Below are 226,280 nucleotides of genomic sequence, written 5' to 3'. Positions count from 1 at the left end.
AGGGTCCGCTGCCCGCCACCCTCGACAAGGAGCCCGACCTCCTCGCCGACCTCGCCGCCGCCCACCAGGCCGACACCATCGTGATCGACAGCCTCAAGGACGCGGTCAGCACCATGGTCGACGACAGCCTCGCCGTTGCCTTCCACAACGCCCGCATGCGCGCCCTGCGAGGCGGCGTCGAGATCCTGGAACTGCACCACCAGCGCAAGGCCACCGCCGACGCCCCACGCGGACAACGCCCCAGCCTCGATCAGGTCTACGGCTCCACGTGGCTGACAGCCGGAGCGGGCAGCGTCCTGTTCGTCACCGGCCGGGCCGGCGATCCCGCCGTCACCCTGCACCACTTGAAGACCCCCACCGGTGAGGTCGGCCCGCTGGACGTCACCCACGACCACAAGCGCGGCACCACCACCGTCGACCCCGGCCGCGACCCCGCCGTCCTCCTGCGCAACGCCGTGAACGGAATGACCGTCCGCGAGCTTGCCGCCATCCTCACCGGCGGCGCCGAGCCCGAGCGCGCCGACGTGGAGAAGGCACGCCGCCACCTGACCCGCCTCGTCGACACCGGCCTGGCCACCCGCGCCGACGGCATCGCCGGAGGATCCGGAGGCGGCCAACAGGCCCGCTACTACGCCTCCGCACGCCACCTCACCGCCGTCGGCTGAACCACCCACAGCCCCTGCAAAGCGTTCACGCGACCGTACACGCGCCCCTCACGCGAAACCGGCGCCGTGAACCGCTCGCGGCGTACACGGACACGGCAAAACCGCAGGTCAAACGATCACGGGACCGTACACGGCGTACACGCACCCGAGCGTTCACGCGCGGGCCCCCCTTTAGAAGGGGGGCCCGCGTGTACGCCCCCTCGCGTGACCCCGCGTGAACGCTCCCCTCACAGTCCCGCAAAGCATCTTTCTGGAGTTCGAACCTTGCCCTCCCGCACCACCCCGACCGCAGGCACCGCAGCGATCCGCGCCGGCATCGCCCTGCTCGCCGCGTTCGCCTTCGCCCTCTCCTACGACGCCCTGCGACAGATGGCCGTCGCCATCCACATCCGCGGACTCCTCACCTACGCCTTCCCCCTCGTCATCGACGGGTTCATCGCCATCGGCGTCGGCGCCCTCCTCATGCTCCGCACCGCCCCCACCCCCTCACGCGCCTACGTATGGGCCCTCGTCGGCGCCGCCACCGTCACCAGCATCTGGGCCAACGCCCTGCACGCCGTACGCCTCAACGAACTCGACCGGCACAGCGACAGCCTCCAGCTCGACGACCTCACCGTCGGAGCCCTCTCAGCCATCGCCCCACTCGCCCTCGCCGGCGCCGTCCACCTCTACCTCGTCGTCCGCCGCCACCCCACGCCCTCCCGGCGCGACTCGGCAGACCAGCCCTCCGTCGACGTGGCGGCCGCGACCGCTGACGTGGCATCCGGCGCCATCAGCGCCGCGTCGAGTAACGCCAAGATGGCTGAGGCCTCCAAAGTGCGCACTCCGGCCAACGAGTTGGCGCTCGACTCCGCCTCGGCAGACCGGTTCGGCATCGCCCGCGCCGCTCCCCTGGGCCGCAACGAACGCGCCTCCCGCCGCCACATCGAGGCCACCTTCCGCGACAGGGGCCTCACCATCGGGCGACAGGAGGCGGACCGGCTCAAGGACTTCGTCCAGGCCGAACTCGACACCGCCGCCCCCGAAACCGAGCAGAACGCGATCACCGTCGACGCTGTCTGACGCTCTCGACCGAGCCAAGCCTTCCCCGATCGCGTGTCCCCGTGCCCACCTGCGCGGGGACACCGAGCCTTCCGCCGGGCACTGCCCCGCCTCACGGAGAACCAGCCCATGCACAACGCCCCGTACCACGAACCGCACACCGCTCAGCAGGAGATGAGCACCAGCCTCAACGGCGGAGCAAGGTATCCCGTTGGACCGTCCAAGGGCCGGTCCAACGGGGGAGCCTCCGCCCCAGGGGTGGCGGAGGCACGCGGGCGCCAGGGGGCGCCCACTTCGGAGAAGCCTCTCGTCGACGCCGAACTGCCGCTGCCGCGTGCCGCCGACGAAGCCGCCGTGCACCGCGTCGCCCGCCGTCGCAGCCGCATGCCCGTGCAGCGCACAGACCGCGTCGACGTGCGCTACAGCGCCGACGAGAAGGCCGTCATCCTGGCCAAGGCCCGGTCCCTGAACATCGCGGCCGCCCACTACGTCGGCGCCCTCGTCATGGCCCACATCAACGGTGACCTCGGCTTCACTCTCCCCGGCCAGCGCACCCAGCTCGACGACTACATCGACGAGCTCAACGCCCTGCGCGAGCAGGTCACCAAGATCGGCCGCAACGTCAACCAGATCGCCTGGAGGCTCAACTCCGGCGGCAATCCACACCCTGGGGACAGTGCCCTGCTGGCCCAGACCGATCGCACCCTGGACGCCGTCGGCACGGCGGTCCGCCACATCGCGAACGCCGCGAACCAGGCCGCCACCAACGAGGCGGCCGAATGATCGCGAAGATCACGGGCGGCAAGAGCACCGCCGGCCTCATTCGCTACCTGTACGACACCAAGAAGGCCACCGACCACCACGACCCCCACCTGGTCGCCTCCTGGGACGGCTTCGCCCCCGACCCCGGCCGCACCACCGACGACCCCGACACCACCCGCAAGCAACTCGTCGCGGACCTCGACCTGCACGTCAAACAGGCCGAACGCCTCGGCCGCGCGCCCGAACGCCACATGTGGCACTGCTCGATCCGCGCCGCCACAACCGACCGCCACCTCACCGACGACGACTGGGCCGACATCGCCCGCCGCGTCGTCGCCACCACCGGCATCGCTCCCGCAGGTGATCCGGACGGCTGCCGCTGGGTCGCCGTGCGCCACGCCGACGACCACATCCACATCGCCGCCACCACGATCCGCGCCGACCTGCGCCCGGCCCGTCACTGGAACGACTACCTCACCGCCGACCGCGAACTCGCCAAGATCGAGAAGGAGTACGGCCTGTTCCAGGTGGTGCGCGGTGACCGCACGGCCGCCAAGCGACCCACCCGCGCCGAACAGGAGAAGGCCAAGCGCGCAGGACAGCCCAGTACCACTCGCGAGCGCCTGCGCACCACGGTCCGTACCGCAGTGGCCGCCGCCCGCGGAACCGAGGAATTTCTCGACCTGCTCGCTCACACCGACGGCGTCCAGGTCGACGTGAAGCACTTCCCCTCCGGCGACATCCGCGGTTTCACGGTCGCTCTCACCGGCGACACCAACCAGGCCGGCGAGCCGATCCGGTTCTCCGGCTCCGAACTCGCACCGGACCTGTCCTTCCCGAAGATCAAGAAGCGACTCGACGACCTCGCCTCGCGCGCCGACGGTCAGACGGCCGCGTGCCGCACGGGCCCCTGGCACCAGGCAACTGCCGCCACCGAACGCATCCCCCACCACCTCGACGGCAACGCCGATGACGAGGCCGCCCAAGCCCACATCAACGCCCTCGGCGAAGCCCTCGACACCCTTCCCCTCATCGCGCCCGCACCACTGCGGACCCAACTCCATGGAGCATCAAGGGAGTTTGAGCGAGCGACTCGCTCCCGCATCCGGGCCGATCACCAGCATGCTCGCGCCCTGCGCAGTGCGGTCCGCGCGATTCTGCGCGAGCCCACGTCGAAGGACGGCGCCGTCCTGGCAATGTTCCTCGACGCCGCACTCCTGGCCGTGATCGCCGCCGCCCGCTGGCACCAGCTCCGCCACCACGACCAGCAGGCCGCCGCCGCTCAGCGCACCCAGCTTGAGCTCCAGGCCGCCTACGACGAAGCGGCTACTGCACCCCTGGCCGCTCTCGCTCAGCAACGGCCGCCCCGCCCCACCGTCGAACGGCACATCCGCCTGGTCCACGATGTCGTACCCGAGTACGCCGAGAAGATCGTGGGGGACGCGGCCTTCGACGCGCTCACCGCGACCTTCACCCAAGCCGAGAAGGCCGGGCACAACCCCGAGGAGGTCTTGCGCAGCGCCGTCGGCCGACGCCCGCTTGCCGACGCCGACCGACCGGCCCGGGTCCTCACCTGGCGCATCCAACGCCTCGCCGCACGACAAGCACCCAGCGCACGCGCCCTTGCGGCACAGGCCCGCAGCGATCACCGGGCCCACGTGGCACCCAGCCCGCAGGTACAGCCCGCGTCCGTCTCGCCCCTACCCCGACCAAGCCGTGCCCGTTGAGCACCCTGACGGCACGGACAGCCACTGGCAGGTGCCTGGATGACTGTGAACCCAAGGCTCGTAGCTGTAGGCCGCGGGCGAATTGGCATGGACCGGGGAACAGACCGTCATCCCGCTGGGCTGTAATGGAGTCATGGGCGATCAGACTGAGTTGATAGGCGGCCAGGAAAAGCGCGAGATCCGGGTTGTCGCCTACGACCCGGCATGGCCGGTCGCGTTCGAGCGGGAACGGCGACGCATCGTCGACGCGGTGGGCCCGGTGGTCCGGCGGGTCGACCACGTCGGTTCGACGGCCGTGCCCGGGCTGGTCGCCAAGCCCATCATCGACATCGACCTGAGTGTGCCGGACGTCGATGACGAGGCTGCCTATCTCCTGGCCTTGGAGAGGGCCGGATACGGCCTGCGCGTGCGCCAGCCCGGCCACCGCATGGTGCGCACCCCCGACCTGGGCGTCCAAGTGCACATCTGCACGGCCGGAAGCGAGTGGGAGCGCCGTCACCTGCTGTTCCGCGACTGGCTGCGCAGGGATGCCGCCGACCGTGCGGCCTACGCCCGGCACAAGCAGCACCTGGCCGAGCAGGACTGGCCCGACATGAACGCCTACGCGGCGGCCAAGGGCCCGCTGATCGCCGAGATCAGCGAGCGGGCCGAAGCCTGGGCGGGAGCCTCAGGCTGGACGCCCGGCATCTGAGCCCGGGAACCGAACCTGCCTCGCTGAGGATCCCTCGCTGGTGTCGCATGCCGCTGCCACCGCCCGCCCAGCACATGCAAGACGTTCCCGCTTCATCTTGGACGTCAGCGGGGAGCACGCGACGCATGCTTCCGCAGCACCCGGGACTGGGAGGGGTCTGGGCAGATCAGCTTTTCGGGAGGCGGTCCTGTTCGCGTTGCAGGGCGGCGAAGTCGTCGGAGACGGCGTAGGTGCGCGGCAGTGGGGCGCCTCGTTCGTGGCGGACTGTGCGGGGGACGTAGAGGCTGTTGAGCATCCAGGGTTTTGTCTTCTCGTCGATGTCCCGCACGGATGCCTTGCCCTGCACCATGCCGTAGGTGGCGGCGGCCAGGCGTCCCGTCTCCCGGTAGGCGGTCACCTGGTCCCGCATGAAGTGCTTGTGGTCCTCGAACCACGGGCTCATCCGCAGGAAGTCCCGTCATTGCTCCTCGGTGATCGGGCGTTCGGCGGCGGCCTTGAGGAACTGCCATACCCGGGTGTCACGGCCGAGGCCGAGTTCCTTGCCGTGGGCGGTGACGAATGGGGCGGACAGGGGCTTCGGCATCTGTTGCTGGTAGTGGTTGACCAGGGAGAACTACCGGCTGTACTCGAAGTGGGACGCCACGGCGGACGGCCAGTACAAGAACAACCGCAACACCACGGCCCGTGAATGCAAGAAGCTGCCACCGCCCAACGCGGACGAACAGTGCGACGAATTCCCCTTCGCCGCAACCTGGGAAGGAAGCGGTGCGGGAAACGGCAACTACTCCTTGAAGTACGTGCCGGGTACTGACAACTCCAAGGCCGGAGCAGCCCTGGCAGCGTTCTACAAGGCGCAGAGAGTCCTGCACACCGACGCGTTCCAGGTTCGCATCACCTGAGAGCGCACGGTGGGTGGCGCGATCGCAGATCGCGCCACCCACCCGCCGGCTCACCACAGTTGGATGAGGAATGCGTCGTTCTGCTCTTCCATCTGGACTTGGCGCCGCAACAGCCGAACCGAGTACGTGCGCTCCTGGAGCTCGAGTCCGGTCGACTCGAAGCCCTGTGTGAGAGAACAGACAGCCAGATCAGTACCGGTGCTGTGGTAGACGGCCCTACCGGCCGTCGCCCACCCTGCCTGCTCACGAGCGTCGGGCGCGCCGCTCAGTACCTGAACCGTGACGTCAGCGTCGTGATCGATCGAGGGGCTGACGATGAGCAAAGCGCCGCGACCGGCAACCAGAGGGCCTGAGTCCAGGTCAAGTTCCGTCCAGGGCTCCTCGCCGACGGTGGCGTCCTCCTGCGCCCCGAACAGAGAATTCTCTACGCACACGGTGCCCGACCACGTCCCCACGATTTCCATCCCGTCAGTCTGCCTGCTCAAGGCCACGGATGGCTCTCTCCCTGCGCTGCTCCCGCCGACAGCTGCGGCAGCAGGTCCGTCACATTGACATCACACGTCACCAGCGTGCCGTGCCGATCCAGCCGGCCGAGCGGAAACCGGGCAGTCGATCAACGCCTACGAAAATCTTGGAAGAGCCGAGAGCCACACCCAACTCAGATGGTGGGCGGAGCGTCGCTCCACGCCGTGACTGACAGATCGCCGTTGTCCACGTCTTGCTTGAAGGCCACGGTGCTGTGCGAATTGCCGCCCGTAGGCGATATCTGCAGGTAGCGGGCGGCTGCAGTATCAGCTCCGGTATGCGTCCACACGAGGTCGGCGTAGGCCGAGTCGCCGGCCTGCAGGGTGACATCGTGCCGCCCGGGGTCCGCGGCGAAATAGGTGTCGCTGTGTTCGGTCTGCGTCGTCAGCGCGGTGTGGCCGCTGCCTTCCAGGGCGAGGCCCGCGTAGCCGGAAATCACGCAAGTGACGTTTCCGGTGTTGGTGAGCTTCAGGAACGTCCCGGCATGGTTCATGCCCGCCTGTTCGGTCCCGAGCTGCGTCGTGGTCGCCTTCAGAGTGCCCGGCTGGCATTCCTGCGTGGCTCGCGTCGCGGACGATGTGGCGTCAGATGCGAGAGCCGTCCCCGTTCCCGCGGCAGCGAAAGCGACCGCGGCGGTGACGGCGATGGTGGCGCGCGAGATGACCATGTTCGTTCCTCCTTGCAGTTCGTGCTCACGTACGGAGGCAGTCGCAACTTCCTCTGCACTGGCGTCTTGCCACGAGGCTCACCACCAATGTCACCAAACGGTCACAAGAGGACAGGGTGGGTAAATACTCGGACTGAGATGGTCGGTTATCGACCACCGCGTCTGGCCGAATGGGTGCGGGGCAATCGCGGCCCGCGCCTACGACCTGGCATCGATCTCCGCGGTCAGCGACTCGATACTCTGCCGGCCGAGACTGGGCGTGACGACTCCGCACGAAGTCTCAGCTCGGTCGCTGTAGCGGGGGTTGCAGCGCAAGTACTACGTCACCCGGCAGGCGTCGGGTGGGCACGATCTGGGCCAGCAGCACATCGTCGACCAGGTGGTCGACGAGCACGCCGCCCTCGACATCTCCTATGCGATGAGCCGTGGGCTCCTGGAACCGACCGGCCTCGCGGGCGGCATGCCCGCAACGCTCTTCCGATCACCCTGGGACCGTCCTACGCTCGCACCTAGAAGGGGAATTGGGCTCACACCCATGCCCCGGGCTCCCTGCCCCCGAGCCATGACGACCGAGGCCGGCTGGAGCCGCATCACCGACAACGCGGCTCCAGCCTCCGCCCTCCGCACGTGACCGAGCGGCGAGGCAACTCCCGCAGCCTCGCCCCCACGCCAGGAGGGCACCCCGCGCGAGGACCGAGAAAAGGGGAGCCACGGTCCCGCGCGTCCCCTGTTGCCGCCGCATCTGCGGCGGCAACAGGGGAGCTTCGCAAGCCTCCGACCATCGCGCTGCGCATCTGAGGCATTACGGCGTTCCGGTTGGGCCGCCGAGGGAAGGAATCGTCGGACCAGTCCCCGTGGCTCCGACGCATTCCCGCGACATCGGCGCCACGGCCGGGGCGGCACCAGCCGTGGAGGGGAGCCCGTCACTGCCGGTACCACCCACTTCCAGGTTCCTCTGGAAAGCCCGCCCAATCAGTTACGGCCCCGCGCATTTCCTCTACGCCATGAGGCCGCACGACAACCGGATCCCAGACCAAGTGCGCGGTGTCCGCCGCCGGACGGCCGACCGCGGACACCAGGCGTCCCAGGCTGACTGCCTAACCACGGAACACGGCAGTCCGAGTTCCCGGCGCCAAGCACGCCACACACTCCCTGGCGAACCGGAAGTGACACAGCAAGCAACTGGAGGGTACGCAGGCCCACCAGAACTCCACAGACGTTCTGCGCACCTGAAGCTCACGGCCTGCAACGGCTTCAGCCAGGTCGCGAACGGTGAGACCTCTTTCCGCCGGGTGCCGGAGCGGCTGATCGGTCGAGGGTGTACTGGTTGCGCCGTCCGACCCGTCGCCGATTCAGATAGCCGGCCTGTTCGAGTTCGACGACGACCTCGACCGCCCGCTCGGTGATCGGGCGGCCCGGCCCCGTCCTCGCCTATGCAGACCCGGCGACGCCGCTGATAGAGCAGTTGCCTTCCCGCTGCTCACCGGCACGTGCGGACGCAGACAACGGGACGCCAGTGATCGGTGATCCGCCGGTGGGAAGGCAGGGCCCAGGGCGGGAGTCCACGAACCCGGGGTGTTCGACGGCGAACAGGGTTAAGTTGTGCGCCGAGCCGGGAGAAGATCCCCGGCCAAGGGGAGGGGCAGACGTGGAGCAGAGCAGGCGGGACGGTGTCTCGCGTCGTGGGCTGATCAGAGGCGGGCTGTTGACGGTGGCGGCTTCCGGTGTGGCGGTGGTCGGCTTCGCAGGACCGGCGAGCGCGGCCGTGGTCAATCTCGGCCTTGACCGCCAGGGTGCCAAACGGATCCAGCGGTGGATCCTCACCATGTACGGCTACACGGGCTCGGTCGACGGGGCGCTCGGGGCCAGCAGCTGGAAGGCGATGCAGCGATTCCTGGCCACCTGGCCCAGTCAGCCCTCTCCCTACAAGGGAGCCATCGACGGCGTCGTGGGGCCCAAGACGATCGTGTCGCTCCAGGCCAACCTGAAGAAGTTCTACGGCTACAAGGGTGCTCTCGACGGCATCGCAGGATCAGGGACCAAGGCCGCGTTCTGGCGCATGGCCTACTCCAACCCGGCGGTCTGACTGGCTGAGCATCGTGAGTGGCCCGGCCCGCCAGGGGGTCAGGCCGCTCGCCTTCTGGTAGGCGTTGTGCAGGCCCGCGTCGCGAATCCGCATCGCGCCGGACCTGGTCGGTGGGGATGCGGGCATGCCGGAGGTGCTTGTCTTGGTCAAGGTTGAGCTGAGACTCGTCGTGCGTGATCTGACGTCTGCTGATCTGGCGTCGTGCTCATGGGCAGGGTCCGACCACCATCTCCGAGGCGTCGCAAAGCAGTTGAAGCGAGCTCAGGCTGGTGACGTCGATTACTTGGCCGTCTGCACGCCCGCGAACATTCCGATCGCGAAGGGCGGCGTGGACTACCGGGCCTCAGAAGGTGCTGGAACTCTGTGGCAGCTGGCCGTCCATCCCGCACTGCAATCGTGTGGAATCGGAACCGTCCTCATTGAGGCTGCGGAACAACGCATCAAGGACCGCGGCCTGCGGCAGGCGGAGCTGGGCGTGGAAGAGGACAATCCGCGGGCTCGCGCCCTGTACGAACGGCTGGGCTACATCGCGTACGGCAGCCGGCCCGACTCGTGGGACGAGCAAGCCCCCGACGGAACACTGCGCCGATACGAGACCATGTGCACACTGATGCGGAAGTGCTTGTCGTAGGCGGCGCTCCGGTTGGTTGTCCTGGGCGCGGGAGCGGTCTCCGCGTGCGGACGTGGCGGGCGAGGAGGACTCCCTTTCGTGCCGGTGGACAGTTTGCGCACCAATCGCGCACCTTCGGTCAAATAGCTTCATGTGGAACGTAGTTGAAGGACGCGACGTACGCTGACGACTCACAGGCAGGCTCAGGGGAAGGGCAGCCAATGGGCGACGAAGCAGAGCCGACGTTCGGGGCGCTTCTTGATGCTGCGGTACTCGGGTGGCGATTGGACGAGATACGGGCGGGGCGACTGGAGGCGAACGCCGACGACCGCCTCATCCTCAGAAAACTCGGTGTATTTCAGCGAATGCGCAGTGAAAGCCGGTGCGTCGGCAAGGCGAGGCCAAGGAGTTGGGAGTCCGTTTTGGAGGCATCCGAGCGCCACTCCAGCCGTGCTGAGCCCGGAGGTTCTGTGCCGCGTGATGGTGAGGATGGACAGGCCACTTCATAGCGGCGCCTTCGTGGCGACCCGTGCTCACCCGTTTTGCCGATTGCACCGTCTGCAGGCCGAGCTGAAGTGCGTCTGCCTGGCCGTCATGAGCCTGGATCCCACGGCACCGGACGCAATCGCTGGACCATGCGCTGGAAGGCCGCGCTTCAGGCCTTCGACATCACCCTCGACGGCCGACTCGCCGCAGGCCGCAGCTAAATCAACCCGACCGCGCTCCACCGATCGCTGCACAGACCCGCACCCTCAGCTGAGCCTGCGGACTACCGTTAAGTGCCCGGACGGCAGGTCAACTTGGGGGAGTGGTGCGTGAAGACACCTGCCCGCACCGATCGCGTGAAAGGCGCGCCCAGATCCTTTGGGGCGCTGTGCCTGCTGCTCGCTGTCCTTCTGCCCGCGTGTTCGTCAGGAAAGTCCACACCGGACGCCGCCGGCACAGACCGCACACCGAAATCCCGTTCGGCGGCCACCAACGGAGGTGGGACCTGCGGCCCGGGAACCAGGTCTGGTCGCCTCCCGACGTGGGCCGCTGACAGCTTCGGACCCCGCAGCGTGCCCCACTACGCGCTCGGTGAGCACAACCGCATCCTGGCGGTCCTGTTCGGCTATCCGTACCACGCGCCGTCCGGCGGCAGCGCGAGAACGAACAAGATCCGCTGGGTGCCGCGCGACGACGCTCCCGGTGATGCGCGGTTGACCATCGAGGCCACACTCGCGAATCCGGCGCAGCGGGTTGCCCGCGTTGTGGATCTAGGTTCCTCGATCGTGGACCTGCCCCAGGCCGGATGCTGGCGGCTCTCCCTGTCATGGCCTGGTCACACGGACCGTGTATATCTCGACTACCAGCCACGGCAGGAAGAAGTGCCCGATGGCACGTGAGCGATGAGCCGGTGGGCTCACGTTGCGGAGAGCTCTTCCGGCTTGGGTGAAGCCGGCACTCAAGTCCTTCACCAGCGGTCCGTCCGGCGGAGCGAGTTTGCCGATGAGTCCACCGCCCTCGAACGGTCTGTCCAGCGATACGACCGTTCTCGACAGGGGTGCCATGTCCACCATCCAGCCAGTGATCCTGACTGCCGACCAGGACGTTCTGCTCGGCTTCTATACGGAACTGTTCGGGGCCGAGGAGATCTTCCGGGTGCCGGAGAAGGGCCCGGTTTTCTACCTCGGCTTGCGCATCGGCGACACCGACCTCGGGCTGGTGGCCAAGGATGACCCGGGAAGCAGGGCGGCGCCCCGGATCCTGCTCAGCATCGGTGTCGACGACGTCGAGGCGACGCTCGGCCGGGTGGAGGCGTTGGGTGGCTCGGTCACCGGCGGCCCCAACGACATGCCGTGGGGACAGCGCGTCGCCCACATCAAGGACCCCGACGGTAACGCGGTGAACCTCACTCAGCCGACCCCGGCCTGATGACGCTGGTTCGGGGGCTTGTGCAGGGCGTGGGCTGCCTGCGATAGAGGTCATTTGCAGGCAGTGGCTTTGATGCTCGCGACGACCTCCTCGCGGCTCGGCGCCGCGGACCCGACGGAGACTCGGGGCTACGCGCCGCCGGTCTCCAGGTAGCGCAGCACCGCCAGCACCCGCCGGTTGTCGGTGTCGGAGGGTGGTAGGTCGAGCTTGGTGAAGATATTGGCGATGTGCTTCTCGACCGCACGCTCGGAGACGACGAAGGCCTCCGCGATGGAGGAGTTCGTCCGGCCCTGGGCCATCAGGGACAGCACCTCGCGCTCGCGCGGGGTCAGGGCGTCCAATGCCGAGGCGCGGCGGGCGGCGCCGAAAAGCTGGGCGACGACCTCCGGGTCCAGGGCGGTACCACCGGCCGCGACCCGCCGCAGCGAGTCCACGAACTCGCCGATGTCCATGACGCGTTCCTTCAGGAGATAGCCGATTCCACCGCCGTCACTTCCACTGCTTGTGCTCCGACTGCCGAGCAGGCGGTCCGCGAACTTCGTCTCGACGTACTGCGAAAAGATCAACACGCCAGTGGCGGGATACTCCTGACGGATCGTCACAGCAGCGCGCAGGCCCTCGTCGGTATGGCCGGGCGGCAGCCGGATATCGATCACGGCGGCGTCCGGACGGTGCTCGGCGACGGCGGTGAGCAGGGCCTCGGCGTCCTCGACGGCGGCGGCCACCTCCACGCCGCGCAGGGCGAGGAGTTGGGCGAGTCCGTCACGCAGGATCGCGGAGTCCTCGGCGATGACGACGCGCATGGCCGGTACCTCTGCTGTCTGTGATCAGTTGTTCATCTGGCGGGCAGGAGGACGGTGACCACCGTAGGCCCTCCGGAGGGACTGTCACAGGTCAGGATGCCGTCCACGGTGCGGACCCGGGCCAACAGACCGGTCAGCCCGCTGCCCGCACCGAGGACCGCCCCGCCGCGGCCGTCGTCGCGGACGGCCAGCCGCAGCGCACCGGCCGCCGCTCCCGACCCGGCGGCGACATCGATGGACACTTCCGAGGCGCTGCTGTGCTTGACCGCGTTGGCGAGGAGCTCGGCGGCGCAGAAGTAGGCGATGGACTCGATCGCAGGGGTGGGGCGGACGGGGATGTCGGCGGTGAGGGTCACCGGCAGCGCACTGTCCGCGGCGAGAGTGGCCAGCGCGGCGTCCAACCCCTGGTCCAGGACGGGCGGGTGGATGCCGCGGACGAGGTTGCGGAGATCGACCACGGCCTGTTTCGCGTTGCCCTGGGCGGTGTGGACGACTGCGAGCAGCCGGTCGCGGTCGGCGTCGGCGGCGATCAGTTCATGAATCAGCGTCAGATGCATCCCGAGGCCGACCAGACGCGCCTGTGCGCCGTCGTGCAGATCCCGCTCGATACGGCGCAGCACGGCCGCCGCGTCGTCGACGGCCTGGGCGCGGGTCTCCTCGAGCGTGCGGATGCGCTGGTCGGCGGCGCCCGGGCCGAGGAGGGAGCTGAGTAGAGCCCGGTGCGGGGCGAGGGCGTGGCGCAACAACCACGGGGCGGCCAGCAGGAGCAGTAGCCCGGCCGCGACGGCCACCACCCAGCGCGGCCAGGAGTCGAACTCGACACCCATGACCTGCAGTGATACGTGCCGTACGGAACCGTCGGCCGCGCGGACGGTGACGTAGTTCCAGTGCTTGAGGACGGGATGCAGGGCCAGCAGCAGCCCGTACACGTAGCCGATCGTCACGGCCGCGACGGGCAGGGCCGCGGTCAGGGGCGCGGCGAGCGCGCAGCCCACCGCGCGCCAGCCGGCCCGGGCGCCGAGCGCGGCCCGCCGCCAGCCGAAGACTCCGGGCTCGCTGCGCAGCACCGGCGGCTCGATCGCCATCCCCAACAGGGCCTGAGCCAGTGCCCGTTGGAGAATTCCCAGGGAGAGCGCGCCGCGCACGGTCAGTGCGATCAGCCACGGGCCGAGCGGGGTCACCGACAGCAGGCCGCCGAGGAGCAGGCCGGTGACGACGAGCAGGGCCCCCGCCACGGCGAGGGGCAGCACGAGGAGTGTGTACAGGAGAGCGGTCAGGCTTCTGGGGGCGAAGGGGGTGGTGACGAAGGTGCGTAGGCGGCGCATGGGACTCAACTTAGATCTGATGGGCGACCGGGAGGGCCAGTGCGGCACCCACGACGACGACCAGCAGGGCCAGGAGTACGGGCGTGAGCACCCCGGTGCGGCGGCCGCCGAGGAGGCAGGCGGCCAGCCGGCCCTGGAGCGCGGTCAGGCCCCGGCCGATCCACGGCATGAGGAGGAGGAAGCCCAGCCCGCCGAGGGCGTGCAGACCCCAGACTCCCGCGAGGGTTGGGCCGCCCCAGGCGTGGGTGGGGTCGGCGTCGCCGAGGCTGATGAGGGGACGCAGCGGCCAGCCGAAGTTGAGCGGCACCGTCGACCAGCCGTAGCCGGTGAGCACGGCGGCTATGAGGTTGAGCGGCAGGCTGATCACTGCGTGTGCCAGGGCCCTGGGGCCGGTGTGCGCCGGCTCCGCAATCTGCAGGCCGAGCAGCCGCCGGGCCAGCCCGCGCTGGACGCGGCCGGCCGGACCGCCGACGAGCGCCAGCGGTACGCACAGCACGCCGACCGGCAGGGCCAGCAGCAGGTACGCCACGCGCCGCCAGGTCGCTGCCCGGCACGGCTCCCGCAGGACCGCCCGCGCTCCGCGTCGGATGGACGGAGCGGACAGGCGGGCCGGGGCCGGGGAAGCTGATGTGACCATGGGAATGCACCTCACTGTGAGCTGGACGAACGCGATGCCTCCAGCTTTCCGGGCGGGCCCACTGTGGACGATGGTGCCCGCACGTAACCCGGTGGTTCGGTTTTCCCCACCCCATGCCCCCCTCGCCCGCCCCCTCCACCTCTCGCACCATGCCCCCACCCGTGCTGAGCTCAGCGTTCCCCGGGCGAAACCGTGGGGATGCGGGTGACGCGGAGCGGCTTGAGGTCAAGGATGTGGTTGTAGAGGGCGCCGACGGAGACGCCGAGGAGCTTGGCAATCGACCCGACGCTGTTGTCGGGGTTGGGCAGCAGGTCGCGGGCCTGACGCAGCAGGTCGGCGTTGACGGCGTTGGGGCGCCCTCCGACGCGGCCGCGGGCCCGCGCGGTGGCGAGATCAACGCATGATCGTGTGACGAGTTCTTAGGCCGGATTCTTCCGGGCCGTCACCCACGCGGCGAAGTCCTCGATGCCGCCGATGAGCGCCTCGAACCGGAATGAGTGGAAGAGGTCGAAGGCATGGTGCGCGCCAGGCAGTTCGACGTACACGACTGGCGAGGCGGAGGCGGAGCGCAGAGCGGTGACAAGTGCTCTGGGATTCTCGGTGTCCACCAGCTCGTCCAGGTCCCCGTGCGCGATGAGGAATGGCGGTGCATCCGTCCGGACGAGGTTTACGGGCGAGGTCGCCGGGTCTCCGTCGAAGTACTCCGCGAGAAAACCGTTGAGCACGACGGCGGCGGTCACGGAGGTGTCCGCCTCCTCGAACCCGGGCTGGTAGGCCGGTTCATTGGGGGTGAGTGCTGCCTGCGCCGCCATGTGCCCGCCTGCGGAGCTCCCCGATACGAACACGGCCGCCGCAGGCGCCGCGCCGTATTCCGCTGCGTGTTCGCGCGCCCAGGCGATGACCTTCTTCGCGTCGATCAGATGGGCGGGATGCGGGAAGTCGGGGCGCAGCCGGTAGTTGGCGCTGATGCAGACCCAGCCCTGGCTGGCGAGCCGGTAGAGCAGGGGCAGCGACTGAGTGTTCTTCCGCCCCTGGTCGTAGTGGCCACCATGGAAGTGGATCATTACGGAGCCGCCCTCGGGGCACGAGCGGTGGTGGTAGACGTCGAGGAGGTTGCGACGGCCTGCGTCCCCGTAGCTGAGGTTGCCCACCCGCTTGACGTCACGGCGGCGGCGGAAGACGGGCCTGAACAGGATGCGTGCCAGCGGCGGCCGGCGGTGCGTCCCTGTCCCGGCGCCGAGCGCGTCGTCCAAGGCGACACGCACCACGGACGCCGCCCGCATCCCGCGCAGGGTGACCACCATGAGTCCGGCAGCCGCGGCCCCCGCCACCCCGACGTTCACCCGGTCGGAGGTCGTGGTGATGTCGCCTTCCGAGAAGGCCAGTGCCGTCGAGGCCGCCAGTGCGTAGAGAGCGACGTGCGGGATCTCGTTGAAGACCAGGCCGAGCCGGTAGCTGAAGTAGAAGAGCGGTTTCGGTCCGCGTATGCGAGCCAGGCAGAACACCACGATCAGTACGGCCAACACCACGGTCACCAGATAGCCCACAGCCACCACAGCACCCCGTTCGACACTCGACCTGACAAACCCCTCCTGTGCTATCACGGATGGAATGGTGCGGGAGGGTGAAGTGCCCGCTGCGCAGGTGCACTTGAGGTTGCTGACCGTCCAAGCAGCAGGCGAGAGAACCACGTTGGGGGGCGTCCCTATGAAGCTTCTATGTCTCGTCAACCCCCAATTTCGCTGCGGTGGCGTTGAGGTGGCGGTAGAGGCGTCGGGCGAGGTAGCGCTTGAGGCAGCGTCGGATCTCACGGTCTGTCTTGCCTTCGGCCCGTCGGCGGTCAACGTAGGCGCGGGTTTGCGGGTGGTGCACCATGCGGACCATCGCGATGACGTTCAGAGCGCGGTTGAGACGCCTGTCGCCGCCGCGATTGAGGCGGTGGCGTGTGGTGTTGCCGGAGGAGGCGGGGATGGGACTCACTCCGGCGAGGGCGGCGAACGCGGCCTCGTCGCGAACCCGTCCCGGGTGGGACCACGCCACCAGGACGGTGGCGGCGGTGACGGGGCCGATCCCTGTTTCGTCAGGGAGGCTGGCGGCCGGACTGGCGTCGACGAGCTCACCCAGCCGGCTCATGGTGTCCGCGATTTCGGCATCAAGGGCGACGATTCTCTTGGCCAGACGGACGGCCTCGGTACGGGCTGTCGTGACGGCGAGGTCCTCCTCACGCGGGCGCCAGCGGGCGATTTCGCCAATCTGCCTGGTGCTGAGGGAGCGACGGGCGTCCATGCCGAGGTCGGCAATGCGCACGAGGGCAGTCAAGGCGTTCACGGCCCTGGTCCGCTCGCTGGTGAGCTCGTCCCGGGAGGTGAGGAGGATCTGTGCTGCCGCCCGGACCCCCTCGTCCAACCGAGGGGTGCGCAGCTGGTGTTCGGGGAGCGGGAGCACGGCAGCGGCTATCCGCCGGGCGTCGATCGAGTCGGACTTGCCGATGCCGTGGCGGCTGGCGCGGCCCATTCTGGCGGCTTCGACCACCTGGTAGCCGGCCCGTGCCGTCTGGCGGGCGATCTGGGCTCCGTAGCTGCCCGCACCCTCGATGACCCACAGTGCGCCGAGGTCCCCACCGGTGCGGCGTCCGGCCCAGTTGATGGCTCGGGCCCTGCCCGCGTGGGTGTTCGGGAACGCTTCCGTGCCCAGTTGCTCACCGTTGGCGGCGAGCACGGCGTAGGTGTGTGTTCTGGCGTGGGTGTCGACGCCGATGACGAACGAATGCGTGTGGGCGACAATGGTGTTCACGCGATCACGGTTCCTCTCCGTGAGGCAGTGGTCCCGGTCGCTGCGGACCGGCGCTGTGCCCGGGAGAGGTCACTTCGAGGCAGAACTGTGACGGGCCACGGCCCTTTTGGGCCGGGCATGCTTCTTATCAGGCCACCGAGGTGGGCCGGGTCGGCGCCGGCCGCCCGCCATAGTCGGGCAGTTCATAGGCAAGGCACCCTAGAGGGGCCACTTTAGTCACGAGCCACGACCACGACGAGGCGACCGACGTCAACCCTGCCAGCCGGTCCCGGACCAGCCAGATGAAGACTCACAGACTTTGGTCAAGGGGCAATCGGGGTTGGTGGTTGGTAGAAGGTGCCGTCGCGGAGCATGGCGAAGAGGACGTCGGCTCGGCGGCGGGCGAGGCAGAGGAGGGCTTGGGTGTGGTGCTTGCCCTGGCTGATCTTCTTTTCGTAGTAGGTGCGGGATTGCGGGTCGGCCAGGGCGGCGAAAGCGGAGAGGAAGAAGGCTCGTTTGAGCTGCTTGTTTCCTCTGCGGGAGGGCTGTTCGCCGCGGATCGAGGACCCGGAGCTGCGGGTCGCGGGGGCGAGGCCGGCGTAGGCCGCGAGGTGGGCGGCACTGGGGAAGCGGGTGCCGTCGCCGACGTCGATGAGGATGCGGGCGCCGGTCCTGATGCCGATACCGGGCATCGAGATCAGGACCTGGGAAAGAGGGTGGGCCTCCAGCAGTTCCTCGATGCGGTGGGCCAGGAGTTTGCGCTGGTCGAGCACGGCCTGGAGCGAGTTGGCGAGGCTGGGGACGATGAGGCCCAGGACGAGGTCCACCGCCAGATACGACAGGAACTGGCCCTGATACGCGGCCGACAGGCTCGCACGGGCGGAGCCCGGGGGCCCACCACCACGGCGGTGGACCCGAACAGCGCTATGGACAGAGCCAGGAGAGTGCGGCGGCGCGCCTGCGCACCAGGAGGTTCTGCGTCCCCAGGCCGATCGCCAGGTATGCGTAGAGCGACGCGCTCCCCAGGAGCCCGGTCCCGGCCGCGTGGTCGATCCACAGTGCCAGCCCGATGTGCACCCCACCCGAGGCGAGCCACAGACCAGTCGTCGCTGCCGTCCCCTTGCGCAGCACCTCGCTCTGGGGTCCACGCCAGATCTCCACGGTCCGGGCCCTTGCCACGCCGAATGACGCCGCGATGGCCAGGCTTGCCACCAGGAGGGCAACGGTCAGCGTGGTCAGCGGGCGATATTTGACGACCGAGCCGATACCGAACGCGATCCCGATGGCACCAAAGGCACCGACTGCCATTGGAGTGACCAGCGATCCGGCACGCGAAACGGGACGGGTACGCAGCTGCTGCCGTATTACCAGGCCGACGACCACCACGGCTATGACGAGGCCAGCCTCTCCACTCGTGTTCTGCACTTCAACTCCCCCTAGAAGCATCGCTGTCCAACCGCAGCATCCGCACTGATCATCATGCGAGGCGCACACGGAGCCTCAGCGACCAGACGTTGGTTATCGGCACGGCCTGCCGGGTTGTTCCGCAAGGCCGTTCAGGCACTTCGTGGACTCAGCCTGTCCTTGGTGGCATACCCGCCGGCCGCGTTAGGTCTGGATCATCCATCGTCGGCCGTCGAGGAGTTTTCGCGCCGCGTCGAGGTGGCCGGCAGAGGTGTGTCCGGGGCCCGAGGCCAAGCGGCGCAGTCACTGGGCAATTTCCCAGATGTGGCCGCCGGGATCGCGGAAGCTGGCGGTCCGTATGCCCCAGGGCCGGTCCATGGGGCCGTTGAGCAGGGTGACACCGCGGGCGACCAGTTCCTTGCACATCGCGTCCACATCGTCCACCGGCAGGGTGAGTTGGAGACGGGAGCCGACGTCGGCCTGGGCGACGCGAGCGGGCGCGATGAGCTCGGGTGCTGCTGTGATCTTCAGCAGGTTGATGATGGTGTTGCCGAACTCGAAGACAGCCGAGTTGTCATTCTCGTAGGCCACCGGTAGCCCGAAGACCTCACGGTAGAACTGCTTCGTGGCGTCGAGATCCTCGACGAAGAGAGTGATCGCACTGATGCCTTTGGTCCATGAAGGAGTGTTAGCCGCTTCTGTCACAGCTCCAAAGGATCTACGAGCGGGCGAGCTATGCATAGAGGTCGGGTGGAGCGATGTTCTTATGACAGGAACGGTGAACGGATCAAGGGGCGTGTTCCCCGGCCACCGACCGCCGAGGGAACACGATCATTACTGCTGCCGGTGGCGTCCTTGAGGACGCCGGTGACGATCTGCAGTGCGATGCCGGTGGTGAAGCCGGTCATCACGGCTGTCGATACGAACGACATCACGGAGCCGAGCTTCAGCAGCCTCATCAGCAGCATGACCACGCCGACCAGGATGGTGAGGGTGGTGACCATCAGGGCGGTACGGGCGAACACCGAGCCGACGATGGTGGGGACGACGCCGGACCATAGGCCCAGGGGCGCGGCGAAGCCTCCGATACCCGCGTAGGCCATGCCTTCGGGGATGGAGAACAGGCCGGTGGCGAAGCCGGAGACGACGTCGCGTGCCGTCGGACGTCCGAGCCCGGCTGGCTTGACCGGTGGCGCCGGGTTCTCAGGCGAAGGGGTGGGGGCCGCGGGGTCCCGCTGTCGGTCATGATCGCCCTCCTGGACGGCACGTGCCGGGCGCGGGCCCGTCGAACACCTGGCAATAGGTCAGGGGGTGACGATGGGGAAGTCCGGGTCGCCGGGATCGAGTACGGCGGTGAGACGCTGGAGCGCCGACGTGTCGCCCTCGACCTGGACACCGGCCCGGTCGAGGCTCTCCGGGGTGAGCCCGGTGACAGCCAGCTCCGACAGGGCGTGGACGGTGCTGGTGAGGGTGACGTCCGCGGCGGTCTTCTGCGTCGCGGCGCTGTAGCTGAGGACGCCGTTGGACAGGGTGAGGCGGTACCGCTCGTCGGCGTCGGTGAGGCGGACGTCGACCGTGAGCTGTTCGTCCCACGCCTTGGGGCCGTCGATCTGGATGGCGATGGCGTCGAACAGCATCGTGGGGGTGAGGTGGGCGACGACGTCGGGGGACGCGGTGACGGTGGGGGTGCCGAACTGGCCTGCGCGCAGTTCGGTGGTGCCGGAGAGGTAGAAGTTGCGCCACGTGCCGTTCTCCGCGCCGTAGCCGAGCTGTTCCAAGGTGTTGGCGAGCAGTTCGCGGGCCGCGGCATGGGCGGGCTCGGCGAAGACGACGTGGCTGAGTACCTCGGCCGCCCACCGGTAGTCGCCCGCCTCGAAGGAACCGCGCGCCTTGTCCACGACGGCGTCGGCACCGCCCATGAACTCGACATAGCGTCGGCCGGCTTCAACCGGAGGGTGCTGCCACAGGTGGGCCGGGTTGCCGTCGAACCAGCCCATGTAGCGCTGGTAGATGGCCTTGAGGTTGTGACTGACCGAACCGTAGTAGCCGTGGGTGTTCCAGGCGTTCTCCAAAGCCGGGGGCAGTTCCAGGTGCTCGGCGATCTCGATGCCGGTCCAGCCCTTGTTGATCAGCCGCAGCGACTGGTCGTGCAGGTAGCCGTAGAGGTCACGCTGGACGCCCAGGAAGCCGACCACTCGTTCGCGCCCCCAGGTGGGCCAGTGGTGCGAGGCGAACGCCACGTCCGTCGTCTCGCCAAACAGGTCGATGGTCTCGGTGAGCGCGTGCGACCAGGCGTGGGGGTCACGGACCACGGCGCCGCGCAGCGTCAGCAGATTGTGCAGCGTGTGGGTGGCGTCCTCGGCCGTGCACAGGGCCCTGAAGTCGGGGAAGTGGATGAGCAGTTCGGCCGGCGCCTCGGTGTTGGGGGCCATCTGGAAAATCATCCGGATCCCGTCGACGACCTCCTCCTGCCCCGTCTCGGTGACGATCAGGGTCGGCGGGATCAGAGTGACCGTGCCGGTGGAGGTGGTCTGGCCGAGCCCGGCTCCGACCGCGCCCTGGGGGCCGCGGGCGAGTGCGGCCCCGTACATGTAGGCGGCGCGCCGGCCCATCGCGGTGCCCGCGTACACGTTCTCCGCCACGGCGTGCTCGGTGAAACCCTCCGGCGCGATGATCGTGACCCGGCCGGCGTCGACGTCCTCCTGGGTGGTGACGCCCTTGACGCCGCCGAAGTGGTCGACATGCGAGTGCGTATACAGGACACCTGTTACCGGACGTTCGCCTCGGTGCTCGCGGTACAGGGCCAGGGCCGCAGCGGCGGTCTCCGTGGAGATCAGCGGGTCGATGACGAGGACACCGGTGGCGCCTTCGACGAACGTGACGTTCGACAGGTCGAGGCCGCGCACCTGGTAGATACCCTCGACCACTTCGAACAGGCCCTGTTCGGCGACCAGTTGGGACTGACGCCACAGGCTCGGGTTCACCGTGTCGGGAGCATCGCCCTCCAGGAAGGCGTACGTGTCGTTGTCCCACACGACGGCGCCGTCGGCGTCGGTGACGGCGCTCGGCACCCTGCGGGCGATGAGCCCCCGCGAGGCGTCCTCGAAGTCCTGGGAGTCGGCGAACGGGAGGCGCTCCCGCATCTCGGCCTGCTGCTGGGCGATGGGCGGCTGCACGGCCTTCGGCGTCAGATTCATATCGTTAGATTCACACCAGAAAGCGACAAAACGCCGCCGCGACTCACCCCGCCCTCTTGAGGTAGGCCGCCTCTGGACAGTGAAGCCGAGCACAGCGAAGGACGCCCCGCGAAGCCCCGGCGATGGCCCTTGCGATCAGTCACAACATGAGCCGGTGCGGCTGCTGCGGACCATGCCCACAAACATCAGGCCCCAGCCGCGGCCTCCCACCTACGGAGCTGAAGGGCCCGTCGCCTCAAGGCGGCGCGGTTACGAGATTTCATGATCCTCGTGTGGAAACGTTCCTGCGGTGAGCAGGCTGCCGCCGCGTCCGTCGGTTCCCCTCCTGTGCGCCGGCGGCGCTTGCTTGCGCCCAATGCGGATCGAGACCCTGGACCACAACTCGTCTGCCCGGGGCTTCGGCGTTCTGCTGATCCGCCCGATTCGCAGCCACCCTGGAGAGATTTGAAGTGCCTCACTGACGGGAGGCAACGTCAACCTGCGGTGTACCTTCGCATCGGCGCTTCGCCTGCATGAACGGTGCGTGAAGGCGCTTTGGTTCCTCGGGGATTCGTCAATTCGCTGCCAGAACGCAGAACTTGGCGGTTGGTGCATCGTTACAGTGGCGGGGCTCCGCTGCGGGTACCTGACGCGGAGTGAGCGTTCTGGGGAAGTGCACACACCTCGCGGCTGGGCTCTCTCCTTGGGGGTCAGCCTCGCTTCCTCGAACCGGCGGGGCTGGCCCGCCCCCGACCCCAACGAAGCCGCCGCCGGCTTCGGTTGTTCGGCCGCTTGTAGGCGTCAGGTCGAGCTGCGGGCGAGGTCCCACACGACCCGCTTCTTGCGGGGCCCGCGCACGAGGCCCGGGGTCTGAGAGCGGATCGCCGCCAGGGCGTTGATGGTCCAGTACGCCAGCGGATAGAGCGGCAGCAGCAGCAACGCGTACGGGAGTTTCGGGTCGAGGTGCAGGTCGACCAGGGCGGCGACGCTCACCTGGATGGTAGCGATGACCGCGATGCCCAGGCCCCACGCCAGCAGTGCCTTGAAGTGGGCGTCCTGCGGGGCGATCAGGTAGTGCACGCAGCTGTAGACCGTGGTGCACAGCATCAGCACCACCCACACGTAGGAGAGCAGCGCTTCGATGGCGATCGGCCACAGGCGGGCGTTGCGTGGTCGCAGGACCGTGGTCAGGTGAGTGCGCAGCACTTCTCCCTGGCCGCGGGCCCAGCGGGTGCGCTGGGCCCAGATGCCCCGGATGTCCTGTGGCACCTGCATGCCGACGAGGGCGTTGGGTGCGAAGCCGGTCAGGTAGCCGGCTTCCATGAGCCGCCAGGTGAGTTCGATGTCCTCGGTGGCCATGCTCGGGTCGTAGCCGCCGACCTCGAGCACGGCGTCGCGCCGGAACAGGCCGAGGACCCCGGCCACGGTGCCGACGTGTCCGGCGAGGCCGTGGGTGCGACGCATCAGGCCGATCAAAGAGGCCGTCTCCAGCATCTGCATGGTCGTGATGACGCCGCGGCGGTTGGTGACGCGGGGGCTGCCGGCGAACGCGGCGTAGCGCGGCGAGCGGGCCATCCCGGCGGCGAGGTGTTTGATGGCCAGGGGGTGCAGATGGGTGTCCGCGTCGGTGACCATCACCAGGCCGTGCCGGGCCCGGCGCATTCCGTCGTTGAGCCGGTCGGCCTTGCCCAGGTTGACCCCGTCGTCCCACACGGAGATCCGTGGGTCACCGGCTGCTGCCGCCTCGGCCGTGGCGACCGTGGTGTCCTTGGAGCCGTCGTTGAGGATCAGCACTTCGAGGTTCGGGTAGTCCACCGCGCGCAGCGCCTCGACACAGCGGGCGATCACCATCTCCTCGTTGTAGGCGGGGACCAGGACGGTCACGCCGGGCCAGCCGCCCGGTGGTTCCACGATCTCGGGGTGCTCCTCGCGCAGCCGGAAGATGACGCCGCCCGCGATCCACGCGGCCCCGGTGACCACGGGGTAGAAGGCCAGAAAGATCAGAACGAGGTCAAGCAGCTTCACGGCGCTCCTCTCGGCTCCTGAGTGCCATGCCCCAGGCCAGGAGGAGCGAGAAGGCGACGCACGAGACCGCAGTGACGAGCAGCAGCCGGACCACGATGTGCGTGTGCCCCAGCAAAGCGATCGCGAGATAGCCCGCCGCGATCCACACCAGTGCCCCCAGGGCGAAGGCGACCGCGCGGCGCGACCGGGAGGCGGGCCGAATGGGCTCGAACTGGACCTTCGAGCGCTCTTCAGTCGTGTGCATGCGTCTCCCCTTCTCGTCGCATGATCGCCGGGCGTGCGCGGAACCAACCTCAGGGAACGCAAAACTCAGCAAATGGCTGTTTAAAGATGTAAGTGTACACAGCGGACAAAATGGACGGTAGGTAGGTGGTATCGACCGATGAGCGGTTCGGCATGCCGCTTCGCGGTTCGGCCCCTCGACAGGACTCGGCGGGTCGCCGGACTGCCTGGCAGTCCCGTTACTTATGTCGCCATGGATGTCGCGGGCTGGTCAGTTTGAGCGTGCCGTTGAGGCGAGCCGGGAGCAGGGTTCGCCAACTTGCCGTCAGGTCATGACGGCGACTGCGAACTGCGTGTACCTCAATTGCTGTGAGGGCAGGTGACCATGGTCAACAGCTTCACCCGCGAAGAGTTCGACGTGTGCGCCGTCGAGACGGTCGACACCCGACCGTCCTCTTGTGCGCTACTCGGAGGCGCCGGTGGCAGGTGCCTCGCCTGTCGGGGCCTTGTCGCCCGCCCATTCCGTGGAACAGATTCTGGCGAGGTCCAGTACCCACTCGATGTCCCGTTCGGGCAACTGGGCTGCGACGCTGTCCAGCCATTCCTGCTCGGTCATATTCAGACCCTCCCAGGTCAAGACGAGTTACGGGGACAACTTCCGCCGTTCTCCTGAGAGCACGAGCCCAACCGCGGCTTCCTGCGCGCGCTGCACGCCCTCGCGCGGGCCGCGGGCGAGATCGGTGAGCAGCAGGAGTACGAGCGCTGCACGCAGTTCCTGAAGGACTCCTCGGAGGCGGCGGCGCAGACGCTGACCTGAGGTTTTGTGGTGCTGTGAGGCCCGCCCGGTCCATTGTGACCAGGCGGGCCTTGCCGTTTCCGGGGACGATTGCGGAGGATGCCCGTGGGGACCGGGGCCCCGTGTCGGTAACGGCAGGGCGGACCGCTACCCGGAGTACAACAGGAGACAGCGATGTCCCACGACGCGGATCACGAGGCGGAAGTCCCCGCCACCCCGCATCTCGACTTCGCGGGCACCACGCCCTACGAGGACTACGTCCAGGCCGACGTCCTCACCCACCTCCAGCACCTGCGCTCGGACGATCCCGGCGAGATGGTCTTCCTGGTCACGACCCAGGTCATGGAGCTGTGGTTCACCGTCATCGTGCACGAGTGGGAGACCGCCTCGCGGGCCCTGTCCGCCGATGACGTGCCGACCGCCGTGGCCGCGCTGAAGCGCTCCGTACGGGAGTTGCAGGCGCTGAACGACTCCTGGCGGCCGCTGGCGCAGCTCACTCCGGCCCAGTTCAACTCGTACCGGTCCGCGCTCGGCGAGGGCTCCGGATTCCAGTCGGCGATGTACCGGCGCATGGAGTTCCTGCTCGGCGAGAAGTCGGCGTCGATGCTGGTGCCGCACCGCGGCGCGCCCCGGGTGCACGCCGAGCTGGAGAAGGCGCTGCACCAGCCGAGCCTGTACGACGAGGTGCTGCGGCTGCTCCACCGGCGCGGGCACGCCGTGCCGCGGGCCGTGCTCGACCGTGACGTGTCGAAGAAGTACGAGCCGTCGGCGGAGGTCGAGGCGGTGTGGACGCGCCTGTACGCGGGCGACGAGAACGATGAACTCGCCCGTCTGGGCGAGGCGTTGACCGATGTCGCCGAGCTGGTGTGGCGCTGGCGCAACGATCACCTGGTGGCCACGCGGCGCGCGATGGGCGCGAAGGCGGGCACGGGGGGCTCCGCCGGTGTGGCGTGGTTGGAGAAGCGGGCGCGCGGCAACGTGTTCCCCGAGCTGTGGACGGCGAGGTCTCATGTCTGATCTGTACGAGCGGGCGCGTGAGCTGGATGCGAAGGATGAACTCGCGGGTGTGCGGGGGGAGTTCGTTCTGGATGACGCGGTTGTCTATCTGGACGGGAACTCGCTCGGTGCGTTGCCTGCGAACGTTCCGGGGCGGGTCGATGACGTCGTCCGGCGGCAGTGGGGCGAGTTGCTGATCCGGTCCTGGACCGAGTCGGGGTGGTGGACCGCGCCCGAGCGGATCGGCGATCTGATCGCGCCGCTCGTGGGCGCGGGCAGCGGGCAGGTGGTGGTTGGCGACTCCACAAGTGTCAATGTTTTCAAGGCACTTGTGGGTGCGGTGCGGTTGTCGGGTGGGCCGGAGGTCGGGCGGGACGAGATTCTTGTCGACGCTGCCACGTTCCCCACGGACGGCTATATCGCGGCCTCCGCGGCGCGGATGACGGGTTGTTCGGTGCGGGCCGTGGAGCCGGGGGAGGTGCCGGGGGCGCTTTCGTCCCGTACGGCGGCGGTGCTGCTGAATCACGTCGACTACCGCAGCGGGCGGCTGCACGACCTGACGGCGCTGACGGCGGCGATCCGGGGCGCGGGGGCCATCTCGGTGTGGGACCTGTGCCACAGTGCGGGCGCGCTGCCGGTCGGGCTCGACGCGCACGGGGTCGACCTCGCCGTCGGCTGCACGTACAAGTTCCTGAACGGGGGGCCCGGTTCACCCGCGTATCTGTATGTGCGGCGCGAGCACCAGGCTGCCTTCGACTCGCCGTTGCCGGGCTGGAACTCGCACGCCGAGCCGTTCGGGATGCGTTCCGAGTACGAGGCCGCGGACGGGGTCGTACGAGGGCGGGTCGGTACGCCGGACATCCTGTCGATGCTGGCGTTGGAGGCGGCCCTTGAGGTGTGGGCGCGCCCCGATGTCTCGGTCGACGCGGTGCGGGCCAAGTCCCTTGCGTTGACGGACTTCTTCGTGGAGTGCGTCGAGGCGTACGTTCCCGGGGGCCGGGTCGAGGTGGTGACGCCGGGGGCGCACGGGGAGCGGGGGAGTCAGGTGGCGTTGCGGTGTGCGGATGCGGGGGAGGTGATGGGGCGGTTGATCGCGGCGGGGGTCGTCGGGGACTTCCGGGCGCCGGATGTTCTGCGCTTTGGCTTTACGCCGTTGTACCTGTCCTTCGTGGATGTGGAGGGGGCGGCGCGGGTGTTGGCGCGGGAGCTGTCCTAGCGTCACCCGCTTCGGTGGCCGGGTGTGGGTGGGGCCGGCCGCCGTGGGGGCGGGGTGTGGTTGGTTCCGGCCACCGTGCGGCGGGGTGCGGTTGGTCCCGGCCGTCGTGCGGGCGGGGTGGCGGCTGTCGGTGCGGTGGTGGGTGCGCGGCACCGGTGCTTTCGGTGGTGCCGGTGCTTTGCGGTGGCCCCGGCGCTTTCCGGTGACCCCGGTGCCCGCTCATCTCCCACCCGCCCGCCCCCTCCAGGGGCGTCGGCCCGTCCGGGGCCCGGGCGCTGTGCCGGGGCGGCGCCTGTTCGGATGGCTGCGCGGCGCAGGGGCTGTGCTCTGCCGGGGTCGGCGCCTGTGGTGTTGGGTGCGCGGCACCGGGGTGCCGCCTTGCCCACCCTGCCGCCCCAGGCGGCAGATTGCCCAAGGCGGGGGTGGCGTCGACCGCCAATGGCGGGGGAGCCGTGCCTGCGGCAGATTGCCCAAGGCGCGTGCGGCCGACCGCAACGGGTGGGGAGCCGCGGTTGGCGGGGTTCGCCCAAGGCGGGGGCGGGGTCGGCCGTCAGGGGTGGGGAGTCGTGGTTGGCGGGGGTGCCCGTGGCGGTAGTGGTCGTTCGCAGCGAGTGGGAGGCCGTGGTTGGCGGGGCCTGCCCGAGGCGGCGGCGGTCGACCGTGACGGGCGGGGAGCCGTGGTTGGTGGGGCTGCCCATGGCGGGGGCGGCGTCGTTCGCAAGGGGTAGGGAGCCGTGGTTCGCGGGGGCTGTCCGAGGCGGCGGGGGGTTGTTCGCAAATGGTGCGGGCCATGGTTAGCGGGGGCTGCCCGAGGTGGCGGCGGTCGTTCGCAAACCGGTGGGGAGCCGTGGTTCGCGGGGACTGTTCACGGCGGTGGCGGTCGATCGCCACGGGTGGGGAGCCGTGCGTGGCGGCAGGGATCAGCCCGGTGTGGGCCGGGACGGCCGGGCCCGGAGGCTTCGGGCCGGAGCCCCCGGAGGGGGCGGGTGGGTGGGAGATGGGCGGGCAAGCGGCCCGATGTCCGTTCGGCCCATACGGTGGCCCGGTGGCCCGGTGGCCCGGTGGCCCGGTGTGCGGCGTTCGGCCCATCGGTCACCCCGCCGACCCACCCCGCCGACCCACCCCGCCGACCCACCCCGCCGAGCCGCCCCGCCGACCCACCCCGCCGAGCCACCCCGCCCCCCTCACCCCACATAAACCCCCGCCACCGCCCCCGCGACAGCCCCCGCCACCGCGCGTTCCGCGTCCCTCTCCGTGGGGGCGGCCCCCGTCGTCAGCAGGCGGTAGTACAGCGGCGCGGACACCGCGCGGATGACCTCGGACGGGTCCGTGCCGGACGGCAGTTCGCCGCGGGACACCGCCTGTTCCACGCAGGGGGACCACTCGGCCACCCGGACCTCGTAGAAGTGGGCGAGGGACGATGCCGTGCGTTCGTCGCAGGCGGCCGCGGCGATGACCGCGCGGAACAGGGGGCCCTGCCGCGCGTCCGCCAACGTGCGTTGCACCAGGCGGGCGTTGGCGGTCAGGTCGCCGTGGAGGGTGCCCGTCTCCGTGCGGGGGAGCGACTCCTGGGCCATCTGGTCGAGGAGGTCGGCGACGAGGCCCGTGGGCGAGCCCCAACGCCGGTACACCGTCGTCTTGCCGACGTCCGCGCGCCGCGCGATGTCGCCCAGGTCGAGCCGGTCGAAGCCGTGCTCGGCGAGGACGTCGCCCGCCGCGTCGAGCACCGCCGCGCGGACACGGGCGGTGCGCCCGCCGGGACGGAGCGTGCCGGGTTCGGGCGCATCGGTGGACGCGGCGCTCTGCTCGCTGCTCATGACCGCCAGGGTAACGGAACGAAGGAACCGTTTGTGCGGTCACTGTACGTGTTGACGCACGTCACGGGCCTGGTAGCGTCCGCATACCCGTAACCACAAGTTCCGCACGACGTCGAGAGGTTGGAGCATGCCAGACCCCGACAAGTCCGGCGCCGCCCGCGAGGAGGCGGAGGAGGCGTCGGCCTTCTCGCACCCTGCCGTGCCGCCGGACGTCAGCGCCGCGTACGGCGATCACCCGGATCAGATCGTCGACTTCTACGCCCCGAGGAACGGCGCGACCGCGGCCCCGCTCGTCGTGGTCCTGCACGGCGGCGCGTGGCGGGCGCCGTACGACCGTCAGTACCTGACCCCGTTCTGCGACTTCCTCGCGAGGCGTGGGTTCGCCGTCGCCAACGTCGAGTATCGGCGGGGACCGGGCACGGCGGTGCCTCATCAGGGCGCCGAGGGGCCCGTCGCGGGGCGCTGGCCGGAGACCTTCGACGACGTGGCGACCGCGCTCGACGCGATGCCCGCGCTCGCCGCCGAGCACCTGCCGTCGGCCGACCCGCGCCGCACCGTCGTCACCGGGCACTCGGCGGGCGGCCAGCTCGCGCTGTGGGCGGGGGCCCGGCACGTGCTGCCGGAGGGCGCGCCCTGGCGCACCCCGAACTCGGCGGCGCTGCGCGGCGTCGTCGCCATCGCCCCGCTCGCGGGCTTCGTGCTCGCCGAGGAGCTGGGGGTCTGCGACGGCGCGTGCGTCCAGTTCCTGGGCGGGATGCGGGAGTTGTTCGACGAGCGCCGCCCGTACGCGGACCCCGTGGAACTGCTGCCGACCGGCGTCGCGACGACCCTGGTCCAGGGGCGTACGGACACGACCGTGCCGTTCGAACTGGCCGAGGCGTACGCGGACGCGGCGGCGAAGGCCGGCGAGGTCGTGGGCGTCACGTTCCTGGAGGAGGTCGGCCACTTCCCGGTGATCGACCCGGCGGCGGACGCCTGCGCGGTGGTCGCGGAGGAGATTGCGCAACTGGCCTGGTGACCGCGCCCCCTCGGTCGTCTAGTCCTTGCGACGGACGCCGCCGAACCCTCCTTCGTACGGACGCGGGGCGGTGCACCCGCGTCCTACCGTGAGTGTCATGACCGACACGACCATCATTCAGGGCCCACGCGAGCACAGCCCTGAGATCAATCTCGCGAAGTCGGCGCTGCGGGGGCTGCGCGAGGACCTGTTCCGGGGGGTGCTCGCGTACCGGCCGATGCCGCGGGCGGGCACGGACGGGCCGTGGGCCCGGCAGTTCCCCGACCGCTTCCGCAAGCGCCTGGGGCTGCTGCCGCACGCCGTCGTGCTCGGCCTGGCCGGGCTCACGCTGATCACGGGCATGGCGAGCTACGGCGCCCTCGACGACAGCATCTACGCCCTCGTCGCCGGGCTGATGGTGTCGGTCCCCGTGGCGCTCACCCTGCTCCGCCCGATCCTCGCCTGGTGGCTGTCGTTGGCGGTCGCCCCCGTCCTGGTCTGGGTGACGAGCGACGACCTCTACCCGTGGTCGGCCGGCAGCCTCATGGGGCACACGATCGTGATGATGGTGGTCGCGGCGCGCACCCGGCCGCGTACGGCGGCCTGGATGTGGGCCCTGTCCACGCTGTACGCGCTGCTCTCCGCGGCGGTCTTCGGTGGCCTGGACGGCGGCATCGCCGTCCCGATGGCGGTGCTCTCCGGCATCGGGATCGGGATCGTCGCGCTCGTCCACGTCAACCGCACCGCGCGGCGCCAGGTCGTCCAGGAGCGTACGGTCACGGCCGTCGAGCGGGACCGGCGCACGCTGCTTGAGGAGCGCACGAACATCGCGCGCGAACTGCACGACGTGGTGGCGCACCACATGTCGGTCGTCGCCATCCAGGCGGAGGCCGCGCCCTACCGCGTCGAGAACCCGCCGCCCGAGCTGGAGCAGGCCTTCGTCACGATCCGGGAGAACGCGGTGGCGGCCCTCACCGAGCTGCGCCGCGTCCTGGGTGTCGTACGGGCCGAGGACTACGAGGCGCCCGACGCCCCGCAGCCCACGCTCGCCGACCTCGACAGGCTTCTGGAGAACGTGCGGGAGGCGGGCCTGACCGTGACGCGGACGGTGACGGGCGCGGCCCGTGAACTCCCGCAGGGCGTCGAGCTGTCGGCGTACCGGATCGTGCAGGAGGCGCTGAGCAACGCGCTGCGGCACGCGCCGGGTTCGGGGGCCGCGGTCGAGGTGTCGTACGTCCTCGGGGGCCTCGGCCTCAGGATCGTCAACGGCCCTTCGACCGGGCTGGTCAAGCCGAGCCCCGGAGCGGGACACGGCCTCACCGGGATGCGTGAGCGTGTCTCCATGCTCGACGGCGAGATGACGGCGGAGGGGACGGCCGACGGCGGGTACGAGGTGACGGTCTTCATCCCCGTCGCCCGCGCCGTGGCCACCGGGACGGAGGACGAGGCGTGATCAGGGTGCTGGTCGCCGACGACCAGATGATGGTCCGCGAGGGCTTCTCGGTCCTGCTGAACGCCATGCCGGACTTCGAGGTCGTCGGCGAGGCGGTCAACGGAGTGGAGGCGATCGCCAAGGTCCGCGAACTCCGCCCCGACGTCGTCCTGATGGACATCCGCATGCCGGAGCTGAACGGCATCGAGGCGACCCGCGAGATCGTCGCGGCGGACGCGGGCACGAAGGTGCTCGTCCTGACCACCTTCGACCTGGACGAGTACGTGTACCAGGCGCTGCGGGCCGGGGCCTCGGGATTCCTCCTCAAGGACGCCTCCGCGCGCGAACTCGCCGACGGCGTACGGGTGGTGGCGAGCGGCGAGGCCCTCCTCGCGCCGACCGTGACCCGCCGCCTGATCACCGAGTTCGCCAAGCTGTCCGAGACGTCGAGGTTCCCTGTGGGGCGGCAGACGGGCGCGTACGGGGAGCTGACCGAGCGGGAGACGGAGGTGCTCGTCCTGATCGCGCAGGGCCTGTCGAACATCGAGATCGCCGAGCGGCTCGTGGTCGCCGAGTCGACGATCAAGACGCATGTGAGCCGGGTCCTGGTGAAGCTGGGGCTGCGCGACCGGACGCAGGCGGCGGTGTTCGCGTACGAGGCACGTCTGGTCACGCCGGGCTGAGCGGGGCTAACGTCCGCGCATGAACGCCGCTGCCTTCGACCCCTGGTCCCCGGCCTTCGTCGCCGACCCGTACCCGGCCTACGCGGCCCTGCGCGAGGCCGGCCGGGTGCACTGGTTCGAGCCCTCGAACCAGTACCTGATCCCGCACCACGCCGACGTCTCGGCGCTCCTGCGCGACCGCCGCCTGGGCCGCACCTACCAACACCGCTACGCCCACGAGGACTTCGGCCGCACGGCCCCGCCGCCCGAGCACGAGCCGTTCCACACCCTCAACGACCACGGCATGCTCGACCTGGAGCCCCCGGACCACACGCGCATCCGCCGCCTGGTGTCGAAGGCGTTCACGCCGCGTACGGTGCAGCAACTCCAGCCCTACGTAGAGAAGTTGGCGGTCGAGCTGGTCGCGGGGCTCGTCGCGGACGGCGGCGGCGATCTGCTCACGGCCGTCGCCGAACCGCTCCCGGTGGCCGTCATCGCCGAGATGCTCGGCATCCCCGAGTCGGACCGGGCGCCGCTGCGGCCGTGGTCGGCGGCGATCTGCGGGATGTACGAGCTGAGCCCCTCGCAGGAGACGGCGCGGGCGGCGGTCACCGCGTCGCTCGAATTCACCGAGTATCTACGGGAGTTGATCGCGGCCCGCCGCGCACGCCCCACCGACGATCTCATCTCGGGTCTCATCGCCGCCCACGACGACGAGGACGGCACCCGCCCGGCCCGCCTCACCGAGCAGGAGATGATCTCCACCTGCGTCCTGCTCCTCAACGCGGGACACGAGGCCACGGTCAACGCGACCGTGAACGGCTGGTGGGCCCTGTTCCGCCATCCCGAACAGCTGGCGGCCCTGCGCGCGGACCACTCCCTGATCCCCACCGCGGTCGAGGAGCTGATGCGCTACGACACCCCGCTCCAGCTCTTCGAACGCTGGGTGCTCGACGAGATCGAGGTCGCGGGCACCACGATCCCGGCAGGATCGGAGGTGGCCCTCCTCTTCGGCTCGGCCAACCACGACCCGGCGGTCTTCACCGACCCGGACCGCCTGGACCTGACCCGCCCCGACAACCCGCACATCTCCTTCTCGGCCGGCATCCACTACTGCATCGGCGCCCCGCTCGCCCGCATCGAACTTGCCGCGTCCATGCGGGCGTTGCTCACGCAGGCGCCGACGCTGCGGCTCGCGTCGGAGCCACAGCGCAAGCCGAACTTCGTCATCCGGGGTCTTGAGGGGCTTGCCGTGGAGCTGTGACGGCACCGTCAGTTGGACATGTCCCGCCGTCGCAGTCCGACCAGGCCCACGCCCACGAACACCGCCGCGAGCAGCACCTCCACGAGCACCGGGCCCCACGCCATGTCCCCACCCGGCAGCTTCGGCAAGTGGCCGAACGGGGAGATGTCCATGACCGACTGCGGCAGCTTAAGGGCCGGGCCGATCCAGCCGATGAGGAGCGCCGCCCCCGCCGCAGCCCACGCGGCGACGGCCGCCCGCGGCCACACCCCGTACAGCAGCACGGCCACCCCGCCGAGCGTCCAGATCGCGGCGAGCTGGACCAGGCAGGCGCCGATGACCGCGCCGAACTCGTGGCCGTAGCCGACCGCGAGGCCGACACCGCCGAGGAGCATGATGAGCGCGGCTCCCGCGAAGGCGATCACCAGGTGGCCGCCGGCCCAGGCGATCCGGCCCACCGCGTTCGCGAGGATCGGTTCGGCGCGCTGCGAGGTCTCCTCGCTGTTCAGCCGGAGCACCGCCTGCACGATGTAGAGCGCGGCGACCATCCCGAGCATGCCGACCATCGTGGCGAGGAAGGCGTTGGTGATGCCGGACTGGCCGCCCATCCGCTCGATGATCTCCATGGTGTTCTCGCTGTCGCCGACCAGGTCGGCCGCCCCCTCGGTCATCCCGCCGAAGACGACACCGGCCGCGAGGAACCCGATCGACCAGCCGATCACGCTGCCCCGTTGCAGCCGCCAGGCCAGCGAACCCGCCGTGCCGAGGCGTCCGTTCGCCGGTCCCGGCCGGGTCGGCAGGAAGCTCATGCCGATGTCGCGCCGCCCGGCAAGACCGTAGCCCACCGCGCCCTGGATCAGGACGGCCGCGAGGAACAGCCCGAGCACCCACCACCGTTCGTCGGCGAAGGCGCGGACGTTCTCGACCCAGCCGATCGGCGAGATCCAGGTCAGCGGGGACGAGCCGTCGTTCGTGCCGGAGTCGCCCGCCGCGCGCAGCACGAAGGCCACACCGAGCACCGCCGAGGTGGCGCCGCGCGCGAGTCGCGCGCTCTCCGTGAACTGGGCGACGATCGCCGTCATCGTCGCGAACACCATCCCGCAGCCGCCGACGGCGAGTCCGAGGGCGAGGGCCCCCGAGCCGCCCTGGGAAGCGAGCCCGCCGGCGATGAGCAGCGCGAGCACGCCGTTGGCCACGAGGGCCGTGAGCAGCGCGGCGGTCAGCGGCGCGCGCCGCCCCACCATCGCCGACGACACCAGCTCCTGCCGCCCGCTCTCCTCCTCGTCGCGGGTGTGCCGCACGACGATGAGCAGGCTCATGATCGCGGCGAAGACGGCGGCGAACGTGCCCACGCGCCACGCCGTCAGCGCGCCGAGCGAGTCGTCGAAGACCGGCCCGTACATCGCGCGCATCGAGCTGTTGGTGTTCATGGACGCCGCGATGTCGGCCCGCTCGGCGGCCGTCGGCCACACCGACTCCAGCGAGTTCGGCATCGACACGACCATCACCGCGGTGATGGCGATCCATACGGGCATCATCACGCGGTCGCGCCGCAGCGCGAGCCTGAGCAGCGTCCCGGTGCCCGCGAGGTGCCGCGCGCCGCCGGTGCGCGGCGCGTACGCGGAGGTCAGCGTGGTCATCGCGACACCGCTTCCTTCTCGTTGTCGCTCTGCACGTCCGCCACGTCGTCCTGGTAGTGCCGCATGAACAGCTCTTCCAGGGTGGGCGGCGTGCTGGTCAGCGAGCGCACACCGGACTCGGCGAGCGAGCGCAGGACGGCGTCCAGCTTGTCGGTGTCGACCTGCAACTTCACTCGCTTGCCCTGGACGTCGAGATCGTGCACACCGGGAAGGTCGCCCAACCCGCCCGGTTCGCCCGCGAGTTCGGCGGTGACGCTGGTCCGCGTCAGATGCCGCAGCTCAGCGAGCGAACCGCTTTCCACGGTCACGCCCTTGCGGATGATGCTGACCCGGTCGCACAGCTCCTCGACCTCGCTGAGGATGTGCGAGGACAGCAGCACCGTCCGCCCGTGCTCGCGCGCGGCCTCCTCGACGTAGGACTGGAAGACGTCCTCCATCAGCGGGTCGAGGCCGGAGGTGGGCTCGTCGAGGATGAGCACGTCGATGTCGACCGCGGCGAACGCGGCGACCAGGGCCACCTTCTGCCGGTTGCCCTTGGAGTACGTGCGGCCCTTCTTGGTCGGGTCGAGTTCGAAGCGCTCGATGAGCTCGGCCTTGCGCTTCTTGTCGAGCCCGCCGCGAAGCCGCCCGTAGAGGTCGATGACCTCGCCACCGCTGAGGTTGCGCCACAGCGTCACATCACCCGGTACGTACGCGACCTTGCGGTGCAGCTCCACGGCGTCGGACCAGGGGTCGCGGCCGAGCAGCTGGACGGCGCCGGAGTCGGCGCGCAGCAGGCCGAGCAGGACGCGGATGGTGGTGGACTTCCCCGCTCCGTTCGGCCCGAGGAAACCGTGCACTTCTCCGGCCTCGACATCCAGGTCGAGACCGTCGAGCGCGTGGGTCCTGCCGAACGACTTGTGCAGTCCGGAGACCGTGATTGCCTTCGTCATGCTTTTGAAGCTACGCGCACTTCACAAACTTGTGAAGTTAAGGAAGCGTATAAACTGACGTCGCAGACCGGGCAAGGGGAGAGGATCGGGACATGGGCGCGCAGGGCATGGACGAGACGCAGGCACGGGCGGCCGACGAGGCCCGCTCCCGGTTCGTCGAGCGCTTCGCCGCCGAGCTCGTCGAGGCCGGCATGACCCGGATGCCCGCCCGCGTCTTCGCGGCCCTCCTCGCCTCCGACTCCGGCGCCCTCACCTCCGCCGAACTGGGCGGACAGCTCCAGGTCAGCCCGGCCGCGGTGTCCGGGGCGGTGCGCTACCTGACCCAGCAGCACATGGTCACGCGCGAACGCGAGCCGGGAACGCGGCGCGACCTCTTCCGGGTCCACAGCAACCAGTGGTACGAGGCGCTGACCAACCGCGACAGCGTCCTGAACCGCTGGCGGGGCACGCTCAAGGAGGGCGTGGACAGCCTCGGCGAGGACACCCCCGCGGGCCGCCGCATCTACGAGACGCTGGCGTTCTTCGACTTCGTGCAGAGCGAGATGACCGAGGTGATGGCCCGCTGGCGCGAACACCGGAAGACGCTGGACCTGGACTAGGCTTTACCGGCGGCCCGGGCAGCCAATCAAGCCTCTGTGGTGACCGAGCAGCGGTGCCGGGCAAATCCAGCCCCGCCGGCGTTTGAGGCGCGGGGTCCGGGGCAGAGCCCCGAGTCCGCAACCCCGGCGCCGGTCAACGGTCACGGCAGCGCCAACCCCCACGCCCGAGCCCGCACGGACCACGTCCTCCTCCGCACCGGCCCCCCGATCGTCACCTGATCCGCCCGGTACCGGAAATCCGTCCCGGTCACCGTGACCGTACGGGCCCGCACACACACCGGCCCCGCCCCATCCCTCCGCACCTCCACCCGCGCGAGCCCGTCCCCGGCGGAGGGCGACACCGAAACTCCCCGCACCGGCTGGTCGAGGTCGACGAGCGTCGCCCCGTCCACCTCGATCCGCAACCGCGCGGCCGGCGCCTCGTCCCCCTCGGCGCCGAGCGGCGAGCGCGCCGCGAGGTTCCGGACGAGCGAGCCGCACGTCCGCCACCAGTGGCGGCCGTCCTGCGGCCCCGAGTCCGAGGGATCCGCGATCGGCGGGATGCTCAGGCCCCCGAGCACCACCCCGTCGCTGTCGTCCACCAGTAGATCGAGCCGCCGCGGCGCCCCGTCGAGCGCCGAGCGCGCCGCTTCCACTGTCCCCGCGGGCACGCCCAGGGAGTGCGCGAGCGACACCGCCGCCCCCACCGGCACCATCGAGAACACCGCCCCGGCCAGCTCCCGCTCCCGGTGCAGCAAAGACACCGCACGCAGCAGCGCCCGGTCGTCGCCGACCACGACGGGCCGTCTCACACCCCGCTTGGCCAGCACTTTCGCAAAATCAGCGGGGCCCTCCGGCAGGCACACCTTCGCCGTCGAACCCGCACACAACACGTCCTTGGCGATGCGCACGGACTCCCCGTCGGCACGCATCGCGACCGGATCGACGATCACCAGAAGCTGCCGTGACAGCCTCCCGCTCGCGTCGTCCGCACGGTCAGATGGATGATCCAAAGCCGCCACCTCGGCCTTGCCTCGCTTCCTCGGGTAGCATCTTTGTGCAAGAGCCCCTTGCGCTATTGCGCCAGGGGCTTCGTCTATTCCGGGGCACCCCAAGGCTCACAAAGGCATGCCGCACAGCCGCGGCCACAGCCCCTGACCTTGGACATGCCCCGCCCGGAAGGGGTGTACGCCTGTGCCCGCACTTGTGCTGCTCGGTGCTCAGTGGGGTGACGAAGGCAAGGGAAAGGCCACCGACCTGCTCGGTGGATCCGTGGACTATGTAGTGCGCTACCAGGGCGGCAACAACGCCGGCCACACGGTTGTCGTAGGCGACCAGAAGTACGCGCTGCATCTCCTCCCTTCCGGAATCCTCTCGCCGGAGTGCACGCCGGTCATTGGAAACGGTGTCGTCGTCGACCCGTCGGTCCTGCTCTCCGAGCTGAGCGGTCTGAACGAGCGCGGCGTCGACACGTCGAAGCTCCTGCTCAGCGGTAACGCGCACATCATCACGCCCTACAACGTGACGGTGGACAAGGTGACGGAACGCTTCCTCGGGAAGCGGAAGATCGGCACCACGGGGCGCGGTATCGGCCCGACGTACGCGGACAAGATCAACCGCGTCGGCATCCGCGTCCAGGACCTCTACGACGAGTCGATCCTCACCCAGAAGGTCGAGGCGGCCCTCGAGGTCAAGAACCAGCTCCTCACGAAGCTCTACAACCGCCGCGCCATCGAGGCGCAGCAGGTGGTGGAGGAGCTCCTCGGCTACGCGGACAAGATCAAGGGCTACGTCGCCGACACCACCCTGGTGATCAACGACGCGCTCGACGAGGACAAGGTCGTGCTCTTCGAGGGCGGCCAGGGCACGCTCCTGGACATCGACCACGGCACGTACCCCTTCGTCACCTCCTCGAACCCGACCGCGGGCGGCGCCTGCACGGGTGCGGGCGTGGGCCCGACGAAGATCAGCCGCGTCATCGGCATCCTCAAGGCCTACACGACGCGTGTCGGCGCCGGCCCGTTCCCGACCGAGCTCTTCGACCAGGACGGCGAGGACCTGCGCCGCATCGGTGGCGAGCGCGGTGTCACCACCGGCCGTGACCGTCGCTGCGGCTGGTTCGACGCGGTGATCGCCCGTTACGCGACGCGCGTCAACGGCCTCACCGACTTCTTCCTGACGAAGCTCGACGTGCTCACCGGCTGGGAGCAGATCCCGGTCTGCGTCGCGTACGAGATCGACGGCAAGCGCGTCGAGGAGCTCCCGTACTCCCAGACCGACTTCCACCACGCGAAGCCGGTCTACGAGTACCTGCCGGGCTGGTCGGAGGACATCACGAAGGCCAAGACCTTCGCCGACCTCCCCAAGAACGCGCAGGCGTACGTGAAGGCGCTGGAGGAGATGTCCGGCGCCCCGATCTCGGCGATCGGCGTCGGCCCCGGCCGCGACGAGACGATCCAGGTCAACTCGTTCCTGTAAGCCCTCACCGGCTTTCGCGCCCCGGTCCGCTTCGGCGGGCCGGGGCGTTCGCGTTCCGCCCCTGCCCTCCGTGCTCAGCCCGTCCTGTCGTACGTCAGCGGTGCCTCGCCCCCCGACATGGCGCGGCTCAGCCCACCGGTCGTGGTGAGGGTGATCGTGCTCGGTTCGCCCGGGTCGCAGGCGCCGCTCGGCTGCGCGATCGTCGGGTCGGTGGGGCCGATCCGGACCGTGGAGGACGTCGCCGACTCCAACTGGCCCTGGAACACGCAGTGGTAGGGGGAGCCGTCCTTCTGGTAGCCGTCCGCCGTGAGGGAGAAGACCGTGTCGCCGGACGCGCCCTGCTGGAGCGTGATGCTGCGCGAGTGGTGGCCGTTGGCGTTGTCGATCGTGCCCTCCCACGTGCCGAGGAACCCGGTCGGTATGTCACCCGCGGCGGACTGCGGGGACTCCTCCGGGGGCGAGGACGCCTCCTGACTCGGGGAGTCCGGGGAGTCCGGGGAGTCCGGGGCGGACGCGGCAGGGGAGACCGGGGCGGAGGTCGCCGACGTGGGGGAGACCTTGGCGTCCGCCCGGCCAGCCGGCTTGTCCTGGCCGTTCATCAAGGCGTACACCGACCCGCCCGCCCCGAGCGCCACGATCAGCGCGACCACGATGAGCGCCGGAGTGGAGCGGTTCCGGCGCGGGGGCACGGGCGGCGGCGGGCCGTAGGCCGGAGTCTGGCCCCAACCTCCGGGTGGCTGGCCGTAGGCGGGCGGCTGCGGGAGCGGCTGGGGCTGGGAGGGGTGCGGGTAGCCGTACTGCGGCGCGGGTGCGGGCGGCGCCGGGGCTTCGTGGGAGACCACGGTCGGCAGGTGGTTCAGCGAGCCCGCGCCGGGCGGGCCGGGAGTACCGGGCGGTGGCGGCGCCGGGTCGGGGCTCGTCGGAGTGTCGGGTGGCGGCGCCGGCGAGGGAGTCCGGGACGTGCGCTCCGGGTCCTCCGTGTCGAGCAACTTCACGGCGTGCCGCCCGAGTTGGGCCACTAGAGCGCCCGGCAGCCAGGGATCGCGGGTGCGACCCTCGTCGCCCAACGTGTCGTCGGCGCCGGTCAGTTCGAGTATCTCGTCGAGCGTGGGGCGGTCGCCGGGCTGCTTGTGCAGACATTCGCGTACGAGGTCCCGCAGCCCCTCCGGCAGCCCGTCCAGCTCCGGCGGCTCCTGCGCGATACGGAACATCAGGGCGTGCACCCCGCTGGTGGACGTACGGAACGGCAACTGCCCCGACGCCGCGTACGCGAGGACGGACCCCAGGCAGAACACGTCGCACGCAGGGGTGATCCGGTCGCCGCGCAGCTGCTCGGGCGCCATGAAACCGGGCGAGCCGACGAGCGCCCCGGTGCGGGTGAGCCCGCCGTCGGTCACCGACTCCAGGGCGCGCGCTATGCCGAAGTCGATGACGCGTGGACCGTCGATGGTGATCAGCACGTTCGACGGCTTGAGGTCGCGGTGGACGATGCCCGCCGCGTGGATGTCCTTGAGCGCGTGCGCGAGGCCGCCCGCGAGAATGCGCACCGAGCGCTCGGGCAGCGCGCCGTAGTCGTGCGAGACGACCTGCTGGAGGCTGGGCCCCGCCACGTACCCGGTCGCCACCCAGGGAATCTCCGCGTCCGTGTCCGCGTCGAGCACCGGAGCCGTCCACGCGCCGCCGACCCGCCGCGCGGCCGCCACTTCCTGCCGGAACCGGTTCCTGAACTCCTCCTGCTCGGCGAGCTCTTCACGTACGACCTTCACGGCGACCGTGCGACCGCGCTCCGAGCGCGCCAGATACACCTCGCCCATGCCGCCCGCGCCGAGCCGGCCGAGCAGTCGATACGCGCCGATCCTCTGCATACCCTCCATGTCGCGCCACCCTCCCCCGGTATGTGTGCAACGAACTGAGAATAATGCGGACATACGACAGAGAGGGTCCTCGCGGCTTCAACGGTTCCGTTCGTCGACGTACGTTGACGCGGGTACGTGACGCCGATGTGTGACGCGGGTACGTCCGCGCGGATCGTTAACCGTCACCAAGCGCGGCGTTAACCTGGCCGTTCGTAGCGTCTGGGGCATGGACAACATCCCACCTATGGCGGAGCTCGGCGCCCATCTCGGCCTCGACTTGTTCGCCGTGACGCTGCTGACCTTCGGCATCTTCTACCCGCGGCACCGCAGGCGCGAGCTCGTGCCCGCGTATCTCGCGCTGAACGTCGCCCTGTTCGCGGTCGTCGCCGCGCTCGGCGAGGTCGGCAAGGGTGGCGGTCTCGCCCTGGGGTTCGGCCTGTTCGGGGTGTTGTCGATCGTGCGGCTGCGCTCGGACGCGCTGCGGCACCAGGAAGTGGCGTACTACTTCGTCACGTTGGTCCTCGGGCTGCTGTGCGGACTGCGCGCACTCGGCCTCGGAGTGACCGCCGCGCTCGCCGCGCTGCTGCTCGTGGTCGTCTACATAGCCGACCATCCGCGCCTCTACGCCCGTGACCGCCGGGCCGTCGTCACCCTCGACGCCGTGTACGTCGACGAGGACGCGCTGCGGGCCGAACTGGCGAGGCGGTTGGGGCAGCCGCATGGTTGGACCGTGCGGGAGATCGACTACGTACGCGACTTGATGGTCGTGGAAGTCAGATTCCGCCAGCCGGAGGCACGGGAACGATCGGAGGAGCCCATACGTACCTCTCGTACCCCCAGGGGTGCTCATGAGCGTCATGAGCCTCGCAGTACGACGAAGACCGCAGCCGCCTATCACCAGGAGACCGTGTGATCCCCGCCGTACGCGCCATCGGGCGCGCCGCACTCGCCGCCAAGCCGCTGTCGCTGGACGAACTGAACAACAGGGCCGAGCTGTTGGCCCGCTACGACAACAGCTATCTGGTGCCGGTGGAGGTCTTCGAGGACTTCGCGGCGCTGCTGACCGACCCGCGGCGCCCCGAGGGCCCCTTCCGCTCGCTCTCCGTGAACGGCCGGCGCTGGTTCTCGTACAGATCGACCTATTACGACACCGCCGACCTGCGCACCTATCACGACCACCGGCAGGGGCGCCGGCTCCGCTACAAGATCCGGGAGCGCACCTACCAGGACACGGGGGAGCGGCAGTTCGAGATCAAGCTCAAGAACGGGCGGGGCGAGACCGTCAAGCACCGTCGCAGGCTGGAGGGCGAGGAGCGTCCGCTCGACGCCGCGCAGCAGGGCTTTCTCGCGGGTGTGCTCGGCGGGGCGTACGGGATCGAGGCGCCGGAGGGCCTGGCCCCCTCGCTGGTCACGGACTACCAGCGCGCCACGTTCGTCGCCGACGGGCAGCGGATCACGTGTGACGCCGGGCTCGTGGTCCGGGATCTCTCCGACGGGCGGACGGTCCGGGCGGACGGTGGGCTTGTCCTCGTGGAGACGAAGACGCGGGGGTCGCTGACCGAGGCGGACCGGATGCTGCACCGATTCGGCGTGCGGGCGGCCGAGTTCACGAAGTACTGCGGCGGATACGCTGCGCTGCGTCCGGAGTTGGGCGTGAACCGGTGGACGCGGGCTGTGCGGGAGGCGTTCCCGAGGCCTTCGACCGTGTGAGTCGGCACTGGCGTTGCGGTCCCGGGGCTCTGCCCCGGACCCCGCGCCTCAATCGCCGGCGGGGCTGAATTTGCCCAGCCCCGCCGGCGATTCAGCGGCACCATTCAAGCCCCTGCGGCGATTGAGCAGCGGGGTCCGGGGCAGAGCCCCGAGGCCGCAATCCCGGTACGGGTCAATGCCACCGCAACGTGACCGTCGCCCCCGGCCCCCCGTTTCCGAAGGAGACCGTTCCCCCGGTCTCCTCCGCCGTGCGCCGCACGATGGAGAGGCCGAGGCCCGTGGAGCCGCCACCGGAGGAGCCCCGCTCCTCGGACTCCGGCGGAATACCGGGCCCGTCGTCCGCGACCACCAGCTCCACGGCGGAGCCCTCCGCCCGGACGGAGACCCGGAAGCCGACCCCCTGCGGGGTGTGATCCAGCACGTTTCCGATCAACGCGTCGAGCGCCGCGACGAGTTCGTCCTCCGGCACGGGAGCCGGAACCGGCATGTCCGGCACCGAGACGCCCAACTCCCGCCCCTGGTCCGTGGCGAGCGGCTCCCAGAACGCCGCCCGGTCACGGGCGACCGCCGCGAGGTCCACCCCCGCCACCCCGCGGAGCGGCTTGCGCGCCTTGCGGATGACCTCGTCCACGCCCATTTCGAGCGACGCGACCCCCGCCGCGATCCGCTCCGCCTCCTCCGCGTCCCGCAGCCCCTCCGCGTCCAGGCGGAGCGCCGCGACGGGAGTGCGCAGCCGGTGCGCGAGGTCCGCCGCGTTCTCCCGCTCGGCGGTGAGCAGCTCGTCGATGCGGGCGGCGAGATGGTTCAGCTCGGCGGCCACGGAGCGCAGCTCCGGCGGCCCCTGAGGCTCGGCGCGGGCGGTCAGATCACCGCCGGCGAGCCGGTCCGCCGTCCCGGCCAGCGCACGCGTCGCCCCGACGAGCCGCGCCCCGAGACGGTCCGCGAGCAGCAGCCCGATGAGTACGAGCCCGAGCCCGATACCGGCCAGCGTCAGCCACGACGAGAGCACCCCGTCGTACAGCTCCCGGTTGGTCAGGCTGACCTGGACGACGGCCGTGCCGCCCTCCGCGCCCTGCACCGGCACCAGGACCTGCCGCCCGCCGCCCGGCGGCTCGTACGTGAACGCGCGCCCCGCCCTCGCGAGGCGTACGGCGTCGGTGACGGCGGTCGGGGCGCCGATCACCCTGCCGTCGGCGAAGATAAGGGAAGTGTCGGGCTGGGAGGGCGAGTTGACGCTCTCCACCGCCTGCTCCGCGCCCGCCCGCTCGTTCGCGCTGTGCAGCGTGGGGCCCATCGCGGCGGCCACCCACTGGGCGCGGGCCGTCGCCTCCGCGGTCGTCCGGTCCGCGGCGTGGCTGCGGGTGAGCAGGGTCAGCGGGACGAGCAGCGCCGTCAGGACGAGGGCGGTGGTGGCGGCGGTGAGCAGCAGCAGGGTGCGGCGCATTACGAGGCGTCCCCGGCCTCGGGGGCCATCAGCTTCACACCCACCGTGCGTACGGTGTGCAGATAGCGCGGCGACTGGGCCGACTCGCCCAACTTCCTTCGCAGCCACGACAGATGGACGTCCACCGTCTTGTCGGCGCCGCCCAGCGGCTGCTGCCACACCTCGGCGAGCAGTTCACGGCGCGAGACGACCTGGCCGGGGCGGTGGGCGAGATAAGCGAGGAGGTCGAACTCGCGGGGGGTCAGGTCGAGCGGCTGCCCGTCGAGCGTGATCTCTCGGGAGGCGGGAGTGATCACCAGTCCGCCGACCGTGAGCGGCTCGTCGATGTCACCGGGCAGCCCGAGGCGGCGCAGCACCGCCTTGATCCGGGCGTCCAACTGGGCCGCGCCGAACGGCTTCACGATGTAGTCGTCGGCCCCGTCCCCGAGCACCGCGACCATCTCGCCCTCCTCGTCGCGGGCCGTCGCCACGATCACCGGTACGTCGCTCACCGCGCGCAGCATCCGCAGTATTTGCGCGCCGTCGACATCGGGCAGGCCCAGGTCGAGCACGACCAGATCGGGCCGGTCGGTGACGGCGGCGTCGAGGCCGGCCATGCCGGTGGCCGCGGTGGCGACGGCGTGGCCCCGGTCGCGCAGGGCGCGGACCAGGGCGTTCCGCAGGGCGGGATCATCTTCGACGACGAGGAGATGGGGCATTTGATCACCGTAAGTGGGTGCTTCGGAGGGCCCCCGACCGGGTCCTTGTGGTGTCGGTCGTCGTCCCGGTGTCGGTCGTCGTCCCGGCGTCAGTCGTCGTCATCGTCGTGGTCGGGGACCAGTACGGCCTTGGGCGTGCCGGAGCCGGCCGCGCACCGGATCTCGTAGTGCCGGTCGGGGCCGTCATCGTCGTCGGAGGGCTCCGCCTCGAGGCGGGCCACGCGGCCGGGTCCGCGTACGACGTCGTCGTCATCGATCTCGTAGCCGTCCGACGGGCTCCACGACACCAGGTAGACGCTGCCGTCCGCCCCGCACTCGACCGTCGCGGAGCCGCCCGTGAAGCGGAGTGTGCGGCGCTGGTCGGCGGGGGCCGGGGCGTCGGAGGAGGTGTCGGCGCGGGGTGTCGACGCCTGCGCCGACGCCAGGGCGCGGTGCACCGCCGCGTCGTCGAGGGGATGTCCGTGGCTGCCGGTCCCGGCGTTCGCGTCGGTGCCCGCAAGCTGCCAGGCGCCGAGGGCGCCCGCGGCCGTTCCCACGGCGACCCAGGCCGCGGTCACGGCTACGTTGCGCCAGCGGTGCGCGATCGGCTGTCTCATGCGGACCAGCCTGCCCGACGGTTTCCTAACGCCACGCTAAAACCAGCTCAGGAGGGGTCCTGAAGCGGGCGTCACAGCGGGCGTCATGGTGCGGGGCCGGGGCGGGGCGACAGGTTGTCGGGTTCGACGGCGTCCCACAGACAGGACGCCGATGGTGTGCCGGTGCATCGCGCATTTACCCTCGGCCCCATGACCCCTCAGCCGAATCCCCAGGTCGGCGCCGCCGTGAAGGCCGCGGACCGCAAGCACGTCTTCCACTCCTGGTCGGCACAGGAGCTGATCGACCCGCTGGCCGTCGCCGGCGCCGAAGGCTCCTACTTCTGGGACTACGACGGAAACCGCTACCTCGACTTCACCTCCGGCCTCGTCTACACGAACATCGGGTACCAGCACCCGAAGGTCGTCGCGGCGATCCAGGAGCAGGCCGGGAAGATGACGACCTTCGCCCCGGCCTTCGCCATCGAGTCGCGCTCCGAGGCCGCACGCCTCATCGCCGAGCGCACTCCCGGCGACCTCGACAAGATCTTCTTCACGAACGCCGGCGCCGACGCGGTCGAGCACGCCCTTCGCATGGCCCGTCTGCACACGGGCCGCCCGAAGGTCCTGTCCGCGTACCGCTCGTACCACGGCGGCACCCAGCAGGCCATCAACGCGACCGGCGACCCGCGCCGTTGGGCCAGCGACACCGGCACCGCCGGCGTCGTCCGCTTCTGGGCCCCCTTCCTCTACCGCTCGCGCTTCTACGCGGAGACGGAGGAGCAGGAGTGCGCCCGCGCCCTGGAGCACCTGGAATCCACGATCCAGTTCGAGGGCCCGGGGACCATCGCCGCGATCATCCTGGAGACGGTGCCGGGCACGGCGGGCATCATGCTCCCGCCGAAGGGCTACCTCGCCGGCGTCCGCGAAATCTGCGACCGCTACGGCATCGTCTTCATCCTCGACGAGGTCATGGCGGGCTTCGGGCGTACGGGCAAGTGGTTCGCGGCCGACCTGTACGACGTGACGCCGGACCTCCTGACCTTCGCGAAGGGCGTGAACTCGGGTTACGTCCCGCTGGGCGGCGTAGCGATCTCGGGGGCCATCGCCGAAACGTTCGCGAAGCGCCCGTACCCGGGTGGCCTGACGTACTCGGGTCACCCGCTGGCCTGCGCGGCGGCCGTCGCCACGATCAACGTGATGGAGGAGGAGGGCATCGTCGCCCACGCCGCGAAGCTCGGCTCCGAGATCATCGAGCCGGCCCTCCGCGACCTGGCCGAGCGGCACCCGTCCGTGGGCGAGGTGCGCGGCGTCGGCATGTTCTGGGCCCTGGAGCTCGTACGTGACCGCTCCACGCGCGAGCCCCTCGTCCCGTACAACGCGGCCGGTGAGGCGAACGCCCCGATGGCGGCGTTCGGCGCCGCCGCCAAGGCGAACGGCCTGTGGCCCTTCATCAACATGAACCGCACACACGTCGTCCCGGCCCTCAACATCACGGAATCGGAGGCCAAGGAGGGCCTCTCGGCGCTGGACGCGGCGCTGACGGTGGCGGACGAACACGTGGCGTAGTTCGCGGGTGGCGGGGGCGGGTGGTGGCCGAGGCACTCGGCCACCACCCGCCCCCGCCCCGGAATCCGCAGGCGTAACCTAACCAGCCACACCACACCGCACGACCACGCCAGCCGAACCGGGGGACCCGACCCGTGCCCGTATCTGACGGCCCCGCCGTCACCCGCTCCACCCTGCGCCAGCAGATCGCGGACGCGCTGCGCGACGAGATCCTGGCGGGACGCCTCAGTCCCGGCCAGGAGTTCACCGTCAAGGAGATCGCCGAGGGGTACGGGGTGTCGGCCACCCCCGTCCGCGAGGCCCTCGTCGACCTGAGCGCCCAGGGCCTCCTGGACTCCGCGCAGCACCGCGGCTTCCGCGTCCACGAGTACTCGTTCGCGGACTACCGGGCGATGATCGAGGCCCGCAGCCTCGTCGCGGACGGAATCTTCCGCGGCCTCGCCGCGGACCCGTCCCGCGCCCCGCAGACCGCCGCCGACCTCGCCGGGGTCCGCCGCCGCGGCGAGGAGGCGTCCCGTGCGGCGGGAGCGGGTGACCTGAACGTGCTCATCGGCTACGACCTGCGTTTCTGGCGCGAGCTCTCCGCCCTCTTCGGCAACCCGTACCTCTCCGACTTCTTCCACCGCCTGCGCGTCCAGTCCTGGATGTGCGCGGTCCCGCACCTGCGCGCCGCGGGCGACCTCAGGGGCCGGCTGTGGTCGGGCCACTGCGAACTGGTCGACGCGCTCGTGGACCGCGACTCCGACGCCGCGCACGCGCTCATCGCCTCGTACAACGACGACTCGCTTTCCTTGATCGAGGCTCTGACAGGCAACTGAGCGGGTAGAGCGGGGACAACGGGTAGGCGCAAGACAGGTCAACCCTGCCGCGCATCGCACTACCCTGGTTTTGACGCCGATACCGTCCATCGCGCCGGAGCGATCCGGAGCACTGAGGAGCCCCCTTGGCCTGTGACCTGTGGCTCGTCCCCCTGGTCGACGTGCTGTGCCACAGCCCCGAGAATCCGTTCGCCGACGAACTCGCGCTCTACGACAAAGCGTTGAACGAGGCAGGACTGCCGCCGGTTCCGGTCCACGCGTACATGCCGGGCCTGTCCGGGGACGTGGCCCCGATCGCGGGCTTCGACTACGACGCGCTGCACTTCCTGCGCCGGGCGTACCTCTTGCAGATCTGCGGCCTCGCCGTGACGCCGGTCGACGAACTCGGCGGTGACTACGAGCAGTTGCTGGAGATGTTCGAGTCGACGGCCCAGAGTTCCCATCTGGTCTGGCATTACGACCATGCGGGGGCGTACGTGCCCGTGGACTTTCCCGAGCCGTTGTCCAACGACGAACTCCTGGCGGGGGGCGGGCCGTTGGGGTCGTGCCATGCGCTGCTGCGGGAGTTGGAGTTCGTGGCGCCGGCGATTGGGATCGATCCGGGGAATCCGCCGCAACCGCCGGCTCCGCCGGTTGCGCCGACGTCGTTGGAGGAGCCGGCTGCGGCGGTGCCGTTGGACGACAGTCCGTTCGCCCGGGAGCGGCACGTCTGGCTGGGGCTTCACCAGGCGGCGACGCGGAGTCTGGCGCAGAGCTCCATGCTCATCTTCAGCTGACCGGAACTGTTGCGGCCGACCGCCCTTACGCCACGGGGCTCCGCGCCTCAATCGCCGGCGGGGCTGGAAAGAGCTACCGCGGCTCCGGTGGGCGCTGGCGCGGCATGTTGGGGCGGGTGCCCGGGGGCAGCGGGAAGCGGTTGGTCGGCTGGTCGGCCGGGCGGGCGGCCGGGACGGATGCCTGCATGGTCAAGGGCGCGGGGCCGGACTTGAACTCCACCATCCAGTCCGCCGTCTCGGCCCGCACCAGCTCCGTCACGTCGTCCGAGAACCGCCGCAGCACCCCGAGGCACCGCTCGGCCGCCTCGCTGGCGGTGCCCTCGGTCGGCCCGAGGACCTCTCGTACGTTCTCCGAGGCCCAGTCGAACTGAAGCACCTGCAAGCGTCGCTGCACGGCCTGCGCCGTGGCCACATCCCGTATCCAGCCGGACGTCAGACCGAAATACCGGTCGCACGCGACGCACGCCACCGCGAGCAGCAGCGACAGATACCCCCAGGGGGCCGCGCCGGTGAGCACGCCCGTCAGGTCGAGCAGCGGCAGCACCCCGCCGCAGACCGCTCCAAGGACCGTGCCGCTGCGCAGCGCACGCGCGGCCCTCCGCTTCCACACCCGGTCCGAGAGGTACCAGTCCGCCGTGCGCAGGGCGCCCTGCTCGACCCAGCGGTACAGCTCGTCGAGCCGCTCGGCGGGTTCGCTCCAGTCGCCGAGCGGGAGCGCCCGGCCGGTGAGGTCGCCCTGCCGGGGAACTCTCTTGCCGCCGCCGCCCCGGTCGCCGTCCTCGCCCGAGCCCGCCCCCTCCTGGGGCGCACCTTCGGGCTGCATCTCCGGCTGACTCACCCGGAACTCCCTCGACAGATCACGGCTGGGGCGAGGCCCCGCACTCGTCGTCAGGGCCTGATGTGCAGCATCTTCCTACCGCCCAACGGGTGGCCGAACCCCAGTTTTCACCGGATCTCCGCCCGGAAGTGGTCCCGCATCAGGTATGGAAAGCAACCCATCTCACTCGAAAGAGTGCAGAGCGGAAATGGGGTCGCGCATGCCCCGTGAGGCTTCAGGTCACCGGGGCGGGCGGCCCCCCGACCACGTAGGCTCGGATCCAGGGGCATCGGCGGACATCCGTCGCGGAAATACGCCCCGCCTCGACGACGTGGACGGACCGGAAGCGGACCGGAACAGGAGCTGATCGTGATCCCCGGTGGTGGCCAGCCCAATATGCAGCAGCTGCTCGAGCAGGCCCAGAAGATGCAGCAGGACCTCGCGAAGGCTCAGGAAGAGCTGGCGCAGACCGAGGTCGACGGCCAGGCGGGCGGCGGTCTCGTCAAGGCGACGGTGACCGGCGGCGGTGAACTGCGGGGCCTCGTGATCGACCCGAAGGCGGTCGACCCGGAGGACACCGAGACCCTCGCCGACCTGGTGGTCGCGGCGGTGGCCGCGGCCAACGAGAACGCGCAGAACCTCCAGCAGCAGAAGCTCGGCCCGCTCGCCCAGGGACTCGGCGGCGGCAGCGGCATTCCGGGTCTCCCCTTCTGACCCCGCCGCCAACTACCGTACGTACCAAGACGCAGCATCCGCAGACGACGACCTGAAGGCGAAGGCAATCCGTGTACGAAGGCGTGGTCCAGGACCTCATCGACGAGTTGGGCAGGCTGCCCGGCGTCGGTCCCAAGAGCGCGCAGCGGATCGCCTTCCACATCCTGCAGGCCGAGCCCACCGACGTACGGCGGCTCGCGCAGGCCCTGATGGAGGTCAAGGCGAAGGTCCGCTTCTGTGCGACGTGTGGCAACGTCGCGCAGGAGGAGCTGTGCAACATCTGCCGCGACCCGCGGCGGGACGGTTCCGTGATCTGTGTCGTGGAGGAGCCCAAGGACGTCGTCGCGATCGAGCGCACCCGTGAGTTCCGCGGGCGGTACCACGTGCTCGGCGGCGCGATCAGCCCGATCGAGGGCGTCGGACCCGACGATCTGCGGATAAGGGAACTTCTCGCCCGCCTCGCGGACGGCACGGTCACCGAGCTCATCCTCGCCACCGACCCGAACCTCGAGGGCGAGGCCACAGCGACGTACCTCGCCCGCATGATCAAGCCCATGGGCCTCAAGGTCACCCGCCTGGCCAGCGGCCTCCCCGTCGGGGGCGACCTGGAGTACGCGGACGAGGTGACCCTCGGCCGCGCCTTCGAGGGGAGAAGACTCCTAGATGTCTAAGACGCCAACGCCACAGAAGTCGCCGACGCCGCAGAAGTCGTCGACGGCACAGCAGCCGTCGACGCCCGACGCGGTCGCGCTGCACTCCACCACCCAGGACCCCGACGACTTCGCCGTCCAGATCTCGGACCAGGTCGAGTCGTTCATCGTGGCCGTGACCGAGATCGCGAAGGGCGACGAGCCGGACTCGGCCGTGCCCTTCCTGCTGCTCGAGGTCTCCCAACTGCTGCTCGCCGGCGGCCGGTTGGGCGCGCACGAGGACATCCTCCCGGACGAGCGCTACGAGCCGGACCTGGGCGCCGAGCCGGACATGGACGACCTGCGCGAGCGGCTCGCCTTGATGCTCGACCCGGTCGACGTGTACTCCGAGGTCTTCGACCCGTACGAGCCCCGCAAGGCGCCGGTCGCCGCGCGGATCTCGGACGATCTGGCGGACGTCGTCTCCGATCTGCGGCACGGGATGGCGCATTATCGCGCGGGCCGGATCACCGAGGCGCTGTGGTGGTGGCAGTTCTCGTACTTCTCCAACTGGGGGTCGACCGCCTCCGCGACGCTGCGCGCCCTGCAGTCCCTCGTCGCCCACGTGCGCCTGAACCAGCCACTCGACGACCTCGACGGCCTCGACACCGACGAGGAGCTCTCGTCGGCGGAGAGCACGCTGGAGGAAGAGGCGGGCCAGGTCATGGCAGAGGAGATCGCCGGCCCCCTGGGCCTCCGCCCGGTGAAGTAGCCCCGACAGGGGCGCGGGGAACTGCGCGACGTCCACCACGGCTGCCCACGTCAAGAGTGTGACCCGCCCCACTTACCCGGTTGCCCCGCCAGGGTCTGGGCATGCGATTGTCCGAGCGGCCGGATGTCGGCAAACGGAAACCTGGGTGATCAGGTCGTGGGCGGGACATCTCACGATGTGATATAGCCGGGGCGGATTTCGGCCGCTCGTTAAACTGAGCCGACCGCAGTGCGCATACGTACATGCGGTGACAGACGGACTGAGCGAGGAGCGCACGTGGGCCTTGTCGTGCAGAAGTACGGAGGCTCCTCCGTAGCAGATGCCGAGGGCATCAAGCGGGTCGCCAAGAGGATCGTCGACGCCAAGAAGAACGGCAACAAGGTTGTCGTTGTGGTGTCCGCGATGGGTGACACGACGGATGAGTTGATCGATCTCGCCGGGCAGGTATCTCCGATCCCTGCAGGGCGCGAATTCGACATGCTGCTGACCGCCGGAGAGCGGATCTCCATGGCCTTGCTGGCGATGGCGATCAAAAACCTGGGCCACGAGGCCCAGTCGTTCACGGGCAGTCAGGCCGGTGTCATCACCGACTCGGTCCACAACAAAGCACGGATCATCGACGTCACTCCGGGGCGCATCCGGACCTCGATCGACGAGGGCAACATCGCCATCGTCGCCGGGTTCCAGGGCGTCAGCCAGGAGGGCAAGAACATCACGACCCTGGGTCGTGGTGGATCCGACACCACCGCTGTCGCCCTCGCCGCCGCGCTCGACGCCGAGGTCTGCGAGATCTACACGGACGTCGACGGCGTGTTCACGGCCGACCCGCGCGTCGTGAAGAAGGCGCGGAAGATCGACTGGATCTCCTTCGAGGACATGCTGGAGCTCGCCAGCTCCGGGTCGAAGGTGCTGCTCCACCGCTGCGTGGAGTACGCCCGTCGGTACAACATCCCGATCCACGTCCGCTCCAGCTTCAGTGGGCTGAAGGGCACGTGGGTCAGCAACGAGCCGATCGAGAAGAACCAGCAAGGGGAAAAGGGCGTGGAGCAGGCCATCATCTCCGGTGTCGCGCACGACACCTCCGAGGCGAAGATCACCGTCGTCGGAGTTCCGGACAAGCCGGGCGAGGCCGCGAAGCTCTTCCGGGCCGTCGCGGACGCCCAGATCAACCTCGACATGATCGTGCAGAACGTGTCGGCCGCGTCCACGGGCCTGACCGACATCTCCTTCACGCTCCCCAAGACCGAGGGCCGCAAGGCCATCGACGCCCTGGAGAAGCAGAAGGACGCGGTCGGCTTCGACTCGCTGCGTTACGACGACCAGATCGCCAAGATCTCCCTCGTCGGCGCCGGCATGAAGACGAACCCGGGCGTCACGGCCGGCTTCTTCGAGGCGCTCACCGACGCGGGCGTGAACATCGAGCTGATCTCGACCTCCGAGATCCGCATCTCTGTCGTCACGCGTGCCGACGATGTGAACGAGGCCGTGCGCGCCGTGCACTCCGCCTTCGGACTCGACTCGGACTCCGACGAGGCCGTGGTCTACGGAGGCACCGGCCGCTGATGGCCGAGGCACCCGTGCGGCGTCCGACGCTCGCGGTCGTGGGAGCGACCGGGAGCGTCGGCGCCGTTCTGCTGCAGATCCTTTCGCAGCACGCGGACATCTGGGGCGAGATCCGACTCGTGGCCTCCGCGCGCTCGGCCGGGCGCAAGCTCACCGTGCGCGGCGAGGAGGTCGAGGTCGTCGCCCTGGAGGAGTCCGTCTTCGACGGGGTCGACGTCGCGATGTTCGACGTACCCGTCGAGGTGTCCGCGCAGTGGGCGCCCATCGCCGCCGCCAAGGGCGTTGTGGTGGTGGACAATTCGCCCGCCTTCCGGATGGACCCGGATGTGCCGCTCGTCGTGCCCGAGGTGAATCCGCACGCCGCGCGCGTGCGGCCGCGCGGCATCATCGCCAACCCCAACTGCACGACGCTGTCGATGATCGTGGCGATCGGGGCGCTGCACGCTGAGTTCGGGCTGCGCGAGCTGGTCGCGTCCAGCTATCAGGCGGTGAGCGGCGCGGGCCACGCCGGCATCGAGACGCTGCGGGCGCAGCTCTCCCTCGTGGCCGGTTCGGAGCTCGGCACCGCCCCCGGCGATCTGCGGCGGGCCGTCGGCGACCGGACGGGGCCCTTCCTCGAGCCCGTCGCGCTCAATGTCGTGCCCTGGTCGGGCACGCTGTGCGAGGACGGCTGGTCCTCGGAGGAGATGAAGGTGCGGGACGAGTCCCGCAAGATCCTCGGCCTGCCGGGCCTGAAGGTCGCCGTCACCTGCGTACAGGTGCCCGTCGTCACCACGCACTCCCTCACCGTCCACGCCCGCTTCGAGAACGAGGTCACCGTGGACCGGGCGCGCGAGATCATCGCGACCGCGCCGGGCGTCGTGCTCTTCGACAATCCGGCCGCCGGTGAATTCCCCACGCCGGCCGACGTGGTGGGCACCGATCCGACGTGGGTGGGCCGCGTGCGGCGTTCGCTCGACGATCCGGCCGGGCTCGAACTCTTCGTCTGCGGGGACAATTTGCGCAAAGGCGCAGCTTTGAACACCGCGCAGATCGCCGAGCTGGTGGCAGCAGAGCTCTCCGCCATGTGAGCTGCGGCTCTTTCGGTGCCCGCGATGCGGGAAGCCCCTTCCCAAGCGTGGATCCGCTCATAAGATTCTGTGTGAGTTTTGTGTAAGCGGGTTTTCCTCCCCGTCCTGCAACCACGCGCAGGGCGGGGAGCGTCTTTGCGGTCGCCCGGTGGGGAGCCGATCTGCATCGGATATACGGGGCATAGGGGAAGAGTGGTGCGCATGTCGGCATTCGAGGCGGCGTCATCGGTGGGGATGACGAGGCCTGTCGCAAATGGGGCGCCTGACGCGTACAACCATGACGGGGGGAAGCTTGTCCAACAGGCGTGGCAGAAGTACTGGACTTCACAGTGGTACGGGCGACGGGCGCAGCAGCCCTTCGTCCGACTCTCGCACCCCTTGGAACCCGTCGCGTGCGCGCGGCCGGTGGCATGCCGGTGATCGCGCCCATGCCAGCGGCGGGACCGGCGCGCATTCCGGCACAGGCACAGGGTGCTGACGAGTCGATGACGGAAGCCGGTACCTCCGTCGACCATCTCACCGAGACCTATCGCGCCCATTACCGCTCCCTGTTGGGGCTCGCGGCGCTGCTTCTCGACGACACCGCCTCCTGCGAGGACGTCGTGCAGGAGGCCTTCATCCGCGTGCACTCCGCGCGCAAACGCGTGCGCGATCCGCAGAAGACGCTCGCGTATCTGCGCCAGACCGTCGTGAACCTCTCGCGGTCCACGCTGCGCCGCCGCATCCTCGGTCTGAAGCTGCTCACCAAGCCGATGCCGGACATGGCGAGCGCGGAGGAGGGTGCGTACGACCTCCTGGAGCGGGACGCCCTGAAGAAGGCGCTGCGTGGGCTGCAGCGACGCCAGCGCGAGGTCCTCGTCCTGCGATACTTCGCGGACATGACGGAGGCGCAGGTGGCCGAGTCGCTCGGGATATCGCTCGGCTCGGTCAAGGCGTACGGATCGCGAGGTATCGCGGCGCTGCGCGTCGCCATGGAGGAGCCGGCATGAACCACCATCTCGACGGCGGCCCGGGCCGGGCGGCCGACGAAGTGAGTGAGCCTGTTGACGCTCCCGAACCCGGCGGCCCCGGCCTCGGTGACGACGAGCTCGCGGTGCGGCGGATGATGCGGCAGGCCGTCGCGGATCTCGAGCCCTCGGAGCAGGCGCTCGACGAGCTGCACCGTGCCGTGCCCGTCCGGCGCGCGCGCAAGCGGCAGGCCGCCGTGGGTGCGATCGCCGTGGGTGTGTTCGCGGCGATGGCGGTGCCCGCGGTGCTGCACGTGACGAACCCCGACCCCACCGGCGAGCGGCCGGCCATCGCGGGCAACAGCAGCGATGCCACGCGCGGTGGGGCGAGCTCGGGCACGGCGTCCGGTGGCACGGGGCAGGGCGAGTCGGGCAAGCCCTCGCACGCCAAGGACAAGGGCAAGGGCGCCAAGAAGGGCAAGAAGGGCGACGAGCGCAGGGCCACGGGCGGCGCCACCGCGGGGGCCGATCCCGCCTCCACGGCGGCGGCCACCTCGCCCACCTGTGAGGCGAGCGAGCTGGGCAGGCCGCAGGCCACCGTCGGCGCGCCCGACGGGGACGGCAAGGTCTACGGCTCGTTCCGCGTCTCGAACGTCTCGGGCTCCAACTGCACGGTGGACAGCGAAGGGTCCGTGGTCACCGTCGCGCAGGGCGCGGCCGATCCGGCCAAGGTGAGCGTCGTCGACCACACGTCGGGCGACGGCTCGGGGCTGCCCGACCCGTCGACCGAGCCGAGCCAGGTGATCCTCGAACCGGGCAAGGCGTACGAGGTGCGGTTCGCGTGGGTGCCGTCCGCGTCCTGCTCCGCGACGGGGGGCAGCGGCGGGAGCAGTGGTGGCGAGGATCCGACCCCCTCGCCGACGCCGACCGGTGACGGCACCGACACCGGCGACGCCACGACCGGCTCCGACCCCCAGACGACGACGCAGCTCGGCTCGGACGGCGGCGACGAAGGCAGCGTCGCGGTCTCCCACACGTCGGAACCGGGCGGCCCGGTAGCAGCGACCACCATCTCGAACGCCTGCGAGGGCACGGTCTACCGCACGGGCCTGCTCCCCGCGTCGTAAGCGGCGGCATTTCCAGCCCCGCCGGCGTTCGAGGCGCGGGGTCCGGGGCGGAGCCCCGTGACGTGGGGGCGGTCGGCCGAAACGGGACCGTGCCGCTAGACCGACGCCCCGGTCTCCGCCGATGGCACCGGCTCCGCGATCCCCAGCTCCGCATCCCGAAGGGCCTCCGCCTCGCGGCGCACGAGCCGGAACCACATGAACACCACGAACCCCGCGAACACGAACCACTCACCCGTGTACCCGAGGTTCTGGAACGCCTTGAGGTCGAGCCCGCTGCCCTCCGGCGCCGTGGCCGGAACCGCCGTCATCCCGGAGTCCGCCTTGTCGAGCGTGATCCACCCGTCGTAGACGTCGTACGGAACCAGGTTCACCAGCGACGCCGCGCTGATCACGCCGACCTGTCCGGAGGGCAGGCCACCCGAGGCCGTCACCCCGTTCGAGGTCGCGGACTCCGAGGCCTGAAGCGCCCCGACGACCGTGACCTTCCCCTTGGGCGCGGCCGGCGCCTTCGCGGCGGACGCCTTGCCGGGCACCCAGCCGCGGACCACCGGCAGCGCCTTCCCGGAGCCGGAGCCCTCGACCTTGAGGAGCGTCACGACGTAGAAGCCGCTCCGCTCGTCGAGGTCGCGGTTCGGCACCAGGAGCTGCTTGCCGTAGTGGCCGGTCGCGGTGGTCCGCTTACCGGAGGTCTTCTGGTCCACGGGCAGCACGGAGGCGAGCGGCTCGGGGGCCGCCGTCTCGTTCACCTTCGTCTGCTGGGACGCGGTCTTGTGGTCCTGCACCCGGTCCTCGAAACGACTGAGCTGCCACGAGCCCATGAAGATGCACACGGGGATCGCGAGCAGGACGAAGATGTTGATCCCCCACCAGCGCGGGGTCAGGAGGAACCGGTACACACCCCCACGGTACGGGGTCCGAAATAAGGACCCGTCCACCGGCCCCTCCCTTGCCCCGCGGCACCGGTCAGCTCGGCAAGTGGCGCTTCGCGAAGTCCAGTTCGAGCGCGACCTGCTTGATGCGCTCCTCGACGACGAGCGAACCGTGCCCCGCGTCGTACCGGTACACCTCGTGGGTCGCGCCGCGCGCCTCGAGCCGGTCGACGTAGTTGAGGATCTGCTGGAGCGGGCACCGCGGGTCGTTGACCCCCGCCGAGATGTAGACCGGCGCCTTCACCTCGTCGACGTACGTGAGCGGGGAGGACACCTCGAACCGCTCGGGCACCTCCTCCGGGGAGCCGCCGAACAGCGTGCGGTCCAGGGCCTTGAGCGCCTCCATCTCGTCCTCGTACGCCGTCACGTAGTCCGCGACCGGCACCGCGGCGAGACCCACGGCCCAGGCGTCCGGCTGCGTGCCGATGCCGAGCAGCGTCAGATAGCCGCCCCAGGAGCCGCCCGCGAGGACGAGGCGCGCGGGGTCGGCGAGCCCGGAGGAGACGGCCCACTCGCGCACCGCCGCGATGTCCTCCAGCTCGATCAGGCCGACGCGGTGCTTGAGCGCGTCCGTCCACTCGCGGCCGTAGCCGGTCGAGCCCCGGTAGTTGACCCGGACCACCGCGTACCCGTGGTCGATCCAGGCCGCCGGGCCCGCCGCGAACGCGTCGGAGTCGTGCCAGGTCGGCCCGCCGTGGATCTCGAACACGGTGGGCAGCGGCCCTGCGGGAGCATCGGCCGGCTTCTGTACGAGGGCGTGGATGCGGCCGCCGGGGCCCTCCACCCACACGTCCTCGACGGGGACGGAGGCCGGGGCCTTCATGCCGGGCGGATCGAGGACGACCTCACCCGTGGTGGAGCGGACGACCGACGGTTCGGCGGCCGACGACCACATGTACTCGACGCTGCCGTCGGGCCGCGCGGTGGCGCCGGACACCGAGCCGACCGGGGTGTCGACCTTCGTCAGCGCACCCGTCGCGAACTCGTAGCGCCACAGCTCGCCACGCGCCTCGAATTCGTGCACGACGAGCAGCGCCGAGCCGTCCGGGTACCACTCGGCGGACACGTCGCCCGGCAGGTCGAGCGCCAGGTCGGTCTCCTCGCCGGTGGCGACGTCCCACACCATCGGCTCCCAGCGGCCGCGCCGCTGATGCCCGACGAGCAGCCGGGTGTCGCCGGTCACGGGCGCGAAGCCGAGCACCTCCAGGCCGAGTTCCTCGGTGCCGCCCTTGGAGTCGTCGAGCTCGGCGACCGTCGAACCGTCGAGGCGCAGCACGCGCAGGGCTCCGTGCATCGCGTCGCCGTGCTCGGTGTGCTCGATCGCGATCAGCGTCCCGTCGTACGACAGGTCGCCGACGCCCGCCGACTCGCGGTGCCGGTAGATCTCGGCGGGGGAGTCTGAACCGGGGCGTACGACGTGGATCGTCGTGCCGTCGTCGTCGGTGGAGCAGCCGATGACGGCGGTGTGCCCGTCGCGGCCGAGGGCGAGTCCTGCCGGGTACGAGGCCGCGAGTCCGGGCACCGCCTCGACGTCCTCGCCGCCCGCGAAGGGCTGGCGCAGCCAGGTCCCGAACTCGTCGCCGTCCGTGTCGTTGAACCACCAGATCCACGCGCCGTCGGGGGTGAGCACGCCGTCCGTCGTCCCGTTCGCCCGGTCCGTCGCGCGGCGCTGCTCGCCCGTGGCGCGGTCCCACGCGTACAGCTCGTACGTCCCCGTCGCGTTCGACACGAACAGGGAGCGGTGGGGCGCGTCCTCGGCCCAGTCGGGCAGGGAGACACGCGGCGCCCGGAACCGCTTCTCCCAGTCGGGCATGGACTCGGTGGCGGGCGTGGCCCCGTTGCTGTCAGTCATGCCCCCATAGTGCCGCTACGTCGGGCCGCCCCGGCAAACGGGAAGCCGGCCCGACCGGAACGGTGTCCGAGGGGAGTGGCCGGGCCGGCCTTCGCAGGTACTCCCGCTGTGCGGCGCCTGCTCCCCGTCTCCGGCGGCGCGCGGGCGACGGATGAACAGCGCCGACGCAATTCATCCGTACGACCGTGCGTGCTGCGACGGTGAACCGAATGTACGCCCGAGTGCCCCGCCCAGGAACAGTCCTTACGCACATCCGTGGGAGCGGTTCCGACGGCCGCGTCCAGGGGGCCCGCGACCGCCGAAACCTCCGCTTCAGCCCCCGCCGCTACTTCAGCCCGTGCCTCCTGGCCACCATCCGTTCGGTCGCCGAGCGAGGCAGCGCCCGCCGCAGCGCGAACACGAGGGGCGCGTTGCTGCCCACCGCGTACAGCGGCCTCGGCCGCCCCGCCTCGATCGCCGAGACGATCTTCGCGGCGACCTTCTCGGCCGAGATCCCGTGCGCCTCATTGGAGTTGAGGGCGGCGAGCATCGTGTCGTAGGCGGCGCGGAACGGCGAGTCCTTCGCCACGTACTGCGTCCTGCGCTCGCTGATGCCCGTCGCGATGGAGCCCGGTTCGACCGTCGTGATGCCGACGCCGTACGGGGCGTACTCGCGCCGCGCCGCGTGCGCGAAGCCCTTGATCGCGGCCTTCGACGCGACGTAGGAGGACCGGTACGCGAGCGGGAAGCTGGCCAGCATCGAGCCGACCATGACCACCCGGCCGCGCCGCCGCTCCCGCATCCCCGGCAGCAGCAGCTGACTGAGCCGCACCGCCCCGAACACGTTGAGCTGGAAGAGCCGCCGCACCGCGTCCATCGGCAGCTCCTCGAGCGGGCCGCTCTGCGATTCCCCGGCGTTGTTGACGAGCACGTCGACCTCGCCGACCGACCGCGCGAGGGTCTCGATGCTCTCCTCGTCGGAGAGGTCGAGCGGCAGGTACTCCACGCCCGGCACCGGCGAGGTGACCTTCCGGGGGTCCCGGCTGGTCCCGTACACCTTGTAGCCGCGCCGCAGGAGCGCCGCCGCGACCGCCGCCCCGATGCCCGAAGAGGCCCCCGTCACCAGGGCCGTGCCCCGCGTACTCACGCGAGGCTCCGCGCGAGCGCGCGCCCGGCGGCGCGACCGGAGAAGATGCAGCCGCCGAGGAAGGTCCCTTCCAGCGCGTTGTACCCGTGCACACCGCCACCGCCGAACCCGGCGACCTCCCCGGCCGCGTAGAGACCTTCGAAGACGGACTTGTCGGGCCGCACGACCTGCGAGTCGAGGTTCGTCTCCAGACCGCCGAGCGTCTTGCGCGTCAGGACGTGCAGGCGGACGGCGATCAGCGGGCCCTGCGCCGGGTCGAGGAGGCGGTGCGGCTTGGCGACGCGGGTGAGGCGGTCGAAGAGGTACGAGCGGGCATTGCGGATCGCCATCATCTGGAGGTCCTTGGAGTACCCGTTGTCGACCTCCCGGTCGCGCGCGACGATCTCGCGCTCCACCTGCTCGTACGAGACGGGGGTCTCGGGCGTCAGCTTGTTCATCCCGGCGACGAGGTCCTTCAGGTTCCGCCGCACGACGAAATCCTCGCCACGGTCCAGGAACGCCTGGATCGGGCCCGGCGCGCCCTTCTTCACGCGCTGGAGGACCAGCTTCAGGTCCTTGCCGGTGATGTCGGGGTTCTGCTCGGATCCGGAGAGCGCGAACTCCTTCTCCACGATGGCGCGGGTCAGGATGAACCACGTGTGGTCGTGCCCGGTCCCGGTGATGTGCTTGAGCGTGGCGAGGGTGTCGTGCCCGGGGAAGAGCGGCGCGGGCAGCCGCTTGCCCTCGGCGTCCAGCCACATCGAGGACGGGCCCGGGATGATCCGGATGCCGTGGCCCGGCCAGATCGGGTCCCAGTTCTTCAGGCCCTCGGTGTAGTGCCACATGCGGTCGCGGTTCACGAGGGAGGCGCCGGCGTTCTCGGTGATCTCCAGCATGCGCCCGTCGACGTACGCGGGGACACCGGTCACCATGGACTCGGGCGGGGTCCCCATGCGCTCAACGGGCCAGTTCTTCCTGACCAGTTCGTGGTTCGCGCCGATGCCGCCCGAGGTCACGATGACGGCCTTCGCGCGCAGTTCGAAGTCGCCCGCGGTCTCGCGCGACGAGGCGACGCCGCGCGCCTCGGAGGAGGGTTCGAGCAGCGACCCGCGCACGCCGACGGCGGCGCCGTCCTCCACGATCAACTCGTCGACCTGGTGCCGGTACTTGAAGTCGACGAGCCCGCGCTCGGCGGCCGCGAGCACCGGCTCGCGGAAGACCCGCACGACCTCGGGGCCCGTCCCCCACGTGATGTGGAAGCGCGGCACGGAGTTCCCGTGCCCGGTCGCGGTCCCGGAGCCGCGCTCGGCCCACCCCACGTTCGGGGTGACCTTCAGCCCGAGCCCCTGCAGATAGTCCCGCTTCTCCCCGGCCGCGAACCGCACATACGCCTCGGCCCACTTGCGCGGCCAGTGGTCCTCGTCCTCGCGGTCGAATCCGGCGGAGCCGAGCCAGTCGGCGAGGGCCAGCTCGTAGGAGTCCTTGATCCCCATCCGCCGCTGCTCGGGGCTGTCGACGAGGAAGAGCCCACCGAGCGACCAGTACGCCTGGCCGCCGAGGTTCGCCTCGTTCTCCTGGTCGACCAGCACGACTCGCTTGCCCGCGCGAGTGAGTTCGTACGTCGCGACGAGCCCGGCGAGGCCGGCTCCCACGACGATGACATCGGCAGTGGTGTCACTCATGCGCTCTCCAACGGTGTGCTGTAGGCGTCCAGTACGTTCATGAAGAGGGCCTCGCGACGGGCCCGTACGGCCGCGTCGTCCGGCTGCAGCAGGACCTGCACGGAGGTCCCGTCGTGCACGGCCACCAGGGCGTCACCCAGGGCCCGTTCGTCCGTGACCCGCCGGCCGAGCCGGCCGAGCGCGGTCACGAACACCGGCAGGATCGCGTCGCGGATGGCCTCCTCGCGGGCGGCCATCACCCGGCGCAGGCCCGGATTGCGCAGCGCGTGCGCGGTGAACTCGGCGGTGATCCGGAACCAGGCGTCGTCGACCGGGGTGGCGTCGATCGCCGCCCGCACGGCGGCCTCGGGATCGTCCGGGTCGACACCGGCGAGGGCAGTCCGCACATCATCGAGCATCCGCGCGGACCGCTCCTCCCACAAGGCGAGAAACAGCTCGTCGAGCGAGGAAAAATTGGAGTAGAAAGCGCCACGGGTGAATCCCGCGCGCTCACAGACCTGTTCCACCGTGGAGCGACCGAAGCCCTCCTCGGCGAACACGTCGAGCGCGGCGTCGAGCAGCCGCTGTCGCGTCCGCGCACGCCGCTTGGTGACGGGCATCCTCGCCTCCCCGGTTGGATACGCGAACGTATTCGATACGTTTGTGTATCCACAAGGGGTGTGCCCGGCCGGTGCGTCAGCCGGTGAACACCTCGACGAAGGACCACACGGCCAGCGCCAGCATGCAGAAGCCGCCCACCCGCTGAACGGTCTTCAGCGGCACCCGCTTGGCGATGAAGCGCCCGGCGACCAGGGCGAGCGCGGACACGGAGATGAGCGCGGCCCAGGAGCCGATCGCGGTGGACCATGTGCCGTTCGTGGCCGCCAGGTTGGCCGTGGTGATCTGGGTGAGGTCGCCCCACTCGCCGATGAACACGGCCATGAACGCGGTGCCGAAGACCGGCCAGAAACCGGTGACGGTCTTCGCGCCGGCCGAGTCCTCGTCGTCCTCGTCGTCGCCGCCCCTGAGGAGCATGAACGCGCCGAAGAGGAACATCAGGCCGGAGACGAGCTTCACGAGCCAGCCGGGGAGGAGGCCGAGCAGTGAGCCCGCGCCGACCGCGATGGCGACGTGCACGGCGAACGCGGCCGCCGTGCCGAACCAGACGTAGAGCGGCTTCATCCGGGTGCCCATGGCCAGTGAGGCGAACATGGTCTTGTCCGGGAGTTCGGCGAGGAAGATCAGCCCGAAGGCGGTGACGATCGCCAGGGGATCGAGGTCCATGGGGGCGCTTTCTGTGCGGGCCGGGCCGTTGTGAACCCCGCCCCGCTGCGTAGGGAGGACCACTCGACCCGGCAGCGGACACACGTATGCGTGGGTGCGTACGTGTGCTGTGTTCTGCCTGGTCGAAGGTCTCGCCCACCCGTCCCGCCCGAGGCGGTCCGAGCCCGGCCACCGGGAACCCGGGGGTTCCAGTGTGTCGACGACCGGTTTGCGGGGCTACTCCCCTTCGCTTGCACGTCAAGGGTACACGGGATCGGTGCGGATGCCTGTTCGATCTTCCTTGGGCCGCCCGGGTGGAATCGGGCCGCTGGCCGCTTATGTGCCGTTCGTCACATAAGCGGCGTGTGAGCTTTCTATCATTCCTGGTTACTTTCCGTGACGGAGGTGGAGTGGTGGACGGCCCGAGGCAGTGGTTGCGACGTTGGCGGGTGCCACGGCGCGCGTCCGCGGCGGGGGTGGTGCTCGGCGCCGTGCTCGCGATGGTGGCGGCGCCGCTGCCCGCGGTGGCGGTGGGTGCCGCGCAGGGACCGGCGGCCGAGCGGGCGGCGAGAGCCGCGGCGCCGGCCGATCCGACCCTGGTCTACCAGGAGGACTTCGAGCACCTGACCGGTGATCCGACCCTCCTGGACAGCTACACCGGCGCCCCGCCGCGGAACATGACGTACGCGGCGCACCCGGGCTGGCTCAAGGGCTGCAACGGGTGGGTGCTGAACAAGGCCGACTCGGCCGGCTACGCGCCCGGTACCGCCGACTGCGGCTCGTGGTGGAACTCGACCCGCGACCTGTCCAACGCGCTGGGGCAGCTGAACGGCTCGGCGGACCCCGACGCCAACCACGCGGTCGCGGCCTTCACCGTCACCGCCCCTGCGGCGAACTCGGTGCAGTTCGAGACCGAGCGGCCCGTCCCCGTCACGCCCGGCCGCTTCTACACGTTCGCGGCCTCCTCGGCGGCCTTCAACTGCTTTGCCTCCGGGCCCCAGTTGAAGTTCTTCCTGATGGACGGGGCGAAGGCGATCCCCGCGTCGGCGAAGCCGGTCAACCCGTGCACCGACCGCGACGCGCGGACCATTACGGCCGGCGGCAAGAGCGCGAAGGCAGTGCACACGACCAGCGACGCCCCCGTGCTGTTCAACGGCGACGCGCTCGGTGTGCGCATGGTGAACGGCAACGGCAGCAACGCGGGGAACGACGCGGCGTTCGACGACATCCAGGTCATGGACGTCACCCCGCGGGTGGAGAAGGCGTTCTCACCGGTCCACGCGGCCGCGGGCGGCACGTCGACGCTGACGTTCACCGTCACGAACACCTCGGACCTGCGGACGAAGAAGGGCTGGTCCTTCAAGGACGACCTGCCCGCGGGCCTGACCGTCGCCGACCCCGGGAACACCAGGACGACCTGCACCAACGGCTCGGTCACCGCGGCCGCGGGCGGCGGCTCCGTGGGGCTGAAGGGCGACCTCAAAGAGGGGCAGGAGTCCTGCACGCTGAGCGTGGACGTGACCGCGGCGCCGGGCGAGTACAAGAACTGCCCGGAGAACGTCGGCGAGCTGTCGGGGATGCGGCCGCCCACCGAGTGCGCCACCGTGCGGTTCTCGGACCCCAGCTACAAGATCACCAAGACCTCGTCCCCGGCCTCCGGCGACGAGGCGCAGCCGGGCGACAAGGTCACGTACAAGGTGGTCGTGGAGAACACGGGGCCCTCGTCGATGGAGACGCCCGTCACCGACGACCTGACGGGCGTGCTCGATGACGCGACGTACAACGGCGACGCGAAGGGAACCGTCGGCACCCCTGCCTATACGTCCCCGCGTCTCGCCTGGTCACCGACGCTCGACGCGGGCCAGAAGGCCACACTCACGTACTCGGTGACGATGAAGGACCCCGCCACCGGGGACGGCGTCGCGAAGAACGTCGTCAAGGGATCGAGCGCGTCCAACTGTGTCACCGGCGCCGAGGACGGCTGCACGACGGAGGTCACCGTCCCCCGGCTCGACATCGCCAAGTCCTCCGACAAGGCATCCGCCAAGCCCGGCGACAAGGTCACGTACACCGTGACCGTCACCAACCAGGGCAAGAAGGCGTACAAGGACGCGACCGTCACGGACGACCTCACCGACGTCCTCGACGACGCGAAGTACAACAAGGATGCGGCCGCGACCTCCGGTTCCGTCTCCTACGAGGCGCCGAAGCTGGCGTGGAAGGGCGATGTCGCGGCCGGGGCGACGGTGAAGATCAAGTACTCCGTCACCGTCGACGCGCCGGACACCGGCGACAAGGTGCTCGGCAACGTCGTGACAGGACCGCCAGGCTCCGACTGCCCCGACGGCTGCACGACCGAGACCCCGGTCGGAACGCTGCACATCGAGAAGACCTCGGACAAGGCCGAGGCCAAGGCCGGCGACAAGGTGACCTACACCGTCACCGTCACCAACACCGGCAAGGCCGCCTACAAGGACGCGAAGATCGCGGACGACCTCACCGGGGTCCTCGACGACGCGACGTACAACGAGGACGCGGACGCCACCTCCGGCACCGTCTCCTACAAGGCGCCGAAGCTGGCCTGGAAGGGCGATGTGCCGGCCGGAGCGACGGTGAAGATCAAGTACTCCGTCACCGTCGCCACCCCGCCCGGCGGTGACAAGAAGCTGACCAACACCGTGGTCTCGCAGGATCCGGGCAGCAACTGCCGGGAAGGGTCGGACGACCCGGACTGCGGCACGGACGTCGGCCTCCGCTCCCTGAAGATCAAGAAGACGGCCGCGCCGAGGAACCCGAAGGAAGGGGACACCCTCAGCTACAAGGTCGTCGTGACGAACGACGGCCGGGCCGACTACCCCGGCGCCACGTTCACCGACGACCTCACCAAGGTCCTCGACGACGCGACGTACAACGGTGACGCGGCCGCCGACTCCGGCCGCGTCTCCTACGCCGCGCCGCAGCTGACCTGGACCGGCGACCTGGCCGAGGGCGAGACGGCGACCGTGACGTACACGTTCACCGTCACGGATGCGGGCAACGGCAGGTTCGTGAACGGCGTCGTCGGCCCGCCCGACTCCAACTGCCCGGAGGGCACCACCGATCCGGACTGCACGACGGTGCTCCCGGCGCCCGATTACGACTTCGGGGACGCCCCCGACACGTACAAGACGCGGCGTGCCAGCGGCGGCGCGTTCCACGAGATGGTGGACGGGCTGCGCATCGGCCGGACCGTCGAGCCGGAGCGGGACGGCGACCCGCACCGCACGGCCGGCGACGACCAGGACGACGACGGCATGGGGACCGTGACGCTCCATCAGCACCAGGGGAGCCACACGGCGAAGGTCCCGGTCACCAACACCACCGGCAGGGACGCCACGCTGGCGGGCTGGGTCGACGCCAACGAGGACGGCACCTTCGACCGCGACGAGATGGTCACCGCCGACGTACCGGACGGTGCCACCGAGGTCACGCTGACCTGGCACGGGCTGCAGAACATGAAGCTCGGCGAGACCTTCGCCCGGCTGCGGCTGTTCGGGGACGAGGAGGTGTCCGCGGCCAAGCGGGCGGTCGACCGCGCTGCCCGCGCCGCCCGCGCCGTCACGGCGACCGGCTTCGGCGGGCCCGGTGAGGTCGAGGACCACATGGTCCGCGTCGAGCCGGCCCACCTGGAGCTCGCCAAGTCCGCCTCGACCAGCGCGCCGAAGCCGGGGGACACCGTCACCTACACGGTGACCGTCGGCAGCAGCGGCGGCGCCGAGTACATGGGCGCCGCGTTCACCGACGACCTCACCGAGGTGCTGGACGACGCCGCGTACAACGGCGACGCCGAGGCCACTGCCGGTGACGTCTCCTACGACGAGCCGAAGCTGAGCTGGTCCGGGACCGTCCCGGCCGGGGAGAAGGTGACCGTCACGTACTCGGTCACCGTCGACGACCCGGTCAAGGGCGACCGGACGCTGACCAACGCCGTCACAGGACCGCCCGACTCCACCTGCGCGTCCGACTGCACCACGACGGCCGAGGTGCCCCCGACAGGCCCCGACCCGAGCCCGGAGCCCCCGACTCCCGGGAACCCCGACAACCCCGACACCCCGGCCGGCAACCCGGCCGGCAAGCCCGGTGAGCCCGGCGGCGGCCACCTGCCGGACACCGGCTTCGACGACGTGACCGTCTTCCTGGCCGCGGCCTCCGCGCTGGCCCTCGGGCTCGGCGCCCTGGTCCTGGTCGCAGCCCGCCGGAGCCGCAGGAGGCCCTGACGCCCGATCAGGCACCCGCACGGGAAACGGCCGTGGGCCGGTCCACCAGGACCGGCCCACGGCCGTTCCCGTGTCTCCGGGCATCTCTCTCGGTATCTCTCTCGGGGTGTCCGCGGGTAACACCGCCGCGTGTAGTGCGTCCGATGGACTCCGGACGGTCGACACGGCGACGTCCAACCGTCCGGCTTGTCTTTTTTGCGACATTCGGTCGATGCGATGTGTACGACGGAACGCAACGAGGCGTACGGGGACGGCCGCATGCGTGGCCGCGGCGATCGCCGCGCTCCTCGCCTCCGGCACCGGCCCGGCGTCCGCGGACGACGGCCCCGGCATCGGACGGCTCTCGGCCCGCGCCGACCGGCTGATGCGAGAGGCGTCGAACGCCGTCGCGGCGCACGAGAAGGCGCAGGACGCCGTGCGCAAGGGCGAGCGCCGGCTTGCCGACGTCGCCCGGCGGCAGGCCGCGGAGCAGCGCCGCCTCGACGCACTCAGGGCCACCCTGGGCCGCCAGGCGCGCAGCGAGTACCAAGGGGCCTCGGGCCTCGGCACGATGCTGCCGCTGCTCACCTCGTCCTCCCCGCAGCGGGCCCTCGACGCCGGCGTCCGCGCGAGCCGGGGCGACCGCGCCGCCCGGCAGCTCACTGACCGCGTCACGGAGTCCCGGGACCGGGTCGCCGACCGGCGGGCCGAGTCCGCGCGCCTGGTGAAGGGGCTCAAGGCGCAGGAGGAGCGCCGGTCGGCCGCCCGCGAAGACATCGAGGCGAAGCTGGCGAAGGCCGAGGCGGAGGTGCGGCGGGCCCGTGCGCGGGTCCTCGCGGCCGGACCGATGCCGACGGGTGGCGGCAACTGCGCGCGCGGCGACGTGGGCGGGCACAAGCGGGCCGGCAAGGGGCGGACCTGGGTGAAGCCGGTGAGCCCCGCGCCGTTGTCGGCGGGCTTCGGCTCGGGCGGCAGTTTCTGGTCGCACCGCCACACTGGGCAGGACTTCGCGGTGCCCACCGGGACACCGGTGCGGGCGGTCGGCGCGGGGACGGTCGAGTACGTCGGGTGCGGCGACGGCTTCGGGAACCAGGTGATCGTGCGCCACGCCGACGGCTACTTCACGCAGTACGCGCACCTGTCCCGGATCGGCGTCTCGACGGGGGACCGGCTGGACGCGGGCGAGGTCCTCGGCCTCTCCGGCGCGACCGGCAATGTCAGCGGCCCGCATCTGCACTTCGAGGTGCGGGTCACGCCGCAGTTCGGCTCGGGCATCGACCCGCTGCCGTGGCTGCGGGCGCGCGGGGTGGGGGTGTGACCAGGGCGTACACACCGTGCGCCCTGCCCTGCCCCCGGCAGGCGCGAACGGCGGGCCGGGGGCGGCAGTAATGGCGCAGTAACGGCCCCTTCCTAGCGTGCATCCTCCCCGTCATCCGTCCCGGAGGAGCGCACCCGATGCACCTGCCCCGACCGTCCCGGCGCAGACGCGCCGTGTGGGCGGCGGCGTCGCTGACCGCGACTGCCGCCCTGTTCAGCAGTCCGTTGCCCGCCGTCGCCGACACGACCGCCCCGGCGCATTCCGACAAGGTCGACTCCGCCCTTGAGAAGGCCGTGGCGAAGGGCGACGACGCCACGTTCTTCGTCGTCCTCAAGGACCAGGCCGATCTGTCCGGCGCCAAGAAGCAGCGCACGCACGCCGCCAAGGCGAAGGCCGCCTACAAGGAGCTGCGCGCGCACGCCAAGGAATCGCAGCGCTCCCTGAACTCCTTCCTCGACAAGGAGAAGGTCGGGCACACGGACTACTGGATCGCCAACGCCGTCCAGGTGACCGGCGATCAGGACCTTGTCGCGCAGCTGGCGAAGCGCGACGACGTCAAGCAGATCGTCAAGCGACACAGCTTCAAGCTGGACGACATGGAGACCTCCGACAAGAAGGTCACCAAGACGCGCACCGCCTCGGGGACCGAGGCGTCCGCCGACAGTGAAGAGACGCCCGAGTGGGGCATCTCCGACATCAAGGCCGACCAGGTCTGGGACGAGTACAAGGACCGCGGCGAGGGCATCGTCGTCGCCAGCGTCGACTCGGGCGTCCAGTACGACCACCCGGACCTGGTGAAGCAGTACCGCGGCAACAACGGCGACGGCTCCTTCACGAACGACTACAACTTCTACGACCCGTCGGGCACCTGCCCCTCCGACGGCACCCCGTGCGACAACGCGGGCCACGGCACCCACACCATGGGCACGATGGTCGGCGCGAACGGTATCGGCGCCGCCCCGAACGCGAAGTGGATCGCCGCCAAGGGCTGCGCGAGCGACACCTGCTACGACGACGACCTGCTCGCGGCGGGGCAGTGGATCCTCGCGCCGACCGACCACAACGGCCAGAACCCGCGCCCGGACCTCGCCCCGAACATCGTCAACAACTCGTGGGGCGACCCGTACGGCACCGCCCCCTTCTACCAGGACATCCTCGACGCCTGGGACTCCGCGGGCATTTTCGCGGCCTTCGCGGCCGGCAACGAGGGCAACGGCACGACCTGTTCGACGACCCACCCGCCGGGCTCGCAGGAATCGTCCTACGGTGTCGGCGCCTACGACTCGGCCGGCAAGATCGCCGACTTCTCCAGCTTCGGCCCTTCGCCGCTGGACGGCTCGGCCAAGCCGAACATCACGGCGCCGGGCGTCAATATCCGCTCCACGTGGCCGGGTTCGGCGTACAACACCATCCAGGGCACGTCGATGGCGACCCCGCACGTCGCGGGCTCCGTCGCGCTGCTGTGGGCGGCCGTCCCCTCGCTGGTCGGCAAGATCGACGAGACCCGTGCGCTCCTCAACGAGGGTGCGCGTGACGTCGACGACACCCACTGCGGCGGTACCGCCGGGATGAACAACGTGTGGGGCGAGGGCAAGCTCGACGCCCTCGCCACGATCGACAAGGCCCCGCACACCGCGGCCATCGTCACGGGCAAGGCCACCGACAAGGCCACCGGAGCCGCGCTCCAGGGCATCGTCGTCAAGGTCACCGGCACCACCGGCACCCGCACCACGACCACCGACGCCGACGGCGGTTACCGCATCACGCTGGTCCCCGGCACGTACGACTTCACGCTCAGCGGCTACGGCCACGCCGAGACCAAGGTCAGCGGCGTCGAGCTCACCACCGGCCAGGCGCTGACCCAGGACGTCGCGATGGCCCCGGTCGCCACGCACAAGGTCACCGGCACCGTCCTCGACGTCTCCGGCAAGGCCCTGCCCGGCGCGACCGTCGAGGTCATCGGCTCCCCGGTGCCGTCGGTCACCACCGACGCCAAGGGCACGTACACGCTGCCGAAGGTCGCCGAGGGCGCGTTCACGCTGACCGTGAAGCCCACGGCGCCGCTCGTGTGCAACGGCGTCTACACCGGCGCGTTCACCGTCGCCGCGGCCGACCTCACCAAGAACGTCCAGGTCCCGGCCCGCACCGACGCCACCGGCAACAGCTGCAAGCCGGTCACGTACTCCTGGATCGCCGGCTCCAAGAAGGTCGCCCTGACCGGTGACGAGGACGCGACGACGATCTCGCTGCCGTTCTCGGTCAAGCACTACGGCGTCCCGTACTCGACCACGTCGATCACCACCGACGGCATGGTCAACTTCCTGGCGCCGCGCGTCGGTGACTACGCGAACACCGCGCTGCCCACCCTGTACAACCCCAACGGGTTCATCGCGCCGCTCTGGGACGACCTCGTCCTCGACAAGAAGTCGTCCGTGCAGACGGCCACCACCGGCACCAAGGGCAGCCGCAAGTTCGCGATCGTCTGGAACAAGGCCGCCTACGGGAACGGCACTTCGGACCGCGCCACCTTCGAGGTCGTCTTCGACGAGGCCACCGGTTCCGTGACCTTGCAGTACCAGTCGGTCCCCGACAAGGGCGCGGGCGCCACCGTCGGCATCCAGAACCAGGCCGGCACCGACGCTCTTGAGTACTCCTTCAACCAGTCGGTCGTCACCGACGGTTCGGCCATCCGCTTCACCCAGGGAGCCTGATCATGAGACCCACCCACTCGCGGCGGGCCCTCCGGCTCGCCTCCGCCCTGGTCGCCGCCGGACTCTGCCTCAGCGCGGCCCCGGCGGTCATGGCCGCCGACAGCGGTGACGGCGGCGTCATGAAGCTGACCGAGGCCCAGGAGAAGAAGCTCACGGCCGACGTCCAGCTCGACCCGTACGGTGACACCGACAAGACGGCCGACCAGACGAAGAAGCCGGCCACCACGTCCGGCGACGCCTCCACCGATGCCGCCTCCGACAAGGTCACCTTCACCGGCAAGTCCACGATGGAGGGCGTCCTCGGCATGGGCGCCACCGTGCCCGCCGGCAAGAAGGGCGACTACTACACCGTCCACAGCCGCGGCAACGTCCAACTGCACTCCGCCGACGGCGAGTCCAAGTGGGAGCGCACCAACGCCTCGTACTACGAGGACTGGCAGGTCAAGCCGCAGCGCGTGTACCAGCCCGAGCCGTTCCCGGTCCGGGTCATGATGGGCTACAACGCGGTGACGCCGTTCACGCCCTCCTCCGACTCCGGCTACTCGACGGGCGACCTGACCGGCGACGGCGTCGACGACATCGTCTTCTCGGCGAGCGTCGGCATCTCGTCCTACCGCCCGTTCACCTCGCCCGGCTCGTCGCTGCCCAACGGCACGTTCGTGACGGTCCTCGACGGCAGGACCGGCAAGACGGCCTGGTCGAAGCTGTACGACTACGCCACCATGGTCAAGGTCGTCGACGACACGCTGCTCGTCGCCGACGTGCCCAGCCTGAACATGAACTCGCCGGCCACCGACACGACGAAGCTGACCGGCATCCGCTTCTCGTCGGCGGACGGCAAGCTGACCCCGTCGTCGACGTGGACGTACGACACCGGTGAGACCGGGGACTCCGTCTGGGGCGACATCCAGGACCTCGGCAAGGGCAAGATCGTCGTCTCCTGGGACCGGGCCAAGACCGACTCCGTCGAGGGCCGGGGCCGCACCCTCGTCATGAACGTGGCGGACGGCTCGGTCGCCTGGCAGACCGACAGCATGCTCTACAGCCGCCAGATCCGCGTCGACGCCGGCCGGGGGCGCCTCGTCGTCGTCGAGCAGTCCGACGTCAACGACGCGGTGAAGTACGAGATCGCCGCGTACGACCTGAAGAACGGCCACCGTTCGACGCTGGAGACCCGGGTCAACGTGCTGCCCACCGCCCTGGCGGTCGGTGACCTCACGGCCAAGGCGGGCGACGAGTACGCGGTCGCCGAGTCCTCCCTGGACAACTACCTCCAGGTGAACGCCAACACGGTGCGCGTGCTGAATGGCGCCGACCCCGGCAAGCTGCTGTGGTCGCAGACGACCAAGCGCGACGCCGACAACGCCACGAAGGGGCCGAACACCTGGCGCCTCCAGGTCGCCGACGGCAAGCTCGTCGCCGCGGGCGACGACGACCGCATGATCAACACGTCGCAGAACGTGGCCGGCGGCCGCTACGCCGCGACGACCGTGTACTCGGGCAAGGGCGCCGTCGTCTGGCAGAACAAGGGCCTGGCCGGCGCGCCGATGTACCAGGACGTGTACAGCGACGCCGCGGGCACCCACGTCCGCGTCATCGACCAGAGTCAGAACATCCGCACGTTCAAGCTCACCAACGGCAAGCAGCAGGCCATCACCCCGCTCCAGGCCGACATCTCCATCGCGCAGAGCACCGACGTGAACAAGGACGGCAAGTCCGATGTCGTGATGGCCGGTTCGTCGAACGGCGTGTGGGCCTACTCCGGTCCCTCGCTGCTGAACGGCAAGCCGGAGAAGCTGTGGCGGGCCACGGTCCCCGGCGCGGTGCACGACATGCAGAAGGGCGACGTCAACGGCGACGGCAAGGACGAGATCGTCGTCGCCGCCGACTCCGCCGTGGTCGTCCTCAACGCCAAGAACGGCAAGACGCTCGCCACCATCGACGGCGGCGGCCAGTTCGTCCACTCGGTCAAGCTCGCCGACCTCGACGGTGACGGCACACAGGACATCGTCGTCCCGACGAACACCCTGAACGCCTACTACGGCGACGGCCACAAGATCTGGTCGTACGCGGCGCCCAAGGACCTCGGCGACGTGGTGTTCTCCGACCCGTCGGTCCAGGACGGCAAGGTCTACACCTCGTACTCCAAGGCCGGCTCGATCAACCTGGCCGACCCGGGGGCCAACGCGGTCGCGCTCAACGCCAAGAACGGCAAGGCGAAGTGGAGCGTCGCGCCGCCGGTCCCCGATGTGTCGACCGACGGGGTCATCCACGCCGCGCTCACGTACAAGGGCACCTTCGCCTCCCCGGAGATCCCGTACGCGGACGGCCACGCGGTCGTCTACACCTGGGACATCCAGTCGCAGGCGGGCGTCGGCTCCACCGACTCCAGCGCCCCGCACACGTACATGGAGATCCGCGACGGCCGCACCGGTGAAGTCGTGCACTCCACGACCATGGGCGGCCTGTGGACGCACGGCGGCTTCTTCACCGACGACGGCAAGCTGTACCAGGCGGGCACCTCGTCCTTCCGGAGGTTCTCCGGTGAGGGCACCGACGACGCCCTGGCCTCGGTGATCGGGCAGTCCTACAACGGCGCGTTCGCCACCGGTCCCGGTGGCCGCAAGCTGCTGATCGCGGGCAGCGAGGGCTCCGTCTCCGCCTACGCCGGGGACGCGGACTTCTTCGAGAACGGCAACTCCTTCCAGCAGGCCCTCGGCGACGCCGACGCCATCGGCACCCGCAACTTCCTGGCCGCCGACCTCGACGGCGACGGCACCGACGAGGTGCTCTCGCTCCAGGGCGACGACTACGGCCTGGACCGGCTGGCCGAGGACCTCGGCGGCGGCTACCAGGTGTTCGACAACGGCATCCACCAGGTCACCACGTACAAGCTCTCCTGAGCCCGCGCGCACGTGACCGACGGATGACCTGACCGATCCGGACCCCCTGGGCCTCGCCCAGGGGGTTCATGGCGTGCTCGGTTACAGTGTCGCCCTCATGAGCACACGTCAGACGAACGGGACGGAACCCGCCGCTCCACTGCTGCGTCTGCGCCTTCTCGGTGGGTTCAGCGCGACCCGTGACACCGGACCCCCGCTCGCCGAACGCTGGCCGCGCCCCGGCGCCCGCGCCCTGGTGAAGCTGCTCGCCGTCGTGCCCGGCCACCGCCTCCACCGCGAGCAGGCCATGGACAGCTGCTGGCCCGACGCCGACCCGTCCGCCGCCGCGGGCAGCCTGCGCGTCGCCCTGCACGCCGCGCGCCACGCGCTGGAACCCGAACTCGCCCCGCGCGCCGCGTCGTCGTACCTCCTGTCCGACGGCGGCATGCTCCTCCTCGACCCGGCGACCGTGTGGATCGACGCCGACGCGGCGGAGGCGGCGGCGGAGGCGGCGCTCACCGAGGCGGTGGTCGAGGAGGGGGCAGCGGTGGCCGAACTGGCCGCCGCCCTCGCCCTGTTCACCGGCGAACTGCTCCCCGAGGACCGGTACGTGGACTGGGCCGATGAGCGCCGCGGGCGGCTCGCGCTGCTGCGGGAACGGCTGCTGCTCGGCCTCGCCGAGGCACACCTCGCGGCGGGCTCGGCAACGGACGCGGCGGCCGTGGCCCAGCAGGTCCTCGCCACCAGCCCCGCCGAGGAGCTGGCCCACCGCGTCCTCATCGACGCCTCCCTGCGCCAGGGCCTGCGGCGGCGCGCGCTGCACCAGTACCACGCGTGCCGCGAGGCGCTCGACGCCGAACTGGGCGTCCGCCCCGGTCCCGAAACGGAGCAGCTGCACCGGGCGGCCCTCGCGGCGGCGCCCGCCCCGGTGCCGATCACGACAACGTTGCCGTCGCCGCTGCGAGCCGCACCCGCCACCCCGCTGCACGGCCGCGACGCGGTGCTCGACCGGCTGCTCGCCGCCGAGGGGCCGCCGGTCACGCTGCTCACCGGCGAGGCGGGCGTCGGCAAGACGCGCCTGGTGGGCGAGGTGGCGCGGCGGGCCGCGGCCTCGGGCACGGTCGTGCTGTGGGGCGGCGGCCAGGACGCGGAGGGGCACACGCCGTACGGGGCGTTCGCGGAGGCGCTCGACGGGTGGCTGGCCGAGCACGACGCGGCGGAGCGGGCCCGGGTCGGCGCGGAGTATCCCGAACTGGCGGTGTTCCTCCCGTCCTTGGGCCAGATCCGCACATCCGGCGAACGCAGCCCCGAGGAGGAGCGCGACCGGCTGTTCCGGGCGAGCGCCGCGCTCCTCGGCGACCTGGCCGCCGCCCGTCCGGTGCTCGCGGTCCTCGACGACCTGCACGCCGCCGACACCGGCTCGTACCAGCTCATGAGCCACCTCGCCCGCCGCGCCGCGGACCGCGGGATCCGGCTGCGCTTCCTGGTGACGTACCGCGAGGAGGAACTCCCCGACGACGACGCACGGCGCGCCATCCTGAGCTTCCTGGTACGCCAACGGCTCGCTGTACGCGAGGAGTTGGGGCTGCTCGACCGGGAGGCGTGCCTCGCGGTGGCGCGGGACGCGGCGCCACGTCCCGGGCAGGAACAGCGGGTGTGGGAACTCTCCCTCGGCAACCCGCTGTTCGCCCTCGAACTCGCCCGTGGCCCGGCCGAGGGACCGGCCGGCGCGGGGGCGCCCCAGGGCGTGCGGGAGCTGGTGGCGGACCGGCTCGTGCGCCTCGACCCCGACGCGCGGCGCCTGGTCGAGGCGCTGTCCGTGGCCGGGGGAGAGGCGGCCCTTTCCGAACTCCTCGACGTCGCCGAGCGCGGCCTGCGCCCGCCGGTGACCGGGGCCGCGGCCGCCGACGGGGTCGAACGGGCCATCGCGGCCTCGCTGGTGGAGGAGCGCCAGGTCGTGGTGGCCGGGCGGCCCGAACCGGGGCTCGCCTTCCGGCACCCGCTGGTCCGCCTCACCTGCTACGAGCGGCTGACCGCGGTCCGCCGCAGGCAGCTGCACGGCGCGTTCGCGCGGGCCGTCCTCGCCCGCCGCCCCGACGCCGTCGACGCGCTCGCCTCGCACTTCGCCCGCGCCGACGACCCGCGCGCCGCCGAGTATCTGCGCCGCGCCGCCGAACGCGCCGCCGCCCTCTACGCCAACGACACCGCCGACCGCTACTACCGCGACCTCGTCGCCCGCCTCGACGTCGACGCGGCCCGCGCCCGCCTGGCCCACAGTCAGGTCCTGGCCAGAATGGGCCACTTCGAAGAGGCGGCCGCGTCCCTGCGCGAGGCACTGACCGAGTTCGTCCGGCGCGGTGCACACGACGACGCGGTGCTCACGGCGGCCCGGCTCGCCGAGTCCCTCGTGCGCACCGGCGCCCTCGACGCCGCCGCCGACGCGCTCCGCGCCCACCCGGCCGCCCCGGAAGCCGCCCCCGAACCCCTCGCCGTGCACCACCTGTCCCACGCCATGCTGCACGGCGTCCGGGGCAGTTACGACGACGGTTACGCCGCCGCCCGCCGGGCCCTGGACGCCGCGCGACAGGTCCCCGGCCCGCACGGCCAGGGCCTGCTCGCCCGCTCCTACGCCCTCCAGGCCACCAACCTGGGCCTCTCGGGCCGGCTCACCGAGGCCCGCGAGGCCGGTGACCTCGCGCTCGCCCCGGCCGAGGCGTACGGCGACCCGACGCTGCTCGGCACAGTCCTCTCCACCCTGCGGGAGAACGCGCGCCGCCACGGCCGGCTGCGCGAGGCGGTGGCGAGCGGCGAACGCGCCCTCGACCTCGCCGACCGCTCGGGAAACCCGACGGCGGCCGCCTTCGAGCGCCTGAACCTCGCCGAACTCCACCTCCTGCTGGAGGAGTTCGACGAGGCCACCGCGCTCGCCGAGGCATCCGTGACGCTCGCGGAGGGCGACGGCGCCTGGTGCCTGCCGTACGCGCTCGCGACGCTGGCGCTGGTCCGGCTGCGTACCGGAGACACGTCGGCGGCCGCGGAGCTCCTGGACCGCGCCGCCCCCGCCGCCGACCACCTGGGCGACCGCCAGGCGCGCTACGAGGTCGGCACCGCCCGCGCCGAACTCGCCCTGCGCACCGGCCACCCCGAGGCCGCCCTCCGTGCCCTCGCCGACTGCCCCGACGCCGCGCCGTCCCTGACGGCCTGGGCCCAACTCCACGCGGGCCGCCCCCGGCTCGCCCTGGAACTCGCGACAGCGGAGGCCACCCGCGCCGAACGCACCGGCGAACGCCTGGCTGAGGTAGAAGCCCACCTGGCCCACGCGGCAGCCCTGTCCCACCTCTCCGCCCCCACCGAGTCCACCCAAGCCCTGACCCACGCAACCCACCTGGCCCAAGCCCTCCCCTACCCGGCGGGCCTCCGCAGAGCCCAAGAGGTCCACGCGCTACTCACCGGCAAATCAAGCCCCGCTCCGGGACGAGACTCGCGGGGTCCGGGGCAGAGCCCCGAGGCGTAGGAACCCGTCGACCGCACCGGCACGACGCCCACTCGAACGATTGGCCCTCACGGGTGGCGCTCCGCGAACCCCGTATCCGCCCCGCCGACCCCACCGTTAGCCGGACATGATCTCAACTCGTCGTGCCCTCAGCGCCGTCCTCCTCGCCGTCGGAGCCGCGGCGGCCGCCACCCCCGCGGCCCACGCCGTCGAACCCATCTCCCCCACTGGAACCGTCGACTCGCTGACCGCGATGGCGATCCCGGAGGACCAGCAGGAACAGCTCCCCAGCACCGCGGAACAGCTCTCCGGGCTCAACGGGCTCAACCACCTGAACGAACTGCACCAGGCCACCGACCTCGTGGCGCCGGTCACCGGCCTCCTCCCCGCGATCCAGTAGCCGACGCAAGAACACACGCCAAAGGCGGTGGACCGGGATCGGTCCACCGCCTTTGTCATGCCTGGCGTACGGAACACCGTACGGAGAGAGGCGGTCGCGCGTACCGGCGACCGCCCCTCAGTCCGTTCAGTGGTTCGCGGTGCCGTTCCCGGCGAGAACCGGGATGTCGCTCAGGATGTGCGAGAGCGGCTCGTCACCCTTGGCCTGGGTGGAGTTCTCGGTGCACTGCTGGTTCTGCGGGGCCGACAGGACCGGGATGTCCTGGACCGCGACCGGCACGAGGCCGACGAGCGAACCGACGTTGGCCTTGGCCGGCAGGCCGACGCAGGGCTTGTTCAGGGAGCCCTGGACGAGACCGAGCTGCGGGCTCATGTCACCGGCGGTGGCGGAGTTGCCGTACGTCTGCGACGAGCCGTTGCCGCTGGTGGACGTCGTGCCGGTGTCGTCGCCGATGGCGAGCGCCTGCGGGGCGGCCACGGCGGAGAGGCCGGCGACGGAGGCAGCGATCGTGGCGGCTGCGAAGAGCTTCTTCATGGGGTGGTTCCCTTTCGATACGCGCGCTCCGGATGCGGAGCTACGTGTGGTCAACTGGATTGCATTCCGGGCAGTTGCGGACCGAAACCCGTTCGGACCATTCCCGCGCGAGCCATTCGCAGGAAATTCGGCACTGTGCGCGACCTCCCGAACATCCGGACGCAGCGGATCAAAAGGCTCGTACAGCTACCTGAATTTCCGGCCGGCGCCGGAACAGCAGACCGGGCCGCCGGAGCGGCGGCCCGATTCATGCAACGGATCCTCAGTTGTTGCCGGTGCCGTTGCCGGACAGGACCGGGATGTCCTCCAGGATGTGCGAGAGCGGCTCGTCGCCCTTGGCCTGGGTGGAGTTCTCGGTGCACTGCTGGTTCTGCGGCGCCGACAGGACCGGGATGTCCTGGACGGAGACCGGCACGACGCCGACGAGCGAGCCGACGTTGGCCTTGGCCGGCAGGCCGATGCAGGGCTTGTTCAGGGAGCCCTGGATCAGCGCCATCTGCGGGCTCATGTTGCCGTACGTGGCGGAGTTGCCGTACGTCTGCGAGGCGTTGTTGCCGCTCTCGGACGTGGTCCCACCGTCGTTGCCGACGGCCAGGGCCTGCGGGGCGGCGGCGGCCGCGATACCGACGAGAGAAGCGGTGGCCGCCGCGGCAGCCATGGCCTTCTTCAGCATGAGGAAATTCCCCTTCTTATTTCCGTCTGGGAGCACTTGTATCAACTCCGCAGCTCGCCATCGGTTGCTCACGTTCACTCGGACGTGGCTCCGATCGATTCCGATTACGGCGCGGGGTCGATGAAATGAAAATCGCGCCAGTGCGGGCCGCTTGGCGGGGGCACGGGTGCTCGACCGGGTTTCGATGTCTGTCCGATCGGGTGGATATGCGGAACCATTTCCGCCCTCCGCAGTTGCGCTCAGTGCAGTAACCGGTGCCCGTCAGAAAAGGAATCAGAACCATGCTCAAGAAGGCCATGGCCGCCGCAGCGGTCGCCGTCTCCGTCGTCGGCGTCTCCGCCGCAGCCGCCCCGCAGGCGCTCGCCATCGGCGACGACCACGGCACGACCTCGACCAGCGGCAACGGCTCGTCGCAGACGTACGGCAACTCCACCACCGCGGGCGACCTGAGCCCGCAGCTCGGTCTCGTTCAGGGCTCCCTGAACAAGCCCTGCGTCGGCCTGCCCGTCAAGGGCAACGTCGGTTCGCTCGTCGGCGTCGTGCCGGTCTCCGTCCAGGACATCCCGGTCCTGTCGGCCCCGCAGAACCAGCAGTGCACCGAGAACTCCACCCAGGCCAAGGGTGACGAGCCGCTCTCGCACATCCTGAGCGACATCCCGGTCCTCGCCGGAAACGGTGTGCACAACGGCTGATCAGCCGAACGCACACAAGGCTCGGGCCGCCGGCTTTCCGCATTCGCCGGCGGCCCGAGCTCTGTCATGGGGCGCCAGGCCGGAGGAGTCACGGGGCGCCCGGGTCGGGGGCCGCCCTCCCAACGGCGTGGAGCCGACGGCTGACAGGAAGGCGGCGCGGCCAATCTCATGACGGCCCCCAGTGGACCACCGGCCTCCGGCCCCGCGAGAACCGGTTCACCCGTTCGCTCATGACGTCACCCCAAAGGGGCCGCCGCGACGGCCAGTCACCCGTTCGGAGCCGCAACCCCTTGTACGGCCGCCCCGTTGCACCACGTGCCAGGCACCCGCGCTGGCCGAACAGAACGACCTCCAAGGAGCATGCTTCATGTCGCGTACCGCGAAGGCAGTCGTCTTTTCCGCAATGGCCGCCGCTGCCATGGCCGGCTCGGCCGGCGTCGCCGCCGCCGACTCCGGCGCGCAGGGCGCTGCCACCAACTCCCCCGGCGTGATCTCGGGCAACACCGTGCAGGTTCCCGTGCACGTGCCGGTCAACGCCTGCGGCAACACCGTTGACGTCATCGGTCTGCTGAACCCGGCGTTCGGCAACACCTGCGCCAACGACTGACGGGCCCAGCCCGACTCTTCCGCAGCCGCCCCTCCCCGAGGGGCGGCTGCTCCGTTGTGCGGCCGTTTCGGGTGTGCGGATCCTTCGGGTTTTGGCGCGATGACGCACACCCCGAGGTCGGGACGCTCGTTGAGCAAGCAGAAGCGTATTTTCCAAACCGACGACGCGAGTTGTCGAGGGAAGGCATAAACAATGAAGGTTCTGAAGACCGCTGCCGTTGTCGCCGGATCGATGGCGATTGTCGGTGCCGCCGCTCCGGCATTTGCCTCGGACCTCACTCCGATGAGCCTGAACGGCGCGGTGAACACGATCACCAGCCAGCCGACGCTGGACGTCTCGCCGGTGGACAGCAACCTGCTCGACCCGAAGAACGACGGGGGCGCCGTCAGCACCGTCAAGGGCGCCGTCGACGGGCTGAACGAGAGCGGCTCCGGCTCCGGCGCCGGCAGCATGCTCGGCGGTCTCCCCGTCGGTCAGTAGGTTCGTACGTCAGGTTCGTACGTCGAGCCATTCGTCGAAGGCTGGTTCGGGACCCAGGGTTCCCGGGTCAGCCTTCGGTATTTCGTCCGCGGAATGCGTTCCGCCAAACGTGTGAACCGTGGCCGGTGCGCCGACCGGGTCTGGCTAGGCTTCTTCGATGACTTCAACTGTGAGCAGTGGCCCCGCATTTCGAGCAGCCGATCTGGGAACTCTGGCGGTCATCGCCTGGAGTGGCGAACACCCCGATGGAAAGGGCGACATTCCCTTTCTCCTCGCCTACTCCATGGGTGATTCCCCGGCAGGACCCGAGGCGTCGGAGGCGGCCGTGCGCGGCCTCCTGGAGACCAACGGCCTCACGGTGGGCACCACCGTCCACGACGCGTCGGGCCGCCCCAGCTTCCCGGTGTCCCTGCTGGTCGAGGCGGGCCAGGCCGTCGTCACCATGCCGCTCCTGAACGCCCAGTGCTCCGTGCCGCCCGAGTGGCTGGCTGCGGCGGAGGCCCGCAAGAGCGCGTACTTCCTGTTCACCACGCGCGTCTGGCCCACCGCGACGCCGGGATCCCCGGTCACCGAGCAGGAGTTGGAGGAGTTCGCGGGCGACGAGGAGACCCTCATGGCCGCCGCGCACTGCCTGCTGCCCATCCGTCGCGTGCGCGCGTGACGACCGCCCCTGCCGCGCACCGACCGGTCAACCGGCACCGCGGCACCGGAAGTTCGAGAGCGGACTCCCGCGTCGGGGGCGCAACGACGCTCGCCTGGCTCCTCGTCGTCACGGGCGCCGCCGGGGTGCTCGCGTCGTGGGTCATCACCATCGACAAGTTCAAGCTCCTTGAGGACCCGAACTTCACGCCCGGGTGCAGCCTGAACCCGGTGGTGTCCTGCGGCAACATCATGAAGAGCGAGCAGGCCGCCGCGTTCGGTTTCCCGAATCCGCTGCTCGGCCTCGTCGCCTACGGGCTCGTGGCCGGCGTCGGCGTGAGTCTGCTGACCGGGGTCCGCTTTCCCCGCTGGTACTGGCTGACCTTCAACGCGGGCGCGCTGTTCGGCGTCGGGTTCGTGACCTGGCTGCAGTTCCAGTCGCTGTACCGGATCAACTCGCTGTGCCTGTGGTGCTGCCTGGCCTGGGCGGCCACCATCGCCCTGTTCTGGCATCTGGTCGCGTTCAACGTCGGCAGCGGCTTCCTCCCGGCGTCCCGGGGCGTACGGGCCTTCTTCACGGACTTCCCCTGGGTGCCGACCGCCGCCCACATCGGCGTCGTCGGCGTGATGATCCTGACCCGCTGGTGGGATTTCTGGACGAGCTGACGGACACGCCCCCCGATGGCTCAATTGTCCCGATTCGGGGCGGGGTGGCGGTGTGATTGGCGCGTCATATTCCCTCACCTCTCTAGGGAGCAACGATGCGTCTTCGCACCTTCGCGGCCGCGGCCGTGCTGGCCGGGACCGCTGTTATGGGATCCGCTGCCATGGCCTCCGCGGTGGACGGCCCCGACGGCGCCAGCGCCACCGGTGTGGCCCAGAACAGCCCGGGCGTGCTGTCCGGAAACATCATCCAGGTTCCGGTCGATGTTCCGATCAACGCCTGTGGCAACTCGCTCAACCTGATCGCCGCGCTCAACCCGGCGGCGGGCAACGTCTGCGCCAACAGCTAGTCACCTGGCTCGCGCTCGGACGGGCAGCGCCCGGGACGGCTTCGGCCGTTCCGGGCGCTGTTTTTGTCACCGGCTTTTGGCACCGGCTTTTGTCACTGGGCCGGGCGGCCGCTCAGGTGTCGTCCCCCGGCGCCAGCTCTCGTAGGGCGCGGTCGATGAGCCCTTCGAGGCGGCCCTCGCGCTCCGGCAGCATGCGCTCCGTACGGTCGAGGAACAGGCTCAACGCGTCGTGCGCGAGGACGAGTTGGGGCTCGCCGGGTGCGCTGCGCAGGTCCACGATGACCAGCCGGTCGCGGCCGGGGACGCGATAGGGAGCGATGCGTACGTCGCCGTCGCCCGCCGCCCGTTCGAGCCCGTCGAGGAGCAGGTCCCGCGACAGCGGCCACAGCACGGACCCCGGGACGCCCGCCTCCGCGCCGCCCCAGGCCGTCACCGTGACGGCCAGCGGATCCGTCAGCCGGAACCGCAGCTCCACCTCCACAGGGTGGAAGAGGTCCTCGCCCCACCGGGCCATCGCCGCGATGACACCCACGAGTTCGTCCGGTGCGCCACCGGCGTCCGGCGCGTCGTCGGAACCCGGTGTGACGTCGTCGTCCGCATTCATTCAGCGCCCCCGCCGCTCTCTGGGCAACGTCGCGATTCTTGCGGCGCTCATTGCCCCCTTCAACCAGATGCCCCGCGGAAGATCCGCCGAGATCTCAGACTGTGCAAACGCCCTGCTCGGAGCCGTCGTCATCGGGTCCCGCGAGGACGCGGCCGAAGGCGAGGGCGCCCGGGCCGACCCGGTAGTGGCCCTCGGTGTGCTCCAGCCAGCCTTCGTGCGCGAGCGTGCGCAGCAGGTGGTACGTCGTCGCCAGCGGTACGTCGAGGAACCGGGCGAGCCGCTTGGCGGTCAGCCCCTGCGGGTGGCGGGCGATCTCCGTGAGGATGCGCAGGGCGCGCTCCACCGACTGCAGCCGGGTGCCGCCGGCGGCCCGTGGCTGCGCCATGTGTGTCCTCCTTCGGTGCCGCGCGGGCGTCGGGCGCCTCGCGTGGGTGTCCGGCATGTCATCACTGATCTTTGAAGATCCGGTACGTCCGATCACCGGCCACCGGGCCGCGTGCTGCGGACCATCCGGGTGCGCAAGGGCGGCCACCCGGCCCTGGACGGGTGGGCGCGGCAGTTGATAGGGGCACTCATGAGCGACGCGACGCTCGTCTCCGCGCAGGAGCCGCCCGCGGGGAGTCCGGCCGGACGGCGGGGGTTCGCGCGCCTGGTGACGTCGCCGCTGCACGCCACGTTCCTGGTCCTGCTGGTCGTCGGCCTGGTGCGGACCGTCGTGGCGGGGGTGTCGGGGGAGGGGTGGCGCGTCGGGGCGGGGCTCGCGCTCGGCCTCGTGTACTGCTTCGCGCCGGTCGCGGAGCGCCGTTCGGGGGCCGATCCGGGCGCCCTGCGGCTCGCGAGCCGGGCCGATCCCTTCACCCTCGGCTGGCTGGCGGCCCTGTTCGGCCTGTGGCTCTGGCTCGATCTGACGGGGACCCAGTTCCGGGTCCTGGTCGCCGCGCTGTACTTCGTCGTGCTGATGTTCCTGCCCCGGCTGCGCACGCTCGGCGTCGCGGTCGTCGCCGTCGCCGCGGCGGCGGTCACCTCGCGGCGGGGGTCCGCGACCGTCGGGGACCAGGAGATGGTCGTCGTGGGCGCCTTCCTCGCCCTGCTCCTGGTCGTCCTCGCCTTCCGCAAGGAGGAGCGCCTGCGCGGCTCCGCCGATGCGCTCATCCGTCAACTGCGCGACGACCGCGGGCAGTTGGCGACGTCGCAGCGGCTCGCGGGGCAGGCGGACGAGCGGCGCCGGATGGCGGCCGAGGTCCACGACTCGATCGCCCAGTACCTGGCGGGCGTCAAGCTGCTCCTCGAGGGCGCGGAGCGGACCCTGACCGCCGCCCCCGCAAGGGCCGTGGAGGCGACGCACGCCGCCCTCGACCTGACCAACCTCGGCCTGCGCGAGGCGCGCCTCCTCATCGACTCGGCGCACACCGACCGCCCGGCGGGCACCCCCAACGGCACGCTCCCCGAAACGATCGAGAACCATCTCTCGGCGATGCGCCAGGCACTCGCCGCGGGCTGGCAGGTGGCCGGCGGCCCACCCTCCGCCTCCGGCGCCGAAGGCCCCCCGGAGATCGCGTTCTACACTTCGGGCGAGCCCGGCCCGCTTCCGCCCGACGTGGAACACACCCTGCTGAGGCTCGCGCAGGAAGCGGTGTCCAACGCCCTGTGGCACGCGCGGCCGCACCGGGTCACCGCCACGCTGACGTACGAGCCGCAGGAGGTGACCATGACCGTCAGGGACGACGGCCGGGGCTTCGACCCCGCCCGGGTGCCCGACGACCGGCACGGTCTGCGCTCCCTGCGGCACCGCGTCGAAGGCCTCGGCGGCACGTTCGCGGTGGTGTCGAGCGCCGGTACGGGCACGGAGCTGAGCGCCGTGCTGCGGCGCAGGCCGGCCGGGGCAGACGTGGACGGATGACGTGGATGAGTGACGTAAATGAGTGACGTCCTGAGCGGCATAACCGAGCCGGTCCCCGCCGGCATACCCGAGCCGGTCCCCGCCAGGACCGGCCGCGCCCGCCCCACCCGGGTCCTCGTCGTCGACGACCACCCCGCGCTCAGGATCGGCCTGCGCACCCTGCTCACGACGGTCGACGACCTGTCGCCCGTGGCCGAGGCGGCGACCGCCGACGACGCCCTGCGCGCGGCCCGCCGCCCCGAGGCCCCGGACGTCGCCGTCGTCGACCTCGACCTGGGCGCGGGCATCGACGACGGCATCCGACTCGTCCGCGAACTGCGCGCGCTGGACCCCGCGCCCGCCGTCCTCATCCTCAGCGCCTACGTCACCGCGCAGACGGTGACCTCCGCGCTGCGGGCCGGCGCCACCGGATTCCTCGGCAAGGAGGCGTCCGCCGAATCGCTGCTCGCCGCGGTCCGCGCGGTCGCCCGCGGCGAGACGGTCCTCGGCCCCGGCGTCGCCCGCCATGCCCTGGCCGGGCCCCAGGGCAGCACCCCGGTGCTCACACCCCGCGAGGCCGACATCGTCCGGCTCGTGGCGGCCGGCCTGTCCAACCGGGAGATCGCGGCCCGCCGGGGCATCAGCCCGAGCACGGTCAAGAGCGCCCTCAGCGCCGTCTACACCAAGCTCGGCGCGGACAGCAGGGCGGCGGCGGTCGCGACGGCATCCCGCCTGGGGCTGCTCACCGGCCCTCCACCACCGCTTTCCGGCGGAGCGCCTGTCGCTCGATAGAGGGTGAGTGGGCCCGTCCGCCGTATCCGGAGGGCGGGGACGGTCAGGACAAGATCACAGTGCCCCATGGCGGGGAGCACCGTTTTCCTGTCTCCCGGAGGTACTCGCTCGTGGTCATCGTCATCGTCGTCGCCGCGCTCGCCCTGATCGCGGGTATCGCGGCCAACCGATATCTGCGGCCGAGGCTGCTGACCGAGGACGACGACACCGGCATGGCCGTCAAGGACCTCGTCGGCCCCCTGCTCACCCTGACCGTGCTGCTGCTGGCCTTCGTCCTCGTGACCGCCAACGGCTCGTACGGGAAGGCGGAGGTGGCCGCGCGCGGCGAGGCGCGCGCCCTGGACCAGCTCGTCGAGACCGCCGAGTACGCCACCGTGAAGCAGCGGTCGGCCGTCCAGGCCGACGCCGTCTGCTACGCCCGCGCCGTCCGCGTCCAGGAGTGGCCCGAAATGGCCGACGGCAAGGGCTCGTCGGCGCCCAGCGTGTGGTCCACCGACCTGCGCCGGAACTTCCGTGCCATGGAGGGCGAACCGGCCTTCGGCATGCTCGTCAGTGCCGACCACAAGCGTTCCGAGGAGCGCGAGGAGCGCCTCACCCAGGCGACCGCCAGCATCCCCGGCGCCATCCTCTGGTTCCTGCTGGCGGTGCTCGCGGTCACGGTGGCGGCCCTCGGCCTCTGCCTGCCGCGCAGGCACAACCGTGGGCAGCTGGCCGCGCTGACCCTGGTGACCGTGATGCTGACGGCGACCCTGTGCATCATCCGCGACGTCGACCGCCCCTTCGGCGGGATCATCGACGTACAGCCCACGGCCATCTCCGACGTGGAGAAGCAGGCGACCCGCGACTTCCTCGCCCACAGCAAGCTCTCCGACCTCCCGTGCGACAAGAAGGGCAACCGCGCGACGGAGTAGCTCCGGCACCGCCGCGCCGTCCGCCTGTACTCGGCAAACGTTCTGGCCACACGGTGCGGCGAGGAGGAGAGTGGAGGGCAATCACGGGGGACGGCCTGTGGGAGGGTGATGGCCGAATCACCCTGGGAGGTGGGCAGGTATGGCCGAACTGCCGCACGAGGAGCAGTTGGCGGCGGCATTCGTCGACCTCGCCGACACGTTGGTGCAGGACTTCGACGTCATCAACTTCCTGCACATGCTGACCGAGCACTGCGTGCACCTGTTGGACGTGGCCGCCGCCGGTGTCCTGCTGGCCACACCCAGCGGCCGCCTTGTGGACGCGGCCGCCTCCGACGAGCGCACCCGCACGCTGGAGCTGGCCGGCGTCGAGTGGAACGAAGGCCCGTGCCACGACTGCTACCGGACCAAGCGACAGGTCGCCGACGTCGCGCTGGACACGGCGGCCGCGCGGACCCAGTGGCCCCGGTTCGCGCCGCGGGCCGTGGAGCTCGGCCACACCTCCGTCGTGGCCTGCCCGCTGCGGTTGCACGACCAGGTGATCGGGTCCCTGAACCTCTTCAGGGACAGGCCCGGACCCCTGGGCGCCTCCCAGTTGCGGCTGGCGCAGGCGCTGGCCGACACAGCCACCATCGGCGTCCTGCAACAACGGGCGGTGAGTGAACAGATGACAGTGACCGCGCAGTTGCAGTCGGCCCTGGACAGTCGAATCGTCATCGAGCAGGCCAAGGGGTACCTCGCGCACCGGCTCGACACCAGCGTCGAGGACGCCTTCGCCCGGATGCGCCGCCACGCGCGCAGCAATCACATGCGGCTCACCGAGGTCGCCCGACACGTGCTGCGGGGTACGGCGGATTCGTCGCTACTGCGTCGGCACGGTCGATGAGAGGCCCCTGCACCGACAGGGATCAGCGGACTGCCCTCCGGCGGGCCCGCACCTCACCCGGAAGGGGGCGGCAGCGGTGACTCATCCGGTCATGACTGCCTACCTGCGTGCCCTCAGCTCGCACAGCGGCCCGGGTATGGCGCCGCTGCCGCTGGGGGAGTTCGCCGACGTGCTGGGCCTGGACGGTCTCGCCCTGCTCCTGTCGCCCACCGGCGGCCCGGCCCAACTCGTGCAGTCCCACGGCGAGCACACCGCCGCGCTGGAGGATCTGCAGCAGATCCAGGGACACGGGCCCAGCCTCGACGCGGCCCGTCATGGCGCCCTGTTGCTGGTGCCCCATGTCACCGAGCTCACCGACAGCCGGTGGCCGGGTCTGCCCGCGGCCGTCGAAGCGCTCGACGTAGGCGCCGTGTTCTCCTTCCCCCTGCGCATCGGGGTCATCGGACTCGGCGCGCTCACCGGCTACCGCACCCGCCCCGGGCCCATGTCCACGGACCAGCTGACGGATGCCTTCGGCCTGGCCGACACCCTGGCCCAGCTCACGATCGCCACCGCCGCGCACGCAGACTTCACGTACGCCGCGCTGCTGGACGAGCCCGGTCTCTACTTCGCCGAGGTCCACCAGGCCACCGGAATGCTCTCCGCCCAGCTCGACATCACCTGCGACCACGCGCTGATCCGGTTGCGCGGCCATGCCTTCAGCCAGGACAGACCCCTTCTCGACGTCGCCCGTGACGTGCTCGCCCGTCGTCTGCGCCTCGACGACAACGGGGACACGTCGAGCTGACCGCGGTACTCGCTGCCCTCCACGCCACAGGCTTCAGGTGTCCGGTGGCTCCTGCGCACAGAGGTCGTGGAAGGGGAGCAGATCACGCAGGACGCTGTGGGTGAGGGCGAGTCGGACGCAGGGGCTGGGGTTGGCCAGGGTGAGGCTGCCGCCGGCGTGATGGGCGGCCTCGCGGATGCCGAGGAGGGTGAAGAAGCTGGCGTTGTCGCAGTGGGTCACCTCGGACAGGTCCATGATCAGGTGCCGGCTGCCCTCGCCCAGGACCTGAGAGGTGAGTTCACAGAGCGCGGGAATGCTGCCGGTGTCGAGCTCCCCGGCCACGGACAGGGTCATGAAGTGGCCGGGTGTGACGGGGGTCCGCTCCAGCGTCAGCCGCAGTCCACTCCCGTGCTGATCCGGACCGGTGCCGTCCTTTCGACCGGTCACCACCCCACGACCAGCGGCCCGTGGCCCGTCGGCGAATTCAGCGCGACGCGGGCCGCGGGTGCCTCCGGGGGCGGGGTGGTCGCTGCCATGACGCGGACCCGTCTTCGGAGCGACGTGAACGGTCGTCCCCGATGCCGTTGCTCACCGGGGACGAGACCCGCGTGGATGCCGGTGTACGACGTGCCCTCGGTGGCTCCAACGTACGCCTATGACACGTGTGGTGACGTGCGGTCATGAACCGTCATCCGTTCGTGGAACCGGCGGGCCCCTCGGTTGCCATCAGCGCCGTCCCGGTGAGACAGAGCGCGGGGTCGGCCGCCGCGTGCATCAGCCGGGCGGCCGTGTCGTCCCGGCTGCTCGACGGGACGACGAGCAGGTCCCAGCGCCCGGCCCCGTAGGAGAAGAGCCGGATCGTATAGGGGTCGAGACCGGACGTGTACCACGCGGCCAGGATCACGTGGCCCGTCACGGACAGGGTGCGCGGCTCCGTCGGCCAGCTGCCCCGCGGAGAGGCGATACGGGTCACGCGCCCGCGGGTCGCCTCGAACACCTCGATGAGGGCGGCCAGTTCGGTGGCCAGCTCATCGGTGCGCGGCCACCAGGCTCCGCACACCGGTCCCGGAGGGAAGGTCGGCGGGCGCAGGGAGAGTCGGGCGGGCGGGTGCACGACGATGCGCCCGGAGCCGGTCGAACTGTGGTGGGCGATCAGTGCGTTCATGACGCACGCCCCTTTTCGGGCCGCCCTGTGGGGCCCGTGTCGTGGTGCGCCGGAGGCGACGTCGAGCGGAGTCGGCGTACGAGGAGCACCCGGTGCTCCCAGCGTACGGCTCGGCCCATGAGAGGCGGTCCGTGCCGGGCGGCGGCGTCGCCATCGGGCCATCCTCGGGAGCATCGGCGGAGCCACACGCTGGGCACCGGCGCATCCCGCCTGACAGGAGCCGTGCGGCCGATGGCGCGAAGCATGCCGTGGGGCGGTGTGGTCCGCCGCCCCGTGTGTTTCCCTCGGCGCAAGCGATCCGGCGACGGCGGCGGGACGCACGCGTACGGGACCGAGAGGGACCCGGCGCGTTCGGAGCCGGCACATCAGCCATTCGGCATCCGGCATTCGGGAATTCGGTATGGGGAGGGGCGCCCGCATGTCCGAGCAGCCGCGACGCTCACCGGGAGCGCTGCTGCGGTCCTTCACCGGCCGGCCGGGGCGCCGCGCCGCTCTGTCGGCCGTGTCCTGGCTGACCAGCCCGCTCTCGCCGGACGACTATCTCGGCCTGCTCGATCCCTTGTGGTCGGCGCGGCATCCCGCGGGCCGGGTCACCGACGTACGGAGTGAGGGCGCGGGGGCGGCCACCCTGGTGATCAGGCCGGGCCGGGGCTGGAGCGGCCACCGGGCCGGGCAGTACCTTCCGCTCGGGGTCGAGATCGACGGCGTACGGCACTGGCGGACGTACTCGATCACCTCGGCGCCCGACGAGGGGGCCGCCGAGATCACCGTCACCGTGAAGGCCCACCCCGACGGCCGGGTCTCGCCGCACCTGGTGCACAGGACCGCCCCGGGCACGGTGCTCCGACTCGGCCCGGCACAAGGGGAGTTCGTGCTGCCGCGGCCGCTGCCGGAGCGGCTGCTGTTCGTGACGGCGGGCAGTGGCCTCACGCCCGTGATGGGGATGCTGCGCACGCTCGCCCGCCGCGGGTGCGCCGCCCCGGACACCCTGCTCCTGCACAGCGCGCCGTCGCCGGACGAGTGTCTCTTCCGTGCCGAACTGGCCGCCCTGGAAGCCAGGTTGCCCTGGCTGACGGTCCGTCTGACCCATACGCGCACGGACGGACGCCTCACCGCCGGCCGGATCGCCGCGTCGTGTCCGGACTGGCGCCGGCGGGACACTTGGGTGTGCGGTCCTTCCGGGCTCCTGGACGCGGCGGAGCGGCAGTGGGACGCAGGGGGAGTGCGGCAGCGGCTGCGGGTGGAGCGCTTCCACCTGACCCCCGTGCAACCGGTGGGCGCCGACGCGGTCGGCGGCCGGGTGTGCTTCACGCGCAGCGGCCGGTGGGCGGACGTGGCGCCCGGTGTGCCCCTTCTCGCGGCCGGCGAATCGGTGGGTGTGCCGATGCTCCACGGCTGCCGCCGCGGCCTCTGCTTCGGCTGCCTCGTCCCGATCGTCGAGGGCCGGGTGCGCGACCTGCGCACCGGTGAACTGCACGGCGAACCAAATGAGTTGATCCAGACCTGCGTCAACGGCGCCGCGGGCACGCTCGTCCTCGACCTGTGAGTCCAGAGGAGACCCTCATGACCGCCGCTGTATTCAGCGATCCGGCGCCCGGGGAACCGGACGCCGACCTTACGGACCAACTGGGCCGTGAACTGGACGCGCTCCGCGCCGAGTTCATGGCGGCGCGCGGCGCCGACGACGCCCACTACATACGTACCGTCATCGCCGTGCAACGCGGCTGCGAGACCGGCGGACGCCTCGCGCTCGCCGTCTCCCTCTTCCCACCCGCCTGGTTCACGGGCACCGCCCTGCTCACCTTCGCCAAAATCCTGGAGAACATGGAGCTGGGCCACAACATCCTGCACGGACAGTGGGACTGGCTCGGTGACCCGGCGATCCACTCGACGACCTGGGAGTGGGACTTCGCCACCCCCGCCGATGCCTGGAAACGCACCCACAACCACCTGCACCACACGTACACCAATGTCGTCGGCCGCGACCGCGACCTCGGCTACACGGTCCTGCGCATGGCCCCGGACCAGCCCTGGCACCCGGGCCATCTCCTCCAGCCGCTGTTCACGGCCCTGCTCGCGCCCGTCTTCGAGTGGGGCATCGCCCTGTACGACCTGGAGGTGGACGAGGCGTTGGCGGGCCGCAAGAGCGTGCGCGCCTTCCTCGGGGACACAACTGCGATGGTGGGCAAGGCGGTTCACCAGGCGGCCAAGGACTACGTCCTCTTCCCGCTCCTCGCGGGACCCTCCGCGCTGCCCTGCCTCCTCGGCAATCTCACCGCGACCACCACCCGCAACGTCTGGGCGCACACGGTCATCTTCTGCGGACACTTCCCCAGTGACGTGCACACCTTCGCGTACACGGAGGAGCAGATCGAGGGCGAGAGCCGGGGCGAGTGGTATCTGCGCCAGATCCAGGGCTCGGCGAACATCGAAGGCGGGCCGCTGCTCCACCTCCTCACCGGCAACCTCAGCCACCAGATCGAGCACCACCTCTTCCCCGACCTGCCCAGCAACCGCTACGCCGAGCTCGCTCCGCGCGTCCGGAAGATCTGCGCCCGGTACGGACTCCCGTACGCCACTGGGCCGTTGTGGCGGCAGTACGCGTCGATGTGGGGCCGGGTGCTGCGGCACGCCCTGCCGACGGCACACCGCGGCGCGGAAGGTGGGAGCGAGGGCCATCGCCGGGCCGAGTGACCGGACCGGCGGTGGCCCTCGCGGCGGCGTCGCTGTGTCCCCCTGCACAAGTGCGACGCGCGCGGGCAGGCCGGGCCTGTGCGTCGGCAACACACACCCGGCGCGTCCTTGCGGGCGAAGGACCGCCCCGCAAAGACGACGGATCAGGGAGGAAACGGATCAAGAGGGAAAGGGGTCAAGAAGGAAACGGATCAGGAAGGAGGTGGATCAAGAAGGAAACGGATCAGGAAGGAGCACAAGGAGAACGTCAGGTCGCGACGCGGAATCACGGACCGCGACCCGACCTCCTCGAAGGCGGAGGCCGGAGTGCTGGGGGTCCGGGACCGGGGACCTGGAAGCCGGCGCTGTTGTCGGCGGCTGCGCTAAGTGCCGTATTCACGCTAGTCCCGCCGGTGGGGCGGCGACACCGGTCACCAGGATGAGTCTGGCTGCGCCGAATCCAGTAGGGCATCCGGACGTGCGGAGCACTCCGGCTTCCTGTGGTGGGCACGACGCGACCAGGGGTGGCCCGAACCGGTCGGGGGCCCGGGCCCACCGATCCGCGCGCCCTACCGATCAGCGTGACGGCCGCAGTACGCTCCGTCTGGCCGACTGCCGGCCCCGACTTCGGCGCGCACTTGTCCCGGGCCCGCTGGAGTCGCGCGTCGCCGACGAGGCGCGACTCCAGCCCCTGCCCTCCTGCGTGTCCGTAGCGGGGAACTCCCGCGCCCCGCTGCCGCAGTTGGGCCCCGCGCGAGGAGCGGATGGGGGAGCCACTGCTCCTCGCGCCCGACGGCCGCCCCCGGTCGCTTGATCGGCGGCGGCCGTCCCAAGTCCTCGTATTCAACGCCTACTTGAAGGCATTCCCGGTGTTCAGCCTACGCCCGGCGGGGGCCGATCGCTCCTCCTCATGGCATCTGCCGCGTGCGCGGCGCCGGGGCCGTTTTCGGCCGCGCAGGAGTACGGTGCAAGAAGGCGGGGGGCGTTCGGATGGCGGTGCCCGGTCACCGCGCAACGCCATGCTCCCCTTCCCCACCGCCCACTCAGGGGCTGCCCTCGACCCCGGCCGCGCCGCCGCTCACCAGTCGAGGAGCCCGCACATGTCCCCGGAGCCCGCCGCGCACACACTCGCCCGCTTGCCGGACGCCGCGCCGCCCGCACCCTACGACGGCAACTCGCCGTTCCCACGCGATGGTTCGCCGCATGATCGGGGTGGCGGAGAGCGTCTGTACGTGACGGTGACAGCGGCGATCGTGGTGCTGCCGTTCGTGGGGCTCGGCCTCGCCGGATGGCTGCTGTGGGGGCGGCTGATCCATCCCACGGACATCGTTCTCGGGCTCGCCCTGTACGTGCTCACGGGCCTCGGAGTCACCGTCGGCTTCCACCGCGGGCTCACCCACGGCAGCTACCGGGCCGTCCGCCCCGTGCGCATCGCCCTCACGGTGGCCGGTTCGATGAGCTTCCAGGGCGACGTCGTCGGCTGGGTCGCCACGCACCGCCGCCACCACGCCTTCACCGACCGCCCCGGCGATCCGCACTCCCCGTACCGGTACGGCACCCACCTGCGCGGCCAGTTGCGCGGTCTGCTGCACGCTCACATCGGCTGGCTGTTCCGCAACGACCGTACGGAGCCGGAGCGTTACGCCCCCGACCTGCTGGCCGACCGCGACATCCGCGGGGTCTCCCGCGCCTTCCCGTTCCTGTGTCTGGTCACGCTCGCCCTGCCGTTCGGCCTCGGCTGGGCGATCGGCGGCACCTGGCTGCACGCCGTGACCGGCCTGCTGTGGGCGGGGCTCGTCCGCATCGCGCTGCTCCACCACGTCACGTGGAGCGTGAACTCGCTGTGCCACATGATCGGCGAGCGCCCGTTCCGTACCCGCCGCCACGACCGGGCCACCAACCTGTGGCCGCTCGCCCTGCTCTCCTTCGGCGAGAGCTGGCACAACCTCCACCACGCCGACCCGACCAGCGCCCGGCACGGGGTGGAGCGCGGCCAGCTCGACCCGTCGGCCGCGGTCATCCGGCTCCTCGAACGCCTCGGCCTCGCACACGACGTGCGCTGGCCGACGCCGGACCGCGTCGCCGCCCGCCGCATCTGACGCCCGCCCCGTCACCCACTCACCCGCGCACGCAGCCGGCAGGAGTCACCCCTGATGACCCTCGCACCGCACCTTCCGCCCCCCTCCCAGCCCCTGCTGCGCCTGCGTCTGGCCCCGCACGCCGGTGGTCCCCGAGCCATCGACGGGGCCTGGTGGCCGCACTCCTACGACCTGCTCGCCGAACTCCCCACGCTGCTCGCGGGGTTGCCCCGGACCTGGGGCCACATCAGCAGCGTCCTGTTCAACGGGGCAGCGTGGCCGGCCACACCGGGCCGCATGCTCGTCGCCGACCAGGTCGTCCGTCTGCGCAGGAGCCTGGCGGCCACTCCCTTGCACACCGTCGTCCTCGTCGCCCCCGGCCACGGACGCTGGGACCTGCTCGTCGTACCACCGGACACGACCGAGGAGGAGGCGGAACCGATCATGGCGGGGGCATCGGGCGTCGACACCCTCCGGCACCCCGCCTGACCTGCTGATCAACCCGTGAGGCCAAACGCAGAACAGGCCCGGTACTGATTTCTCAGTACCGGGCCTGACCTGGTGTTTCGGCTGTCGGGGTGGCGGGATTTGAACCCACGACCTCTTCGTCCCGAATAAGGTCCCGGCAAGATCGATAGCTGCCCTGAGTTCTATCTGCGCAGGTCAGGGCGTTGGTGTGAGTTGGTATCGATGGGTCACCGAGGGGGAGCGGGAGAAGATCTTCTCCCAGGTTTCTCCCGGCGCGAGACAGTGGGATGCGCCAAGGGCTTGTTCGGCGCTCTCAGGGGCGTGGGTGGCGCTCGTGGGCCTGAGGGCTGTGCAGGAGAGCGGCGGTGCTTCGTTGCCGCTTCGCTGTTGATCGATGTACCTCAACCATGCCGCGGTACAGAACGCTCATGCTGGTATGGAAAGCCGGGTTGCTGGCTTCTGCGGCGGCCGTGTGCTTCTCGGACTCGGCAAGGCATCGAGCCGCGCACTTCTCGGCATAGGCGACTCGTTCTTGCGAAGCAAGCCTCGCCTGTCTGTTGTAGTCCACACCTCGACGGTACGCCTGACCATCACTGTGAGTCCCAACGAGCCACCCCACAGCGGCTGCGCCCCACCCGGGGACGACCCTGCAGGAAGCGGACCACAAGCGCTTCCGATCACCCTGTGACCGGTCTACTCTCATCAAATGAAGGGGAGTTGGGCTCCACGCCAAGGTACCCAGCCCCGCCAGCTGGAGCCGCGTCACCGACAACGCGGCCCCAGCCTCTGCCCTCCGCTACGTGACCAGCCGGTGAGGCAAACTCCCGCAGCCTCGCCTTCACGCTTAAGAGGGCACCTCGCGCAGGGACCGCCGGGGAGTCCCGGTCCCGCGCGTCCCCGGTTGCTGCCGCATCCGCGGCGGCAACCGGGGGGCTTTTCATGCCTCCCGCCACTGCACGGCGCATCTGAGGTCTTGGAAGACCTCGGTTGAGTCGGTGGCGCCGAATCTGTCGGCCTGAGTTCCCGGGGTATCGATGCCTCCCGTGGCATCAGGGCCACGGTCAAGGCGGGGACCGGCCGTGGAGGGGAACTCGTCGCGGCTGGTACTACCCACTCCTACCTTCCTCCTCGAAAGCCGCTGAGATGCATTCAGCCCCGCGCATTTCCTCTACGCCATGAGGCCGGACGGCTTCCGGATGGGGTACGTCGCCAGGGGGCCGTCGAGCCCGCTGTGCGATGTGTGCTTGGCGAAGGTCGAGGCGAGGCGCAAGCGCGGCAACGCGTAGCCCCGAGCCCGCGCGGCATGCGACCGCCGGGTTACGGCGGTGCATTCAGGCGTCCTCGCCGAAGTCTGGTGTGGGTATCCACGTGCCACGCAGCCCCGGCATCGGGTTGCAGGTCGGGCAGGGTGAGGCGTTCTTGCCGCGCATCATCATCACCAGGTCGGGCGCCTCGTAGTGATCGAGCGGGTTGGGATGCTTCATGCAACCGCCCCGGTGGATCACGTACGGCGCCTCCTCGTGGAGCGGCTCCTGCACCGTGAAGCGGGATTCCTTCCAGGCGACCTTGCGCCGGCGCTCCTGCTCGACGGCTTCGCCTTCAAGGCGCCGGATCGTGGCCCGCTCCTGCCCGAGCTGGTACTCCAGCCAGGCCACGACCGCGCGGTGCTTCTCGATACGCTCCATCAAGCTCGATTCGGACATGTTTTCGATTTTAACGACGGTGTAGGCCGTGTCTGGGAGCCCTGGCGGAAGGGCGCGCACCACCGAAGCGCGTCGCCACTCAGCGCGGGGTGCCACGGACGCCGAGAACGTGCCTGGGATACCCGGACAGTTCGTCCGGGCTCCGGGCCCCAGACTGCCCGACTCTCGTAGCAGCAACAGTGCGGACCAAGGTCGTCTACCAGCCAGGGAGACGCCTCTGTACCGTGAAGCACGCCCCTTCGAGCAGCAGGAGGCAGCAGACAATGCGTGGTCTCGGAGATCACCTCAGCATCGGCGAGCGGATCGCGTTCTACCGCAGGCGTCGTGGCCACACGCAAGAAGTCTTGGCCGGGCTTGTCGGCCGAAGCACCGACTGGTTGGCGAAGATCGAACGGGGAGAGCGAAAGCCTCCTCGGATCGACATGCTCGCCGAGCTGGCTCGCATCATGCGCGTTCCGCTTGGGGACCTGCTCGGGCAGACCGTGCTCGTGGAAGACGAGCGGCAGCAAGACGACGTACCCGCTGTGCGCGACGCCCTCATGAGCCCGCGGCGGCTCTCGCGCCTACTCTTTGGCCCCGAAGCCGAGACGCAGCTCCCGACTCCCGCTCCCGTGGCAGTACGTGTCGAGCAGGCGTGGAACGACTACCAGGGAGGGCGGCTCGGTAGCGTCATCACGGCCCTGCCGGCGCTTCTACAGACCGCGCAGGAGCTGGAGGAACGAGCGGCCCGGCGCGGTGAGGATCGCGGCGACTGCTGGGCAGTATCCGCGCGTACGCACCACCTCGCAGCGACGACGCTCGCAAAGATCGGTGAGTCAGACATCTCATGGCTTGCTGCCGAGCGTGCGATGCGAGCCGCTGACGAGTCGGACAACCCGCTCGTGCTGGCGTCAGCCGCGCGTTCGGGCACGCACGCCCTCCTCTCCAATGGGCGGTACGACGATGCCCTCGAACTGGGCAACACCGCCGCAGCGTGGCTTTCGTCGCAGGTCACGGAGAGCGATCCGGCAGCACTGAGCCTGCTGGGCATGATTCACCTGCGCGCCGCCGTAGCGGCTGCTCGTCACCAAGACCGACCCACGGCGGCAAGCCTGTTGGACCGTGCCGAGCAGCTCGCCGAGGACCTCGGGGCGGATGAGAACTACTGGCAGACCGGCTTCGGGCCCACGAACGTGCTGCTGCACCGACTCTCCGTCGAGTTGGACCTGGACAACGTCTCGTACGTCGTCGCGAACGGTGACATCAACGTCGACCACATGCCGCAGGAGCGCAGCGTTTCCCATCGCATCGACTACGCGCGCGCCCTGTCGCTGGCCGGGCAGGGCGACGAGGCGTTCACAGAGCTGCGAACGGCTGAGCGCACGTCTCCGCAGCTCGTGCGGAACAATCCCAGGGTGCGCGAGACGCTGCGGGACCTGATCAAACAGGCTCCCGTTTCTAGCGGGTCGCGTTCGTCCGAAGTGTTCGTGATGGCTCAACGGTGCAGGGCGGTGCAGTGAGTTCAGTGAGGCGTGGAGTGCTCGGGGTCGTCGGATCGGCGGCGGGCGGTGTGGAGGCACTGCGCACCGGGCTCGTAGAGCCCGCGATCGAGCGGGGGTGGCAGGTAGCCGTGACGCTCACGCCAACTGCCGGTGAGTGGCTGCGAATCAGTGGCGAGTTCGAGCGTCTGGAGAAGTTGACCGGCCTTCCCGTCCGCGACGAGCCGCGCCTACCGGGCGAGACTCGCCCTCACCCTTCGGTCGACTGCTACGTGGTCGCCCCTGCATCGGCCAACACGGTGGCCAAGCTCGCCATGGGCCTGATGGACAATCAGGCTCTGACGCAGGTGGGTGAAGCCATCGGCACGCTCTCGCTGCCGGTTGTTGTCTTCCCGCGCGTGAATGCAGCCCACGCTCGCCACCCGGCGTGGAAGCAGCACATCGAGGCTCTGCGGTCCGGTGGCGTGCACGTCGTCGACAGCCCGGACGTGTGGCCGCTGTACGAGCCGAGGGAGGCGCCGGCGGGCCGCGACCTCCCGTGGGGGGCGGTGCTGGACGCGGTGGACGCAGCAAACAAATGATGGGTCGTCAACCCACCTGACCTGCAATGAAAGAGGACCCGGACAGTCTGTCCGGGTCCTCCGTTGTGTCCGGCCACATGCTCATTGGCATGTCAGCGATCTACGAGCAGCGCAGCGAACTGGCGGGCATGTCCCCTGCCGAATTCGCTTTGATCACAGCGAGCATGAGGCAGGCGCGCGGTGCAGTCGAAGGGCTACTGAGGCGCACCGACGAACTCACGGCGACTGTGGATTCTCGCTACCGACAAGCCGCTCAAGGCGATCCAACCGCTCGCCGAGTACGCGGAGCGCGTCGTGAATCGTGCTGAGCTCGGCGGCCAAGGCGGTATACGCCGGACTGCTTCCCGGCTGGGTGCCGAGGGGGGGCGGCAGGATCGCGCACGAACGTGCCGCGGCCCTGTTGGCTGAGGACCAGCCCTTCGTCACGGAGCTGGCTGTACGCGCTCTGAACCGTCATGAGCTGCACGTGTCGCTCCTTGGCGAGCGTCCGAGCTGCGGGGAGCCGATCGCCCGGGTCGTACGTGCTGTCAGGGCCCGTGATCTTCGCGCGGAACTCCGCCGCGATGTCCTTGGCCGTGGGCGGCTGCTTGGGCGCTTCGGGGCTCTGGTCCATGCCCCCGAGAGTAACCGGACCTAGGTCAATCTCTGATCTTTCGGCGGCATACGCTTGACACTCAGATTGACCTGGGTCAATCTGAGATTGCGACGGAGCACGGGGCCGAAAGGCCGCGGGAATCCGACCGCAACTGCTTGACCTGCACGAATGCACAGGGCGGGGACGCTGCAATCCCGCTAAAGGCCAGGGGAACTGGGCTTCGGCCCTACTGGCGAGGTGGCCCGGTGACCGCGAGCAACGGCCGGAGAGTGGGGACGTGGTCCCCCTTGCAGTGCGTATCCCCGTCCATCGAGCCGAAGGAGGCAGTCAGTCGATGAATGCGATGGGCGCCACCGTGATCGATCGGCACGGTGGCGCCGCTTCATCACCAGGCTCGCGAGCGTGAACGTGCGTCGCGGCCAACCGGTCGGCTTCAACTGCATCGCGGTGGCTAGCACCGCGCCGGTTGCTCGCCTCGCCCGTCCGGGCGTCCTTCGGGGCGGCTTGTACGGGCGGGGTTGAGGGGAGCCGGAGGAGCCGGTTCTGAGCGGGCCCCCGGGAGGCAACCCGAGGGCCCGCGTACAGGCACCTAGTAGGAGGCACCTGTGATCACGAGTCTGACAGATGCGGAGCGCGCTGAGCTGGCCCGGAAGGCGCACGAGGCGAATCAGCGCAGCCTGGCCGACGCCCGTGCGCGGGGCGGTCGTTGATGGCCGGCGCCGAGCACGAGCGCACGAAGCCGCCGCTGCCGGTCCGCCCGCCGCGGCCTCATCCGCACGCGGCCGTGACCGGCCACTGAATCAACAGCCCTGATGGTCGTAGGCCGGGTTCGACTCCCGGCCAGGGCACTCCGGTCGCCATCGGTGGCCGCGCCGCCCACGTCGGCGGCATTCGTCTCGTACGGCGTGAGCCCCCGGAGCGGCTACTCCGGGGGCTCTGTCGGGCCGTACCTGTTCCTAGGGAGACACGACCCATGAAGCTCATCGTTGCCGTTCAACCCCCTGTTACCCCCGACGCCTTCGGCGAGGAGCCCTCGGACGCCGAGCTGGACGCCACCGAGCGCGAGATGCCGCTCATCACGGCGGAGGTCGAGCTGCTGGACGTGCAGATCGCGCTGCTGGACCGGCCGGTGAACCCGATGGATGAGCGGCGTATGCGGCGGGCTCGTCGCAAGGTGCTCGACGCGCGCCGCCAGGTCACCAACCAGGTCGCCGCGGTTCGTGAGGGGGATGCCGCATGATCCGCATCGTCACAGCGAAGCGTCTCGCGCGGCTTGAGGCCGACACCCACGCGGCCTTCGACCGCGCCCGGCAGACCAGCGAGGCCGCAAGTGCAGCGGTGGACCGGCACACCTGCGAGATGCAGGCCGCTACCGCGAGCATCAAGCGGTTGGAGGCCGAGTCGACCGAGGCGGGGGAACGGCTCGCGCACACGGTGGCCGAGCTGGCCGCCGCCGAGGAGGACCTGCGGCGGCGGGAGATCGAGGTCCAGCGGCTCCGCGAGGAGTTGGAGGCCGGACCGTCGGAGGGTGATTCGCTGACGGTGCTGCTGCACTACGGCGAGCCCCACACCGTCTACGCCTCCCACGCGGAGGCGAAGGCCGACACCGCCACACACGGCGTTACCGAGGGCGCCTGGGTGACCGGGGATGAACGCATGCCGGCCGAAGTCCAGTGGCGCCTTGAGGCGTTCACGTACGACGCCGCCGCGAACGGCTTCCGTCGGGTGTTCGTGCCCGCTCAGAGGCGGGTCGGTGAGGCGGCGTGAACAGTGTTCAGACGCGTTCAGCCGAGCGCACCCTGTCGGGTGGCACGTGGCTGATCGTGAGCGGGGCAATGCTCTACTCGATCCTCACCGTCACCCCGCTGATGGCCAAGCACACCGCTCCGGAGTGGGCGTGGACGGCGCCGATCCTGCCGCTCGTCGTGGACGCCGCGGTGGTCATCGTGGTCAAGCTCGACGACGTGCTGGCCCGCCTGGGCGAGCACGGCGGTAAGTGGCCCATCGCCCTGCGCTGGATGACCGGCCTCATGACGCTGATGCTCAACACCGCCGACTCCGCACTGAAGAAAGACCTGGTCGGCGTGGTGATCCACTCGGCGGCGCCGCTGCTGCTGATTGCCACGGCAGAGACGAGCCTGGCCTACCGGCGCAGCATCGCCCGCGCCGTGAGCGCTCAGGAGGCCAAGCGGACGGCCGAGCGTGAAGCCCGCGAGCAGGCGGCCCGTGAGCGCGAGGAGCGGGCGCGTGCCGAGGTGCGGGAGGAGCGCGAGCACGCCGAGAAGGTGGCGCGTGAACAGCGTGAGCATGAAGCCGCCCTGCTGCGTGAACAGGCGGAGCGGGAGGAGCGTCAGCGGCGCGAGGACCGCGAGGCTCGGGAGCGTGCCGAGACGGCCGAGCGCGAGGCTCGTGAACGCCGTGAACGCGAGCGTGAACAGCGTGAACAAGAGGCCCTGAAGCTTGAACAGCAGGCCCTTCAGCGGGCCGAGGCCGAGCAGCGCAAGCGCCGCGAAGACGCTGCGCGTGAACGTCGTGAACGCGAAGAGCAGGTGGCCCGTGAACGCGCCGCGCTGCTGGAGCGCGGCCCGGCCGCGGGCAAGCTCCCCGAGGACGAGGCGCGCCGGATCGTGGCCGCCGCGTGCGAGGCGGGCCTGCCGGTGCGCCAGGCCGCGGAGCTGTGCGGCTGGTCGGTCGGGTGGGTTTCCCACCGCTACGGCGAGCACCGGGGCCCCGACGCCGGTGACCTCGCGATTGCGAGCGGCTGATGCCGACCGCCTACAGCAAGTGCTACGACCCCACGGGCGCCCGGTACGGGATACCGACGTACCCGTGGAAGTACGCGCCGGCCGGTCTGGCCACCCGCCGACAGCTCCGTGCGAAGGGGCTGCGGCCGGGCGGCCAGGAGGTGTGCGCGCAGTTGATGATGCGGCACCGCGGCCGGAAGTCCGGCGCGATGGTCGCCTACCTCTACCGCGAGGACCGGGCACTGCCGGTGCGGCCGATGACCTCGCGGAAGTGGGGTGCGCTCGCGCTGGCGATGCTCGCCCGCCGCACGTGCCCCGTCTGCCAGGTCGCCTACAGCTACTGCCTGCCGACCTCGCTCGGCATGTGCCTGCTGTGCCACGACGAGCAGACCGCGTGACGCGCCCTCAAGCAGATTCTGATCAACGGGAGTTACTCGATGAACCGCTGCTCGACGAATGCTCCCCGAGAGGTGGAGTACCACTACGTGCTGACCGTGCAGCTCAACGACGGCTCACTCGTCTCGGCCGACGGCAACGTCGTCGTGCCGCCGGACGGGGACCGCGCCGGGCTCCTCAACTTTGCCCGCCAGGTGATCCGGAACAAGACCGGCAGGGACGGCATCGTCACGTTCTTCACCTGCGGCCCCAACCAGCTCGGGGAGGGATGCACTCATGGCTGAACCCACGGGGGTAGGCCTCACCAAAGACCCGGAGGTCGCGCAGGTCAGTGCGGCCCCGAAGAAGCAGCGGCGGCCGATGCGATCGCTGCCGGAGGAGGAGAAATGGGTCGTGGGCGGCCTGGCCGTCATGGTGCCGGCCGCGGGCCTGCGCTACCGCGACGAGATCGAAGCCTGGGTGACCGACAACAAGGTCTGGCTGATCGGCCTGACCGTGCTCCTGCTCGGCTCCTGCGTCGCAGCGATGGCGCGGGCAGCTCGCCGAAAGCGACCGCGCGGCGTGAAGCGCCCCAGCGTGCAGCACACGGCCGCGTTCGCCTCGGAAGGACTCGAAGCGTCCCTGCCTGATCCTGAAGCGGGCGAGGTCGAGCAGGGGGCAGCTCCGGCTGCGACGCCGACCGCCCCGATTCCTGCTGTGCCTGAGGCGTTTCAGGCTCCCGCGCCCGCTGATGAGGCGCCTGCACTGGCTTCGGCGCTGAAGCTTGACTACTCCGGCGGTAAGCCCCGCACGGTCCGCCGTGGCCGTGTCGAGCTGGGCGAGGAATGGGTGATCGAGCTGCCGCCCGCCGGGGTCTACGGCGACGTGGCCGGCAAGGCGGCCCGGATCGCCTCGTGGCTCGGCGTCCCTGACGAGCAGTTCACGATGCGGCCTGGGACCAGCTCGCGCGAGGTCATCCTGCTGAGCCTGGATGAGCCGCTCTACAGCCGCGTTCCGGCGCTGCCGGATCCGGCCGAGGCCATCGCGCGCGGCATGCTGCCGCTCGGCTACGACATGAGCGGCCGGGTCGTCGAAATCCCCTCTCCGTTCGGCAAGACGCAGATGCTCGTGGCGGGATCCTCCGGAGGCGGCAAGACCGAGGAACTGAAGTGGCTTGCGTATATCGCCCTGGTTCTCGGCTGGGACCTGATCATCGTGGATGCCAAGGGCGACGGGGACTTCGCGTACCTCGAAAAGGCCTGCCTGATCTACGAAGAGGTTCCGGACCACCGGCGGATGATGGAGATCAACGCCTACGTCGAAAAGGAGCACCTGCGTCGGGCCGCCGCGAACTCCGAGTCCGTTCGCTCCGGTGCCGGGAAGGCGAAGCACCGGCCGCTGCTCTTCATTCTCGACGAGGTCAGCACCTACACGGATGAGGCCGACTCCAAGAAGGAAGGCGCCGAGTTCGAAACGGGGATGAAGACACTGTCCCGCAAGGTCCGCTCCTCGCACATTCTGATCGTCCTGTCGACACAGAACCCCAAGGCCGAGGTCATCAACACGTCCATTCGCGGAAATCACCGCGTACGGATCGCCTTCGGCTGCGCGGACCGTGACCAGTCGGACGTGATTCTCGGGGGCGGGACGGCCAAGACCGGATACGACGCGTCCAAGCTCCCCGGTATCCAGGGCGCCGCCGTTCTCCAGGTCATGGACAAGAACAGTGAATTCCGCGGCTTCATGGTGAGCGACGAGGAAATCAACGCCGCCGTGGATGCGCGGGTGGACGAGCCCCGCGAGGACGAGCCGGAAAGCGTTGGTCTCGTCCGTGAGGCCTACGGCGACAACGCGTTTCTCTCGACTGCTGAATTCGCGTCCCGGCTGCGCACGTTGGGCGTGGACATTCCTGACCGCGACGATGCCGCCATCGGGAAGGCCGTCTTTGCCTGGCTGGCCGAGGCCTTCGGCCGGCCGATCCCGGCGACCCAGGTAGGCCGCGTGCGTGGCCGTCATCTGCGGGACATCGTCGGCCGCTGAACCACCGTGCAACCCACCGTGCGGGCACCGTGCGGCTCCTGTGCAGCCACCGTGCGCGACACGGTGCTTCACGGTGCCCGCACGGTGCCTCGCACGGACCCCTGCACGGTTCATGACCTGCATGAACACAGGAGAAGGGGGAGTGAGAGATGAAGGGGTCCGGGATCGGGATCCTGGTGGCCGGATCGTCGCTGATCGCCATCACCGCGATGAGCCTGCAGGGCAACCCTGCCGTGCGCGGCAAGCAGACCGCGGTGGGCGACCGGGTCAAGCCCGGATCGGTGCCCGCTCAGTACGAGCGGGTCATCAACGCGTGGGGCAACGAGTGCGACGCCATATCGCCTCGCATTCTCGCCGCACAGATCAAACAGGAATCCAACTTCAACCCGAAGGCCACCTCTCCGGTGGGAGCCAAGGGCATCGCCCAGTTCATGCCGGGCACCTGGCAGTCCTCCGGGATCGACGGCAATGAGGACGGAAAGCGCGACATCTGGGATCCCGAGGACGCGATCCCGTCGGCCGCCCGCTACATGTGCTCGGTCTCCGAAAGCCTGAAGGGTGTTTCCGGGGACAAGACGCGGCTCGCACTCGCTGGGTACAACTCCGGGGCGGGCGCCGTGAGGAAGTACCGGGGCATCCCGCCTTACAAGGAGACCGAGAACTACGTCACGACCATCATGAAGTCCGCCGCGAGCATGGGGCAGCCGGTCTCGAATCAGTCCCGGGTAGCGGTCGATGCCGTGAATTATGCCTCCCGTCAGATCGGCAAGGACTACGTCTGGGGCGGAAACGGCGACCAGGACGGCGGCTTCGACTGCTCGGGCCTGACCAAGGCCGCTTTCACTCAGGCCGGGGTCACGATTCCCCGCATCGCCAACGACCAGTACGCCTACCTGGAACAGCAGGGATCCCTGGTCGAGAAGGACGAACTACAGCTCGGGGACCTCGTGTTCTTCAGCCAGAAGAAGAAGTCCGGCAAGGCCGGTCCCCGCGATATCGATCACGTCGGCATCTACATCGGCCGCGGGCACTTCCTGGACGCCCCGCGCACCGGCGCAAAGATCCGCATCGAGCCGATGTGGTGGGACACCTTCATGGGCGCCGGACGCGCCCACCCCGACAACGCCCAACAGACCTGAAAGGAGAAGGGAATTGCTGTGCTACATCAGCGACGAAGGCGCACTCAACCTCGTTGACGCGGTCGAGAAATCCGACACGCTCGCCGCCCTGTCTGCCCTGGTGATCCTGCTGCTGATCGTCGCCGGGCTCTCGTCCTGGTCGGCGCTGCGCGCGGCCCGCGAGATGCGCAGACTCCGCGCCGAGACGGACAGCTACCCGCAGTACTACGGCGGGCCGACGACCGGCCCGAACAGCTCTGACGCCAACTCCGGCAACTCGTACCCCCGTTGGGAGAACTGACCATGAGCAAGTACTCCGACACGTTCGTCTGGGCCGCTGAGGGCTGCATCAAGAAGGCCGACGGCACCCAGGACTGCTCCCAGGGCGCCAAGACCGTCCTGAAGACCATCAAGGACACCGGCCCCGACCTCCAGCCGGTCGCGGGCCTGCTGCCGCTGTACCAGATCGTCGCCGGGGTCCTGCTCGGCGCGGCCCTGCTGGTCATCTTCGGCGGCGTCATCGTGACCGTGACGCGCGGCGGGTTCGCCGCCGGCTTCAAGAAGGACGGCGGCGCCCTGAAGAAGACCGTCGTGACGGTCGGCGGCCTGATCCTGCTCGCTCTGGGCGTGCTGTTCATCGGCCCGGCCCTGACCACCGCGCTGGGAGGCTGACTATGGCCGACCCGTGCGCCGAGATCATCGGCAGGGCCAAGCAGTACTGCGAGCGCGGCAATGGCGGGGAGCCGCCGGGCAAGGACGACCTGACGAAGGTCTGGGACCCCGTCTCCAGCTTCGCGGACACCATGTCCGATCTGGCGGCGGCCCTGTACCGGCAGATGGACCGCCTGATGATGTCCGGGGCGTCCCCGCTGGACGGGCTCGACGCCCACGGCGTCGCGGGCGTCTACAACCCGGTGGCGGGCCTGAGCCTGCTGATCGGAACGATCGTCTTGTTGGGCGGGCTCGTCTTTTGGATGGCCCGCCCTTCGGGGCCCAACTTCCGCAAGGCCGGACAGGCCGGCGGCCGCTACCTCGGCCTGATCCTGTTGGCGACCGCGGCCCCGATCGTCATCGCGTTCCTCGCTTACGGGCTCGGCCAGCTCTCCACCCTCGTGTACGCCGACCATCCCTTCAAGGGCATGGAGAAGATGCTGATCGGCTCGGACGGCAACCCCTACGGGCGCATCGCGCAGGCCTTCGTGGTGATGGGGGCGATCGGCCCGCTGTGGCTGACCTGCCAGCTCACCACACCGGGCGTCCTGGCCGCGATGGTGTTCCTGCCGCTGGTCGCCGCATTCGGCGTGAGCCGCGGCTGGCTGCAGTCGACGACCCTGCGACGCCTGCTGCACCTGGTCTGCGCCGTGTACGTAGTACGCATCCCAGTCGCCGTCGTGCTCATGTTCCGGCCCCTGATGCCCAAGGGCGCCCTGACCGACCTGCTCCTGACCGCATCGACCGGCCTGGTCTGCGTCTACATGCTGCTCAACCTGCCCTCGGTCGCCCAGAAGGCCGCTGCACGGATCACGCGGATGCCGAAGGTCAAGGCCCACACCCAGGGCCGCACCACGGTCACCAAAATGCCCGCCGACCGCGAGCGCACGATCCACGCGAAGAACCTGTCCGCCCTGCACACCCCGGGCAACCGGCCCTGGAACAAGCCCGCTTCGGGCGAGGCCGCCAAGGCGCCGCGTCCTGCCGAGCCCCGGCCGCGCGTGAACCGGCCGACCACGATGACTGAAGAGAGGAGCCGACGTGTCCGAGTCCCGGACGTACCTGCTGGACCCGCTGTACGAGACGGAGACCCTCAAGCTCCCGCCCGCCGCGGCTGACTACATGGTCATGGGCTCGGGCGCCCTGCTCAGCTTCACCGGCATGCTCGCCGCATCCGGCAGCATCGCCGGGATGCTGGCAAGCCTGGCCCCCGGCGCCATCGCCGGGGCCGGAGCCCTGATCAAGCTCGGCGACGCCACGGCCGTGGAACGCATCGGCCGGCGCCTGGGCCACAAGTCCCGCATCCGCGCCCTCAACCCCCGCGGCGATGAGAAGACCGCCGACACGATGGGGGCGAGCCCGCACCATGTGGCCTTCACCGGCGTGCAGGAACTCCGCTTCCACCAGCGCGACCGCGCCGCCTTCCCGCAGGCCAACGGCCGGACACTGGCCGCGTTCGAGTGGATCACCGACGGGGCCGCGCTGAAGGACCCGACGCTGATGTGCCGGGCTCATGACGAGCTGGCGGCGTTCCTGGAGTGGGTGGCCGCCACCGGCCCCGGGGCCTGCGTGCGGATCGTGCATGAGGTCAGCCCGTACGGGACCGACGAGGACGACGTTCGCACGACGGGCACGGACGACCTGGGCGACTCCTACCGGCAGCTCGTCGACATGGTCGGCACGGCGTGCGATGCCCACACGACCGTGGTCGTGCTGTCGGTGCCCGCCCACGGCGAGGAGATCGAAGAGGAGCACGGCTGGCTGGAGGCGGCCTACGAGCAGGCGGCCGCGTGCGGGATGGAGACCGGGCCGCTGTGGGGCATGTGGGCCTGGTCGCAGGTCCTGCCCGCCGAGTTGACCGACGGCCCCTTCGAGGTTCATGAGGACCACTTCCGGGCCGCAGGCCTCTTCCACGCGACGGCGGATGTGAGCGACTTCCGGCGCGGCCAGCGTTCGGCGTCGTTCTGGCGGCCGATGGTCACGACCCTGCCGCGGGTGCGCCGCACCACGGTCATCGAGTACCTGCCGCAGGATCGCCGCCGGGCCGAGAAGCGCCTGGAGACCGGCGAGATGCTCCGCACCGCCACCGCCCGCGGCGCAGACGACGCCCGGCGCGAGAAGACCTCGACGAGGACCGGCCGCAAGGCCGCCGACCTGCACGAGGAGGACCTGGAAAACGGCGCCACCTACGTGCAGGTGGCCGCCCGGGTCACCGTCCACGCCGCCGACGAGCAGGAGCTGAAGGCCTTCCGCACGCAGGCAGAGCAGACCGCGGTATCGGCCGGCGCCCGGCTCACCTGGATGGACCGCGAACACGAAACAGGGTGGCGCTCCGCGCTGCCCCTGCCCGGAGGGGAGTTCACATGCTGACGACCACCCGGCAGGCCATCGGGCTCTTCCCCGGCTACGCCTGCCAGCCCGTTACCGACGGGGCCCTGGTCGGGGCATCGCTGCTGGACGGCTCGCCGTTCCGCTTCACGGCCGTCGACTGCGACCAAGAGGTGCTGCCGAGCACGGGCGTGGCCGTGCTCGGCACGCTCGGCGGCGGCAAGTCCACCAACAGCAAGGTGCTGGCGCTGCGCGACCTGGCCCGCCAGGGCCGCCGCTACGCGGTCCTCGACGCCAAGGGCGAAAACGGCGTCGGCGAATGGGACTCCATCGCCTCCGCGCTCGGCGTGAAGCCGGTCCGGTTCGGCGAGGGAGTATGCATGAACCCGCTCGATGAGCGGATCCCGCCCTTGCATCGCGTGCAGCTGGTCGCTGCGCTCGCCGAGCTCGGCGGCCAGGAGCCGTTGTCGTCCGGGGCGCGGATGGCGCTTGATGCCGCGATGGACACTGCGGAAGCCACCACGCTGTCCGGGCTGATGAACGCGGTCACGTCGCTGTCCCACGACGCGATTCCAGGCCGGTTCACCGACGAGCAGCTCCTCGCCTTCGGCCAGGAGGTGGTTCAGGCGCTGTCGCCGTTCGTGCGGTCCGCGACCCGGGGCATGCTCGACGGACCGACGTCGCTGTCCCTTGATGAGCGGTTGACGGTGTTCGACTTCAGCCGCATCGACCGGACCTCGGTGGCGCTGCCCGCGCTGATGGCTGTGGTCGGGGTGTTCCTGGAGTCGGTGTGGCTGGCCCAGGGCGGCGCCGCCTACGGCATGCATTCCACGTTGATCGTGGAAGAGGCCTGGCAGATCCTCAAACACCCGGCCACCGCAGCGCTGTTGCAGCGGATGATGAAGTACTCCCGCCGCGAGGCGCTGTCCGTGACGTCCATCGCGCACTCCGCGAAGGACGCCAAGTCCGAGGAGGCCAAAGACCTCCTGCGGCTGGCCTCCACCCGGGTCTTCCACCAGATGGACCCCGAGGACGCCGAGCTGTGCCGCAGCATGTTCGGCCTGCCCGACTGGGCCGTCCAGCAGATCCCGCTGCTCGGCCGCGGCCAGGCCATCTGGCAGACCGGCCGGCACATCAACCTCGTCCAGACCCTCGTCACGGACTTCGAAAAGAAGCACTGCTACACCTCCAAGCGCCGCGACGCCGCCCAAGGGATGGCCCCCGAACCGGAGGCCGTGGACGCGGTCGAGCAGGCCGGTGAATGGGCGTGGCCGATGCCGCCGAACGTCATCGACAACCGGCACGACGAAGCCCTCCAGGCCGCCCGCGAGGGCCGCCACTCGGAAGCCTCCGCCCTCGCCGCACTCGGCGAAAGCCAGGACATCAAGGCCCACGGCATGGGCTCCGACCAGGTCGCCCAGTGGCAGCAGACCTGGACCCAACTGGCCGACCTGTCCAAGCGCCCCGCTTAAAGCGGCCGGTCGCTGACCCCGCACCCGACCTACAGCGGGCGCGCAGTCCTGCCTGCACTCAACCCCCAAGGAGGGATCCACGCGTGGCCAAGGGCCCCGCCGTCATAGGCGTCCTGACCGAACCCGCACGACCCACCTGGTGGAGAGCCAACCGGCACATCGTCTTGCTGATCCTCGGCCTCATCGTCGGCTTCCACCTCGCCAGTCCCGACAGCGACGCCACGCCTAAACACCCGAAGCCCAGTCCGGCCAGCACCACACGCGTCACTCCGCCCGGCCAATCCCCAACCCCGAGCGCATCGCGCTAACCCAGGAGTCCACATGCCCACCACCGACCCCGTGCAGCTCGTACGAGACGCTGCGGAATCCCTCCGCGCCTTCAACCACCGCACCTTCCCGGGCGGTGACCGCCCCGGCCTGGCCTCAGTCCCGGAGGCGTATCGCGTTCTGGGCGCTCTCACTGCGCTCGTCGAGCGACTGCCGCAGGCCTTCGAGCAGATCGACTATGCCCTGAACACGCACCACCGGCTCGGCCACGTCAGCGCCGACTACGGCACGACCACAGAGCACGTCACCGCCGCCTCGGCGTCGCTCCACGAGGCCGAGGACTACGCCCGCGGACTCACCGCCGCGCTCAACCGCGCCTGGTCGGCCACGAACCCGCTCGGCCACACCGGCCCGATCCCGTCCTAGCTGCGCCAAGGGCGGCCCCCACCGTCTCGCCAAAGCCGTGGGGCCGCCCTTGTCTCCAGTCCTCAACAGACCTGTGGAGGTCTCCAGCATGACCCAACCGAGCACGATCCTGCGAGAGCACCTGCATGCGGCTCTCGACCTGGCCGCGAACGGCCTGCCCGTGCTGCCGCTCCGCGCCGGGAAGGTTCCCTTCGCTAACTGCCCCTCCTGCCTCTACAGCCGGTGCGGCGGCCGACCGAACATGAAGACCCCCGGCCCCTGCACCTGCCCCGGCCCCTGCCACGGCTGGGCGGCCGCCACCACCGACCCGGACGTCATCAACTCCATCGCGTGGCGCCATGCATGGCGTCGCGCGAGCGCGGTGGCCTACCACCCTGGCGACGCCGGACTCACGGTCGTCGACCTCGACGACGCCGACGCCATCGCCTGGGCCCGCGAGCACCTGCCCGCGACCCTGACCGTGCCCACCACACGCGGGGAGCACTGGCTGTACGCGGGTCAGATGCCGTCGGCGAACGCAGTGCGGCCCGGCGTGGACATCAAGTCGACGATGTCCTACGCCCGTTGGCTGGGGCCCGGAACCGGCACCATGACCGACCTGCCCGAGGCAGTGCGCGCCCTGGTCGCGAAGGCGCCCGCCCCGGCCCGGCCTGTGGCATCCGCGGCCATCGCCGTGCCCGCGGGCGCCGGTGGCGGGCAGTGCCGGCACCGCAGTCCGGCCTTCCTTCAGCGCGGCATCCACATGGCCGAACAGCGCATCCGCTCGGCCACCAGCGCCGTGCACAGCACGGTCTACGCCACTTTCCTGGCCGTGCTGTCCACCCACGGACGCTGCGGCTGCCTCACCGAAGCCCACGTCGCCCCCCTTTTCGCAGCCGCGCAGGACAAGGGCGAAACCGTTCGACACTGCACCGAGGCCTGGGCCAACGCCCGCGCCACGTTGGGACTCTGAGCATGTCCGAGGACGACAAGACCCCGGCCCGCGCGGTCATCACCGACTACGCCAAAACACACTTCCGCTACTTCCGCACCGCCGACGGCACCGTCTACGCCCAGCAAAAGGGCCACCCCATCGCCCGCCCGATCCGCTCCCAGGGCACCTCGGGCAGTCACCGCCAAGAACTCATGGTCGGCCTGTTCGAGGACGGCCACGGCGCATTCAGCGGCACCGCCTTGAAGGAGGCACTGGACATGATCGAAGCACTGGCCATGCGCGAGGACGTCGAGCGCGTGCACGTCCGCGTCGCCCCCGGCTTCGACGGCGCGACCTGGCTCGACCTCGGCCGCAACGACGGCAAGTCCGTCCGTATCCACCCCAACGGCTGGGACATCGCCGTGCCCGACCCGCACGAGGTCCGCTGGCGCCGCACCCAGCTCACCGGCGAACTCCCCCTCCCGGTCAAGGACACCCAGGGCAAGGGCATCGACAAGCTGCTCAGCCTGTGCAACTTCGCCGACGCCGCCACCGAGTCCCTGGTCATCGCCTGGCTGATCGGCTGCCTCAGCCCGACCTCGCCGGTCCCGGCGCCGTTCCTCACCGGCCCCCAGGGCGCGGGCAAGTCCACGGCCGGCCGCATGCTCACCCGGATCATCGAGGGCATGAGCGGTGACCTGCGCCGCGCCCCGAAGGACGAGGAAAACCTGATCGCGGCCGTCGCCGCCGGATGGATCACCGCCCTCGACAACCTCTCCTACCTGACCCCGGACATGTCGGACGCGATGTGCTGCATCGTCACCGGAGCCGAGACCGTCAAGCGCGCCCTCTACACCGACGGCGACGTCTCCATCGCCCGCTACCGGCGCCCCCTGCTCATGACCGGCATCGACGTCGGCGTCATCCGCCCCGACCTCGCCGAACGCCTCCTCCCGCTGCGCCTGGAGCGCCCCAAGGTGCGGCGTACCGAGGCCGAACTGTGGGCCGAGTACGAGCCGGTCCTGCCCGTGATCCTCGGCTCGCTGCTGGACCTCACCGTTTCCGTGCGGGCAGTCGAGACGGAGACGCCGACGGACCTACGCATGGCGGACTTCGCGCACCTGTGCGCGCAGCTCGACAACGCCGTACACCTGGGGTCGCTCGCCGCGTACCGGGCCAGCCTCGACGACCTCACCGACGACGTCATCGAGGGCGACCTGCTCGCCCAGACCGCTCTCAAGCACGCCGAGACCATGGAACCGGGGCAGGCCGAGCAGCTTTCCTCGACGGAATGGCTCGACAAGTTCACCCGCCTCTACGCGGGCGAGGACTGCCGCCCCTTGCCCAAGGGCTGGCCCACCACTGGCAAGGTCCTCTCCGACCGCCTCAAGCGCATCCAGCCCACCCTCGCCGCACGCGGCGTCCTCGTCGACTGGGGCCGCACCAAAACCGCCCGCTACATCGAGATCACTCGCGCCCGGCCCGTCGAAACAGCCCCACGGGCCCCGCTGTTCTGACCTGCCTACCGGCGGAACACAAAAGCAAGAAGAGCACCCGGCGGCACGCGCGACGAGCGCCCGGCAGGCCAGGCCGAGGGGGTGCTCTTCTTGCTGTTCGGCGGCTTCGCCGCCCCCGACAGTCGCGCCGCGAAGCGGCACCTTTTCAGCTCTTCGACGGCAGACAAAAGATCACTTCCCCCCTCTCTCTTTTCCTAAGTAGAGAGAATCTGCGTCACCCGCGACACCAGACCCCGAAAACCGGGTCCCACCGGCCACAACGAGGGTGACGCAGGCCGCAAAACCTAAGTCACCACGCGTCACCCGCGTCACCCCGAAACCGCAATCCGGTGACACACCCGGTGACGTTCACCGAAACCCGCTGTCACCCAAAACCGCAGGTCACACCCGGTCGGGAACGCAGATGACGCGATGACGCAGAAATCCCCAACTCGGACACACGCGGACCCAGGTCCCGAACTCAATCCCACTCGCAGGGCCAGCCACTACCTACCCGGAGGCGTGGCGGATGCTGCGGGTTCCCCAGAAGGCCAGAGACAACGTGCGGTGAGGAGTCGTGAAGGTGCAGAAGGAGATTGGACTCCCCAGGAGCTACTCGGCAGCCGAGGTAGCGACCTCTCTCGGGTGCTCTGAATGGTGGGTCAAGGAGCAGGCCCGACGTCGGCGTATTCCCTTCCTGCGAAGCGGTAGTGGTTACCGCTTCACGAGCGATCACGTCAGGGAGATCTTCCGCATCCTTGAGGAAGTCCCCAGCGAGGGCCCTTCGGAGGGCAACGCGGCTTCGCCTCGTCGTGGCTCCCGGACGCAGACGACCGGGCCCGTGGTGCAGCTCCGAGCGAGGCGTCCGCGGCGTGCGCGGAACGCCGCCTGACAGAACGAACGATCGCAGTGGGTGGGAGTCGACCGGCTCCCGCCCACTGCTTGTGATGAGGAGAAACATGGGCTTCGCGGAAGACCGCGGTAGCTACTGGCGCGGCCGCTACAAGATCTCAACGGGTAAGTACGGAACTGTCGCTGACGCCAACGGGAACACCATCCGCTTCGCCAAGAAGCGCGACGCCAAGCAGGCAGCGGACGCCGAGGAGGCGAAGGTACGCGCGGGGGAGTGGAGGGACCCTGCGGCCGGCCGAACCACCTTCGGGGCGTACGCCTCGGGTTGGTACGACGCCCAAGACCTCGCGGCCTCGACCATGCAGAACTACCGCCGTCACCTTGAGGAGCACCTGCTCCCCGAGTTCGAGGACAAGGCGCTCGCCGAGATCCAGCGAACTGACGTGGACGCGTGGGAGCGGAAGGAGAAGGCGCTGTATGCCGTATCGAGCGTGAAGACGTGGCGCGGCACGCTGCACCTGCTTCTTGAGGACGCGGTGGAAGACGGACTGATCAGCGCCAACCCGGCGACCAAGCGACGGGGGCGAGGAAAGCGAGCAGGCCGCTCCCGTGACCGCGGCCCGGAGAAGGTGGTCACAGACCCGCTCGGCATCCTCCTGGTCGCTGAACGAGCTTCCCTTCTGTCAGGCAGGGATGACGAGTTCGTAGCTGCGGTCACCAAGGGCTACACCGGAATGCGCTGGGGTGAAGTCGTGGGCCTGGAGGTCGAGTTCGCCCGCCCCAAGTCGGTTCGGATCGAGTGGCAGCTCTACGAAATCGACTCGGGAGAGCTGGTGCGCTGCCCTCCCAAGGAGGACAGCTATCGCACCGTGGATGCCCCGCCGTGGCTCTCGCGGCTCTGGACCGGGCACATCGCCCGTACTCAGCCGACCCCCTGCCCCTGCCACGGCAGGACGTACATGTTCCGTGGCCAGGGCGTCTCGCGCACCGGAGAGACGGGCGCCAAGGTGGTGGACGTCGCGAGGCGCGCCGGCGTATCGACCGGCACGGTCTCCAACGTCCTCAACCGGCCCGAAACCGTGGCAGAAGCCACGAGGGTGAGGGTGCGTCAGGCGATCGCGGATCTCGGGTTCACCCGTGGCGGCGGTGCTGTCGACCAGGCCGCGCACTGGCGGCGGAACGGGTTCGCTACCTGGCTGTTCACACCCGCCGCTTCTGGCTGGTACCCGAAGAAGGCGCCACAGGAGGCCCGGCCCGTGCCGGTACTCGCGGAACCGTGGCCCGGCGTACCCGCCCGAGGGCGAGGCGCCCACGCGCGCGCCGATACCTGCTGGGTCCCCGTGGCCAAGGGACTCACGCCCCACGGGCTACGGCACACGCACAAGACGCGCATGGAAGGTTTCCGCACGCCGCCCAAGCTCATGGATGAGCGCTTGGGGCACATCGATGGATCTGTCCAGGCGCGCTACACGCACATCACCAAAGAGATGCGCGCCGACCTCATGGCGGCGCTCACCGCAGAGTGGGAGGCGTCGCTCGACGCGAGGCTCGCGATGTGCCCCACGTCGCCAGTTGCCGTTCTCAACGCCCTGTTGCACGAGCGGGCGAGGGCGCTCAGGTAGGCGCTGTCTGGGAGCCGAATTTCAAGATCTTCTCCCAGATTTCTCCCAGGAGGGCCCCAGAAACCACTCAGGGGCCTGACCCGCTATGCGGATCAGGCCCCTGACCTGGTGTTTCAACTGTCGGGGTGGCGGGATTTGAACCCACGACCTCTTCGTCCCGAACGAAGCGCGCTGCCAAGCTGCGCCACACCCCGATGTCGTTGTTCCGGTCTCTGCTGTTCTGCTCTGCAGGTCGCGGCGACGTCGTTTACTTTAGCGGACTGTCGGCCTGAGACGAAATCCGGTTTACGGCGGCCCTCTGCGCAGGGCCTCAGGCGGCCATCGGCGCCAGCGTCAACAGGGTCGCCTCGGGCGGGCAGGCGAAGCGGACCGGGGTGTAGCGGTTGGTGCCGCAGCCCGCCGAGACGTGGAGGTAGGACGTGTTCCCCTCCGCCTCGTGCGTGGACAGGCCCTTCACGCGGTCCGCGTCCAGGTCACAGTTGGTGACGAGGGCCCCGTAGAAGGGGATGCAGAGCTGGCCGCCGTGGGTGTGGCCCGCGAGGACCAGCGGGTAGCCGTCCGCGGTGAAGGCGTCCAGGGTGCGCAGGTACGGGGCGTGCACCACGCCCATCGAGAAGTCCGGGCCCGCCAGCGGGCCGCCGGCCACCTCCGCGTACCGGTCGCGCTTGATGTGCGGGTCGTCCAGGCCGGTGAGGCCGATCTCCACGCCCGCGACCTTCAGCGAGCCCCGCGTGTTCGTGAGGTTCAGCCAACCGGCCCCGTCGAAGGCGTCGCGCAGGTCCTCCCACGGGTTGTGGATGGCGCCGACGACGGGCGGGTTGCCGTTCAGACCGTGCTTGCCCGACATCTGCTGCTTCAGGTAGCGGGCCGGGTTGAGGAGCTTGGGGCCGTAGTAGTCGTTGGACCCGAAGACGTACGCGCCGGGGAACTCCATCAGCGGGCCGAGCGCGTCGAGGACCTCGGGGACGCCCTCCGTGTCGGACAGGTTGTCGCCCGTGTTGATGACGAAGTCGGGGCGGAGTCCGGCCAGCGACTGCAGCCAGCGGCGCTTCTTGTTCTGCCCGCTCACCATGTGGATGTCGGAGACCTGGAGCACCCGCATCGGGCGCATTCCCGCAGGCAGGACCGGGACCGTGACCCGTCGCAGGCGGAAGGAGCGGGCCTCGAAGCCCGCCGAGTAGATCAGCCCGGCGGCGCCCGCCGCCGCGATGCCGGCCGTCACCTTCAGGGAGGTCTTCAGAGGATTCCCGTATCGAGCGCGCATGGGCCCATCGTGTCAGACCGGCCCCGCCCCGGAAATCCGCGGGCGTGGGGCCTCGCGCACCTGCGACAATCAAGTCATGACCACGCTCAAGTCGAAGTTGCAGGACGACCTCAACGCCGCGATCAGGGAGCGCAACGAGCTCCGCTCCTCGACGCTCCGGCTGACCCTCTCCGCGATCACCAACCAGGAAGTCGCGGGCACGGAGAAGCGTGAGCTGACGGACGACGAGGTGCAGAAGGTGATCGCCAAGGAGGCGAAGAAGCGCCGCGAGGCTGCCGAGGCCTTCGAGAAGGCGGGCCGCGCCGAGTCCGCGAGCCGCGAGGAGGCGGAGGGCGTGGTGCTCGCCGAGTACCTGCCGCAGCAGCTGTCCGACGCCGAGCTCGAGCAGATCGTCGCGCAGGCGGTCGAGGAGGCGAAGGCGGCCGGCGCCGAGGGGCCGAGGGCCATGGGCCAGGTCATGAAGATCGTGAAGCCGAAGGTCGCGGACCGCGCCGAGGGCGGCCGGGTGGCCTCCACGGTCAAGCGCCTCCTGGCGGGCTGAGCTCCGTCACGAACGGCGAAGAGCTGAGCTCCGCCACGAACGACGAAGAGACGAAGAAGAGGGCGCATCCCGTGTGGGATGCGCCCTCTTCCTTACCGGTCTGCGGGGGCCTTACCGGCCCCAACCGCCCCCGTGTCCGTTCCCGTTCCCATTGCCGCCGATGAGGTCCGGCGGGATCGAGATGTCGGGCAGCGGGTCGGTATCGCCGTTGCCCCCGTCGTCCCCGGCGTCGGGCTTGTCGCCCTTGTTCTTGCTCTTGTCCTTCTTCTTGTCCGGGTCCGGGATGTTCACCTTGTTGAAGGTGGGCGCGTCCTTGCCGGACAGCGCGCCGGTCATGGCGTCCCGCCAGATCGGACCCGGCGTATCGGCGCCGAAGACCTTGTCGTGGTACTGGCCACCGATGGTGATGTCGGTCATCTCGACGGCCTGCGAGGCGCTGCCGACCCAGACGGCGCCGGACAGGTTCGGCGTGTAGCCGGCGAACCAGGCGTTCTTACGGGCGTCGGTGGTACCGGTCTTGCCCGCGTTGTCCCGCCCGCTGAGGCCGGCCGTCTTGCCCGTACCGGAGTCGATCACGCCGCTGAGCAGCGTATTGATCTTGTCGGCGGTCGACTGCGACATCGCGCGCGAGCACTTCGACTTCGGCACGTCGAGCGCCTTGCCGTTGGGGTCGGTGATCGCGTCGATGGCGACGGGCGTGCAGTACGTGCCGCGGTTGGCGAACGCCGCGTACGCGGAGGCCATCGTGAGCGGCGAGAGACCCGTCGAGCCGAGGGTCATGGACGAGGGCACCTCGTCGACCTTCTTGCCGTTGCCCTGCACCACGCCCAGCTTGTCGGTCATCTTCACGACCGGGCACATGCCGATGTCGCCGATCATCTGCACGAAGTACGTGTTGATGGACTTGGCCATCGCCTCCTTGAGGCGGTACGGGCCGACCTCCGACTCGTTCTCGTTCTCCAGCTTGTAGCCGCCGTCGTTGACCCACGGCTTGCCGCTGCACGTCTGGACCCGGCTCGGGTACGGCATCTGGTACGGCGCCGGGTACTGCTTCGTCACCGACGTGCCCTTCTCCAGGGCCGCTGCCGCCACGAACGGCTTGAACGTCGAACCCGTCGGGAAGCCGAGGTTGGAGCCGCCGTCCCGGTAGTTGACGGAGTAGTTCATCTCCGACTCGTTCTTGCTCGCGTCGGAGCCGTACGGCTTGGACTGGCCCATGCCGAGGACCTTGCCGGTGCCGGGCTCGACGAACGCGCCCGCCGCGTCGACCTTGTCCGACTGGTAGACGTGGCGCTTGACCGAGTCCTCCACGGACTCCTGCGTCTGCGGGTCGAGCGTCGTCTTCACCGTCAGGCCGCCGCGGTTCCAGATCTTGGCCCGCTCCTCGGACGTCTTGCCATAGGCCGGGTTGTTGAGGAAGGAGTTCCTGACGTAGTCGCAGAAGAACGCCGCGCCGTGCTGCGCGGTGATGCAGCCGTTCTGCGGCCTGCTGACCTTCAGGCCGATCGGCGTCTCCTTGGCCTTGGCGGCCTCGGCCTGCGTGATGTCGTGCGTCTCCGCCATCCGCTGGAGCACGATGTTGCGCCGCTTCTTCGCCTCGGCCTCGTCGTTGACGGGGTCGTAGCGGCTGGGGGACTGCACGATGCCGGCGAGCATCGCCGACTCCTGGATGTTCAGGTCCTTGGCCGGCTTGGAGAAGTAGCGCTGGGCCGCGGCCTCGACGCCGTACGCCTGCTGCCCGAAGTACGTGATGTTCAGGTAGTTGTTGAGGATCTTCTTCTTGCCGACCTCGTTCTCCACCTGGATCGCGTACTTCAGCTCCTTGACCTTGCGGCCGATGGTCTGCTGAGTCGCCTGCGCCAGCTTGGTCGGGTCGTCGCCCGCCTCTTCCATGAAGACGTTCTTCACGTACTGCTGGGTGAGGGTGGAGGCGCCCTGCGAGACGCCGCCGTTCTGCGCGTTGGCGTTGATCGCGCGCAGGATGCCCTTCGCGTCGACGGCGCCGTGCTCGTAGAACCGCGAGTCCTCGATCGCGACGATCGCCTTCTGCATGTACGGCGAGATGTCGTCGAGCTTCACGACCGTGCGGTCGCGCGAGTAGACGGTCGCGATCTTCCCGCCCTCGTTGTCCAGGATCGTGGTGCGCTGGCTCAGCGGCGGGGTCTTCAACGTCGCCGGAATCTCGTCGAATCCCTCGACCGAGCCCTTGGCCGCGAGACCCAGCGCGCCTGCCGCGGGCAGGGCGATCCCCGCCAGCACGGCTCCTGCGAGCACGCTGACTCCGAGGAACTTGGCGGCCTGTTGGGCCGGCGACGTACCGCCGCCACCGCCCGAGCGCTTCTTTCCCATACGGGGCAGCCTACGTGTCGATTCTCCGGACAGCCGTATATGCCTTGGCCTAAGCTGCACTCAACTGTCACAGCAGTGCGGTCTCGTATCAAGATGCGGGACGACCCCGAATCGTTCCCGGTACGTATGAAGTGCCTCTTGTAGTCATTCTCGGACCCTTTCGCGCGTCTTCGCGTAGGGCTCAGGGGGCGTCCGACTTCGCCTTGTGTGTCACTCCACGCCCGTTGTGACTCAAGTGAACTGTCCCGGTTTGCCGGGGTTATTACGCATGTCCTTCGGTCACTCCGTCGGGTGATCTGCCGCTCACGCATAGTCCGTTCGGACCATTCAAGATTGGGCCCGAAGGGGGTGTTGCGCTGTGCCCACCTTCCGTAACGTCCTCAACTGGCGGCGGTGAATATGCCGCTGCCGCCGTGGGGGAGCCTCGATTCGGGAGAGGACGGCGCCGGTATGGGCTGGGTAGTCGACTGGAGTGCGCAGGCGGCCTGCCGCACTACCGATCCGGACGAACTGTTCGTTCAAGGAGCAGCGCAGAACCGGGCGAAGGCGGTGTGCACGGGATGCCCCGTGCGGACCGAGTGCCTGGCGGACGCGCTCGACAATCGCGTCGAGTTCGGCGTGTGGGGTGGCATGACGGAGCGGGAGCGTCGCGCGTTGCTGCGCAGGCGTCCGACCGTCACGTCATGGCGCACGCTGCTTGAGACAGCGCGTACGGAGTACGAGCGCGGCGCGGGCCTACTGCCCGTGGAACTGGAGAACGACGAGACGTACGAGAGGTACGCGGCCGTCGGTTAGCCGGCGTGCGCACCACTGTCCGTAGGAACTGTGGGAACCGTCGGAACTGTCCGTCGGGCCACGGACGTACGGCTCAAGCTCCGGCCGGAGTGCCACCGGCCGCGAGCCGTTCTCCGATGTCCCTGAGGCCTGCCAGGTCGTGTACGTCACCGGGCAGGGCCGCGACCTCGGTCACGGCGACCTCGGGATGCAGCGCGGTGAAGCGGTCACGCGTGCGCTGTTCGCGCGCGACCATCTGCATGCGCTCCGCGTGCAACCGCAGTAGTCCCGCGGTCAGTTGCTCAATGCCGGGCTCGGCCGTGGGGTCGGCCTCGGATGTTTCGGGGGATGCCTCGAAGGGCGCTTCGGAAGATGATTCGGGGGGTGCCTCGGGAGTGGCACGACCCTCTTCCTTCCCGCCCGTCTGATCCACAATGCGGCGCTCGTCAAGATTTTCCGCGGCGGCAAGCGCCCGCTCGGCCGAGAGCCGGCTCGCGCCGCTGCCGTGCACCCGGTTCAGTACGAGCCCGGCCAGCGGCATCTTCTCCGCGGCCAGCCGCTCCACGAAGTACGCGGCCTCGCGCAGCGCGTCCCGCTCGGGCGCGGCGACCACGAGGAACGCGGTGCCGGGCGCCTGCAGCAGCTTGTACGTGGCGTCCGCGCGCGTGCGGAAACCGCCGAACGTCGTGTCCATCGCGGCCACGAACGTCTGCACGTCGCGCAGGAGTTGACCGCCGAGCAGCTTGCCGAGCGTGCCGGTCATCATCGACATCCCGACGTTCAGGAACTTCATGCCCGCGCGCCCGCCGATCTTCGCCGGGGCCATGAGCAGCCGGATCAGCTTGCCGTCCAGGAACGAGCCGAGTCGCTGCGGCGCGTCCAGGAAGTCGAGCGCGGAGCGGGACGGCGGGGTGTCGACGACGATCAGGTCCCACTCGTCGCGGGACCTGAGCTGCCCCAGCTTCTCCATCGCCATGTACTCCTGCGTGCCCGCGAAGCCGGCCGAAAGCGACTGGTAGAAGGGGTTGTTCAGGATCGCCTTCGCGCGCTCCTCGTCCGCGTGCGCCTCGACGATCTCGTCGAACGTGCGCTTCATGTCGAGCATCATCGCGTGCAGCTCGCCGCCCGCGGAGTCGTCGAAGTCCTTCACCCGGCGCGGGGTGTTGTCCAGCGAGTCGATGCCCATGGACTGGGCGAGCCTGCGGGCCGGGTCGATGGTGAGGACGACGACCTTGCGGCCGCGCTCGGCGGCGCGCAGCCCGAGGGCGGCGGCCGTCGTGGTCTTGCCGACGCCACCGCTGCCGCAGCACACCACGATGCGGGTCTGCGGGTCGTCGAGCAGCGGGTCCACGTCGAGCGTGCCCTCAGGGGTCAGCGTCATGAATGGCGTCCCGTCATGAGTGGCGTCCTGTCCTGGATGCGGTTCCCTGAATCCCTTGGATCCCTTGCTGTCGCAGTTCCTCGGCGAGCGTGTAGAGCCCGGAGAGGTCGAGGCCCTCGGTGAGCAACGGCAGTTCGTGCAGCGGCAGGCCCGCCTCGGCGAGCTGGTCGCGCTGGGCGCGCTCCAGGGCGTAACGCTCGGCGTACTCCCCGGCCTGCGCGAGCAGCGGGCCGACGAGCCGCTTGGCGCTGCCGAGCCCGGCGGCCGTCAGGGCCTCGGTGACCGCAGGGCGGACCTCACCGTCGGAGGCCAGTGCCAGGGCGGGTTCCCCGAGAAGTGCGGGTCGCACCATGTTCACCATGATCCGTCCGACGGGCAGCTTCGCGGCGCGCAACTCGGCGACCCCGTCGAGGGTCTCCTGCACCGGCATCTCCTCGAGGAGGGTCACCAAGTGCACCGCGGTCTCACGGGACTTGAGGACCCGCATCACCGCCTGCGCCTGATTGTGTATCGGGCCCATCTTGGCGAGCCCCGCCACCTCGTCGTTCACGTTGAGGAACCGGGTGATGCGGCCGGTGGGCGGCGCGTCCATCACCACGTAGTCGTAGATGTAGCGCCCCTGCTTGTCTTTTCTGCGCACCGCCTCGCACGCCTTGCCCGTCAGGAGCACGTCCCGCAGGCCCGGCGCGATGGTGGTCGCGAAGTCGATCGCGCCCAGCTTCTTCAGGGCGCGGCCCGCGCTGCCCAGCTTGTAGAACATCTGGAGGTAGTCCAGCAACGCCAGTTCAGGGTCGATGGCGAGCGCGAACACCTCCCCGCCACCGGGCGCGACGGCGATCTTCCGCTCCTCGTAGGGGAGCGCCTCCGTCTCGAAGAGCTGTGCGATGCCTTGTCTGCCCTCCACCTCCACGAGGAGAGTGCGCTTTCCCTCGGTCGCGAGGGCGAGCGCGAGTGCAGCGGCGACCGTGGTCTTTCCGGTCCCGCCCTTGCCGCTGACGACCTGGAGCCTGCTCACGTATTCGAGCCTAACCAGTACGTCGGACATCCACGCAGCAGCCTCCGGAACGCTTCGGCCATGTCCGGACGGATACAGTCGGCCCCATGGCAAAGAAGTGGGAATACGCGACCGTGCCGCTCCTCGTGCACGCGACGAAGCAGATCCTGGACACCTGGGGCGAGGACGGCTGGGAGCTGGTCCAGGTCGTGCCGGGGCCGAACAACCCCGAGCAGCTGGTGGCGTACTTGAAGCGGGAGAAGGCCGCATGAGCGGGCAGGTGGAGGCGCGGCTCACCGAGCTGGGCCTGACCCTGCCGCCCGTCGTCCCCCCGGTCGCCGCGTACCAGCCGGCCGTGCAGTCCGGTGTGTACGTGTACACGGCGGGGCAGCTGCCCATGGTCGACGGCAAGCTGCCGCTGACCGGCAAGGTCGGCGACGAGGTCACCGACGAGCAGGCCAAGGACCTGGCCCGCACCTGCGCGCTGAACGCGCTCGCGGCGGTCAAATCCGTCGCCGGTGACCTGGACCGCATCGCGCGTGTCGTGAAGGTCGTCGGCTTCGTGGCCTCCGCCACCGACTTCACCGGCCAGCCCGGCGTCATCAACGGCGCGAGCGAGCTGCTCGGCGAGGTCCTCGGCGACAAGGGCGTGCACGCGCGCAGCGCCGTCGGCGTGGCCGTGCTGCCGCTGGACGCGCCGGTCGAGGTCGAGATCCAGGTGGAGCTCACCTCCGAGGCCTGAGCTGCCGTTCTCGTACGAGAGGCCGTCCACGATCTTCGTCGTGGGCGGCCTCTCGAACATCCGGCCGTCAGCGGTTAGCCTCCGGCCATGGCAAATGGGCAGTGGTATCCCCCGGAGTGGCCGGAACGCATCCGTGCCCTCGCCGACGGCACACTCACACCCGCGACTCCGCGCCGCGCGGCCACCGTGATGCTGCTCAGAGACGCCTCGCCCGGTGGCCCCGAGGTGCACATGCTCCGCAGACGTACGTCGATGAAGTTCGCGGCGGGCGCCTACGCGTATCCGGGCGGCGGCGTCGACCCGCGCGACGACGACCGGCTGGTCCGCTGGGCCGGTCCTTCGCTCCAGGTGTGGGCCGAGCGGCTCGGGGTGCCTGAGCGGGAGGCCCAGGCGATCGTCTGCGCCGCCGTGCGGGAGACGTTCGAGGAGGCGGGCGTGCTGCTCGCCGGACCGACCCCGGACACCGTCGTCGACGACACGACGGGCGAGCAGTGGCAGGCCGACCGGCAGGCGCTGATCGACCGGGACCTGTCCTTCGCCGGGTTCCTGGAGAACCGCGGCCTGGTGCTGCGCTCCGATCTGCTCGGCGCGTGGGCCCGCTGGATCACCCCCGAGTTCGAGCCGCGCCGCTACGACACGTGGTTCTTCGTGGCCGCGCTCCCGGCGGGTCAGCGCACCAGCGACGACTCCTCCGAGGCCGACCGCACGGTGTGGATCATGCCGGGGCGGGCCGCGGCGGAGTACGACCGGGGCGAGCTGACGATGATGCCGCCGACGATCGCGACGTTGCGCACCCTGGAGGCGTACGACGACGTGCGCGGCGCCCTCGCGGGGGCGGCGGGGCGAGATCTCACGCCCGTACTCGCGCAGGCGCGCATGGAGGAGGACGAGCTGGTGCTGTCCTGGCCGGGACACGACGAGTTCACCAAGCACATCCCGACCGGGAACAGCGACAGCAACGGGGGAGCCTCCTCATGACCGAAGCCGCGGCCCTGCCCGGCCAGCCGCGCGGCGTCGTCCTCACGGGCCCCGCCACCGCCCGCGCGGTCAACGTCCTGGCGCCCAACGCCTCCGCGATGACCCTCGACGGCACCAACACCTGGATCGTCGCCGAACCGGACAGCGACCTCGCCGTCGTCATCGACCCGGGACCGCTGGACGACGCGCATCTGCACGCCGTCCTCGACATCGCCGAGAAGGCGGGCAAGCGGGTCGCGCTCACCCTCCTCACGCACGGGCACCCGGACCACGCCGAAGGGGCGGGCCGGTTCGCCGAGTTGACCGGGACGAAGGTGCGGGCGCTCGACCCGGCGCTGCGGCTCGGCGACGAGGGCCTGGCCGCCGGAGACGTGATCACCACGGGCGGCCTGGAGCTGCGCGTCGTACCGACCCCTGGCCACACCGCTGACTCCCTCTGCTTCCATCTCCCCGCCGACCAGGCCGTGTTGACCGGCGACACGATCCTCGGGCGCGGCACGACGGTGGTCGCCCACCCGGACGGCCGCCTCGGCGACTACCTGGACTCGCTGCGCCGCCTGCGCTCCCTGACGGTCGACGACGGCGTGCACACGGTCCTGCCGGGCCACGGCCCGGTCCTGGAGGACGCCCAGGGCGCCGTCGAGTTCTACCTGGCACACCGCGCGGGCCGCCTCGCCCAGGTGGAAACGGCCGTCGAGAACGGCTACGTGTCCGCCCCCGACGTCGTGACACACGTCTACGCGGACGTGGACCGCTCCCTGTGGCCGGCAGCCGAACTGAGCGTGCGGGCACAGTTGGACTATCTGCGGGAGCATGGGTTGATCTAGAGCGCCCCGATAAAGCCCCCGCGGCGATTGAGCGGCGGGGTCCGGGGCAGAGCCCCGATCTTTTCAGCCCGCTCTTCGGACGAGAGCCCGCGGGGCCCGGGGCGGAGCCCCGCGACCGCAACCCACGCCGGGGCCAAGGCCGCGGGGCTCCGCAACTCACTCGCCGCCGGGGCCAACCGCAGGGGCCCGCACCTCACTCGCCGCCGGGCCCCACCCACCCGATGCCAAGCGCAGCGAGCCGCGGCGGATCCGCGATGATGTCGACTCCGACGACCTTGCCGTCCCGGAACGTGAAGGCGAGCACCGAGACGACCTGGCCGCGAGGCGCCTGCACGATGCCGAGGCCGTCGCCGACGAACGCCGGGTACGCCGCCTGCGCCAGCTTCCCGTAGAACGCGGCCTGCTTGGCCACCGCCAGGCTCCCGCGCAGCAGCCCGGAGGCGGTGCCGCTGCCCGCGTCGACCCGCAACAGGACGTCCGGGTCGAGGAGTTCCAGGAGCGCCTCGAAGTCACCCGCGCGCGTGGCGGCCAGCCAGGCGCGGACGACCTCGCGCTGCCGGGCCAGCGGCGTGTCCCGGGGCGCGGTCGCCCCCTGCACCCGGCGCCGCGCCCTGCTCGCCATCTGCCGGGTCGCCGCGGGGGTGCGCTCCACGATGGGGGCGAGCTCCTCGAACGGCACGGCGAACATGTCGTGCAGCACGAAGGCGAGGCGTTCGGCGGGCGCGAGCGTGTCGAGCACGACGAGCAGCGCGAGCCCTACGGAGTCCGCGAGTTCGGCCTCGTGAACGGGGTCGGCGGGCCGGATCACCGGGTCGGGGACGCGGGTCTCGGCGGGCCCGAGCGCCTCGTGCTCGAAGGGCTCCTCGCGGCGCGCCGTGCGGGTGCGCAGCATGTCCAGGCAGATCCGCCCGACGACGGTCGTCAGCCAGCCGCTCAGGTTCCGCACCTCGTCGGTGTCCGCCCGCTGAAGCCGCAGCCACCCCTCCTGAACGGCGTCCTCGGCCTCGCTCAGCGAACCGAGCATCCGGTACGCCACGGCACGCAGCCGCCCTCGCTCCTCCTCGAAACGGGTGACGAGATCGGGCGGCTGTGTCATGAAGAGCTCCCCTGTGTGCCTCTACGTAGACGGGTCCCGCTATGTGTGTCGCTGTGGGGCTCTACGTAGACGGGTCCCGCCACGAGGTGTGGCGGGACCCGTCTACGTAAGCGTGTGGAGTCAGCGCGAGCGCTTCGCGAGGCGCTCCACGTCCAGGAGGATCACGGCGCGGGCCTCCAGGCGGAGCCACCCGCGGCCCGCGAAGTCCGCGAGCGCCTTGTTGACCGTCTCGCGGGAGGCGCCGACCAGCTGGGCCAGCTCTTCCTGCGTCAGGTCGTGCACGACGTGGATGCCCTCCTCGGACTGCACACCGAAGCGGCGCGACAGGTCGAGGAGCGCACGGGCCACACGGCCGGGCACGTCGGAGAAGACCAGGTCGGACATCTGGTCGTTGGTCTTGCGCAGGCGCCGGGCGACGGCGCGCAGCAGCGCCGTGGCCACCTCGGGCCGTGCGTTCAGCCAGGGCTGGAGGTCGCCGTGGCCGAGGCCGAGCAGCTTGACCTCGGTGAGGGCGCTGGCGGTGGCGGTGCGGGGGCCCGGGTCGAACAGCGACAGCTCGCCGATCAGCTCGCCGGGGCCGAGGACGGCGAGCATGTTCTCGCGCCCGTCGGGGGAAGTGCGGTGGAGCTTCACCTTGCCCTCGGTGACCACGTACAGGCGGTCTCCGGGGTCGCCCTCGTGGAACAGGGCGTCGCCGCGTGCGAGGGTCACCTCACTCATGGAGGCGCGGAGCTCCGCGGCCTGCTCGTCATCGAGCGCCGCGAAGAGCGGGGCGCGCCGCAGAACGTCGTCCACGAGTTTCTCTCCTATGTCGCCTGCATCGGGAGTGGACCCGATCGAATCGACCGGATCGCCCCGGTTGTCGATCATTTCCACTGCCCATTTTGCCGGACGGTCCAAACAGTGTGATCAGTCACTCGTACACAAGTCTGCCGCACCCGCGCCACAACCCGAGGGGGAGGGGGCCAATCGTGGAGCGATCCGGCGGCTTCGGGGCGGATGTCAGTGCCGGGCTTTAGGCTGGCCGAGTGTTCAAAAAGCCGGTGAGAGCGCAGGCGAAGGGGGTTGTGGCGGTGGTGGGTGACCTTGATTCCGCTGTCGGCGAACAGGCGCAGAAAGGTGCCCCCGAGGCCGTGACCCGAGGGTCGGAGACCGTGTCGGTGAGCATGATCGGGGCCGCGCCCGTACTCAAGTCCGTGTCCGCACAGGGGAAGGCCGCCTAGCGATGTCCGCGCCCGCGAAAAAGACCGCCGCGAAGGCGGCCACCTCGAAGAAGGCGGCTGCCCCGAAGAAGACGGCCACCTCGAAGAAGGCGTCCGCCGCTCCGAAGAAGTCCGCCACGAAGGCCGCCGCCCCGAAGCAGCCCACCGTCGCGAAAAAGTCGGCCGCGCGCCCCGAGACGCACACCGCGCTCGTCCGCCGCGCCCGGAAGATCAACCGCGAGCTCGCGGAGGTGTACCCGTACGCCCACCCGGAGCTGGACTTCGAGAATCCCTTCCAGCTCCTGGTGGCCACGGTGATGTCGGCCCAGACGACGGACCTGCGGGTCAATCAGACGACGCCGGCCCTGTTCGCGAAGTACCCGACCCCCGAGGACCTGGCCGCGGCCAACCCGGAGGAGGTCGAGGAGCTGATCCGGCCGACCGGCTTCTTCCGCGCCAAGACGCGCTCGATCATGGGCCTGGCCAAGGCGCTCAGCGAGGACTTCGGCGGCGAGGTGCCCGGCCGCCTCGAAGACCTGGTCAAGCTGCCCGGCGTGGGCCGCAAGACAGCCTTCGTGGTGTTGGGGAACGCGTTCGGGAGGCCCGGCATCACCGTCGACACGCACTTCGGCCGCCTGGTGCGCCGCTGGAAGTGGACCGACGAGACGGACCCCGACAAGGTCGAGCGGGCGATCGGCGAGCTCTTCCCGAAGAGCGAGTGGACCCAGCTCAGTCACAACGTGATCTTCCACGGCCGCCGTATCTGCCACTCCCGCAAGCCGGCCTGCGGCGCCTGCCCGATCGCCCCGCTCTGCCCGGCGTACGGGGAGGGCGAGACGGACCCGGACAAGGCGGAGAAGCTGCTCAAGTACGAGAAGGGCGGCTTCCCCGGCCAGCGCCTCAAGCCCCCGCAGTCCTACCTGGACGCGGGCGGCCTCCCGGCGCCGCCCCTGGCCGGCCGGGAGGCGTGACGGACCGCATCGGAGGGCAGTCGGGGCTTGGCCCAGCACACCGCGAGGGGGCGGCGATGAAGCACGTGAGCGAGGTCGGCGGGATGAGCGGCGGGGCGAAGGGGGCGGCCGGGGCGCACGGCACGGCGGGGGCGTACGGGCCGGGTGGCCCGCCTCCCTTCGACGTGACGCTCCGCACCGAGGGCCTGCCCGCCTGGCTGGACCCCGTGGCCCACGCTGCCGCCACGGTCCGCGGAGAGCAGCTCAGCCGCTTCCTGCCGCCGGAGAGCGGGGCCGGGCGGCAGTCCGCCGTGCTGATCCTGTTCGGCGAGGGGGAGCGCGGACCCGAGCTGCTGCTCATGGAGCGCTCCGGCTCGCTCAGATCCCACGCGGGCCAGCCCTCCTTCCCCGGTGGCGCCCTCGACCCGGAGGACGGCGACCCGCTCGGAGACGGGCCGCTGCACGCCGCGCTGCGGGAGGCGTGGGAGGAGACCGGCCTCGACCCGGGCGGCGTCCAGCTCTTCGGCGTGCTGCCGAAGCTGTACATCCCGGTGAGCAGCTTCGTCGTCACGCCCGTACTTGGTTGGTGGCGGGTGCCCTCACCCGTCGCGGCGGTCGACCCGGCGGAGACGGCGCGCGTCTTCACGGTCCCCGTGGCGGATCTCACGGACCCGGAGAACCGGGCGACGACGGTCCACCCGAGCGGCCACAAGGGCCCTGCCTTCCTGGTGGAGTCGGCTCTGGTCTGGGGGTTCACCGCGGGCGTGATCGACCGGCTGCTGCACTACGCGGGGTGGGAGCGCCCCTGGGACCGATCAAAGACGGTCCCACTCGATTGGCGGTCGTGACAGGGTGGGCGCCGTGAATCACGAGCAGGGGCCGACAGGGGCGAGGCGAGATGCAAGGCGGGGCGTGAATCGGTGAACGTGCTGGACTTCCTGCTGCTCGCCGCGGCCGTGTGGTTCGCGATCGTCGGCTACCGCCAGGGTTTTGTCGTCGGCATCCTGTCGGTGATCGGGTTCCTCGGCGGCGGCCTCGTCGCGATCTATGCGCTGCCCCTCCTGTGGGACGCGATCACCAGTGACGCGGAGGTCACCACGACCGCCGCGGTCGTCGCCGTGGTCGTCGTGATCGTCTGCGCCTCCGTCGGACAGGCGTTCACCACGCACTTGGGCAACAAGCTGCGCAGGTACATCACTTGGTCCCCGGCCCGCGCGCTCGACGCGACGGGCGGCGCGGTGGTCAACGTGGCGGCGATGCTCCTGGTGGCCTGGCTGATAGGTTCCGCGCTGGCCGGCACCACCCTGCCCACGCTCGGCAAGGAAGTACGCAGCTCGAAGGTGCTGTTGGGCGTCTCGCAGGCGCTGCCCACGCAGGCGGACACCTGGTTCGCGGACTTCTCCTCGACCCTCGCGCAGAACGGGTTCCCGCAGGTCTTCAGCCCGTTCGCGAACGAGCCGATCGCCGACGTGAAGCCGCCGGACCCGGCGCTCGCGGGCAGCCAGGTGGCGCGCAACGCGAAGCGGTCCATCGTCAAGGTCGTTGGCCAGGCGCCCAGTTGCGGCAAGGTCCTCGAGGGCACCGGCTTCGTCTTCTCCGACCGCCGCGTGATGACGAACGCGCATGTGGTCGGCGGTGTCGACGAACCCACCGTCCAGATAGGCGGCGAGGGCGTGAAGTACGACGCGAAGGTCGTGCTCTACGACTGGAAGCGCGACATCGCGGTCCTGGACGTGCCGGCCCTGCAGGCGCCCCCGCTCCAGTTCTCGGAGGCCGACGCGCAGCGCGGCGGCGGCGCGATCGTCGCGGGCTTCCCGGAGAACGGCGCGTACGACGTCCGCCCCGCGCGCGTGCGCGGGCGCATCACGGCGAACGGCCCGGACATCTACCACCGGGGCACCGTGCGCCGCGATGTGTACTCGTTGTTCGCGACGGTCCGTCAGGGCAACTCCGGCGGACCGCTGCTCACCCCCGACGGCCACGTCTACGGCGTGGTGTTCGCCAAGTCGCTCGACGACTCGGAGACGGGCTACGCGCTGTCCGGCGACGAGATCAGCACCGACATCGCGCGCGGCCGTACGGCGAACCAGCAGGTCGACACGGACGCCTGCGCGCTGTAGCCGACCAGCCGTGGAACCCGGCCGGATCGCCAGGTACGGAAGGGCTGTTCAGCCCCGCCCACCGTGCCGGATCCGCGCCGACACCCACCGGGCGCGGCGCCGCAGAATGCGAGGAATGCCCAGCCGGGGATCGTGCGCCGACCAGCCGTCAGGCGCTCCTCTCCGGGGAGAGCCCAGCGTCATCGCTGGGCGGCGATTGCGTGCTGCGTCACTGTAGTCGTGCGTCCAGCCCATACCCCGACGTGTGCCCCTGCCCCATGGTCGGTAACCGCCCTCACACTCCCCAAAATGGCGTATGCGCCGGGCAATTGGCCGTTCGAAGCACAGGCGTTCCCCTCGGCAATCCTTCACCAAACAGGGCTCACCGGTCCGGTTCGGGATCCTTCAGCCAGTTGACCAGTTCCTTGGAGAACGCGGCCGGATCCTCCTCGTGCGGGAAGTGCCCGAGGCCGTCGAAGAGGCGCCAGCGGTAGGGGGCCTCCACGTACTCGCCGGAGCCCGCCGCGCTGCGCGTGCGCATCACCGGGTCGAGGGAGCCGTGCACGTGCAGCGTCGGCACGCGCACGGGGCGCTTCATCCGCCGGTTGAACTGGATCCCGTCGGGGCGCGCGAGGGAGCGCACCATCCACCGGTACGGCTCGATCGAGCAGTGCGCGGTCGACGGGATGGACATGGCCTGCCGGTACGTCTTCACCGTCGCGTCGTCGGGCTGGTGCGGCCCCGACCAGTCCCGGACCAGCTTGCCCACCAACTCGCTGTCGTTCGCGAGCAGCTGACGCTCGGGCAGCCAGGGGCGCTGGAAACCCCAGACGTACGATCCCGAGCGCGACTGCCGGTAGTCCGCCAGCATCGCCGAGCGCCACCGGCGCGGATGCGGCATCGAGGAGACCACGAGCCGACGCACCAGCTTGGGCCGCATCACGGCCGCGGTCCAGGCGAGATATCCGCCGAGGTCATGGCCGACGAGCGCCGCGTCGGGCTCGCCGAGCGAGCGCACCACTCCGGTGATGTCGAGCGCGAGGTTCGCCGGGTCGTAGCCCCGCGGCGTACGGTCGCTGCCGCCCACCCCTCGCAGGTCCATCGCCACGGCCCTGAAGCCCGCGTCGGCGAGCGCGACGAGCTGGTGCCGCCACGTCCACCAGAACTGCGGGAAGCCGTGCAGGAGCAGGACCAGCGGCCCGTCCCCCATCTCGGCGATGTGGAAGCGCGCGCCGTTGGCCGCGACGTCCCGGTGGGTCACCTTGTGCCCGCCGGGAACGTCGAGGAGTACGAAGGACGCGGGCGGCTGGGCCGAAGGAGTGGCAGGGTCCGTCATGCAGACGAGCGTGCCACAGCCTCGATGGCCTTTGTGTCATGCCCGTCCGCGGTCACCTCGCGGGGGTGCGGCTTGGCGTTCTGCAGTACGCCTGCCGTCTCCTTGAACGAGGCTGCGGTCTTCTGCGGCCCCTTGCCCTGCTTGGCCTTCTTGGCGAAGACGACGCCGATGAGCGCGAGCAGCAGGAAGATGACCACGCTCGCGGCGAAGGACAGCAGGAAGCACCAGGCCATGTTCCAGCCGCCGTCGCCGTTGAACCCGCCGGTCCACGCGTTGATCCCGTACGCGAGCGCGAAGCTCAGCATCGGCAGCGAGAAGGTCAGGACGACCACTCCCGCCATGAACGCGCCACCACTGGTCGCGCCGCGCTTCACGTCCTTTTTGAGCTGCGCCTTCGCGAGGGCGATCTCGTCGTGCACCAGCGCGGACATCTCGGCCGTCGCCGATGCGAACAGCTGGCCGACGCTGCGTTCGGCGCCGACCGGGTTGTCGTCGGGTGCGCTCATCGCGTACTCCCCTGTTCTTCTGTGGCTGCTTCGTATGCGCGTACTGCGCGGATTCTCCGTCAGATCATGCCGGACGCTCGTCCTCGCCGCCTGCCCCGGCCGCCACTTGCGCAAGCCTTCGGTGTTCCGCGGCTTTCCGCTCGTAGATCTCGGCCATCCGAAGGTGGTACTCCGGTTTGCCCACCTCGTAGATGTCCGGGACCCCGGAGAGGTCCTCGTCGCGCTCCTCGTCCTCCCACAGGGCCCGGTACTTGGCGTTCCGGATCTTCAGCAGCACGCTCGCGATCACCGCCGCGATCAGCGAGCCCATCAGCACGGACGCCTTGATCTCGTCCGTCAGCAACGGGTCGTCGGTGAAGGCGAGTTCCCCGATGAGCAGCGAGACCGTGAAGCCGATGCCGGCGAGCGAGGCCACCGCGAACACATCGGGCCAGGCCAGCTCGTCGGAGAGCGAGGCCTTGGTGAACCGGGCGGTCAGCCACGTACCGCCGAAGATCCCGACGGCCTTGCCGACGACGAGACCCAGCACCACGCCCAGCGTCTCCGGCTTGGTGAAAACGTCGCCCAGGGCCCCGCCCGACACCGCGACACCGGCGCTGAACAGCGCGAACAGCGGCACCGCGAGCCCCGCCGAGAGCGGCCGCACCAGGTGCTCGATGTGCTCGCCGGGCGACTGCTCCTCGCCCTCCTCGCGGTGGCAGCGCAGCATCAGGCCCATGGCGACACCGGCGATGGTGGCGTGGACGCCGCTGTTGTACATCAGCCCCCAGATGACCAGGGCCAGCGGTACGTAGATGTACCAGCCGCGCACCCGCTTCTTCAGCAGCAGCCAGAAGACGGCGAGACCGAGGAACGCGCCGCCGAGCGCGGCGAAGTTCAGGTCGTCCGTGAAGAAGATCGCGATGATCAGGATCGCGAAGAGGTCGTCGACGACGGCGAGGGTGAGCAGGAACGCGCGCATGGCGCTCGGCAGCGAGGTGCCGATGACGGCGAGGACGGCGAGCGCGAAGGCGATGTCGGTGGCGGTCGGCACGGCCCAACCGCTCATCGAGCCGCCGCCGACCGCGTTGACGATCACGTACACGATCGCGGGTGTCGCCATGCCGCAGAGGGCGGCGACGACGGGCAGCGCGGCGGCCTTGGGGTCGCGCAGATCACCGGCGACGAGCTCGCGCTTGAGTTCGATGCCGGCGACGAAGAAGAAGATCGCGAGCAGCCCGTCGGCGGCCCAGTGCTCGATGGAGAGGTCGAGGCCGAGCGCGCCGGGCCCCAGATGGAAATCGCTGACGGCCTCGTAGCTGTGGTGCAGGGCCGGGATGTTGGACCAGACGAGCGCGGCGATCGCCGCCACCAGGAGCAGGACGCCGCCGACGGTCTCGGTGCGCAGCGCGTCGGCCACGAAGGTCCGCTCGGGCAGCGAGAGCCGGCCGAGTGCCTTACGGTCCTGCTTGTTCTTGGGCGCGCTCACGGGTGAGACCTCCGGTCGGGTACGGCTGACTACGTTGCCGACCAGACTTCCCGGCGCACCTTTTGGATCCCTGTCGCGTTCTTGACGCGATCCTCACCCTACCGGGTGCGCGGGCCTGCTTGGTGATCATCACCATACGCACGAAACGGGCACCCGGCGCGCTCGCCGGATGCCCGTTCCCGTGGGTTCGTACGCGGGTCAGTCCTCGCTGGACGCCGAGGGCAGCTCCGCCTGGATCAGGTCCATCACGGAGGAGTCGGCGAGCGTCGTGACGTCTCCCACCGCCCGGTTCTCCGCGACGTCGCGCAGGAGGCGGCGCATGATCTTGCCGGAGCGCGTCTTGGGCAGCTCGGCGACCGGCAGGATCCGCTTGGGCTTGGCGATCGGGCCGAGGGACGTGCCCACGTGGTTGCGGAGGTCCGCCACCAGCGAGGCGTCGTCCGCGTTCGCGCTGCCGCGCAGGATCACGAAGGCGACGATGGACTGTCCGGTCGTTTCGTCGGCGGCGCCGACCACGGCGGCCTCGGCGACGGACGGGTGCGAGACGAGCGCGGATTCGACCTCGGTCGTCGAGATGTTGTGCCCGGAGACGAGCATGACGTCGTCGACCCGGCCGAGCAGCCAGATGTCGCCGTCCTCGTCCTTCTTGGCACCGTCACCGGCGAAGTACTTGCCCTCGAAGCGCGACCAGTACGTGTCGATGAACCGCTGGTCGTCGCCCCAGATGGTGCGCAGCATCGAAGGCCACGGCTCGGTGAGGGCGAGATAGCCACCCCCGCCGTTCGGCACCTCGTTCGCCTCGTCGTCGAGGACGGTCGCGGAGATACCCGGCAGCGCGCGCTGGGCGGAGCCCGGCTTGGTCTCGGTGACGCCCGGCAGCGGCGAGATCATGATCGCGCCGGTCTCGGTCTGCCACCAGGTGTCCACGACGGGGCACTTGTCGGCGCCGAAGTTCTTCCGGTACCAGACCCAGGCCTCGGGGTTGATCGGCTCGCCCACTGACCCGAGCACGCGCAGGCTGCTCAGGTCGAACTTCGCGGGGATCTCGTCGCCCCACTTCATGAACGTACGGATCAGGGTGGGCGCCGTGTAGAGGATCGTGACGCCGTACTTCTGCACGATCTCGGAGATGCGGCCCTGGTGCGGGGTGTCCGGGGTGCCCTCGTAGATGACCTGCGTCGCGCCGTTCGAGAGCGGGCCGTACGTGATGTACGAGTGTCCGGTGACCCAGCCGATGTCGGCGGTGCACCAGTAGACGTCCGTCTCCGGCTTCAGGTCGAAGACCGCGTGGTGCGTGTACGACGCCTGCGTCAGGTAGCCGCCCGACGTGTGCAGGATGCCCTTCGGCTTACCCGTCGTACCCGACGTGTACAGGATGAACAGCGGCTGCTCGGCGTCGAAGGCCTGCGGCGTGTGCTCGGTGGACTGGCGGCCGACGGTCTCGTGCCACCACAGGTCGCGGCCCTCGGTCCAGGCCACTTCCTGCTCGGTGCGCTGCACGACCAGAACGTGCTCGACCGATACGCGGGTCAGCGCCTCGTCGACCGCGGGCTTGAGCGCGGACGGCTTGCCGCGCCGGTAGCCGCCGTCGGAAGTGATGACAACCTTGGCGTCGGCGTCCTCGATGCGCTTGGCGATGGCGTCGGCCGAGAAGCCGCCGAAGACCACCGAGTGCGCGGCGCCGATGCGCGCGCAGGCGAGCATCGAGATGACCGCTTCCGGGATCATCGGCAGGTAGACGGCGACCCGGTCGCCGGTCTGAACGCCCAGCTCGGTCAGGGCATTTGCGGCCTGGCTGACCTCGTCCTTGAGCTCGGCGTAGGTGATCGCGCGGCTGTCGCCGGGCTCGCCCTCGAAGTGGATCGCGACGCGGTCGCCGTTTCCTGCCTCTACGTGGCGGTCGACGCAGTTGTACGCGACGTTGAGCTTGCCGTCCTTGAACCACTTGGCGAACGGCGGGTTCGACCAGTCGAGCGTCTCGGTCGGCTCGGTGTCCCAGGTGAGGCGGCGGGCCTGCTCGGCCCAGAAACCGAGCCGGTCAGCCTTGGCCTGCTCGTACGCCTCGGCCGTGACGTTGGCGTTCGCGGCCAGGTCAGCGGGCGGCGCGAAGCGTCGCTCCTCCTTCAAGAGGTTGGCCAGGCTTTCGTTGCTCACGACGCTTCTCCCATGCAGTGTTTGTGTCGGAGGCGACCGTTGTGTCCCAGGCCACAGCTCATCAGACCGCGACCCCTGGTGACAAGGGGGGTCCGCGAATTGGTTTAGACCTGTACGCGTAGGGCTCCCGACCTGGTCGGGAGCCCTACGGTCTCATCTGATTGCACGGAGGCGGGGACGGGTCGGTTCAGGCCCGCGTGGCGCTGCCTCCGTCGAGGCTGCCGTCGAGGGCGGTGGCCCCGACCTGTCCGAAGACCGGGTCGGCCTCGTCGAGCAAGTACGCCTGCGCCTCCCCGACATGGAAGTACATGCCGTGCAGTTCGAGCGCGCCCCGCTCCAGGGCGCGCGCCACGCACTCGTGCTCGCGCAAGTGCTCCAACTGCTGGACGACATTGGTCAGGCAGAGCTGCTCGACCGTGTCGGCGGGCGCCCGCCCCGCGAGCCGCGCCCACGGCAGCCCTGCGTCGGACATCCGCTCCAGGCTCGGCATCCCGTGCCGCAGCCAGCGCTTGAGCGGTGTGAGCGCCCCGTGGCCGCTCGGGGGACTGCTCAACAGCGCCTGCATCGCCCCGCATCCGGAGTGCCCGCACACGGTGATCGACTGGACCTCGAGCACGTCCACGGCGTACTCGATGGCGGCGGCCACCGAGTCGTCCGCGCTCTCGGCGCCGGGCAGGGGCACGAGGTTGCCCACATTCCTCACGACGAACAGATCACCAGGACCGCTCGACGTGATCATCGACGTGACGAGCCGGGAGTCGGCGCACGTCAGGAACAGCTGCGTGGGCTTCTGCCCCTCGCGCGCGAGCCGCGCCAGCTCCTCGCGCACCAGCGGCGCCGTATTGCGCTGGAACGCGCTGATCCCGGTGGCCAGTTGATGCCCGCCGGCCCGCCGCGGCTCGATGGCCCGGGGCGCCGCCGCCGGGTCGTGCGAGGGCCGGTCGCAGTGGTGGTTGCGCCACGGCGTCCAGGGGCGGCAGCAGGTGTGGCTCGCGCGCGCGGGTTCGGCGATCCTGGCCCCTCCGCGCCCGGCCACCTCGACCTTGCCGCCCTGCGTGGTGTGCGACTTCTGCCAGTCCTGCAGCGCCTCGTACGCGGCGTGGTCCATGAAGGACCCGTCCAGCTCCACGACGCAGTCCGCGGTGTGCGGCACCTGGTGCAGGGTCCGGCTGAGCCGGGGCACCGCGAGGAACGTCAACTGCCCCCGTACGCGCACGTGGTGGACGCCGCGGGAATCCACCTCGTGCGTGATGCGGGTGCGCGCGAGGCGGTGCAGGGCGACGCCGACGGCGACCGCGACGCCGAGCCCGACGCCTTCGAGCACGCCGAAGACGACGACGCCGAGGGTGGTGACCACGTACACCAGGACCTCACGGTGGCGGGTGACCGTGCGGATGTGGTTCAGGGACACCATCTGGATGCCGACCGCCATCACCAGGGCGGCGAGCGCGGCGAGCGGGATCAGCTCCAGGACGGGGACCAGGAGCAGCGTGGCGGCTACTACCCAAACGCCGTGCAGCATCGAGGAGTTCCCGCTCACGGCGCCCGCGTTCACGTTCGCCGAACTGCGCACCGCGACCCCGGCGACGGGCAGCCCGCCGAGCGATCCGGAGACGATGTTCGACGCGCCCTGCGCGAGCAGCTCCCGGTCCAGGTTCGAGCGGCGCATCGCGGGCGGCAGGTCCGAGCGCTTGGCGGTCATCTTGTCCACGGCGACCGCCCCGAGCAGCGACTGCACGCTGCACACGAGCGTGGTCGTCAGGACGGCGGCGACGAGGCCGAGCACGGGCCCGTCCGGAAGCCCGGCGAGCGCATGGCTGCTCCAGGAGGGCAGATCGACCTCGGGCAGGCTGAGCCCGAGCAGCGCGGCGGTCACGCTCGCGGCGGTCACGGCGATGAGCGCGGCCGGCACCTTGCGCGCGAAGCGGCCGATCCGCCCCGGGATGCGCGGCCAGGCGAGCAGCACCGTGAGCGTGAGCGCGCTGACGCCCAGGGCGGCGGGCTGGGCATCCGCCAACTGCTGCGGCAGGGACGCCACGTTGGCGAGCACGGAGCTCTCGGGGGAGCCGCCGAGCATGATGTGCAGCTGGGCGACGGCGATGGTGACACCGATGCCGGCGAGCATGCCGTGGACGACGGCGGGGCTGACGGCGAGGGCGGTGCGGGCCACTCGTAGGCAGCCGAGGCCGAGTTGGGCGAGGCCGGCGAGGACGGTGACGGCGCAGGTGGTCCGCCATCCGTAGCGCTGGATCAGCTCGGCGGTGACGACGGTGAGGCCCGCGGCGGGCCCGCTGACCTGGAGCGGCGCTCCGCCGACGCAGCCGGCGACGATACCGCCGACGGCGGCGGCGACGAGCCCCGACTCCAGGGGCGCGCCGGTCGCGAGGGCGATGCCCAGGGACAGCGGCAGGGCGATGAGGAAGACCGCGATGGACGCGGAGAAGTCGGCTCCCGCGATGCGGAAGCGGCGGGGCGTGGGCGGTGGACTGTGTGCGGTGCGGGCGGCGTCCGAGGGCTCGCCCGTCCGGCCGGAGTCACTGGTGTGGGTGGATACGCAGGCTGACATGGTTTCCCGTCTCCTCCGGGGTGCAGCGCGGTCGCGGAATGTGGGGTGACCCCTTGCGGTGGGCGGGGTCGATCGCGGCCGTGGTTCACGGCGTGCAGCGGCGGGATGAAATCAACGCTCAGTAGCGGTCGGTAAATGAATCGTAATGCAGAGTAAAGATTGTGGCCGGATAAAAGGTGCAAATGGGTTACCAGTTCACGCTCAGTAGTGAATAAGAAGGCTTGTCGGCTTGTCGGACTAATTCGGTTCGGCCCTCGTGTCACCGTGACGGCGTTGTCCGTGCATAACGGGCATTCATCTCTTTTCACCGCCACACAAGCCGACTCCAGGAAGAAGGTGGGCGGAAGATGGCCGCCACCCACAGGATTGCCGCCAAGCGGCTCGCCGCGGGCATCACCGCCGCCGCGGCGTGCGCCGCGGCACTCGCCGGATGCGCCACCGGGAAAACCGGCGGATCCAGCGAGCACCGCACCGTGAAGACCAAGCCCCAGCAGGGTGCCCCCGGCCCGAAGAAGGCCAAGCCGGGCAGCGCGATCAAGCTGATCGGCGACGGCTCGACCGCGTACACCGGGCGGCAGCCGAACCTGCCACGGGCCGAGCGCCTCAGACCGGGGCAGAAGCCGCCGCAGTTCGTGGTCTTCTCCTGGGACGGCGCGGGCGAGGACAGCCAGAAGCTCTTCTCGCACTTCCGTAAGGTCGCGAAGGAGAACAACGCGGCCATGACGTACTTCCTGAGCGGCGTGTATCTGCTCCCGGAGGGCAAGGCGGGCAAGTACCACGCGCCGCAGCACTCGGCCGGCCGCTCGGACATCGGCTTCAACGACGCCAAGGGAATCAAGGACACCGTCGAGCAACTGCGCGGCGCCTGGCTCGAGGGCAACGAGATCGGCACTCACTTCAACGGCCACTTCTGCGGCAAGAACGGCGGAGTGGGCCAGTGGTCGGTGGCCGAGTGGAAGAGCGAGATCAAGCAGGCCAAGTCGTTCGTGAAGGGCTGGAAGTCCAACTCGGGCCTGAACCGGTCAGCGCCGCTGCCCTTCGACTACGACAAGGAGCTCATCGGCGCCCGCACCCCCTGCCTCGAGGGCAAGGACAACTTCACGCGCGCCGCGAGCGAGCTCGGCTTCCGCTACGACACCAGCGGCGTCAACAACCAGGTCTGGCCCAAGAAGAAGAACGGCCTGTGGGACCTGTCGATGCAGCTCGTCCCGTTCAAGGGCCACTCCTACGAGCAGCTGACCATGGACTACAACTTCATGGTCAACCAGTCCGGCACGGCGACCCAGGGCGATCCCGCGAAGCGCGAGTACTGGGGTGACCAGATGCGCGACAGCCTGCTCGCGGGCTTCGACCGCGCCTACAAGGGCAACCGCGCGCCGCTCGTCATCGGCAACCACTTCGAGTCCTGGAACGGCGGCACCTATATGCGCGCCGTCGAGGAGACGGTCGAGAAGGTCTGCAAGAAGCCCGACGTCCGCTGCGTCTCCTTCCGGCAGCTCACCGACTGGCTCGACGCCCAGGACCCGAAGACCCTGAAGAAGCTCGGCGGTCTCGGCGTGGGCGAGGGCCCGAAGAAGGGCTGGGAGTCCTACCTCGGCGGCAAGCGGGCCCCGGCCCCGAAGGGGGTACCGGGAGCCCCGGCCGCCAAGTCGTAGGTACCGTCCGGCACTTGCTCAGGCAGTAGCTGCGACGCTCTCCCGCAGGACGAAGTCGGGGTCGACCTGGGACGCCAGGTCGGCCCCCGTTTTCTCGTTGCCCCAGCTCTGGGCGTTCTTCAGGTGGAAGTGGACCATCTGGCGCGTGTAGCGCTCCCAGTCGCGCACCTCGTACGTGGCGTCGGCCGCGTCCTGAAGTGTCCGCAGGGAAGCCTTGTTGGGCTCCTCCAGGAGCTCGAAGCGCGGCGGGCGGCCCTTCTCCATGGCGCGCACCCAGTCCGAGTGCCCGACGGTGACGAGCAGGTCCTCGCCGACCTCGGAGCGCAGGAACTCCAGGTCGTCCGCGTCCCGCACTTTGTTGCCCACCACCTTCAGGTCGATCCCGAAGTCCCGGGCGTACTCCTTGTACTGGCGATAGACCGAGACGCCCTTGCGGGTCGGCTCGGCCACCAGGAAGGTCATGTCGAAGCGGGTGAACATGCCCGAAGCGAAGGAGTCGGAGCCCGCGGTCATGTCGACCACCACGTACTCACCCCGGCCGTCGACGAGGTGGTTCAGGCACAGCTCCACCGCTCCGGTCTTGGAGTGGTAGCAGGCGACACCGAGGTCGGCCTCGGTGAAAGGCCCGGTGACCATCAAACGCACGGCCTGGCCGTCGAGTTCCACGTCGCGGGCGCAGGCGTCGTACACCGGATTGTTCTCGCGGACCCTGAGCAGTCGCGAGCCCTCGCCGGGCGGCGTGGTCTTGATCATCGTGTCGGCCGAGGCGATCCGCGGGTTCGAGCCGCGCAGATAGTCCTTGATCAGGGGCAGCCGGGCCCCCAGCGCGGGCAGCTCGCCCGCGACGCCCTCGTCGAGCCCGAGCGCGGCCCCGAGGTGCTGATTGATGTCGGCGTCGACGGCGATGACCGGGGAGCCGGTGCCGGCGAGGTGGCGGATGAACAGTGAGGACAGCGTGGTCTTGCCACTGCCGCCCTTCCCAACGAAAGCGATCTTCATGTTCACGAAGGGTATCCGTACGGTCGCTGTCCGTGTCGATGTGGCGTGAAGAAGACCACTCCTTCGTGGGGCGGCGCCGCGTGGCCCGTAGGGTCGTACTCATGAGTACGACAGCCGACCCCCTCGCCGCCCTGGCCGACCTGCCGGGTGTGGCCGATTCCGTGGACGCCGTGCGCAAGGCTGTGGACCGGGTCTACGGACACCGGGTCATGCGGCGTCGCAGCAACGAGATCACGTCCGAGGCGGCACTGCGCGGGGCGCGCGGCAGCGCGGCGCTCTCCGGTGCCGACTGGCCGCTCGAAGAGGTGCGCAGGCGCACCGACTTCAGTGGCGGCGACGGCGACAAGGAGGCCCCCACGGTCGGCGCGGCCCTGCGGCTGACCGCCGAGGCCGGTCAACTTCTCTCCATCTGGCGGCAGTCGCCCCTGCGGGTGCTCGCGCGCCTCCACCTGGTCGCGGCGGCCGACAAGAGCGACGCGGTGGGTCGGCCGCGGCTCGGGGACGAGTCGGTCGACGAGCCGCTCGTCGAACTCCCGGTGCCGGACGCCGAGGAGGTGGCGGGCCGCCTGGAGGGGCTCTCGCAGCTGATCATCGCCGAGAGCGCGGCGCCGGCCCTGGTGAACGCCGCCATCGTGCACGGCGAGCTGCTCGCCCTGCGCCCCTTCGGCTCGCACAACGGTCTGGTCGCGCGCGCCGCCGAGCGCATCGTTCTGGTGGGCAGCGGTCTCGACCCGAAGTCCGTCTGTCCGGCGGAGCTGGGCCATGCCGAACTCGGCCGGGCGTCCTACGCGGCCGCACTCGACGGCTATGTCTCCGGTACGCCGGAGGGGATGGCGGCCTGGATCACCCACTGCGGCAAGGCGATCGAGCTGGGTGTCAGGGAGTCGACGGCCGTCTGTGAGGCGCTGCAGCGGGGTGCCGCGTAGCGGAAAAGGCCCGACAAAGAGGCCTGACAAAAGGGTTGCGGCGGTACGAATACTCGTACCGCCGCTGGCATGTTCACCGGGTTACCAAGCGTCCTCGAAGTGTTGCCCATCAGGTCGGGTTCTTTGCCCGTTGCCTGGTGCGGCTGGCCCGTAATCGACGGGTCGACGTCGCGTGGGTGCTCGGTGTTCATGCATCGGTCCGTGGGGCCTTTTGCGGTTGAAGGTGTCCTCTCGGATGTCCTTGGTCTCGCGGGCCGTTGAATCCTTTGTACTCCTCCCCTGGGGGAAGCGGAAGCCCTGGCCGCACTTCTTTACTTTTAGGTTCAAATAGGGCGAACCGGTGGCCTCAATGGGCGCCTGGCGTCGCGCGACGCCGGCTCGCGTACCAGACCAGGCCGGCCGTGACCGCGGCCGCGCCGACCCCGGCCGCCGCGAGCAGCGCGGGCCGTGAGGGCGCGGACAGATGCGGCAGGCGCTGCTTGAGCCGGACCGGCTTGTGGAAGTCGAGGATCGGCCACCCGCGCGCGAGTGCCTCGCGGCGCAGCGCCCGGTCCGGATTGACGGCATGGGGATGCCCGACCGAGCTGAGCATCGGCAGATCCGTCGCCGAGTCGCTGTACGCGTGGCAGCGCGCGAGGTCGTACCCCTCGGAGCGCGCCAGTTCCTTGATGGCCTCCGCCTTTGTGGGCCCGTACGCGTAGTACTCCACCTCGCCCGTGAAGCAGCCGTCGTCGCCCACGACCATGCGGGTGGCGATCACCCGGTCCGCGCCGAGCAGCTCACCGACCGGCTCGACCACTTCGGCGCCGGATGTGGAGACGATGACCACATCGCGTCCGGCGGTGTGGTGCTCCTCGATGAGGGAGGCTGCCTCGTCGTAGATGATCGGGTCGATCAGATCGTGCAGGGTCTCGGCGACGATCTCCTTCACCTGCTGCACGTTCCAGCCGCGGCAGAGCGCCGAGAGATACTCGCGCATCCGCTCCATCTGGTCGTGGTCGGCGCCGCCGGCGAGGAACACGAACTGGGCGTACGCGGTGCGCAGTACGGCCCTCCGGTTGATCAGCCCGCCTTGGTAGAACGACTTGCTGAACGTGAGTGTGCTCGACTTAGCGATGACCGTCTTGTCCAGGTCAAAGAACGCCGCTGTACGGGGCGTGGAGTGAGGCAAGGAGTGGTTTTCCACGAGGCCGAGCATAGGCGCCAACCATTCGGCGTAAGCTGTGGCGCGTGGGTTTGCTTGAGAAGGCTCTCGGGTACACCATGGAAGTCACGGATCGTTCGCGACCGTGCTAACCCGGTCTGGCTCCTCCCCCCCCGAGTCGGACCGTGGGGACGACCCCCGCTCTCCCCCCCGGCGGGGGTCGTCGCATGTCCGGACCCGTTTTCGGGTCCTTTTTTTATGCCCGCACAGGGGTTTTCGAAGGCTCGCGCGCCTCGGAGGGCACGCCCGGTTCCCGTCACGCTGCGTGACCGTCAGGCTGCTCTGCGGAGAGTTCCATGCCCCGTTCAAGGTGTCACCGGTATGAGTGACTGGGATATTCACAAGCCTTCTCGTGTCCACAGTTATTGACCAAGATCCCCACGTTTTCCGGGATCGCTGCACGGTGATTCCGCACGCGAAGTTCGGATCCGTGTTCATGGCCGGTTTGTTATGGCCGAGCCGTGGCGGATGGGCGGTATTCCGCGCCTTGGACACCGCCGACTTCACGTGCGGAACGGATCGTCCGCATGGGCGGGCGAGCGCGGCGAGAGGGGGACCGGACCATGGCGGAAGTCATCGAGTGCGACGCGCGGGACGTGCGACGCGCCCCGTTGATCGTGACGGAGGACGTGGAACTGCTGGACGACCTGCTGCGGCTGTGCGCGGCGGCGGGTGTGCGGCCGGAGGTCGGGCACGGGGCGCCGGCGGGCAGAGAGGGCTGGGGCGGCTGGGAATCGGCGCCGCTCGTGCTGGTCGGGGACGATGCCGCGGGGCGGCTGCGCGGGGTGTCCCGACGGCGTGGCGTGATCTTGGTTGGGCGTGATCAGGACGATTCCGGGGTGTGGCGGCGGGCCGTGGAGATCGGCGCCGACCATGTGCTCGTCCTGCCCGACGGCGAGCAGTGGCTGATGGACCGGATCGCCGATGTCGCCGAGGGGGTGGGGCGGCCCGCCCTGACCGTCGGGGTGCTCGGCGGACGCGGCGGGGCCGGGGCCTCCACGCTGGCCTGCGCGCTGGCCGTGGCGTCCGCGCGGTCGGGGCGGCGCACCCTCCTGGTCGACGCGGACCCGCTCGGCGGTGGGCTCGATGTGCTGCTCGGCGGCGAGGCGGTGGACGGGCTGCGCTGGCCCGCCTTCGCCGAGTCGCGGGGCCGGGTCGGCAGCACGGCCCTGGAGGAGTCGCTGCCCCGGCTGCACGATCTGCGGGTGCTCAGCTGGGACCGCGGCGATCTCGCGGCGGTGCCCTCGGAGGCGGTGCGGGCGGTGCTCGCGGCCGGTCGGCGCAGGGGCGGCGTCGTCGTGGTGGACCTGCCGCGCCGGGTCGACGCCGGATCCGTCGAGGCCCTGGCCCAGCTCGACCTGGGGCTGCTCGTGGTGCCACCGGAGCTGCGGGCCGTGGCGGCGGCGCGCCGGATGGCGGGGGCGGCGGGGATGGTGCTGCGGGACCTGCGGGTGGTGACGGCGCCCGCGGGCGGCGCGGGAGGGCTCGCGGCGGACGAGGTGGCGCGGCTCGTCGGCCTGCCGCTGGCCGGCGAACTGCCCGCGGACGTCGAGGTGTTGAAGGGCGGGCCGCTCGGGCGGTTCTGCGGGGCCTTCTGGGAGCGGATGCCGGTGGCGGCGGTGGAGGGGGACGCGGCGTGAATCGGGAGGGCGGGGAGCCGGCCGTGGACGGGCGACCTGTGGAGAGCGCGGTGGCGGCCGGAGCGGTCGGCGTGCGGACGGTCGAGCAGTGGGTGCGAGGAGGGGTGTCATGAGTGCGGTGGTCGGGGCGCGCATGCTGGACGGCGTACGGCAGTGGCTCGCCGAGAACGGGTCGGAGGCGACGCCCGCGCGCGTGGCCGAGGCGCTGCGGGCGCAGGGCCGGATCCTGGGCGACGCCGAAGTGCTGGGCGCGGCGGGCAGATTGAGGTCCGAGCTGGTGGGCGCGGGGCCGTTGGAGCCGCTGCTCGCCGACCCTTCGGTGACGGACGTCCTGGTGTCGGCGCCGGACAAGGTGTGGGTCGACCGGGGAGGCGGCCTGGAGCCGGTCGACGTGTCCTTCGAAAGCGCCGCCGACGTACGGCGGTTGGCGCAGCGGCTCGCGGCCGTGGTGGGGCGCCGCCTGGACGACGCGCGGCCGTGGGTGGACGCCCGGCTGCCCGACGGGACCCGGCTGCACGCGGTGCTGCCACCGATCGCGGCGGGCTGCACCTGCCTGTCCCTGCGGGTCGTGCGGCCCCGGGCCTTCACCCTGGAGGAGTTGACGGCGGCGGGGACGGTGCCGCCGGGCGGCGACCGGGTGCTGCGGGCGCTGCTCGACGCGCGCCTGTCCTTCCTGATCAGCGGCGGTACGGGCACGGGCAAGACGACGCTACTGAGCGCGCTGCTTGGTCTGGTGGGGCCGGGGGAGCGGATCGTCCTGGCCGAGGACTCCGCCGAGTTGAGGCCGGACCACCCTCATGTCGTCCGCCTCGAATCGCGCCCCGCCAACCAGGAGGGCGCGGGGGCCGTCGGCCTCGACGACCTGGTCCGGCAGGCGCTGCGGATGCGGCCCGACCGGCTCGTCGTGGGCGAGGTGCGCGGAGCCGAGGTGGTCTCGCTCCTGGCAGCTCTCAACACGGGCCACGAAGGCGGTTCCTGCACCGTTCACGCCAACGCTGCGAGCGATGTCCCGGTGCGTCTCGAGGCGCTGGGGACGGCGGCCGGACTCGACCGGGCGGCGCTGCACAGCCAATTGGCCGCAGCGGTCTCCGTGGTGCTGCATCTCGTACGGGACCGGGGCGGGCGGCGCCGCATCGCCCAGGTCCAGGTGCTGGAGCGGGACGCGGAGGGCTGGGTACGGGCGGTACCGGCGCTGGAGTGGGGCGAGCGGGGGTTCGTGGAGCGGGCGGGGTGGGCGCGGCTGGGCGGGTTGTTGGGGGTGCGGTTGGGGTGAGGCGGGCGGTTGTGGGGCGGGGGAGGAGGCGTGGTTGTGGGGGCGGGTGTGCGGGTGTGCGGGTGTCGGACGGGGGCGTGGGCGGTGGCTGTCTGTGGGGCTGGAGTGAGGGTGTGTGGTCGTGGGGGCTGGTGTGACGGGCGTCGGATGAGGGGCTTGGGGTGGTGGCTGTCTGTGGGGCTGGGGCGAGGGCAGGGGCTGTGGGGCTTGGTGTGCGGGGTGTCGGATGAGGGGCTTGGGGCGGTGGTCGTCTGTGGGGCTGGAGTGAGGGCGGGCGTGTGGTCGTGGGGTGGCCATCACGGGTTGCGTGGGTCGGTGGAGTCGGTGGAGTTGGCGGGGTTGGTGGAGAGGGGGGCGTGGGTGTGAGTGGTGGCGTCTTGGGTGCTGGTTCCGGTGTGGTGATGGCCGCGTTGGGGGCGGTGGTCGTGATGAGGGCGGTGCAGGTACGGGAGTTGGAGGTGCGGCGGGCCCGGAGGGTGTTGGGCGTCGGGGCGGACTTCGGGGTGTGGTCCGGGTGGCTGGGCGTGGGCGAGCGGTGGTGGGCGTGGGTGCGGGCGCGGCCCGAATGGTGGTGCGCGGTCGGTGGGTTGGTGGTCGGGATCGCCGGTGCCTCGGTGCTGCCGGTTGTGCTCGGCGTGTGTGCGGTGCCCGGAGTGGGGCGGCTGCGCGCGACCAGGGCGGCGCGGCGGGGGAAGGAGCGGCGCGGAGAGGCGGTGATCCGGCTGTGCGGGCTGTTGGCGGGTGAGGTGCGGGCCGGGCGGCAGCCGGGGGACGCGCTGGTGGTGGCGGTACGGGGATCGTGGGCGTTGACCGGCGCGGGGAGCGCGGCCGTGGTGGCGGCGGCCCGGTTCGGCGGGGATGTGCCCGGGGCCCTGAGGGCGGCGGCGCGGGAGCCGGGGGCCGAGGGGTTGAACGGGCTGGCGGCGTGCTGGCGGGTGGCGGTGGATCGGGGCGCGGGGCTCGCGTCCGGCCTCGAACGGCTCGCGGACGCGCTGCGTGCGGAGCGGGATCAACGGGCCGACTTCAGAGCCCAGTTGGCGGGCCCCTCGTCGACCACGGTGATGCTCGCCGGGCTGCCCGTGTTCGCGCTGTTGCTCGGGGCGGGCATGGGGGCGCGGCCCCTGCGGGTGCTGCTGCACACGTGGCCCGGGGTCGGCTGTCTGGTGGTGGGCGGGGCGTTGGAGGCCGCCGGGTTGTGGTGGGCGATGCGGATCGTGCGAGGGGCGGAGGGGTGAGGGGCGATGAACGTTGTCCACAGGCTGGGGGCGGTGCTGTGCATCGCGGTGATGGTGATGTGGCTGGTGCGGGAGGTCGCGGCGCGGCGGGCCGAGCGGGCGTTGCGGCGGCGGGTGCGGCTCGTGTTCGAGGTGGCCGCGGCGGAGTCGGCGCGGCGGGCCGTGGGGCTGCCGGCCGGGGTGCGGCGGTGGGTGCCGGTCGCGGGGGCCGTGTGTGCCGGGTTCGTGCTGGTGGGCGGGGTGGCCGGGGTCGTGGTCGGGGTGGTCTGCGGGGTGGGGGTGTGGCGTTGGTGGCGCGGCCGGGAGGAGGGCGTGAGAGCAGGGGTGGGGGCGGGCGCGAGGGGCGCTGCGGTACGTCAACTGCCCTTGGCGTGCGACCTCTTGGCGTCGTGCCTGGCGGCGGGTGCCGGGCCCGTGGAGGCGGCGCGGGCGGTCGGTGAGGCGCTGGGTGGGCCCGTCGGGCGGGGGCTCGAGCGGGGCGCGGCGCAGGTGCGACTCGGGGGCGAACTGGGTGTGGCTTGGCATGAGTTGGCGGCCGTGCCGGGCGCCGATGGGCTGGTCCGGCTGTTGGAGCGGGCGGGTGAGTCCGGGGCTCCGGCGGCGGCGCCGGTGGCGCGGTTCGCCACGGAGTGCCGGGCCGAGAGGGGGCGTCGGGCGACGACGGTGGCACGCCGGGCCGCGGTGGCGATCACGGCGCCCGTGGGCCTGTGCTTCCTGCCCGCGTTCTTGGTGGTGGGGGTGGTGCCGGTGGTGATCGGGCTGGGAGGCGGGGTCTTTGGAGGGAGGTGAGGCGGGGAGTCCCTGCTGATGGCTGTTCGAGTGAATAACGCTGTGGTTCAAGGGAGTTGGCATGAGTGGAATGCGTGTGGGGCGGGCCTGGTGCGAGTGGCTGCGCGGAGGTGCTCGTCGATGGGCGCGGACGGTGCGGTCCGGGCGGCGGGACGCCGGGATGGTCAGTGCCGAGTACGCGGTGGGCCTGATCGCGGCGGTGGGCTTCGCCGGGGTGCTGTACCAGGTGGTGACGAGCGACGTGGTGCAGTCGGCGCTGCAGTCCTTGGTGGCGAAGGCGCTCCATGGCTCGTTCTGAGCCCCGTCGCGACCGGGGGTTTGTGACGGCGGAGGCGGCCGTGGTGCTGCCGGTGCTTGTGGCGTTCACCATGGCCCTGGTCTGGGTGGTGCTCGCGGCGTCGGCGCAGATCAGGTGCGTGGACGCCGCGCGGGCCGGGGCCAGGGCGGTGGCCCGGCAGGAGCCCAGGGGCGCCGCGGTGGCGGCGGCGCGGGAGGCCGCGCCGCCGGGGGCACGGGTCGCGGTGGGCCGGGAGGGCGATCTGGTGCGGGTGACGGTGCGGGCGAGGTCCGTGGGGCCGGGAGCGCTCGGGGTGGAACTGAGCGCGCAGGCCGTGGCGGCGGCGGAGGAAGCGACGTGACGGGGCGGGGTGACCGTGGGTCGGCGACCGTGTGGGTCGCGATGGCGATGGCCGCGGTGGGGGTGGTGTTCGGGGCGGTGCTGGCCATGGGGCAGGCGGTGGAGGCGCGGCACCGTGCGGGCTCGGCGGCGGACTTGGCGGCGCTTGCCGCGGCGGACCGCTGGATGGACGGGAGGGCGAAGGCGTGCGCGCTGGCCGTGCGGGTGGCGCGGGCGCAGGGGGCGGATGTGGTGCGGTGCGCGGTACGCGGGGAGGTGTCGAACGTGACCGCGGCGGCGGGTCACGGGGCGTTCCGGTCGGAGGTACGGGCGCGGGCGGGCCCCTCCGGAGTGGTGCCTGCCGGGGTGTCGGGGCGGGGGAACGGAGACGTGTATCCGTGATGTGGCGGTGACTTGTGCCCGGCGGGGCAATTCCAGTTCTACCGGGTCCGCGAGCATCGGCCTATGCACTTTGGATTGCATAAATGCAGATACGCGGGGAGCGGGGGAAGCACTGGGCTTACCTGCGGTGACTTGCAGTGCTACCGGCGCCCTTTCGGGCTGCCATGAGCGGGCGATTAAGTGCTGTAGCTCGCTGCGGAAATGGAGTGGCGCACGCTAGCGTTGCCTACCATGAGGTACGTGGGGGCTTCTGCACACAACCAGATGCAACCGCGCTTCGGGAAATAGAGCGGGGACCGACCTGGCTGGTCGGCCCCCGGTGACGATGTCGTCGGACTACGAACTAAGCCACTGGGTCAGTTCCAGCAGGCACTGGAACATCGAGACCCAGAAGGACCATAGGGCGTAGTCCGGCGGTTCATCGTTGTTGAGCATGACGCTCCCTGTCCTCATGGGGCGGCCGCACGGCCGGACCGGAGGCTGTCCCTCCGGCCATGGCTCGGAAGGCACCAGAGCATCTGTCGTGAACGATGCGTCGGAAGCACTCTAGGGCGCGGCGACCCAACTCATGCGGGGACAACGGAAATTGATCCGTTCATGCAGAGCGCATATGCCGGAGTCCTTGAATCTGGCCTCTCTTTAGCCTGACTGTTTTGAGAACATACAGGTAGTCGATGTCCTGAGCGCTGCGCTAGCCACGGCTAGCACATGCCGAACTGGCATGAGGACAGATTCGGCAAAGGGAACGTCACAGACCTGACGGACTCCACTGATCTCCTGGCGCAGGCTGACTCGAAACCGCGGGCGGGGTGTGTCTCGACTACCCCGCCGCCCCCTTCAGCAGCACCGACAGGAGCCGCACCGCCCCCCGCTTGTGCAGCGGCTCGTTGCCGTTGCCGCACTTGGGGGACTGGATACAGGACGGGCAGCCGGCATCGCAGTCGCAGGAGGCGATGGCCTCACGGGTGGCGGTCAGCCACTCGCGGGCGGTGTGGAAGGCACGTTCGGCGAAGCCCGCGCCGCCGGGATGACCGTCGTAGACGAAGACCGTGGGGAGGAGCGTGTCCGGGTGGAGCGGCATCGAGACGCCACCGATGTCCCAGCGGTCGCACGTGGCGAAGAGGGGGAGCAGGCCGATGGAGGCGTGTTCGGCGGCGTGCAGGGCGCCGCCGAGGATCTCGGGGTTCACGCGGGCCGCGTCCAGCTGGTCCTCCGTGACCGTCCACCACACCGCGCGGGTGCGCAGCGTACGAGGAGGGAGGTCGAGCTTGGTCTCGCCGAGGACCTCGCCGGTGATCAGCCGGCGGCGGAGGTAGCCGACGACCTGGTTCGTGACCTCGACCGAGCCGTAGCACAACCTGCCGTCGCCCCAAGGGACTTCGACGTCGGTCTCCAGGATGGAGATGGCCGTGGTGTCGCGGGCGGTGGTCGAGTAGGTGGGGTTCGCGGTCTCGACGAGAGCGACGTTGTCGTCGAGGTCCAGCTTCTTCACCACGTAGGTGCGGCCCTGGTGGAGGTGGACCGCTCCGTCGTGGACCGAGGTGTGGGCGGAGCCCGCGTCGACCGTGCCGAGCAGCCGGCCCGTGCCGGCCTCGACGACCTGCACGGGAGGGCCGCCCTCGCCGCGGATGTCCGCCAGGTCCGCGGCGGACTCGCGGCGCGTCCAGTGCCAAGCCTTCGTGGCGGAGCGGCGCCGCAGCAGCTTCGCCGCCTCCAGTTGAGGGAGGAGTTCCCCGGTCGCCGGGCCGAACAGCTCCAAGTCGGGTTCCGTCAGCGGGATTTCCGCCGCGGCCGCGCACAGGTGCGGAGCCAGGACGTACGGGTTGTCCGGGTCGAGGACCGTCGACTCGACCGGCTGGTCGAAGAGGGCCTCGGGGTGATGGACCAGGTAGGTGTCCAGGGGGTCGTCACGGGCCACCAGGACCGCCAGCGCTCCCTGGCCCGAGCGCCCGGCCCGGCCTGCCTGCTGCCACAGCGACGCGCGCGTACCGGGGTAGCCGGAGATCAGCACCGCGTCCAACCCCGAGACGTCGATGCCGAGTTCGAGGGCGGTGGTGGCGGCGAGGCCGAGCAGCTCGCCGGAGTGCAGGGCCGCTTCGAGGGCGCGGCGTTCCTCGGAGAGATAGCCGCCGCGGTAGGCCGCGACCCGCCGGGCGAGCGAGCGGTCGACCTCGGCGAGCCGCTCCTGCGCGATCACCGAGATCAGCTCGGCGCCACGCCGGGAGCGTACGAAGGCGACCGAGCGCACGCCCTGGACCGCGAGGTCGGTCAGGAGGTCCGCCGTCTCGGCCGTCGCCGTGCGCCGCACCGGTGCGCCCTTCTCGCCCTGCATCTCCGTCAACGGGGGTTCCCAGAGCGCGAAGACCAGTTCGCCGCGCGGCGACGCGTCGTCCGCGACCTCGAGGACCGGGAGACCCGTCAACCGCTGGGCGGAGGCGGCCGGTTCGGCCGAGGTGGCCGAGGCCAGCAGGAAGACCGGGTCGGAACCGTAGCGGGCACATATGCGGCGCAGTCTTCGCAGAACCTGCGCCACGTGCGAGCCGAAGACGCCGCGATAGGTGTGGCACTCGTCGATCACGACGTACTTGAGCGCCTTGAGGAAGGAGGACCAGCGCGGGTGCGAGGGCAGGATGCCCCGGTGCAGCATGTCCGGGTTGGTGAGGACGTAGTTTCCGAACTGGCGTACCCACTCGCGTTCCTCGAACGGGGTGTCGCCGTCGTAGACCGCGGGACGAATCGCCGTACCGAGCGGTTGTGAAAGTTCCTTCACGGATCGGCACTGGTCCGCCGCGAGCGCCTTCGTCGGGGAGAGGTAGAGCGTGGTCGCGCCGCGCCCGTTCGGCGCCTCGGATCCGTCGAGCAGGGTCGACAGGACCGGGACCAGATAGGCGAGCGATTTTCCGGAGGCCGTGCCGGTGGCGACGACCACCGAATCGCCGTCCAGTGCGTGCTCCGCCGCGAGTGCCTGGTGGGCCCAGGGGTGCGCGATTCCGGCGGTCTGTACGGCCGCGATGACCTCGGCCCGGATCCGATCGGGCCAGACGGCATGACGGCCGGGGCGAGGGGGCAAGTGCTCCGTATGGGTGACACGCGCAGCCCTGCTCGGACCCGAGGCGAGCCGGTCCAGGACCGCACCGGGAGAGGGGCGGTCTGGGGCGGATGCCGAGGGTCGATCGGATCGGAGATTCTTGGCCATCGGCACCGAGTGTGTCACTGGCGTGACGGACAATGCTCTCAAGGCGTCGTGCACGCCTGCCGGTAAGTGATTGAATGCCATCGCGGCTGGCGAACCGTCCCGGGGGATCATGCCGAGGTGTCCCCGAGGGGCGACCGCTCGATAGCAAGGTGCTGGAGGATCCGTGGACCTGTCCCTGTCGACCCGTACCGTCGGCGATCGTACGGTCGTCGAGGTCGGTGGCGAAATCGATGTATATACCGCGCCCAAGCTGCGCGAACAGCTGGTTGAGCTGGTGAACGACGGCAGTTTCCACCTTGTCGTCGACATGGAGGGCGTGGACTTCCTCGACTCCACCGGGCTCGGCGTGCTGGTCGGCGGCCTGAAGCGCGTGCGTGCCCACGAGGGCTCGCTGCGCCTGGTGTGCAACCAGGAGCGCATTCTCAAGATCTTCCGTATCACCGGACTGACCAAGGTGTTCCCGATCCACACCTCGGTCGAGGAAGCCGTCGCGGCGACCGACTGATCCGGTTGATGCCGGTGGCGACACCGGTGGAGACAAGGGGATCGGGCGGCCCAGGCCGGCCGGTCCCCGGGAGCACGCTCGTACAACCGTGGGCCCGTCTGTCCGAGGGGGATGCATGGCCACTGTCGAACTCCGCTTCAGCCCTCTGCCCGAGCACGTCAGGACGGCCCGTCTGGTGGCGGCCGCCGTGGCGCGCAGGTCGGGCGTGGACGAGGCCGTGCTCGACGAGGTCAGGCTCGCCGTCGGTGAGGCCTGCAGCCGAGCGGTCGGGCTGCACCAGAGCAGCGGCATCTCGGCGCCGGTGCGGGTGGCCCTGATCGAGGAGGAGAAGCAGTTCTCCATCGAGGTCGGTGACGAGGCGCCGCGCACGCACCACCAGTCGAACACGGCGGGCTCCGCGGACGATCTGGAGGCCGAGGGTGAGGACGAGATGGGTCTCGCCGTCATCAGCGGCCTCGTGGACGATGTCGAGGTCACCGCGGAGACGGACGGCGGACTCATTCGGATGAGTTGGCCGACCCTGCCGGCGACGCTTCCGTAGCGCGCCGAGCGCTTCGCGCGCTGCCCGGAGATCTTTCGAAGAGGCCCGGTTCACCAGTCGGTGAACCGGGCCTCTTCGGTATTTCCTGAGGTCGATCAACCCATCGGCCAATAAAGGATCTTCGCTAATGCCTTCAGGGGGTTAGTAATTCCGCCTCGGCCTGCCGGGCGAGGTTCACCGAACATTTGCTGGGTAGGAAACAATTCCGTTTGCCGCGCCCTGTTTTGATCAGGGTCCGCTCCCTACAATCCGTCCACATCTTGAGCTCAGTCCAAGCGTCAAGGAGGACGAATGGCGGAGCCCTCTACCCCTGCTACGTTCGCAGCCGCAGTTCTGACCGACGACAACAGATTGATCGTCGTCGTCATCGCCGTCGTCGCGCTCGCGGCGCTCGCCGTCGCCGGAGTCCTGGTGCGCCAGGTACTCGCGGCCGGTGAGGGCACGGACTCGATGAAGGAGATCGCGGGCGCGGTCCAGGAAGGCGCGAAAGCCTATCTGGGCCGGCAGCTGCGAACCCTCGCCGTATTCGCCGTCGTGGTGTTCTTCCTGCTCATGCTGCTTCCGGCGGACGACTGGAATCAGCGCGCGGGTCGGTCGATCTTCTTCTTGATCGGCGCGGTGTTCTCGGCCGTCACCGGCTATATCGGAATGTGGCTCGCGGTGCGCAGCAATGTGCGCGTCGCCGCCGCCGCAAGAGAAGCGACCCCGGCGGAAGGCGAGCCGGAAAAGGATCTCACCGCCGTCTCGCACAAAGCAATGAAGATCGCTTTCCGTACGGGCGGCGTCGTCGGCATGTTCACGGTGGGGCTCGGCCTGCTCGGCGCCTCCTGTGTCGTGCTCGTCTACGCGGCCGACGCGCCCAAGGTCCTGGAGGGCTTCGGGCTCGGCGCCGCGCTGATCGCGATGTTCATGCGCGTCGGGGGCGGCATCTTCACCAAGGCCGCCGACGTCGGCGCCGACCTGGTCGGCAAGGTCGAGAAGGGCATTCCGGAGGACGATCCGCGCAATGCCGCGACCATCGCCGACAACGTGGGCGACAACGTCGGAGACTGCGCGGGAATGGCCGCCGACCTCTTCGAGTCGTACGCCGTCACGCTGGTCGCCGCGCTGATCCTCGGCAAGGCGGCCTTCGGTGACGCGGGCCTCGCGTTCCCGCTGATCGTGCCCGCGATCGGCGTCGTCACGGCGATGATCGGCATCTTCGCCGTCGCGCCGCGCCGCGCCGACCGCTCGGGGATGAGCGCCATCAACCGCGGCTTCTTCGTCTCCGCGGTGATCTCGATCGTGCTCGTGGCCATCGCCGTCTACACCTATCTGCCGGGGTCGTACGCCGACCTGGACGGCGTCACGGACACGGCGATCAGCGGCAAGGCGGGCGACCCGCGGGTCCTCGCGGTCGTCGCCGTGGTGATCGGCATCGTGCTCGCGGCCCTCATCCAGCAGCTCACCGGGTACTTCACCGAGACGAGCAGGCGACCGGTCAAGGACATCGGCAAGTCCTCGCTGACCGGGGCCGCGACCGTCGTGCTCGCGGGCATCTCCATCGGCCTCGAATCGGCCGTCTACACCGCGCTGCTGATCGGGCTCGGCGTCTACGGGGCGTTCCTGCTCGGTGGTACGTCGATCATGCTCGCCCTGTTCGCGGTCGCCCTGGCCGGTACGGGGCTGCTCACCACGGTCGGCGTCATCGTCGCCATGGACACCTTCGGCCCGGTCTCCGACAACGCGCAGGGCATCGCCGAGATGTCCGGTGACGTCGAGGGCGCGGGCGCGCAGGTGCTCACCGACCTGGACGCCGTCGGCAACACGACGAAGGCCATCACCAAGGGCATCGCCATCGCGACCGCCGTACTCGCGGCCGCCGCGCTGTTCGGCTCGTACCGGGACGCGATCCTCACCGCGGCCAGAGACGTCGGGGAGAAGGTCGGCGACGGCGGGCCGATGAACCTGGTGATGGACATCTCGCAGCCCAACAACCTGGTGGGGCTCATCGCCGGAGCCGCGGTGGTGTTCCTGTTCTCCGGGCTCGCCATCAACGCGGTCTCGCGGTCGGCGGGTTCCGTGGTCTACGAGGTGCGCAGGCAGTTCCGCGAGCACCCCGGGATCATGGACTACACGGAGAAGCCGGAGTACGGGCGTGTGGTCGACATCTGTACGAAGGACGCGCTGCGGGAGCTCGCCACGCCCGGGCTGCTCGCCGTCCTGGCGCCCATCGCGGTCGGCTTCACGCTCGGCGTCGGCGCGCTCGGCGCGTATCTCGCGGGGGCGATCGGGACGGGCACGCTGATGGCCGTCTTCCTCGCCAATTCCGGCGGCGCGTGGGACAACGCCAAGAAGCTCGTCGAGGACGGGCACCACGGCGGCAAGGGCAGCGAGGCGCACGAGGCGACGATCATCGGTGACACGGTCGGCGACCCCTTCAAGGACACCGCGGGCCCCGCCATCAACCCGCTCCTGAAGGTGATGAACCTCGTGGCGCTGCTCATCGCGCCCGCGGTGGTCAAGTTCAGCTACGGGGACGACGCGAGCGTGGGCGTGCGGGTCGCGGCCGCGGTCGTCTCGCTCGCCGTGATCATCGGTGCCGTGTACATGTCCAAGCGGCGCGGCATCGCGGTCGGCGGGGACGAGGACGGGGACCCGGGAGGCACCGGACGGGTGCCGGAGCAGGCAGATCCTGCCGTGGTCTCGACGACACGTACGTGAGGAACATGCGTACGTGACCTGAATGCACGTCAGTACGGCGACAGTGCGACAACAGGTGGGCGGACAGCGTCTTTTGACGGGCTGTCCGCCCATCGGTGTGTTCTGGCGTAGTTTCCTTACGTCTGCGAGGCAGGCCCTTCCGGTTTCAGTGAGCCTTATCTCTCTTGGTGCAAATGGCTGCTAAAGGTCAATAAAGTGGTCGTATAGGACGCCCGGCGTGCGATTGTCGTGTGCGTGGCGTGTAAGTTCCGGGGCCGAGAGCCATGGAAGGGACCAATCCGGTGAACAAGAAGCTTGCTGCCGCACTGTCCGGCGGTGCGGTACTGGTACTGGCGTTGTCGGGCTGCAGCGACGACAGCAACGAGAAGCTGGACTCCTGGGCCAAGCAGGTCTGCGACAAGGTCCAGCCGCAGGCCAAGAAGATCGAGGCCGCGAACACCGCGATCCAGAAGGAGACCTCGGACAACAGCGAACCCGAGCAGGTCCAGAAGACCGACTCGCAGGCGTTCCAGGACATGTCCGACGCGTACAAGGCGATCGGTGACGCGGTCGACAAGGCCGGGGCTCCGCCGGTCGACGGCGGTGACAAGAAGCAGCAGAACGCCGTCAAGGAACTGGACAAGATCTCGACGTCGTACGCCGACCTGAAGAAGAAGGTCGACAAGCTCGACACCGACGACCAGGCGAAGTTCGCCGACGGGCTCAAGGACATCGCCGGCCAGCTCGACACGCTGAGCCAGGACGGCAGCGATGCGCTCAAGAACCTCGAGGAGGGGGACGTGGGCAAGGCGATGGCGAAGCAGGAGAGCTGCAAGAGCGCTTCCGCTACGCCTTCGGGGTCCTAGGCCTCACGTTTTCTTCCGCGCCCCCGGGGTTGCGCTCTCTGCGCTGCACCGGGGGCGCTGTCGTGTTTGCGTGACGCTGCGACGGGGGCTGTGCCCACCCGTTCCGCCGTGCGGAACGCCTGCCCACAGCGGGGCGGGGCGGCTGTCCACAGCGGTGCGGGATGGATCGGCGTCACAATGGGGGTGTGAGTTCTTCCGACTTTGTATCGCTGCCCTCTGTTGATCGAAATGACGTCGCCGGGTCCCTGCGTGACGCGCTGGTTTCTGCCGAGTTCACTGCCGATGGGCTGCTCGAGCTGCTCGGGGCGTCCGCCTACGCGGCGCTCGCGCGCAGCGAGACCGTGCCCGCCCTGCGGGCCACCCGGGGCGAGCGGCCCCTGGAGACGCTCGTTCGGCTCTTCCTGCTGCAGCAGCCCGCGCCGCGCGAGCGCGTGGCCGAGGTGCTGCCGCTCGACGCGTGCCTGGAGAGCGGGTGGCTGCGGACCGTCGGGGGCGACGCGGTCGCGGCGAGCGTCGACGTACGCCCGTACGGCGGCCCCGAGGGCGAGGACTGGTTCATCGTGTCCGACCTCGGGTGCGCGGTCGGGGGCGCCGGAGGCATCGGCAGCAGCGAGGAAGGCGTCGTGCTCGGGGTCGGCGGGGCGTCCACCACGCTCGCCGGGATCACCGTGCGTACGCCCGTCGGCTCGGCCCTCGACCTCGGCACCGGATCCGGGATCCAGGCGCTGCACGCGGCGCGCCACGCCACGCGGGTCACCGCGACCGACCTCAACCCGCGCGCGCTGCACATGACGGCGCTGACCCTCGCGCTGTCGGGCGTGCAGGAAGCCGAGCTGCGGGAGGGGTCGCTGTACGAGCCCGTGGGCGACGCCACGTACGACCTGGTCGTCTCCAACCCGCCGTTCGTGATCTCGCCCCTCCTTCCCGCAGGGTCTCGCCTCACGTACCGGGACGGCGGCATGAGCGGGGACGATCTGTGCCGCTCGGTCGTTCAAGGGGCGGGGGAGCACCTGAACGACGGGGGGTACGCGCAGTTCCTCGCCAACTGGCAGCACGTGGAGGGCGAGGAGTGGGCCGAGCGGCTGCGCTCCTGGGTGCCGCGCGGCTGTGACGCCTGGATCGTGCAGCGCGAGGTGCAGGACGTCGCGCAGTACGCCGAGTTGTGGCTGCGCGACGCCGGTGACCACCGCGGCGACCCCGCCGAGTACGCGGCGCGCTACGACGCCTGGCTCGACGAGTTCGAGGCGCGCAAGGTGCGGGCCGTCGGCTTCGGCTGGATCACGCTCAGGAAGACCGCTGCCGAAGAGCCCTCGATCGTCGTCGAGGAGTGGCCGCACCCCGTCGAGCAGCCGCTCGGCGACACCGTGCGCGCGCACTTCGAGCGGGTCGACTGGCTGCGGGCGCACGACGACGCGGCGCTGCTCGGCGCGCACTTCAAGCTGGCCGGGGAGGTCGTGCAGGAGCAGGTCGGTCTGCCGGGCGCCGAGGACCCGGAGCACGTCGTGCTGCGGCAGGGGCGCGGGATGCGCCGCGCGACCAAGGTGGACACGGTCGGCGCCGGGTTCGCGGGCGTCTGCGACGGGTCGCTGAGCGCCGGGACGATCCTGGACGCCATCGCCCAACTCATGGGCGAGGACCCGGTGTCGCTGCGCGACCGCACGCCCGCGCAGATCCGGACGCTGGTCGAGCAGGGGTTCCTGGAGCCGTTCACGCCCGTCGACTGAGACCGGTCGGCCGCTCTTCGCCTTGTGGCGCCCGGGAGTTCATCCCGGGTTCGGCTACCCGTGTCAGCGTCGCCCGCCTGAGTACCGGAATCGGTCCGTAGGTTGGGGGAGGCAAGGCGATGGAGAGTGTTCCCGCGGTGTTCGCAGGCACGGTGTTCGGATTGTTCGGGGCGGGCCTGTTGGCGTGGACCGGGGCGCGCACGGCGCACCGCGAGCCGGTGGCGTACGGAGCGCGCCCCGTGACGTCGGTGGTGATCGCGGCGGCGGCCGGGGCGGGGGCCCTGGCGCTCGCCGTGTGGTGCTTCGGCCAGATCTAGGCCCGGCCCCGGCCGGGCGCCGTTCGGAAGCGGCTCGGACGCTGCCCCGAAGCCACTCAGAACACGTTGCGCAGCACCGCCCAGATCAGCGCCCCGACCAGGATCGCGGCCGCGCCGCGACCCCCGATCGGCGGCGACCAGCGGCGGCCGCGCAGCCCCTCGTAGGCCCAACGCCCCAGCAGGGCAAGGCCGAAGGGGGCGGCGAGCAGCAGCGCGCCGTTGTCGTGCCAGGCCATGGCGTACTGACCGTGCATCAGGTCGTAGACCATCCGCGTTCCGCCGCACGCCGGGCAGAGCAGCCCCGTGGCGATGCGGAAGGGGCAGCCCGGCAGGACGTGGCCCGGCTCGTGCGGGTCCGTGCCGTACAGGTACAGCGCGGCTCCGGCCCCCGCCGCGAGCACCCCGAGCGGGGCCGCCGCAGGGGCGCCGAACGCGCTCCTGAGGCGGGCCGTGGGGGACGCGGCGCGGGGCACGGGTCAGGAGTCCCGCAGCAGGCGGCCCTGGGAGTCGGTGGCGTTGTTGCCGGCGAGCATCATGATGCCGTCGATCAGGCCCCAGACGCCGCCGAGTCCGCAGGTCACCACGGACACGATGAGCATCGTGACGGCCATCCCGGTGTGCCCGGTGTAGAAGCGGCCGGCGCCGAACGAGCCGAGGAAGATGCCGAGGAGACCCGCGGCGAGCTTCGTCTTGTCCGAGTACGGACGGCCGTACGGGTCGTAGCCGTAGGGCGCGGCCGGGTCGTAGGGCATGCCCATGCCGGGGCCCATGTTCGGGGCGCCCATGCCGGGGCCGGGCGGGGGCGGGTACGCGCCGGGACCGGCCGGGGCGGAGCCGGGGTAGGGGTAGCCGTAGCTGGGCTGACCGGGCTGGCCCTGCGGCTGGCCGGGAGGGGGCGTGCCGTAGCCGGGCTGGCCCTGGGGCGGGGCGGGCTGACCGGGCTGACCGGGAGGCGGCGTGCCGTAGCCGGGCTGCGAGCCCTGCTGCGGGTAGCCGTACGGGCCGCCCTGCTGGCCCGGCTGGTCCGCCGGGGGCTGGTTGTACGGGTTCCCGCCCGACTGGTCCTTGGGGGGCTGGCCGTACGGATTGTTCTCGGACATGTCGGGAAGCTCCTGGATAGTGATGCCTTGGGGACGAGCCGGAGGCTCCCCGCGGGCTCCCCCAGCCATGCGCCATCTTGTCAGGAAGGGATAAACAGAGGAGTCCTAGGGCACGGGACCGCTACTCAATGGGGACGTTTGCCACAGGAACCCGGCACACGGGACGCGGGCACAACGACCCGGCGCCCAGGCGTCCGCTCAGCGGTCCGGGGGCAGGATCACGAGGAGTCGGGTTACCGTTCCGAGTGGCTGCTGCGTGCTTTTCCCGTTTGACACACCGGCGGGAGGTACCGTCACACTCCGCAGCAGTGCCGCTGAAACGGCACGATCCCGCGGGAGAAAGCCATCGAAGAGGCCCCGAACCGCCGACCGGAGAGAAGAGCGAAGTTGTCCCCGACCAGCGAGACCGCACAGGGCGGCCGCCGACTCGTCATCGTCGAGTCGCCCGCCAAGGCGAAGACGATCAAGGGCTATCTCGGCCCCGGATACGTCGTCGAAGCGAGCGTCGGGCACATCCGCGACCTCCCCAACGGCGCGGCCGAAGTCCCGGACAAGTACACGGGCGAGGTGCGCCGGCTCGGCGTGGACGTCGAGCACGACTTCCAGCCCATCTATGTCGTGAACAGCGACAAGAAGGCGCAGGTCAAGAAGCTCAAGGACCTCATGAAGGAGTCCGACGAGCTCTTCCTCGCAACCGATGAGGACCGCGAGGGCGAAGCCATCGCGTGGCACCTCCAGGAAGTTCTCAAGCCGAAGATCCCGGTCCACCGGATGGTCTTCCACGAGATCACCAAGGACGCGATCCGGGCCGCCGTCGCGAACCCGCGTGAGCTGAACAAGAAGCTGGTCGACGCCCAGGAGACCCGCCGCATCCTCGACCGCCTCTACGGCTACGAGGTATCGCCGGTCCTGTGGAAGAAGGTCATGCCGCGCCTTTCGGCGGGCCGCGTCCAGTCCGTCGCCACCCGCCTCGTCGTCGAGCGTGAGCGCGACCGCATCGCCTTCCGCTCGGCCGAGTACTGGGACCTGACGGGCACGTTCGCGACGGGCCGCGCCGGTGACTCCTCCGACCCGTCGTCGCTGGTCGCCCGCCTCAGCGCGGTCGACGGAAAGCGCATCGCACAGGGCCGTGACTTCGACTCGCTGGGCCGGCTGAAGGCCGGTTCGGCGAACACGCTGCACCTGGACGAGACGAACGCCCGTGCGCTCGCCGCCGCCCTGGAGGACACGCAGTTCTCCGTACGCTCCGTCGAGTCCAAGCCGTACCGCCGCTCGCCGTACGCCCCGTTCCGTACGACGACGCTGCAGCAGGAGGCCTCGCGCAAGCTGGGCTTCGGCGCGAAGGCGACCATGCAGGTCGCCCAGAAGCTGTACGAGAACGGCTTCATCACCTACATGCGTACGGACTCCACGACCTTGTCGGACACGGCCGTCACGGCCGCCCGTTCGCAGGTCACGCAGCTGTACGGCAGCGACTACCTGCCGGACAAGCCGCGTACGTACGCCGGCAAGGTCAAGAACGCGCAGGAGGCGCACGAGGCGATCCGCCCCTCCGGCGACCGCTTCCGCACGCCCGCCGAGACCGGCCTGACCGGCGACCAGTTCAAGCTGTACGAGCTGATCTGGAAGCGCACCGTCGCCTCCCAGATGAAGGACGCGGTCGGCAACAGCGTCACGGTGAAGATCGGTGGCACGTCCGCCGACGGCCGCGACGCCGAGTTCAGCGCCTCCGGCAAGACGATCACCTTCCACGGCTTCCTGAAGGCCTACGTAGAGGGCGCCGACGACCCGAACGCGGAGCTCGACGACCGTGAGCGCCGCCTTCCGCAGGTCGCCGAGGGCGACGGCCTGTCCGCCGAGGAGATCTCGGTCGACGGCCACGCCACCAAGCCGCCCGCGCGCTACACCGAGGCCTCGCTCGTCAAGGAGCTCGAAGAGCGCGAGATCGGCCGCCCGTCTACGTATGCGTCCATCATCGGGACCATCCTGGATCGCGGTTACGTCTTCAAGAAGGGGACGGCTCTCGTGCCCTCCTTCTTGTCGTTCGCCGTCGTCAACCTGCTGGAGAAGCACTTCGGCCGGCTGGTCGACTACAGCTTCACCGCCTCCATGGAGGACGACCTCGACCGCATCGCGCGTGGCGAGGCGCAGGCCGTGCCGTGGCTGCGGCGCTTCTACTTCGGTGAGGGCTCGGACGGCCAGGGCGGCGCCGCGGACGCCGGGAACGGCGACGGGGACCACCTCGGCGGCCTCAAGGAGCTCGTGACCGACCTGGGCGCGATCGACGCCCGCGAGGTCTCGTCGTTCCCCGTGGGCAACGACATCATGCTGCGCGTCGGCCGCTACGGCCCGTACATCGAGCGCGGCGAGCGCGACGCAGAGAACCACCAGCGCGCCGACGTCCCCGAGGACCTCGCGCCCGACGAGCTGTCGGTGGAGTACGCCGAGGAGCTGCTCGCCAAGCCGAGCGGCGACTTCGAGCTGGGCGCCGACCCGGAGACCGGGCGCCAGATCATCGCCAAGGACGGCCGCTACGGCCCGTACGTCACCGAGGTGCTCCCCGAGGGCACCCCGAAGACGGGCAAGAACGCGGTGAAGCCACGGACCGCCTCGCTCTTCAAGTCCATGGCGCTCGACACGGTGACGCTGGCCGACGCCCTGAAGCTGATGTCGCTGCCGCGCGTCGTCGGCCAGGACGCCGAGGGCGTCGACATCACCGCGCAGAACGGCCGGTACGGCCCGTACCTGAAGAAGGGCACGGACTCGCGCTCCCTGGAGACCGAGGAGCAGCTCTTCAACATCACGCTGGAAGAGGCCCTGGAGATCTACTCCAAGCCGAAGCAGCGCGGTCGCGCGGCCGCCAAGCCGCCGCTGAAGGAGCTCGGCACCGACCCGGTCAGCGAGAAGCCCGTCGTGGTGAAGGACGGCCGCTTCGGCCCGTACGTCACCGATGGCGAGACCAACGCGACGCTGCGCTCGGCGGACTCTGTGGAAGAGATCACGGCGGAGCGCGGGTTCGAACTGCTCGCCGAGAAGCGGGCGAAGGGCCCCGCCAAGAAGAAGACGGCTGCCAAGAAGGCGCCCGCCAAGAAGACCGCCGCGAAGAAGACGGCGGCGAAGAAGACGGCCGCCAAGACGACCACGGCGAAGAAGACCGCGGCCAAGAAGACGACGACCGCGAAGAAGACCGCTGCCAAGAAGACGGCTTCGGCGGAGTAGTCGACCGCTCAGCGGAACGAGTGCCTCCCCGTGAAACAGGCGGGGAGGCGTTCACAGCGGGAACACACCTTCGGTGTGTCGGCGGGGCCCTATAGGCTGGACGAATGACCCGTGCCGAGCAGCCAACGGACCCCAACACGGCCCCGGACGACGCCCTGGTCGCGGACTCCCGAGAGCGTGCGGTGCGCGCCTTGTTGCGCGTACCTCAGTTGAAGCGACTGTGGTCGGCGCAACTCGTCGGCGGAGTCGGCGACGTGATCGGGCTACTCGTCCTCGTGGTGCTGGCGGTGCAGACGGCCATCCCCGAGGAGTCCTTCGGCGGTGGATACCGGGGCGTCGCCCTCGCCGTCGCCGCCGTGTTCGGGGCCCGGATCCTGTCGACGCTGCTGTTCGGTGCCGTCCTGCTGGGACCGCTGACCGCGCTGACGACGCCCGGCGGGCCGCTCGACCGGCGCTGGACCATGGTCGGCGCCGACGGACTGCGGGCCGCGCTGCTCATCGTCGCCCCCCTGTGGATCGACTGGGTGCCGGACAATGCGCTGGCGATGCTCCTCGTGACGGCGTTCGTCGCCGGGGTCGCCGAGCGGTTCTGGACCGTCGCCAAGACGAGCGCGGCACCCGCGCTGCTGCCCCCGCCGCCGCTGGAGGGCGCGTCCGTACGGCCGTTGCCCGACCACACGGACGCGCTGCGGCGGCTCTCGCTGCGCACCGGATTCGTTGCCGTGCCGCTGGGCGCGGCCGGCCTCGTCGTCGTGACGCTGGTGCAGAACCTGATCGGTGCGGGCGTGGACTGGTTCGCCGTGCACCAGGTGGCGCTGTCGTCCTACGTAGGGGCGGGTCTGTTCGCCGCCTCCCTGTCGGTCGTGTTCTTCCTGGAGCTGCCCGCCACGCAGACCCCGCGCGCGCGGTCGCCGCTGGAGGGTCTGCGCAGGCCCAGCTCCGGCACGGGCGTGGACAAGGGCCGCACCGGCGCGATCCGGCTGCTCGTGCTCGCCTGCTCCTGCGTCGCCGGGGCGATCGCGGCGGCCGTCGCCGTCTCCGTGCTGCACGCCAAGGACCTGGGCGGTGGCCCGGTCACGTTCGGCCTGTTCGTGCTCGGCCTGACCGGCGGCACCGTCATCGGTATCCGCACGGCGCCCAAGGTGCTGCCGGCGCTCTCGCGGCGCCGCCTCTTCGCCCTCGCCATCGCGCTCACGGGTATCGCGCTGCTCGCGGCGGGCCTGGTGCCCGATGTGACGAGCGTGATCCTCCTCGTGACGATCGCCGGGGTCACCGCGGGCATCGCGGCGAACACCGGACACGCGCTGCTCGACCAGGAGACCGAGGAGTCCCGGCGGGCGCGCACCACCGAGCACCTCCAGGCCGTCGTACGCGTGTCCGTCGCGCTCGGCGCGCTGCTCGCGCCCGTGCTGGCCGCGCTGATCGGGCCGCACCACCTGGAGAGCGGAAAGTTCGTCTTCGCGCACGGGGGCGCCGCGTTCACGCTGATGCTCGTGGGCGCGCTGCTGCTGCCCGTCGCCGCGCTCGTGCTCGCCAAGGCCGACGACCGCAGCGGAGTGCCGCTCCGGCACGACCTGCGCGACGCGCTGCTCGGCGGGAACGACCCGGTGCAGGCCCCGGCCACGACCGGCTTCTTCATCGCCCTGGAGGGCGGGGACGGCGCCGGGAAGTCGACGCAGGCCGAGGCGCTCGCGGAGTGGATCCGCGGCAAGGGCCACGAGGTCGTCCTCACGCGCGAGCCGGGCGCCACGCCGGTCGGCAAGCGGCTCCGGTCCATCCTGCTCGACGTCTCGTCGGCCGGTCTTTCGCACCGCGCGGAGGCCCTGCTGTACGCCGCCGACCGCGCGGAGCACGTCGACACGGTCGTCCGGCCCGCCCTGGAGCGCGGCGCCGTCGTCATCTCCGACCGGTACATCGACTCGTCCGTCGCCTACCAGGGCGCAGGGCGTGACCTGTCGCCGACCGAGGTTGCCCGCATCAACCGCTGGGCCACCAGCGGTCTCGTACCGAACCTGACCGTGCTGCTCGACGTCGACCCGGAGGCCGCGCGCGAGCGGTTCACCGAGGCGCCCGACCGGCTCGAGTCGGAGCCGATGGAGTTCCACACGCGCGTGCGCTCCGGTTTCCTGACGCTGGCGGCGGGCGACCCCGGTCGCTACCTGGTGGTCGACGCCGGCCAGGAGCCGGAGTCCGTCACGACCGTCATCCGGCACCGGCTCGACGTACTCCTCCCGCTCTCCGAGGCCGAGATCAAGGCGCAGGAGGAGGCCCGCAAGGCCGCCGAGGAAGAGGCGCGCCGCAAGGCCGAGGAAGAGGCCGCCCGCAAGGCGGAGGAGGAGCGCCTGGAGCGCGAGCGCCAGGAGCAGCTCGCCAAGCTGCGCGCCGAGGAAGAAGAGCGCAAGCGCCGCGAGCTGGAGGAGGCGCAGCGCCTGGAGGCCGAGCGGCAGGCCGAGGAGGCCCGGCAGCGAGCAGAGGAGGAGCGTCGCAAGGCCGAGGAGGAGCGGGCCCGCCTGAAGGCAGAGGCAGAGGCACGCGCCGCCGAGCAGGAGCGGCTTCGTAAGCAGGCCGAGGACGAGGCGCGGCTCCGGGCCGAGGCCGAGGAGCGGCGCCTGGAGAAGCAGCGCAAGGCCGAAGAGGCGCTGCTGCGCGCGGAGGAGGCTCGGCGGCTCGCGGCGCAGGCCGCGGAGCAGGCGCAGCGCAGTGCGAGCGCGCCGACCGCGAACCTCCGTAAGGCCGAGCTGCCGAGCGAGGCGCCGGACGACCGGGTGCGGGACGAGCCGGTCCCGGACAACGAGACGACCGTGCCGACGCCGATCGTCGACTTCACCAAGGCCCCCGAGCCCTCGGACGCCGATGAGACCACGGTGCTGCCGCAGGTGCGGGACGCGGAGGACGCCGAGGAGACGACGCAGCTTCCGCAGCCGCCCGCGCCCGGTGCGGCGGACGAGACGGCGGTCCTTCCGCAGGTGTCCGAGCCTGCGGACCGGGTGCCGAGCGGTTACTTCCGCGACGAGCGGCCCGCCCGTTCCGGCCCGGACGGTCCCAACGAGCGGACGGCGGAGCTGCCGCAGGTCGACGAGAACGGCAAGCCGCGGCGGCCTCGGCCCGACTGGGCGGAGGAGACGCCGCTGGACGACCTGCCGTCGCTGGCGGACGAGCTGCTCGGTGGTCGTGAGGACGAGGACGACCGGGGGCGTCGCCGGTAGGCGGGGTCTGTTTCTCAAGCCCCTCCGGCGTTTGAGAAGCGGGGGTCCGGGGCGGAACCCCGGGAGTTCGGCCACGGTTCGGGCGATGTCAGTGGGGACCGGCACAATGGGTTTCGCTGGGGCTCGGCAGTAGCAAGGGACGGTGGCCGCATGGCCGTATGGGACGACCTGGTCGGTCAGGAGCGGGTGATCGCGGAGCTGGCCGCGGCCGCGCGGGACGCGGACGCCCTGGTGACGGCGGCCACCGCGCAAACCCCGCCGCCGGCTGCGTCGAAGATGACGCACGCCTGGCTGTTCACCGGTCCGCCGGGAGCCGGCCGGGAGACCGCGGCCCGCGCGTTCGCCGCGGCCCTCCAGTGCGTCAGCCCGGACCGCGCCCTCGGCGGAGCCCCCGGCTGCGGATTCTGCGACGGCTGCCACACCGCGCTGCTCGGTACGCACGCGGACGTGTCGACGGTGGCCGCGGTCGGCACCCAGATCCGCGTCGACGACATGCGTGACACGGTCCGCAAGTCGTACACGTCACCGGCGGTCGGCCGCTGGCAGGTGATCCTCGTGGAGGACGCCGAGCGGCTCAACGAGAAGTCGGCGAACGCGGTCCTGAAGGCGGTGGAGGAGCCGGCTCCGCGCACGGTGTGGCTGCTGTGCGCGCCTTCGGTGGAGGACGTACTGCCGACGATCCGCTCCCGCTGCCGCCTGCTCACCCTGGGCACGCCCGCCGTCTCCGCCGTCGCCGACATGCTCGTCCGGCGGGACGGTATCGAGCCGGACGTCGCGGCCGCCGTCTCCCGCGCCACGCAGGGCCACATCGACCGGGCCCGCCGCCTGGCCACGGACCCGCGCGCGCGGGAGCGCAGGGCCGCCGTCCTGAAGGTGCCGCTGCGCGTCGAGGAGATCGGCGGCTGCCTCAAGGCGGCGCAGGAGCTGGTGGACGCGGCAGCCGAGGACTCCAAGCAGCTCGCCGAAGAGGTCGACACCAAGGAGACCGAAGAGCTGAAGGCGGCGATGGGCGCGCAGAGCGGCGGCCGGATGCCGCGCGGCACGGCCGGCGTCATGAAGGACCTCGAGGACATGCAGAAGCGGCGCCGCACGCGCTCGCAGCGCGACAGCCTCGACCTGGCGCTCACCGAGCTGACGGTGGTCTACCGGGACGTGCTCGCGATGCAGCTCGGCTCGCGCGTGGACCTGGCCAGCGTCGAGATCCAGGACACGTTGGAGCGGATCGCCCGCAGTACGTCGCCGGAGTCGACGCTGCGGCGGATCGAGGCGATCGGGGCGTGCCGGGTGGCGTTGGACGGGAATGTGGCGCCGCTTCTGGCGGTGGAGGCGATGACGGTTGCCCTGCGTGCGGGTTGACCGTTGCGGCCGACCGTCCTCAGGCCACGGGGCTCCGCCCTGGACCCCGCGGGCTCTCGTCCAAGAGCGGGGCTTGATGGTGCCCACTCGCCGCTGAGGTTTGATTTCGTGTACGCAAGGTGAACAGTCGCGCGCGGAGCGTTACGCTCGGCCGATGTACTCCTGGCGCCTCCCCCTCACCTCACGCCGCCGACCCGCCGTCCTCGCCGCCGCTGCCGGGGTGGCCCTCGCCGCCATCTCCGCCTGTGCCTCGGGCAGTTCGGGTGCTCCGGGTTCCTCGCTGGCCGCGCTGCCCCGTGCCACGCCGGCCGATCTGGCCCCGTATTACGACCAGGCCCCGAAGTGGCACGAGTGCGGCGTGCCCGGATTCGAGTGCGCCACCCTCAAGGCGCCGCTCGACTACGACAAGCCGTCCGCCGGAGACATCGACCTCGCGGTCTCCCGGAAGAAGGCCACGGGCCCCGGCAAGCGCCTCGGTTCGCTCCTGGTCAACCCGGGTGGCCCCGGCGGCTCGGCGATCGGCTACCTCCAGTCGTACGCGGGCATCGGCTACCCGGAGAAGGTCCGCGCCCGCTACGACATGGTCGCCGTCGACCCGCGCGGCGTCGCCCGCAGCGAGCCCGTCAAGTGCCTCGACGGCAAGCGGATGGACGCGTACACGCAGACCGACGTCACCCCGGACGACAAGGCGGAGCGGGCCCGCCTGACCGCCGCCTACAAGAGCTTCGGCGCCGGCTGCGAGGCGTCGAACCGCACGTCCGGCCGGGTTCTGCCGCACGTCTCCACGGTCGAGGCGGCCCGCGACATGGACCTCGTACGCGCGGCGCTCGACGACGGGAAGCTCAACTACGTAGGCGCCTCGTACGGGACGTTCCTGGGGGCGACGTACGCGGGCCTGTACCCGGAGCGGGTCGGCCGACTCGTCCTCGACGGCGCGATGGACCCCTCCCTGCCCGCGCGTGAGATGAACGCACAGCAGACCGCCGGCTTCGAGACGGCGTTCAAGTCCTTCGCGAAGGACTGCGCGAAGCGGTCCGGCTGCCCCCTCGGCACCGGCACCCCCGACCAGTCGGGCAAGCGCCTCAAGGGCTTCTTCGCCACCCTCGACCGCTCGCCGATCGGCACCGGGGACCAGAGCGGCCGCAAGCTCGGCGAGGCCCTCGCCACGACCGGCGTGATCGCCGCGATGTACGACGAGGGGGCCTGGCCGCAGCTGCGCGAGGCTCTCACCGCGGCCATGAAGCACAAGGACGGCGCGGGCCTGCTCGCCCTCTCCGACAGCTACTACGAGCGCGACCCCGACGGCACGTACTCGAACATGATGTTCGCCAACGCCGCGGTGAACTGCCTGGACCAGCCCCCGTCCTTCACCTCGCCCGCGGAGGTCGAGAAGGCGCTCCCCGACTTCGAGAAGGCCTCCCCGGTCTTCGGCAAGGGCCTCGCGTGGGCCTCCCTGAACTGCGGCTACTGGCCGGTGAAGGCGACGGGTGAAGCCCACCGCATCACCGCCGAAGGCGCCGCCCCCATCGTCGTGGCCGGCACCACCCGCGACCCGGCGACCCCCTACCGCTGGGCGAAGTCCCTCGCCGCCCAGCTCTCCTCCGGCCACCTCCTCACGTACGACGGCGACGGCCACACGGCGTACGGCCGCGGCAGCGACTGCGTGGACGGAGCGATCGACGACTACCTGCTGACCGGCACCCCGCCGACCGACGGAAAGCGCTGCTCGTAGTGCGTGTCCCCTGGCCATAAAGGCTGTGCGGAGCACCCCTGCGGAGCGTGTAGGATTGGCGACGTTGCTGACGCACTCCGGTGCGCGCGGCGGCGCCGCCTTAGCTCAGATGGCCAGAGCAACGCACTCGTAATGCGTAGGTCTCGGGTTCGAATCCCGAAGGCGGCTCAGACTGAAACCCCAGGTCGGAACACCTTCCGACCTGGGGTTTTGTCGTTCTAGCGGATGCGGCGACGACGGCGCGCACGGGCCGCGCGACGGTCCTCGGTCTCAGTTCTGGTCTCAGTGGGGCCGGAATCCGGGGCCGGGGGAGCGGGTGAGAAGAACTCGCCCATGCGCCGCATCGCGTCCTTCGACAGGTGTGATCTGCCCTTCACATAGCGGCGGGTCTGGCTGATCTGGGTGTGCCGAAGGATCTCCATGATGGTGGTCATGTCGACGCCCAGCTCGTTCAGGATCGTGCCGGCCGTGTGGCGGCTCCCGTCGTAGAGGCGGCGGTCGTCGATCCCGGCTTCCTTGAGCAGCTCCTTGAACTCCTCGTAGTCCTGTCGGGGGTCGAGTGGGCGCCCGTCCTCGCGCGAGAACACGACGTCGTGTTCCTCCCACAGCTCCCCGGCTTCGGCGCGCATCACCTCCTGTTGGGCCTTGTGGTCGGACAGGAACGGGATGAACACGGGCGGGATCGGGACGGGGTTCTGGCTCTTCTTGGTCTTCGGCCGCGTGAAGGCGAGACCGCCGCCCTTGCGCTCGGGGCAGGCACTCGCGTGCTTCGTGCAGGTCTTGGGGCAGGGCTTCGGGCAACCGCGCTTGTACTTCTCGTGCCGGGTGCAGTCCTTCGGGCAGGGGTGGAAGCGGTGCAGGCGCGCTCCACAGGCATGTGGATCGCCGCATCCGTGCTTCCACGTGAGGCGCTGTAGCTGCCACTGGGGGTGGAACAGCTCTGCCTTCAGGTCGACGTACGACCACCGCAGCCCGAGCGTCTCGCCCTGCCGAAAGCCCATGCCGACGCCGACGATCCACCGCATGAACGTGGGCCGCTTGGCGGCGGCCTCAAGGAACCTCTTGGCCTCCTCCTGAGTGAACGGATTCGCCTCGGTCTCGTCGACGCTGGGCGGGTCCACGAGCGTCGCGACGTTCTCTGTGATCAGGCGGCGGCGGTGGGCAATTTTCAGGGCGCGCGACAGGATGCGGTGCACCTTCACGACGTGCGAGGGAGCGTGGCCGGCATCGAGCATGTCGCGGTACATCCGCTCCAGGTGCTCGGGTTGCAGCTTGTCGATCCGGTGCTTCCCGACACCAGGGATGATGTCGTTGCGGGTCTTTGACCAGTAGTCATCGAGCGAGCGCTGCCGGAGCTTCAGGCTCGCGATGGTGGTCAGGTAGAACTCCATCCACGCGCCGACGGTGGGCTTGCGGCCTGCCTTCGTGGCACTGCCCGTATCGCGCTGCCGCTCCAACTCCCGGACCTTGCGCTTGATCTCGGTCTCGGTCCTTGCGCGGCGGTGACGGCGGTCCGGGCTGCCGTCGTTCTTCACGCCCATCGTGACGCGACCGTGCCACCAGCCGTCGCTGCCGAAGTAGATCGACGACTCGTTGTTGGCCTTGCGGGGGCTCATGTGCCTCCTTCATGCGGGAGGCGCCCCGAGCGCGATGCTCGGGGCGCCTCTGGACGTGCTCGGGTCAGTTGGGGAGCGGGGCGAGGCTCGCTACGTACGCTTCGAGGTCAGCGCGCCGAATCCGGCGAGTGCGGCCCAACTTGATGTACTTCAGGGCGCCTTCGGCCATCAGCTCGTAGACCGTGGAGCGTCCGATGGCGAGGGCTTCGGCAGCCTCTTCGGGCTTGTAGAGGAGTCGGTCGACGGGTGCAGCAATGGCGGTGCTCATCCGGGGGTGCCTCCTCGGCGGGATGTCTCTAGTCGAGTGCGCGTGTGTCCGAGGTTGGGATTTCTGCGTCATCGCGTCACGTCCGTCACGAATGGACCCTGACCTGCGGTTTTGGCCTGACGCAGGGGTATGGCGGCGCGTCATCGGTGACACAGGGGCCCTGCCACGGGATGACGCAGGTGACGCACGATGACGCATCGATTTGCCGTCTGCGTCACCCCGAAATAGCAGGTCAGGCGCCGTTTCTGTCCTGTCGTGACGGGGGTGACGCAGGGTCTCTTTCCTTCGGACAAAGAGAAGGGGGTGTCTGTTGGTAGTGCGCGGCTCTCACGAGCGAAAAGCGAAGGGCGTAGAAGGAGCCGCTTCGCGGCACGTCCTTCGGGCGGCGGCGAGCCGCCGAACAGCAAGAAGAGCACTCTGCGCGGCGACGGGTGCTCTTCTTGCTTGTTCAGGGGCAGCTCTGTCGCCGCAGGTCAGAACACCTGTCCCTGCTCGGGCTCGGGCGGCGCCGGCGGGCGGCTCATCTCGATGTAGCGGGCCGAGCTGGTGCGGCCCCAGTCGACGAACACCCCGCGTGCGGCCAGCGTCGGCTGGAGGCGCTTGAGGCGGTCGGAGAGCACCTTGCCGGTGGTCGGCCAGCCCTTGGGCATCGGACGGCAGTCCTCGCCGCTGTAGAGCGCGCTGAGGGTTGCCAGCCACTCGGCCGACGGATTCCGCTGATCGCGGCCCGGCTCGATGGTGGCGGCGTGCTGAAGGACGGTCTGCGCGAGCAGGTCGCCCTCGATCACGTCGTCGTTGAGGTCGTCGAGGCTGCGCCGGTAGGCGGACAGTGCCCCGAACCCGGTGGCCGAGTCGAGCTGCGCGCACAGGTGCGCGAAGTCCGCCATGCGCAGGTCCGTGGGGATCTCGGCCTGAGCGGCGCGGACCTTGACGGTGAGGTCGAGCAGCGAGCCGAGCACGATCGGCAGGGCTTCCTCGTACTCCGTCCACAGCTCTGCCTCGGTCCTGCGGACCTTGGGCCGCTCCAGTCGCAGCGGCAGGAGTCGTTCGGCAAGGTCGGGCCGGATGACGCCGACGTCGATGCCGGTCATGAGCAGCGGGCGCCGGTAGCGGGCCCGCACGACGTCGCCGTCGGTGTACAAGGCGCGCTTGACGGTCTCGGCGCCGGTGACGATGCAGCACATCGCGTCGGAGAGGTCCGGAGAGAGGTAGGAGAGGTTGTCGAGCGCGGTGACCCACCCGGCGGCCACGGCGGCGGTCAGGTTCTCCTCGTCCTTCGGTGCGCGGCGTAGGTCGCCGCTCATGCCCTCGATGATGCGTACGAGCATGCGCCCGCCGGTGGACTTGCCCGCGCCCTGGGGGCCGGTGAGGAACGGGGCGGGCACGGGGACGGACGGGCCGAGGCAGCCGATCAGCCAGGCGATGGCGAGGGCCTCGGTCTCCGCGTTGGCGAAGTTGCACAGCCGCAGCAGGAGATCGATGCCCTTGCCGTCGGTGTCCTTGGCGGGCAGGGGGAGTTCGCCGGTGAGCTGGGTGCGTCGCCAGCACACCTCGGCCGGGTCGGGCGTGAGGATCTCCCACCCGGCGGGGTGGATGCGGATGGACTTGCCGTCGTTGCGTCCGAGGTCGAGCCAGGTCGCGCCGTCGAATCCGGGGGCGACGCGGATGTGCACTTGCTGGACTTCCTGCTTCATCGCGAGTGCTTCGATCAAGTCCAACGCCTCCTTGAGGGCGGTGCCGTTGAAGACGCCGCGCCCGTCGTTGAACAGCCCGACCATGAGTTCCTGGCGGTGGCTGCCCGAGGTTCCTTGGGAGCGGATGGGGCGGGCGACGGGGTGGCCGTTCTTCTGCGCGTAGACGGTGCCGTCGGCGGTGCGGAAGTAGCGGAAGTGGGCTTGGGCGTAGTCGGCGATGACCTCGCGGGCCGGGGTCTTGTCGTCCTCGGACATGCTCACAGTCCCAACTTCGTACGGGCGTTGGTCCACGCTTCGGTGCAGTGGCGGGCCGTCTCGCCCTTGGCCTGCGCGGCGGTGAACAGCCGCGCGATGTGGTCCTCGGTGAGGCAGCCGCACCGGCCGTGCGTGGACAGCACGGCCAGGAACGTGGCGTACACCGTGGAGTGCACGCTGCTGCGGGCCTCGGTGATGCGCTGCTCGGCCATCGCGATACCGCGCTCCAGGAACGCGGGCGTGCGGTGCCGGCACTCTCCGGCCCCGGCAGGCACGGCGATCTGCGGCGCGGGCCCGGTCGCTGCGGGTGCCTTCACCACCAGCGCGCGCACGGCGTCGGGCAGGGGCGACATGGCGCCGGTGCCCAAGCCGAGCCAGCGGGCGTAGGACATGCGGGACTTGACGTCGACGCCGGGCCGCACGCCGTTGGCCGAGGGCATCGTGCCGAGGTAGAGCCAGTGTTCCCCGCGCGTGGTGGGCACGGTCACGGTCTCGGGCAGGTGCTTGCGGGCCCAGGTGATGGCGTCGGCGTTGTCGAGGTCGACGACGGTGAGCCCGGCCCCGCCGGGGTGGTAGGCAACCGCGGCCGCGCACAGCCACGCACGGCTCCAGGCATCGGAGGCGATGACGTCACGGTCGGTGGTCGCGGCGGCCCAGGCGTGGCAGGGGAGCGAGCAGACGCAGGCACCGGGGGTCTTCATGTTCGGCCGCCCGCCGCATGCGTTGCCGGTGCAGGCTCGGCAGTTGCCGAACGGGACCTTCCCGGCCCGGAGCGGCAGCACGGGCAGGCCGGTTGCCGCCAGGTCGAGAGCCGTATGCAGGTGCTCTCGCAGGATGGTGGTCGGTTGGGTCATGCTGGGAGACCTCCACAGGTCTGTTGATGGCAGGTGGAAGGCGGCGGCCCCGGTTCTTGGCGGAAGGGGGGCCGCCGTCGTCGTGCGTGGGAGTGCTCAGGCGGCGGCGGCGGAGTCGTCGCCGCGCGGGATGGTGAGGTGGCCGTCCAGGGCGCGGGTGATGGTGCCGTTGGTGGTGAGGGTTTTGACGGCCTTGGACACGGCGCCCTTGGACAGGCCCGTGATGCCGACGAGGTCCTTCTGGCGGACCGGGGGGTCGGCGGTCTCGATGGCCTTCAGGACACGGGCGACGGCGCCGTCCGTGGCCGGGGCCTCTTCGGGTGCATCGCCCTTGACGAGCGTGAGCGTCGGCGTGCCCGCGGTTTCCGTGGTCGGCGCGGTGGTGCGGGACCACGGGGTGCGGTCGGGCAGGGCGATGACGACGGCCTTGTCCATGTAGCGGACCTTGACCGGGTCGGGCTTGCGCTTGCCGTCACGGAGCAGAGCCACACCGGGAACCGGGAGTTCGTCGGCGTTCCAGCCCTTGGCCTGTGCGTCCTCTCCGAGGACGACGCGGGCTTCGGCCGGCGTGCGGACCGCGAGGCAGATGGAGACGCCGATCTGCGGTGCGATCTGCTTGGGGATGCCGTCGTCGACGGTGGGCTTCTGGGTCATCCACCACAGGTCGATGCAGGCCGCGCGACCCATGCGGGCGATGGACTCCAGGCCCGGCAGCGCGGACCGCTTCACCGTGACGCTCTTGCCGTCGGCGCCCTCGGTCTCGTAGGGGACCTTGGTGGCGGCGGACATGACCTCGGCGCCCTCGTCGACGACGACCGTGATCCGGGGCCGCTCAGCGGTGGGCGTCCACGTGTCTTCACCCTTGGGCAGGACCGTGACCCGCTCCAGCATCTCCGTCTCCAGCTCATCGACCACGTCGATGACCTCGCGCGGGGTGGAGGCGACACGGGCCCGGTGGTCCCACAGGCGGCCTTCCACGCGCTTGAGATCGATGATGACCAGCGCGTTCGTCTCGCCCTCGGATGCGTCGAACAGCAGCGGCCGGGAGGCCACCGACTTACCGGCGCCGGAGCGACCGGCGATCAGCAGCCGCTCACCGAGCGGCACGGCGACCTGCTCGCCGGTGACGGTGTCGACGCCGAGGGAGCGCCGTTCGGGCGTCCACTTCAGGTCGTCGCCGTCGGCCGCGCTGCGGGTGCGCAACAGCAGCTCGGCCCAACCGCCCTGCTTCCCGGCCTTGATCTGCATGGGCAGGCCGGTGCGGGCCCCGAGCAGCGCGCGCACGTGGTCCTCGGCGGCGCGGAGCTTGGCCGGGGTCCACTTGCCGTCCAGGCGGATCGCGCACACGATCCCGGCCTCGGTCAGCTTGGGCTTTCCGCTGAAGGTGCCCTCCAGGCCGCGTTGTTCGGCGTGCTCCTTCCAGTGCTGCGGCTGCAACCGCTTGAGCAGCGCCATCTCCTCAGCCGTGGGCTTAAGCGTGCTGTCATCCCGCTCGCGATGCGCGATCCACACCGTGAGCGCGGTGACGGCCGCGACCACGGCCACGGCCAGCCACACCCACACGCGGCCCGGAACCTGCGGCACGTAGACGTATCCGGCGACGCCCACAGCGGCGGCGGTCTTGGTGGCGAACAGCCACATCGGGTCGGGCACGCGCCGCTTGGTCCGCTTCAGCTCACGCTCCGCGCGGTGGCGCAGAGAGGTGACGCCCTCGGGGTCGACGGCCTGCGCGCGGGACAACGCGGCGCGGGCATCGGCGACCAGGGGCTTGCGCTGGGCACGCAGGGCGGCGCGGCGGTCGGCTTCCTTGCGCCACATGTCAGCCGTGAAGCGGGCGGCGGTGGCGGCGTACTGGCGGTGCGTGCGCCAGACTTGAGCGTGACTCACGAGTCCTCACTTCCAAGGGATGGTGTGGGTTGGTGGTGACGGGCCATGCGACGGCCCGTCACCACACCTGTGATTACGCGGAGTTGCGGAGTTTCCGGTTTCCTGGTTTCCGAGGCGCGCCCCTACGCGTGCGCGCGCGAGGACGGAAACTTCTGTCACCGTGCGTCGCTACGGGGGTCAGGGCGGCCGAACAGCCTTCTGGGGGTCAAACCCCGCACGGAAGGGGCTCCAGGCGCCCACAGAGGCGCCTGGAGCTTGGAGGGGTTCTAGCGGCCCCTGCGGCTCTTCCTGCCGGTGGTCTTGCCGCCGTCGATGACGGCGCGGACCACGGTGACGACGCCCCAACCGAGGATGAGCACCAGGAAGGCGAGCATCGCGAGGTTCGCGGCGATGGCGGTCAGCACGCCGACGAGCAGCGGGCCGAAGTAGACGCCGGCCGCGACCGTCCCGGCCCCGATCCCAGAGCCGAGCGCGATGCGCTGCACGGTGCGGTCCGGGGGCGCCTGGTGGATGTGGACCACCTGCGGACCAGCCTGCTGTGCGGGCAGGGAGGCGGGGTCGGCGTAGGTGTGGGTTCCGTCGGGGAGCTGAACGACCGTCAACGGCCGCTGTGCGGGGAGGTTTTCCATCACGCAGCCTCCAGGCCGGTGTCGTCGGGAAAGGCGCAGGTGGAGCACGTGCCGAGCGTCGGCGGGATGACGTATCCGGCATCGCGCCGGCACTCGGGGCAGGTGCGGCGGGCGGCGTTGGCCTTGGCCAGGGCCGCCCACCGCGCCGCCGTCATCGGACGGACCGGCTTCGCGGCGTCGATGCGGTACAGGTAGGCGACCAGCGGGCCCCGCCGTCGGCGGGGCCGTTCCACCTGCGCAGCCACCTCCTGACCACCGGGCCGCAGCCCGAGGGCACGAAGCTGGCGATAGGTCGCGTAGCCGTCCGGGGCCAGCCGCCACCGGAAGGTGGGCAGAGCAGCCATCAGGCAACCTGCAAGCCGCGCTCGGCGCGCAGGGTGTCGCGCAGCGTGCGGGCGTTCGCCGGGGAAGTGTGCACCTCACGGCGGATGCCCTCGGCCGTCAGCTTGTCGACCGGCCACTCGGCCGTTGCCTTCCGTGCCTCATCGAGCAGCTCGTCGGGCGTGCGCTTCGGACGCGGGGTCCGAGCCACGTCGGGCACGCGGCCTGTCGCGCGGCGCGGTCGACTCGATTCGGCAGCCACCGCGCGCCGCTTCAGCGGCACCGTGACCGGCTGCTCGATCGAGGGGAGCGGCTTGAGCGGCAGGGTCGACTTCAAGAAGCCCACTGTCACCGGTCGGGGCAACGCCTTGGCGTTCGGGGTGATCGGCTTTGGAGTCGATTCCGGCAGGTCAGCCGTAGACCGGTTCATCTCGATCTGGGTAGATTCCTCCGCATTCTCGATCGGAGGCGCGATCGACGTCGAACGATGATGCAGCACCTTCGCGACCAGATCGGAGCCGAAGTAGATCGACCCGACCGGAAGCGAGGTGGCGAGCAGCACGAGCGCCCAGTTCGCCGGATCCCACTCCGCGAGTCGACCCCAGTCGACCGTCCGGCCGTGCAGCTCGGGCACGAGCCCGTGCACGTAGTTCAGGACCAGCGAGGCGAGCGTGTAGGTGCCGAGCACACGCAGTGCGAACGTCCGGTCCCGGCCTGCGAGTACGAGAGTGGCGACCAGGGCGAGCGCCATGAGGCCGTCGACCACGAACGGGTAGAGGGTCGCGGCGGTGTGGTCTGCGCCCACGGCGTTGGCGATGTCGCGCAGCGCGTTCCAGGAGACCCGGAACGCCATGGCGACCACGATGACGAGGGCGAGCACGAGGGCGGTACGGCCCTTGCGGTGCAGGTTCATGCCGCACCGTCCGCCTGCTCGGCAATGCCGTTGAGGTGGTCGCGGTGGGCGGCGAGCACGCGTCGGCGGGCCCGGCGGATGCGCCGCTCGTCCAGCTCGGTCGGGGTGCGGTCGATGGTGATGATCTGCGCGTCGAGCAGGTCTACCTCTGCGCGGATGACGGGCATCTCGCGCTCGATGGCGTCCAGCTCGGCGTTCGTCGGCTCCATGAACGGGGCGAAAGCGGTAACAGCGTCCTGAACGGTGACGATGTGTTCCATGGGTCGTGGTCTCCCTAGCAGGTAGCAACGGCCCGACCAGCGGTCCCGGTGTTCCAGCACCGGGGCCGCGCGCCGTTGAAGTCGGTAGATCCGGCTCCCCTCGGCGCCGCTCGTACGAGACGAGCGACGGAGGCAACCGGCGCGGCGAACGCCGCGAGGGGGTTGGGTGCGCGAATCAGTCGCGCAGTCCGCCTTTTCAACTCGGGGAGGCGGAGCCCACCTATGCAGTTCTCAAGAAACACCCAGCGCGGGGCCCCCGTGGTGGCGAGCAATCCCGGACCGGCACGGCCAGAAGCAGCCCAAAGAAGACCCTTCCGACTCGCTGTCCTAGGACTGCGAGCGGCCTGAGATGAGAATGCACTGCAGTCCTGGGACTGTCAACAGTCCTAGGACTGTGTTTCACTGGAGTGCGTCGAGAGGAGTTCTGCGTGGCACCGAAGTGGCGAGAACTGGCAGACCGGCTAGCCGAACGGATCAGGAACGGCGAATACGCCCCTGGCCAGCAGCTTCCGCACATCAGGGACCTGGTGGAGGCCGGTGAAGGCTCGAAGTCCACGGTCCACGCGGCCTATAAGGCGCTGGAGGCCGAAGGGCTGGTGGCCTCATCGCGAGGGCACGGCACGGTCGTGCGTGAGCAGGCGCCGTTGAAGCGGCTCGGTATCGCTCGATACGACAAGGCCAAATGGCGTGATGGCGACGAGGTCGCGTTCATCGCTGACCGCGTGGCCTCTGGCCGCAGCTACCGCAGGAACGAGCAGACGCAGACTGTGAGCCGGGTGGAAGCGCCGGCACTCGTTGCGGAAGCTCACGGGCTACCGGAAGGTGCCGAGGTGTACGCGCGAGCGCGTGTCGTGAAGGAAGGCACGCAGCCGACGCACACGTTGACCAGCTACTACCGGCCCGAGCACGTTGAGGGCACGCGCATCGTGGACCCGACGCCCGGCCCTGCGGGGCGGGGCGGTGGCTTCCGCGTGCTCTACGACGCCGGATACGAGATCGACCACATGAAGGAAGAGCTGTTCGCGCGCGCTCCGAGTGCCGACGAGGTCCAACTTCTCCAGCTCAATCCGGGGGAGTGGGTGGTCGAGCTGCATCGCACTACGTACACGGTGGATGGCACGGTGGTGGAGTTCGCCATCGGGGTGCACGCGGCGACGCGTTTTGCGTGGGCCTACGACTTCAAGGTGCCTGACTCGGCTCGTACGGAAGAAGGTGCTCAGTGATCTCGGCGCAGGCGTGGGCAGATGCTCAACGGTTGTGGAACTTCCAGCTCATGCATCAAGACCCCCAGCCATGCGACGTTGCCGTTGGGCTGGGGAGCCATGATCTGGGAGTAGCGGACACGACTGCTGCGCTGTTTCACAAAGGATTGGCCCCGCTGATTGTTTTCACCGGGGCTACCAGTCCGACTACGCGTAGCGAGATGCCACGCGGAGAAGCTGAGCATTATCGGGAGCGCGCAATCGAACTCGGTGTACCCGCATCTGCGATCCTGGTTGAACCGCGCGCTCGGAACACCGGGCAGAACATCATCTTCACCCGTGACTTGCTCAACTCCCAAGGGATGGAAGTCAAGTCGGTGCTCCTCGTCAGCAAGCCCTATGAGGAGCGCCGCGCCAGCGCCACCGTCCGCAAGCTGTGGCCGGACGTGGACGTGGTGAGCGCTTCAACTCCGGTGAGCTTCACGGAGTACGTCGACTCCATTCACGATGCACGCCTGGTAATCGACATGCTGGTCGGGGCCCAGCAGCGGCTAATGATTTACCCACGCGAGGGATTCATGGTTGCGGTCGATGTGCCGGAGGACGTGATAGCGGCGTACGAGCGGCTCTGCGTCGAAGGCTTCACGAGTCGACTTGTGCGCGCTCGCTGACAACGCCAAGGGTCTTTGCCGGGATCGATGTTCGCGGAAACGCAGACTTAGTAACCGCCGTTGTCGGCTCTGGGGCGCGGTTGCCGGTTCAGGCTCTTCGAACCGCGTAGCGGAGACATCCCCAGAGTCATTTGCATCCTGTTCGCAACAACTTGCTGTTGGCAAGATCTCGCATGAGTTAGATGGTGTCAGTCTTAATACTCCCCAGTGCTGCTCACGCCTGGCGCACGCACTAGCAGGCCTTCAATGTTACTCAATGGCGCCAGGTCAAGCGGACCACTATCGGAAGGGAGGCAAATTTCTTGCATGTTAGGAAATTTCTCAACCAATACGCCACAGTCAACGAAGTCAGATTTTGCAATGGTTAGTTTTCTAACCATGCCCATCACGGGTATCCGGTAAATTATATTCGACGTAGCTGCGCCACCCAGTTCGAGAGAATAGAGATTCGGAAGTTTTGCCAACTCTGCCAAACCCTCTATTGGCCGATGGGTGATGATCGAAAAGTCCTCGATCGTTGGCCACTCGCTGATCCCTTTAAGTGTTCTGCAACTCATTGGGCCAAGGTAAGCAGAAGTGATGTGTGAAGCCGGGAAAAAGTCGCACAATGCGAGATGTCGACTGTCCGAGTTAATGCGAAAACCCTGAAGATTCGTCAACCGGGGCAGGCTGGTCAAGCACTCTGTGCTGGCTTTCCATACGCTCAGCGATTGAACACTTGAATAGTTGAGTGCAGACGTATCTTTAACTCCCTGGCAGATGTCTAGTGTAATTCGGCGAAGGTTCGGGAAAGTTCTTAGAACCTGCAAATCGACCAGTCGATTGTTATATCCGATTGTCAGCGACTGTATTCGCTCGACGTCCTTCAAGGCGGCGATCTCCTGCGGCCCAAAGTCCCCTTCCAGAGCAACGGATGGAGGCATCTCCAGGTGCCGCAATTCCGTGATTTGATCGAACGTGCTAATCGTTAAATGGTCAATTCCCGGATTGTGGCGCAAGATATCTTGGGCGTACTCTTTGACGTTGTGTCGTCCCCAATGGAGCTGCAAGTAATGAGGGACTCTCCCCTTGGTGCATGTACGGAACCGCTTGAGTACAGACATAGACTGATCCCCGCCTAGTAGGCCAGCCGTGTGCACGACTGCCTCGGCTTGAATGTCGTCTAGGTCGTCGGGGCCTGGGAGTAGGTCGAGAATGAATGGTCCAACCTTGGCGAGGCTGCGGGAATCTTTGAGGCTTCTCGGTGGAATAACAGCTTCGGCGCGCGAGCGCACCTCTTGTCTAGTATCTGGATCTAGCTCTACTGCGTAGTCAAGGCAGGCCGCTGCTAGAAGATGGAGCCTATGCCGCCGTTCTGTATTGGCTGTGAAGCGGTCACCCCGTGATATCAGCTTGCGGAGTAGTTGCTTGGCATCTGAAGGGCTTGCGTGCGCTACTGCCATGCGAATCACGTCTTCCCAACGGTCATCGTCGGCATGGTTGACTAAAGCACCGAAGTTTCTTTGCTCCACAGCAAAATTTGCCGCCAAATAGTCTTGGAAAGTTCGATGTACGAAGTCCAGACCGTCAACGTCTGGAGCGCGGATGAGGCCGCTACGGTCGACCAAGTAACTCAGGATCTGTTTAACGGAACCCTGGGCGGCGACCTCGGGCATGTTTGGTAGAATGTCGGCCAAATGATGCATCGCGTCATCGCGGCTTATTTCTGCTTGACCGTTGTCTACCATCCAGTAGGCGAGACGTTGCAACAAACGTGTAGCTTGGTGCTCATTCAGATGTATCCCGGTTGCTTCAATGCCTCGTTCTCGGTCGCGACGATCAAGCAGCATAGCGAGTGCTGCTCGGTAAATCTCCATGCGGCCGTGGGGGAGATATCCATTGCGGGCTCTGTGTAGGGCACACACCAGAGCCGAAAGTAACGGCGAAGTCGTCAGTTGGGCTAGCCCCCGCTGAGAGCGCACGGCATCCTTAAGGTCTTCTCGCAGCTCATTAAGGTGTTTGCGCTCGTCTTCGACATTGACATCTACTGCAGCGGCCTCGTGCCACCGGTCAATGAAAACTGCAACATCACGAGGACTCATAGGATGAATGGCTAGTTCGCTAAAGCCGGAATCGGATAGCCACCCCTCGTTAACGGCCGTGGGGCGAGTTGTGACCACATACTGGTTGTCCGGATAGGATGCCAGGAGCTCTTCGAGCCAGTCCCTTGTTTCATTTCGATGGACCTGTGATACCTCGTCAACGCCATCTATTAGTACCAGGGCGCGACCACTTGATAAGACGCTGTGGGCCCATCCGGCTGGCTGATCACCTGCAAGCTGACACCCTACAGCGCTCAGGTAACCGCTGGGCGCGGGAAGGCTGCCAATGCGGGTCAAGGTTCTCAGTCGAAGAAGGAAGGGAACGCAATCGTTTAGATGATGCAGTTCCTGAGGGAAGTTTCCGCGCGCTGCAGTGACCGCGAGCCACTGAAGCAGTGTCGTTTTTCCGCAGCCAGCGAGGCCGCGGATCAACAACCTGCGTCGCTCGACTAGGGCTTGCTCTATTCGAATTTCATTTGGAGGCCTTCGTTTCCCTGGCTTCTCATCTCGAGAGTCTGGGATTTCATCCGTTGCGCCTAAGCTGAGACTCAAGTAGGCGGTGTCAAGAGGCCAGGAGTGTCGCCCCGGATGGTTAATATCTATGCCGATAATTGATAGTTTCCCCCATCGATTATCGATGTATCTAGCGTACTGCTCCTCGAAATATTCTTTCGTGCGGCATTCTTGAGTGTTCGGCAATTCCTTTTTTTGCACTGTGGGCTTTGGCTTGCTTGGCGGAAGTGCTTGCCTTCGCATATCTAGGAGTGGTCGTGGATCAATGCCCAGCGCTCGTGCCAGGGTGGTCACGGTTTCTTCTGTGGGGATGGATGATCCATTCAAGGCTTTGCTGGCAGTCGTTCGGCTCAGTCCAGCCCTACTAGCCAGTGCGGCTACAGGGATCCGACGCTCGGCCCGCAGGCGCCTGAGGCTCTCCGATAGCCGCTGGAGCGCTACCTCGTGATCTTGGTGAGCCTCATGCCGAGAGTTCTGTGTGCCCATGCCCACCCCACCGTGTGTGTCGATCTGTTCATCTTCGTTCAGCGTGAACGTCCGTGTATGCGCTTTGGCTCAGTCTCTGCTGCATCGCATCTGCTGTAACGGAAGGAAGCCCATGAACTCGACTGTTGAGACACTGAGCCTGCTCGTCCTATGTGTTCTCGCCGGAGGAGTCGTCGCGACACTTGTGGCGGCCTTGACCGGCCTTCTAGCGCGGCTTGAGGGTGAATCGGTGGCGGGAGCGGTGCGGAGCGCAGGAGTCGCGTTCGCGACCACGATGACTGTGCTGACGGCTTTGCTTGCCCTTGCTGTCAATACCCTGAGTTGAGAGCGTTCAACGGCTTCTGGCATCCATCGGTCCTCGCCCATACCGTTGGATCGACAACGCCGATGAACGTGAGCGGAGCGTCAGCACAGGTGGCGACCTATGCCGACCAGGTCTCACTTGTGGTCTCGGTTGGCGCTACTTCCGTAGCCGTCCGCATCGTGCCGCCGTCATCCAAAGCCGCCGCTGATCTGCGGTTCTGTACAGGTGCGGACGCCCCCGGACCAAGATCCGACAACTCGTAATGCGTAGGTCTCGGGTTCGAATCCCGAAGGCGGCTCGGATCAACCCCAGGACTCACTCGCCGTGACCTGGGGTTTTTTCATGTCCAGGGCATGCCGAGTCGCACGACGGGGATGCCGTGGGAGTGCTTGCGTGAGCGATGCGTGAGCGGAAGGGGTGCGAAGTGCCAGGCCGACGGAGCGCTGCTGGTCGGCATGAGGCAATGACGTAGGCGCCAGCTCGGTCGTTCCCCGTGGCGGCATGGCCACATCGGCCACCCAGGCCGCGCGACCGCACTCGTCTCCCAAGCGGCATCAGGCCCATCCGGATCCTTGTGCGATTCCTCGAAGGCTCCGCTGCTAGCCTGCCCAGTTGTTCGCGATCCTTGATGGGTTCGTGTCAGGTGACTGCCAGGTGCTGAGCACGGGGGAGGGGATGGAACATGTCAGAAGGGTTCTCTGTGGACCTTGATGCACTTCGCAAGGCCGCAACCGGGATTACCACCACTCTGGACGCGATGGCCACCAAGAAGGTGAGTGACATCGATGCTCCCAAGGACGCCTTCGGCCACGACGAACTGGCATCAGCGGTCGCCGATTTCTGCGATCGGTGGAACATCGGCGTCTCGCACCTGGCCACCGATGGCGCAGAGGTCTCTGACCGGCTGACGCACTGCGTCAACAGCTACGAAAAGGCTGAGGAACACATCCAACTCTCTGTTCAGGGCATTCTTCAGTCCTCGACTGGGTCCGATCCGGGGGCGTCCTGATGGCCGAGCTCGGGGAGACGTCGAACCCCCGTGATCTTGTTCCCGGCACACCCGATGCTCTGAATACGACCGCTCAGTCTCTTCTCGCCTACGGCGATGTTCTCATCGAGGCCGGCGAGGGACTGGCGAAGATCGAGACCGAAGACGGGTGGAGAGGTCCGGCGGGTGACGCCTTCCGCGATCGTTTCCATGGTGAGCCATCGAGGTGGGTCAAGGCCGGCGACAACTTCCACGCTGCCGCGAACGCCCTGTACGACTACAGCTACACCCTGCGCGCAGCCCAGCAGCGCGCAGAGGAAGCCATATCCCAGTTCGCGCGTGGCGAAGCCACGACGGCAGCCGCAGGCAAGGCCCACACTCAGCAAGTCAATCAGGCACGCAGCAAAGGGGACGAGACCGAGATCCCCTTTCATGATCCCGGGGAAGCCGACCGTGCAGCCGCCCGCGGGACTCTCGAGACCGCTCGCGGCAACGTGGACGGCGCAGGGCACACCGCGACAGCGCTGGTGAAGAAGGCGACCGAGTCAGCCCCTGAGAAGCCGGGGTTCTGGTCCCAGGTCGGTGACTTCTTCAGCGATGTGGGTGAAGGGGCCGTGGACGTGGGCAAGGTCGTCGTCAACGATCTCGCCTCCTTCGGCAACGCGATGATCCAGCATCCGGGCGACAGTGCCGCGATGCTCGGTGGCGTGCTCCTGACCGGGCTCAGCGCGGGTGGTGAAGGGCTTGGCGTCGCCTTGGACGCCACCGGCGTCGGCGCGGTCGCCGGTGTCCCACTCAACGCCGTCTCCGCTGCTGGAATAGCCACAGGCGTGGGTGTGGCGGGAGCTGGAGCCATGGACCTGGCCCAGCATGCCGGGAGCGATTCCAAGGTCGAACCCCTGCGGATGAACAGCGAGGGATCCGGTGCCAGCGGCTCCGCACAGCAGCCGGCGTCCGAGCTGATCAAGAATGGTCAGAAATACGAGGGCACTGGTACCGGCGCCGGCCGCGGAGGCCACAAACTTCCGAAGGTGAACGGTCCGGCGAACGGGACCATGTACAAGACCGACCCCCAGTCAGGAAAGGTGACCAGCTACTCCACTTATGATTCCGAAGGTCGCGCCTTGCAGCGAGGGGGCCTCGCACAACGGAGTAGACACACCACACGTCGTAAAAATGTCGCACAATACCAACCCTAAGACCGGGCAAGTCTATGTGGGTGAGTCGAAGGACGTGCGTACCGCGTTCCCCTGGGAGATCCCGTGAGTAGCATCAAACCGTCATGGTCCGAGCGTGAACTGCCGGCTTTCTTCAAGAAATGGCGCACCGAATGGAAGAATGAGGAACTCGATCCGGACAATTACCTCGACTTTGAGGATGGTCTTCGATTTGTTCTGGCCGCGGCCTGGCTTTTTTGCCCCGAAACGGTCGAGTACCGCGGTTGTATTTTCCTCAAAGAGCGCTTCCGTCAGAGCACTGTCGACGACTGGTTCACAAGTCTTGATGGCGATCGGAAGCGAATTGAGGCCGTCGTCAACCACGTCGAGTTGTGGGGCACATTCAACAACATCGAATTGACGGATGAAGATCAGCTTGGGGAAGAGCTGCCCCAACTCGCATTGGCGCTGGGAGAGTGCTGGCAGGGAATCCTCTCCTCGCGTTACCCGGGTCGCGAGATCACTGTGGAAGTGAGCGACGAGGAGGACGGGGCCTACGGGCCGACCGTGACGTTCTGGACTTCCCCGGAAGGTTCAGCCTTCGGGTGACGCAGGACGTCCACCAGGGGTAGGTTGGCCCGGCGCCCGGACTCCATGTTGGCGATCACGTTGCGCGGGATGGGATGCCCGAGCCGCGAGCACTGATCCGCCAGGTCCTGTGCGCTCCACCCCATCTCCTTCCTTCTTCGCCGGACTTCGCCGGCCACGTTGGCCTTGATCCGGTCCGACCACTCCGGAACGTCGTCCTCTTGTAGCCGCGGGCGAGGAGCGTGTCCCAACCGCGGGGGGAGCTTCATTACCAGATGCTGGCGGATCCGGGACAGTACTCTGATCCCAGCGGGATCGGTCCCGCTCGCATGGTGTCCAGGAGGTGGGTCATGACTGCCGAGACGGTGGCTCCTGCGTGGATGCATGAGCAGATCACGGCGGAGCAGTACGACTCCTGGTCCGAGGAGCAGTGTGCGGGGATCGAGATCGTGGACGGGATGGTCGTCGTGAGTCCCAGCGCATCCAAGCGTCATAACCGGCTTGCCCGGATGCTGGCGAATGCCTTGGAGGCTGATGCGGGGCCGGAGTGGAACGCCGACACCGACTTCGATGTCCGTCTGCAGGATGTTCCGCTGACCAATCGGCGTCCGGATGTTGTGGTGTATCGCGCGGACACGATCGACATCTCGCCCACCCGGCCGGAGCATGTGCTGCTGGTCGTCGAGGTCGTCTCGCCAGGGTCGGAGACCACCGATCGGATCGTGAAGACTGACCAGTACGCGAAGGCCGGTATCGCCTTCTACTGGCGGGTCGAGCAGGCCGCGACCGGGGTTCCGCTGGTGTACACGTACGTGCTTGACCCGGCTACCAGGGCCTACCGGGACGGGGGCGTGTTCACCGGTGTCGTCAAGGTCTCGGCGCCCTTTCCGGTCGAGGTCGACCTCGGGCGGATCTGAGCTTCACGCCGGCGAGCCCCGGCGATTTGCGTGAGCGCTGCGTGAGCGGACTGGGCGGCACGAGGCCGGATCAGCAGTCATGGCGGTCATAGTCGTACGCTCCTGACCAGCTGAGACATCATCCGGTGGCACGCACCGGCACCACCCGCCACGATCTTGCAGGCCCTCGTAATGCGTAGGTCTCGGGTTCGAATCCCGAAGGCGGCTCAGACTGGGAAACCCCAGGTCAGACTCTTCTGACCTGGGGTTTTCTGTTGTTCGGAGTGTGGTGGAGGCGGGCCCGCGCCGTTTCAGGATCTCCCCAATAAAGCTTGACCCAGCTTTGACCGAGTGTCGAACTTTGACTGTTGGTCATTCATAATGCAGCCATGCGAACGACTCAACGTAAGGCCCAGGAAGTTGCGGAGCGTGACCAGAAGCTGGTGTACGTCGCGCTCGACATGGTGTGCAGGGACGGGTTCCACAATCTGACGCTGGGGAAGCTGGCCGATGAGGCCGGGTACTCCAAAGGCACCGTCTACAACCACTTCACCTGCAGGGAAGACCTGCTCATCGAGCTCTCCGCGGAGAGCGCACGGCGTCAGCTGCGCTACTTCCAGGCGATCGCCGATCTGCCATGGGGTGGGGCCCGTGCCGTGTACGGCATGACACTCGCCTACATGCGGCACGCGGAGGTGGCGCCGGTGCTCTTCGAGTGCAGCATCACCGCCCGCACCGACGCCGTCTGCAAGGTCGCGTCCGAGGAGCGACTCAAGCGGCGTGACCTGGTCGAGGCGCAAATGTCGCAGGTCGTGGGCTACGCCGTGGAGCGCAGCGTCGCCGAGGGTTCCTTCGGGAACGCCGAGGTCGAACCGGCCGTGGCGGTGGACGCCCTGCGCGCCTACATCCTCGGCTACGCGGCCATGCATTTGCTCTCACGCCGCTTCCTGTGGTCCGGCGAGGAGGGCCTCGATGCCCGTCTGAAGGTGATGACCTCCATGATCGGCGGCCTGGGCTGGACCCGGCTCCCGGTCGACGACGTGGCGCGGCTGCACCGCGAGGTGGCCGGGATCGTCGACCCGATCGCCGCCCAGTATGCGCCGGAAGGTCACTCTGAGTAGGTATTTGATGGGTGAAGTTCTGCGCCTGGATCCGTAGTTCGCTGCTCGCTTTCCGTTCGCCACTCCCGATCATGAACTAGTTGTCAAAAAACGACTGATGGTCATAACGTGAAGGAGTGCTCGGCCGGTCGGTCGGGCCGTGATGCGGAATGGAGGGGCAATGCGCATCAACATCGCTCGCCGCGGGAGTGCCTTGTGGCTGGCCTGCGTCGAGCTCGCACAGGACCGGTACGCGCGGGACTACGGGGCGCGGATCGCACCGTCGCCGGACAGCTTCATCGCGCTGTGCTCGGACGAGGGCACGGGAGCGGACGTCGTCCCGCTGGCCTGTGCGGGGCTGACGTACGGAGGGGAACGCAGCCTTCTCGTCGAGCACTACCTCGGGGACGGGGCGGCCGACGTCATATCGCGGTCCACGCGTACCGAGTGCGAGCCGGCCGGTCTGGTCGAGGTCGGGCCGCTGGCCTCCAGCGAACCCGGCGCGGGCCTGAAGCTCATCGGCATGGTGCCCGCGCTGTGCTGGTGCAACGGCGCCTCGTACCTGCTGTGCACCGTCACCAAGCCGCTGGCCCGGACCCTGGCGCGGATCGGGCTGCGGTTCACCGGACTCGCCCAGGCCCGCGAGGACGCCCTGCCGCCGGAGCAGCGGGGCACGTGGGGGACGTACTACGAGACCGCTCCCGTGGCCGGCTTCATCGACCTGCGGGCCTTTGACGCCGGCATCAACCGCGAGGCCGAGTCCGGCTACCACCTCGCGGTGACCTGGGGCCAGGAAGCCTCCCTCGCTCCGCAGGGGGCGGGCGCGCGATGAGGGAGATCTACGACGGTCTGTACGCGCCGGAGCGCCGCGACGACGTTCTCGTCGAGCGGCTGGCCGCCGACGGCTCGGTCGCCGGGACCTTCACGTACGGGGAATTGGCGGGCTGGAGTGGGCAGATCCGCCGGCTGCTCGCCGACCTCGGCGCGGACGCCGGGGCCACGATCGGCGTGGTGGCGGGCAACGGCCCCGAGTGGGTGGCCGCCGACCTCGCGCTGCTGCTCGGCGGTTTCGTCGAGGTGCCGGTGCCGCTGGCGTTCTCCGGTGAGCAGGCCGCCTCGCTGCTGAAAGAGGTCCGGCTCTGCCTGGCCGACGAGGCCGGGGTCCGCAAGCTCGCCGAGTGGGGCCTGGACGGCGCCGTCACCGTCCTCCCGATCACGGCGGACAGCGGCGCAGGGAACCGGGTCGCGGAGGCCGACGGTCTCCGACTGCCGCCGGACGAGCGGATCATCAAGGTCATCCACACCTCGGGAACCACGGGTGCGCCCAAGGGCGTGAAGATCCGGTCGAAGGCGCTCGAGGCGCTGCTCGTGTCCCTCGACTCGGTCTCGCCGGACGGGGTGTACTCCCGCTACCTCTCCCTGGTGCCGTTCAGCCTGCTCATCGAGCAGGTCACTGCGGTCTACCTGCCGATCATCAACGGCGGCCGGATGATCCTGCTGCCCGAGAAGACCGCGCTGCTCGGCACCGCGGGCTCCCGCGCGGACGACGTGGTGACCTGGCTGCGCGCCGGGCGGCCGACCACCGCCGTGCTGCCGCCCGCCGCGGTGAGCGCCCTCGACAAGGCGGTGTGCGGCGCCGCCGGGGGACCGGTCCTCGGCGACGAGGTGCGGCCGTTCCTGATGGCGGGCGGCGCGCCCGTCGACGTAGCGGCCCAACTGCGCCTGGACGCGGCAGGGTTGCGTGTGCACGAGGGGTACGGCCTGTCCGAGAACAGCTCGGTCGTCTCGTGGAACACGCCCGAGCACTGGCGGCCCGGCACCGTCGGCAGGCCGCTGCCGCACTGCGAGGTCCGGCTCTCCGAGGGCGGGGAGCTGCTGGTCAGGTCGACGTCACTGTTCGCCGGCTACACCGTGGAGGACCCGACCAGCCGGCCCGTCGACGAGGACGGCTGGCTGCACACGGGGGACCGCGGCGAGATCGACGAGGACGGCTACATCCGGATCCTCGGCCGCCTGAAGAACGTGATCATCACCAGCCACGGCCGCAATGTCTCGCCGGAATGGGTCGAGGGAAGCCTGCGCAGCTGCCCGTCGGTGGTGGACGCCGTGGTGTTCGGCGAGGGCCTGGAACACGTGTCGGCCCTGCTGATCACCGCCGATGCCGCCGATGTCGACAGGGCCGACGAGATACGGCGGCAGGCGCACGCGTACGCCGAACAGCATCTGGCCGAGACCGACCGGCCCGAGCGGTTCTTCGTCGTGGCGGACAGCAGCGACTTCCGCCGCCAGTACTTCACCGTCACCGGCCGGCCGCGGCGCCAGAAGCTCTTCGACGACCTGATGGCTCTCACGCCCACGAACGGCCGCCGGGATGACCGCCCGGGCGACCTCTCCCTCTGACGCACATCTGACGCACACACGAAAACGGGGATTAAGCCATGACAGTTGCCCAGCACACCCTGCGTCTGACCGCCATAGGTGACGGCGACGGCATGATGATCACGCCCACCGGCACGGAGTCCGACTTCACCGAGCTGTACCAGGCGGGCCTCGACGGCCTGCTCGCCGACACCGGGCACCTCCTGATCCGCGGATTCGCCCCCGGAGTCGAGGAGTTCAACGAGCTGGTGCGCCGCTACAGCTCCCGCACCACCATGGACCCGGCCCGCACCTCCCACGGCAACGCCGCCCAGAAGGTCGACTCCGGGCGCGACCCGATCGGCCTGCACCTGGAGAACGGCGCCACGCCCTTCGCCCCCGACCTGCTGTGGTTCCACTGCGTCAAGGCCGCCACGTCCGGCTCCGAGACCACCGTCTGCGACGGCTTCCGGGTTTGGGACGCGCTGTCCGAGCGGGCCAGGAAGGTGTTCGCCGGCAACCCGGTGAAGTACGTGCGCAGCAACGTCCCGCGGGCCATGTGGCAGCGGCTCGCCGCGCACCTCACCGGCCCCGACGCGGACCCGGCCGACATGACCGTCGAGCATCTCCACGCCGTCTCCAACAAGGGCGCCGACGTGGTCTTCACCGAGGCCACCGACGGGACCCTGACCTACGAGTACACGGTGTACGCCGCCCACCCCACCCGGGGCTCCTCGCGCACCGCGTGGGCCAACAGCATCCTCGGTCCCTCGTTCAACTACGAGGCGCCCGAGATCCGCTTCGCCGACGGCTCCCTGATACCCGACGACGTGATCGCCGAGTACACCGAGGTCACCGAGAAGGTCACCGAGGAGATCCAGTGGGAGGACGGCGACATCGTCCTCATCGACAACACCCGTGTCATGCACGGCCGCCGGGCCATCACCGACCCCGAGCGCACCATCCTCAACGCCCAGAGCTACGCCAGGAGCTGACCATGAAGTACGGCATCGTCATCCGCTACGAATTCGACGCCTCCTGGCTCCGGTTGAGCCGCGAACAGCGGGGCGAGAAGGAACAGGTCTTCCAGAAGGAGATCGTCGGGCCCTTCGCGGACCGGATGTCCGTCCGGCACTTCGACGCCGAGGCGTTCGCCACGGACTACTCCGACTTCCTGTTCGTCGAGACCGACGACATCAAGACCTACTACTTCTTCATCGAGAAGCTGCGGGACAGCGAGTTCATCGCCGAGGGCTGGGTGCGGCTGCGCGACATCTCCATCGGGCTGCAGGACGGCTACAAGGAGTACGAGAATGACCAGGGCTGACCAGTTCGACGGCATCGCCGAGGCCGTCCGCACCGAGCTCGCCTCGGTGACCCGGCTCGCGCACATCAACACCTTCCACCCCAATGCGTTCGACTGGGCGGAGGCCGGCACGCCGGCCGAGCGGGAGTTCGCCTCCGTCGTCGCATACGGGGAGCCGGGTCACGAGGCCGAGGCCGTCGCCTACCTCACCAAGGAGCTGGCGCAGCTCGCCGAGATCGAGCGCCACGTCAGCACTGTCATGGCCATGGTGATGGGCGAGCTGCACGACCTGCGCGACCCCATCAACCTCGGGCACGAGCTGCACCACGCACTCTCCTGCTTCGCCGCAGAGGAGATCCAGCACGCCAACACCTTCTACCGGTACGTACGGGCCCTCTCGGGGGCCGAACCCCGCGTCGAGGCGGCCCTGTTCGACGAGCGCCTCGACGTCTTCCGCACCGATGACCACCCGTACGTGAAGCTGGTCGCGCTGTGCTGCTCGGCGTACGTCGGCGAGTCCGTGATCACCGTGTTCGAGCACCGCACCGACGGGCTCGACCCGGACCGGGCCCGCTTCCTCACCCGCCTGTTGCACACGCACGGCCTCGACGAGGCCCGGCACGTGAAGATCGACCACGTGGCGATGAAGCTGATCTACCCGGCACTCACCGCCGGACAGCAGCAGCGAGTACGTGAACTACTCGGCAGGATAGAGGAGTTGAACCGCACGCTGGCGGCCACGTTCGAGGAGCGCACCCGGGAGCTGCTCGGCGTCGACTTCGTCACCGGCAATCCGGCGGCTGCCGTGCAACTGGAGATGACGAAGGCGTTCGGCGGCAAGGTCTTCGCCGCGGACGGCACGCTGTACAGCGTCGACGAGATCCTCGACGACGAACTCACCGCGCTCATCGCAGAGTTCTCCGGCGTCGACCGTGTGCACGCGGCCGCCGTCGTGGCGCCGGTGAAGGCCCTGAGCACCGCGGGGGTCCCGTCATGACGTCCTCGGCCGTGGGCGCGGGCGTCGCGGCGCCCGCCCGTCCGGCCGTGGCCGGGGGCAGGGTCGCCGTCGCGGCGGCCGTGCTCGCCCTGCTCCTGGCCGCGATGGACGCCACCGTCATGGGCACGGTGCTGCCCAGCGTCCTGTCCGACGTCGGCGGCGGCTCGGGCGGTGGATACGCCTGGCTCGTCTCGGGGTTCATGCTGGCCCAGGTGGCGGGCACGCCGCTGGCCGGCTGGGTCGCCGACCGGCTCGACGACCGGGTGCTTGCCGTCGGCTCGACGCTGGTCTTCCTCGGCGCCTCGGTGCTCGCCGGGGTCGCGGGCTCGTTCGGCGTGCTGGTCGCGGCCCGGGTGCTGCACGGCCTGGCCGCGGGCGCGATCGTCGTCTCCAGCTACGTCATCGTGGGCCGGGTCTTCGGCGCCGAACGGCGCGCCAAGGCGCAGTCGATGCTGAGCATGGTCTGGGGCGTGGCGGCGGTCCTCGGCCCGGTGGTCGGCGCGGCCGTCACCGAGGCGTGGGGCTGGCGCTGGGTGTTCTTCCTGAACGTGCCGCTGTGCGCATTCGTCGTCCTGGCCGTCGTCCTCGCCCTCCCGAAGCGGGCAGCGGCCTCGGCGCCCCGGCAGCGCTCCGGCTTCCCGGCCGGGGAGTACCTGCTGGTCACGGGCGGCTCCGCGCTGGTCCTCGTCGGACTCCAGGGCGGCGAGCTCGGCCTCGGCACGATCGGCGGCGTCCTCGCCGCGGTCGTCGGGCTGCTGGCGCTCGTCCTGGTACGCCGCTTCGGCGGCGGCCTCGTACCGCGCCAGATCCTGGCCCGTACGCCCTCGGCCGGCGCGGCCCTGGCCACTGTCGGCGCCTGCGTCGTGATGTACGCGACGGTCACCGTGCTGCCCGTACGCCTCGCCGCCTCCGGGACCTCGACCACGGGAATCGCCGTGGTCGTCGGCCTCGCCGCGCTCGGCTGGGTCGCGGGAAGCGCCGTCACCGGCGGGCTCGTGGCCCGGCACGGCTACCGGCCCTCGATGCTGGTGGGCGCGCTCGCCCTCTTGGTGAGCGCCTCGCTCAGCGCGACCGGCGAACTCGCCTGGCTGGCCGGTACGACGGCGGGCATCGGCACCGGCGCCGTCACGGCGACGACGCTCGCGCTGATCCAGGACCAGTCGCCGCCCGAGCAGTTGGGCGTGGCCACCTCGGCCGCGACGATGCTGCGCAACCTCGGCTCGGCAGCCGGCGTGAACGGCATCGCGGCCCTCACCGCGGCCCTGGCCACCACCTCTCACCAGGACCAGCAGAACCGGGCGTTCTGGGTCCTCGCCGCGGTGGTCGTCGTGGCGGTCCTCGCCCCGGCGGTGGTCGCACCCCGCCGCCGTACGACCACGGGGTGACGCCCGGATCCGGGGCCGTGCCCGAGCGCGGCCCCGGAACGACGGTGCCCTCCGGATCACTTCGCGTCCGCGTAGCACTCCACCACTGCCACCGTGAACGGGAAGCGCACCGGGGTTTCGCCGAAGGCGATTCGGCCGGCCAGGTCGGCTGCTTCGCGGATTGCCTCGCTGACCCGGTCCGTCTCTTCCGCGGGGCAGTGCACGATCACCTCGTCGTGTTGGAAGAAGACCAACTCGGCTGCCATGTCCGTGAGTTCGCGGCGCAGTGCGGCGAGGACGAGCAGGGTCCAGTCGGCGGCGCTGCCCTGTACGACGAAGTTGCGGGTGAAGCGGCCGCGGGCGCGGGAGTTCGACGAGGCGTAGCCGTACGTCAATCCACCTGCCTCTGAAGGCTGTTCGGGATCGTCCTGGGGGATGCCGGCCTCGTCCGGGTCGGCGGAGCCCACGGCGGGTGGGCAGGTGCGGCCCAGCCATGTGCGCACGAGACGGCCTTCCTCGCCCGCGCGCGCTGCCTCGTCGACGTAGGCGACGGCCTGCGGGAAGCGTCGTCGCAGCAGGGCCAGGTTCTTCAGGCCGTCGCCCGAGGTCTGCCCGTATATGGCACCGAGCACGGCCAGCTTGGCCTGGCCCCGGTCACCGGCGAACGCCCGGTCGGAGACCGCCTGGTAGAGGTCGGCGGCCTGGCCCGAGACCTCCATGAACGCCGGGTCGCGGGAGATCGCGGCCAGGACGCGGGGTTCCATCTGGTCGGCGTCGGCCACGACGAGCCGCCAGCCGGGGTCGGCGATCACCGCGCGGCGGATGACTTTGGGGATCTGAAGGGCCCCTCCGCCGTTCGTCGTCCAGCGGCCGGAGACGGTGCCGCCCGGCAGGTACTCGGGTCTGAAGCGGCCCTCGCGCACCCAGTCCTGGAGCCAGGACCAGCCGTGTGCCGTATAGATCCGGTACAGCTTCTTGTACTCGATCAGGGGCGGTACGGCCGGGTGGTCGATGCCCTCGATCTCCCAGCGGCGCGTCGAGGTGAGTTTGATGCCGGCGTGGGCGAAGGCCTTGATCACGTCGGCGGGGAGGTCGGGGCGCACCGGTCTGCCGAACGCCGCCGACACCTCGTCCGCCAGCTCGGCCAGGCGGCGTGGCTCGCCGCCGCCTCCGTAGCGTTCGCCGAGGAGTTCCTGAAGTACGGACCTGTGGACGTCCGCGCGCCATGGCAGGCCCGACGCGTGCATCTCGGCCGCCACCAGCATGCCCGCCGACTCGGACGCGGTCAGCAGCCGCATTCGGCCCGGCTGGGCGGTGGCCTCGTGGCGGCGCTGCTGCTCCGCGTATACGTCGACGAGGTCGGTCAGCGGGACGTCGACGGGTGGGCGGGGCTCGAAGAGGGAGGACTGGGAGCCGGGGGCGGCGACGCGGGGCGGGGGGTCGGGTGGGACCGGGGCGCCCTTGAGGCGGGCCAGGGCTGCCGCGGCGGAACGGGGGTCGCCGTGCCGGCCCTCGTGGGCGATCAGGAGGTTCTCGGCGGCCTCGATGTCGTAGCAGCGTTCGACGCGGACGCCGGCGGCGAGCAGGTGGGGGTATACGGCGTGGGTGTCGCGCCAGACCCAGCGGGTGACCTCCGGTCGGGTGCGGACGGCCTCGGCGAGGTCCGGCTCCCGGACGACGGGTCCTGCGGGCAGCCCGTCCGGGCCCAGCGGGGCGAGGTCCGCTCCGCCGTGCTCGGTGGGGGCGAGAGCCCATCGTTCGGTCACGTAGCCGAGTGTCACATTCGGCACTGACAACGTGTGCCCTGCGACGGCGTTGCGGTCGCGGGGCTCTGCCCCGGACCCCGCTGCTCAAACGCCGCAGGGGCTGAAACGGCTAGCTGTCGCCGCCCTCGTCGATCAGGCGGCGGACCTCGCGGTCGATCAGGCCCAGGCGGGCCTCCGCCACCAAGGGGACCGCCCTGCGCTGGCGGCGTGCCTCGTGGACGTCGATGTCGACCGTCACGAGGCCCGGCTCCCACTGCGGCGCCTGCGCCACGGCCGTGCCGCGCGGGCTGATGACCCGGGAGCCGCCCCAGAAGGACGCCCCGTTCTCGTTGCCGACGCGGTTCACGAAGACGACCCAGCACTGGAGCATCTTCGCCGTGTAGGAGAGGAGGGTGTCCCAGTAGAGGGTGGTGTCCATGGCCTCGGGGTCGAGCGTCGCCGCGCTGTTCGCGGGGACGAACAGGACCTCCGCGCCGTCCTGCACCGCCAGCCACGGAAGCACCGGCTGCCACGCGTCGTTGCAGACCAGCGTCGCGGCCCTGCCGTGGTCGCCGGGCAGGTCGTACGCGCGGGAGTGCTGGCCGGGGCTGACGTGCTTGCGCTCCTCCCAGGCCAGGTAGTTCGGGAGGTACAGCTTGCGGTGGGCGTGCAGCAGGGCGCCGCCCGAGTAGTACGCGGAGGTGTTGTACGCGCGCAGGCTGGTGTGTTCGTGCAGGCCCACCATGACGTCGGGGCCGTCCGGCGTCGTGAGGCCGAGCAGACGCGGGTCGTTCGTGGCGATCGACGTGTCGGACTTCAGGCCGCCCAGGTGATAGCCGTGCAGGCTCAGTTCGGGAAAGACGACCAGGTCCGCTCCCTGGTCCCCGGCCTGCGAGATCTGCTCGCGGGCCGTGTCCAGGTTGGCGTCCACATCGCCGAGTTCGCAGTCGGTCTGCGCCAGTGCCACTCTCATGCCCCCGAGCCTCGCATGTCACGGTGGCCCCTGGCATCTCGGTGGCCCCTGCCATCTCGGTGGGTCCGCAACCGTTTGGGTGGGAAGGACCGTCCTCGTACCCGTACCGGTCAAAAAAGATCATCGTTGCGCAGAAGGGACCACCCTCCACCGTGTCCACCACCCGCCGCGCCATCCTCACCACCGCGAGCGCCCTCGGCGTCACCGCGCTCGCCGGTTCCGCCACCGCCCGAGCGGCCACCGGCACCGCCCACGCCGAGTCGGCCGACGGCCGCTTCACCGCCCTCGAGCGCCGGCACGGCGCCCGCCTCGGCGTGTTCGCGCACGACATCCGCACGGGGCGCACCGTCCGGCACCGCTCCGACGAACGCTTCCCGATGTGCTCCACGTTCAAGACGATCGCCGTCGCCGCCGTGCTGCGCGACCTCGACAAGGACGGGAAGTTCCTGGCCCGCCGCATCCACTACACGCAGGCCGACATCGACCGCGCGGACGGCGCCCCGGAAACCGGCAAGGCGGAGAACCTCGCGAACGGCATGACCGTCTCCGAGCTGTGCGGCGCCGCGATCTCGTACAGCGACAACACCGCCGCCAACCTCCTCATGGAGCACCTCGGCGGCCCCACCGCCGTCACCCGCTTCTGCCGCTCGACCGGCGACCGCACGACCCGCCTCGACCGCTGGGAGCCCGAGCTGAACTCGGCCGAACCGGGCCGCGTCACCGACACCACCACGCCCCGCGCGATCGGTACGACGTACGCGCACCTCGTCCTCGGCGGCGCCCTCGCCCCCGCCGACCGCGACCGGCTGACGCGGTGGCTGCTCGCCAACACCACCAGCGCCGAACGCTTCCGCAAGGCCCTGCCCGCGGACTGGGTGCTCGGCGACAAGACCGGCACCGGCTCGTACGGCACCGCCAACGACGTCGGCATCGCCTGGACGCCGGACGGGGCGCCGGTGGTGCTGTCCGTCCTGTCGACCAAGCCGGACAAGGACGCCGAGGGCGACAGCCCGCTCGTGGCGCGCGCCGCCGAGCTGATCGTGGAGTCGCTCGGCTCCTGAGTCCCTCGCCACCTGAGCCGCTCACCTCCTGAGCCGCCTCGCAGGGGCACCGCGCAGGGCTGAGATCATGGGCGTATGAGCGGTACGAGCAGTGACAGCACGGTCGAGCGGGCCTTCGCCGCCGCCCTCCACGACGGCGGCGATCTCGACACCGGCGCGTCACTGCTCGCCGCCGACCCCTCCTCCGACGCCGAACTCGCGCTGCGGGGGCGGGAGTTCGTGCGGCGGGCGTGGGAGCGCGGCTGGCAGCCGGCCGACGTGCTGCGGATGGTCGTACGGGAGGAGGGCCTTGACGCGGCCCACGAACGGCTTGCGGCCCGCCTGATCCGCACCGAGACCGAGCGGTACGAGAATCTGCCGCCGCGCTGGGCCGCCCAGCTCGCCGAGCTGCCCGCGGAGGAGCCCGCGCGCACGGACCGGTTCTCGGGCGCCACCGTCGCCCTGGAGCTGTACCGGCTGCTTGCGCGGCTGCCCGCCATCGAGCCGGTCGGTCCGGTGCCGGGTGAGTCGATCACCGTCCCCGTGGCGGGCGAGCCGCGCGCCCTGGCGAAGATCCGCGCGCTGCTCGCCAAGGCGGAGCGGACCGGGTACCCGCCGGAGGCGGAGGCGCTGTCGGCGAAGGCGCAGGAGCTGATGGCCCGGCACTCGGTCGACGAGGCGCTGCTCGCCTCCCGTACGCACGCGAAGGACGCGCCCACCGCCTGTCGGATCGGCGTCGACGCCCCCTACGAGACGGTGAAGGCGGTCCTCCTCGACGCGGTGGCGGGCGCCAATCGCTGTCGCGCGGTCTGGAACTCCGCGTTCGGGTTCTCGACCGTGGTCGGCTTCGAGCCGGACCTGGAGGTCGTCGAGGTCCTCCATACGTCGTTGCTCGTGCAGGCCACCGCCGCGATGACACGCGCCGAGGCCGAGCAGCGGGCGGGCGGCCGCAAGCGTACGAAGACCTTCCGGCAGTCGTTCCTCGCCGCGTACGCGCACCGGATCGGGGACCGGCTCGCCGCCGTCGCCGAGCGGGTGACGGGTGAGGTGGGTGAGGCGGGCGAGGTGCTGCCGGTGCTCGCCGCGCGGGACGTCGCGGTCACGGGGCGGGCCGAGGAGATGTTCCCCGAGACCGTGACGACGCGGATGAGGGGCGTCACCGACGGGGCCGGCTGGGAGGAGGGCGTCGCCGCGGCGCAGCGGGCCCGCCTCGAAGGGTGAGCTGTCAGGCTGCCGCGCGCTCGACGCGGTCCAGCAGCCGGTGGTGCCGGACGGCGTGCGCGAAGTCGGGGACGACGGACGTGCCGTCGGCCAGATCGCGGCGGAGCTGGGCGTAGGCGGCGCCGACGTTGTACGCGGGGGTGCCGCGCAGCTCCGCGAGCTCGGGCTCGAAGTACCGCTCCGGGACGGTGAGTTCGGACAGTTCGGTGTCGGAGCCGCGCGCCCCGCTGATCGTGTACTCGCCCATCTGCAGATGCCCGTGGTCGCCGGTCACGACCAGGTCGCCCTCGGTGCCGTTGATCTCCCAGAGGAAGTCGGTGCCGCGCGACGTGCCGTCCCGGTAGTGCACGGAGGCCACCGCGCCGGAGGCGAGCACCCCGCCGAGCACCACCTGGTCGGGGACGTCGGGCCGGTGGATGTCGCCCGTGCGCGGGTCCTTGAGCTCCCGGCGGCGGGTGGCGGTGACGGCGCCGACCCGCGCGGTGTCGTCGAAGTCCCCGAGGACCGAGATCAGCCCGTCCAGCGTGTGGCCGAACGGGATGGTCAGCATGTTCGCCCCGGTGGACCGGTCCAGGAGATACGCGCTGCCCTCCGGCATCTCCGCTCCCCAGCCGCGCCCGGACGCCACGATGCTGGTGGACAGCACCTCGCCCACGTAGCCGTCCGCGATCAGGTCGCGCAGGTGGCGTACGAGCGGGGCGGAGCGCGCCTGGAGGCCGGTGAAGGTGCGCAGGCCGCGCTCCGCGGCGAGCGCGGCGAGCCCCTCGGCCTCGGCGAGATCGACGCCCAGCGGCCACTCGGAGAGCACCGCCTTCCCCGCGGCGAGGGCGGACTCGATGATCTCCCGGTGGTCCGGCACCTTGACGGTGACCACGACGAGGTCGACCTCGTCGGACGCGGCCAGCTCGGCGGCGGTGCCGAAGGAGTGGGCGATGCCGTACTTCTCGGCGGCCGCCTTCGCGGAGTCGGCGCTGCTCGCGGAGAGTGCGCGCACTTCAAAGCCCTTGAGTCGGCGCAGGGCGGGCAGGTGGGCGGTGGCGGCCCAGCCGCGCTTGGCGGAGAGGCCGACGATGCCCACGCGGACGGGAGACTGCTGGGTCGAGGAAAGGGACATGGCGGGGCTCCTCCGCAAGGCAACGGGGCGACGAGGCACTAGAGTGTTTGATGATCTACGAACGCTCGGAGTGTACGCACGACATCGAACACTCGGCAAGGGTGTCCGGGGAGTCGTGATCATTCATCCGGAAACAGGGAGGACGGCATGGCGGCGGTGCGGGCAGCGGCGGAAGGTACGGCGGGCGGCCATCGGGCGGCGCCGGTGCATGTCGAACCGGCGGACGTCTCCCTGGAGGCGGCGCTCGTCGCGCTCGCCGACCCGGTGCGCCGCATGCTCGTGCGCGGGCTGGCCGGGGCCGCCGACTGGGAGCACACCTGCGGCACCTTCGATGTGCCGGTCACGAAGGCGACGCTGAGCCGGCACTTCTCCGTGCTCCGTGAGGCGGGCCTGCTCGAGCAGCGGGACGCCGGGCCCAGGCGCCTCAACCGGCTGCGCCGCGCCGAGTTCGACGCCCGTTTTCCCGGCCTCCTGGACCTGGTGCTCCGCGAAGGGGAGTAGAAGGGGAGCAGGAGGGGCGTAGGCCTCGCCGTCCGGAACGGCTGATGCCCGTATTCTGGCGAAATGAGCTGGTTCCGGGCGTTGAAGGTGACCACGCGCTCGGGCCTGACCGTGGAGCGCAAGCGCCTCGAACCGTTGATCGCGCTGCGGGGCGCCGCGGGGCTCGCGATCGTGCTCGCGGTGAGTCTTACGTTGTTCGGTCCCGCGGTGGCGGCCGGTTCCGCCTTCGGCGCGTACCAGGCGGCGATCGCCACGTTCCAGCGCAGCTGGCGGCCGCGGCCCGAACTGGCGCTCGCCTCCGGCGCGAGCCTCGGCATCTCGACGTTCCTGGGCTACCTCACCGGCTCCCACCTCTTCTTCTTCCTGCCACTGCTCGCGTTGTGGACGTATCTCGCCGGTCTCGCCTGGGCGGCGGGGCCGACCATCGGCATCATGGCCTCGTCGAACGTCGCGATGATGCTCGTGACCATCACCCTGCCGACGACGATCGCCGAGGCCGCGGGCCACGCGGCGATGATGGCCTTCGGCGGCCTGGTCCAGGCGACGCTGGTGATCCTCTTCCCCGTACGCAGATGGGGGGCGCACCGCGACGCGCTCGCCGACGCGCTTGCGGCGGAGGCCGATTACGCGCGGCGGTTGCGGCACGATGCGGTCGCCGCGTTCGACCCGGAGCCGCTGATGCTGGCGCGGAACGCGGCCGCGCTCACGCCCCGGCAGGCCCGGACCCGGCCCGCGCAGCTGCACGGTGCGCGGGGGCTCGCCGAGCGGATCCGGCCGGTGCTGGCCTCGTTGGCGGATCCGGCGGTCGGGGTGCCGGAGGAGGGGGTGGAGCGGGACCGGGTGCGGGAGTTGCTTGCCGCGGCGGGGGCGATTCTGGATGCTGCGGCGAGGGCGATTCGGCACGGGTCGCCGGTGAAGATTCCGCCGGGGGCGATTGCGACGTTCCGGTCCCCGGATACCGGGGCGATTCTGTCGGGGCCGCCGCAGCGGGCCGCGAGTCGCCTCGGGTCCCTTCTGAAGGACGTGCTGGAGACGGCGGGTGGGGTGCGGCCGACCGGTGCGGAGGATCCTGAGCCGCCATCGCCGACGGGGCCCAAAGATCGGGGCTCCGCCCCGGACCCCGCTGCTCAATCGCCGCAGGGGCTTGAAAGTGGTCATCCGCCGCAGGGTGGTGAGAATGCCCAGCCGCTGAAGGGGCTTGAAAGTGCGCAGGGGCTCGACGCGCCCGCACGGCCCTTGCGGCGGCCCAGCATCTTTCAGCTGCTCCCCGTCGCCGCGCGGGCGATCCGGCGGGAGGCGCGGCCCGGGTCGCCGATTTTGCGGCATGCGAATCGCGTGGCCGCGGTCGCCGTCGCCGGGTATCTCATCGGCGACGTCCTCCCGTTCGGGCACGGCTACTGGGCGCCGATGTCGGCCGTGATGGTCATGCGCCCCGACTTCTCGCAGACGTACTCACGGGCGGTGGCCCGGTTCGGCGGCACGCTCGTCGGCGTCACCGCGGCGACCGCGATCCTGCAACTGGCGCACCCCGGCACGTATCTCTCCGCCGTGCTCGCCGTGGTGTGCGCGGGGCTCATGTACCTGCTGATGCGCACGGGGCAGCTCGCCGCCCAGGGCTGCGTCGCCATGTACGTGGTGTTCCTGCTCGGCATGGGTGGGCAGGAGTGGAGCCAGACGGTCCCGGAGCGTGTCGTCCTCACGCTCGTCGGCGGCGTCCTCGCGATGCTGTCGTACGCTCTGTACCCGGCCTGGGAGACCCCGCGCCTGCGCACCCGGCTCGCCGACTGGCTGGAGGCGCTCGGCGAGTACGCCGCCGCGGTCGTCGCCCACTACGCGAGCCCGGCGGGCAAGAGCTGCCCGGACGTGCGCGAGGCCCTGCTGAAGGCCCGTGACGCGCACATCGCCTGGGAGCAGGCCGCGGCCCGCGCCAAGACCGAACCTGTACGCCACCGCGGGCTGTCCAACGCCGCCGCCGACGAGGCCGCGCACGCCCTGCACCACATCGGCCGCGTCGTGATGCTGATGGAGGCGCACCTGCCGGAGCGCGGCGCGACCCCCGTGCCCGCCGCGGACGCGCTCGCCGACGCGCTGCGCACCGCGACCCGCGACGGCGCCCAGGCCATCCGCGAGCGCCGGATCCCGCGCTGGACGCCGGTCCGCGAGGCCCTCGACGCCTGGGACGGCGAGGGCGTCCCCGACCGGGTGGTGCGCCGCGGGGCGGCGCTGTTCCTCGAGACGCTGGAGGAGCTCTCCGACGCGCTCGACACCGACGTACCGCCGATGACCCGGGAGTCGACCGAGCAGAGGTGACTCTGAGGCACCTCAGAAGTGCCTCAGAGGTGCCTCAGTTCGTCGGGAGGCCGCTGGGCAGGGAGGTCGGCAACTCGCCGTCCTTCGACTTCTTGAACGTGTCGTTCTGGCCCGCGTCCCACGAGACCCGCATCGTGCTGCCGTCGTTGGACTCGACCGTGCCCTTCGTACGGTCGGTGTTCCCGTCCGCGCACCTGAGCGTGAGCGTCGGCTTGCCGGAACCCGCCAGGGTCCCGGTGCACAGGTGCCCGTCGGCGGTGGTCAGCGCGGCCTGCTTCGCGCCGACGACGAGGACGACGGGCTTGCCGCCCGTGGTCGCCTTCCAGATGCCCTCGGCGTCCTTCACGGAACTGTTCCCGGACCCGGACCCGGACGAAGACCCTTCGTCGGGCGCCGACGGACTCCCCTTCGAGGCCGAGGACGAGGCCGAGCCCTTGTCCTGGGCCTTGCCGTCGTCGTCACCCCCACCGCTGCACCCGCCCAGCGCGAGCGCCGCCACCACGGCGGCAGCGCCCACCCCGAACCGCACGGTCCTGCTGCGCACAACGTCTCCCAACCTCAGTACGTCCTCAGAACGGGAACTGCGAGCGCCCCCGCTGTACCGATATCCACTTCTGCGTGGTGAACGCCTCCAGCGTCGCCTCGCCGTTGAGCCGCCCGATCCCCGACTGCTTCTGCCCGCCGAAGGCGACGAGCGGCTCGTCGTGCACGGTCCCGTCGTTCACATGGAACATGCCGGTGTCGATCCGCTGGGCGAAGTCCACCCCGCGCTCCACGTCGGCCGTGTGCACGGCGCCGCTCAGCCCGTACGGGGTGTCGTTCACGATCCGCACCGCCTCCTCGTCCCCGTCGAACGGGATGAGCAGGGCGACAGGACCGAAGATCTCCTGCCGCAGGACGGGGGAGTCGGCGGGCAGCCCGGTGAGTACGACCGGTTCGACCATGTTCCCGTCCACACCGCCGCGTACGAGAGCGCTGGCGCCCTCCGCGACCGCGGTGGCGACCACGCTCGAAATCGCTTCTGCCTGCGTGGAGTTGATGACGGGGCCGATGACGGTGTCGGGGTCGCGCGGGTCGCCCGCCTTGAGGGAGGAGACCTTCGCCACGAACTTCTCCGTGAACTCCTTCTCCACCTTGCGGTCCACGAGGATCCGGTTCGCCGCCATGCAGACCTGGCCCTGGTGGACGTACCGGCTGAAGACCGCGGCGTCCACCGCGTAGTCGATGTCGGCGTCGTCGAGCACGGTCAGCGCGCTGTTGCCGCCGAGTTCGAGGATCGACTGCTTGAACTGCGCGGCGCAGACCGTCGCGACATGCCTGCCGACCTGGTCGGAGCCGGTGAAGGAGATGACCTTGGGCACGGGGTGGGTCAGGAACGCGTCGCCGATCTCGGCGATGTCGGTGATCACGACGTTGAGCAGGCCGGCCGGCAGGCCCGCGTCCTCGAAGAGCTTCGCGATCAGCGAACCGCCGGTGATCGGGGTGTTCTGATGCGGCTTGAGGACCACGCCGTTGCCGAGCGCGAGCGCGGGCGCGACGGACTTGAGCGACAGCAGGAAGGGGAAGTTGAACGGCGAGATGACCCCGACGACCCCGACCGGCACCCGGTAGAGCCGGTTCTCCTTGCCGTCCACGGGCGAGGGGATCACGCTGCACTGCGGGCGCAGCGCCAGCTGGACCGACTCGCGCAGGAACTCCTTGGCGAGATGCAGCTCGAAGCCGGCCTTGACCCGCGTACCACCGAGCTCGTCGATGATCGCCTCGGTGATCTCCTCCTCGCGGTCCTCCAGGAGGCGCAGCGTGCGCTCGAAGACGGCGCGGCGCGCGTACGCGTTGGTGTCCGCCCAGTCCTTCTGGACCCGCTCGGCCGCGCGGTACGCCTCGTCGACCTCTTCGACGGAGGCGACGGTGATGGAGGCGAGCTTGTCCCCGTTATAGGGATTGAAGTCGATGATGTCCCACGCCCCGCGTCCGGGACGCCACGAGCCGTCGATGTACTGCCGGTCCAGTTCCGTGAAGTAGGACATGTAATCCCTTGCTGCAGCGCCGGGCACCTGATGTGACGTCATCGTACGGTCCGGTAACCGCAGTTACGGAGGGGAATTCCTCAACTCGCAGGCCACTCATGCCAATTCGGACAGCGCGTCACGCAGTAGTCGCGCACTGTCCTCGGGCGAGGGGCACTGGTCCGAGAGTTCCGTCATCGCCTTCTCGTACTGCGCCACGTCCTCGCGCTTGTCCAAATACAGGGCGCTGGTGAGCTGTTCGAGGAAGACGACGTCCGAGAGGTCGGACTCCGGGAACGTGAGAATCGTGAACGTGCCGGACTCGCCGGGGTGCCAGCCGTGGCTGAACGGCATGATCTGCAGGGTCAGATGGGGGAGCGAGGTCAGCTCGATGAGGTGCTCCAGCTGTCCGCGCATCACCTCGCGGCCGCCCTGTACGCGCCGCACCGTGGCCTCGTCGAGCACGATGTGCACCTCCGGGGACCGCTCGTCGACCAGCAGCTTCTGCCGTTCGATGCGCAGGGCGACCCGCCGCTCGATGTCCTCGCGCGCGGCCCCCTTCATGCCCTGCTCGACGACCGCGTGGGCGTAGCCCTCGGTCTGCAGCAGGCCGTGCACGAACTGGGCCTCGTAGCCGCGGATCTGGGTCGCCGCGCCTTCGAGCCCGAGGTACGTCGGGAACCAGCCGGGCAGCACGTCGCTGTAACTGTGCCACCAGCCCGCGACGTTGGCCTCCTTCGCGAGCGAGAGCAGCGCAGAGCGCTCCGCCTCGTCATCCACTCCGTACAGCGTCAGCAGGTCGGCGACATCGCGCGTCTTGAAGCTCACCCGTCCCAACTCCATGCGGCTGATCTTCGATTCGGAGGCACGAATCGAGTAGCCGGCGGCCTCGCGGGTGATCCCGTGCGATTCCCGCAGGCGCCTCAGCTGTGAGCCCAGCAGGATGCGTCGCACCACCGAGCCTCCACCAGAGTTCAGCGCCTGGGGCGACCCCCATGCCTCCCCAGCGGTCACGTCTCTTCATCCTCCCCATTGGTCCACGGCCGAAGTGTGCCATTAAAACGCTCCCGTCTGTACTCGTTCGGTTACAGAAACGGAAAGATCACGAACTACATGCGCAAGAAGTCGTAGGAAGAAATGCACGAGAAGCGGTACGGGGTCGCTCAAGTCGGGCGCGTGCACGTGCATCTGCCCTTGCATCCGCTGTACGCATTCGGAACGATGGCGCCACCACCGCTCGCTGCGTACTGCGAAAATGGGGAGTGCCTCGCATGGGGACGGACGGATCGACCATGCTCGAGCCTTTAAGGCAGGGGTTGCCCCCGGTCGACCCCTCGGCGGTCTCCAGCACCGCGTCCTGCGCTCTGCCCGCCCGCTATGAAGCGGTGCGCTGCGCAAGGGAGTTCAGTCGCAGGACGCTCGCCGACTGGGAAGCGTTGGAGCGCTTCGACGATATTTGCCTCGTCGTCTCCGAACTGGTCACCAATTCCCTGCGGCACGGCCTCCCGGCGGACACCCCGCACTCCCAGGATCCGCCCGTACGGCTCCACTTGATGCATTGGTCTTCGCGCGTAGTGTGCGCGGTCCGTGATCCCAGTAACGACAGTCCGGTCGCCCAAGAGGTGGACATCGACGCCGACTTCTCGGCGGAGTCGGGGCGCGGACTGTTCCTCGTCGACTCCTTCGCCGACAGTTGGGGCTGGCACCCCTTGGCCGGAGCGCTGAGCGGAAAAGTCGTCTGGGCGCTCTTCAGGTTGTGAGAAGGGTCATTGACGTCGCGTCAGGCCCCGGCCGTCAGATGGTCGAATTCCCCGTCCTTCACGCCGAGGAGCATCGCCTCTATCTCCGCGGGCGTATAGACGAGCGCGGGCCCCTCCGGAAAGTTCGAGTTGCGCACGGCGATCCTTCCGCCGGGCAACTTCGCGAACTCCACGCAGGAACCCTGCGAGTTGCTGTGCCTGCTCTTCTGCCAGACCACTCCGTGCAACTCCGTGGCCGCCATGCCGTTGTACACGTGGTGCACGGTTCGCTCCCCGGTGGTGCTGTCAGTGCTGTAACAGTGAATGATTCTGCGGTGATTGTGAAAGCCGGGACAGCGGTGATCAACTGCCCCAACTGTCCAGGATCATAGCTGCGTTCAAATGCCCTTGCATGGGCAGATGCACGTGCACGCGCGGTGTTCTCGCAGTTACAGCTCGGAAAGCGCCTGCCCCAGTGCCCGCATTACATGCGAACGCCAACCACCGTCCATGATCTTTCGAGCCATCGCCTGGGCCGGGTCGTCCGGATCGAATCCTTCATGAACCAAGAAAAGGCGCGTCCCACGGCCTTCGGAGTACAGCGTCCAAGTGATCGTCCAGTCCGCGGAATTGGCCGAATCTCGATCCGTCCAGCGCATGCGCAGCATCCGCTCGTCCTCGTAGGCGAGAACCTCGGCCTCGACGGTGCCGGAGAAATTGGTGTTGGGCCGCGGCACCGCCGTCATCGCGTATCGGTGCCCGACCGCGAGCCGGAACTTCTCACCGCCCGGCATCATCCAGCGCCGGATCAGTTCGGGCTCGGTCAGTGCCCGCCACACCTTCGCGGGCGGATGGGGAAAGAACTGGTCGACCGTGATGGTGGTGGGATCGGGCGTCGGGTCGGGCTCACTGATGCTCATGAGGCGTCATCGTCGGGCATGGCGTCCAGTACGTCGCTGAGGTCACTCAGCTTCTTCCGCCAGAACCGCTCGTAGGGATGCAGCCAGTCCTGCACGTCGGCGAGCGGTGCGGCCTCCAGGCGGTAGATCCGCTGCCGGCCCGAGCGCTCCTCGGAGACGAGTCCCGCGTCGCGCAGCACCTTCAGATGCTCGGAGAGGCTGGGCCGGGCCATGTCGAAGCGGTTCGCCACGGCCCCGGCCGGCTGCGGCCCTTGCTCCCGCAGCAGGCGCAGGATCTCGCGCCGGGTGCCGCTGGCGAGCGCGGCGAAGATCCGGTCGGGGTCCTGGCCGGTGGTGGTGCGCGCGCTCGCGGGTGGCATGGCGGTCAGAAGCTTCCTGTCTCGTTCTCGGTGATCAGCATCAGGCTGTTGCCGTCCGGGTCGGTGAAGCCTGCCATCCGGCCCCACGGCAGCTGCTCGGGTCCGCCGACCTCGACGCCCGCGGCCCTGAGGCGGTCGCAGTCGGCGTCGACATCGGTCGTGACGAACATGATCCCCCGCGCCGATCCGGGCGTGAAATCGCCCATGCCGGGTCCGGCCAGCGTGAAAACGGTCTGGGCCCCGGCGGGCGCCACCTGCAGCCAGCGGCCCGGCGGCATCTCGCGGTCGACGACGACCTCGAAGCCGAGCACGTCGACGTAGAAGTGCAGCGCGCGGTCCTGGTCGGTGACGGGGAGGGTGAGGAAGGAGGCGTGGGTGATGTTCATGCGGCCGACGATACGTAGGGGTTTCCCTACGCGTCAAACGTAGGGAAAGTCCTACGCGTGCGCGGGGGCGCTTGACCGGGGATGGGTCGCCGTGCCCCGACGTCTACGCTGGACCGCATGTCAGCGATCCGCCTGCTGGTTCTCGGGGCCGTACGTCAGCACGGCCGCGCGCACGGCTATCAAGTGCGCAACGACCTGGAGTACTGGGGCGCCCACGAGTGGTCGAACGCCAAGCCCGGCTCGATCTACCACGCGCTCAAGCAGATGGCGAAGCAAGGGCTGCTGCGCGCCCACGAGGTCGCGCCCTCCACGGTCGGCGGCCCGCCGCGCACCGAGTACGAGCTCACGGATCAGGGGCAGGAGGAGTACCTCGCCCTGGTCCGCGCGTCCCTGACCTCGTACGACCAGCGGCCCGACATCCTCACCGCTGCGCTCGGCTGCATGGTGGACCTGCCGCGCGAGGAGGTCGTGGGGCTGCTCAAGGAGCGGGTGCGGCACATGGAGGAGTGGCGGCGCTCCGTCACGGAGTACTACACGCCCGAGGAGGGCCCCGAACAACTGGGCCACATCGGCGAGATCATGAACCACTGGGTCTTCTCCGCCGACACCGGCGCGCAGTGGACCAAGGGCCTGATCGCCCGCATCGAGGGCGGCTCCTACACCTTCGCGGGCGAGGGTGAACCCTTCGTCGGCGTGCTCGCGGAGGGGCAGGAGAACCCGTTCGCGGCGGGGGAGCACCCCGGGGAGCGCGGCCGCTAATCAAGTTTGACGAATGAGGGTTCCTCGGTTACCTTCGCCCATCTAGTCAAATTTGAATACGGTGGATGTGGCAACGGAGGGAGCTGGATGACGGACGCGATCGTCGCCGAGGGAGTGCGGAAGCGGTACGGGGAGAAGGCGGCACTCGACGGCCTCGACCTGGCGGTGGGCCGGGGCACCGTGCACGGCCTCCTCGGGCCGAACGGGGCGGGCAAGACCACCGCCGTACGCGTCATGACGACGCTGCTGAGGGCCGACGAGGGCCGCGTCGAGGTGGCGGGCCACGATGTGCGGCGCAGCCCGGACGCGGTCCGGCACCGCATCGGCCTGCTCGGCCAGCACGCGGCGCTCGACGAGGAGTTGAGCGGCCGGCAGAACCTGGAGATGTTCGGCCGGCTGCACCACCTGGGCGCCCGGCGCGCGGGCGTGCGGGCCGGCGAACTCCTGGCCCGCTTCGGCCTCGGGGACACCGGCCGCAAGGCGGTCAAGGCGTACAGCGGCGGCATGCGGCGCCGCCTCGACCTCGCCGCGTCGCTCATCACGGACCCGGAGGTCCTCTTCCTCGACGAGCCGACGACGGGCCTCGACCCGCGCGGCCGCGCCGAGGTGTGGCACGCGGTGCGCTCGCTGGTCGGCGGTGGCACGACGGTGCTGCTGACCACGCAGTACCTGGAGGAGGCGGACCAGCTGGCCGACCGGGTCTCGGTGGTCGACCGGGGCCGGGTCGTGGCGGACGGCAGCCCGGACGAACTGAAGGCGAAGCTGGGCGGCGACCGGATCGACGTCGTGGTCCGGGACGCGGCGCAGCTGCCGCTCGTCGCCCCGATGCTGCCCGCGGGCGCCACGGTCGACGCCGACCGTCGCCTGGTGAGCGCTCCGGTGACCGACCGGATGGCCGCGCTCACCGACGTCGTACGAGCCCTTCAGGAGGCCGGTGTCGAGGCGGAGGACGTGGCGCTGCGCCGCCCCACGCTCGACGAGGTGTTCCTGCACCTGACGGAGGTCCCCGCATGAGTACACCGGCGGTCCTGGCGGTCACGGACTCCTGGACGATGACCCGGCGCGAACTCGCCCACTGGGCACGGCAGCCGGTGCAGGTCGTGGTCGGCCTGGTCTTCCCCGTGATGCTGCTCGTGATGTTCGGCTACCTGATCGGGGGCGGCAAGGGCGTCGAGGGGGATTACGTCGACTTCCTCGTGCCCGGCATGCTCGCGCTGACCATGGCGTTCGGCCTGGAGACGACCATGCTGGCGGTCACCCAGGACCTCAACAAGGGGGTGATCGACCGGTTCCGGTCCATGCCGATGACCAACGGGGCGGTCCTCGTGGGCCGTTCGGCGGCGGACATGCTCCAGTCGGCGGCGTCGATCGTGGTCATGGCCGCCGTCGGCCTCGCCATCGGCTGGCGTGTGCACGGCTCGTTCGGCGCGGTGCTCGGGGCCTTCGGGCTGCTGCTCCTGCTGCGCTTCGCGATGCTGTGGATGGGGATCTACCTGGCCATGGTGGCGGGGAGGCCGGAGCTGGTGCAGGCCGTGCAGATCCTGGTGTGGCCGGTCGGGTTCCTCTCCAACGCCTTTACGGTGCCGTCCACCATGCCGGACTGGCTGGGCGCGGTGGTCGAGTGGAACCCGATGTCGGCCACGGCCTCCTCGGTCCGCCACCTCTTCGGCAACCCGGGAGGCGCGGACGAGGTGCTGCTCGCGGTGGCGTGGCCGGTGGGGCTCGTGGCGGTCTTCTTTCCGCTGGCGGTACGGAGGTTCGCGAGGTTGAGCCACTGAGCTCAGTGGTGGAACCCGGTGGCCGCACCCTTGTCCGGAACGGAGGGGTGCGGCTGCTTGCGCAGCTCCGGGAGGAGCTGGCCGAGGTCCTCCACCAGGAGTTCCGCCAGGTCCGACGAGAACCCGTTGCGGCACACCACCCGCAGCACCGCGAGATCCTCCCGGTGCGCCGGGAAGGTGTACGCCGGCACCAGCCACCCCCGCTCCCGAAGGCGCCGCGACACGTCGAACACGTCGTACGCCTTCACGTCCGACGTCGTCGTGAACGCGAACACCGGCAACTCGTCGCCCCTGGTGATGAGTTGGAAGTCGCCGAGCGCCTCGATCCGGTCGGCGAGTCCGCGCGCCACCTGTCGCGTCGCCTGCTGAACGGCCCGGAATCCCTCCCTGCCGAGACGCAGGAACGTGTAGTACTGGGCGACCACTTGGGCTCCCGGCCGCGAGAAGTTGAGCGCGAAGGTCGGCATGTCGCCGCCCAAGTAGTTGACCCGGAAGACGAGTTCCTCCGGAAGCGCCTCCGCGTCGCGCCACAGCGCCCACCCGACTCCCGGGTAGACGAGCCCGTACTTGTGCCCCGACGTGTTGATCGACGCCACCCGCGGCAGCCGGAAGTCCCACACCAGATCCGGGTCCAGGAACGGCGCGACCATCGCGCCCGAGGCTCCGTCCACATGCACGGGGATGTCGAGGCCCGTCTTCGCCTGCAACTCGTCGAGCGCCGCGCACAGCTCGGCGATCGGCTCGTACGAGCCGTCGAAGGTGGAGCCGAGGATGCCGACGACGCCGATCGTGTTCTCGTCGCACAGCTCCGCGGCGGCGGCCGGATCGAGATGGAACCGGTCGCCCTCCATCGGCACCTGCCGCGCCTCCACCTCCCAGAACGTGCAGAACTTCTCCCAGCACACCTGCACGTTCACGCCCATGACGAGATTGGGGCGGGCCTCGCGCGAGGGGTAGCGGTCGGCGTTCCTCCGCGCCCAGCGCCGCTTGAGCGCCATCCCGGCCAGCATGCACGCCTCGCTCGACCCGGTGGTCGAACACCCCACGGTGGCGGACGGGTCGGGCGCGTTCCACAGATCGGCGAGCATGGCGACGCAGCGTCGCTCCAGCTCCGCCGTCCGCGGGTACTCGTCCTTGTCGATCATGTTCTTGTCCCGGCACTCGTCCATGAGGATGCCCGCCTGGGGCTCCATCCACGTGGTGACGAAGGTGGCGAGGTTGAGACGCGCGTTCCCGTCCAGCATCAGCTCGTCACGGACGAGTTGATACGCGGTCATGGGCGCGAGCGGACCGTTCGGCATCCGGTGCTTGGGCGGGGCGTCCGTCATCCCTGCCGTCGGATTCGCCTCACCGTAGAAGGGGTTGACGGCGATGGGGCGCTCGTCGGGTTTGCCGTAGCGGTCGGCCGGGCTCTGATGCAGGGGTGACATGAGGGCAACTCCTTTTCGAGCAACGGAAGTTGTACGGTTTTCAACGCCTTCGGCGGATCGCTGAAACGCTTTCAGCGGATCGCCGACCCGTCCTCCGACAGTTGCATCTGGGGGCGTCCCGTCACCAGTAGCCAAGCGGGCAAAGATGCGATGCACATGAGGGCGATGATCGCGGGGGACGCGACCAGGACGGCCGCCGTGAACAGGCTGACCCAGCCCGACCGGGTGACCGCGAGCAGCACTCCGAGCACACCGGCCGCGATACCGACCGACGGGTCCACGCCCGGCACGAGGGCGTGCGCGAACAGGCCGAAGGCCGCGCCCACGAAGACGGCGGGGAAGATCCGTCCGCCTCGGAACCCGCACGTGGCGGCGATGAGCAGCGCCGCCAGCTTCACCACGGTCATCAGGGCGAACTCCCCGGCCGACCGGCCGTCCGGCGACGCGGCGATCTCCTTGACCTCCGCGAGCCCCTTGAACAGCGTCAGTTCGCCGCCGAGTGCCCCGAGCAGGCCGAGCACGAGCCCGCCCAGCGGAAGCATCAGCATCGGGTGGCCGAGGCGGCCGAAGGCGCGGTGCACGTAGGGGAAGGCGTAGACGGCGGTCATCGCGAACACCGCGGCCGCGCACGCGACGACGATCGAGGACAGGAGGTCGCCCCAGTCGGGATCGCTCAGGGGCGGCAGGCCCAGGTCGAAGGAGGGCGAGGCGATCAGGGAGGTGGTCATGGAGCCCGCGGCCGCCGCGAGCAGCGGACCGAACATGTTGTCCCACAGCGAGCCCTTCATCGGCATCGCCTTCCCGGCCAGCGTCTCCGAGACGAGCAGCGCGGCCGCGATCGGCGTACCGAACAGGGCGCCGATGGTCCCCGCCGTCGCGAGGCTCACCCACATCGTGGCCTGCGAGTTCGGCACCAGCTTCTTGCCGAGCCAGAACGCGAGCCCCACGTTCACCGCGATGATCGGGTTCTCCGGGCCCAGGCTCGGCCCGCCGGCCAGCATCAGCGCCGCGGCGAGCGCGAGCCCCGGCAGCACGTACGGCGGCAGCGGTGCCTCGCCGCCGAGCCCCATCGTCGCGGGGTCGGGGCCCGCGTGACCCGGCACCTTCCAGACCACGAGCCCGACGAGGACGCCCGTGACGGTGAGCATCACGATGATCCACAACGAGGAGTAGCCGCCGATGCCGAGCGCGTCGGGCAGCTTCTCCCACACCAGATCGGCCAGTTTCTCCGCGATCCAGTCGAGCGCCAGGAACAGCACGCTGCAGCCGACGCCCACCACCAGCGCGGGCAGGACGAACGGCAGCAGGGCGCGAGCGGACACGGCGGGCGGGGGCGGCGGTTCGATCTCGGTATGCGTGCTCACGGCGCCACCTTAGGCGGACATAAACGGCATAACACCCCGAAAGCTCGCCGAAGCAATGGACTTGCACCTCACGTCACGTGAGGCCCCAAGCTGAATCACGTACGAGAAAGGAGGTACGGCGGATGAGCCACTCCGTGGGTCAGGTCGCCCGCTTCGCCGGAATCACGGTGCGCACCCTGCACCACTACGACGAGATCGGCCTGCTCGCCCCGAGCGAGCGCAGCGCGGCGGGACACCGCCGGTACGGCGATGCCGACCTCGACCGGCTCCAGCAGATCCTCTTCTACCGGGAGCTCGGCTTCCCGCTCGACGAGATCCAGGCCCTGCTGGACGACCCGGAATCCGACCCGCGCGCACACCTGCGGCGCCAGCACGACCTGCTGACCGCCCGCATCGAGAAGCTCCAGAAGATGGCAGAGGCCGTCGAACATGCCATGGAGGCACAGAAGATGGGCATCCAGCTCACACCCGAAGAGCGCTTCGAGGTCTTCGGGGACAAGGACCCCGAGGAGTACTCCGAGGAGACCGAGCAGCGCTGGGGCGGCACGGCGGCGTACGCCGAGTCGCAGCGGCGGGCCGCGACGTACTCCAAGGAGGACTGGCTGCGCATGAAGGCCGAGAACGACGACTGGCTCGCGCGCTACGCGGCCCTCGTCGCGGCCGGCGAACCGGCGGACGGCGAGCGCGCCATGGATCTGGCCGAGGAGCACCGCGACCAGATCTCGCGCTGGTTCTACGACTGCCCGCACGAGATGCACGCCTGTCTCGGCGCCATGTACGTGGCCGACGAGCGCTTCAAGGCGTACTACGACGCCGTCGGTGAGGGCGTCGCCGACCACCTGAGCGTCGCGATCCACGCGAACTCGCTACGGAACGGCTGAACCACAGGTATGCCACAGTTTCCGCACAGTGCATCCTGAGGGGGCCACTGGAACCTGGCAGGGACAATCGGCGTTGATAACTTTGCATCGCCATTGCCTTGCCCTGCCTTTGCCACCGAAGCCCCTCAGGAGTCCGGACCCGTGATGACGCTTGCTCTAGGACCAAGCTGGCTGGACCCGGACTATCTGCTGAACACGTTCGGCATCTGGGGCCTGCTGCTCATCGTGTTCGCCGAGTCGGGTCTGCTGATCGGCTTCTTCCTGCCGGGCGACTCGCTGCTGTTCACCACGGGTCTGCTGATCACCTCGAAGCAGCTGGACTTCCCGCTGTGGGGGGCGATCGGGCTGATCTGCCTCGCCGCGATCCTGGGCGACCAGGCGGGCTACATGTTCGGCAAGAAGGTCGGCCCGTCCCTCTTCAAGCGCGAGGACTCCCGGCTCTTCAAGCAGGAGAACGTCACCAAGGCGCACGAGTTCTTCGAGAAGCACGGGCCGAAGTCCCTGGTCCTGGCCCGCTTCGTGCCCATCGTCCGTACGTTCACGCCGATCATCGCGGGCGTCTCGGGCATGAAGTACCGCTCGTTCCTCACGTTCAACGTGATCGGCGGCGTGCTGTGGGGCGCGGGCGTGACGCTGCTCGGCTCCTGGCTCGGCAACATCGAGTTCGTGCACAAGAACATCGAGGCGATCCTGATCCTGATCGTCCTGGTCTCGGTGGTGCCGATCGCGATCGAGTTCCTGCGGGCCCGCGGCAAGTCGAAGAAGGAGGCCGCCCGGTCGGCGCAGGCCGGGGAGGCCGGACCCGCCGGAGAGGCCCCGCCCACGCCGCCGCGCCGCCGGCACGCGAAGCGCTAGACCCACAGACAGGGCACAGGCCCTAGAAGCCCCTCGTGCGCTTGGCCGCGCGCCGTCCCGCGGCGCCCGGCCCCTGCAGGAACAGGCGGGAGATCTCGCCACCGAGGTTCACGCCGATGGCGATGGCGAGGGCGAGCGCCGCCGCCTTGGACAGCGACAGCAGACCGTTGTTCACATCGCTGTGCGCGATCGCCAGCAGACCGAAGTACGTCGCCGAACCGGGCAGCAACGGGCCGATCGCGGCCGTGACGTACGGCAGCGCCGACGCGAACTGGTACCGCGAGAAGAGCTGCCCGAACAGGCCCACGAGCCCCGCCGCCGCGGCCGTCGCGGCCACCGGCGAGATCCCGCCCTGGTAGTGCAGCGCCCCGAAGATCGCGCCCGCGACCCCGCCGTTGAGCGTCACGGCGATCACGGTCGCCCGCTCCTGCTGCAACAGGACGGCGAACGCCAGCGACAGCGACATCGAGGCGACGATCTGCCAGACGGGCCGGTCGCCGGCCTGCAACGCCGCCTCCGGGTTGAGCGAGGCGTCCAGCTGCACGCCTACGTAGAGCATCAACAGGACACCGATGACGATGCCCACGAAGAAGTACATGACTTCCAGGAGGCGGGCGGCCGCCGTGATGTAGAAGCCGGTCAGACCGTCCTGCACACCGGCCACGAGCGCACGCCCGGGCAGCAGTGCGAACAGTCCACCGGTGATCACCGCGGACGACTGCACGTCCACGTAGCCGTGCGCCAGGGTCAGCAGGATGCCGATCGCGGCGGGCGGCATCGCGGCCACCGTGAACTGGTAGAACTCCGGGAACCCGCGCCCCGCGCAGAGCCACGCGAGCCGGTCGCCGAGCATCGCGCCGATCGCGGCGGCGATGAACACCAGCAGGTCACCGCCGACCAGGATCGAGGCGGACCCGGCAAGCAGCCCGCTCGCCCCGGTCAGCGCCCAGCCCGGGTAGGGGTGCCGGTTACGGCGGATCTCGGCCAGGCGCCGGTAGGCCTCCTCCAGGGAGACCTCGGTCTCCTCGTCGCTGATGTCGTCGACGAGCCGGTACACGGCCGCGAGGCGCGTGTAGTCGGTGCCGCGCCGGCGCACGGTGCGCGAGGCCGTCACGGGGTCGTCCACCAGGGACGGCTGGAAGCTGATCGAGAGGAGAGTGAACGTTACTGTCGGCTCGCAGCGGTCGAGCCCGTAGGACCGGCACACGGCGAACATCGCCGCCTCCACGTCCTCGGCGCCCTCACCACCGGCGAGCAGCAGCTCCCCGATACGCAGCGTCAGGTCGAGCACGCGCGGCACGGCGGGTCCGGAGTCCTCGTCGTGCTTCTGCACCAGCTCGGGGGCGGGCCGCTCGGCGACCGGCATCCGCAGCATGGTGCGCATCCGGTCCTGCCAGGGCGCCTCCTTGGTCAGCCTGACCATGGGAATGCCGTGCGGCGGAGTGAACGCGGGCGGCGCTTCGCGGGCGCTGTACGTCCGCGGCGGCGTGAACGCCGATCCCTCCGTGTCCACCGGCTCCGGCGCCTGCACGTTCAGCCCATTGGGCACCGCGAACTCCGAAGTGGTCGAAGACTCCTCTTCGACCACCGGGGGCGGCGTGATGATCCCGATCGGCTGCGTGAACGCGCTGCGTGCCTCGTCGGACTGCGGCTTGCGGTCCTCGGGGGCCTCGGACTCCCGCTCCGTCACCTCTGTCGTTCCTCGCCCTTCACATCGCTGCGTATCGCTGTACTGCACCTAAGCCTCAGTATGCGCACAGACACGCGAACGGGCCGCCCCAGGGGGGCGGCCCGGATGTGAACGCTGGGGGCTCAGTGGCCGCCGTTGTCCTGCGCACGCTTGTAGGAACGCTCGATCTCGGCCTCGGCCTCGGTACGGCCGACCCAGTCGGCGCCCTCGACGGACTTGCCGGGCTCCAGGTCCTTGTAGACCTCGAAGAAGTGCTGGATCTCCAGGCGGTCGAACTCCGAGACGTGCTGGATGTCGCGCAGGTGCTCCATCCGCGGGTCCGTCGCCGGGACGCACAGCAGCTTGTCGTCGCCGCCGGCCTCGTCCGTCATCCGGAACATGCCGATCGCGCGGCACTTGATGAGGCAGCCCGGGAACGTCGGCTCGTCCAGGATGACCAGGGCGTCCAGCGGGTCGCCGTCCTCGCCGAGGGTGTCCTCGACGTAGCCGTAGTCCGTCGGGTAGGCGGTCGACGTGAACAGACGACGGTCGAGGCGGATACGACCGGACTCGTGGTCGACCTCGTACTTGTTCCGCGATCCCTTCGGGATCTCGATCAGGACGTCGAACTCCACCGGTGGCTCCTCAATGATCAACACAAACGTCTGGTGGTTAAGTGTCCCCTACGCAGATGTGTGATCGCGAAAGGGGCTGGTCCGCGGTGCCGGAGCCGAAGGCTTCGCAGCTCGTGAAGAGTGCGGCGAAGACTGTTGCCGGATCCAAGACCAAGCACGTCACGGTGGGCGCGACGGCGGTGGGTCTCGCCCTCGCGGCCGTCGTGGCGGTCGCGGCCGGTCCCTGGGACGCTTCGGGTCAGCGTAAGGCCGAGGCCGACCGGGCCGCCTCCTCGGAGGCCGGAGGTGGCGCAGATCACGGCGGTGCGGCCGAGGCGGCGCCGCGCGCTCCCGTGGTGCTGGCGGCCCCCGGCGCGGCCGTGCCGGGCCCCACGAAGAGCGCCCTGGCCGACGTCCTCGACCCGCTCCTGAAGGGCTCCGCCCTCGGTGGCCACCGCACGGCCGCGGTCGTCGACGCCGTCACCGGAAAGAGGCTCTACGGAAGGTCACCGGGCGACACCCTCACCCCGGCGTCCACGACGAAGCTGGCGACGGCGGTGGCGGCCCTCTCGGCCGCGGGCCCCGACCACCGCATCGCCACCCGTACGGCCCTGGAGAAAGACTCCAAGAAGCTGATTCTTGTGGGCGGCGGCGATCCGACCCTGACCGCCCGCGAGAAGAATCCTTACGGTGCCGCCGACCTGGGCACTCTCGCCGACGAGACCGCCAAGTCGTTGAAGAAGCGGGACACCACCGAGGTGACCCTCACGTACGACACCTCGCTGTACTCCGGTCCCGACATCCACCCCATCGGTCCGAACGAGAACCTCGCCCGGGTCACGCCCCTGATGGCCGACGAGGCCCGCACCGACGACTCCGACAGCGGACCGGCCACGCGCGAGGCCGACCCGGCGGCGGCCGCGGCGAAGAAGTTCGCGGACCTGCTCGGCGACCGCGGCATCAAGACCAAGGGTGACCCGGCCTCCGGCAAGGCGTCCGCCAAGGCGGAGAAGCTCGCGAAGGTGTCCTCGCCGCCGCTCTCCGCGCTCGTCGAGCGGATGCTGACGCACAGCGACAACGACATCGCCGAGGCGCTCGCCCGGCAGGCCGCGATCGCCGCGGGCACGAGCCACGACTTCGACGGCGCGGGCAAGGCCGTCGAGAAGCAGCTCGGAAAGCTCCGGCTGCCGCTCAAGGACACCCATTTCGCCGACGGCAGCGGACTCGACCGCGCCGACAAGGTCTCCGCCGACCTGCTGACCGGCCTGCTCGCCAAGGCCGCCGACCCGTCCCGCCCCGAGCTGCGCTCCGTCCTCACGGGCCTGCCGGTCGCCGGCTTCACGGGAACCCTCGCGAGCCGCTACGAGGACGCCGCCGACGCCTCGGGAACCGGCCTGGTCCGCGCCAAGACCGGCACCCTCACCGGCGTCAACACGCTCGCGGGGACGGTCGTCGACGCCGACGGACGCCTCCTCGTCTTCGCCTTCATGACGGAGGGCGCCACGGACCCCAAGGCCGCCCAGTCGGGCCTCGACCGCCTCGCCTCCTCGGTCGCCAACTGCGGCTGCAGGTGAACCCTTAAGGGTTTCCAGTGGCCGAAGTGGGGCGGCACTCCGGGGCCGACCCCCCTTCCGGTACGCGGGGGGTCACGTACCGTTGACGCATGACGAGCCTCGGCGGTGCGGCATCTTCGGGAATGGTCGACTGGAACCTCGCGGTGGCGACCGCGACCCGACTTGTACGACCAGGACCGGAGATCAGTCGTGACGAGGCGCGGGCCGTCGTGGCCGAGCTGCGCCGGCACGCCAAGGCCTCCGAGGAGCACGTACGCGCGTACACGCGCATGGCCACCGACTCCGACCACGACACCCCGGTGCTCGTGGTCGACAGGCCCGGCTGGGTGAAGGCCAACGTCGCGGGCTTCCGCGAGGTGCTGCGGCCCCTGCTCGACAAGATGAACGAGCGGCGCGGTTCGGGCCCCGGCCCCGCGATGCTGGGCGCGGTCGGCGGCAAGGTCACGGGTGTCGAACTCGGCATGCTGCTCTCGTTCCTGTCCTCCCGCGTCCTCGGCCAGTACGAGACCTTCGCCCCCGCCACCCGTGACCTGCCCGCCGCGCCGAACGGCGGCGGCAGGCTCCTGCTCGTCGCGCCGAACATCGTGCACGTGGAGCGCGAACTCGACGTGGAACCACACGACTTCAGGCTCTGGGTCTGCCTCCACGAGGAGACGCACCGCACCCAGTTCACGGCCGTGCCCTGGCTGCGCGACCACCTCGAGGGCGAGATCCAGTCATTCCTCGAGGAGACCGAGGTCGACCCGACGACGTTCCTCGAGCGTGTACGGGAGGCCGCCCAGTCGCTCGCAGGCGGGCGCCCCGAGGGCGAGGAGGACGACGGCGGCCGCTCGCTCGTCGAGCTGGTGCAGACCCCGGCGCAGCGCGAGATCCTCGCCCGCCTCACCGCCGTCATGTCGCTGCTCGAAGGGCACGCGGACTACGTGATGGACGGCGTCGGACCGGCCGTCGTGCCGTCCGTCGAGGAGATCCGCGAGAAGTTCCAACAGCGCAGGCAGAAGGGCGCTTCGCGGCTCGACCTGGCCCTGCGCAAGCTGCTCGGCCTCGACGCCAAGCTGCGCCAGTACCGCGACGGCGAGAAGTTCGTACGGGCCGTCGTCGACGAGGTCGGCATGGACGGCTTCAACCGCGTGTGGACGTCTCCCAACACGCTTCCGACGAAGGCGGAGATCGCCAAACCGGCGGACTGGGTCGCGCGGGTGCACAACAAGTCGGACGGCGCTCACGAAGCCCCGTAGGGCACGCCCATAATTGCTCAGGATCACCCATCCGAGGGACCGTAGGCCGTGGGCTGGCGTGCAATGCTCGGGGAACCGCTCGGCTCTGTCACCATCGACACACTCTGCGTGACCGATCTCACCCGGTCACCGTTGAGCGAATGAGCCGGGTCAGCCGGCGCTGGTCCGGTTCGAGTTTCCCAGCAGCGCCCACCCCCCAGACAACGGAATGAAGGGAACCGGACATGGGTCCCCATCCTGCGGTCGCGGCGATACGCCTGGCGGTCCGCCGCGTCCTCCACGACATCCTCAACGACTCCCATCCGGATGCCGAGCCCGTGGTGCTCGTCGCCTGCTCCGGCGGAGCCGACTCCATGGCCCTCGCCTCCGCCCTCGCCTTCGAGGCCCCCAAACTCGGCATCCGCGCCGGTGGCATCACCGTCGACCACGGCCTGCAGCCCGGCTCCGACGCCCGCGCCGAGGACGTCGTTCTGCGCCTGGCCGCCCTCGGCCTGAAGCCCGTCGAGTCCGTCGCCGTCGACGTGGGCCGTGACGGAGGCCCCGAAGCGGCCGCCCGCGACGCCCGCTACGCCGCCCTCGACGCCGCCGCGGAGACCCACGGCGCCGCCGCCGTCCTGCTCGGCCACACCCGCGACGACCAGGCCGAGACGGTCCTGCTCGGTCTCGCCCGCGGCTCCGGCATCCGCTCCCTGTCCGGGATGGCCGCCATGTCGGGGACCGGCGGCCGCTACCGACGCCCCTTCCTCACGCTCGACCGGCAGACCGCCCGCAAGGCCTGCCTCGTCCAGCACCTGCCCGTCTGGGACGACCCGCACAACACCGACCCGGCGTACACCAGGTCCAGGCTCCGGCACGAGGGCCTGCCCGCCCTGGAGAAGGCGCTCGGCAAGGGCGTCGTCGAGGCTCTCGCCCGTACGGCCCAGCTGTCGCGCGACGACGCCGACGCGCTCGACACCTGGGCCCGTGACGCCGCCGAGTCCGTACGGGACGCGGCCGGACTCCTCGAATGCGCCAAGCTCTACGCTCTGCCGCCCGCCGTGCGCCGCAGAATCCTGCGCAGGACGGCCATCGAGGCGGGCGCCCCCGCCGGTGCGCTGTTCGCCCGGCACATCGAGGAGGTCGACCGCCTGATCACGGGGTGGCGGGGCCAGGGAGAGATCAATCTGCCGGGCAAAGTTCTCGCTCAGCGGCAGGGTGGCAGACTGGTCATCCGGCAAGGCTGACTCGACGGTCACGTCGCGGCGGCCGGTGGGACGACCGAAAGTGATGCGGGTGGACGCGAAAGACATGGGCACCGACCTTCAGTCGGTGCTCATCACCAAGGAAGAGATCGACGCGAAGCTGGCCGAGCTGGCCGCGAAGGTCGACGCGGAGTACGCGGGCAAGGACCTGCTGATCGTCGGGGTGCTCAAGGGCGCCGTGATGGTCATGGCGGACCTGGCTCGCGCCCTGTCCACCCCGCTCACCATGGACTGGATGGCGGTGTCCTCGTACGGCTCGGGCACCCAGTCCTCCGGCGTCGTGCGGATCCTCAAGGACCTCGACACCGACATCAAGGACAAGCACGTCCTGATCGTCGAGGACATCATCGACTCCGGTCTGACGCTGTCCTGGCTGCTCACCAACCTCGGCTCGCGCGAGCCCGCCTCCCTCGAGGTGTGCACGCTGCTGCGCAAGCCGGAGGCGGCCAAGGTCGACATCGACGTGAAGTGGGTCGGCTTCGACATCCCGAACGAGTTCGTGGTCGGTTACGGCCTGGACTACGCGGAGAAGTACCGGAACCTGCCGTTCGTCGGCACCCTCGCGCCGCACGTCTACGGCGGCTGAGGAATCGTCAGCCCTGATCGCGGGGACGGGAACCCTCGCGGGTTTCCCGCCGTTGGAGCATGCGAAGGGCAGATTCCCGGTTGTCCCCTGCGGCTTCGGGTGACAATGCTGGGGTACCGTCCGAAGAACAGTTCTTCAAACAGCTACAACAGCACCAAGAGCTCCAAACAGCCTTATCAAACTCACTATGGCAGGAGGGACGGGGCGGCACCGCTCCGTATGGATGGACGTGAAGCGATACTTCCGTGGGCCGGTCATGTGGATCGTGCTGGCCGTCCTTGCCGTGGTCGTGTTGATGCAGGTCGTCGGTTCGTCCGGCGGCTACAAGACGGTGGACACCGGCCAGGTAATTCAGGCCATCAACGACAACAAGGTGGAGTCGGCCAAGCTGACCACCGGCGATGAGAGCACAATCAAGGTCGAGCTGAAGGACGGCCAAAAGGTCGACGGCTCGACCAAGATCCAGGCCAGCTACATCGGCGACCAGGGCGTCGACGTGGCCAAGAGTCTCCAGGCCAAGTTCGAGGACAAGCAGATTCCGGACGGGTACACCGTCTCGCCGTCGAAGCAGAACCCCTTCGTGGGCATCCTGCTCTCGCTGCTGCCCTTCGTTCTCATCGTCGTCGTGTTCTTGTTCCTGATGAACCAGATGCAGGGCGGCGGCTCCCGAGTCATGCAGTTCGGGAAGTCCAAGGCCAAGCTCATCACCAAGGACACCCCCAAGACGACGTTCTCCGACGTCGCCGGCAGCGACGAGGCCGTCGAGGAGCTCCACGAGATCAAGGAGTTCCTCCAGGAACCGGCCAAGTTCCAGGCTGTCGGCGCCAAGATTCCCAAGGGCGTACTCCTGTACGGCCCGCCCGGAACGGGCAAGACCCTGCTCGCGCGCGCTGTCGCGGGTGAGGCGGGCGTCCCGTTCTACTCGATCTCCGGTTCCGACTTCGTCGAGATGTTCGTCGGTGTCGGTGCCTCCCGTGTCCGTGACCTCTTCGAGCAGGCCAAGGCGAACGCTCCGGCGATCGTCTTCGTCGACGAGATCGACGCGGTCGGCCGGCACCGTGGTGCCGGACTCGGCGGTGGACACGACGAGCGCGAGCAGACGCTCAACCAGCTGCTCGTCGAGATGGACGGCTTCGACGTGAAGGGCGGCGTCATCCTGATCGCCGCCACGAACCGGCCCGACATCCTCGACCCGGCGCTGCTGCGTCCCGGCCGTTTCGACCGCCAGATCGCGGTCGACCGTCCGGACATGCAGGGCCGTCTGGAGATCCTCAAGGTTCACCAGAAGGGCAAGCCGGTCGCTCCGGACGTCGACCTGTCGGCCGTCGCCCGCCGTACGCCGGGCTTCACCGGTGCCGATCTCTCCAACGTGTTGAACGAGGCCGCGCTCCTTACGGCCCGCTCGAACCGGAAGCTGATCGACAACCTCATGCTCGACGAGGCGATCGACCGTGTGGTCGCGGGCCCGCAGAAGCGGACCCGGATCATGTCGGACAAGGAAAAGAAGATCACCGCGTACCACGAGGGCGGTCACGCCCTGGTCGCGGCGGCCTCGCCGAACTCCGACCCGGTCCACAAGATCACGATCCTGTCCCGCGGCCGCGCGCTCGGGTACACGATGGTGCTCCCGGAGGAGGACAAGTACTCGACCACGCGCAACGAGATGCTTGACCAGCTCGCCTACATGCTGGGCGGGCGCGCGGCCGAGGAGCTCGTCTTCCACGACCCGACGACGGGCGCTGCGAACGACATCGAGAAGGCCACAGGTACGGCCCGCGCGATGGTCACGCAGTACGGCATGACGGAGCGGCTCGGCGCGATCAAGTTCGGCGGCGACAACTCGGAGCCCTTCCTGGGCCGCGAGATGGGTCACCAGCGCGACTACTCGGAAGAGGTCGCCGCGCTCGTCGACGAAGAGGTCAAGAAGCTCATCGAGACGGCGCACAACGAGGCCTGGGAGATCCTCGTCGAGAACCGCGACGTTCTCGACAACCTGGTCCTCGCGCTGCTCGAGAAGGAGACGCTGAACAAGGAGCAGATCGCAGAGATCTTCGCTCCGATCGTGAAGCGCCCGGCCCGCCCCGCGTGGACCGGCTCCAACCGCCGCACCCCCTCGACCCGCCCGCCGGTGCTCTCCCCCAAGGAGCTCTCACTGACGAACGGGGCGGCGCCCGCCATCGAGTCCACCACCCCGGTGGACACGGTGAAGGAAGAGCGCCCCGAGAGCTGACCCCGCCCTCATTGGGCAGGCCAGACCCGGAATGCAGGCCGCGTCCCCCACGCTTTACGGTGTGGGGGACGCGGCCTTTGCGCTGCCGCGCGGGATGTAAGTAGAGAAAGAGGCACCTGATGACCGACCCGGTGACGCTGGACGGCGAGGGCTCGATCGGCGAGTTCGACGAGAAGCGGGCCGAGAACGCCGTGCGTGAGCTGCTCATCGCGGTCGGCGAGGACCCGGACCGCGAGGGCCTGCGGGAGACGCCGGGGCGGGTCGCCCGCGCGTACAGGGAGATATTCGCGGGCCTGTGGCAGCAGCCCGAGGACGTCCTGACGACGACGTTCGACCTGGGGCACGACGAGATGGTCCTGGTGAAGGACATCGAGGTGCAGAGCAGCTGCGAGCACCATCTGGTCCCCTTCGTCGGGGTCGCCCACGTCGGCTACATCCCGTCCTCCGACGGCAAGATCACGGGCCTGTCGAAGCTGGCCCGGCTGGTCGACGTGTACGCCCGCCGTCCGCAGGTCCAGGAGCGTCTGACGACGCAGATCGCGGACTCCCTGATGGAGATCCTGGAGCCGCGCGGCGTGATCGTTGTCGTGGAGTGCGAGCACATGTGCATGTCGATGCGCGGGGTGCGCAAGCCCGGCGCGAAGACGATCACGTCGGCGGTGCGCGGTCAGCTGCGCGACTCCGCCACCCGCAGCGAGGCGATGAGCCTGATCATCGGGCGCTGATGCGCTGATGCGCTGATGCGCGATTCCGGGGCGTGCGGCGGGACCTAGGCGGCCGGTGCCGCCTGCTCGGGGTCCTCGTCCTCCGGGAGCTTGCAGATGCGCTCCAGGAACATGGCCGCCGCGACGACGCCGATTCCGGCGAGCACCGAGAGTCCGGCGTAGATCGCCTGGTCGCGGCGGGCCGGGACGTCCAGGGACTCCAGCAGGAAGACGCCGGTGCCGCCGTACATGCCGGCCACGAGCGCCGCGACCAGGGCGCTGGCCTGGCCGAAGACCAGGGCGCGCGCCGCCATCATGGGGTCGACGCCCTTGGCCTCGGGGCGGCGCTCACGCTGTGCACGCAGCCGGGAGCGGATGGACAGGGCCGTCGCGAGCAGCACGACGGCGATCACGGCGAGCACGATGGGTGCGGCCAGCGGGACCTTCGGCAGCGTGCCGAGCGAGTCCCACAGGCGGGCGCCCGCCCAGGACAGCACTCCGGCGACGGCGAAGAGGCCGACCAACGTCCTGATGCGCAGTTGCTTCATCCCGGTTGGTCGCCCCTCGTCCGTCATGGCCCTGATTCCAGTGGCCGTAAACCGTGTCCGGTAGACCCTAACGATTAGTCGGGGAGGTGGAGTTCCAGGTCGGCGCGTGCCGCGACGCCCGCGCGGGTCA

208 protein-coding genes, 3 tRNA genes and 5 pseudogenes (2 of these 216 only partly in view) are annotated in these 226,280 nt (G+C 69.9%); 132 read left to right on the top strand and 84 right to left on the bottom strand.

Annotated features, from left to right (window positions below; translation table 11 throughout):
* The 5 genes from OG746_RS04275 to OG746_RS04255 form a co-directional block, all read left to right on the top strand.
* Positions 1 to 665 carry the end of a DnaB-like helicase N-terminal domain-containing protein gene (locus OG746_RS04275; protein ID WP_266711667.1) on the top strand. It extends 841 nt beyond the left edge of the window, so the window shows 665 of its 1,506 coding nt (coding positions 842-1,506); its start codon lies beyond the left edge, outside the window; the stop codon is at positions 663 to 665.
* A gap of 264 nt (positions 666 to 929) precedes the next feature.
* Complete coding sequence (locus OG746_RS04270; RefSeq protein ID WP_266711665.1) at positions 930 to 1,727, top strand: DUF2637 domain-containing protein; 798 nt, start codon at positions 930 to 932, stop codon at positions 1,725 to 1,727.
* A 108-nt stretch (positions 1,728 to 1,835) separates the two neighbouring features.
* A complete protein-coding gene (locus OG746_RS04265) occupies positions 1,836 to 2,489 on the top strand; it encodes a MobC domain-containing protein (RefSeq protein WP_266711663.1) in 654 nt (217 codons plus the stop codon).
* Positions 2,486 to 4,195 (top strand): relaxase/mobilization nuclease domain-containing protein, encoded by a 1,710-nt coding sequence (locus OG746_RS04260; protein WP_266711661.1) that lies wholly within the window; start codon positions 2,486 to 2,488, stop codon positions 4,193 to 4,195. Before OG746_RS04265 ends, OG746_RS04260 begins: the two co-directional genes overlap by 4 nt.
* 133 nt (positions 4,196 to 4,328) lie before the next feature.
* Complete coding sequence (locus tag OG746_RS04255) at positions 4,329 to 4,886, top strand: GrpB family protein (protein ID WP_266711659.1); 558 nt, start codon at positions 4,329 to 4,331, stop codon at positions 4,884 to 4,886.
* Positions 4,887 to 5,052: 166 nt separating this feature from the next.
* On the opposite strand, the gene OG746_RS04250 is transcribed toward OG746_RS04255, so the two are convergent.
* Together OG746_RS04250 and OG746_RS04245 are read right to left on the bottom strand one after the other, a co-directional pair.
* Positions 5,053 to 5,328, bottom strand: coding sequence for a hypothetical protein (locus tag OG746_RS04250; protein ID WP_266711657.1), 276 nt, complete (start codon positions 5,326 to 5,328; stop codon positions 5,053 to 5,055).
* 15 nt (positions 5,329 to 5,343) lie between these two features.
* Positions 5,344 to 5,469, bottom strand: a complete 126-nt coding sequence (locus tag OG746_RS04245) for a hypothetical protein (protein ID WP_266711655.1) — start codon at positions 5,467 to 5,469, stop codon at positions 5,344 to 5,346.
* A gap of 16 nt (positions 5,470 to 5,485) precedes the next feature.
* Here OG746_RS04245 and OG746_RS04240 point away from each other — a divergent pair, with 16 nt between their 5' ends.
* Positions 5,486 to 5,785: a NucA/NucB deoxyribonuclease domain-containing protein gene (locus OG746_RS04240; RefSeq protein ID WP_266711653.1), complete on the top strand. Its 300-nt coding sequence runs from the start codon at positions 5,486 to 5,488 to the stop codon at positions 5,783 to 5,785.
* A 50-nt stretch (positions 5,786 to 5,835) separates the two neighbouring features.
* On the opposite strand, the gene OG746_RS04235 is transcribed toward OG746_RS04240, so the two are convergent.
* Both OG746_RS04235 and OG746_RS04230 read right to left on the bottom strand, forming a co-directional pair.
* Positions 5,836 to 6,249, bottom strand: coding sequence for a hypothetical protein (locus OG746_RS04235; RefSeq protein ID WP_266711651.1), 414 nt, complete (start codon positions 6,247 to 6,249; stop codon positions 5,836 to 5,838).
* 194 nt (positions 6,250 to 6,443) lie between these two features.
* The gene (locus OG746_RS04230) at positions 6,444 to 6,977 is read right to left on the bottom strand and encodes a DUF4232 domain-containing protein (protein WP_266711649.1); all 534 of its coding nucleotides are present in this window, start codon (positions 6,975 to 6,977) and stop codon (positions 6,444 to 6,446) included.
* Between the two features lie 304 nt (positions 6,978 to 7,281).
* Here OG746_RS04230 and OG746_RS04225 point away from each other — a divergent pair, with 304 nt between their 5' ends.
* The 6 genes and pseudogenes from OG746_RS04225 (at position 7,282) to OG746_RS04195 (ending at position 11,587) form a co-directional block, all read left to right on the top strand.
* Positions 7,282 to 7,608 (top strand): hypothetical protein, encoded by a 327-nt coding sequence (locus OG746_RS04225; RefSeq protein ID WP_266711647.1) that lies wholly within the window; start codon positions 7,282 to 7,284, stop codon positions 7,606 to 7,608.
* 1,017 nt (positions 7,609 to 8,625) lie between these two features.
* Positions 8,626 to 9,063, top strand: coding sequence for a hypothetical protein (locus OG746_RS04215; RefSeq protein WP_266711645.1), 438 nt, complete (start codon positions 8,626 to 8,628; stop codon positions 9,061 to 9,063).
* 124 nt (positions 9,064 to 9,187) lie between these two features.
* Complete coding sequence (locus OG746_RS04210; RefSeq protein ID WP_266711643.1) at positions 9,188 to 9,694, top strand: GNAT family N-acetyltransferase; 507 nt, start codon at positions 9,188 to 9,190, stop codon at positions 9,692 to 9,694.
* Positions 9,695 to 10,234: 540 nt separating this feature from the next.
* Positions 10,235 to 10,380: pseudogene (locus OG746_RS04205) on the top strand (IS256 family transposase); the annotation flags it as partial.
* 351 nt (positions 10,381 to 10,731) lie between these two features.
* Complete coding sequence (locus tag OG746_RS04200) at positions 10,732 to 11,058, top strand: hypothetical protein (RefSeq protein WP_266711641.1); 327 nt, start codon at positions 10,732 to 10,734, stop codon at positions 11,056 to 11,058.
* Positions 11,059 to 11,221: 163 nt separating this feature from the next.
* Positions 11,222 to 11,587 carry a VOC family protein gene (locus OG746_RS04195; protein WP_266711639.1) on the top strand — a complete coding sequence of 122 codons (366 nt, stop codon included), beginning with the start codon at positions 11,222 to 11,224 and terminating at the stop codon, positions 11,585 to 11,587.
* Positions 11,588 to 11,715: 128 nt separating this feature from the next.
* Here OG746_RS04195 and OG746_RS04190 read toward each other — a convergent pair whose 3' ends face one another.
* From OG746_RS04190 to OG746_RS04130, 13 genes and pseudogenes are all read right to left on the bottom strand, one after another.
* The gene (locus OG746_RS04190; protein WP_266711637.1) at positions 11,716 to 12,390 is read right to left on the bottom strand and encodes a response regulator transcription factor; all 675 of its coding nucleotides are present in this window, start codon (positions 12,388 to 12,390) and stop codon (positions 11,716 to 11,718) included.
* A gap of 32 nt (positions 12,391 to 12,422) precedes the next feature.
* Positions 12,423 to 13,715 (bottom strand): sensor histidine kinase, encoded by a 1,293-nt coding sequence (locus tag OG746_RS04185; RefSeq protein ID WP_266711635.1) that lies wholly within the window; start codon positions 13,713 to 13,715, stop codon positions 12,423 to 12,425.
* 10 nt (positions 13,716 to 13,725) lie between these two features.
* Positions 13,726 to 14,352 (bottom strand): hypothetical protein, encoded by a 627-nt coding sequence (locus OG746_RS04180; protein ID WP_266711633.1) that lies wholly within the window; start codon positions 14,350 to 14,352, stop codon positions 13,726 to 13,728.
* 419 nt (positions 14,353 to 14,771) lie between these two features.
* Positions 14,772 to 15,905: an alpha/beta hydrolase gene (locus OG746_RS04175; protein ID WP_266711631.1), complete on the bottom strand. Its 1,134-nt coding sequence runs from the start codon at positions 15,903 to 15,905 to the stop codon at positions 14,772 to 14,774.
* Between the two features lie 163 nt (positions 15,906 to 16,068).
* The gene (locus OG746_RS04170; RefSeq protein WP_266711629.1) at positions 16,069 to 17,145 is read right to left on the bottom strand and encodes an IS110 family RNA-guided transposase; all 1,077 of its coding nucleotides are present in this window, start codon (positions 17,143 to 17,145) and stop codon (positions 16,069 to 16,071) included.
* 302 nt (positions 17,146 to 17,447) lie between these two features.
* A pseudogene (locus OG746_RS04165) lies at positions 17,448 to 17,933 on the bottom strand (transposase); the annotation flags it as partial.
* Between the two features lie 115 nt (positions 17,934 to 18,048).
* Positions 18,049 to 18,432 carry a hypothetical protein gene (locus OG746_RS04160; RefSeq protein WP_266711627.1) on the bottom strand — a complete coding sequence of 128 codons (384 nt, stop codon included), beginning with the start codon at positions 18,430 to 18,432 and terminating at the stop codon, positions 18,049 to 18,051.
* 399 nt (positions 18,433 to 18,831) lie between these two features.
* On the bottom strand, positions 18,832 to 19,233 hold the full coding sequence (locus OG746_RS04155) for a VOC family protein (RefSeq protein WP_266711625.1): 402 nt from the start codon (positions 19,231 to 19,233) through the stop codon (positions 18,832 to 18,834).
* Between the two features lie 59 nt (positions 19,234 to 19,292).
* Positions 19,293 to 19,829, bottom strand: coding sequence for a SulP family inorganic anion transporter (locus tag OG746_RS04150; protein WP_266718706.1), 537 nt, complete (start codon positions 19,827 to 19,829; stop codon positions 19,293 to 19,295).
* Positions 19,830 to 19,832: 3 nt separating this feature from the next.
* Positions 19,833 to 21,725 (bottom strand): alkyl/aryl-sulfatase, encoded by a 1,893-nt coding sequence (locus OG746_RS04145; RefSeq protein WP_524540370.1) that lies wholly within the window; start codon positions 21,723 to 21,725, stop codon positions 19,833 to 19,835.
* 780 nt (positions 21,726 to 22,505) lie between these two features.
* Complete coding sequence (locus tag OG746_RS04140) at positions 22,506 to 23,729, bottom strand: glycosyltransferase family 2 protein (RefSeq protein ID WP_266711623.1); 1,224 nt, start codon at positions 23,727 to 23,729, stop codon at positions 22,506 to 22,508.
* Positions 23,716 to 23,973, bottom strand: a complete 258-nt coding sequence (locus OG746_RS04135) for a hypothetical protein (protein WP_266711621.1) — start codon at positions 23,971 to 23,973, stop codon at positions 23,716 to 23,718. The genes OG746_RS04140 and OG746_RS04135 overlap by 14 nt, the downstream gene beginning before the upstream one ends.
* 441 nt (positions 23,974 to 24,414) lie before the next feature.
* Positions 24,415 to 24,567 (bottom strand): hypothetical protein, encoded by a 153-nt coding sequence (locus tag OG746_RS04130; protein ID WP_266711619.1) that lies wholly within the window; start codon positions 24,565 to 24,567, stop codon positions 24,415 to 24,417.
* Between the two features lie 57 nt (positions 24,568 to 24,624).
* On the opposite strand from OG746_RS04130, the pseudogene OG746_RS04125 reads away from it, so the two are divergent.
* The 3 genes and pseudogenes from OG746_RS04125 to kynU all read left to right on the top strand — a co-directional run.
* Positions 24,625 to 24,768 (top strand): annotated as a pseudogene (locus tag OG746_RS04125) (DUF3151 family protein); the annotation flags it as partial.
* 153 nt (positions 24,769 to 24,921) lie between these two features.
* A complete protein-coding gene (locus OG746_RS04120) occupies positions 24,922 to 25,764 on the top strand; it encodes a tryptophan 2,3-dioxygenase family protein (RefSeq protein ID WP_266711617.1) in 843 nt (280 codons plus the stop codon).
* A complete protein-coding gene (kynU, locus tag OG746_RS04115; protein ID WP_266711615.1) occupies positions 25,757 to 26,959 on the top strand; it encodes a kynureninase in 1,203 nt (400 codons plus the stop codon). The genes OG746_RS04120 and kynU overlap by 8 nt, the downstream gene beginning before the upstream one ends.
* 1,184 nt (positions 26,960 to 28,143) lie before the next feature.
* On the opposite strand, the gene OG746_RS04110 is transcribed toward kynU, so the two are convergent.
* Complete coding sequence (locus tag OG746_RS04110) at positions 28,144 to 28,776, bottom strand: TetR/AcrR family transcriptional regulator (protein WP_266711613.1); 633 nt, start codon at positions 28,774 to 28,776, stop codon at positions 28,144 to 28,146.
* Between the two features lie 127 nt (positions 28,777 to 28,903).
* Here OG746_RS04110 and OG746_RS04105 point away from each other — a divergent pair, with 127 nt between their 5' ends.
* The 4 genes from OG746_RS04105 (at position 28,904) to OG746_RS04090 (ending at position 33,131) form a co-directional block, all read left to right on the top strand.
* The gene (locus OG746_RS04105) at positions 28,904 to 29,794 is read left to right on the top strand and encodes an alpha/beta hydrolase (protein WP_266711611.1); all 891 of its coding nucleotides are present in this window, start codon (positions 28,904 to 28,906) and stop codon (positions 29,792 to 29,794) included.
* Between the two features lie 97 nt (positions 29,795 to 29,891).
* The gene (locus OG746_RS04100; RefSeq protein ID WP_266711609.1) at positions 29,892 to 31,226 is read left to right on the top strand and encodes a sensor histidine kinase; all 1,335 of its coding nucleotides are present in this window, start codon (positions 29,892 to 29,894) and stop codon (positions 31,224 to 31,226) included.
* Positions 31,223 to 31,888, top strand: coding sequence for a response regulator (locus OG746_RS04095; RefSeq protein WP_266711607.1), 666 nt, complete (start codon positions 31,223 to 31,225; stop codon positions 31,886 to 31,888). Before OG746_RS04100 ends, OG746_RS04095 begins: the two co-directional genes overlap by 4 nt.
* Before the next feature lie 19 nt (positions 31,889 to 31,907).
* Entirely contained in the window at positions 31,908 to 33,131 is a 1,224-nt protein-coding gene (locus OG746_RS04090; protein ID WP_266711605.1) for a cytochrome P450, read from the top strand.
* Between the two features lie 8 nt (positions 33,132 to 33,139).
* On the opposite strand, the gene OG746_RS04085 is transcribed toward OG746_RS04090, so the two are convergent.
* Positions 33,140 to 34,750, bottom strand: a complete 1,611-nt coding sequence (locus OG746_RS04085; protein ID WP_266711603.1) for an ABC transporter permease — start codon at positions 34,748 to 34,750, stop codon at positions 33,140 to 33,142.
* A complete protein-coding gene (locus tag OG746_RS04080) occupies positions 34,747 to 35,682 on the bottom strand; it encodes an ABC transporter ATP-binding protein (protein WP_266711601.1) in 936 nt (311 codons plus the stop codon). Before OG746_RS04080 ends, OG746_RS04085 begins: the two co-directional genes overlap by 4 nt.
* Before the next feature lie 92 nt (positions 35,683 to 35,774).
* Between OG746_RS04080 and OG746_RS04075 the strand changes: the two genes are divergently transcribed.
* Positions 35,775 to 36,281, top strand: a complete 507-nt coding sequence (locus OG746_RS04075) for a GbsR/MarR family transcriptional regulator (RefSeq protein ID WP_266711599.1) — start codon at positions 35,775 to 35,777, stop codon at positions 36,279 to 36,281.
* A 140-nt stretch (positions 36,282 to 36,421) separates the two neighbouring features.
* Here OG746_RS04075 and OG746_RS04070 read toward each other — a convergent pair whose 3' ends face one another.
* Positions 36,422 to 37,192 (bottom strand): diacylglycerol kinase, encoded by a 771-nt coding sequence (locus OG746_RS04070; protein ID WP_266718703.1) that lies wholly within the window; start codon positions 37,190 to 37,192, stop codon positions 36,422 to 36,424.
* 262 nt (positions 37,193 to 37,454) lie between these two features.
* Here OG746_RS04070 and OG746_RS04065 point away from each other — a divergent pair, with 262 nt between their 5' ends.
* A complete protein-coding gene (locus OG746_RS04065) occupies positions 37,455 to 38,738 on the top strand; it encodes an adenylosuccinate synthase (protein WP_266711597.1) in 1,284 nt (427 codons plus the stop codon).
* 74 nt (positions 38,739 to 38,812) lie between these two features.
* Here OG746_RS04065 and OG746_RS04060 read toward each other — a convergent pair whose 3' ends face one another.
* Positions 38,813 to 40,603 (bottom strand): serine/threonine-protein kinase, encoded by a 1,791-nt coding sequence (locus tag OG746_RS04060; RefSeq protein ID WP_266718701.1) that lies wholly within the window; start codon positions 40,601 to 40,603, stop codon positions 38,813 to 38,815.
* A 217-nt stretch (positions 40,604 to 40,820) separates the two neighbouring features.
* Here OG746_RS04060 and OG746_RS04055 point away from each other — a divergent pair, with 217 nt between their 5' ends.
* Together OG746_RS04055 and OG746_RS04050 are read left to right on the top strand one after the other, a co-directional pair.
* On the top strand, positions 40,821 to 41,507 hold the full coding sequence (locus OG746_RS04055) for a DUF4956 domain-containing protein (protein WP_266711595.1): 687 nt from the start codon (positions 40,821 to 40,823) through the stop codon (positions 41,505 to 41,507).
* Positions 41,504 to 42,304, top strand: a complete 801-nt coding sequence (locus tag OG746_RS04050; protein WP_266711593.1) for a polyphosphate polymerase domain-containing protein — start codon at positions 41,504 to 41,506, stop codon at positions 42,302 to 42,304. Before OG746_RS04055 ends, OG746_RS04050 begins: the two co-directional genes overlap by 4 nt.
* Positions 42,305 to 42,476: 172 nt before the next feature.
* On the opposite strand, the gene OG746_RS04045 is transcribed toward OG746_RS04050, so the two are convergent.
* The 3 genes from OG746_RS04045 to OG746_RS04035 form a co-directional block, all read right to left on the bottom strand.
* Positions 42,477 to 43,748, bottom strand: coding sequence for a sensor histidine kinase (locus tag OG746_RS04045; RefSeq protein WP_266711591.1), 1,272 nt, complete (start codon positions 43,746 to 43,748; stop codon positions 42,477 to 42,479).
* Positions 43,748 to 44,446, bottom strand: coding sequence for a response regulator transcription factor (locus tag OG746_RS04040; protein ID WP_266711589.1), 699 nt, complete (start codon positions 44,444 to 44,446; stop codon positions 43,748 to 43,750). Before OG746_RS04040 ends, OG746_RS04045 begins: the two co-directional genes overlap by 1 nt.
* Before the next feature lie 89 nt (positions 44,447 to 44,535).
* A complete protein-coding gene (locus tag OG746_RS04035; protein WP_266711587.1) occupies positions 44,536 to 45,042 on the bottom strand; it encodes a hypothetical protein in 507 nt (168 codons plus the stop codon).
* Between the two features lie 189 nt (positions 45,043 to 45,231).
* Here OG746_RS04035 and OG746_RS04030 point away from each other — a divergent pair, with 189 nt between their 5' ends.
* From OG746_RS04030 to OG746_RS04020, 3 genes are all read left to right on the top strand, one after another.
* Positions 45,232 to 46,587 (top strand): aspartate aminotransferase family protein, encoded by a 1,356-nt coding sequence (locus OG746_RS04030; RefSeq protein ID WP_266711585.1) that lies wholly within the window; start codon positions 45,232 to 45,234, stop codon positions 46,585 to 46,587.
* A gap of 134 nt (positions 46,588 to 46,721) precedes the next feature.
* Positions 46,722 to 47,405: a GntR family transcriptional regulator gene (locus tag OG746_RS04025; protein ID WP_266711584.1), complete on the top strand. Its 684-nt coding sequence runs from the start codon at positions 46,722 to 46,724 to the stop codon at positions 47,403 to 47,405.
* A gap of 125 nt (positions 47,406 to 47,530) precedes the next feature.
* The gene (locus OG746_RS04020; protein WP_266711582.1) at positions 47,531 to 48,181 is read left to right on the top strand and encodes a putative DNA-mimic protein; all 651 of its coding nucleotides are present in this window, start codon (positions 47,531 to 47,533) and stop codon (positions 48,179 to 48,181) included.
* 73 nt (positions 48,182 to 48,254) lie between these two features.
* Here OG746_RS04020 and OG746_RS04015 read toward each other — a convergent pair whose 3' ends face one another.
* Entirely contained in the window at positions 48,255 to 49,019 is a 765-nt protein-coding gene (locus OG746_RS04015) for an SLATT domain-containing protein (protein ID WP_266711580.1), read from the bottom strand.
* 348 nt (positions 49,020 to 49,367) lie between these two features.
* Between OG746_RS04015 and OG746_RS04010 the strand changes: the two genes are divergently transcribed.
* The 7 genes from OG746_RS04010 (at position 49,368) to OG746_RS03980 (ending at position 55,820) form a co-directional block, all read left to right on the top strand.
* The gene (locus OG746_RS04010) at positions 49,368 to 49,712 is read left to right on the top strand and encodes a YbaB/EbfC family nucleoid-associated protein (RefSeq protein WP_266711578.1); all 345 of its coding nucleotides are present in this window, start codon (positions 49,368 to 49,370) and stop codon (positions 49,710 to 49,712) included.
* Between the two features lie 71 nt (positions 49,713 to 49,783).
* Positions 49,784 to 50,383 (top strand): recombination mediator RecR, encoded by a 600-nt coding sequence (gene recR, locus OG746_RS04005; protein ID WP_266711576.1) that lies wholly within the window; start codon positions 49,784 to 49,786, stop codon positions 50,381 to 50,383.
* Positions 50,376 to 51,113: a DUF5063 domain-containing protein gene (locus OG746_RS04000; RefSeq protein ID WP_266711574.1), complete on the top strand. Its 738-nt coding sequence runs from the start codon at positions 50,376 to 50,378 to the stop codon at positions 51,111 to 51,113. The genes recR and OG746_RS04000 overlap by 8 nt, the downstream gene beginning before the upstream one ends.
* A gap of 276 nt (positions 51,114 to 51,389) precedes the next feature.
* Positions 51,390 to 52,676 (top strand): aspartate kinase, encoded by a 1,287-nt coding sequence (locus tag OG746_RS03995; protein WP_266711572.1) that lies wholly within the window; start codon positions 51,390 to 51,392, stop codon positions 52,674 to 52,676.
* Complete coding sequence (locus OG746_RS03990) at positions 52,676 to 53,746, top strand: aspartate-semialdehyde dehydrogenase (RefSeq protein ID WP_266711570.1); 1,071 nt, start codon at positions 52,676 to 52,678, stop codon at positions 53,744 to 53,746. The genes OG746_RS03995 and OG746_RS03990 overlap by 1 nt, the downstream gene beginning before the upstream one ends.
* 305 nt (positions 53,747 to 54,051) lie before the next feature.
* Positions 54,052 to 54,735 (top strand): SigE family RNA polymerase sigma factor, encoded by a 684-nt coding sequence (locus OG746_RS03985; protein WP_524540369.1) that lies wholly within the window; start codon positions 54,052 to 54,054, stop codon positions 54,733 to 54,735.
* On the top strand, positions 54,732 to 55,820 hold the full coding sequence (locus OG746_RS03980) for a hypothetical protein (RefSeq protein WP_266711568.1): 1,089 nt from the start codon (positions 54,732 to 54,734) through the stop codon (positions 55,818 to 55,820). Before OG746_RS03985 ends, OG746_RS03980 begins: the two co-directional genes overlap by 4 nt.
* 95 nt (positions 55,821 to 55,915) lie before the next feature.
* Here OG746_RS03980 and OG746_RS03975 read toward each other — a convergent pair whose 3' ends face one another.
* The 6 genes from OG746_RS03975 to OG746_RS03950 form a co-directional block, all read right to left on the bottom strand.
* A complete protein-coding gene (locus OG746_RS03975) occupies positions 55,916 to 56,716 on the bottom strand; it encodes an SURF1 family protein (protein ID WP_266711566.1) in 801 nt (266 codons plus the stop codon).
* A 67-nt stretch (positions 56,717 to 56,783) separates the two neighbouring features.
* Entirely contained in the window at positions 56,784 to 58,601 is a 1,818-nt protein-coding gene (locus tag OG746_RS03970; RefSeq protein ID WP_266711564.1) for a S9 family peptidase, read from the bottom strand.
* A gap of 325 nt (positions 58,602 to 58,926) precedes the next feature.
* Positions 58,927 to 59,727 (bottom strand): SDR family oxidoreductase, encoded by an 801-nt coding sequence (locus tag OG746_RS03965; protein WP_266711562.1) that lies wholly within the window; start codon positions 59,725 to 59,727, stop codon positions 58,927 to 58,929.
* Positions 59,724 to 61,388, bottom strand: a complete 1,665-nt coding sequence (locus tag OG746_RS03960) for an FAD-binding dehydrogenase (protein ID WP_266711560.1) — start codon at positions 61,386 to 61,388, stop codon at positions 59,724 to 59,726. Before OG746_RS03960 ends, OG746_RS03965 begins: the two co-directional genes overlap by 4 nt.
* Positions 61,385 to 61,987: a TetR/AcrR family transcriptional regulator gene (locus tag OG746_RS03955; RefSeq protein ID WP_266711558.1), complete on the bottom strand. Its 603-nt coding sequence runs from the start codon at positions 61,985 to 61,987 to the stop codon at positions 61,385 to 61,387. The genes OG746_RS03960 and OG746_RS03955 overlap by 4 nt, the downstream gene beginning before the upstream one ends.
* A 76-nt stretch (positions 61,988 to 62,063) precedes the next feature.
* Entirely contained in the window at positions 62,064 to 62,651 is a 588-nt protein-coding gene (locus OG746_RS03950; RefSeq protein WP_266711556.1) for a TMEM165/GDT1 family protein, read from the bottom strand.
* 392 nt (positions 62,652 to 63,043) lie between these two features.
* Here OG746_RS03950 and OG746_RS03945 point away from each other — a divergent pair, with 392 nt between their 5' ends.
* From OG746_RS03945 to OG746_RS03920, 6 genes are all read left to right on the top strand, one after another.
* Positions 63,044 to 66,886, top strand: coding sequence for a DUF7927 domain-containing protein (locus OG746_RS03945; protein WP_266711554.1), 3,843 nt, complete (start codon positions 63,044 to 63,046; stop codon positions 66,884 to 66,886).
* Positions 66,887 to 67,148: 262 nt separating this feature from the next.
* Positions 67,149 to 68,183, top strand: a complete 1,035-nt coding sequence (locus OG746_RS03940) for a murein hydrolase activator EnvC family protein (protein WP_266711552.1) — start codon at positions 67,149 to 67,151, stop codon at positions 68,181 to 68,183.
* 137 nt (positions 68,184 to 68,320) lie between these two features.
* On the top strand, positions 68,321 to 70,894 hold the full coding sequence (locus OG746_RS03935; RefSeq protein ID WP_266711550.1) for a S8 family serine peptidase: 2,574 nt from the start codon (positions 68,321 to 68,323) through the stop codon (positions 70,892 to 70,894).
* A 2-nt stretch (positions 70,895 to 70,896) separates the two neighbouring features.
* Positions 70,897 to 73,797, top strand: a complete 2,901-nt coding sequence (locus tag OG746_RS03930) for an FG-GAP repeat domain-containing protein (protein WP_266711548.1) — start codon at positions 70,897 to 70,899, stop codon at positions 73,795 to 73,797.
* Between the two features lie 97 nt (positions 73,798 to 73,894).
* Complete coding sequence (locus OG746_RS03925) at positions 73,895 to 77,290, top strand: ATP-binding protein (RefSeq protein WP_266711546.1); 3,396 nt, start codon at positions 73,895 to 73,897, stop codon at positions 77,288 to 77,290.
* A 106-nt stretch (positions 77,291 to 77,396) separates the two neighbouring features.
* Positions 77,397 to 77,669 carry a hypothetical protein gene (locus tag OG746_RS03920; protein WP_266711544.1) on the top strand — a complete coding sequence of 91 codons (273 nt, stop codon included), beginning with the start codon at positions 77,397 to 77,399 and terminating at the stop codon, positions 77,667 to 77,669.
* 126 nt (positions 77,670 to 77,795) lie between these two features.
* Here OG746_RS03920 and OG746_RS03915 read toward each other — a convergent pair whose 3' ends face one another.
* Both OG746_RS03915 and OG746_RS03910 read right to left on the bottom strand, forming a co-directional pair.
* Entirely contained in the window at positions 77,796 to 78,203 is a 408-nt protein-coding gene (locus OG746_RS03915; RefSeq protein WP_266711542.1) for a rodlin, read from the bottom strand.
* A 262-nt stretch (positions 78,204 to 78,465) separates the two neighbouring features.
* Positions 78,466 to 78,876 (bottom strand): rodlin, encoded by a 411-nt coding sequence (locus OG746_RS03910; RefSeq protein ID WP_266711540.1) that lies wholly within the window; start codon positions 78,874 to 78,876, stop codon positions 78,466 to 78,468.
* 281 nt (positions 78,877 to 79,157) lie between these two features.
* Between OG746_RS03910 and OG746_RS03905 the strand changes: the two genes are divergently transcribed.
* The 6 genes from OG746_RS03905 (at position 79,158) to OG746_RS03880 (ending at position 82,307) form a co-directional block, all read left to right on the top strand.
* Positions 79,158 to 79,568 (top strand): rodlin, encoded by a 411-nt coding sequence (locus tag OG746_RS03905; protein WP_266711538.1) that lies wholly within the window; start codon positions 79,158 to 79,160, stop codon positions 79,566 to 79,568.
* 367 nt (positions 79,569 to 79,935) lie between these two features.
* A complete protein-coding gene (locus OG746_RS03900) occupies positions 79,936 to 80,175 on the top strand; it encodes a chaplin (RefSeq protein ID WP_323179543.1) in 240 nt (79 codons plus the stop codon).
* 192 nt (positions 80,176 to 80,367) lie between these two features.
* Positions 80,368 to 80,655 carry a hypothetical protein gene (locus OG746_RS03895; RefSeq protein ID WP_266711536.1) on the top strand — a complete coding sequence of 96 codons (288 nt, stop codon included), beginning with the start codon at positions 80,368 to 80,370 and terminating at the stop codon, positions 80,653 to 80,655.
* Between the two features lie 157 nt (positions 80,656 to 80,812).
* A complete protein-coding gene (locus OG746_RS03890) occupies positions 80,813 to 81,316 on the top strand; it encodes a DUF5949 family protein (RefSeq protein WP_266711535.1) in 504 nt (167 codons plus the stop codon).
* On the top strand, positions 81,313 to 81,960 hold the full coding sequence (locus tag OG746_RS03885) for a vitamin K epoxide reductase family protein (RefSeq protein ID WP_266711533.1): 648 nt from the start codon (positions 81,313 to 81,315) through the stop codon (positions 81,958 to 81,960). The genes OG746_RS03890 and OG746_RS03885 overlap by 4 nt, the downstream gene beginning before the upstream one ends.
* 95 nt (positions 81,961 to 82,055) lie before the next feature.
* Entirely contained in the window at positions 82,056 to 82,307 is a 252-nt protein-coding gene (locus OG746_RS03880) for a chaplin (protein ID WP_323179542.1), read from the top strand.
* Between the two features lie 112 nt (positions 82,308 to 82,419).
* Here OG746_RS03880 and OG746_RS03875 read toward each other — a convergent pair whose 3' ends face one another.
* Together OG746_RS03875 and OG746_RS03870 are read right to left on the bottom strand one after the other, a co-directional pair.
* A complete protein-coding gene (locus OG746_RS03875) occupies positions 82,420 to 82,911 on the bottom strand; it encodes an SsgA family sporulation/cell division regulator (RefSeq protein ID WP_266711531.1) in 492 nt (163 codons plus the stop codon).
* Between the two features lie 94 nt (positions 82,912 to 83,005).
* A complete protein-coding gene (locus tag OG746_RS03870; RefSeq protein WP_266711529.1) occupies positions 83,006 to 83,296 on the bottom strand; it encodes a helix-turn-helix domain-containing protein in 291 nt (96 codons plus the stop codon).
* A 111-nt stretch (positions 83,297 to 83,407) separates the two neighbouring features.
* On the opposite strand from OG746_RS03870, the gene OG746_RS03865 reads away from it, so the two are divergent.
* The 5 genes from OG746_RS03865 to OG746_RS03845 all read left to right on the top strand — a co-directional run bounded on the left by OG746_RS03865 (position 83,408) and on the right by OG746_RS03845 (position 88,163).
* Positions 83,408 to 84,811: a sensor histidine kinase gene (locus OG746_RS03865; RefSeq protein WP_266711527.1), complete on the top strand. Its 1,404-nt coding sequence runs from the start codon at positions 83,408 to 83,410 to the stop codon at positions 84,809 to 84,811.
* An 18-nt stretch (positions 84,812 to 84,829) separates the two neighbouring features.
* Complete coding sequence (locus OG746_RS03860; protein WP_266711525.1) at positions 84,830 to 85,582, top strand: response regulator; 753 nt, start codon at positions 84,830 to 84,832, stop codon at positions 85,580 to 85,582.
* Positions 85,583 to 85,692: 110 nt separating this feature from the next.
* Positions 85,693 to 86,493: a bestrophin-like domain gene (locus tag OG746_RS03855; protein ID WP_266711523.1), complete on the top strand. Its 801-nt coding sequence runs from the start codon at positions 85,693 to 85,695 to the stop codon at positions 86,491 to 86,493.
* A 139-nt stretch (positions 86,494 to 86,632) separates the two neighbouring features.
* Positions 86,633 to 87,376: a GAF and ANTAR domain-containing protein gene (locus OG746_RS03850; RefSeq protein ID WP_266711521.1), complete on the top strand. Its 744-nt coding sequence runs from the start codon at positions 86,633 to 86,635 to the stop codon at positions 87,374 to 87,376.
* A 91-nt stretch (positions 87,377 to 87,467) separates the two neighbouring features.
* Positions 87,468 to 88,163, top strand: a complete 696-nt coding sequence (locus OG746_RS03845; RefSeq protein ID WP_266711519.1) for an ANTAR domain-containing protein — start codon at positions 87,468 to 87,470, stop codon at positions 88,161 to 88,163.
* A gap of 33 nt (positions 88,164 to 88,196) precedes the next feature.
* Here the strand turns inward: OG746_RS03845 and OG746_RS03840 are convergent, their stop codons facing one another.
* Positions 88,197 to 88,589 (bottom strand): STAS domain-containing protein, encoded by a 393-nt coding sequence (locus OG746_RS03840; protein ID WP_266711517.1) that lies wholly within the window; start codon positions 88,587 to 88,589, stop codon positions 88,197 to 88,199.
* 241 nt (positions 88,590 to 88,830) lie between these two features.
* Positions 88,831 to 89,307: a DUF5994 family protein gene (locus OG746_RS03835; protein ID WP_266711515.1), complete on the bottom strand. Its 477-nt coding sequence runs from the start codon at positions 89,305 to 89,307 to the stop codon at positions 88,831 to 88,833.
* A gap of 418 nt (positions 89,308 to 89,725) precedes the next feature.
* Between OG746_RS03835 and OG746_RS03830 the strand changes: the two genes are divergently transcribed.
* The 4 genes from OG746_RS03830 to OG746_RS03815 all read left to right on the top strand — a co-directional run bounded on the left by OG746_RS03830 (position 89,726) and on the right by OG746_RS03815 (position 94,547).
* Positions 89,726 to 90,853 carry a ferredoxin reductase gene (locus OG746_RS03830; protein WP_266711513.1) on the top strand — a complete coding sequence of 376 codons (1,128 nt, stop codon included), beginning with the start codon at positions 89,726 to 89,728 and terminating at the stop codon, positions 90,851 to 90,853.
* Positions 90,854 to 90,870: 17 nt separating this feature from the next.
* Positions 90,871 to 92,001: a fatty acid desaturase family protein gene (locus OG746_RS03825; protein WP_266711511.1), complete on the top strand. Its 1,131-nt coding sequence runs from the start codon at positions 90,871 to 90,873 to the stop codon at positions 91,999 to 92,001.
* A gap of 1,079 nt (positions 92,002 to 93,080) precedes the next feature.
* Positions 93,081 to 94,079: an acyl-CoA desaturase gene (locus OG746_RS03820; RefSeq protein WP_266711509.1), complete on the top strand. Its 999-nt coding sequence runs from the start codon at positions 93,081 to 93,083 to the stop codon at positions 94,077 to 94,079.
* A 54-nt stretch (positions 94,080 to 94,133) separates the two neighbouring features.
* A complete protein-coding gene (locus tag OG746_RS03815) occupies positions 94,134 to 94,547 on the top strand; it encodes a DUF5994 family protein (RefSeq protein WP_266711507.1) in 414 nt (137 codons plus the stop codon).
* 1,310 nt (positions 94,548 to 95,857) lie between these two features.
* Here the strand turns inward: OG746_RS03815 and OG746_RS03810 are convergent.
* A complete protein-coding gene (locus OG746_RS03810; protein ID WP_266711505.1) occupies positions 95,858 to 96,229 on the bottom strand; it encodes a hypothetical protein in 372 nt (123 codons plus the stop codon).
* 263 nt (positions 96,230 to 96,492) lie between these two features.
* On the opposite strand from OG746_RS03810, the gene OG746_RS03805 reads away from it, so the two are divergent.
* Positions 96,493 to 97,728, top strand: a complete 1,236-nt coding sequence (locus OG746_RS03805; protein WP_266711503.1) for a helix-turn-helix domain-containing protein — start codon at positions 96,493 to 96,495, stop codon at positions 97,726 to 97,728.
* Entirely contained in the window at positions 97,710 to 98,288 is a 579-nt protein-coding gene (locus OG746_RS03800) for a flavoprotein (protein ID WP_323179541.1), read from the top strand. The genes OG746_RS03805 and OG746_RS03800 overlap by 19 nt, the downstream gene beginning before the upstream one ends.
* Before the next feature lie 253 nt (positions 98,289 to 98,541).
* Here the strand turns inward: OG746_RS03800 and OG746_RS03795 are convergent, their stop codons facing one another.
* Positions 98,542 to 98,901, bottom strand: a complete 360-nt coding sequence (locus tag OG746_RS03795; protein WP_266711499.1) for a GntR family transcriptional regulator — start codon at positions 98,899 to 98,901, stop codon at positions 98,542 to 98,544.
* Between the two features lie 955 nt (positions 98,902 to 99,856).
* On the opposite strand from OG746_RS03795, the gene OG746_RS03790 reads away from it, so the two are divergent.
* From OG746_RS03790 to OG746_RS03715, 16 genes are all read left to right on the top strand, one after another.
* On the top strand, positions 99,857 to 100,123 hold the full coding sequence (locus OG746_RS03790; RefSeq protein ID WP_266711497.1) for a DUF6284 family protein: 267 nt from the start codon (positions 99,857 to 99,859) through the stop codon (positions 100,121 to 100,123).
* On the top strand, positions 100,120 to 100,650 hold the full coding sequence (locus OG746_RS03785; RefSeq protein ID WP_266711495.1) for a hypothetical protein: 531 nt from the start codon (positions 100,120 to 100,122) through the stop codon (positions 100,648 to 100,650). Before OG746_RS03790 ends, OG746_RS03785 begins: the two co-directional genes overlap by 4 nt.
* Positions 100,647 to 101,648: a DUF2637 domain-containing protein gene (locus tag OG746_RS03780; protein WP_266711493.1), complete on the top strand. Its 1,002-nt coding sequence runs from the start codon at positions 100,647 to 100,649 to the stop codon at positions 101,646 to 101,648. The genes OG746_RS03785 and OG746_RS03780 overlap by 4 nt, the downstream gene beginning before the upstream one ends.
* Positions 101,648 to 102,025 carry an RRQRL motif-containing zinc-binding protein gene (locus OG746_RS03775; protein WP_266711491.1) on the top strand — a complete coding sequence of 126 codons (378 nt, stop codon included), beginning with the start codon at positions 101,648 to 101,650 and terminating at the stop codon, positions 102,023 to 102,025. The genes OG746_RS03780 and OG746_RS03775 overlap by 1 nt, the downstream gene beginning before the upstream one ends.
* A gap of 39 nt (positions 102,026 to 102,064) precedes the next feature.
* A complete protein-coding gene (locus OG746_RS03770; protein ID WP_266711489.1) occupies positions 102,065 to 102,307 on the top strand; it encodes a hypothetical protein in 243 nt (80 codons plus the stop codon).
* Positions 102,300 to 104,042 (top strand): type IV secretory system conjugative DNA transfer family protein, encoded by a 1,743-nt coding sequence (locus tag OG746_RS03765; protein WP_266711487.1) that lies wholly within the window; start codon positions 102,300 to 102,302, stop codon positions 104,040 to 104,042. Before OG746_RS03770 ends, OG746_RS03765 begins: the two co-directional genes overlap by 8 nt.
* Before the next feature lie 149 nt (positions 104,043 to 104,191).
* The gene (locus OG746_RS03760) at positions 104,192 to 105,181 is read left to right on the top strand and encodes a C40 family peptidase (RefSeq protein WP_266711485.1); all 990 of its coding nucleotides are present in this window, start codon (positions 104,192 to 104,194) and stop codon (positions 105,179 to 105,181) included.
* Positions 105,182 to 105,194: 13 nt separating this feature from the next.
* Positions 105,195 to 105,461 (top strand): hypothetical protein, encoded by a 267-nt coding sequence (locus OG746_RS03755; RefSeq protein WP_266711483.1) that lies wholly within the window; start codon positions 105,195 to 105,197, stop codon positions 105,459 to 105,461.
* A gap of 2 nt (positions 105,462 to 105,463) precedes the next feature.
* The gene (locus OG746_RS03750) at positions 105,464 to 105,832 is read left to right on the top strand and encodes a hypothetical protein (protein WP_266711481.1); all 369 of its coding nucleotides are present in this window, start codon (positions 105,464 to 105,466) and stop codon (positions 105,830 to 105,832) included.
* A 2-nt stretch (positions 105,833 to 105,834) separates the two neighbouring features.
* On the top strand, positions 105,835 to 106,989 hold the full coding sequence (locus OG746_RS03745) for a hypothetical protein (RefSeq protein ID WP_266711479.1): 1,155 nt from the start codon (positions 105,835 to 105,837) through the stop codon (positions 106,987 to 106,989).
* Positions 106,913 to 108,241: a hypothetical protein gene (locus OG746_RS03740; protein WP_266711477.1), complete on the top strand. Its 1,329-nt coding sequence runs from the start codon at positions 106,913 to 106,915 to the stop codon at positions 108,239 to 108,241. Before OG746_RS03745 ends, OG746_RS03740 begins: the two co-directional genes overlap by 77 nt.
* A complete protein-coding gene (locus OG746_RS03735) occupies positions 108,235 to 109,671 on the top strand; it encodes a putative type IV secretion/conjugal transfer ATPase (RefSeq protein ID WP_266711475.1) in 1,437 nt (478 codons plus the stop codon). Before OG746_RS03740 ends, OG746_RS03735 begins: the two co-directional genes overlap by 7 nt.
* Before the next feature lie 321 nt (positions 109,672 to 109,992).
* Positions 109,993 to 110,364: a hypothetical protein gene (locus OG746_RS03730; RefSeq protein ID WP_266711473.1), complete on the top strand. Its 372-nt coding sequence runs from the start codon at positions 109,993 to 109,995 to the stop codon at positions 110,362 to 110,364.
* 88 nt (positions 110,365 to 110,452) lie between these two features.
* Positions 110,453 to 111,316, top strand: coding sequence for a bifunctional DNA primase/polymerase (locus OG746_RS03725; protein ID WP_266711471.1), 864 nt, complete (start codon positions 110,453 to 110,455; stop codon positions 111,314 to 111,316).
* Positions 111,317 to 111,318: 2 nt separating this feature from the next.
* A complete protein-coding gene (locus OG746_RS03720; RefSeq protein WP_266711469.1) occupies positions 111,319 to 112,794 on the top strand; it encodes an AICE element replication initiation protein in 1,476 nt (491 codons plus the stop codon).
* Positions 112,795 to 113,732: 938 nt separating this feature from the next.
* Positions 113,733 to 115,247 (top strand): LacI family DNA-binding transcriptional regulator, encoded by a 1,515-nt coding sequence (locus tag OG746_RS03715; RefSeq protein ID WP_266711467.1) that lies wholly within the window; start codon positions 113,733 to 113,735, stop codon positions 115,245 to 115,247.
* Between the two features lie 120 nt (positions 115,248 to 115,367).
* Here the strand turns inward: OG746_RS03715 and OG746_RS03710 are convergent.
* Together OG746_RS03710 and OG746_RS03705 are read right to left on the bottom strand one after the other, a co-directional pair.
* Positions 115,368 to 115,441, bottom strand: a tRNA-Pro gene (locus OG746_RS03710).
* Positions 115,442 to 115,557: 116 nt separating this feature from the next.
* Complete coding sequence (locus OG746_RS03705; protein ID WP_266711465.1) at positions 115,558 to 116,511, bottom strand: metallophosphoesterase; 954 nt, start codon at positions 116,509 to 116,511, stop codon at positions 115,558 to 115,560.
* Positions 116,512 to 116,587: 76 nt separating this feature from the next.
* Here OG746_RS03705 and OG746_RS03700 point away from each other — a divergent pair, with 76 nt between their 5' ends.
* Complete coding sequence (locus tag OG746_RS03700) at positions 116,588 to 117,052, top strand: GatB/YqeY domain-containing protein (RefSeq protein WP_266711463.1); 465 nt, start codon at positions 116,588 to 116,590, stop codon at positions 117,050 to 117,052.
* Between the two features lie 111 nt (positions 117,053 to 117,163).
* On the opposite strand, the gene OG746_RS03695 is transcribed toward OG746_RS03700, so the two are convergent.
* Positions 117,164 to 119,401, bottom strand: a complete 2,238-nt coding sequence (locus OG746_RS03695) for a transglycosylase domain-containing protein (RefSeq protein ID WP_266711461.1) — start codon at positions 119,399 to 119,401, stop codon at positions 117,164 to 117,166.
* Between the two features lie 450 nt (positions 119,402 to 119,851).
* On the opposite strand from OG746_RS03695, the gene OG746_RS03690 reads away from it, so the two are divergent.
* Entirely contained in the window at positions 119,852 to 120,196 is a 345-nt protein-coding gene (locus OG746_RS03690; RefSeq protein ID WP_266711459.1) for a WhiB family transcriptional regulator, read from the top strand.
* 73 nt (positions 120,197 to 120,269) lie between these two features.
* On the opposite strand, the gene bagB is transcribed toward OG746_RS03690, so the two are convergent.
* Entirely contained in the window at positions 120,270 to 121,556 is a 1,287-nt protein-coding gene (bagB, locus tag OG746_RS03685; protein ID WP_266711457.1) for an ATPase BagB, read from the bottom strand.
* 13 nt (positions 121,557 to 121,569) lie between these two features.
* A complete protein-coding gene (gene bagA / locus OG746_RS03680) occupies positions 121,570 to 122,571 on the bottom strand; it encodes an ATPase BagA (RefSeq protein WP_266711455.1) in 1,002 nt (333 codons plus the stop codon).
* An 86-nt stretch (positions 122,572 to 122,657) separates the two neighbouring features.
* Here bagA and sp36 point away from each other — a divergent pair, with 86 nt between their 5' ends.
* From sp36 to OG746_RS03660, 4 genes are all read left to right on the top strand, one after another.
* Positions 122,658 to 122,822: a Sp36 family protein gene (gene sp36 / locus OG746_RS03675; protein WP_107498797.1), complete on the top strand. Its 165-nt coding sequence runs from the start codon at positions 122,658 to 122,660 to the stop codon at positions 122,820 to 122,822.
* Positions 122,819 to 123,292, top strand: coding sequence for a RidA family protein (locus OG746_RS03670; RefSeq protein WP_266711452.1), 474 nt, complete (start codon positions 122,819 to 122,821; stop codon positions 123,290 to 123,292). Before sp36 ends, OG746_RS03670 begins: the two co-directional genes overlap by 4 nt.
* A gap of 87 nt (positions 123,293 to 123,379) precedes the next feature.
* Positions 123,380 to 124,270, top strand: coding sequence for an NUDIX hydrolase (locus OG746_RS03665; protein WP_266711450.1), 891 nt, complete (start codon positions 123,380 to 123,382; stop codon positions 124,268 to 124,270).
* The gene (locus tag OG746_RS03660) at positions 124,267 to 125,097 is read left to right on the top strand and encodes an MBL fold metallo-hydrolase (RefSeq protein ID WP_266711448.1); all 831 of its coding nucleotides are present in this window, start codon (positions 124,267 to 124,269) and stop codon (positions 125,095 to 125,097) included. The genes OG746_RS03665 and OG746_RS03660 overlap by 4 nt, the downstream gene beginning before the upstream one ends.
* 193 nt (positions 125,098 to 125,290) lie before the next feature.
* Here the strand turns inward: OG746_RS03660 and OG746_RS03655 are convergent, their stop codons facing one another.
* Entirely contained in the window at positions 125,291 to 126,193 is a 903-nt protein-coding gene (locus OG746_RS03655) for a sigma-70 family RNA polymerase sigma factor (RefSeq protein ID WP_266711446.1), read from the bottom strand.
* Between the two features lie 120 nt (positions 126,194 to 126,313).
* The gene (locus OG746_RS03650; protein WP_031090867.1) at positions 126,314 to 126,988 is read right to left on the bottom strand and encodes a Crp/Fnr family transcriptional regulator; all 675 of its coding nucleotides are present in this window, start codon (positions 126,986 to 126,988) and stop codon (positions 126,314 to 126,316) included.
* A 430-nt stretch (positions 126,989 to 127,418) separates the two neighbouring features.
* Here OG746_RS03650 and nth point away from each other — a divergent pair, with 430 nt between their 5' ends.
* The 3 genes from nth to OG746_RS03635 all read left to right on the top strand — a co-directional run bounded on the left by nth (position 127,419) and on the right by OG746_RS03635 (position 130,465).
* Positions 127,419 to 128,366, top strand: a complete 948-nt coding sequence (gene nth, locus OG746_RS03645; RefSeq protein ID WP_266711444.1) for an endonuclease III — start codon at positions 127,419 to 127,421, stop codon at positions 128,364 to 128,366.
* Positions 128,367 to 128,422: 56 nt separating this feature from the next.
* Positions 128,423 to 129,193: an NUDIX hydrolase gene (locus OG746_RS03640; RefSeq protein WP_266711442.1), complete on the top strand. Its 771-nt coding sequence runs from the start codon at positions 128,423 to 128,425 to the stop codon at positions 129,191 to 129,193.
* A 72-nt stretch (positions 129,194 to 129,265) separates the two neighbouring features.
* On the top strand, positions 129,266 to 130,465 hold the full coding sequence (locus tag OG746_RS03635; RefSeq protein WP_266711440.1) for a MarP family serine protease: 1,200 nt from the start codon (positions 129,266 to 129,268) through the stop codon (positions 130,463 to 130,465).
* Between the two features lie 361 nt (positions 130,466 to 130,826).
* On the opposite strand, the gene OG746_RS03625 is transcribed toward OG746_RS03635, so the two are convergent.
* From OG746_RS03625 to OG746_RS03605, 5 genes are all read right to left on the bottom strand, one after another.
* Positions 130,827 to 131,780 carry an alpha/beta fold hydrolase gene (locus tag OG746_RS03625; protein ID WP_266711437.1) on the bottom strand — a complete coding sequence of 318 codons (954 nt, stop codon included), beginning with the start codon at positions 131,778 to 131,780 and terminating at the stop codon, positions 130,827 to 130,829.
* Positions 131,777 to 132,286 (bottom strand): phage holin family protein, encoded by a 510-nt coding sequence (locus OG746_RS03620; RefSeq protein WP_266711435.1) that lies wholly within the window; start codon positions 132,284 to 132,286, stop codon positions 131,777 to 131,779. The genes OG746_RS03625 and OG746_RS03620 overlap by 4 nt, the downstream gene beginning before the upstream one ends.
* Positions 132,287 to 132,350: 64 nt before the next feature.
* A complete protein-coding gene (nhaA, locus tag OG746_RS03615) occupies positions 132,351 to 133,754 on the bottom strand; it encodes a Na+/H+ antiporter NhaA (protein WP_266711433.1) in 1,404 nt (467 codons plus the stop codon).
* A 198-nt stretch (positions 133,755 to 133,952) separates the two neighbouring features.
* A complete protein-coding gene (gene acs / locus OG746_RS03610; protein WP_266711431.1) occupies positions 133,953 to 135,908 on the bottom strand; it encodes an acetate--CoA ligase in 1,956 nt (651 codons plus the stop codon).
* A 187-nt stretch (positions 135,909 to 136,095) separates the two neighbouring features.
* Positions 136,096 to 138,474, bottom strand: a complete 2,379-nt coding sequence (locus tag OG746_RS03605) for a SulP family inorganic anion transporter (protein WP_266711429.1) — start codon at positions 138,472 to 138,474, stop codon at positions 136,096 to 136,098.
* 347 nt (positions 138,475 to 138,821) lie between these two features.
* On the opposite strand from OG746_RS03605, the gene OG746_RS03600 reads away from it, so the two are divergent.
* Entirely contained in the window at positions 138,822 to 140,129 is a 1,308-nt protein-coding gene (locus OG746_RS03600; RefSeq protein WP_266711428.1) for a polysaccharide deacetylase family protein, read from the top strand.
* Between the two features lie 18 nt (positions 140,130 to 140,147).
* Here the strand turns inward: OG746_RS03600 and OG746_RS03595 are convergent, their stop codons facing one another.
* Positions 140,148 to 141,128: an ATP-binding protein gene (locus OG746_RS03595; protein ID WP_266711426.1), complete on the bottom strand. Its 981-nt coding sequence runs from the start codon at positions 141,126 to 141,128 to the stop codon at positions 140,148 to 140,150.
* Between the two features lie 101 nt (positions 141,129 to 141,229).
* On the opposite strand from OG746_RS03595, the gene OG746_RS03590 reads away from it, so the two are divergent.
* Positions 141,230 to 142,054: a Fic family protein gene (locus OG746_RS03590; RefSeq protein WP_266711425.1), complete on the top strand. Its 825-nt coding sequence runs from the start codon at positions 141,230 to 141,232 to the stop codon at positions 142,052 to 142,054.
* A gap of 346 nt (positions 142,055 to 142,400) precedes the next feature.
* On the opposite strand, the gene OG746_RS03585 is transcribed toward OG746_RS03590, so the two are convergent.
* A complete protein-coding gene (locus tag OG746_RS03585) occupies positions 142,401 to 143,252 on the bottom strand; it encodes an HAD family hydrolase (protein ID WP_266711423.1) in 852 nt (283 codons plus the stop codon).
* Between the two features lie 569 nt (positions 143,253 to 143,821).
* Between OG746_RS03585 and ssd the strand changes: the two genes are divergently transcribed.
* The 7 genes from ssd to OG746_RS03550 all read left to right on the top strand — a co-directional run bounded on the left by ssd (position 143,822) and on the right by OG746_RS03550 (position 149,213).
* On the top strand, positions 143,822 to 144,898 hold the full coding sequence (gene ssd / locus OG746_RS03580) for a septum site-determining protein Ssd (protein ID WP_266711421.1): 1,077 nt from the start codon (positions 143,822 to 143,824) through the stop codon (positions 144,896 to 144,898).
* A gap of 109 nt (positions 144,899 to 145,007) precedes the next feature.
* Complete coding sequence (locus tag OG746_RS03575) at positions 145,008 to 146,171, top strand: TadA family conjugal transfer-associated ATPase (protein ID WP_266711419.1); 1,164 nt, start codon at positions 145,008 to 145,010, stop codon at positions 146,169 to 146,171.
* Between the two features lie 377 nt (positions 146,172 to 146,548).
* Entirely contained in the window at positions 146,549 to 147,406 is an 858-nt protein-coding gene (locus OG746_RS03570; protein ID WP_266711417.1) for a type II secretion system F family protein, read from the top strand.
* A 6-nt stretch (positions 147,407 to 147,412) separates the two neighbouring features.
* Positions 147,413 to 148,195, top strand: coding sequence for a type II secretion system F family protein (locus OG746_RS03565; protein ID WP_266711415.1), 783 nt, complete (start codon positions 147,413 to 147,415; stop codon positions 148,193 to 148,195).
* Positions 148,196 to 148,256: 61 nt separating this feature from the next.
* Positions 148,257 to 148,493, top strand: a complete 237-nt coding sequence (locus tag OG746_RS03560; RefSeq protein ID WP_266711414.1) for a DUF4244 domain-containing protein — start codon at positions 148,257 to 148,259, stop codon at positions 148,491 to 148,493.
* On the top strand, positions 148,480 to 148,833 hold the full coding sequence (locus OG746_RS03555; protein WP_266711412.1) for a TadE family type IV pilus minor pilin: 354 nt from the start codon (positions 148,480 to 148,482) through the stop codon (positions 148,831 to 148,833). The genes OG746_RS03560 and OG746_RS03555 overlap by 14 nt, the downstream gene beginning before the upstream one ends.
* Entirely contained in the window at positions 148,830 to 149,213 is a 384-nt protein-coding gene (locus OG746_RS03550) for an Rv3654c family TadE-like protein (protein ID WP_323179540.1), read from the top strand. Before OG746_RS03555 ends, OG746_RS03550 begins: the two co-directional genes overlap by 4 nt.
* Positions 149,214 to 150,033: 820 nt before the next feature.
* Here OG746_RS03550 and sftH read toward each other — a convergent pair.
* Positions 150,034 to 152,490 carry a DNA 3'-5' helicase SftH gene (gene sftH, locus OG746_RS03545; RefSeq protein ID WP_266711410.1) on the bottom strand — a complete coding sequence of 819 codons (2,457 nt, stop codon included), beginning with the start codon at positions 152,488 to 152,490 and terminating at the stop codon, positions 150,034 to 150,036.
* Between the two features lie 82 nt (positions 152,491 to 152,572).
* On the opposite strand from sftH, the gene bldG reads away from it, so the two are divergent.
* From bldG to OG746_RS03515, 6 genes are all read left to right on the top strand, one after another.
* Positions 152,573 to 152,914 carry an anti-sigma factor antagonist BldG gene (gene bldG, locus OG746_RS03540; RefSeq protein ID WP_003975386.1) on the top strand — a complete coding sequence of 114 codons (342 nt, stop codon included), beginning with the start codon at positions 152,573 to 152,575 and terminating at the stop codon, positions 152,912 to 152,914.
* A gap of 115 nt (positions 152,915 to 153,029) precedes the next feature.
* Entirely contained in the window at positions 153,030 to 153,455 is a 426-nt protein-coding gene (locus tag OG746_RS03535; protein ID WP_266711408.1) for an ATP-binding protein, read from the top strand.
* Positions 153,456 to 153,746: 291 nt separating this feature from the next.
* Entirely contained in the window at positions 153,747 to 156,158 is a 2,412-nt protein-coding gene (locus tag OG746_RS03530) for a sodium-translocating pyrophosphatase (RefSeq protein ID WP_266711406.1), read from the top strand.
* Positions 156,159 to 156,421: 263 nt separating this feature from the next.
* Positions 156,422 to 157,003 carry a small secreted protein gene (locus OG746_RS03525; protein WP_266711404.1) on the top strand — a complete coding sequence of 194 codons (582 nt, stop codon included), beginning with the start codon at positions 156,422 to 156,424 and terminating at the stop codon, positions 157,001 to 157,003.
* Positions 157,004 to 157,164: 161 nt separating this feature from the next.
* Positions 157,165 to 158,727, top strand: coding sequence for a DUF7059 domain-containing protein (locus OG746_RS03520; RefSeq protein ID WP_443063105.1), 1,563 nt, complete (start codon positions 157,165 to 157,167; stop codon positions 158,725 to 158,727).
* Positions 158,728 to 158,846: 119 nt separating this feature from the next.
* Entirely contained in the window at positions 158,847 to 159,044 is a 198-nt protein-coding gene (locus OG746_RS03515; protein WP_266711400.1) for a hypothetical protein, read from the top strand.
* A gap of 56 nt (positions 159,045 to 159,100) precedes the next feature.
* Here OG746_RS03515 and OG746_RS03510 read toward each other — a convergent pair whose 3' ends face one another.
* Together OG746_RS03510 and OG746_RS03505 are read right to left on the bottom strand one after the other, a co-directional pair.
* Entirely contained in the window at positions 159,101 to 159,517 is a 417-nt protein-coding gene (locus OG746_RS03510; protein ID WP_266711398.1) for a DUF2752 domain-containing protein, read from the bottom strand.
* A 3-nt stretch (positions 159,518 to 159,520) separates the two neighbouring features.
* Positions 159,521 to 160,144: a TM2 domain-containing protein gene (locus OG746_RS03505; protein ID WP_266711396.1), complete on the bottom strand. Its 624-nt coding sequence runs from the start codon at positions 160,142 to 160,144 to the stop codon at positions 159,521 to 159,523.
* 387 nt (positions 160,145 to 160,531) lie between these two features.
* On the opposite strand from OG746_RS03505, the gene topA reads away from it, so the two are divergent.
* From topA to OG746_RS03480, 5 genes are all read left to right on the top strand, one after another.
* A complete protein-coding gene (gene topA, locus OG746_RS03500; protein WP_266711394.1) occupies positions 160,532 to 163,363 on the top strand; it encodes a type I DNA topoisomerase in 2,832 nt (943 codons plus the stop codon).
* A gap of 104 nt (positions 163,364 to 163,467) precedes the next feature.
* Positions 163,468 to 166,569, top strand: a complete 3,102-nt coding sequence (gene tmk / locus OG746_RS03495) for a dTMP kinase (RefSeq protein ID WP_266711392.1) — start codon at positions 163,468 to 163,470, stop codon at positions 166,567 to 166,569.
* Between the two features lie 150 nt (positions 166,570 to 166,719).
* Entirely contained in the window at positions 166,720 to 167,925 is a 1,206-nt protein-coding gene (locus OG746_RS03490) for a DNA polymerase III subunit delta' (RefSeq protein ID WP_266711390.1), read from the top strand.
* A gap of 154 nt (positions 167,926 to 168,079) precedes the next feature.
* Positions 168,080 to 169,657 (top strand): alpha/beta hydrolase, encoded by a 1,578-nt coding sequence (locus OG746_RS03485; RefSeq protein ID WP_266711388.1) that lies wholly within the window; start codon positions 168,080 to 168,082, stop codon positions 169,655 to 169,657.
* A gap of 94 nt (positions 169,658 to 169,751) precedes the next feature.
* Positions 169,752 to 169,825: transfer RNA gene (locus tag OG746_RS03480), tRNA-Thr, on the top strand.
* 50 nt (positions 169,826 to 169,875) lie between these two features.
* On the opposite strand, the gene OG746_RS03475 is transcribed toward OG746_RS03480, so the two are convergent.
* From OG746_RS03475 to OG746_RS03435, 9 genes are all read right to left on the bottom strand, one after another.
* Positions 169,876 to 171,273 (bottom strand): tyrosine-type recombinase/integrase, encoded by a 1,398-nt coding sequence (locus OG746_RS03475; RefSeq protein WP_266711386.1) that lies wholly within the window; start codon positions 171,271 to 171,273, stop codon positions 169,876 to 169,878.
* A gap of 64 nt (positions 171,274 to 171,337) precedes the next feature.
* A complete protein-coding gene (locus tag OG746_RS03470) occupies positions 171,338 to 171,541 on the bottom strand; it encodes a helix-turn-helix domain-containing protein (protein WP_266711384.1) in 204 nt (67 codons plus the stop codon).
* 473 nt (positions 171,542 to 172,014) lie between these two features.
* Positions 172,015 to 173,490: an AICE element replication initiation protein gene (locus tag OG746_RS03465; protein WP_266711382.1), complete on the bottom strand. Its 1,476-nt coding sequence runs from the start codon at positions 173,488 to 173,490 to the stop codon at positions 172,015 to 172,017.
* A 2-nt stretch (positions 173,491 to 173,492) separates the two neighbouring features.
* Positions 173,493 to 174,344 carry a bifunctional DNA primase/polymerase gene (locus tag OG746_RS03460; RefSeq protein WP_266711380.1) on the bottom strand — a complete coding sequence of 284 codons (852 nt, stop codon included), beginning with the start codon at positions 174,342 to 174,344 and terminating at the stop codon, positions 173,493 to 173,495.
* A gap of 96 nt (positions 174,345 to 174,440) precedes the next feature.
* On the bottom strand, positions 174,441 to 176,231 hold the full coding sequence (locus tag OG746_RS03455) for a MarR family transcriptional regulator (protein WP_266711379.1): 1,791 nt from the start codon (positions 176,229 to 176,231) through the stop codon (positions 174,441 to 174,443).
* A gap of 266 nt (positions 176,232 to 176,497) precedes the next feature.
* Positions 176,498 to 176,860: a DUF6251 family protein gene (locus OG746_RS03450; RefSeq protein ID WP_266711378.1), complete on the bottom strand. Its 363-nt coding sequence runs from the start codon at positions 176,858 to 176,860 to the stop codon at positions 176,498 to 176,500.
* Positions 176,860 to 177,204, bottom strand: a complete 345-nt coding sequence (locus tag OG746_RS03445; protein ID WP_266711377.1) for an RRQRL motif-containing zinc-binding protein — start codon at positions 177,202 to 177,204, stop codon at positions 176,860 to 176,862. The genes OG746_RS03450 and OG746_RS03445 overlap by 1 nt, the downstream gene beginning before the upstream one ends.
* Complete coding sequence (locus OG746_RS03440) at positions 177,204 to 178,094, bottom strand: DUF2637 domain-containing protein (protein WP_266711376.1); 891 nt, start codon at positions 178,092 to 178,094, stop codon at positions 177,204 to 177,206. The genes OG746_RS03445 and OG746_RS03440 overlap by 1 nt, the downstream gene beginning before the upstream one ends.
* The gene (locus tag OG746_RS03435; protein WP_266711375.1) at positions 178,091 to 178,354 is read right to left on the bottom strand and encodes a DUF6284 family protein; all 264 of its coding nucleotides are present in this window, start codon (positions 178,352 to 178,354) and stop codon (positions 178,091 to 178,093) included. Before OG746_RS03435 ends, OG746_RS03440 begins: the two co-directional genes overlap by 4 nt.
* 428 nt (positions 178,355 to 178,782) lie before the next feature.
* Between OG746_RS03435 and OG746_RS03430 the strand changes: the two genes are divergently transcribed.
* Together OG746_RS03430 and OG746_RS03425 are read left to right on the top strand one after the other, a co-directional pair.
* Positions 178,783 to 179,577, top strand: a complete 795-nt coding sequence (locus tag OG746_RS03430; RefSeq protein ID WP_266711374.1) for a GntR family transcriptional regulator — start codon at positions 178,783 to 178,785, stop codon at positions 179,575 to 179,577.
* Positions 179,574 to 180,227, top strand: coding sequence for a YdcF family protein (locus tag OG746_RS03425; RefSeq protein ID WP_266711373.1), 654 nt, complete (start codon positions 179,574 to 179,576; stop codon positions 180,225 to 180,227). The genes OG746_RS03430 and OG746_RS03425 overlap by 4 nt, the downstream gene beginning before the upstream one ends.
* Positions 180,228 to 180,421: 194 nt before the next feature.
* On the opposite strand, the gene OG746_RS03420 is transcribed toward OG746_RS03425, so the two are convergent.
* Positions 180,422 to 183,307 (bottom strand): NACHT domain-containing protein, encoded by a 2,886-nt coding sequence (locus OG746_RS03420; RefSeq protein ID WP_266711372.1) that lies wholly within the window; start codon positions 183,305 to 183,307, stop codon positions 180,422 to 180,424.
* 501 nt (positions 183,308 to 183,808) lie between these two features.
* Here OG746_RS03420 and OG746_RS03415 point away from each other — a divergent pair.
* The 5 genes from OG746_RS03415 (at position 183,809) to OG746_RS03395 (ending at position 186,365) form a co-directional block, all read left to right on the top strand.
* Positions 183,809 to 183,909: transfer RNA gene (locus tag OG746_RS03415), tRNA-OTHER, on the top strand.
* Between the two features lie 384 nt (positions 183,910 to 184,293).
* Positions 184,294 to 184,620, top strand: coding sequence for a hypothetical protein (locus tag OG746_RS03410; RefSeq protein ID WP_266711371.1), 327 nt, complete (start codon positions 184,294 to 184,296; stop codon positions 184,618 to 184,620).
* Positions 184,620 to 185,798: a putative T7SS-secreted protein gene (locus tag OG746_RS03405; RefSeq protein ID WP_266711370.1), complete on the top strand. Its 1,179-nt coding sequence runs from the start codon at positions 184,620 to 184,622 to the stop codon at positions 185,796 to 185,798. The genes OG746_RS03410 and OG746_RS03405 overlap by 1 nt, the downstream gene beginning before the upstream one ends.
* Complete coding sequence (locus OG746_RS03400) at positions 185,776 to 185,865, top strand: hypothetical protein (protein WP_266711369.1); 90 nt, start codon at positions 185,776 to 185,778, stop codon at positions 185,863 to 185,865. Before OG746_RS03405 ends, OG746_RS03400 begins: the two co-directional genes overlap by 23 nt.
* On the top strand, positions 185,862 to 186,365 hold the full coding sequence (locus tag OG746_RS03395; protein ID WP_266711368.1) for a hypothetical protein: 504 nt from the start codon (positions 185,862 to 185,864) through the stop codon (positions 186,363 to 186,365). The genes OG746_RS03400 and OG746_RS03395 overlap by 4 nt, the downstream gene beginning before the upstream one ends.
* A 2-nt stretch (positions 186,366 to 186,367) precedes the next feature.
* Here the strand turns inward: OG746_RS03395 and OG746_RS03390 are convergent.
* Positions 186,368 to 186,613 (bottom strand): annotated as a pseudogene (locus OG746_RS03390) (transcriptional regulator); the annotation flags it as partial.
* Between the two features lie 81 nt (positions 186,614 to 186,694).
* Between OG746_RS03390 and OG746_RS03385 the strand changes: the two are divergent.
* The 8 genes from OG746_RS03385 (at position 186,695) to OG746_RS03350 (ending at position 194,386) form a co-directional block, all read left to right on the top strand.
* The gene (locus OG746_RS03385) at positions 186,695 to 187,261 is read left to right on the top strand and encodes a Uma2 family endonuclease (RefSeq protein ID WP_266711367.1); all 567 of its coding nucleotides are present in this window, start codon (positions 186,695 to 186,697) and stop codon (positions 187,259 to 187,261) included.
* 368 nt (positions 187,262 to 187,629) lie between these two features.
* Positions 187,630 to 188,361 carry a TetR/AcrR family transcriptional regulator gene (locus tag OG746_RS03380; protein WP_266711366.1) on the top strand — a complete coding sequence of 244 codons (732 nt, stop codon included), beginning with the start codon at positions 187,630 to 187,632 and terminating at the stop codon, positions 188,359 to 188,361.
* Between the two features lie 160 nt (positions 188,362 to 188,521).
* Positions 188,522 to 189,172 (top strand): thermostable hemolysin, encoded by a 651-nt coding sequence (locus OG746_RS03375; RefSeq protein ID WP_266711365.1) that lies wholly within the window; start codon positions 188,522 to 188,524, stop codon positions 189,170 to 189,172.
* Positions 189,169 to 190,740 carry an AMP-binding protein gene (locus OG746_RS03370; protein ID WP_266711364.1) on the top strand — a complete coding sequence of 524 codons (1,572 nt, stop codon included), beginning with the start codon at positions 189,169 to 189,171 and terminating at the stop codon, positions 190,738 to 190,740. Before OG746_RS03375 ends, OG746_RS03370 begins: the two co-directional genes overlap by 4 nt.
* A 38-nt stretch (positions 190,741 to 190,778) precedes the next feature.
* Positions 190,779 to 191,693 (top strand): TauD/TfdA family dioxygenase, encoded by a 915-nt coding sequence (locus OG746_RS03365; protein ID WP_266711363.1) that lies wholly within the window; start codon positions 190,779 to 190,781, stop codon positions 191,691 to 191,693.
* A gap of 2 nt (positions 191,694 to 191,695) precedes the next feature.
* Positions 191,696 to 192,025 carry a darcynin family protein gene (locus OG746_RS03360; RefSeq protein WP_266711362.1) on the top strand — a complete coding sequence of 110 codons (330 nt, stop codon included), beginning with the start codon at positions 191,696 to 191,698 and terminating at the stop codon, positions 192,023 to 192,025.
* Positions 192,012 to 193,001, top strand: coding sequence for a ferritin family protein (locus OG746_RS03355; protein ID WP_266711361.1), 990 nt, complete (start codon positions 192,012 to 192,014; stop codon positions 192,999 to 193,001). The genes OG746_RS03360 and OG746_RS03355 overlap by 14 nt, the downstream gene beginning before the upstream one ends.
* Entirely contained in the window at positions 192,998 to 194,386 is a 1,389-nt protein-coding gene (locus OG746_RS03350) for an MFS transporter (RefSeq protein ID WP_266711360.1), read from the top strand. Before OG746_RS03355 ends, OG746_RS03350 begins: the two co-directional genes overlap by 4 nt.
* Before the next feature lie 56 nt (positions 194,387 to 194,442).
* Here the strand turns inward: OG746_RS03350 and OG746_RS03345 are convergent, their stop codons facing one another.
* Together OG746_RS03345 and OG746_RS03340 are read right to left on the bottom strand one after the other, a co-directional pair.
* A complete protein-coding gene (locus OG746_RS03345; protein ID WP_266711359.1) occupies positions 194,443 to 196,131 on the bottom strand; it encodes a bifunctional 3'-5' exonuclease/DNA polymerase in 1,689 nt (562 codons plus the stop codon).
* A gap of 109 nt (positions 196,132 to 196,240) precedes the next feature.
* Entirely contained in the window at positions 196,241 to 197,083 is an 843-nt protein-coding gene (locus tag OG746_RS03340; protein WP_266711358.1) for a nitrilase-related carbon-nitrogen hydrolase, read from the bottom strand.
* A gap of 152 nt (positions 197,084 to 197,235) precedes the next feature.
* Here OG746_RS03340 and bla point away from each other — a divergent pair, with 152 nt between their 5' ends.
* Both bla and OG746_RS03330 read left to right on the top strand, forming a co-directional pair.
* The gene (bla, locus tag OG746_RS03335) at positions 197,236 to 198,144 is read left to right on the top strand and encodes a class A beta-lactamase (protein ID WP_266711357.1); all 909 of its coding nucleotides are present in this window, start codon (positions 197,236 to 197,238) and stop codon (positions 198,142 to 198,144) included.
* Between the two features lie 75 nt (positions 198,145 to 198,219).
* The gene (locus OG746_RS03330) at positions 198,220 to 199,344 is read left to right on the top strand and encodes a DUF2786 domain-containing protein (protein ID WP_266711356.1); all 1,125 of its coding nucleotides are present in this window, start codon (positions 198,220 to 198,222) and stop codon (positions 199,342 to 199,344) included.
* Positions 199,345 to 199,348: 4 nt separating this feature from the next.
* Here OG746_RS03330 and OG746_RS03325 read toward each other — a convergent pair whose 3' ends face one another.
* Positions 199,349 to 200,458 carry a Gfo/Idh/MocA family protein gene (locus tag OG746_RS03325; RefSeq protein ID WP_266711355.1) on the bottom strand — a complete coding sequence of 370 codons (1,110 nt, stop codon included), beginning with the start codon at positions 200,456 to 200,458 and terminating at the stop codon, positions 199,349 to 199,351.
* Positions 200,459 to 200,605: 147 nt separating this feature from the next.
* Between OG746_RS03325 and OG746_RS03320 the strand changes: the two genes are divergently transcribed.
* Both OG746_RS03320 and OG746_RS03315 read left to right on the top strand, forming a co-directional pair.
* Positions 200,606 to 200,959: an ArsR/SmtB family transcription factor gene (locus tag OG746_RS03320; protein WP_266711354.1), complete on the top strand. Its 354-nt coding sequence runs from the start codon at positions 200,606 to 200,608 to the stop codon at positions 200,957 to 200,959.
* Positions 200,960 to 201,022: 63 nt separating this feature from the next.
* Positions 201,023 to 203,269, top strand: a complete 2,247-nt coding sequence (locus OG746_RS03315; protein ID WP_266711353.1) for an FUSC family protein — start codon at positions 201,023 to 201,025, stop codon at positions 203,267 to 203,269.
* Positions 203,270 to 203,303: 34 nt separating this feature from the next.
* On the opposite strand, the gene OG746_RS03310 is transcribed toward OG746_RS03315, so the two are convergent.
* From OG746_RS03310 to OG746_RS03300, 3 genes are all read right to left on the bottom strand, one after another.
* Entirely contained in the window at positions 203,304 to 203,813 is a 510-nt protein-coding gene (locus OG746_RS03310; RefSeq protein ID WP_266711352.1) for a hypothetical protein, read from the bottom strand.
* A 25-nt stretch (positions 203,814 to 203,838) separates the two neighbouring features.
* Positions 203,839 to 205,296: an aldehyde dehydrogenase family protein gene (locus OG746_RS03305; protein WP_266711351.1), complete on the bottom strand. Its 1,458-nt coding sequence runs from the start codon at positions 205,294 to 205,296 to the stop codon at positions 203,839 to 203,841.
* A 96-nt stretch (positions 205,297 to 205,392) separates the two neighbouring features.
* Positions 205,393 to 206,289 carry a Sco1979 family transcriptional regulator gene (locus OG746_RS03300; protein WP_524540368.1) on the bottom strand — a complete coding sequence of 299 codons (897 nt, stop codon included), beginning with the start codon at positions 206,287 to 206,289 and terminating at the stop codon, positions 205,393 to 205,395.
* 257 nt (positions 206,290 to 206,546) lie between these two features.
* Between OG746_RS03300 and OG746_RS03295 the strand changes: the two genes are divergently transcribed.
* Positions 206,547 to 207,035 carry an ATP-binding protein gene (locus OG746_RS03295; RefSeq protein ID WP_266711350.1) on the top strand — a complete coding sequence of 163 codons (489 nt, stop codon included), beginning with the start codon at positions 206,547 to 206,549 and terminating at the stop codon, positions 207,033 to 207,035.
* A gap of 20 nt (positions 207,036 to 207,055) precedes the next feature.
* On the opposite strand, the gene OG746_RS03290 is transcribed toward OG746_RS03295, so the two are convergent.
* The 4 genes from OG746_RS03290 to OG746_RS03275 form a co-directional block, all read right to left on the bottom strand.
* A complete protein-coding gene (locus tag OG746_RS03290; protein ID WP_266711349.1) occupies positions 207,056 to 207,298 on the bottom strand; it encodes a DUF397 domain-containing protein in 243 nt (80 codons plus the stop codon).
* A 165-nt stretch (positions 207,299 to 207,463) separates the two neighbouring features.
* The gene (locus tag OG746_RS03285; RefSeq protein ID WP_266711348.1) at positions 207,464 to 207,934 is read right to left on the bottom strand and encodes an SRPBCC family protein; all 471 of its coding nucleotides are present in this window, start codon (positions 207,932 to 207,934) and stop codon (positions 207,464 to 207,466) included.
* Positions 207,931 to 208,293 (bottom strand): metalloregulator ArsR/SmtB family transcription factor, encoded by a 363-nt coding sequence (locus OG746_RS03280; RefSeq protein ID WP_266711347.1) that lies wholly within the window; start codon positions 208,291 to 208,293, stop codon positions 207,931 to 207,933. Before OG746_RS03280 ends, OG746_RS03285 begins: the two co-directional genes overlap by 4 nt.
* A 5-nt stretch (positions 208,294 to 208,298) precedes the next feature.
* Positions 208,299 to 208,679 (bottom strand): VOC family protein, encoded by a 381-nt coding sequence (locus OG746_RS03275; RefSeq protein ID WP_266711346.1) that lies wholly within the window; start codon positions 208,677 to 208,679, stop codon positions 208,299 to 208,301.
* A gap of 117 nt (positions 208,680 to 208,796) precedes the next feature.
* Between OG746_RS03275 and OG746_RS03270 the strand changes: the two genes are divergently transcribed.
* The 3 genes from OG746_RS03270 (at position 208,797) to OG746_RS03260 (ending at position 211,216) form a co-directional block, all read left to right on the top strand.
* Positions 208,797 to 209,438: a PadR family transcriptional regulator gene (locus tag OG746_RS03270; RefSeq protein ID WP_266711345.1), complete on the top strand. Its 642-nt coding sequence runs from the start codon at positions 208,797 to 208,799 to the stop codon at positions 209,436 to 209,438.
* Positions 209,439 to 209,525: 87 nt separating this feature from the next.
* Positions 209,526 to 210,452 carry an efflux ABC transporter ATPase subunit, DrrA-related gene (locus tag OG746_RS03265; RefSeq protein WP_266711344.1) on the top strand — a complete coding sequence of 309 codons (927 nt, stop codon included), beginning with the start codon at positions 209,526 to 209,528 and terminating at the stop codon, positions 210,450 to 210,452.
* A complete protein-coding gene (locus OG746_RS03260) occupies positions 210,449 to 211,216 on the top strand; it encodes an ABC transporter permease (RefSeq protein WP_266711343.1) in 768 nt (255 codons plus the stop codon). Before OG746_RS03265 ends, OG746_RS03260 begins: the two co-directional genes overlap by 4 nt.
* Positions 211,217 to 211,218: 2 nt before the next feature.
* Here the strand turns inward: OG746_RS03260 and gad are convergent, their stop codons facing one another.
* Positions 211,219 to 212,646, bottom strand: a complete 1,428-nt coding sequence (gene gad, locus OG746_RS03255) for a glutamate decarboxylase (RefSeq protein ID WP_266711342.1) — start codon at positions 212,644 to 212,646, stop codon at positions 211,219 to 211,221.
* 71 nt (positions 212,647 to 212,717) lie between these two features.
* Entirely contained in the window at positions 212,718 to 214,010 is a 1,293-nt protein-coding gene (locus OG746_RS03250; RefSeq protein WP_266711341.1) for an ion channel protein, read from the bottom strand.
* A gap of 122 nt (positions 214,011 to 214,132) precedes the next feature.
* On the opposite strand from OG746_RS03250, the gene OG746_RS03245 reads away from it, so the two are divergent.
* Both OG746_RS03245 and OG746_RS03240 read left to right on the top strand, forming a co-directional pair.
* A complete protein-coding gene (locus tag OG746_RS03245; protein WP_266711340.1) occupies positions 214,133 to 214,891 on the top strand; it encodes a MerR family transcriptional regulator in 759 nt (252 codons plus the stop codon).
* A gap of 141 nt (positions 214,892 to 215,032) precedes the next feature.
* Positions 215,033 to 215,719: pseudogene (locus tag OG746_RS03240) on the top strand (TVP38/TMEM64 family protein); the annotation flags it as partial.
* 49 nt (positions 215,720 to 215,768) lie between these two features.
* Here OG746_RS03240 and OG746_RS03235 read toward each other — a convergent pair.
* Positions 215,769 to 217,436, bottom strand: coding sequence for a threonine/serine exporter family protein (locus OG746_RS03235; RefSeq protein WP_266711338.1), 1,668 nt, complete (start codon positions 217,434 to 217,436; stop codon positions 215,769 to 215,771).
* A 122-nt stretch (positions 217,437 to 217,558) separates the two neighbouring features.
* Complete coding sequence (locus tag OG746_RS03230; protein ID WP_266711337.1) at positions 217,559 to 218,050, bottom strand: inorganic diphosphatase; 492 nt, start codon at positions 218,048 to 218,050, stop codon at positions 217,559 to 217,561.
* 56 nt (positions 218,051 to 218,106) lie between these two features.
* Between OG746_RS03230 and dacB the strand changes: the two genes are divergently transcribed.
* From dacB to folE, 6 genes are all read left to right on the top strand, one after another.
* Positions 218,107 to 219,603 carry a D-alanyl-D-alanine carboxypeptidase/D-alanyl-D-alanine endopeptidase gene (dacB, locus tag OG746_RS03225; protein WP_524540367.1) on the top strand — a complete coding sequence of 499 codons (1,497 nt, stop codon included), beginning with the start codon at positions 218,107 to 218,109 and terminating at the stop codon, positions 219,601 to 219,603.
* An 89-nt stretch (positions 219,604 to 219,692) separates the two neighbouring features.
* Positions 219,693 to 220,841, top strand: coding sequence for an Rv3626c family coenzyme F420 biosynthesis-associated protein (locus tag OG746_RS03220; RefSeq protein ID WP_266711335.1), 1,149 nt, complete (start codon positions 219,693 to 219,695; stop codon positions 220,839 to 220,841).
* 224 nt (positions 220,842 to 221,065) lie between these two features.
* Complete coding sequence (tilS, locus tag OG746_RS03215) at positions 221,066 to 222,064, top strand: tRNA lysidine(34) synthetase TilS (RefSeq protein ID WP_266711334.1); 999 nt, start codon at positions 221,066 to 221,068, stop codon at positions 222,062 to 222,064.
* A 43-nt stretch (positions 222,065 to 222,107) separates the two neighbouring features.
* Complete coding sequence (gene hpt / locus OG746_RS03210) at positions 222,108 to 222,668, top strand: hypoxanthine phosphoribosyltransferase (RefSeq protein ID WP_266718689.1); 561 nt, start codon at positions 222,108 to 222,110, stop codon at positions 222,666 to 222,668.
* Between the two features lie 223 nt (positions 222,669 to 222,891).
* Positions 222,892 to 224,898, top strand: coding sequence for an ATP-dependent zinc metalloprotease FtsH (gene ftsH, locus OG746_RS03205; RefSeq protein ID WP_266718687.1), 2,007 nt, complete (start codon positions 222,892 to 222,894; stop codon positions 224,896 to 224,898).
* Positions 224,899 to 225,017: 119 nt separating this feature from the next.
* A complete protein-coding gene (gene folE, locus OG746_RS03200; RefSeq protein ID WP_266711333.1) occupies positions 225,018 to 225,623 on the top strand; it encodes a GTP cyclohydrolase I FolE in 606 nt (201 codons plus the stop codon).
* A 44-nt stretch (positions 225,624 to 225,667) separates the two neighbouring features.
* On the opposite strand, the gene OG746_RS03195 is transcribed toward folE, so the two are convergent.
* Positions 225,668 to 226,150 (bottom strand): DUF3180 domain-containing protein, encoded by a 483-nt coding sequence (locus tag OG746_RS03195; RefSeq protein WP_266718685.1) that lies wholly within the window; start codon positions 226,148 to 226,150, stop codon positions 225,668 to 225,670.
* 74 nt (positions 226,151 to 226,224) lie between these two features.
* A protein-coding gene (gene folK, locus OG746_RS03190) for a 2-amino-4-hydroxy-6-hydroxymethyldihydropteridine diphosphokinase (protein ID WP_266711332.1) crosses the window boundary here: on the bottom strand, positions 226,225 to 226,280 show its end. 544 nt of this gene lie beyond the right edge of the window; the window shows 56 of its 600 coding nt (coding positions 545-600); its start codon lies beyond the right edge, outside the window; its stop codon occupies positions 226,225 to 226,227.

Source organism: Streptomyces sp. NBC_01016 (assembly GCF_026341035.1).
In the GTDB taxonomy this organism is placed as follows: domain Bacteria; phylum Actinomycetota; class Actinomycetes; order Streptomycetales; family Streptomycetaceae; genus Streptomyces.
This window is presented reverse-complemented; position numbering and strand designations above follow the sequence as displayed.

What these genes read in the sequence shown, in the direction of transcription:
- OG746_RS04265 (WP_266711663.1), top strand. Translation starts at nt 1,836, where the DNA reads ATGCACAACGCCCCGTACCACGAACCGCACACCGCTCAGCAGGAGATG.
- OG746_RS04260 (WP_266711661.1), top strand. Translation starts at nt 2,486, where the DNA reads ATGATCGCGAAGATCACGGGCGGCAAGAGCACCGCCGGCCTCATTCGC.
- OG746_RS04255 (WP_266711659.1), top strand. Translation starts at nt 4,329, where the DNA reads ATGGGCGATCAGACTGAGTTGATAGGCGGCCAGGAAAAGCGCGAGATC.
- OG746_RS04250 (WP_266711657.1), bottom strand. Translation starts at nt 5,328, where the DNA reads ATGAGCCCGTGGTTCGAGGACCACAAGCACTTCATGCGGGACCAGGTG.
- OG746_RS04245 (WP_266711655.1), bottom strand. Translation starts at nt 5,469, where the DNA reads ATGCCGAAGCCCCTGTCCGCCCCATTCGTCACCGCCCACGGCAAGGAA.
- OG746_RS04235 (WP_266711651.1), bottom strand. Translation starts at nt 6,249, where the DNA reads ATGGAAATCGTGGGGACGTGGTCGGGCACCGTGTGCGTAGAGAATTCT.
- OG746_RS04230 (WP_266711649.1), bottom strand. Translation starts at nt 6,977, where the DNA reads ATGGTCATCTCGCGCGCCACCATCGCCGTCACCGCCGCGGTCGCTTTC.
- OG746_RS04210 (WP_266711643.1), top strand. Translation starts at nt 9,188, where the DNA reads ATGCCGGAGGTGCTTGTCTTGGTCAAGGTTGAGCTGAGACTCGTCGTG.
- OG746_RS04195 (WP_266711639.1), top strand. Translation starts at nt 11,222, where the DNA reads ATGTCCACCATCCAGCCAGTGATCCTGACTGCCGACCAGGACGTTCTG.
- OG746_RS04190 (WP_266711637.1), bottom strand. Translation starts at nt 12,390, where the DNA reads ATGCGCGTCGTCATCGCCGAGGACTCCGCGATCCTGCGTGACGGACTC.
- OG746_RS04185 (WP_266711635.1), bottom strand. Translation starts at nt 13,715, where the DNA reads ATGCGCCGCCTACGCACCTTCGTCACCACCCCCTTCGCCCCCAGAAGC.
- OG746_RS04180 (WP_266711633.1), bottom strand. Translation starts at nt 14,352, where the DNA reads ATGGTCACATCAGCTTCCCCGGCCCCGGCCCGCCTGTCCGCTCCGTCC.
- OG746_RS04160 (WP_266711627.1), bottom strand. Translation starts at nt 18,432, where the DNA reads ATGGCAGTCGGTGCCTTTGGTGCCATCGGGATCGCGTTCGGTATCGGC.
- OG746_RS04145 (WP_524540370.1), bottom strand. Translation starts at nt 21,725, where the DNA reads ATGAATCTGACGCCGAAGGCCGTGCAGCCGCCCATCGCCCAGCAGCAG.
- OG746_RS04135 (WP_266711621.1), bottom strand. Translation starts at nt 23,973, where the DNA reads ATGCACACGACTGAAGAGCGCTCGAAGGTCCAGTTCGAGCCCATTCGG.
- OG746_RS04130 (WP_266711619.1), bottom strand. Translation starts at nt 24,567, where the DNA reads ATGACCGAGCAGGAATGGCTGGACAGCGTCGCAGCCCAGTTGCCCGAA.
- OG746_RS04120 (WP_266711617.1), top strand. Translation starts at nt 24,922, where the DNA reads ATGTCCCACGACGCGGATCACGAGGCGGAAGTCCCCGCCACCCCGCAT.
- kynU (WP_266711615.1), top strand. Translation starts at nt 25,757, where the DNA reads ATGTCTGATCTGTACGAGCGGGCGCGTGAGCTGGATGCGAAGGATGAA.
- OG746_RS04110 (WP_266711613.1), bottom strand. Translation starts at nt 28,776, where the DNA reads ATGAGCAGCGAGCAGAGCGCCGCGTCCACCGATGCGCCCGAACCCGGC.
- OG746_RS04105 (WP_266711611.1), top strand. Translation starts at nt 28,904, where the DNA reads ATGCCAGACCCCGACAAGTCCGGCGCCGCCCGCGAGGAGGCGGAGGAG.
- OG746_RS04100 (WP_266711609.1), top strand. Translation starts at nt 29,892, where the DNA reads ATGACCGACACGACCATCATTCAGGGCCCACGCGAGCACAGCCCTGAG.
- OG746_RS04090 (WP_266711605.1), top strand. Translation starts at nt 31,908, where the DNA reads ATGAACGCCGCTGCCTTCGACCCCTGGTCCCCGGCCTTCGTCGCCGAC.
- OG746_RS04085 (WP_266711603.1), bottom strand. Translation starts at nt 34,750, where the DNA reads ATGACCACGCTGACCTCCGCGTACGCGCCGCGCACCGGCGGCGCGCGG.
- OG746_RS04080 (WP_266711601.1), bottom strand. Translation starts at nt 35,682, where the DNA reads ATGACGAAGGCAATCACGGTCTCCGGACTGCACAAGTCGTTCGGCAGG.
- OG746_RS04075 (WP_266711599.1), top strand. Translation starts at nt 35,775, where the DNA reads ATGGGCGCGCAGGGCATGGACGAGACGCAGGCACGGGCGGCCGACGAG.
- OG746_RS04070 (WP_266718703.1), bottom strand. Translation starts at nt 37,192, where the DNA reads ATGCGTGCCGACGGGGAGTCCGTGCGCATCGCCAAGGACGTGTTGTGT.
- OG746_RS04060 (WP_266718701.1), bottom strand. Translation starts at nt 40,603, where the DNA reads ATGCAGAGGATCGGCGCGTATCGACTGCTCGGCCGGCTCGGCGCGGGC.
- OG746_RS04055 (WP_266711595.1), top strand. Translation starts at nt 40,821, where the DNA reads ATGGACAACATCCCACCTATGGCGGAGCTCGGCGCCCATCTCGGCCTC.
- OG746_RS04045 (WP_266711591.1), bottom strand. Translation starts at nt 43,748, where the DNA reads ATGCGCCGCACCCTGCTGCTGCTCACCGCCGCCACCACCGCCCTCGTC.
- OG746_RS04040 (WP_266711589.1), bottom strand. Translation starts at nt 44,446, where the DNA reads ATGCCCCATCTCCTCGTCGTCGAAGATGATCCCGCCCTGCGGAACGCC.
- OG746_RS04035 (WP_266711587.1), bottom strand. Translation starts at nt 45,042, where the DNA reads ATGAGACAGCCGATCGCGCACCGCTGGCGCAACGTAGCCGTGACCGCG.
- OG746_RS04030 (WP_266711585.1), top strand. Translation starts at nt 45,232, where the DNA reads ATGACCCCTCAGCCGAATCCCCAGGTCGGCGCCGCCGTGAAGGCCGCG.
- OG746_RS04000 (WP_266711574.1), top strand. Translation starts at nt 50,376, where the DNA reads ATGTCTAAGACGCCAACGCCACAGAAGTCGCCGACGCCGCAGAAGTCG.
- OG746_RS03990 (WP_266711570.1), top strand. Translation starts at nt 52,676, where the DNA reads ATGGCCGAGGCACCCGTGCGGCGTCCGACGCTCGCGGTCGTGGGAGCG.
- OG746_RS03980 (WP_266711568.1), top strand. Translation starts at nt 54,732, where the DNA reads ATGAACCACCATCTCGACGGCGGCCCGGGCCGGGCGGCCGACGAAGTG.
- OG746_RS03970 (WP_266711564.1), bottom strand. Translation starts at nt 58,601, where the DNA reads ATGACTGACAGCAACGGGGCCACGCCCGCCACCGAGTCCATGCCCGAC.
- OG746_RS03960 (WP_266711560.1), bottom strand. Translation starts at nt 61,388, where the DNA reads ATGAGTGACACCACTGCCGATGTCATCGTCGTGGGAGCCGGCCTCGCC.
- OG746_RS03955 (WP_266711558.1), bottom strand. Translation starts at nt 61,987, where the DNA reads ATGCCCGTCACCAAGCGGCGTGCGCGGACGCGACAGCGGCTGCTCGAC.
- OG746_RS03950 (WP_266711556.1), bottom strand. Translation starts at nt 62,651, where the DNA reads ATGGACCTCGATCCCCTGGCGATCGTCACCGCCTTCGGGCTGATCTTC.
- OG746_RS03935 (WP_266711550.1), top strand. Translation starts at nt 68,321, where the DNA reads ATGCACCTGCCCCGACCGTCCCGGCGCAGACGCGCCGTGTGGGCGGCG.
- OG746_RS03930 (WP_266711548.1), top strand. Translation starts at nt 70,897, where the DNA reads ATGAGACCCACCCACTCGCGGCGGGCCCTCCGGCTCGCCTCCGCCCTG.
- OG746_RS03925 (WP_266711546.1), top strand. Translation starts at nt 73,895, where the DNA reads ATGAGCACACGTCAGACGAACGGGACGGAACCCGCCGCTCCACTGCTG.
- OG746_RS03920 (WP_266711544.1), top strand. Translation starts at nt 77,397, where the DNA reads ATGATCTCAACTCGTCGTGCCCTCAGCGCCGTCCTCCTCGCCGTCGGA.
- OG746_RS03915 (WP_266711542.1), bottom strand. Translation starts at nt 78,203, where the DNA reads ATGAAGAAGCTCTTCGCAGCCGCCACGATCGCTGCCTCCGTCGCCGGC.
- OG746_RS03910 (WP_266711540.1), bottom strand. Translation starts at nt 78,876, where the DNA reads ATGCTGAAGAAGGCCATGGCTGCCGCGGCGGCCACCGCTTCTCTCGTC.
- OG746_RS03905 (WP_266711538.1), top strand. Translation starts at nt 79,158, where the DNA reads ATGCTCAAGAAGGCCATGGCCGCCGCAGCGGTCGCCGTCTCCGTCGTC.
- OG746_RS03900 (WP_323179543.1), top strand. Translation starts at nt 79,936, where the DNA reads ATGTCGCGTACCGCGAAGGCAGTCGTCTTTTCCGCAATGGCCGCCGCT.
- OG746_RS03895 (WP_266711536.1), top strand. Translation starts at nt 80,368, where the DNA reads ATGAAGGTTCTGAAGACCGCTGCCGTTGTCGCCGGATCGATGGCGATT.
- OG746_RS03890 (WP_266711535.1), top strand. Translation starts at nt 80,813, where the DNA reads ATGACTTCAACTGTGAGCAGTGGCCCCGCATTTCGAGCAGCCGATCTG.
- OG746_RS03880 (WP_323179542.1), top strand. Translation starts at nt 82,056, where the DNA reads ATGCGTCTTCGCACCTTCGCGGCCGCGGCCGTGCTGGCCGGGACCGCT.
- OG746_RS03875 (WP_266711531.1), bottom strand. Translation starts at nt 82,911, where the DNA reads ATGAATGCGGACGACGACGTCACACCGGGTTCCGACGACGCGCCGGAC.
- OG746_RS03870 (WP_266711529.1), bottom strand. Translation starts at nt 83,296, where the DNA reads ATGGCGCAGCCACGGGCCGCCGGCGGCACCCGGCTGCAGTCGGTGGAG.
- OG746_RS03860 (WP_266711525.1), top strand. Translation starts at nt 84,830, where the DNA reads ATGAGTGACGTCCTGAGCGGCATAACCGAGCCGGTCCCCGCCGGCATA.
- OG746_RS03850 (WP_266711521.1), top strand. Translation starts at nt 86,633, where the DNA reads ATGGCCGAACTGCCGCACGAGGAGCAGTTGGCGGCGGCATTCGTCGAC.
- OG746_RS03845 (WP_266711519.1), top strand. Translation starts at nt 87,468, where the DNA reads ATGACTGCCTACCTGCGTGCCCTCAGCTCGCACAGCGGCCCGGGTATG.
- OG746_RS03835 (WP_266711515.1), bottom strand. Translation starts at nt 89,307, where the DNA reads ATGAACGCACTGATCGCCCACCACAGTTCGACCGGCTCCGGGCGCATC.
- OG746_RS03830 (WP_266711513.1), top strand. Translation starts at nt 89,726, where the DNA reads ATGTCCGAGCAGCCGCGACGCTCACCGGGAGCGCTGCTGCGGTCCTTC.
- OG746_RS03825 (WP_266711511.1), top strand. Translation starts at nt 90,871, where the DNA reads ATGACCGCCGCTGTATTCAGCGATCCGGCGCCCGGGGAACCGGACGCC.
- OG746_RS03820 (WP_266711509.1), top strand. Translation starts at nt 93,081, where the DNA reads ATGTCCCCGGAGCCCGCCGCGCACACACTCGCCCGCTTGCCGGACGCC.
- OG746_RS03815 (WP_266711507.1), top strand. Translation starts at nt 94,134, where the DNA reads ATGACCCTCGCACCGCACCTTCCGCCCCCCTCCCAGCCCCTGCTGCGC.
- OG746_RS03810 (WP_266711505.1), bottom strand. Translation starts at nt 96,229, where the DNA reads ATGTCCGAATCGAGCTTGATGGAGCGTATCGAGAAGCACCGCGCGGTC.
- OG746_RS03805 (WP_266711503.1), top strand. Translation starts at nt 96,493, where the DNA reads ATGCGTGGTCTCGGAGATCACCTCAGCATCGGCGAGCGGATCGCGTTC.
- OG746_RS03795 (WP_266711499.1), bottom strand. Translation starts at nt 98,901, where the DNA reads ATGGACCAGAGCCCCGAAGCGCCCAAGCAGCCGCCCACGGCCAAGGAC.
- OG746_RS03790 (WP_266711497.1), top strand. Translation starts at nt 99,857, where the DNA reads ATGAAGCTCATCGTTGCCGTTCAACCCCCTGTTACCCCCGACGCCTTC.
- OG746_RS03785 (WP_266711495.1), top strand. Translation starts at nt 100,120, where the DNA reads ATGATCCGCATCGTCACAGCGAAGCGTCTCGCGCGGCTTGAGGCCGAC.
- OG746_RS03775 (WP_266711491.1), top strand. Translation starts at nt 101,648, where the DNA reads ATGCCGACCGCCTACAGCAAGTGCTACGACCCCACGGGCGCCCGGTAC.
- OG746_RS03770 (WP_266711489.1), top strand. Translation starts at nt 102,065, where the DNA reads ATGAACCGCTGCTCGACGAATGCTCCCCGAGAGGTGGAGTACCACTAC.
- OG746_RS03765 (WP_266711487.1), top strand. Translation starts at nt 102,300, where the DNA reads ATGGCTGAACCCACGGGGGTAGGCCTCACCAAAGACCCGGAGGTCGCG.
- OG746_RS03760 (WP_266711485.1), top strand. Translation starts at nt 104,192, where the DNA reads ATGAAGGGGTCCGGGATCGGGATCCTGGTGGCCGGATCGTCGCTGATC.
- OG746_RS03750 (WP_266711481.1), top strand. Translation starts at nt 105,464, where the DNA reads ATGAGCAAGTACTCCGACACGTTCGTCTGGGCCGCTGAGGGCTGCATC.
- OG746_RS03745 (WP_266711479.1), top strand. Translation starts at nt 105,835, where the DNA reads ATGGCCGACCCGTGCGCCGAGATCATCGGCAGGGCCAAGCAGTACTGC.
- OG746_RS03735 (WP_266711475.1), top strand. Translation starts at nt 108,235, where the DNA reads ATGCTGACGACCACCCGGCAGGCCATCGGGCTCTTCCCCGGCTACGCC.
- OG746_RS03730 (WP_266711473.1), top strand. Translation starts at nt 109,993, where the DNA reads ATGCCCACCACCGACCCCGTGCAGCTCGTACGAGACGCTGCGGAATCC.
- OG746_RS03725 (WP_266711471.1), top strand. Translation starts at nt 110,453, where the DNA reads ATGACCCAACCGAGCACGATCCTGCGAGAGCACCTGCATGCGGCTCTC.
- OG746_RS03720 (WP_266711469.1), top strand. Translation starts at nt 111,319, where the DNA reads ATGTCCGAGGACGACAAGACCCCGGCCCGCGCGGTCATCACCGACTAC.
- OG746_RS03715 (WP_266711467.1), top strand. Translation starts at nt 113,733, where the DNA reads ATGGGCTTCGCGGAAGACCGCGGTAGCTACTGGCGCGGCCGCTACAAG.
- OG746_RS03705 (WP_266711465.1), bottom strand. Translation starts at nt 116,511, where the DNA reads ATGCGCGCTCGATACGGGAATCCTCTGAAGACCTCCCTGAAGGTGACG.
- OG746_RS03700 (WP_266711463.1), top strand. Translation starts at nt 116,588, where the DNA reads ATGACCACGCTCAAGTCGAAGTTGCAGGACGACCTCAACGCCGCGATC.
- OG746_RS03695 (WP_266711461.1), bottom strand. Translation starts at nt 119,401, where the DNA reads ATGGGAAAGAAGCGCTCGGGCGGTGGCGGCGGTACGTCGCCGGCCCAA.
- OG746_RS03690 (WP_266711459.1), top strand. Translation starts at nt 119,852, where the DNA reads ATGGGCTGGGTAGTCGACTGGAGTGCGCAGGCGGCCTGCCGCACTACC.
- bagB (WP_266711457.1), bottom strand. Translation starts at nt 121,556, where the DNA reads ATGACGCTGACCCCTGAGGGCACGCTCGACGTGGACCCGCTGCTCGAC.
- sp36 (WP_107498797.1), top strand. Translation starts at nt 122,658, where the DNA reads ATGGCAAAGAAGTGGGAATACGCGACCGTGCCGCTCCTCGTGCACGCG.
- OG746_RS03670 (WP_266711452.1), top strand. Translation starts at nt 122,819, where the DNA reads ATGAGCGGGCAGGTGGAGGCGCGGCTCACCGAGCTGGGCCTGACCCTG.
- OG746_RS03665 (WP_266711450.1), top strand. Translation starts at nt 123,380, where the DNA reads ATGGCAAATGGGCAGTGGTATCCCCCGGAGTGGCCGGAACGCATCCGT.
- OG746_RS03660 (WP_266711448.1), top strand. Translation starts at nt 124,267, where the DNA reads ATGACCGAAGCCGCGGCCCTGCCCGGCCAGCCGCGCGGCGTCGTCCTC.
- OG746_RS03655 (WP_266711446.1), bottom strand. Translation starts at nt 126,193, where the DNA reads ATGACACAGCCGCCCGATCTCGTCACCCGTTTCGAGGAGGAGCGAGGG.
- nth (WP_266711444.1), top strand. Translation starts at nt 127,419, where the DNA reads ATGTCCGCGCCCGCGAAAAAGACCGCCGCGAAGGCGGCCACCTCGAAG.
- OG746_RS03640 (WP_266711442.1), top strand. Translation starts at nt 128,423, where the DNA reads ATGAAGCACGTGAGCGAGGTCGGCGGGATGAGCGGCGGGGCGAAGGGG.
- OG746_RS03625 (WP_266711437.1), bottom strand. Translation starts at nt 131,780, where the DNA reads ATGACGGACCCTGCCACTCCTTCGGCCCAGCCGCCCGCGTCCTTCGTA.
- OG746_RS03620 (WP_266711435.1), bottom strand. Translation starts at nt 132,286, where the DNA reads ATGAGCGCACCCGACGACAACCCGGTCGGCGCCGAACGCAGCGTCGGC.
- OG746_RS03605 (WP_266711429.1), bottom strand. Translation starts at nt 138,474, where the DNA reads ATGTCAGCCTGCGTATCCACCCACACCAGTGACTCCGGCCGGACGGGC.
- OG746_RS03600 (WP_266711428.1), top strand. Translation starts at nt 138,822, where the DNA reads ATGGCCGCCACCCACAGGATTGCCGCCAAGCGGCTCGCCGCGGGCATC.
- OG746_RS03595 (WP_266711426.1), bottom strand. Translation starts at nt 141,128, where the DNA reads ATGAAGATCGCTTTCGTTGGGAAGGGCGGCAGTGGCAAGACCACGCTG.
- OG746_RS03590 (WP_266711425.1), top strand. Translation starts at nt 141,230, where the DNA reads ATGAGTACGACAGCCGACCCCCTCGCCGCCCTGGCCGACCTGCCGGGT.
- OG746_RS03585 (WP_266711423.1), bottom strand. Translation starts at nt 143,252, where the DNA reads ATGCTCGGCCTCGTGGAAAACCACTCCTTGCCTCACTCCACGCCCCGT.
- ssd (WP_266711421.1), top strand. Translation starts at nt 143,822, where the DNA reads ATGGCGGAAGTCATCGAGTGCGACGCGCGGGACGTGCGACGCGCCCCG.
- OG746_RS03575 (WP_266711419.1), top strand. Translation starts at nt 145,008, where the DNA reads ATGAGTGCGGTGGTCGGGGCGCGCATGCTGGACGGCGTACGGCAGTGG.
- OG746_RS03565 (WP_266711415.1), top strand. Translation starts at nt 147,413, where the DNA reads ATGAACGTTGTCCACAGGCTGGGGGCGGTGCTGTGCATCGCGGTGATG.
- OG746_RS03560 (WP_266711414.1), top strand. Translation starts at nt 148,257, where the DNA reads ATGAGTGGAATGCGTGTGGGGCGGGCCTGGTGCGAGTGGCTGCGCGGA.
- OG746_RS03555 (WP_266711412.1), top strand. Translation starts at nt 148,480, where the DNA reads ATGGCTCGTTCTGAGCCCCGTCGCGACCGGGGGTTTGTGACGGCGGAG.
- sftH (WP_266711410.1), bottom strand. Translation starts at nt 152,490, where the DNA reads ATGGCATTCAATCACTTACCGGCAGGCGTGCACGACGCCTTGAGAGCA.
- OG746_RS03535 (WP_266711408.1), top strand. Translation starts at nt 153,030, where the DNA reads ATGGCCACTGTCGAACTCCGCTTCAGCCCTCTGCCCGAGCACGTCAGG.
- OG746_RS03530 (WP_266711406.1), top strand. Translation starts at nt 153,747, where the DNA reads ATGGCGGAGCCCTCTACCCCTGCTACGTTCGCAGCCGCAGTTCTGACC.
- OG746_RS03525 (WP_266711404.1), top strand. Translation starts at nt 156,422, where the DNA reads ATGGAAGGGACCAATCCGGTGAACAAGAAGCTTGCTGCCGCACTGTCC.
- OG746_RS03520 (WP_443063105.1), top strand. Translation starts at nt 157,165, where the DNA reads ATGGATCGGCGTCACAATGGGGGTGTGAGTTCTTCCGACTTTGTATCG.
- OG746_RS03515 (WP_266711400.1), top strand. Translation starts at nt 158,847, where the DNA reads ATGGAGAGTGTTCCCGCGGTGTTCGCAGGCACGGTGTTCGGATTGTTC.
- OG746_RS03505 (WP_266711396.1), bottom strand. Translation starts at nt 160,144, where the DNA reads ATGTCCGAGAACAATCCGTACGGCCAGCCCCCCAAGGACCAGTCGGGC.
- tmk (WP_266711392.1), top strand. Translation starts at nt 163,468, where the DNA reads ATGACCCGTGCCGAGCAGCCAACGGACCCCAACACGGCCCCGGACGAC.
- OG746_RS03490 (WP_266711390.1), top strand. Translation starts at nt 166,720, where the DNA reads ATGGCCGTATGGGACGACCTGGTCGGTCAGGAGCGGGTGATCGCGGAG.
- OG746_RS03485 (WP_266711388.1), top strand. Translation starts at nt 168,080, where the DNA reads ATGTACTCCTGGCGCCTCCCCCTCACCTCACGCCGCCGACCCGCCGTC.
- OG746_RS03475 (WP_266711386.1), bottom strand. Translation starts at nt 171,273, where the DNA reads ATGAGCCCCCGCAAGGCCAACAACGAGTCGTCGATCTACTTCGGCAGC.
- OG746_RS03470 (WP_266711384.1), bottom strand. Translation starts at nt 171,541, where the DNA reads ATGAGCACCGCCATTGCTGCACCCGTCGACCGACTCCTCTACAAGCCC.
- OG746_RS03465 (WP_266711382.1), bottom strand. Translation starts at nt 173,490, where the DNA reads ATGTCCGAGGACGACAAGACCCCGGCCCGCGAGGTCATCGCCGACTAC.
- OG746_RS03460 (WP_266711380.1), bottom strand. Translation starts at nt 174,344, where the DNA reads ATGACCCAACCGACCACCATCCTGCGAGAGCACCTGCATACGGCTCTC.
- OG746_RS03450 (WP_266711378.1), bottom strand. Translation starts at nt 176,860, where the DNA reads ATGGAAAACCTCCCCGCACAGCGGCCGTTGACGGTCGTTCAGCTCCCC.
- OG746_RS03445 (WP_266711377.1), bottom strand. Translation starts at nt 177,204, where the DNA reads ATGGCTGCTCTGCCCACCTTCCGGTGGCGGCTGGCCCCGGACGGCTAC.
- OG746_RS03440 (WP_266711376.1), bottom strand. Translation starts at nt 178,094, where the DNA reads ATGAACCTGCACCGCAAGGGCCGTACCGCCCTCGTGCTCGCCCTCGTC.
- OG746_RS03435 (WP_266711375.1), bottom strand. Translation starts at nt 178,354, where the DNA reads ATGGAACACATCGTCACCGTTCAGGACGCTGTTACCGCTTTCGCCCCG.
- OG746_RS03420 (WP_266711372.1), bottom strand. Translation starts at nt 183,307, where the DNA reads ATGGGCACACAGAACTCTCGGCATGAGGCTCACCAAGATCACGAGGTA.
- OG746_RS03410 (WP_266711371.1), top strand. Translation starts at nt 184,294, where the DNA reads ATGTCAGAAGGGTTCTCTGTGGACCTTGATGCACTTCGCAAGGCCGCA.
- OG746_RS03405 (WP_266711370.1), top strand. Translation starts at nt 184,620, where the DNA reads ATGGCCGAGCTCGGGGAGACGTCGAACCCCCGTGATCTTGTTCCCGGC.
- OG746_RS03400 (WP_266711369.1), top strand. Translation starts at nt 185,776, where the DNA reads ATGTCGCACAATACCAACCCTAAGACCGGGCAAGTCTATGTGGGTGAG.
- OG746_RS03385 (WP_266711367.1), top strand. Translation starts at nt 186,695, where the DNA reads ATGACTGCCGAGACGGTGGCTCCTGCGTGGATGCATGAGCAGATCACG.
- OG746_RS03380 (WP_266711366.1), top strand. Translation starts at nt 187,630, where the DNA reads ATGCGAACGACTCAACGTAAGGCCCAGGAAGTTGCGGAGCGTGACCAG.
- OG746_RS03375 (WP_266711365.1), top strand. Translation starts at nt 188,522, where the DNA reads ATGCGCATCAACATCGCTCGCCGCGGGAGTGCCTTGTGGCTGGCCTGC.
- OG746_RS03370 (WP_266711364.1), top strand. Translation starts at nt 189,169, where the DNA reads ATGAGGGAGATCTACGACGGTCTGTACGCGCCGGAGCGCCGCGACGAC.
- OG746_RS03365 (WP_266711363.1), top strand. Translation starts at nt 190,779, where the DNA reads ATGACAGTTGCCCAGCACACCCTGCGTCTGACCGCCATAGGTGACGGC.
- OG746_RS03360 (WP_266711362.1), top strand. Translation starts at nt 191,696, where the DNA reads ATGAAGTACGGCATCGTCATCCGCTACGAATTCGACGCCTCCTGGCTC.
- OG746_RS03355 (WP_266711361.1), top strand. Translation starts at nt 192,012, where the DNA reads ATGACCAGGGCTGACCAGTTCGACGGCATCGCCGAGGCCGTCCGCACC.
- OG746_RS03350 (WP_266711360.1), top strand. Translation starts at nt 192,998, where the DNA reads ATGACGTCCTCGGCCGTGGGCGCGGGCGTCGCGGCGCCCGCCCGTCCG.
- OG746_RS03340 (WP_266711358.1), bottom strand. Translation starts at nt 197,083, where the DNA reads ATGAGAGTGGCACTGGCGCAGACCGACTGCGAACTCGGCGATGTGGAC.
- OG746_RS03330 (WP_266711356.1), top strand. Translation starts at nt 198,220, where the DNA reads ATGAGCGGTACGAGCAGTGACAGCACGGTCGAGCGGGCCTTCGCCGCC.
- OG746_RS03325 (WP_266711355.1), bottom strand. Translation starts at nt 200,458, where the DNA reads ATGTCCCTTTCCTCGACCCAGCAGTCTCCCGTCCGCGTGGGCATCGTC.
- OG746_RS03320 (WP_266711354.1), top strand. Translation starts at nt 200,606, where the DNA reads ATGGCGGCGGTGCGGGCAGCGGCGGAAGGTACGGCGGGCGGCCATCGG.
- OG746_RS03315 (WP_266711353.1), top strand. Translation starts at nt 201,023, where the DNA reads ATGAGCTGGTTCCGGGCGTTGAAGGTGACCACGCGCTCGGGCCTGACC.
- OG746_RS03305 (WP_266711351.1), bottom strand. Translation starts at nt 205,296, where the DNA reads ATGTCCTACTTCACGGAACTGGACCGGCAGTACATCGACGGCTCGTGG.
- OG746_RS03295 (WP_266711350.1), top strand. Translation starts at nt 206,547, where the DNA reads ATGGGGACGGACGGATCGACCATGCTCGAGCCTTTAAGGCAGGGGTTG.
- OG746_RS03285 (WP_266711348.1), bottom strand. Translation starts at nt 207,934, where the DNA reads ATGAGCATCAGTGAGCCCGACCCGACGCCCGATCCCACCACCATCACG.
- OG746_RS03280 (WP_266711347.1), bottom strand. Translation starts at nt 208,293, where the DNA reads ATGCCACCCGCGAGCGCGCGCACCACCACCGGCCAGGACCCCGACCGG.
- OG746_RS03275 (WP_266711346.1), bottom strand. Translation starts at nt 208,679, where the DNA reads ATGAACATCACCCACGCCTCCTTCCTCACCCTCCCCGTCACCGACCAG.
- OG746_RS03270 (WP_266711345.1), top strand. Translation starts at nt 208,797, where the DNA reads ATGTCAGCGATCCGCCTGCTGGTTCTCGGGGCCGTACGTCAGCACGGC.
- OG746_RS03265 (WP_266711344.1), top strand. Translation starts at nt 209,526, where the DNA reads ATGACGGACGCGATCGTCGCCGAGGGAGTGCGGAAGCGGTACGGGGAG.
- OG746_RS03260 (WP_266711343.1), top strand. Translation starts at nt 210,449, where the DNA reads ATGAGTACACCGGCGGTCCTGGCGGTCACGGACTCCTGGACGATGACC.
- gad (WP_266711342.1), bottom strand. Translation starts at nt 212,646, where the DNA reads ATGTCACCCCTGCATCAGAGCCCGGCCGACCGCTACGGCAAACCCGAC.
- OG746_RS03245 (WP_266711340.1), top strand. Translation starts at nt 214,133, where the DNA reads ATGAGCCACTCCGTGGGTCAGGTCGCCCGCTTCGCCGGAATCACGGTG.
- dacB (WP_524540367.1), top strand. Translation starts at nt 218,107, where the DNA reads ATGTGTGATCGCGAAAGGGGCTGGTCCGCGGTGCCGGAGCCGAAGGCT.
- OG746_RS03220 (WP_266711335.1), top strand. Translation starts at nt 219,693, where the DNA reads ATGACGAGCCTCGGCGGTGCGGCATCTTCGGGAATGGTCGACTGGAAC.
- tilS (WP_266711334.1), top strand. Translation starts at nt 221,066, where the DNA reads ATGGGTCCCCATCCTGCGGTCGCGGCGATACGCCTGGCGGTCCGCCGC.
- hpt (WP_266718689.1), top strand. Translation starts at nt 222,108, where the DNA reads ATGCGGGTGGACGCGAAAGACATGGGCACCGACCTTCAGTCGGTGCTC.
- ftsH (WP_266718687.1), top strand. Translation starts at nt 222,892, where the DNA reads ATGGACGTGAAGCGATACTTCCGTGGGCCGGTCATGTGGATCGTGCTG.
- folE (WP_266711333.1), top strand. Translation starts at nt 225,018, where the DNA reads ATGACCGACCCGGTGACGCTGGACGGCGAGGGCTCGATCGGCGAGTTC.
- OG746_RS03195 (WP_266718685.1), bottom strand. Translation starts at nt 226,150, where the DNA reads ATGAAGCAACTGCGCATCAGGACGTTGGTCGGCCTCTTCGCCGTCGCC.